The 230,686-nt window shown below is 44.2% G+C and carries 183 protein-coding genes, 1 tRNA gene, 3 rRNA genes, 1 pseudogene, 2 riboswitches and 1 other annotated feature (2 of these 191 only partly in view); of the genes and pseudogenes, 162 read left to right on the top strand and 26 right to left on the bottom strand.

Annotated elements, in window-relative coordinates; genetic code table 11:
• Together MHB64_RS28820 and MHB64_RS28815 are read right to left on the bottom strand one after the other, a co-directional pair.
• Window positions 1–464, bottom strand: the 5' end (the start) of a protein-coding gene (locus MHB64_RS28820; RefSeq protein ID WP_094871101.1) for an efflux RND transporter permease subunit. The gene continues 2,674 nt to the left of window position 1, outside the view; only the first 464 of its 3,138 coding nucleotides appear in the window; the start codon lies at window positions 462–464; its stop codon lies beyond the left edge, outside the window.
• A gap of 114 nt (window positions 465–578) precedes the next feature.
• Window positions 579–1,496 (bottom strand): TetR/AcrR family transcriptional regulator, encoded by a 918-nt coding sequence (locus tag MHB64_RS28815; protein ID WP_341135900.1) that lies wholly within the window; start codon window positions 1,494–1,496, stop codon window positions 579–581.
• Window positions 1,497–1,721: 225 nt separating this feature from the next.
• Between MHB64_RS28815 and cls the strand changes: the two genes are divergently transcribed.
• Window positions 1,722–3,230: a cardiolipin synthase gene (gene cls, locus MHB64_RS28810; protein WP_094871105.1), complete on the top strand. Its 1,509-nt coding sequence runs from the start codon at window positions 1,722–1,724 to the stop codon at window positions 3,228–3,230.
• 110 nt (window positions 3,231–3,340) lie between these two features.
• Here cls and MHB64_RS28805 read toward each other — a convergent pair whose 3' ends face one another.
• Entirely contained in the window at window positions 3,341–4,870 is a 1,530-nt protein-coding gene (locus MHB64_RS28805; RefSeq protein ID WP_341135899.1) for a phospholipase D family protein, read from the bottom strand.
• A gap of 189 nt (window positions 4,871–5,059) precedes the next feature.
• Between MHB64_RS28805 and fni the strand changes: the two genes are divergently transcribed.
• From fni to MHB64_RS28385, 83 genes are all read left to right on the top strand, one after another.
• Window positions 5,060–6,199 (top strand): type 2 isopentenyl-diphosphate Delta-isomerase, encoded by a 1,140-nt coding sequence (fni, locus tag MHB64_RS28800; RefSeq protein ID WP_094871109.1) that lies wholly within the window; start codon window positions 5,060–5,062, stop codon window positions 6,197–6,199.
• Window positions 6,200–6,241: 42 nt separating this feature from the next.
• Window positions 6,242–6,712 (top strand): GNAT family N-acetyltransferase, encoded by a 471-nt coding sequence (locus MHB64_RS28795; RefSeq protein WP_256989866.1) that lies wholly within the window; start codon window positions 6,242–6,244, stop codon window positions 6,710–6,712.
• Between the two features lie 167 nt (window positions 6,713–6,879).
• On the top strand, window positions 6,880–8,232 hold the full coding sequence (locus MHB64_RS28790; protein ID WP_341135898.1) for a S41 family peptidase: 1,353 nt from the start codon (window positions 6,880–6,882) through the stop codon (window positions 8,230–8,232).
• A 143-nt stretch (window positions 8,233–8,375) separates the two neighbouring features.
• Window positions 8,376–9,476: a redox-regulated ATPase YchF gene (ychF, locus tag MHB64_RS28785; RefSeq protein WP_042131387.1), complete on the top strand. Its 1,101-nt coding sequence runs from the start codon at window positions 8,376–8,378 to the stop codon at window positions 9,474–9,476.
• Between the two features lie 233 nt (window positions 9,477–9,709).
• A complete protein-coding gene (gene prfA / locus MHB64_RS28780; RefSeq protein WP_094871115.1) occupies window positions 9,710–10,783 on the top strand; it encodes a peptide chain release factor 1 in 1,074 nt (357 codons plus the stop codon).
• Window positions 10,776–11,774, top strand: coding sequence for a peptide chain release factor N(5)-glutamine methyltransferase (gene prmC, locus MHB64_RS28775; protein ID WP_341135897.1), 999 nt, complete (start codon window positions 10,776–10,778; stop codon window positions 11,772–11,774). The genes prfA and prmC overlap by 8 nt, the downstream gene beginning before the upstream one ends.
• Before the next feature lie 140 nt (window positions 11,775–11,914).
• The gene (locus tag MHB64_RS28770; RefSeq protein ID WP_042192492.1) at window positions 11,915–13,099 is read left to right on the top strand and encodes an FtsW/RodA/SpoVE family cell cycle protein; all 1,185 of its coding nucleotides are present in this window, start codon (window positions 11,915–11,917) and stop codon (window positions 13,097–13,099) included.
• A gap of 199 nt (window positions 13,100–13,298) precedes the next feature.
• The gene (locus MHB64_RS28765) at window positions 13,299–14,483 is read left to right on the top strand and encodes an FtsW/RodA/SpoVE family cell cycle protein (RefSeq protein WP_341135896.1); all 1,185 of its coding nucleotides are present in this window, start codon (window positions 13,299–13,301) and stop codon (window positions 14,481–14,483) included.
• A gap of 83 nt (window positions 14,484–14,566) precedes the next feature.
• Window positions 14,567–15,322 carry a stage II sporulation protein R gene (spoIIR, locus tag MHB64_RS28760; RefSeq protein ID WP_341135895.1) on the top strand — a complete coding sequence of 252 codons (756 nt, stop codon included), beginning with the start codon at window positions 14,567–14,569 and terminating at the stop codon, window positions 15,320–15,322.
• 207 nt (window positions 15,323–15,529) lie between these two features.
• Window positions 15,530–16,771 (top strand): L-threonylcarbamoyladenylate synthase, encoded by a 1,242-nt coding sequence (locus MHB64_RS28755; protein ID WP_341135894.1) that lies wholly within the window; start codon window positions 15,530–15,532, stop codon window positions 16,769–16,771.
• Between the two features lie 127 nt (window positions 16,772–16,898).
• Window positions 16,899–17,471 carry a manganese efflux pump MntP gene (locus tag MHB64_RS28750; RefSeq protein ID WP_094871122.1) on the top strand — a complete coding sequence of 191 codons (573 nt, stop codon included), beginning with the start codon at window positions 16,899–16,901 and terminating at the stop codon, window positions 17,469–17,471.
• Window positions 17,472–17,518: 47 nt separating this feature from the next.
• The gene (locus tag MHB64_RS28745) at window positions 17,519–18,106 is read left to right on the top strand and encodes a low molecular weight protein arginine phosphatase (RefSeq protein WP_094871124.1); all 588 of its coding nucleotides are present in this window, start codon (window positions 17,519–17,521) and stop codon (window positions 18,104–18,106) included.
• 48 nt (window positions 18,107–18,154) lie between these two features.
• Window positions 18,155–18,237: riboswitch (ZMP/ZTP riboswitch) on the top strand.
• A gap of 74 nt (window positions 18,238–18,311) precedes the next feature.
• Window positions 18,312–18,896 (top strand): TIGR01440 family protein, encoded by a 585-nt coding sequence (locus MHB64_RS28740; RefSeq protein ID WP_094871126.1) that lies wholly within the window; start codon window positions 18,312–18,314, stop codon window positions 18,894–18,896.
• A gap of 114 nt (window positions 18,897–19,010) precedes the next feature.
• Window positions 19,011–20,258 (top strand): serine hydroxymethyltransferase, encoded by a 1,248-nt coding sequence (glyA, locus tag MHB64_RS28735; protein WP_094877959.1) that lies wholly within the window; start codon window positions 19,011–19,013, stop codon window positions 20,256–20,258.
• A gap of 423 nt (window positions 20,259–20,681) precedes the next feature.
• Window positions 20,682–21,311, top strand: coding sequence for a uracil phosphoribosyltransferase (gene upp / locus MHB64_RS28730; RefSeq protein ID WP_094871130.1), 630 nt, complete (start codon window positions 20,682–20,684; stop codon window positions 21,309–21,311).
• Between the two features lie 59 nt (window positions 21,312–21,370).
• Window positions 21,371–22,531: a non-hydrolyzing UDP-N-acetylglucosamine 2-epimerase gene (gene wecB, locus MHB64_RS28725; RefSeq protein ID WP_094871132.1), complete on the top strand. Its 1,161-nt coding sequence runs from the start codon at window positions 21,371–21,373 to the stop codon at window positions 22,529–22,531.
• 178 nt (window positions 22,532–22,709) lie between these two features.
• Window positions 22,710–22,943 carry an AtpZ/AtpI family protein gene (locus tag MHB64_RS28720; RefSeq protein WP_042192476.1) on the top strand — a complete coding sequence of 78 codons (234 nt, stop codon included), beginning with the start codon at window positions 22,710–22,712 and terminating at the stop codon, window positions 22,941–22,943.
• On the top strand, window positions 22,936–23,313 hold the full coding sequence (locus MHB64_RS28715) for an ATP synthase subunit I (protein WP_094871134.1): 378 nt from the start codon (window positions 22,936–22,938) through the stop codon (window positions 23,311–23,313). The genes MHB64_RS28720 and MHB64_RS28715 overlap by 8 nt, the downstream gene beginning before the upstream one ends.
• Before the next feature lie 29 nt (window positions 23,314–23,342).
• Window positions 23,343–24,110 (top strand): F0F1 ATP synthase subunit A, encoded by a 768-nt coding sequence (atpB, locus tag MHB64_RS28710; RefSeq protein WP_042131372.1) that lies wholly within the window; start codon window positions 23,343–23,345, stop codon window positions 24,108–24,110.
• Window positions 24,111–24,214: 104 nt separating this feature from the next.
• The gene (atpE, locus tag MHB64_RS28705; RefSeq protein ID WP_039877624.1) at window positions 24,215–24,427 is read left to right on the top strand and encodes a F0F1 ATP synthase subunit C; all 213 of its coding nucleotides are present in this window, start codon (window positions 24,215–24,217) and stop codon (window positions 24,425–24,427) included.
• Between the two features lie 97 nt (window positions 24,428–24,524).
• Window positions 24,525–25,013, top strand: a complete 489-nt coding sequence (gene atpF, locus MHB64_RS28700; protein WP_094871136.1) for a F0F1 ATP synthase subunit B — start codon at window positions 24,525–24,527, stop codon at window positions 25,011–25,013.
• Entirely contained in the window at window positions 25,010–25,561 is a 552-nt protein-coding gene (locus MHB64_RS28695; RefSeq protein ID WP_094871138.1) for a F0F1 ATP synthase subunit delta, read from the top strand. Before atpF ends, MHB64_RS28695 begins: the two co-directional genes overlap by 4 nt.
• Window positions 25,562–25,572: 11 nt before the next feature.
• Window positions 25,573–27,084 (top strand): F0F1 ATP synthase subunit alpha, encoded by a 1,512-nt coding sequence (atpA, locus tag MHB64_RS28690; protein WP_042131369.1) that lies wholly within the window; start codon window positions 25,573–25,575, stop codon window positions 27,082–27,084.
• Between the two features lie 153 nt (window positions 27,085–27,237).
• Complete coding sequence (atpG, locus tag MHB64_RS28685; RefSeq protein WP_094871140.1) at window positions 27,238–28,107, top strand: ATP synthase F1 subunit gamma; 870 nt, start codon at window positions 27,238–27,240, stop codon at window positions 28,105–28,107.
• A 135-nt stretch (window positions 28,108–28,242) separates the two neighbouring features.
• Window positions 28,243–29,643, top strand: a complete 1,401-nt coding sequence (gene atpD, locus MHB64_RS28680) for a F0F1 ATP synthase subunit beta (RefSeq protein WP_341135893.1) — start codon at window positions 28,243–28,245, stop codon at window positions 29,641–29,643.
• A 103-nt stretch (window positions 29,644–29,746) separates the two neighbouring features.
• Window positions 29,747–30,163, top strand: coding sequence for a F0F1 ATP synthase subunit epsilon (locus MHB64_RS28675; protein WP_042131365.1), 417 nt, complete (start codon window positions 29,747–29,749; stop codon window positions 30,161–30,163).
• A gap of 196 nt (window positions 30,164–30,359) precedes the next feature.
• Window positions 30,360–30,617 carry a DUF1146 family protein gene (locus tag MHB64_RS28670; protein WP_076285651.1) on the top strand — a complete coding sequence of 86 codons (258 nt, stop codon included), beginning with the start codon at window positions 30,360–30,362 and terminating at the stop codon, window positions 30,615–30,617.
• Window positions 30,618–30,817: 200 nt separating this feature from the next.
• Window positions 30,818–32,194: a UDP-N-acetylglucosamine 1-carboxyvinyltransferase gene (murA, locus tag MHB64_RS28665; RefSeq protein ID WP_094871177.1), complete on the top strand. Its 1,377-nt coding sequence runs from the start codon at window positions 30,818–30,820 to the stop codon at window positions 32,192–32,194.
• A gap of 235 nt (window positions 32,195–32,429) precedes the next feature.
• A complete protein-coding gene (spoIID, locus tag MHB64_RS28660; protein WP_341135892.1) occupies window positions 32,430–33,581 on the top strand; it encodes a stage II sporulation protein D in 1,152 nt (383 codons plus the stop codon).
• 61 nt (window positions 33,582–33,642) lie between these two features.
• Window positions 33,643–34,383 (top strand): M23 family metallopeptidase, encoded by a 741-nt coding sequence (locus tag MHB64_RS28655; RefSeq protein WP_094871146.1) that lies wholly within the window; start codon window positions 33,643–33,645, stop codon window positions 34,381–34,383.
• A 273-nt stretch (window positions 34,384–34,656) separates the two neighbouring features.
• Window positions 34,657–34,944, top strand: a complete 288-nt coding sequence (gene spoIIID / locus MHB64_RS28650; RefSeq protein ID WP_019915029.1) for a sporulation transcriptional regulator SpoIIID — start codon at window positions 34,657–34,659, stop codon at window positions 34,942–34,944.
• Between the two features lie 128 nt (window positions 34,945–35,072).
• On the top strand, window positions 35,073–36,071 hold the full coding sequence (locus MHB64_RS28645) for a rod shape-determining protein (RefSeq protein WP_094871147.1): 999 nt from the start codon (window positions 35,073–35,075) through the stop codon (window positions 36,069–36,071).
• A 47-nt stretch (window positions 36,072–36,118) separates the two neighbouring features.
• Window positions 36,119–36,997, top strand: a complete 879-nt coding sequence (locus MHB64_RS28640; RefSeq protein WP_280787292.1) for a flagellar hook-basal body protein — start codon at window positions 36,119–36,121, stop codon at window positions 36,995–36,997.
• 52 nt (window positions 36,998–37,049) lie between these two features.
• The gene (locus tag MHB64_RS28635; protein ID WP_094871151.1) at window positions 37,050–37,871 is read left to right on the top strand and encodes a flagellar hook-basal body protein; all 822 of its coding nucleotides are present in this window, start codon (window positions 37,050–37,052) and stop codon (window positions 37,869–37,871) included.
• A gap of 10 nt (window positions 37,872–37,881) precedes the next feature.
• A complete protein-coding gene (locus MHB64_RS28630; RefSeq protein WP_094871153.1) occupies window positions 37,882–38,118 on the top strand; it encodes a DNA-directed RNA polymerase subunit beta in 237 nt (78 codons plus the stop codon).
• A 257-nt stretch (window positions 38,119–38,375) separates the two neighbouring features.
• Window positions 38,376–38,798 carry a 3-hydroxyacyl-ACP dehydratase FabZ gene (gene fabZ, locus MHB64_RS28625; protein WP_042192447.1) on the top strand — a complete coding sequence of 141 codons (423 nt, stop codon included), beginning with the start codon at window positions 38,376–38,378 and terminating at the stop codon, window positions 38,796–38,798.
• Window positions 38,799–38,844: 46 nt separating this feature from the next.
• A complete protein-coding gene (locus MHB64_RS28620) occupies window positions 38,845–40,566 on the top strand; it encodes a phospho-sugar mutase (RefSeq protein WP_341135891.1) in 1,722 nt (573 codons plus the stop codon).
• A gap of 133 nt (window positions 40,567–40,699) precedes the next feature.
• Entirely contained in the window at window positions 40,700–42,736 is a 2,037-nt protein-coding gene (locus MHB64_RS28615; protein ID WP_341135890.1) for a DUF5693 family protein, read from the top strand.
• On the top strand, window positions 42,712–43,851 hold the full coding sequence (csaB, locus tag MHB64_RS28610; protein ID WP_341136133.1) for a polysaccharide pyruvyl transferase CsaB: 1,140 nt from the start codon (window positions 42,712–42,714) through the stop codon (window positions 43,849–43,851). The genes MHB64_RS28615 and csaB overlap by 25 nt, the downstream gene beginning before the upstream one ends.
• A gap of 6 nt (window positions 43,852–43,857) precedes the next feature.
• On the top strand, window positions 43,858–44,613 hold the full coding sequence (locus tag MHB64_RS28605; protein ID WP_256990645.1) for a WecB/TagA/CpsF family glycosyltransferase: 756 nt from the start codon (window positions 43,858–43,860) through the stop codon (window positions 44,611–44,613).
• Window positions 44,614–44,729: 116 nt separating this feature from the next.
• Window positions 44,730–45,857, top strand: coding sequence for a glycosyltransferase family 4 protein (locus tag MHB64_RS28600; protein ID WP_042131352.1), 1,128 nt, complete (start codon window positions 44,730–44,732; stop codon window positions 45,855–45,857).
• A 159-nt stretch (window positions 45,858–46,016) separates the two neighbouring features.
• The gene (locus MHB64_RS28595; protein WP_341135889.1) at window positions 46,017–49,925 is read left to right on the top strand and encodes an S-layer homology domain-containing protein; all 3,909 of its coding nucleotides are present in this window, start codon (window positions 46,017–46,019) and stop codon (window positions 49,923–49,925) included.
• 156 nt (window positions 49,926–50,081) lie between these two features.
• Window positions 50,082–50,423, top strand: coding sequence for a hypothetical protein (locus tag MHB64_RS28590; protein WP_042131350.1), 342 nt, complete (start codon window positions 50,082–50,084; stop codon window positions 50,421–50,423).
• Between the two features lie 821 nt (window positions 50,424–51,244).
• The gene (locus MHB64_RS28585) at window positions 51,245–53,917 is read left to right on the top strand and encodes an Ig-like domain-containing protein (RefSeq protein ID WP_341135888.1); all 2,673 of its coding nucleotides are present in this window, start codon (window positions 51,245–51,247) and stop codon (window positions 53,915–53,917) included.
• An 87-nt stretch (window positions 53,918–54,004) separates the two neighbouring features.
• Window positions 54,005–54,541, top strand: a complete 537-nt coding sequence (locus tag MHB64_RS28580) for a hypothetical protein (protein WP_341135887.1) — start codon at window positions 54,005–54,007, stop codon at window positions 54,539–54,541.
• A 151-nt stretch (window positions 54,542–54,692) separates the two neighbouring features.
• Window positions 54,693–54,959, top strand: a complete 267-nt coding sequence (locus tag MHB64_RS28575) for an alpha/beta-type small acid-soluble spore protein (protein ID WP_341135886.1) — start codon at window positions 54,693–54,695, stop codon at window positions 54,957–54,959.
• Window positions 54,960–55,300: 341 nt separating this feature from the next.
• Window positions 55,301–56,503: a methionine adenosyltransferase gene (gene metK / locus MHB64_RS28570; RefSeq protein WP_042192431.1), complete on the top strand. Its 1,203-nt coding sequence runs from the start codon at window positions 55,301–55,303 to the stop codon at window positions 56,501–56,503.
• Between the two features lie 204 nt (window positions 56,504–56,707).
• A complete protein-coding gene (locus MHB64_RS28565; RefSeq protein WP_341135885.1) occupies window positions 56,708–60,748 on the top strand; it encodes an Ig-like domain-containing protein in 4,041 nt (1,346 codons plus the stop codon).
• Between the two features lie 228 nt (window positions 60,749–60,976).
• The gene (locus MHB64_RS28560; RefSeq protein ID WP_094878371.1) at window positions 60,977–63,706 is read left to right on the top strand and encodes a stalk domain-containing protein; all 2,730 of its coding nucleotides are present in this window, start codon (window positions 60,977–60,979) and stop codon (window positions 63,704–63,706) included.
• A gap of 57 nt (window positions 63,707–63,763) precedes the next feature.
• The gene (locus MHB64_RS28555) at window positions 63,764–64,924 is read left to right on the top strand and encodes a sensor histidine kinase (RefSeq protein WP_042192427.1); all 1,161 of its coding nucleotides are present in this window, start codon (window positions 63,764–63,766) and stop codon (window positions 64,922–64,924) included.
• Window positions 64,925–64,928: 4 nt separating this feature from the next.
• The gene (locus MHB64_RS28550) at window positions 64,929–65,651 is read left to right on the top strand and encodes a response regulator (RefSeq protein ID WP_042131342.1); all 723 of its coding nucleotides are present in this window, start codon (window positions 64,929–64,931) and stop codon (window positions 65,649–65,651) included.
• Window positions 65,652–65,888: 237 nt separating this feature from the next.
• Window positions 65,889–66,335 (top strand): glycosyltransferase family A protein, encoded by a 447-nt coding sequence (locus MHB64_RS28545; protein WP_094877530.1) that lies wholly within the window; start codon window positions 65,889–65,891, stop codon window positions 66,333–66,335.
• Between the two features lie 133 nt (window positions 66,336–66,468).
• Window positions 66,469–68,484 (top strand): DEAD/DEAH box helicase, encoded by a 2,016-nt coding sequence (locus tag MHB64_RS33960; RefSeq protein WP_445671624.1) that lies wholly within the window; start codon window positions 66,469–66,471, stop codon window positions 68,482–68,484.
• A 257-nt stretch (window positions 68,485–68,741) separates the two neighbouring features.
• Window positions 68,742–69,299, top strand: coding sequence for a ComF family protein (locus MHB64_RS28530; RefSeq protein ID WP_341135882.1), 558 nt, complete (start codon window positions 68,742–68,744; stop codon window positions 69,297–69,299).
• A 168-nt stretch (window positions 69,300–69,467) separates the two neighbouring features.
• Window positions 69,468–69,878 (top strand): TIGR03826 family flagellar region protein, encoded by a 411-nt coding sequence (locus MHB64_RS28525; RefSeq protein ID WP_094871892.1) that lies wholly within the window; start codon window positions 69,468–69,470, stop codon window positions 69,876–69,878.
• Between the two features lie 102 nt (window positions 69,879–69,980).
• A complete protein-coding gene (gene flgM, locus MHB64_RS28520; protein WP_042192418.1) occupies window positions 69,981–70,265 on the top strand; it encodes a flagellar biosynthesis anti-sigma factor FlgM in 285 nt (94 codons plus the stop codon).
• Window positions 70,266–70,277: 12 nt separating this feature from the next.
• Complete coding sequence (locus tag MHB64_RS28515; protein WP_042192416.1) at window positions 70,278–70,778, top strand: flagellar protein FlgN; 501 nt, start codon at window positions 70,278–70,280, stop codon at window positions 70,776–70,778.
• Between the two features lie 54 nt (window positions 70,779–70,832).
• Window positions 70,833–72,416, top strand: a complete 1,584-nt coding sequence (gene flgK, locus MHB64_RS28510; protein ID WP_341135881.1) for a flagellar hook-associated protein FlgK — start codon at window positions 70,833–70,835, stop codon at window positions 72,414–72,416.
• A 15-nt stretch (window positions 72,417–72,431) separates the two neighbouring features.
• A complete protein-coding gene (gene flgL / locus MHB64_RS28505; protein ID WP_341135880.1) occupies window positions 72,432–73,349 on the top strand; it encodes a flagellar hook-associated protein FlgL in 918 nt (305 codons plus the stop codon).
• A gap of 15 nt (window positions 73,350–73,364) precedes the next feature.
• The gene (locus MHB64_RS28500; RefSeq protein ID WP_341135879.1) at window positions 73,365–73,931 is read left to right on the top strand and encodes a DUF6470 family protein; all 567 of its coding nucleotides are present in this window, start codon (window positions 73,365–73,367) and stop codon (window positions 73,929–73,931) included.
• Window positions 73,932–74,046: 115 nt separating this feature from the next.
• Window positions 74,047–74,493: a flagellar assembly protein FliW gene (fliW, locus tag MHB64_RS28495; protein WP_341135878.1), complete on the top strand. Its 447-nt coding sequence runs from the start codon at window positions 74,047–74,049 to the stop codon at window positions 74,491–74,493.
• A gap of 1 nt (window position 74,494) precedes the next feature.
• Window positions 74,495–74,737: a carbon storage regulator CsrA gene (csrA, locus tag MHB64_RS28490; RefSeq protein WP_341136132.1), complete on the top strand. Its 243-nt coding sequence runs from the start codon at window positions 74,495–74,497 to the stop codon at window positions 74,735–74,737.
• Between the two features lie 242 nt (window positions 74,738–74,979).
• Window positions 74,980–76,113, top strand: a complete 1,134-nt coding sequence (locus tag MHB64_RS28485) for a flagellin N-terminal helical domain-containing protein (RefSeq protein ID WP_341135877.1) — start codon at window positions 74,980–74,982, stop codon at window positions 76,111–76,113.
• A 197-nt stretch (window positions 76,114–76,310) separates the two neighbouring features.
• Entirely contained in the window at window positions 76,311–76,700 is a 390-nt protein-coding gene (locus MHB64_RS28480) for a flagellar protein FlaG (RefSeq protein WP_341135876.1), read from the top strand.
• 17 nt (window positions 76,701–76,717) lie between these two features.
• On the top strand, window positions 76,718–78,226 hold the full coding sequence (fliD, locus tag MHB64_RS28475) for a flagellar filament capping protein FliD (RefSeq protein WP_341135875.1): 1,509 nt from the start codon (window positions 76,718–76,720) through the stop codon (window positions 78,224–78,226).
• Between the two features lie 28 nt (window positions 78,227–78,254).
• Window positions 78,255–78,653 carry a flagellar export chaperone FliS gene (gene fliS / locus MHB64_RS28470; RefSeq protein ID WP_341135874.1) on the top strand — a complete coding sequence of 133 codons (399 nt, stop codon included), beginning with the start codon at window positions 78,255–78,257 and terminating at the stop codon, window positions 78,651–78,653.
• Window positions 78,646–78,981, top strand: coding sequence for a hypothetical protein (locus MHB64_RS28465; RefSeq protein ID WP_341136131.1), 336 nt, complete (start codon window positions 78,646–78,648; stop codon window positions 78,979–78,981). The genes fliS and MHB64_RS28465 overlap by 8 nt, the downstream gene beginning before the upstream one ends.
• Window positions 78,982–79,216: 235 nt before the next feature.
• The gene (locus MHB64_RS28460) at window positions 79,217–79,414 is read left to right on the top strand and encodes a cold shock domain-containing protein (RefSeq protein ID WP_019915069.1); all 198 of its coding nucleotides are present in this window, start codon (window positions 79,217–79,219) and stop codon (window positions 79,412–79,414) included.
• A 314-nt stretch (window positions 79,415–79,728) separates the two neighbouring features.
• Window positions 79,729–81,171 carry an S-layer homology domain-containing protein gene (locus MHB64_RS28455; protein WP_341135873.1) on the top strand — a complete coding sequence of 481 codons (1,443 nt, stop codon included), beginning with the start codon at window positions 79,729–79,731 and terminating at the stop codon, window positions 81,169–81,171.
• A gap of 229 nt (window positions 81,172–81,400) precedes the next feature.
• Window positions 81,401–81,949, top strand: a complete 549-nt coding sequence (gene hpf, locus MHB64_RS28450) for a ribosome hibernation-promoting factor, HPF/YfiA family (RefSeq protein ID WP_094871923.1) — start codon at window positions 81,401–81,403, stop codon at window positions 81,947–81,949.
• Window positions 81,950–82,228: 279 nt separating this feature from the next.
• Window positions 82,229–84,736: a preprotein translocase subunit SecA gene (gene secA / locus MHB64_RS28445; protein WP_076285677.1), complete on the top strand. Its 2,508-nt coding sequence runs from the start codon at window positions 82,229–82,231 to the stop codon at window positions 84,734–84,736.
• Between the two features lie 421 nt (window positions 84,737–85,157).
• Window positions 85,158–86,271, top strand: a protein-coding gene (gene prfB, locus MHB64_RS28440; protein ID WP_341135872.1) for a peptide chain release factor 2 whose coding sequence is annotated in 2 segments (ribosomal slippage) — window positions 85,158–85,229 and window positions 85,231–86,271 — 1,113 coding nt in all. Because the reading frame shifts where the segments join, the coding sequence is not laid out codon by codon here.
• A 151-nt stretch (window positions 86,272–86,422) separates the two neighbouring features.
• Complete coding sequence (locus MHB64_RS28435; RefSeq protein WP_094871927.1) at window positions 86,423–87,307, top strand: YitT family protein; 885 nt, start codon at window positions 86,423–86,425, stop codon at window positions 87,305–87,307.
• 176 nt (window positions 87,308–87,483) lie between these two features.
• On the top strand, window positions 87,484–88,539 hold the full coding sequence (argC, locus tag MHB64_RS28430) for an N-acetyl-gamma-glutamyl-phosphate reductase (RefSeq protein WP_445671649.1): 1,056 nt from the start codon (window positions 87,484–87,486) through the stop codon (window positions 88,537–88,539).
• Window positions 88,540–88,559: 20 nt separating this feature from the next.
• Window positions 88,560–89,792 (top strand): bifunctional ornithine acetyltransferase/N-acetylglutamate synthase, encoded by a 1,233-nt coding sequence (argJ, locus tag MHB64_RS28425; RefSeq protein ID WP_341135871.1) that lies wholly within the window; start codon window positions 88,560–88,562, stop codon window positions 89,790–89,792.
• Window positions 89,793–89,834: 42 nt separating this feature from the next.
• Window positions 89,835–90,665, top strand: a complete 831-nt coding sequence (gene argB, locus MHB64_RS28420) for an acetylglutamate kinase (RefSeq protein ID WP_094871935.1) — start codon at window positions 89,835–89,837, stop codon at window positions 90,663–90,665.
• A 70-nt stretch (window positions 90,666–90,735) separates the two neighbouring features.
• Window positions 90,736–92,022, top strand: a complete 1,287-nt coding sequence (locus MHB64_RS28415) for an aspartate aminotransferase family protein (protein ID WP_094871936.1) — start codon at window positions 90,736–90,738, stop codon at window positions 92,020–92,022.
• Complete coding sequence (argF, locus tag MHB64_RS28410; RefSeq protein ID WP_341135870.1) at window positions 92,019–92,987, top strand: ornithine carbamoyltransferase; 969 nt, start codon at window positions 92,019–92,021, stop codon at window positions 92,985–92,987. Before MHB64_RS28415 ends, argF begins: the two co-directional genes overlap by 4 nt.
• Before the next feature lie 315 nt (window positions 92,988–93,302).
• The gene (locus MHB64_RS28405; RefSeq protein ID WP_341135869.1) at window positions 93,303–94,538 is read left to right on the top strand and encodes an argininosuccinate synthase; all 1,236 of its coding nucleotides are present in this window, start codon (window positions 93,303–93,305) and stop codon (window positions 94,536–94,538) included.
• A 93-nt stretch (window positions 94,539–94,631) separates the two neighbouring features.
• Window positions 94,632–96,047, top strand: coding sequence for an argininosuccinate lyase (argH, locus tag MHB64_RS28400; RefSeq protein WP_341135868.1), 1,416 nt, complete (start codon window positions 94,632–94,634; stop codon window positions 96,045–96,047).
• 145 nt (window positions 96,048–96,192) lie between these two features.
• The gene (locus MHB64_RS28395) at window positions 96,193–97,392 is read left to right on the top strand and encodes a phosphoenolpyruvate hydrolase family protein (RefSeq protein WP_341135867.1); all 1,200 of its coding nucleotides are present in this window, start codon (window positions 96,193–96,195) and stop codon (window positions 97,390–97,392) included.
• A gap of 198 nt (window positions 97,393–97,590) precedes the next feature.
• The gene (locus tag MHB64_RS28390; RefSeq protein WP_042131317.1) at window positions 97,591–98,799 is read left to right on the top strand and encodes a Tm-1-like ATP-binding domain-containing protein; all 1,209 of its coding nucleotides are present in this window, start codon (window positions 97,591–97,593) and stop codon (window positions 98,797–98,799) included.
• A gap of 41 nt (window positions 98,800–98,840) precedes the next feature.
• Complete coding sequence (locus tag MHB64_RS28385; RefSeq protein WP_094877548.1) at window positions 98,841–99,671, top strand: phosphoenolpyruvate hydrolase family protein; 831 nt, start codon at window positions 98,841–98,843, stop codon at window positions 99,669–99,671.
• Between the two features lie 104 nt (window positions 99,672–99,775).
• On the opposite strand, the gene MHB64_RS28380 is transcribed toward MHB64_RS28385, so the two are convergent.
• The gene (locus MHB64_RS28380; RefSeq protein WP_341135866.1) at window positions 99,776–100,564 is read right to left on the bottom strand and encodes an alpha/beta hydrolase; all 789 of its coding nucleotides are present in this window, start codon (window positions 100,562–100,564) and stop codon (window positions 99,776–99,778) included.
• 188 nt (window positions 100,565–100,752) lie between these two features.
• On the opposite strand from MHB64_RS28380, the gene MHB64_RS28375 reads away from it, so the two are divergent.
• Genes MHB64_RS28375 through MHB64_RS28365 form a run of 3 tightly spaced genes read left to right on the top strand, consistent with a single transcriptional unit; the run spans window position 100,753 to window position 103,670 of the window.
• Complete coding sequence (locus MHB64_RS28375; RefSeq protein ID WP_341135865.1) at window positions 100,753–101,343, top strand: type IV pilus modification PilV family protein; 591 nt, start codon at window positions 100,753–100,755, stop codon at window positions 101,341–101,343.
• The gene (locus MHB64_RS28370; protein ID WP_341135864.1) at window positions 101,327–101,872 is read left to right on the top strand and encodes a prepilin-type N-terminal cleavage/methylation domain-containing protein; all 546 of its coding nucleotides are present in this window, start codon (window positions 101,327–101,329) and stop codon (window positions 101,870–101,872) included. Before MHB64_RS28375 ends, MHB64_RS28370 begins: the two co-directional genes overlap by 17 nt.
• 13 nt (window positions 101,873–101,885) lie before the next feature.
• Window positions 101,886–103,670, top strand: coding sequence for a hypothetical protein (locus MHB64_RS28365; protein ID WP_341135863.1), 1,785 nt, complete (start codon window positions 101,886–101,888; stop codon window positions 103,668–103,670).
• A 70-nt stretch (window positions 103,671–103,740) separates the two neighbouring features.
• Here MHB64_RS28365 and MHB64_RS28360 read toward each other — a convergent pair whose 3' ends face one another.
• Window positions 103,741–108,186 carry a DUF5057 domain-containing protein gene (locus MHB64_RS28360; protein ID WP_341135862.1) on the bottom strand — a complete coding sequence of 1,482 codons (4,446 nt, stop codon included), beginning with the start codon at window positions 108,184–108,186 and terminating at the stop codon, window positions 103,741–103,743.
• A gap of 374 nt (window positions 108,187–108,560) precedes the next feature.
• Here MHB64_RS28360 and MHB64_RS28355 point away from each other — a divergent pair, with 374 nt between their 5' ends.
• From MHB64_RS28355 to MHB64_RS28320, 8 genes are all read left to right on the top strand, one after another.
• The gene (locus MHB64_RS28355; RefSeq protein ID WP_341135861.1) at window positions 108,561–110,225 is read left to right on the top strand and encodes a GspE/PulE family protein; all 1,665 of its coding nucleotides are present in this window, start codon (window positions 108,561–108,563) and stop codon (window positions 110,223–110,225) included.
• A gap of 43 nt (window positions 110,226–110,268) precedes the next feature.
• Window positions 110,269–111,318 carry a type IV pilus twitching motility protein PilT gene (locus MHB64_RS28350; protein WP_341135860.1) on the top strand — a complete coding sequence of 350 codons (1,050 nt, stop codon included), beginning with the start codon at window positions 110,269–110,271 and terminating at the stop codon, window positions 111,316–111,318.
• A complete protein-coding gene (locus tag MHB64_RS28345) occupies window positions 111,318–112,523 on the top strand; it encodes a type II secretion system F family protein (RefSeq protein ID WP_341135859.1) in 1,206 nt (401 codons plus the stop codon). The genes MHB64_RS28350 and MHB64_RS28345 overlap by 1 nt, the downstream gene beginning before the upstream one ends.
• A 167-nt stretch (window positions 112,524–112,690) precedes the next feature.
• Complete coding sequence (locus tag MHB64_RS28340) at window positions 112,691–113,149, top strand: type II secretion system protein (protein WP_341135858.1); 459 nt, start codon at window positions 112,691–112,693, stop codon at window positions 113,147–113,149.
• A gap of 87 nt (window positions 113,150–113,236) precedes the next feature.
• Complete coding sequence (locus MHB64_RS28335; protein ID WP_341135857.1) at window positions 113,237–113,986, top strand: prepilin peptidase; 750 nt, start codon at window positions 113,237–113,239, stop codon at window positions 113,984–113,986.
• A gap of 15 nt (window positions 113,987–114,001) precedes the next feature.
• The gene (gene pilM / locus MHB64_RS28330; protein ID WP_341135856.1) at window positions 114,002–115,603 is read left to right on the top strand and encodes a pilus assembly protein PilM; all 1,602 of its coding nucleotides are present in this window, start codon (window positions 114,002–114,004) and stop codon (window positions 115,601–115,603) included.
• Window positions 115,590–116,195 carry a type 4a pilus biogenesis protein PilO gene (gene pilO, locus MHB64_RS28325; protein ID WP_341135855.1) on the top strand — a complete coding sequence of 202 codons (606 nt, stop codon included), beginning with the start codon at window positions 115,590–115,592 and terminating at the stop codon, window positions 116,193–116,195. Before pilM ends, pilO begins: the two co-directional genes overlap by 14 nt.
• A 293-nt stretch (window positions 116,196–116,488) precedes the next feature.
• Window positions 116,489–117,091 (top strand): DL-endopeptidase inhibitor IseA family protein, encoded by a 603-nt coding sequence (locus MHB64_RS28320; RefSeq protein ID WP_341135854.1) that lies wholly within the window; start codon window positions 116,489–116,491, stop codon window positions 117,089–117,091.
• 46 nt (window positions 117,092–117,137) lie between these two features.
• On the opposite strand, the gene MHB64_RS28315 is transcribed toward MHB64_RS28320, so the two are convergent.
• Both MHB64_RS28315 and MHB64_RS28310 read right to left on the bottom strand, forming a co-directional pair.
• Window positions 117,138–117,539, bottom strand: a complete 402-nt coding sequence (locus MHB64_RS28315; RefSeq protein ID WP_341135853.1) for a CBS domain-containing protein — start codon at window positions 117,537–117,539, stop codon at window positions 117,138–117,140.
• 150 nt (window positions 117,540–117,689) lie between these two features.
• The gene (locus tag MHB64_RS28310) at window positions 117,690–119,117 is read right to left on the bottom strand and encodes a VanW family protein (RefSeq protein ID WP_280787242.1); all 1,428 of its coding nucleotides are present in this window, start codon (window positions 119,115–119,117) and stop codon (window positions 117,690–117,692) included.
• Between the two features lie 229 nt (window positions 119,118–119,346).
• On the opposite strand from MHB64_RS28310, the gene ftsE reads away from it, so the two are divergent.
• The 5 genes from ftsE to MHB64_RS28285 all read left to right on the top strand — a co-directional run bounded on the left by ftsE (window position 119,347) and on the right by MHB64_RS28285 (window position 125,276).
• Entirely contained in the window at window positions 119,347–120,033 is a 687-nt protein-coding gene (ftsE, locus tag MHB64_RS28305) for a cell division ATP-binding protein FtsE (protein WP_094870886.1), read from the top strand.
• On the top strand, window positions 120,023–120,937 hold the full coding sequence (ftsX, locus tag MHB64_RS28300; protein ID WP_094870884.1) for a permease-like cell division protein FtsX: 915 nt from the start codon (window positions 120,023–120,025) through the stop codon (window positions 120,935–120,937). Before ftsE ends, ftsX begins: the two co-directional genes overlap by 11 nt.
• A 30-nt stretch (window positions 120,938–120,967) precedes the next feature.
• Entirely contained in the window at window positions 120,968–122,281 is a 1,314-nt protein-coding gene (locus MHB64_RS28295; protein WP_341135852.1) for a murein hydrolase activator EnvC family protein, read from the top strand.
• 125 nt (window positions 122,282–122,406) lie between these two features.
• Entirely contained in the window at window positions 122,407–123,873 is a 1,467-nt protein-coding gene (locus MHB64_RS28290; protein ID WP_341135851.1) for a S41 family peptidase, read from the top strand.
• A 551-nt stretch (window positions 123,874–124,424) separates the two neighbouring features.
• On the top strand, window positions 124,425–125,276 hold the full coding sequence (locus MHB64_RS28285) for a PDZ domain-containing protein (RefSeq protein WP_341135850.1): 852 nt from the start codon (window positions 124,425–124,427) through the stop codon (window positions 125,274–125,276).
• 55 nt (window positions 125,277–125,331) lie between these two features.
• Here MHB64_RS28285 and MHB64_RS28280 read toward each other — a convergent pair whose 3' ends face one another.
• Together MHB64_RS28280 and MHB64_RS28275 are read right to left on the bottom strand one after the other, a co-directional pair.
• The gene (locus tag MHB64_RS28280; protein ID WP_094870877.1) at window positions 125,332–125,985 is read right to left on the bottom strand and encodes a response regulator; all 654 of its coding nucleotides are present in this window, start codon (window positions 125,983–125,985) and stop codon (window positions 125,332–125,334) included.
• Window positions 125,986–126,042: 57 nt separating this feature from the next.
• Window positions 126,043–127,200, bottom strand: coding sequence for a sensor histidine kinase (locus MHB64_RS28275; protein ID WP_341135849.1), 1,158 nt, complete (start codon window positions 127,198–127,200; stop codon window positions 126,043–126,045).
• A 241-nt stretch (window positions 127,201–127,441) separates the two neighbouring features.
• On the opposite strand from MHB64_RS28275, the gene MHB64_RS28270 reads away from it, so the two are divergent.
• The 6 genes from MHB64_RS28270 to MHB64_RS28245 all read left to right on the top strand — a co-directional run bounded on the left by MHB64_RS28270 (window position 127,442) and on the right by MHB64_RS28245 (window position 135,798).
• Window positions 127,442–128,377: an ABC transporter ATP-binding protein gene (locus MHB64_RS28270; RefSeq protein ID WP_094876531.1), complete on the top strand. Its 936-nt coding sequence runs from the start codon at window positions 127,442–127,444 to the stop codon at window positions 128,375–128,377.
• Window positions 128,378–128,394: 17 nt separating this feature from the next.
• The gene (locus MHB64_RS28265) at window positions 128,395–129,567 is read left to right on the top strand and encodes an ABC transporter permease (protein ID WP_094876530.1); all 1,173 of its coding nucleotides are present in this window, start codon (window positions 128,395–128,397) and stop codon (window positions 129,565–129,567) included.
• Window positions 129,560–130,720, top strand: a complete 1,161-nt coding sequence (locus tag MHB64_RS28260; protein ID WP_094870870.1) for an ABC transporter permease — start codon at window positions 129,560–129,562, stop codon at window positions 130,718–130,720. Before MHB64_RS28265 ends, MHB64_RS28260 begins: the two co-directional genes overlap by 8 nt.
• A 117-nt stretch (window positions 130,721–130,837) precedes the next feature.
• The gene (locus MHB64_RS28255; RefSeq protein ID WP_094870868.1) at window positions 130,838–131,161 is read left to right on the top strand and encodes an L-rhamnose mutarotase; all 324 of its coding nucleotides are present in this window, start codon (window positions 130,838–130,840) and stop codon (window positions 131,159–131,161) included.
• A gap of 222 nt (window positions 131,162–131,383) precedes the next feature.
• The gene (locus tag MHB64_RS28250) at window positions 131,384–132,538 is read left to right on the top strand and encodes a cation:proton antiporter (protein WP_094870866.1); all 1,155 of its coding nucleotides are present in this window, start codon (window positions 131,384–131,386) and stop codon (window positions 132,536–132,538) included.
• A gap of 245 nt (window positions 132,539–132,783) precedes the next feature.
• On the top strand, window positions 132,784–135,798 hold the full coding sequence (locus tag MHB64_RS28245; RefSeq protein ID WP_341135848.1) for an efflux RND transporter permease subunit: 3,015 nt from the start codon (window positions 132,784–132,786) through the stop codon (window positions 135,796–135,798).
• Window positions 135,799–136,300: 502 nt separating this feature from the next.
• Here the strand turns inward: MHB64_RS28245 and gcvPB are convergent.
• From gcvPB to gcvT, 3 genes are all read right to left on the bottom strand, one after another.
• Window positions 136,301–137,761 carry an aminomethyl-transferring glycine dehydrogenase subunit GcvPB gene (gene gcvPB, locus MHB64_RS28240; protein ID WP_094870863.1) on the bottom strand — a complete coding sequence of 487 codons (1,461 nt, stop codon included), beginning with the start codon at window positions 137,759–137,761 and terminating at the stop codon, window positions 136,301–136,303.
• Window positions 137,758–139,110 carry an aminomethyl-transferring glycine dehydrogenase subunit GcvPA gene (gene gcvPA, locus MHB64_RS28235; RefSeq protein WP_341135847.1) on the bottom strand — a complete coding sequence of 451 codons (1,353 nt, stop codon included), beginning with the start codon at window positions 139,108–139,110 and terminating at the stop codon, window positions 137,758–137,760. The genes gcvPB and gcvPA overlap by 4 nt, the downstream gene beginning before the upstream one ends.
• 106 nt (window positions 139,111–139,216) lie before the next feature.
• Window positions 139,217–140,329, bottom strand: a complete 1,113-nt coding sequence (gene gcvT, locus MHB64_RS28230) for a glycine cleavage system aminomethyltransferase GcvT (RefSeq protein WP_341135846.1) — start codon at window positions 140,327–140,329, stop codon at window positions 139,217–139,219.
• A gap of 186 nt (window positions 140,330–140,515) precedes the next feature.
• Window positions 140,516–140,614, bottom strand: a riboswitch (glycine riboswitch).
• A 237-nt stretch (window positions 140,615–140,851) separates the two neighbouring features.
• Between gcvT and gcvH the strand changes: the two genes are divergently transcribed.
• A complete protein-coding gene (gcvH, locus tag MHB64_RS28225) occupies window positions 140,852–141,244 on the top strand; it encodes a glycine cleavage system protein GcvH (protein WP_094870857.1) in 393 nt (130 codons plus the stop codon).
• Between the two features lie 451 nt (window positions 141,245–141,695).
• Here the strand turns inward: gcvH and MHB64_RS28220 are convergent, their stop codons facing one another.
• Together MHB64_RS28220 and MHB64_RS28215 are read right to left on the bottom strand one after the other, a co-directional pair.
• Window positions 141,696–142,532, bottom strand: coding sequence for a flagellar motor protein MotB (locus tag MHB64_RS28220; protein WP_341135845.1), 837 nt, complete (start codon window positions 142,530–142,532; stop codon window positions 141,696–141,698).
• Window positions 142,529–143,311 (bottom strand): flagellar motor protein, encoded by a 783-nt coding sequence (locus tag MHB64_RS28215; RefSeq protein WP_341135844.1) that lies wholly within the window; start codon window positions 143,309–143,311, stop codon window positions 142,529–142,531. The genes MHB64_RS28220 and MHB64_RS28215 overlap by 4 nt, the downstream gene beginning before the upstream one ends.
• 274 nt (window positions 143,312–143,585) lie before the next feature.
• Here MHB64_RS28215 and uvrB point away from each other — a divergent pair, with 274 nt between their 5' ends.
• From uvrB to galU, 7 genes are all read left to right on the top strand, one after another.
• Window positions 143,586–145,577 carry an excinuclease ABC subunit UvrB gene (gene uvrB / locus MHB64_RS28210; RefSeq protein ID WP_341135843.1) on the top strand — a complete coding sequence of 664 codons (1,992 nt, stop codon included), beginning with the start codon at window positions 143,586–143,588 and terminating at the stop codon, window positions 145,575–145,577.
• 494 nt (window positions 145,578–146,071) lie between these two features.
• Window positions 146,072–148,945: an excinuclease ABC subunit UvrA gene (gene uvrA, locus MHB64_RS28205; RefSeq protein ID WP_094876522.1), complete on the top strand. Its 2,874-nt coding sequence runs from the start codon at window positions 146,072–146,074 to the stop codon at window positions 148,943–148,945.
• Window positions 148,946–149,898: 953 nt separating this feature from the next.
• Window positions 149,899–150,108, top strand: coding sequence for a hypothetical protein (locus MHB64_RS28200; RefSeq protein WP_042192275.1), 210 nt, complete (start codon window positions 149,899–149,901; stop codon window positions 150,106–150,108).
• Between the two features lie 152 nt (window positions 150,109–150,260).
• Window positions 150,261–151,370 carry a S1C family serine protease gene (locus MHB64_RS28195; RefSeq protein WP_341135842.1) on the top strand — a complete coding sequence of 370 codons (1,110 nt, stop codon included), beginning with the start codon at window positions 150,261–150,263 and terminating at the stop codon, window positions 151,368–151,370.
• A gap of 27 nt (window positions 151,371–151,397) precedes the next feature.
• Window positions 151,398–153,311 (top strand): stalk domain-containing protein, encoded by a 1,914-nt coding sequence (locus tag MHB64_RS28190; protein WP_341135841.1) that lies wholly within the window; start codon window positions 151,398–151,400, stop codon window positions 153,309–153,311.
• 206 nt (window positions 153,312–153,517) lie between these two features.
• Entirely contained in the window at window positions 153,518–156,040 is a 2,523-nt protein-coding gene (locus MHB64_RS28185) for a U32 family peptidase (protein ID WP_341135840.1), read from the top strand.
• Between the two features lie 315 nt (window positions 156,041–156,355).
• Window positions 156,356–157,243, top strand: coding sequence for a UTP--glucose-1-phosphate uridylyltransferase GalU (galU, locus tag MHB64_RS28180; protein WP_341135839.1), 888 nt, complete (start codon window positions 156,356–156,358; stop codon window positions 157,241–157,243).
• Window positions 157,244–157,315: 72 nt separating this feature from the next.
• Here galU and MHB64_RS28175 read toward each other — a convergent pair whose 3' ends face one another.
• From MHB64_RS28175 to MHB64_RS28140, 8 genes are all read right to left on the bottom strand, one after another.
• On the bottom strand, window positions 157,316–160,048 hold the full coding sequence (locus MHB64_RS28175) for an O-antigen ligase family protein (protein WP_341135838.1): 2,733 nt from the start codon (window positions 160,046–160,048) through the stop codon (window positions 157,316–157,318).
• Between the two features lie 228 nt (window positions 160,049–160,276).
• Window positions 160,277–160,831, bottom strand: a complete 555-nt coding sequence (gene rfbC, locus MHB64_RS28170; RefSeq protein ID WP_341135837.1) for a dTDP-4-dehydrorhamnose 3,5-epimerase — start codon at window positions 160,829–160,831, stop codon at window positions 160,277–160,279.
• A 23-nt stretch (window positions 160,832–160,854) separates the two neighbouring features.
• Window positions 160,855–161,733 (bottom strand): glucose-1-phosphate thymidylyltransferase RfbA, encoded by an 879-nt coding sequence (gene rfbA, locus MHB64_RS28165; RefSeq protein ID WP_341135836.1) that lies wholly within the window; start codon window positions 161,731–161,733, stop codon window positions 160,855–160,857.
• 339 nt (window positions 161,734–162,072) lie between these two features.
• Window positions 162,073–163,044 (bottom strand): glycosyltransferase, encoded by a 972-nt coding sequence (locus MHB64_RS28160; protein ID WP_341135835.1) that lies wholly within the window; start codon window positions 163,042–163,044, stop codon window positions 162,073–162,075.
• Between the two features lie 12 nt (window positions 163,045–163,056).
• Window positions 163,057–164,328 carry an ABC transporter ATP-binding protein gene (locus MHB64_RS28155; RefSeq protein ID WP_341135834.1) on the bottom strand — a complete coding sequence of 424 codons (1,272 nt, stop codon included), beginning with the start codon at window positions 164,326–164,328 and terminating at the stop codon, window positions 163,057–163,059.
• A gap of 43 nt (window positions 164,329–164,371) precedes the next feature.
• Window positions 164,372–165,112, bottom strand: coding sequence for an ABC transporter permease (locus MHB64_RS28150; RefSeq protein ID WP_341135833.1), 741 nt, complete (start codon window positions 165,110–165,112; stop codon window positions 164,372–164,374).
• 79 nt (window positions 165,113–165,191) lie between these two features.
• Window positions 165,192–168,395: a glycosyltransferase gene (locus tag MHB64_RS28145; RefSeq protein WP_341135832.1), complete on the bottom strand. Its 3,204-nt coding sequence runs from the start codon at window positions 168,393–168,395 to the stop codon at window positions 165,192–165,194.
• A gap of 41 nt (window positions 168,396–168,436) precedes the next feature.
• Entirely contained in the window at window positions 168,437–169,570 is a 1,134-nt protein-coding gene (locus MHB64_RS28140) for a class I SAM-dependent methyltransferase (RefSeq protein WP_341135831.1), read from the bottom strand.
• A 277-nt stretch (window positions 169,571–169,847) separates the two neighbouring features.
• On the opposite strand from MHB64_RS28140, the gene MHB64_RS28135 reads away from it, so the two are divergent.
• The 3 genes from MHB64_RS28135 to MHB64_RS28125 all read left to right on the top strand — a co-directional run bounded on the left by MHB64_RS28135 (window position 169,848) and on the right by MHB64_RS28125 (window position 172,562).
• Window positions 169,848–170,762: an NAD-dependent epimerase/dehydratase family protein gene (locus MHB64_RS28135; protein WP_341135830.1), complete on the top strand. Its 915-nt coding sequence runs from the start codon at window positions 169,848–169,850 to the stop codon at window positions 170,760–170,762.
• Window positions 170,763–170,803: 41 nt separating this feature from the next.
• Complete coding sequence (locus MHB64_RS28130; RefSeq protein WP_341135829.1) at window positions 170,804–171,724, top strand: glycosyltransferase family 2 protein; 921 nt, start codon at window positions 170,804–170,806, stop codon at window positions 171,722–171,724.
• A 664-nt stretch (window positions 171,725–172,388) separates the two neighbouring features.
• A complete protein-coding gene (locus tag MHB64_RS28125) occupies window positions 172,389–172,562 on the top strand; it encodes a hypothetical protein (protein WP_341135828.1) in 174 nt (57 codons plus the stop codon).
• Between the two features lie 935 nt (window positions 172,563–173,497).
• Here the strand turns inward: MHB64_RS28125 and MHB64_RS28120 are convergent.
• The 3 genes and pseudogenes from MHB64_RS28120 to MHB64_RS28110 all read right to left on the bottom strand — a co-directional run.
• Window positions 173,498–174,547, bottom strand: a complete 1,050-nt coding sequence (locus tag MHB64_RS28120; RefSeq protein ID WP_341135827.1) for an acyltransferase family protein — start codon at window positions 174,545–174,547, stop codon at window positions 173,498–173,500.
• A 482-nt stretch (window positions 174,548–175,029) separates the two neighbouring features.
• The gene (locus MHB64_RS28115) at window positions 175,030–175,851 is read right to left on the bottom strand and encodes a hypothetical protein (protein WP_341135826.1); all 822 of its coding nucleotides are present in this window, start codon (window positions 175,849–175,851) and stop codon (window positions 175,030–175,032) included.
• Window positions 175,852–175,948: 97 nt separating this feature from the next.
• A pseudogene (locus MHB64_RS28110) lies at window positions 175,949–176,474 on the bottom strand (glycosyltransferase family 2 protein); the annotation flags it as partial.
• A 384-nt stretch (window positions 176,475–176,858) separates the two neighbouring features.
• Here MHB64_RS28110 and rfbB point away from each other — a divergent pair.
• The 13 genes from rfbB (at window position 176,859) to MHB64_RS28045 (ending at window position 193,449) form a co-directional block, all read left to right on the top strand.
• Window positions 176,859–177,881 carry a dTDP-glucose 4,6-dehydratase gene (rfbB, locus tag MHB64_RS28105; RefSeq protein WP_341135825.1) on the top strand — a complete coding sequence of 341 codons (1,023 nt, stop codon included), beginning with the start codon at window positions 176,859–176,861 and terminating at the stop codon, window positions 177,879–177,881.
• 8 nt (window positions 177,882–177,889) lie between these two features.
• Window positions 177,890–178,753, top strand: coding sequence for a dTDP-4-dehydrorhamnose reductase (gene rfbD / locus MHB64_RS28100; protein ID WP_341136129.1), 864 nt, complete (start codon window positions 177,890–177,892; stop codon window positions 178,751–178,753).
• 118 nt (window positions 178,754–178,871) lie between these two features.
• A complete protein-coding gene (locus MHB64_RS28095) occupies window positions 178,872–179,894 on the top strand; it encodes a glycosyltransferase family 2 protein (RefSeq protein WP_341135824.1) in 1,023 nt (340 codons plus the stop codon).
• Window positions 179,895–180,051: 157 nt separating this feature from the next.
• On the top strand, window positions 180,052–180,951 hold the full coding sequence (locus MHB64_RS28090) for a glycosyltransferase family 2 protein (RefSeq protein ID WP_445671648.1): 900 nt from the start codon (window positions 180,052–180,054) through the stop codon (window positions 180,949–180,951).
• On the top strand, window positions 180,948–182,354 hold the full coding sequence (locus MHB64_RS28085) for an undecaprenyl-phosphate glucose phosphotransferase (RefSeq protein WP_042192233.1): 1,407 nt from the start codon (window positions 180,948–180,950) through the stop codon (window positions 182,352–182,354). The genes MHB64_RS28090 and MHB64_RS28085 overlap by 4 nt, the downstream gene beginning before the upstream one ends.
• Before the next feature lie 122 nt (window positions 182,355–182,476).
• Window positions 182,477–183,343, top strand: a complete 867-nt coding sequence (locus MHB64_RS28080) for a phosphatidylinositol-specific phospholipase C/glycerophosphodiester phosphodiesterase family protein (RefSeq protein WP_094870814.1) — start codon at window positions 182,477–182,479, stop codon at window positions 183,341–183,343.
• Window positions 183,344–183,571: 228 nt separating this feature from the next.
• A complete protein-coding gene (locus tag MHB64_RS28075; protein ID WP_179283642.1) occupies window positions 183,572–184,291 on the top strand; it encodes a heptaprenylglyceryl phosphate synthase in 720 nt (239 codons plus the stop codon).
• A 61-nt stretch (window positions 184,292–184,352) separates the two neighbouring features.
• Window positions 184,353–186,689: a DNA helicase PcrA gene (gene pcrA, locus MHB64_RS28070; protein WP_094876502.1), complete on the top strand. Its 2,337-nt coding sequence runs from the start codon at window positions 184,353–184,355 to the stop codon at window positions 186,687–186,689.
• Window positions 186,690–186,767: 78 nt separating this feature from the next.
• Window positions 186,768–188,780, top strand: coding sequence for an NAD-dependent DNA ligase LigA (gene ligA / locus MHB64_RS28065; RefSeq protein WP_341135822.1), 2,013 nt, complete (start codon window positions 186,768–186,770; stop codon window positions 188,778–188,780).
• A 162-nt stretch (window positions 188,781–188,942) separates the two neighbouring features.
• Window positions 188,943–189,650 carry a response regulator transcription factor gene (locus MHB64_RS28060; protein WP_341135821.1) on the top strand — a complete coding sequence of 236 codons (708 nt, stop codon included), beginning with the start codon at window positions 188,943–188,945 and terminating at the stop codon, window positions 189,648–189,650.
• Between the two features lie 19 nt (window positions 189,651–189,669).
• Window positions 189,670–190,782, top strand: coding sequence for a sensor histidine kinase (locus tag MHB64_RS28055; protein ID WP_341135820.1), 1,113 nt, complete (start codon window positions 189,670–189,672; stop codon window positions 190,780–190,782).
• A gap of 163 nt (window positions 190,783–190,945) precedes the next feature.
• Window positions 190,946–191,545, top strand: a complete 600-nt coding sequence (locus MHB64_RS28050; RefSeq protein WP_341135819.1) for a hypothetical protein — start codon at window positions 190,946–190,948, stop codon at window positions 191,543–191,545.
• Complete coding sequence (locus MHB64_RS28045; RefSeq protein WP_341135818.1) at window positions 191,542–193,449, top strand: transglycosylase domain-containing protein; 1,908 nt, start codon at window positions 191,542–191,544, stop codon at window positions 193,447–193,449. The genes MHB64_RS28050 and MHB64_RS28045 overlap by 4 nt, the downstream gene beginning before the upstream one ends.
• Before the next feature lie 12 nt (window positions 193,450–193,461).
• On the opposite strand, the gene MHB64_RS28040 is transcribed toward MHB64_RS28045, so the two are convergent.
• On the bottom strand, window positions 193,462–194,718 hold the full coding sequence (locus MHB64_RS28040; RefSeq protein WP_094870805.1) for an MFS transporter: 1,257 nt from the start codon (window positions 194,716–194,718) through the stop codon (window positions 193,462–193,464).
• A 413-nt stretch (window positions 194,719–195,131) separates the two neighbouring features.
• Between MHB64_RS28040 and MHB64_RS28035 the strand changes: the two genes are divergently transcribed.
• From MHB64_RS28035 to rpoC, 32 genes are all read left to right on the top strand, one after another.
• Window positions 195,132–196,689 (top strand): 16S ribosomal RNA (locus MHB64_RS28035).
• A gap of 101 nt (window positions 196,690–196,790) precedes the next feature.
• A tRNA-Ala gene (locus MHB64_RS28030) sits at window positions 196,791–196,866 on the top strand.
• A 150-nt stretch (window positions 196,867–197,016) separates the two neighbouring features.
• Window positions 197,017–199,945, top strand: a 23S ribosomal RNA gene (locus MHB64_RS28025).
• A 127-nt stretch (window positions 199,946–200,072) separates the two neighbouring features.
• A 5S ribosomal RNA gene (rrf, locus tag MHB64_RS28020) occupies window positions 200,073–200,189 on the top strand.
• The 16S, 23S and 5S rRNA genes sit together here with 1 tRNA gene alongside, the layout of an rRNA operon.
• A 421-nt stretch (window positions 200,190–200,610) precedes the next feature.
• Window positions 200,611–201,783: a GNAT family N-acetyltransferase gene (locus MHB64_RS28015; RefSeq protein WP_341135817.1), complete on the top strand. Its 1,173-nt coding sequence runs from the start codon at window positions 200,611–200,613 to the stop codon at window positions 201,781–201,783.
• A gap of 386 nt (window positions 201,784–202,169) precedes the next feature.
• Window positions 202,170–202,631, top strand: a complete 462-nt coding sequence (locus MHB64_RS28010; RefSeq protein ID WP_042131251.1) for a CtsR family transcriptional regulator — start codon at window positions 202,170–202,172, stop codon at window positions 202,629–202,631.
• A 30-nt stretch (window positions 202,632–202,661) separates the two neighbouring features.
• Window positions 202,662–203,186: a UvrB/UvrC motif-containing protein gene (locus tag MHB64_RS28005; RefSeq protein WP_042192214.1), complete on the top strand. Its 525-nt coding sequence runs from the start codon at window positions 202,662–202,664 to the stop codon at window positions 203,184–203,186.
• Between the two features lie 28 nt (window positions 203,187–203,214).
• The gene (locus MHB64_RS28000) at window positions 203,215–204,279 is read left to right on the top strand and encodes a protein arginine kinase (RefSeq protein ID WP_042131249.1); all 1,065 of its coding nucleotides are present in this window, start codon (window positions 203,215–203,217) and stop codon (window positions 204,277–204,279) included.
• Window positions 204,280–204,314: 35 nt separating this feature from the next.
• Window positions 204,315–206,783, top strand: a complete 2,469-nt coding sequence (clpC, locus tag MHB64_RS27995; protein ID WP_042131248.1) for an ATP-dependent protease ATP-binding subunit ClpC — start codon at window positions 204,315–204,317, stop codon at window positions 206,781–206,783.
• A 193-nt stretch (window positions 206,784–206,976) separates the two neighbouring features.
• Complete coding sequence (gene radA, locus MHB64_RS27990) at window positions 206,977–208,344, top strand: DNA repair protein RadA (protein WP_060625849.1); 1,368 nt, start codon at window positions 206,977–206,979, stop codon at window positions 208,342–208,344.
• A 14-nt stretch (window positions 208,345–208,358) separates the two neighbouring features.
• The gene (gene disA / locus MHB64_RS27985; protein ID WP_042131246.1) at window positions 208,359–209,435 is read left to right on the top strand and encodes a DNA integrity scanning diadenylate cyclase DisA; all 1,077 of its coding nucleotides are present in this window, start codon (window positions 208,359–208,361) and stop codon (window positions 209,433–209,435) included.
• A 64-nt stretch (window positions 209,436–209,499) separates the two neighbouring features.
• Window positions 209,500–210,237, top strand: a complete 738-nt coding sequence (gene pssA / locus MHB64_RS27980; RefSeq protein WP_042192208.1) for a CDP-diacylglycerol--serine O-phosphatidyltransferase — start codon at window positions 209,500–209,502, stop codon at window positions 210,235–210,237.
• 179 nt (window positions 210,238–210,416) lie between these two features.
• On the top strand, window positions 210,417–211,505 hold the full coding sequence (locus MHB64_RS27975) for a PIN/TRAM domain-containing protein (protein ID WP_042131244.1): 1,089 nt from the start codon (window positions 210,417–210,419) through the stop codon (window positions 211,503–211,505).
• Between the two features lie 95 nt (window positions 211,506–211,600).
• Window positions 211,601–212,299, top strand: a complete 699-nt coding sequence (gene ispD / locus MHB64_RS27970) for a 2-C-methyl-D-erythritol 4-phosphate cytidylyltransferase (RefSeq protein ID WP_341135816.1) — start codon at window positions 211,601–211,603, stop codon at window positions 212,297–212,299.
• Window positions 212,296–212,784 (top strand): 2-C-methyl-D-erythritol 2,4-cyclodiphosphate synthase, encoded by a 489-nt coding sequence (ispF, locus tag MHB64_RS27965; RefSeq protein ID WP_094877209.1) that lies wholly within the window; start codon window positions 212,296–212,298, stop codon window positions 212,782–212,784. Before ispD ends, ispF begins: the two co-directional genes overlap by 4 nt.
• Before the next feature lie 53 nt (window positions 212,785–212,837).
• Window positions 212,838–214,301, top strand: coding sequence for a glutamate--tRNA ligase (gene gltX, locus MHB64_RS27960; RefSeq protein WP_094877208.1), 1,464 nt, complete (start codon window positions 212,838–212,840; stop codon window positions 214,299–214,301).
• Between the two features lie 511 nt (window positions 214,302–214,812).
• On the top strand, window positions 214,813–215,505 hold the full coding sequence (gene cysE, locus MHB64_RS27955) for a serine O-acetyltransferase (RefSeq protein WP_094871863.1): 693 nt from the start codon (window positions 214,813–214,815) through the stop codon (window positions 215,503–215,505).
• A gap of 49 nt (window positions 215,506–215,554) precedes the next feature.
• Complete coding sequence (gene cysS / locus MHB64_RS27950; RefSeq protein ID WP_341135815.1) at window positions 215,555–216,964, top strand: cysteine--tRNA ligase; 1,410 nt, start codon at window positions 215,555–215,557, stop codon at window positions 216,962–216,964.
• Complete coding sequence (locus MHB64_RS27945) at window positions 216,961–217,395, top strand: Mini-ribonuclease 3 (RefSeq protein WP_094871864.1); 435 nt, start codon at window positions 216,961–216,963, stop codon at window positions 217,393–217,395. Before cysS ends, MHB64_RS27945 begins: the two co-directional genes overlap by 4 nt.
• A 37-nt stretch (window positions 217,396–217,432) precedes the next feature.
• On the top strand, window positions 217,433–218,197 hold the full coding sequence (gene rlmB / locus MHB64_RS27940; RefSeq protein WP_042131237.1) for a 23S rRNA (guanosine(2251)-2'-O)-methyltransferase RlmB: 765 nt from the start codon (window positions 217,433–217,435) through the stop codon (window positions 218,195–218,197).
• Between the two features lie 2 nt (window positions 218,198–218,199).
• Window positions 218,200–218,721 carry an NYN domain-containing protein gene (locus MHB64_RS27935; RefSeq protein WP_094871865.1) on the top strand — a complete coding sequence of 174 codons (522 nt, stop codon included), beginning with the start codon at window positions 218,200–218,202 and terminating at the stop codon, window positions 218,719–218,721.
• 158 nt (window positions 218,722–218,879) lie between these two features.
• Complete coding sequence (gene sigH / locus MHB64_RS27930; RefSeq protein ID WP_036680496.1) at window positions 218,880–219,524, top strand: RNA polymerase sporulation sigma factor SigH; 645 nt, start codon at window positions 218,880–218,882, stop codon at window positions 219,522–219,524.
• Window positions 219,525–219,915: 391 nt separating this feature from the next.
• Window positions 219,916–220,065 carry a 50S ribosomal protein L33 gene (gene rpmG / locus MHB64_RS27925; RefSeq protein WP_076099620.1) on the top strand — a complete coding sequence of 50 codons (150 nt, stop codon included), beginning with the start codon at window positions 219,916–219,918 and terminating at the stop codon, window positions 220,063–220,065.
• 20 nt (window positions 220,066–220,085) lie between these two features.
• The gene (gene secE, locus MHB64_RS27920; RefSeq protein WP_036680497.1) at window positions 220,086–220,277 is read left to right on the top strand and encodes a preprotein translocase subunit SecE; all 192 of its coding nucleotides are present in this window, start codon (window positions 220,086–220,088) and stop codon (window positions 220,275–220,277) included.
• Between the two features lie 21 nt (window positions 220,278–220,298).
• Window positions 220,299–220,832: a transcription termination/antitermination protein NusG gene (gene nusG / locus MHB64_RS27915; protein WP_036680499.1), complete on the top strand. Its 534-nt coding sequence runs from the start codon at window positions 220,299–220,301 to the stop codon at window positions 220,830–220,832.
• Window positions 220,833–220,907: 75 nt separating this feature from the next.
• A complete protein-coding gene (gene rplK / locus MHB64_RS27910; protein WP_042131235.1) occupies window positions 220,908–221,333 on the top strand; it encodes a 50S ribosomal protein L11 in 426 nt (141 codons plus the stop codon).
• An 82-nt stretch (window positions 221,334–221,415) separates the two neighbouring features.
• A complete protein-coding gene (gene rplA / locus MHB64_RS27905) occupies window positions 221,416–222,108 on the top strand; it encodes a 50S ribosomal protein L1 (protein ID WP_036680504.1) in 693 nt (230 codons plus the stop codon).
• A gap of 67 nt (window positions 222,109–222,175) precedes the next feature.
• Window positions 222,176–222,328, top strand: a sequence feature (ribosomal protein L10 leader region).
• Window positions 222,329–222,392: 64 nt separating this feature from the next.
• On the top strand, window positions 222,393–222,896 hold the full coding sequence (rplJ, locus tag MHB64_RS27900; RefSeq protein ID WP_042192187.1) for a 50S ribosomal protein L10: 504 nt from the start codon (window positions 222,393–222,395) through the stop codon (window positions 222,894–222,896).
• A 66-nt stretch (window positions 222,897–222,962) separates the two neighbouring features.
• A complete protein-coding gene (gene rplL, locus MHB64_RS27895) occupies window positions 222,963–223,322 on the top strand; it encodes a 50S ribosomal protein L7/L12 (protein ID WP_036680508.1) in 360 nt (119 codons plus the stop codon).
• A 210-nt stretch (window positions 223,323–223,532) separates the two neighbouring features.
• Complete coding sequence (locus MHB64_RS27890) at window positions 223,533–224,132, top strand: class I SAM-dependent methyltransferase (RefSeq protein ID WP_094871866.1); 600 nt, start codon at window positions 223,533–223,535, stop codon at window positions 224,130–224,132.
• Window positions 224,133–224,555: 423 nt separating this feature from the next.
• Entirely contained in the window at window positions 224,556–228,101 is a 3,546-nt protein-coding gene (gene rpoB / locus MHB64_RS27885) for a DNA-directed RNA polymerase subunit beta (RefSeq protein ID WP_094871867.1), read from the top strand.
• A gap of 115 nt (window positions 228,102–228,216) precedes the next feature.
• A protein-coding gene (gene rpoC / locus MHB64_RS27880; protein ID WP_094877202.1) for a DNA-directed RNA polymerase subunit beta' crosses the window boundary here: on the top strand, window positions 228,217–230,686 show its 5' portion. The gene runs 1,142 nt beyond the window's last position; the window shows 2,470 of its 3,612 coding nt (coding positions 1–2,470); its start codon is at window positions 228,217–228,219; the stop codon falls past the right edge of the window.

Below are 230,686 nucleotides of genomic sequence, written 5' to 3'. Positions count from 1 at the left end.
CGGGTTAGTTCTTCGAGATCTTCTGAATCCCCATTCGATAAACTAAGGGAGACTACAGGCATTGAGCTAAGGCTAAACCGGGAAATGGAAGGCTTTTGCACATTGTCCGGCAATGAGACCTCATTTAGCGCTTCGCGAACTGCTGCTGTAGCATTATCCAGATTCGTTCCATAATCAAACTCAATTTGAATACTGGAGGCATTCTCCAGAGAAGTGGAGGTGATTGTCTTTACGCCATCCACATTGCGCAGTTTTTGCTCTAATGGTTTGCTGACATCATTAACAACGCCTTCTGGTGCAGCCCCCGGATAGATGGTTGTTACGCTAAGATAGGGTATACTAATATTAGGTAGGGTTTCTTGCTTCATTGTCAGTCCGCTGTACAAACCGGCAAATACAATAATTATCGTCAGAAGCCAAATGGCAAATTTATTTCTGAGCGAGAAATTAATTAAGCTTTTCATAAGTTTTGTTTCTGCTCCTCTCGGGCCTTATCTTTACGAAATAGGGCGCCATTTTGAAAATTTATAATACTCACTATCCATTTTCTTCTCTCTCACGAACTCTTTATAGAGCAATTAACGAAATACGCATGAATGATTTGAAAAAGAGGTAACCAGCTTCCTCAATTCTTCCAATGGTGTAGTGAGCTCTGAGCAGGATTGGAGGTTGGACAACATCCCCTGTATGATTGCTTTGCGTGGGTGTGGTAAGAGAACCTCGCCTTCTAGAATGTTGAGTGATTCCAGTAAATCGGCTGACTCTTCGGGAACAATACTATCTAATTTACTGACCAGAGTCTTCATGTCCTTAATGATCTGTAGTGGGTTTTTTCGCTTACTCTCCTCATTCTCTTCCATCCAGCTTGCTAAAATAGTCGAGTTGATGAGTGGAGCCTGCTTACTTGTAAGAAGACCAGCTACAATAATATCCAATAGATTCATTAGATGATCAGCCATAACAGCAAGGGACAAATGGGTGTCCTGACGAAAAATAACCGCAATATACGATTTGATTAGTCCATGACCTACAATACATAAATCTCCGGTATAGGGAACGATCTCTTTTCCATAAAGGGTCTCCATCTTCACCTGAAACCAGCGCAAGAAGGAAGCATTGTTTCTGCGCAGCCATTCCGGTACTTCAGTATCAAACCCTTTTCCGGCAACCTCCTGGATCTGACGCTGCAAGAACTCACGTAATTCGTACACATGACTCAGTAGAATTTCTATTTGATTCCTAAGCTTCTCACGCGGTGTTCTTTGGGTTTCTTGTTCTTCACGTAATAAGGGATCACGAATCATTCGGTAACAATAGAGAAAAATGCTGCGTTCCAGCTCCTCTTTTGATTTGAATACTAGATACAAGCTTCCCTTCGAAATTCCGCATAATTCGGCGATCTCTTGCATAGACGTGGAGGACGAGCCTTTCACAGCGAATAATTGCATGGCGATCTTAATAATCTGTTCCTGCTTGTCCATCGTTTTATCACTCATTGGGGAATAACCTCCTTTCTGACTACTCAGTTCTATAATTGACTAATCGGTCAAAATAATTATATTCGATCCATCCTGTCATTACAAATTTCACCACAGAAGGGTTACAGTTTTGTTGTAAATAGATTTTTACATAGTAATTAGCTAGGAAGAAATAGGTTCTTCATGTAATATATAAATGTGTCATTTCAGTGTTGTTTGTATGAATAAGAAGGTAGGTACAATATGAGAAGAGGACTTCAATCTATAATTATCATTGGGGCATTTATAGCATTTTATTATTTTGGTTTTGGTATTTTTGGGAGTACTGCAGGAACGATTATTAGTATTTTCTCCACACTGACCGTCATTTCGATTAGCTTGGCTATTTTTATGGAGAACCGTAATCCTTCCACTACGATGTCTTGGATTCTTTTGCTTGCGTTGATCCCGGTGCTCGGACTGGTCTTCTATTTTCTATTTGGTCAGAATGTGTTTAAACGTCGTAAATATGATAAAAAAGCACAAAGAGATCTTATGGCTTATGAGCGAATTGAGAATGACGCTTTGCGTACGCATCAAGATTGGTCGGTCTTTGACCCCTCGCGTCAAAAACTACTATTATTATCCAAGACTCTAGCACGTACTCCTATTTCCTTTGCTTCAGAGACGCGTATCCTAACCAATGGTGAGGAGACGTTTGGGACATTACTGCTAGAGCTGAGACAAGCGAAGCACCATATACATATGGAGTATTACATCTTCCGTGCAGATCATATTGGAACGCGTATTCAACAGATTCTGATCGCGAAGGCGCGTGCGGGAGTGTCTGTCCGATTTATGTATGATGCTGTAGGTAGCTTTCAACTCTCCAGAGCCTTTTTGAAGGAGTTAGTTGACGCTGGAGTACAGGTGGCTTCGTACGGTAATTCCACCTCCTTTTTCTCTAGCCGGGTCAATTACCGGAATCACCGAAAAATCGTCGTCATCGACGGTGATGTCGGGTTCATGGGTGGACTCAATGTGGGGGATGAATATCTAAGCCGTAGTAAAACTTATGGATTCTGGCGTGACACCCATATGTTAGTTAGAGGTGAAGCGGTACGGACGATGCAAATCATCTTCTTGCAAGATTGGATGCATACTACAGGTGAAAAAATATTGGAGCAGGATTATCTCACACCACAGCTACACTTTATGACAGGGGACGGAGCTGTACAGATCATTGCGAGTGGGCCGGACAATGAACGCCGTGCACTCAAAAATATATTTTTCTCCATGATCACCTCAGCTGAGAAATCAGTTTGGATTGCCAGCCCTTATTTCATTCCGGACGAGGATATCCTGACTGCGATACGTGTAGCGGCTATATCTGGTCTAGATGTTCGATTATTATTCCCTGCTAAGCCGGATAAATGGATTCCGTTTCTGGCTTCGCATTCTTATTTCCCGGCATTGCTGGAGGCTGGGGTGAAGATTTATGAATACGAGAAGGGCTTTATACACTCTAAGCTGTTAATCGTGGATGGTGAAATAGCTACTATTGGTACAGCAAACATGGACATGCGGAGCTTCCATCTTAACTTTGAAGTTAACGCACTATTGCTTCAAACAGAGAGTGTTACCCGAATCGTTGCTGATTTTGAACGGGATTTATTATCTACCACTCAGATTGTGCAGGAGACCTTTATGAATAAACGCATGGTGGTACGTATGCTGGAATCTGCGGCCAGACTAATGTCTCCGCTGCTATAGCCTTATAACAGAAAAACCACCGTAGAGGGTGTAGCCTTCTCTACGGTGGTTTTTTGAAATATAAGAAAGTATAAGATTAGTACCTATACTTTATGTTTTATATTTCTCACTTAAAAAGTAGTAAAGCCCAGGTTGGTCTGCAATCGGAACAGGATGTACTTAAACCAGGTCACATCGCTCTGATAGGCCTCAAAGGGTAAAGTGAACACATGCCCCTCGTTATTCCATAGCCGATTGAAATAGGCTTCCATTTCTGTGAACAGCGGCTGATCACGCTTCATAGAAATCCACAGATCATTCTCCAGATTGTAGTCATCCAGATTACGTTTGGTAAAGTTAGTAGAGCCGCCAAGAAGGATGGAACTGCCGGTTTGTTTTGCGATAAAGAGCAACTTCGGATGATATTGCTCCTTGGTTGTATTGTACCAGCGAATAGAGATTTCGCCATTCGTGCGCTTGTTCAGATCCATGGCAACTGGACGGTTAGGGATCCCGATTTTATCACGCCCGAAGGCGTTCTGATTGGGATCCAGAATTAGGTTTACCTTAGCCCCGCGTGAAGTCGCCTCCACCAACGCATCCAGAATGGCATCATCAGCAAGATAGAACATACCCATCCATACGGTATCCCCCTTCTGGGCGGATCTGATGCCTTGCAGCGCATACTTGTACACCTTTCCTTCTGTTAAATAGCGAACCTCCAGGGGTTCAGCTGACGGTACGCTCTTTTCTTGGGTGAATTTGGGCTTATGAACCAGCAGAGGTCCTGCGTCGGAAAGATTGGCTGCTGCTTGCTCGGTCTGGAGAATATCAGCAATAATTGGACCTTGTACCTCTAAAGCAATATTGGAGTGGTAGGCGCTGGCATCGTGAACATTTCCAGAGGAAATTAGTGCAGTGTTCTCACTGACAATTACTTTACGATGGTTCGCCTTCACATTCAGCAGCTTCAGATAAGATCGAGCGGTAATATCCGGTCCGCCACTGGCCATAAGATTGGGAATAAAGCCCTTACCGGATTGTCCGAACCATTGAATGAAGGTGCGCCAGACGGCTGAATAGGCAGGTGTAGAATCTCGCAGCGCATTAACATCGGTCATGATGACTCGGATCCCTACGGCCTTCATTTCTTCCAGAAGATGGTTGGACGCTGAGTTGTAATTGGTATTGACCTCATCGGTGATAAAGACAATCTCCATTTCAGGATAGGTTTGCTTTTGTGAGATTAATCTATCTGTCAGCATTCGACTGACTGGAGGGAATGACTGATCTTTATGGGTATAATCATTAAACAGGAACAGGTCGATGACTAAGAACTCCCTTGACTCCTCGATGATATGCAGCATTCTCGGGAGGATTTCACTCTCCTGCTTACCTGTGTCCGTACCGTCTGGATAGGTTAGGTCATGCCAGAAGGATACATTATTCACTTTGTATATAGGACTTTCATAGGAAATCCCTGCGGGAAGAGGTTTATGTGTCTGGTATATCATGACGCCGATTAACCAGAGAATTAGAATGATGCAAGCCCATATCACTCGTTTGCGGCGTCGTGAAGAGGTGCATTTCTTTGGATCAGGAGAATGGGTTTGATCTTGAATGATTTGAGGCTGAACGGATTGTTCGTGATCTGATTTCATTAGTAAATCCTCCTGAAAGTATTACAGTGCGCATTTCTTTAAGTTAATATGCGCCGGCATGTTACCAACCTATTAACACTTAGTGAGGAGAAATGAAGCAGTCTCTGTATTTTCATTGACCTCATATTGTAAATTCAACTGTAGGGATATGTTATAATAAGTACAGTTTAGGAATAGGAGGAACGGAGCATGAATCATACGCCAGAAGAGGCCGTGCCATATGATGCGAATAGGCAGTCTGGCGCGGATCATGACAATGGCCTACCAATTGTAGAGGTTTCGGACAAGAAGTCTTTATTGCCTGCATCAAGGACAGGTGAACGCAAAATAGAACATGTACGCCTTTGTCTAAATGAAGAAGTCGGTGGCGTCGGTGTGACTACGGGGTTTGAACAATACCGATTTCGGCATAATGCTCTTCCAGAGCTGAATTTTGATGATATATCCTTGCAGACTACCTTTCTGGAACGTGAGCTGCGTACACCGCTGCTGATCAGCTCGATGACAGGTGGAAGTGCCGCTACCGGAGCCATCAATGCCCGATTAGCAGAGGCAGCACAGCGTCGTGGATGGGCGCTAGGTGTTGGTTCTGTGCGGGCGGCGGTGGAGCGCTCTGAGCTAACCGAAACCTTTTATGTACGGGACAAAGCACCTGATATACCGGTTATCGCTAATATCGGCGCCGTACAGCTGTCCTATGGTTTCGGGATTGAGGAATGCCGCCGGGCTGTGGATATTGCTGGTGCAGATTTTCTTGTCCTGCATCTCAATGGTCTGCAAGAGGTCTTTCAACCGGAAGGGAATACTGGCTTTGCCTCCTTACTATCGCAGATAGCAAACGTATGCCGTGCACTTGAGGTTCCTGTAGGTGTAAAAGAAGTCGGCTGGGGCATTGACGGTGATACAGCAGCGCATCTTTATAATGCAGGGGTAGCTTTTGTTGATGTAGCGGGTGCGGGTGGAACATCATGGAGTCAGGTCGAGAAGTTTCGGAGTAGAGACCCTATACGGCGCGCAGCGGCTGAAGCTTTCGCGGACTGGGGTACTCCAACCGCAGAATGCATTGCAGAAGTGCGTGCTGTCTCCCCGAAAGGGGCTTTAATTGGCAGCGGCGGCTTGAAGCATGGCGTGGATGCGGCGAAGGCATTAGCTCTCGGTGCTAATTTAGCAGGTTTTGGACGCAATCTGTTAGGGCCAGCAGTAGATTCCGAAGAGGCGCTAGAAGCTGCACTGGCTCAGGTAGAGCTGGAGCTTAAGATAGCAATGTTCGGTATCGGAGCTCCCGATTTAGCAACTTTACGTGGGACTCCCCGTTTAATACGTAAATAAAAGAATGTGGTAAATATAGAAGCGAGGAAGTGAAAAAAGAAGATGATTAAATTGGTTCATATGGATGAGTCCGCCTTTCAATTTTTCTTGGGTCAAGCTACTCGTGACTACGCTGAAGACAAGATTAAAGCCGGCGCTTGGGATCCTGAAATCGCGATGAAGCTATCGGAAGAAGCAATAACACAATCTCTGCCCAAAGGGTTAAATACAGATGGCGCTTATCTATACTCCATAGTAGAAATAAGTAGTGATATCCAAGTGGGATATATCTGGTTTAATGTAAGTGAAGGCCGTGGTGGGCGAGAGGCGTTTATATATGATTTCTACATTTTCGAACCGTATCAGAGTAAAGGTTATGGCAAGCAGGCTATGATCGCACTTGATGAAGAAGCTCGTGAAATGAACGTCACAAGAATCGGGTTACATGTCTTCGGTCAGAACAATCGTGCATTTGAACTGTACAAAAAAATGGGATATACCGTAACCGACATTACGATGTCTAAAGATTTATAATACTATCCGTGGAGACCTCGAAAGAGGTCTTTTTTTGTTGTTCTAAGAAATACAATGTAAATAATTGTGATAAATATATTTGAATTGGGAGGAGTAGAAAAATATGATTATTAAATAAATTCCTGAAAATGGATTCGGTGATATGGAATATTAGAAGGGGGATTAAGGTGAGACCAAGGTTTGTATTGTCGGTGGTTATATCTGCGACTGCAATACTGTTAATGGTTAGTTGTAACAGTGGAGATTTGCCAGGGAGAAAGCAATTGGAGTCTGAGCAAGTTCAGGCAAGTCCGAATGCGCCGGTAGTCTCTTCAAAGGTAGCGGAAAAACTGCCTGAAGCAGCGGTGTCTCCATTGACAGTGAAGCAGAGACTAGAAGACTTTGATTACATGTGGAAGATTATTGAGGAGAATTATCCTTTCCTAGAGGTGAATAAGCGTCTGAACGGAGAGGATTGGCTTGCAAATAAAGAAGAGTACCGTAATAAAATTGCAGCCACAAAGACGGATGATGAATTTTTGAGACGAATGAGATTCGTCCTTAGCAGGTTAAATAATGGGCATACGAATTTTATTTCTAAGGAAGAATACCCTTGGTATCTAAATATCTATGTTCAGTTAGGTTTTGGTTATGAGCCTTGGATCAACGTGTTTCAGCAGCCTAATGTATTGGCTCGTTATAACCAGAAACCTTTAGCGGAGCAGCAAAACTCTAATGACATCGTTAACGATATGAATAGTGGTGCGGCAGGGAGTCAAGCAGGAGAGACTTCCGGAAATATAAAAAAGGTCATTTTAGAGCCTGATCAAATAGCGTATCTAGGCCTGCGAAGCTTTGACGGCAGATTTATGGAGATGGACAGTTCAGAAATTCATGATTTTCTGGTAGAAGTAAAAGATTATAAAACATTAATTCTAGATATCCGTGGAAATGGCGGAGGAAACAGTAATTACTGGAGAGTTCATATTGCTCCTCTGCTGATTAATAAACCTATCGAATACAATACATACTTACTTTATACAAGAGGCAGATATGCTGAGACCTTTATGCAGGCACGTCAGATCACAAAGGGGCAACAACCTATTTCCGGCATCAAAGACGAGCAGCTGCCCAATCTGCCAGCTGAAGCTTTAAAGATGTTTAAAACTTATAGAAAAATAGCTGATGCAGTAACTCCTAATCATTACGTTGGATTTAAAGGGAAAATCTATTTGCTGGTAGACAGCTCTGTGTATTCAGCATCGGAAGGTTTTGCAGCATTTGCAAAAGGCACCGGGTTTGCAACGGTTGTAGGTGGCAGAACAGGTGGGGATGGACTAGGGATAGATCCACTTGTCGTTGCATTGCCTAATAGCGGTTTTGTGTTCAGGTTTTCCTTTGAGATGGGTCTGAACTCTGATGGAAGCTGTAACGAGGAAGTGAAGACGGTCCCTGATGTGGAAGTTGATCCAGATACTTCTAAGCCCCTATTGGATCAGCCGGCGGTGCAAAAGGTATTGCAACTTGCCAAATCCCATTGAAATGGACGCGCTTGGATAAGGCTGGATTGACACATCTGTAAGACATCCGGTGTTGCTGGAGAATATGTTCTAATATATAATGGTTTAGATCGTATTACTTATTCGGATGATCAATTTAGCTGAAAATAGGAGTTGTCATATAAATGGCTTTGAAAGCTGGAATCGTCGGTCTTCCTAACGTAGGAAAATCCACATTGTTTAATGCAATAACGCAAGCGGGAGCAGAATCCGCAAACTACCCTTTTTGCACGATTGATCCTAACGTTGGTGTCGTTGAAGTTCCGGACGAACGTCTTGATAAACTGACTGAGCTGGTACAACCTAACAAGACTGTACCTACTGCTTTTGAATTCGTTGATATCGCTGGCCTTGTGCGCGGTGCAAGTAAAGGTGAGGGATTAGGCAACAAGTTCCTAGCTCATATTCGTGAAGTGGATGCTATCGTTCATGTCGTTCGCTGCTTTGAAGATGAGAACGTTACCCACGTGGATGGAAAAGTAAATCCGATCAGCGACATTCAGACCATTAATTTGGAACTGATTCTTGCTGACATTGAGAGCATTGAGAAGCGGATTGAGCGCTCCCGTAAGAACATCAAAGGTGGCGACAAGAAATACGCTCAAGAAGTTGAACTGCTTGAACGTGTCAAAGAAGTTCTCTACGAAGACAAACCTGCACGTAGTATTGAATTGTCCGATGACGAGAAGCTTATTATCCGTGATCTTCATTTGTTAACATTAAAGCCAGTGCTGTATGCGGCGAATGTAAGCGAAGAAGAAGTTGCAAGTGCAGAGGACAATCCTTATGTGCAGCAAGTGCGTGAATTTGCAGCAACTGAAGGTGCTGAAGTTGTTCCGATCAGCGCAAAGGTAGAAGCTGAAATTGCCGAGCTTGAGGGCGAAGATAAAGCGATGTTCCTAGAAGAACTTGGGCTAGAAGAATCTGGTTTGAACCGTTTGATCAAAGCAGCTTACAAGCTGCTAGGCTTGTATACGTATTTCACGGCAGGCGTTCAAGAAGTTCGTGCGTGGACCATTCGTAAGGGAACTAAAGCACCCGGCGCTGCTGGTGTAATTCACACAGATTTTGAACGTGGATTTATCCGTGCTGAGGTAGTGGCTTACGCAGATCTTGTGGCAGCGGGTTCGATGAATGGTGCGAAAGAACGTGGTCAATTGCGCCTTGAAGGTAAGGAATATTTGGTGCAAGACGGCGACGTTATGCATTTCCGTTTCAACGTTTAAGAGGACTAAAGTGTACTAAGAATAAGAGGGTCATCTCAGTCGGTAGAGGGTATCTACTGCTGGGGTGGTCTTTTTTAAAATATAAGTCATTTATTAAGGTGTTTTCGCGTACCGAACTGTAGCCATTTCACAATATCTTTGGTATAATATAAAGTCGTATATCTAATTTTATGACATGTGTTTTAATGTCTTTATTTGCGAATTTGAAATTGAACTAGGAGAGGTGAATTCCCTTGTTGGACCGATTGCAATCCCTGGCGGACCGCTATGAGAAGCTCAGTGAACTGCTTTGTGATCCGGATGTTGCAAACGACAGTAAGAAACTGAGGGATTATTCCAAAGAACAATCAGACCTACAGCCTGCATTTGAGGCGTATACTGAATATAAGAATGTAATGGAAGAGCTTGAAGCTGCTAAGCAAATGCAAGGCGAAAAGCTTGATGATGAGATGAAGGAAATGGTCAAGACGGAAATTGACGACCTTTCCAAACGTCAGGTAGAGCTGGAAGAGCAAATCCGAGTATTACTGCTGCCTAAAGACCCAAATGATGATAAGAACGTAATCGTCGAAATTCGTGGTGCAGCGGGCGGAGATGAAGCAGCATTGTTTGCTTCCGATCTTTACCGGATGTACACCCGGTTTGCAGATTCACAAGGCTGGCGCGTGGAGTTAATGGATGTCAACGCGAGTGACCTTGGTGGATTTAAAGAGGTAATCTTCCTTATTAACGGCCGCGGTGCATACAGTAAGCTGAAATATGAAAGTGGTGCGCATCGCGTACAACGTATCCCAGCGACTGAATCCGGTGGACGTATTCATACCTCTACTTCTACCGTATCGGTGATGCCGGAAGCTGAGGCATTTGAGATTGAAATCCATGATAAAGATATTCGTGTGGATACCTTCTGTTCAAGTGGTGCAGGCGGACAGTCTGTAAATACAACCAAATCTGCAGTACGTGTAACCCATGTACCTACAGGCATCGTTGCTACCTGTCAGGATGGTAAGTCACAGAACTCCAATAAGGATAAAGCGTTACAAGTTCTTCGTGCCCGTATTTCTGATATGAAACGGCAGGAAGAAGAAGCGAAGTATGCTGGTGAACGGAAGAGCAAAGTAGGTACGGGTGATCGTAGTGAGCGTATTCGGACGTATAACTTCCCGCAGAGCCGGGTTACAGATCATCGTATTGGCTTGACACTGCATCGTTTGGAGCAGGTTATGAACGGAGAAATCACTGAAATTATTTCGGCTCTTTCAATTGCTGAACAAGCTGATTTGATGGATAGTATGGACAATGGATAATAATGCTTTGAACGATGGCGTATTTGTCATGTCGGAAGTGAAAAGCATCCGGGAAGCCTTTGCGGAGGCTTCTTCTTTTTTGAGCCAGAGCGGTTGTAATGAACCGCAGCGTAGTGCGCAATTACTGCTTGAGCATGTGCTTGGCTTGTCCGGGGCAGCGTATTATATGGCGCTGGCGGATTCTTTTCCGGCTGCGGTCAAGGGAAAATGGGAGGCGGGAGTTACCCGCCGGAGTAAGGGTGAGCCGGTGCAATATATCATCGGCGAGCAAGAGTTCTACGGGCGTCCCTTTGAAGTGACGCCGGATGTGCTTATTCCACGGCCGGAGACGGAGCTGCTCGTCGAGGCGATTTTGCGGTACGGCGCGGAGCTCTGGCCGGACGGTACGGTTGCGCCGAGTGAACTGGCGCAGGAAGAAGGCGCTGCTTCGTTAGCAGCAGCGCAAGATCGTGCGGGCGGCGCGGAAAGTGGACGCGCCATACGGCCGCTGACCGCCGTCGATATCGGCGCCGGCAGCGGAGCGATCTCCGTCACGCTGGCGGCGGAAGCGCCGGCGTGGCGGGTCTGCGCCGGCGACATTTCGCCGGAGGCCCTAGCTGTGGCGAAGCGCAATGCGATGCGCTCCGGCACAGCTGTGGACTTTCGGCTCGGCGATCTGCTCGAGCCGTTCGCGGGGATGGAGACGGAAATTCTCGTCTCCAACCCGCCGTACATTCCCGGCGAGGATATCGCCGGGCTGCAGCGTGAGGTGCGCGACCATGAGCCGCGCACTGCGCTGGATGGCGGAGCGGACGGGCTGGACCCGTACCGCCGCATGATGGAGCAACTGGCGCTGCTCCCGGCACCGCCGCGCCTGATTGGCTTTGAACTCGGCTTCGGGCAAGCCGAGCAAGTGGCCGCGCTACTTGAAGCGGCGGGCCATTGGAAAGAGATCATCACCATTAATGATCTGGCTGGAATTCCACGTCATGTGCTAGGTATAGCACGATAATACTGCCTGCTGTGCAAGGGACTCCTGTTGATCGGGGAGTAAAATTGTATTTTCAACCCGACTTCCTTTACAATAGAATTTAACCGGACTTCTTGGTGAACCATAAAAGAAAGCCCAGATTTAGAGTAGGGAGGCAGAACGTGCTTCAGAAGATTAAAAAAATTGATGGTGCTATCGTAGTCGTTCTGTTATTACTCATGACTGTCAGCATCTTCGCCATATATAGTGTGACTCATGGAAGAGAAAAGCTGGACGGACATCATATCCGTATGATGATGTATTATGCAATTGGCTTTATTGCTTTTATTGGAATGACCTTTTTAGATTACAGAATTTTAGTGAAATACGCGCTATATATTTATTTGTTTGGGATAGGTATCCTGGTCCTCGTTAGCTTTTTGGGCGAGACCAAGAATAATGCCCAAGGCTGGTTGTCCCTCCCTGGAGGACTGAGCCTTCAGCCTGCCGAGCTATTCAAACTAATATTGATTTTATTTCTGGCAGCAATGCTTGTGCGTAAGAATAAAAGTAAACTCTTGTTTTGGCGGGATGTTGTGCCGCTCGGCCTCTTAACCTTATTTCCGTTTCTTATTGTGCTTACACAGAATGACCTTGGGAATGCCTTGTCTTACATTGTGATTCTTGCAGGTCTGTTGTGGATTGGAAATATTAAGTACACTCACGCATTAATCGCGCTGGTGATTGTAGCAAGCTCTGCGATTGCGGGAATTATGAGTTATATTCATTATCATGACGAAATTAAAACGTTCCTTAATGATATTGGCCGGTCGCACTGGATTGAACGTTTCGACCCATGGCTTGTTCCGGATAAAGCGACAGCGAAAGCTCTTTATCATACCAAGAACGCGAAGCTTGCGATTGCCTCAGGTGGGATGAGTGGCGAGGGCTACATGAATGGTAGCTCTGTACAGACGGATCGCGTGCCTTATACGTATTCAGACTCCATCTTTGTACAGATTGCCGAGGAATTTGGATTCGTAGGATCTGCCTTTGTGCTGCTACTATATTTTATCCTGATTCATCGAATGATCCTGATTGCGCTGGAAGCCAGAGATCGAGCAGGTCCATTTCTGATCGTCGGCATTGTCGCGATGATGCTGTATCAGATTTTTGAGAATATTGGCGCGTTTATTGGTCTGATGCCTTTGACAGGTATCACGTTGCCTTTCATCAGCTTCGGAGGTACCTCTCTGCTTATCAACATGGCCAGTATTGGACTGGTAATGAGTGTGCGTCTGCATGGGCAAGATGTAGAGGAAGATTTACCTAAGCCTACTCCTTATGCAGCCGCCAAACAGGTTTAATCACTAAATCACAATATAACCGTCAGAAACTCATCTTTTAAGGATGGGAACTGGCGGTTTTTTATTTTGGGAAGTGAATCTCTGATATCGGATGTATTACATAAATTTGGAATTGCGGCCTTGAATGCTCTACAATAGAAAGGAGAGACTTTCCTCAGGTGAGGATGGTTGGAACCTTAATAGAGTAAGGAGTTTGCGTATGCTTGAAAAGCTCAAGAAGATCGATAGCGTGATTCTTATTGTTCTAGTTATGCTCATGGTCATTAGTATTCTTTCGATATACAGCGTGACTAATGGTAGATTAGTTCAGAAGCTAGATGGGTTCCATCTACAAATGCTTAAATACTACATTGTAGGGTTTGTAGCGTTTTTTGTGCTTACCTTCGTGGACTATAGGATATTTGTTAAATATGCTCTTTATATTTATATCTTCGGTGTTGGTCTGCTAGTGTCGGTTAGTTTTTTTGGAAAGGTAAAGAACGGTGCGCAATTAGGGCTAGAGATAGGTGGACTTAGCTTTCAACCTGCGGAGCTTTTTAAGTTGATATTGATTCTTTTACTCGCGTCCATACTGGTCCGTAAACAAGGAGCCACGCTAACCTTCTGGAAGGGAGTCGTCCCACTGGCGCTTCTTACATTGCTCCCCTTTACGATAGTTATTGTACAGAATGATCTGGGAAATGCGCTAAGCTACATCGTAATATTAATCGGTCTTCTATGGATCGGGAATATCAAAATTTCACATGCACTCATCGGATTACTAATCGTTGGCGGATTGGGTCTTGCAGGAATTCTGAGCTATATTCACTATCATGATGAAGCGGTATATTTCTTTGAGGAGACCCTTAGCAGGAAGCATTTAGTGGATCGTTTTGATCCTTGGCTCGTACCTGATTTGGCGTCAGATGATGCAAGCTATCACACGAAAAATGCTAAAGTGGCTATTGCCTCCGGAGGGATGAACGGCGAGGGGTACATGCAAGGAAGCTCTGTGCAGAGTAACCGTGTTCCATATACGTATTCGGATGCCATATTCGTACAGGTTGCGGAGGAGTTTGGATTCGTAGGTTCAGCGCTGCTGCTTCTGCTCTTCTTTATTTTGCTCCATCGGATGATACTGATTGCTCTAGAGAGTAGGGAGCGCAGCGGTCCGTTTTTAATTATTGGAATTACAGCTATGCTGCTATATCAAATCTTAGAGAATATTGGAGCTTTTATCGGCCTAATGCCGCTTACTGGAATTACACTTCCGTTCATCAGTTATGGAGGCACATCACTTTTAATCAATATGGCCTGCATGGGGATTGTGATGAGTGTGCATCTATATGGACGGGATGTTGAGGATGATTTGCAATTGCCTAACGCGATTCCCATGAAGTTATAGATTTAATAGATTCATAGGTTTGTAGTCTCTCTTCTCTGGACATACTACTAGCATGAGTGTTAAGAGGAGAGGGGCTGCTACAAATGAACGATAATCATATGGATAAAAGAGATTCCTTACGTGTAACTTTTAAGTATACTGCCATTTTAATTTGTTTTTTCATGATCGTTATCATGGCCTGGGAAGGTCAAAAAACCGATGCAGCAGTAGCCGAAGTAACGATTCCACAGGATTCTATCCGGCTGCGTATTTTGGCGAATTCGGATGGAACGCAGGATCAGTTAGTGAAGCGGCAGATCCGCGATACAATCGTGGAGCAAATGAACCAGTGGGTAACTGCACTTGAGGACCCGCAGAGCTTAGAGCAGGCACGCGCTTTAATTAGAACTCATCTACCAGAGCTAAATGCATTGGTTGGATCGGAGCTGGAGAAAAGAGGCATTCAGTATTCCTATAACGTGGAGCTCGGTGTAGTTCCTTTTCCGACTAAATTATACGGTGGTACGGTCTATCCAGCCGGAGAGTACGAGGCTGTGCGGGTTACACTGGGTGAAGGCAAGGGACAAAATTGGTGGTGTGTACTGTTTCCGCCACTATGCTTTATCGATGCGGGTTCCGGAGATGCGGCAGCACCTGCTGCTAACAAAGGGGTGAAGACGGTTTCGGCTGCCGGGGCAGAGAGTGGAGCTAAGGCACAACCAGCAGTAGGGACAGCTGTACAAGAAGATTCTTCGGCAAAGGATGCTGCGGCAGCAGATTCCGCAGAGCCAGAGGTACGGTTCTTCGTTTGGGAACTGCTGCAAAACCTTTGGAACTGGATTAGCGGATTATGGTCGTAATGCTGATGCTAGCCCTTTGGTTTTGTGGAAATGGTCTATAGTTTTGAACCTAGATATGTTACTATTTCATAAGCAGATCGACTGCGGCGCCTTCATTGGGGCCGCTTTTTGGTAAGATCAGAGTTAATGAATATCCAGAGTATTTATCCTAAGATTGCAAGAAAAGCTATTGTTCAATATATATCCTGTAGAAAGCCTGTGATGAGAATGAATGAACCACATGACCCTTTATTCGCCGTTCAACGGCGGAGTGGGAATAGGAATAAGACTGTATATTGGGAACTGGATTTGTTGGAAGATGCAGCTTCGGATTCCGTTGTACTTCAGCCTAATGAGGAGAATAAGTTAGCCATCGTGGAGGCGGCAACCATGCTTCGTGAAGGTGGAACGGTCGCTTTTCCGACCGAAACGGTCTATGGACTTGGTGCGGATGCACGGAATACTGCGGCAGTTGAGGCTGTTTTTGCGGCAAAAGGGCGACCGTCTGATAATCCTCTAATCGTTCATATTGCCGATTCAGGAGCCTTGGACGAGCTGGTTACAGAAGTGCATCCTACGGCTGCGGTATTGATGGATGCTTATTGGCCTGGACCACTGACAGTCGTGCTTCCTGTTCGTGAGGGTGTTTTGTCACCCTGTGTGACGGCAGGGCTGGACACGGTAGGTGTGCGTATGCCTGACCATCCGGTAGCTTTGGCGCTGATCAGTGCAGCGGGCTGTCCCGTTGCGGCACCTAGTGCTAACCGTTCAGGTCGTCCGAGTCCGACTTTAGCTTCACATGTGATGGAAGACTTGGCCGGATACATTGACGGTGTACTTGATGGCGGCGCCGCTGGAGTCGGACTGGAGTCAACTGTGGTTCAGGTGCAACCTGATGGAAAGGTTGCCGTGCTGCGCCCTGGTGGGATTACTACGGAGCAGTTAGCTGCTGTAGTGGGGGCAGAAGCCGTTGCTGCTGAGCCAGCTGTGGTTAAAGAATTCGGAACTTCCGCAGCAGCGGAAGCTCCAGTGGCCAATGAACCGGGGGTGTACCACGGTGCAGAAGCTGTTTCCGACAGCTCGGCGCCACGCGCGCCGGGCATGAAGTACACGCACTACGCGCCGCGCGGCTGGCTCGGTGTGGTGAGCGGATCTTCTCCCCAACGTGTTGCGGATGAAGCCGCGAGTCTACTTCAGGCGGCGCAGCTGAGCGGCGAGGTAACGGGCTTGCTCCTCTTCGAGGAGCATAAGTCCCTTTATCCCGCCGCCCCTGCCGCCTGTGTCCTTTCCCTCGGCTCGTTATCCTCGCCGGAGGAAGGGGCACGCTCCCTATATGCCGCGCTGAGGCGCTTCGATGAAGCGGGAGCGACATACATCTTGGCCGAGGCTTGTCCGTATACAGGCCTCGGCGCTGCCATTATGAACCGGCTTATGAAGGCAGCCGGTGGTTCTGTCATTGACGCCGGATAGCCACGGTGCCCCTTCTTTACAGCTTTAACACCGGTTCTTCAAATTTGAAATCTCCTATGAAGTCATGATTACCCCCTTGTCCGCATATCGTTGTTGTACAAGATATTTCGGACTTGGGGGGTTAAGCATGGGCATAGGAGATGTATATGCCGGTTGGGGGCAGACGGTTACGATTGCTATAATGGCGATTGCATTAGGGATGGATGCATTTTCCCTCGGTGTAGGCATTGGGATGAAAGGGATTCGTCTGTTACACATTCTACAAATGAGTGTGCTCATTGCTTTTTTTCATATGCTGATGCCTCTTCTGGGTTTATTAACGGGAAGTTATGTCGGACATTTGCTAGGTCAAGTAACGACTTATGCCGCCGGAGGGCTGCTTGTGCTGTTAGGCGGACATATGGTGTATAACTCCTTTCGTCCGGAAGTGGTAGGTACGCGAGCTATGAATCACCGAACCTTATGGGGAATGCTGCTTCTTTCACTCAGTGTTAGTGTAGACTCATTTTCTGTTGGGGTATCCTTAGGGATGTTTGTGAATGGTGTGCTTCTGACCATACTGGCTTTTGGTGTCTGTGGAGGTCTAATGTCCATTGTCGGCTTACTTCTTGGGCGGCATGTCAGTCGTGGACTCGGGGAATATGGAGAAGCGCTGGGCGGGGCTATTTTATTAGGGTTTGGCTTGTTATTCATCTTTTGATACAATAACGGCATTACCATATTTTAATTTCATGGGGGTGCAAAAGCATGCTGCATATTTTATTCGTCTGCACCGGTAATACATGCCGTAGTCCTATGGCTGAGGGGCTTTTACGAAAGCTCGCGAAGGAACGTGGAATCGACCTGGAAGTGCGGTCTGCAGGTGTATCTGCCATTTCTGGTACTTCTATATCGAGACATGCTGCAGCTATTTTGCAGGAAGAAGGCATTCATGATCATTTAGAGTCGTCGCAATTAACGGGGCAATCCGTTGCTTGGGCCGATCTTGTGCTTACCTTGACCAGTGGACATAAGCAGCATTTGCTGCAGTATTTTCCGGATGCCGTATCGAAAACATATACATTGAAGGAATATGTGCATAATGAAGAAGCTGTGACTGAGGATATTAAAGAATTGGACAGCCTATACGCGGATGCTGAGTTAAGCATAGCTCTAGGTGGTGAACCGAGCGCAACAGATCTACAACGAATGATTGAAATCCGCCAGCGTATCCCAAGCTTTGATATTTCTGATCCATTCGGGGGTACGCGTGAAGATTATGAGCTTACTGCTGCAGAGATTCGCACTTCGTTGTTTAGTTTATTAGATAAACTGGAATCCTTACGCCATTTGTAAATGGTTGATTTTCAGTCCGCTTTGCTTTAAGATGAAGTTACAACTAATCGGTTCCGATGTAACTGGCGACAAATGTGGATCAAACCACGATGGAGCATCGGAATAAACGGCCGGTCGCCTGGGCAAAAGAGCAAATCCGCAGCTACCTGCGGACTGCTCTTTTTTGTTTAAATGAAGCTTGTTTGAAGCTTGAGGAGGTAGGGTGATGGACAAAGTTGTGGAGTTATCTTTAACTGAAGCTACTGTCACTGTGTTAAGGGAGCTGGCGGAAGCTGGTAACCTCGGATCTGGTAAAATTGTTGTCCTTGGAGTTAGTACAAGTGAGGTTGCTGGTGTCCGGATTGGAACCGGTGGTGCGCTTGAAGTGGCACAGCAGCTGCTTGAAGGGGCTCGTTTGGTCGCAGCGGAAAAAGGATTTCATCTCGTTTATCAGTGCTGCGAGCATCTGAATCGTGCGCTTGTAATGGAACGCTCTTTGCTAGAGTCACTTGGGTTAAATGAAGTTTCAGCTGTACCTATACCAGGTGCAGGCGGTTCGATGGCTGCGGCTGCCTATCACGCTATGAAAGATCCTGTTTTGGCGGAAACGATTGATGCTCATGCTGGTCTAGACATTGGTGAGACGCTGATAGGAATGCATTTAAGACGGGTAGCTGTTCCTTTTCGTCCGTCTCTAAGATACATTGGAGCAGCCAGAGTGAATGCGGCATGGACCAGACCTCCACTTATTGGCGGTGAACGTGCGGTATATCGCGCCCCAGAACAAAGCGGCTCACAGGTTTGCGATTAATGAACTTTATTTTTATATTTTTTGCAGAAACATTGACCTTAGCTTCTGTCTAGCAGGTAAATCGTTTCTACTTAAATACAACATATCTACACACACTAGGGAGGAAATAAGAACATGGAACAATTACGTAAGAGTGACCCGGCAGTACTGGAAGCGATGGAATTGGAACTGAAACGTCAGCGTGCCAACATTGAGCTTATTGCCTCAGAGAATATCGTTAGCGAAGCCGTAATGGAAGCTATGGGCTCGGTGCTTACGAACAAATATGCTGAAGGCTATCCAGGCAAACGTTATTATGGTGGTTGTGAAGATGTTGATATCGTTGAGAATCTGGCACGCGATCGTGCAAAAGAATTGTTCGGTGCGGAGCATGTTAACGTACAACCGCATTCCGGAGCACAAGCGAATATGGCTGTTTATTTGGCGGCGCTCAAGCCGGGTGACACGGTTCTTGGTATGAACTTGGCACATGGCGGACATTTAACACATGGTAGTCCAGTCAATGCTTCCGGTTTGCTATATAACTTTGTTGCTTATGGTGTGCAAGAAGATACTTTCCTTATTGATTACGACGAAGTGCGCAAAGCAGCGTTCAAACATCGTCCTAAAATGATTGTTGCTGGTGCGAGTGCGTACCCGCGTATTATTGATTTCGAAAAACTTGGTGCTATCGCCAATGATGTCGGTGCTTTGTTTATGGTAGATATGGCCCATATCGCAGGTCTTGTTGCTGCTGGCCTTCACCCAAGCCCGGTTCCTCATGCTCATTTCGTTACAACTACTACACATAAGACTTTACGCGGCCCTCGCGGCGGTATGATTATGTGCAGACAGCCATGGGCCGCTGCTATCGATAAAGCCGTATTCCCTGGTTCCCAAGGCGGACCATTGATGCATGTGATTGCGTCAAAAGCAGTGGCGCTCGGCGAAGCTTTGCTTCCATCCTTTAAGACTTATGCTGAGGATGTAGTGAAAAATGCCAATGTTCTCGCGGAAACGCTAATCAGCGAAGGGATTAACATTGTATCCGGAGGCACAGATAACCACCTGATGTTGCTGGATACGCGTAACCTGAACATTACCGGAAAAGATGCGGAAAAAGTACTAGATTCCATTGGAATCACTGTGAATAAAAACGCAATTCCATTTGATCCTACAAGTCCTTTCGTAACAAGTGGTATTCGTATTGGTACACCTGCAGTTACTTCCCGTGGTATGGACGAGCAAGCAATGGTGGTTATTGGCCGTATTATTGCTAATGTTCTGAAGAATCCGAAGGATGAAGCGAAATTGGCTGAGGCAGCTCGTCAAGTTGCTGATTTGACGGACCAGTACCCGCTTTATCCAGAACTGAAATACTAGTTCTTATTTGTATTAATGAATGAGTTCACCTCCATCGAGTCCTGATTTTAGGGTTTGATGGAGGTTTTTTGTTGTTTATTGTTCACATAATTATATAGGGGAATGGATGGAAAACTGATGAAATTGTTTATGAAAGTTCATGGAATTTTCATAAACAATAGTGAAAAGAGTGTGAATAGTATGAAAAACCAAAACTTGCACAACATAATCTAAGTTTTATAAGTGGAAGGTTGCGTATTTCAGCCAATCATTACCTTTCAGGTCAAGGATATACAATAGGAAAGTATTCAATGTAAGTACAAGTGCCTTTCTAGGTGAAATGAAGCGAAGGGAATGCTATAATAGACAGGATTTAGCCACTGAGAAGCAAAAGCGCTTTCTGAGGTTATAGACAAGACTTACAATTACCGGAGGGACATTAAAATGGGAAAATTGGTGATTTGCGATCATCCTTTAATTCAACACAAATTAACATTTATTCGCGATGTAAGAACAAACACAAAGGATTTTAGAGAGCATGTTGACGAAGTAGCCACATTGATGGCTTATGAGATTACACGTGATATTCCTCTAGAGACCATTACGGTACAAACGCCGGTCACTGAAACGGAAAGTAAAGTGATTTCGGGAAGAATGCTTGGGCTTATTCCTATTCTTCGTGCGGGTCTAGGGATGCTTGAAGGCGTTCTAAAGCTTCTCCCTGCTGCTAAAGTAGGACATGTTGGCTTGTTCCGTGATCCGGAAACACTTCAACCGGTCGAGTATTACATCAAGCTTCCTACAGATGTACAGGAACGTGAGCTAATCGTAATTGATCCAATGCTAGCTACAGGGGGATCTGCGATTGCTGCGATTACCTCGTTGAAGAAGCGTGGTTGTACACAAATTAAAATGATGAACCTGATTGCAGCTCCAGAGGGTGTCGCTGCAGTTCAAGAAGCTCATCCAGATGTAGATATTTACGTAGCTGCGCTTGATGATCATTTAAATGAGCATGGATATATCGTTCCGGGACTTGGCGACGCTGGGGACCGTTTGTACGGAACTAAGTAAATAGTAATTCGTGATTAGGATACGAAATTTTTGAATTTTTTGATGAGAGGGTAGGGGTTATGTCCAAAATTAAAGTGATGACTATTTTCGGAGTGCGCCCCGAGGCGATCAAGATGGCTCCTCTAGTTCTTGAACTAGAGAAGCATCCTGAGCACATCGAATCCATTGTTTGTGTCACAGCACAGCATAGAGAACTGCTTGATCAAGTGTTAGAAGTGTTTAAAATCACTCCTGATTATGATTTGGATGTGATGAAGGACCGTCAGACACTGAACGAGATTACTATTCGTGTGCTTGAAGGTTTGGAGCCTGTGCTGAGAGAGGTTAAGCCTGATATCGTGCTGGTGCATGGGGATACATTAACGACGTTTCTAGCTAGTTATGCCTCTTTCCTGCAGCAAATTCAGGTTGGGCACGTAGAAGCAGGTCTTCGGACATGGAACAAACTGTCTCCTTATCCTGAGGAAATGAACCGCCAACTAACAGGTGTTTTGGCCGATCTGCATTTCGCTCCAACCGATTGGTCAGCTAGCAATTTGAAACACGAGAACAAAAAAGAATCAAGTATTTATATCACAGGCAACACCGTAACTGATGTGTTTCAATATACCGTACAGCCGGATTACCGGCATCCTGTTTTGGATTTTGCTTCAGGAAAAAGACTTATTTTGATGACTGCTCACCGCAGAGAATCGCAAGGTGAACCGCATCGTAATATCTTCCGAGCTGTCAAAAGAATCGCTGATGAATTCGAAGATGTAGCCATTGTTTATCCTGTGCATCCGAGTCCGGCAGTTAAGGAACCTGCACATGAAATTCTGGGTGGACATCCAAGAATTAAGCTGATTGATCCGCTGGATGTCGTGGATTTGCATAATTTTTATCCGCATACCCACTTGATATTGACCGATTCCGGCGGTTTACAAGAGGAAGCTCCTTCATACGGAGTTCCTGTACTTGTGCTTCGTGATACGACGGAGCGTCCTGAAGGGATAGACGCTGGAACGTTAGAGCTTGTGGGCACGGACGAGGAGAAGGTGTATGAACGGACACATGCTCTTTTGACTGATAATGAGCTCTATCAGTCGATGAGTCGGGCCGCCAACCCGTACGGAGATGGCAAAGCCTCCCAACGAATTGTCAATGCGATTTTGCACCATTTCGGTGTAAATAAGGAACGTCCTGAAGAGTTTCACAGAATGTTCACAAAAAATAAATAATTTCATTTAAAGTAATATCTGATCTGATTAAAATCAACATACAGTCAAACTGTACGGTTTATATGGTTTTGGAACATTTTGCTGTGATTATTTTCATGTTTTCAAGGGTTTTTGGGCAATGTTCAATGAATTGACAAAGACTCCAGAAATTCAGTAAAATTAGTTGGGATTGTAGCCCATGAAAGAACAAAATAGCAGGGACAGCTTGTTACAGACCGCGCTTATCATTGGAAGTGCAGGCACTATACTCGCCGCTTACATTGTTATTGGTTTTTTTGCGGCAAGGTGGCTGAAAGACTTAATGGAGGGTCCAAAATATTGGCTCGCTATTGGCACTATAACCGGAATGATTCTGGGAATTGTGAACGTCGTCCTGTTAATTAAAAAATTTTTGGGGGAGCAGAATGGATAATATGACTCCCATGATCAATACCGTCACTAGAGTTACGCTCGTCCTTATGGCAGGACTCTTAATGGGCTGGGCGCTTCATCATGAGACCAGGGATATTACACTGGGCATGACTCTGGGTCTGGTGGCGGGATTGGTAAACTTTCGTTATCTGGCCGTCAAGGTTCGACGGGTAACGCAGTCGATTGCGAGCAACGAAGGGAATGCCTTCAGCCTCGGTTTTGTTACACGGATTAGCTTCGCAATTTTGGTCACCATGTTCGCGGTCAAGATTGAGCATTTCTCCCTGGTAGCAACTGTTTCGGGCGTGTTCATTCCTCAGCTTCTCGCCATTCCTGCGGGGATATATCTGAGTGTGAAGAACAAACTTTAACCAGATTAAAGAGAAAGGGGGATGATACTATGCATGAGATGCCGAAAATCTTTGTCGGGGGAATACCGATAGATATATCAGCCGTATTGATGCTTCTGATCAGTTGTACAGTAGTATTTGTACTGGTGATGCTTTCGGTTCGTAAGCTTTCGGTTGAGAATCCATCTAAGCTTCAGAATTTTATGGAATGGGTTGTAGAATTTGTTGAAGGTGTCATAAGCAGTGCCATGGACCTGAAGAAAGGAAAACCTTACATATCTTTGGGGCTAACATTGATTCTGTTTATCTTTGTTTCCAACCTTCTTGGATTGCCTTTCTCAGTTGTAACTGAAGCACATGGACCTGTAACCGTGTTTGGCCATGTGATTGAAGCAACCAAGAACTTGGCGCATGGTGATCATGTTGAGATCTTATGGTACAAGTCGCCGACTGCTGACATTAATATCACTGCAGGATTGGCAATTATTGTGTTTATACTGATGAACTTCCTGGGCATCAAGCTCAACGGCAAGCATTATTTCAAACACTATATTGAGCCGTTTCCAATCTTTTTGCCACTGAACATTATCGAGAACTTGGCAAAACCAGTAGCGCTGGCTATTCGTCTATTTGCTAACATTTTTGCCGGAGAAGTACTGATTACAGTCATTTTGAAACTGGGCATTCTCAGTATTCCGTTCCTGGCTGTATGGCAAGGCTTCAGTATTTTCGTCGGGGCACTACAGGCGTTTATCTTTACCATTCTGACGATGGTTTATATCGCACAGATGACGATTCACGAAGAAGAAGCACATTAATGAACTGCTGCGAAGAGAACGGCTATCGTCTGATTTTCTTTCGCGGGAGATATCTTATATCATTAAACACATTATGAACCGAAATTAAAGGAGGATATTTACAAATGGAATTTTTAGCAGCAGCAATAGCGGTTGGATTGGGTGCACTTGGCGCAGGTCTTGGTAACGGTATGATCGTTAGTAGAACAGTTGAGTCTATCGCTCGTCAACCAGAAGCTCGTAACGCGCTTCAAACAACAATGTTTATCGGTGTAGGTATCGTCGAAGTTATTCCGCTCGCAGCAACAGTTATCGCATTCCTGATCATGTTTTCTTAATAAACCGTATTTACGGTTTGGCGGGGACGGCCGATGCCATCCGCGCCTTACTTTTGTATACGTCCGCATGACGCGGTAACGGAAGGGAGTGACCTCAGTGGATATTGTTTGGACAAACATCGTATTTTCAATTGTAGCCTTTGGGATTCTATATTTCTTGCTCAGTAAGTATGCGTTCAGCAAACTGTTCGCAGTTATGGAGAAGCGCCGTGAGCTGGTAATGCAGCAAATGGATGAAGCTGCGAAGACTAGAGAGCAAGCGGTCGCGTATGTGGAAGAGCAGAAGCAAGCGCTGAACAGTGCACGCCAGGAAGCTCAACAGATTATTCAACAATCGCAAATTACTAGCAATCAACAGGTAGAACAAGCTTTGGCTCAAGCCAAAGTTGAAGCTGCACGTGTCAAAGAAGAGGCCGTGCGCGATATCGAGAACGAGAAGAATAAAGCAGTGGAAGAGTTGCGCAGCGAAATTGGAACGGCATCTGTTCGTATTGCTTCTAAACTTCTTAAAAAAGAAGTTAGTGCTAGCAGTGAGCAGGAGCAGCTTGTGAACCAATACCTCAATGAGGTAGGAGGCCGATCATGAGCCGCGATACGGTAGTTGCCAAGCGCTACGCTAAAGCATTGTACAGTGCAGCGGTAGAGAAGGGGATTACCCTTGAAGTAGAAGAAGAGCTCAAGGCAGTGGTCGAAGTATTACATTCTGACCAAGAGGTTAAGCGGTTTATTCTTGCACCGCGCATCTCGGAGTCCGACAAGTTGAAAGTGCTGCGCACAGCACTTCAAGATAAGATCTCTCCTATCGTGATGAACATTGTAGAACTGTTAGTAGAGCGAGGCAGAACCGATATTTTTGCCGAACTGCTGGATACGTATATCAAGATTGAAGGAGACGCTCTTGGCATTGGTGATGCTAAGGTATACTCCGTTTATTCTTTAAGTGAAGAAGAACAAGCGGCTGTAGCTGCAGAATTCGGCCAGCTCGTAAACCGTAAAATCCGGGTTACGAATGTGGTGGATCCAAGCCTGCTGGGAGGACTGAAAGTTTATATCGGCGATACGCTGTATGACGGCAGTCTGTCTAGTAAATTGGAACGTCTCGAGAAATCCTTTAATGATAAGCATAGAAGATAGGGGTGAGGATATTGGGCATCAGACCTGAAGAGATCAGCACTTTGATCAAAAGTCAAATTGAGCAATATAAAGCCGATATCGAAGTTGCCGAAGTGGGCACCGTCATTCAAGTCGGAGACGGGATCGCTCGTGTCTACGGTCTGGAAAACGCAATGGCAGGCGAGTTGCTAGAGTTCTCCAACGGTGTAGTGGGCATGGCGCTCAATCTGGAAGAAAGCAACGTCGGTGTTGTTATTCTAGGTGAGTACAAGGAAATTCGTGAAGGCGATCAAGTAAAACGTACCGGACAAATCATGCAAGTCCCAGTGGGAGAGGCCCTTCTGGGTCGTGTTGTTAACGCACTCGGTATGCCGCTTGACGGTAAAGGCCCAATCCAAACGACGGAATTCCGTCCGGTTGAGAATAACGCTCCTGGTGTTATCGACCGTAAATCGGTTCATGAGCCAATGCAAACTGGCCTTAAAGCGATTGATGCGATGGTACCAATTGGTCGTGGACAACGCGAACTTATCATTGGTGACCGTCAAACAGGTAAGACTGCAATCGCAATCGATGCGATTATCAACCAAAAAGGCAACGGAATGAAATGTATTTATGTTGCCATTGGACAAAAACAATCAACAGTAGCACAGGTTGTAGAAACTCTCCGCCGTCATGGCGCGTTGGAATATACAATCGTTGTAACTGCTTCGGCTTCCGAGCCATCCCCACTGTTGTACATTGCTCCATACGCAGGTTGCGCAATGGGCGAGTACTTTATGTACAAGGGCGAACACGTACTGATCATTTATGATGACCTTTCAAAACAAGCTTCGGCTTATCGCGAATTGTCCTTGCTGCTTCGTCGTCCACCGGGTCGTGAAGCGTTCCCTGGTGACGTGTTCTACTTGCACTCCCGTCTTTTGGAACGTGCGGCTAAGCTTAGTGATGAGCTTGGTGGTGGTTCATTAACCGCACTTCCGTTCATCGAAACACAAGCATCTGACGTATCGGCTTACATTCCTACGAACGTAATCTCGATTACAGATGGTCAAATCTTCCTTGAATCCGATCTGTTCTACTCTGGTCAGCGTCCGGCGATCAACGTCGGTATCTCCGTTTCCCGTGTAGGGGGCTCCGCTCAGATTAAAGCGATGAAGAAGGTAGCTGGCTCGCTCCGTTTGGATCTTGCCCAATATCGTGAACTTCAAGCTTTCTCACAGTTCGGCTCAGATCTTGATAAATCTACGCTTGCTCGTCTGAATCGCGGAGCACGTATGATGGAAGTTCTGAAACAAGGTGTAAATCAGCCGCTATCTGTTGAGCATCAAGTGCTTAGCTTGTACACAGCTGTAAAAGGATACTTGGATGATATCCCTGTTAAAGACGTAAAACGTTTTGAAAAGGAATTCCTTGCATACATGGATAGCAGTGCTGCTGAAGTTGCTCAATCCATCAGAGATACCAAGGATTTGACAGCAGATAACGAAGCCGCTCTTAAAGCAGCAATTGATAAATTTAAAAGAGGCTTTGCTACTAGCTAATATAGATCGTACCTAAACGAATCTTACGAAGTGAGCTTTGGCTCTGCCGAAGCTCAGGCTATTACTTATAAAGTTGGCTTTGAATTCGTCAAAGCCAAGAAGATGCTTACGAAGTTAGCTTTGACTTCGTCAAAGCTTTAAGGTGGTGAAATCATGGCAAGAAGCATGCGTGATATTAAACGTCAAATTAAGAGTGTTCAAAACACAAGACAGATCACAAAAGCGATGGAAATGGTAGCCGCCTCCAAGCTGAGAAAAGCTCAGGAGAAGGCTATTGCCGCCCGTCCTTATGCTGAGAAGCTGAAAGAGGTTGTATCGAGCATTGCTGCTGGTACAGAAGGCGTCCAGCATCCCATGCTGGTCAGTCGCCCTGTGAAAAAAACTGGTTATCTTATCGTGACCTCTGATAGAGGGCTTGCGGGAGGGTACAATGCTAATATTTTACGTAAGGTGACGATGCTCATCGCGGAGCGACATAAATCCAAAGATGAATACGCCTTGTTCGTTATCGGTCGTAAAGGCCGTGACTTCTTACGCCGCCGTGAATATCCGATTGTACAGGAAGTTACTGAGCTATCGGATGCGCCGAAGTTTGCTGATATTAAGTCTATCGCTAATTCGGCAGTACAACAGTTTGTAGATGGTACGTATGACGAGTTGTACGTTTGTTACAACCAATTCGTCAATGCGATTACCCAGATCCCAACCGTTGATCGACTGTTGCCTATGGAAGGCGTAGGAAATCATGAGCATCATGAAGCGTCTGCAAATTACGAATATGAACCTTCACCAGAAGGCGTGCTCGAAGTGCTACTTCCGAAATACGCCGAAACTTTGATTTATAGCGCAATTCTGGATGGCAAGGCCAGTGAGCTGGGTGCGAAAATGACAGCGATGGGCAGTGCAACAAAGAACGCGTCGAAAATGATCGGAGAACTTACCCTTACGTACAACCGTGCCCGTCAGGCGGCAATTACGCAGGAAATTACCGAGATCGTGGCCGGAGCGAATGCTCAGTCTTAAAAATCTTAAAATATAAGAAAGTATAGGTTCTACACTATACAAAACACTTATATTTCTACGAGAAACGGTTGTCATCATTTAAGGTGACAACGTTGTTTCTTCTTGATGTAATAGCTTTCGAGGAGGGAAATGAAGATGAACAAAGGACGCGTTGTAAGCATTATGGGTCCGGTTGTCGATATTGAATTTGAACGCGGCCAGTTGCCCGAGATTTTCAACGCTATCAAAATTGAAACCGTCTTGGACAATGGTCGCCAGATTAACCTAACGCTTGAGGTTTCCAACCACTTGGGAGACAATTTGGTACGTTGTATCGCGATGTCTTCTACAGATGGTCTGGTTCGTGGACTGGATGCGATTGACCAAGGTGGACCTATTTCGGTACCTGTAGGGGAAGCGACATTAGGCCGGGTATTTAACGTACTTGGAAATCCAATTGATAAAGCTGGTGAAGTTGTTGCTGAAATTAAGAACCCGATTCACCGTTTGGCTCCGACATTTGATGAATTGTCAACACAAGCCGAAATTCTGGAAACGGGTATTAAAGTTATCGACTTACTTGCACCTTATGCTAAGGGCGGTAAAGTTGGTCTGTTCGGCGGTGCCGGTGTAGGTAAAACCGTAACAATTCAAGAATTGATTAATAACATTGCCCAAGAACACGGTGGTATTTCCGTATTCGCAGGTGTGGGTGAACGTACTCGTGAAGGTAATGACCTTTATCACGAAATGACGGACTCCGGCGTTATTAAGAAAACAGCAATGGTGTTCGGACAAATGAATGAGCCCCCAGGCGCGCGTCTGCGCGTAGCTTTGACTGGTCTTACTATGGCGGAATATTTCCGTGATGTAGAAGGCCGCGATACGCTGCTCTTTATCGATAATATATTCCGCTTTACCCAAGCGGGTTCCGAAGTATCCGCTCTTCTCGGACGTATGCCGTCCGCAGTAGGTTATCAACCAACCCTGGCTACTGAAATGGGTCAGTTGCAAGAGCGTATCACTTCTACCAAAAAAGGCTCCGTTACTTCCATTCAAGCAATTTACGTACCAGCGGATGACTACACTGACCCTGCTCCGGCAACGGCGTTTGCTCACTTGGATGCAACAACTAACCTTGAGCGTAAGATTTCCGAGAAGGGGATTTTCCCAGCGGTTGATCCACTGGCTTCCAGCTCGCGTCTGCTAGCTCCGGAAATTGTTGGTGAAGAGCATTACAATGTAGCACAAGGTGTTAAACAATTGCTGCAACGTTATACCGAACTTCAAGACATCATCGCCATCTTGGGTATGGATGAATTGAGTGAGGATGATAAGGTTATCGTAGCCCGTGCCCGTAAAGTTGAACGGTTCCTGTCACAGCCTTTCCACGTAGCTGAACAGTTTACCGGCTTCAAGGGTAAATACGTGCCAATCAAAGAAACTGTACGTAGCTTTAAGGAAATCCTGGACGGTAAGCATGATGATCTTCCAGAAGCAGCGTTCCTTTTTGTGGGTACAATCGAAGAAGCGGTTGAAAAAGCGAAATCGATGTAACACTGAGCTTAGTGAATGCTTTCGAAGCGAGCTTTACTTCGTAAAGCTAAGTGTATGCTTTCGATGAGAGCTTTACTTCGTAAAGCTTTAAGGAGGAATGGAAGTGAACACCTTTTTGTTGGAAATTGTCACGCCGGAGCATCTCGTCTATTCGAAACAAGTGAATAGCTTGACAGTACGGGGAGTCGAAGGCGAGTTGGGTATTTTGCCGGGACACATTCCGCTTGTGACTCCACTTCAGGTTGCTCCGTTATCCGTCAAATCGGACGGTGTTACGATCTCCATCGCCGTTCATGGCGGTTTCGTTGAAGTGCATAAGGATAAAGTAACAGTGCTGGCCGAAAGTGCCGAGCTGCCAACGGATATTGATGTTGAACGTGCCGAAGCTGCTAGAGAACGCGCTCAGCGCCGTCTCCAGACTCGTAGCAAACAAGATGATATCGATCACCGCCGTGCGGAGTTGGCGCTGCAACGCGCTGTTACACGGATTAAAGTGTCCACTGGTAAAGGACAACAGTAGGATATAAGCGGTCAAGCTCTAAGCTTGACTGCTTTTTTTGTTATAGTAATCTATGTAGTAAAGGTTAAGATTTCTTCATTTTTTTGGATAATGGCATTGAATTGTTTAAAAATTTGTAAAAGTACTGGATTCTTTTGCCCTACGCAAGTATGATATAAGAGTCGATTTCCGAGTAATACGAACACGGAGGGTTAACATGGGGGATATATTGTCCAATGGATGGTCTAGTGCCGCTGGGACCAGCAGCATGATCTCAATGATTGTTTCTTTGCTCAGTGTTGTATTATCTTGGTGGGCATTGCAGAACCTTAAGCTGGATTTGGTCATAAGATATCCCAAGAGTCCTCAAGGAAGGCTGCTGCACTTGCTTCTGGCTATTGTACTTGGTCGTTTTGTTGCAGGATTCTTTCTGGATTACCTTAGCTGGAGTGGGATGATCCGCTATATGTTTTAGGAATATGTAGTTTGGTTATAAGTGTCATAGGTCGCAATGGTCAAAAAGTGTCGAATAATAAGGTTTTATTATGTCAACACTGAACTTTAAGGAACATGCCCGGCTGAATGGGCATATCGATGGAGTATGCGAATTTTTTTGCAATTACTTTTAATCTAAAAAATAATTTAAGAAATAATGGACGCGGAGGGAAACCGAAAATGAGCAAATTTATCGTCCGCGGTGGCAACAGATTGACCGGGAGCGTGAAAGTTAGCGGCGCAAAAAATTCCGTATTACCGATCATAGCCGCCTCTCTATTGGCAGAAGAAGGAGTAAGCGTCATTGTGGACGCACCTCCGCTTGATGATGTAATGACGATATCAAAAATGTTGGAATCTCTGGGTGCAGGGGTTACATATCAAAACGATATTATCCAGGTGGATGCTACAAACATCACTTCCTGTGAAGCACCTTATGAATGGGTACGGAAAATGCGGGCATCTTTTCTAGTCATGGGCCCTCTGTTATCACGGCTTGGTCATACAAGAATTTCTTTGCCTGGCGGCTGCGCCATTGGCACACGACCGATTGATCAGCATTTGAAAGGATTTGAAGCGCTTGGTGCGGAGATTAGTCTCGGCCAGGGCTACATTGAAGCGAAAAGTAACGGTCGCCTGCGCGGAGCCAAAGTGTATTTGGATGTAGCTAGCGTGGGTGCGACCGAAAATATAATGATGGCAGCGGCACTCGCCGAAGGCGTGACCGTGATTGAGAATGCGGCTAAGGAGCCTGAAATTGTCGACCTGGCCAATTATTTGAATGGTATGGGCGGAATCGTTCGCGGTGCGGGTACAGGTGTTATCCGTATTGAAGGCGTAGAACGTCTGCATGGTGTTAAACATCATGTGATTCCTGACCGTATTGAAGCTGGTACCTATATGGCTGCCGCAGCAATTACAGGTGGGGACGTATATGTGGAAGGCGCAATCGCGGATCACTTGGGACCTGTTATTGCTAAGATGGAAGAGATGGGTGTGACCATTATTCCTGATGAAAATGGAGTTCGTGTCATTAGTGACAAGCCACTTAAAGCTGTTGATTTGAAGACTTTGCCGTATCCAGGCTTTCCAACGGATATGCAGTCACAAATGATGGCATTATTGCTGCGCTCTGAAGGCACTAGTGTCGTTACAGAGACTGTATTCGAGAACCGGTTCATGCATGTGGATGAATTCCACAACATGAATGCTGAGATTAAGATTGAAGGTCGCTCAGCAATCGTTACAGGTAATGCGCAATTGGTCGGAGCTAAAGTTTGTGCTACGGATTTACGTGCGGGAGCTGCGCTTATTTTGGCAGGTCTTGTTGCTGAAGGCACTACTGAGGTAAGCGGAACTCATCATATTGACCGCGGATACGTACATTTGGCTGAGAAGCTGTCCGGACTAGGTGCGGAAATTTGGCGCATCTCCATGGAAGACACAGCCGTGCAAACAGTGAAAGATGAAACTCTTAAACCAGAAGTAGCCAAGAGCGAATCAAGCAAAAGCGAAGAGGTTAAACCTCGCTTTCAGGTTCAAGCAACTTGGGTATAATATCAGTCATTAGATGAGAACAGGCTGCAGTGATGCGGCCTGTTCTTTTTTATATTATTAGAAAGTATATTTGAATCCTCATCTAATGGGGATTTTTTTTGTTTGTAATTTTTTAACGCGGGGCATAGTGATAGATACGAGAAGGGGACTCTCTTTCTCTCAAATATTGTTCTAGTAGTTGCTGTAAATTCATATCTATAAGAATCAACAGTGACTCACGGAAGGAGCCATAGAGATGAAAGATTTCCGCTACTTGCGACGTAACAAGTCAACGCGCTGGCACTCGCGTCCCCTTGCTTCCCGGCTCAGGCGCCTCGGTCCCGTCGCCTGGCTCGCAGCGCCTATTCTGGCGGCGCTGCTGATTCCACTGGTGGTTGTCCCGCTGCACCGGGGACAACCGGCGCCTCCGGCCTTGCCGGTGATAACGGCCTCGCCAGCCGCACCAGCGGGGCCGGAGGCAGCTGCGCAGGAAGCGCCGCAGCCGAAGGTCTCTGTCTATTTGTCGCGTAGCGGACAAATAGAGACGTTGCCGCTGGAGGAATACGTCAGCGGCGTGCTTGCGGCCGAGATGCCGGCCAGCTTTGAGCTTGAAGCGCTCAAAGCGCAGGCCGTAGCGGCCCGCACCTTTATCCTTCGCCGCCTGCTGGCTGGCGACAGAAGCGGCGTCCCCGTTCCGGGGGCGGATGTAACAGATACGGTAAGCCATCAGGCTTACGTGTCTAAGGATACGCTGGAACGGAAGTGGAAGCTCGGCGGAAGAAGCGCCGACCTCGCAAAGCTTCAGCGCGCGGTTCTTGAGACGCGCGGTGTCATTATGACCTATAAAGGGCAGCCGATTACGGCCTCCTTTTTCGCCTCCAGTGGAGGATATACCGAGAACTCGGAAGAATACTGGAATGCAGCGATCCCCTATCTGCGCAGTGTAACTAGTCCTTGGGAGAAAGAGATTACCCCGAACTATGCGGTGACATCTACATTCACCATCTCGGAAATACTTACTAGACTTGGATTAAACGACAGAGTAATCCCTGCATCAAAAGGTACTACTCAATCAGGCATGACAAAGAATATCTCTACTTCCTCTGAATTGCCGGTAGAAGTCTTGTCTCTCACCACTGGACATAGGGTTAAGCAAATCTCTATTGGAGGTACTGTTTTTACTGGAAGAGAAGTGCGAGAGAAGCTAGGGTTACGTTCCAGCCAATTTAGTTGGGGGCGAAAAGGGAACAAAATCTATATAACTACTTTCGGAAATGGGCATGGTGTGGGAATGAGCCAGTGGGGAGCAAATGGGATGGCGAAGGAAGGCGGAACGGCTACTCAAATTCTCAAACACTATTACAGTGGCATCTCTTTTACGCAAATCTCAACTCTTCTGAAAAAATAACTTGAAAGATACGTATAAAAGATAGAAGCCCGGTAACACTGGTTACTGAGGTGATAACCATATGAATGAACAAGACAAAAACAAAACAAACCATGATGAATCTCTCAAAAAATCGCAGGGAGATTTAGGTGCTAAACCTTCTTCATGGAGCAAGATGTTATCTAAACGTTGGGTGTTCCCAGCAGTCTACACGGCGGCAGCGGCAATTATACTAACTTTGGTGTGGGTCTATCAGGATGCCGGCCAAAAACCGCTTAAACAGGACACCGCCGCCACATCACAGCAAGTAGGAGCTTCGACCAATGAAGCTGGTACTGCAAACAGTAATCCAGATGCCCTTGAAGTTCTTGCTTCAGCGGAAAGCCTGGTTTGGCCAGTAGCCAATCCAGGTGAAGTAGAAGTAGTCAAACCGTATTATGATGAAAATGGTACAGAGGACAATCACGTTGCCGCAATGGTGCAGTATAACGACAAATTTATTCCTAATGTCGGTATCGATCTTGCCCGTGAAGACAACAATACGTTCGACGTTAAAGCAGCGCTTAGCGGTGAAGTTACTAGAGTGGAAGATGTTGCAGTGTTAGGTAAGGTCATTGAGATTACCCATCAAGGTAACATGAAGACCGTGTACCAAAGTCTTGGTGACACAAAAGTGAAACAAGGCGATGTTGTGAAGCAAGGAGATACGCTTGCAACCGCAGGTCGTAGTGAAATCGAGAAGGATCTTGGCAATCATGTACACTTTGAAGTGTACAAGGATGGCAAAGTAGTTAATCCATCAGAGTTACTGCCAGGACGATAAGAAAATTTATAACAGGGGGCCTTCGCCCCCTGTTTTTGTGTGTAAATAAGGCTCTTCGTAAGCAGTATGCTTATAAAGAGCCTTATTTTTCTATGAGAAACGGTTTATGTCTTTAAAGGACTAACGACGTTCCGTCATGCGAATAACAAGGCTTCTTGGGTTGTCCATTAAATAAAATGAGCCCTCGGAGGCTTGTCATGTCTTGAAAGCGCGAATATATAAGCCCGCCCCTCATATAATGTACCAAACTATCCACAGTTGGGAGGCGGGAGCGTGCACGATTACATCAAGGAACGTACGATCAAAATCGGACGCTGCATCGTGGAAACCAGGCATACGGTCCGGACCATAGCCAAGGAATTTGGCGTTTCAAAGAGCACGGTGCACAAAGACTTGACGGAGCGTCTGCCAGAGATCAACCCTGATCTGGCCGATCAGGTGAAGCACATTCTTGAATATCACAAATCCATCCGACATCTTCGGGGGGGAGAAGCCACAAAAATTAAATATAAAAAAACGACGGGGAAAAAACGTGAGGTTGCTGTAGCATCAAAGCCATGAGATTTTCGGAAATTTAAGGAAATATTAAGCTTTAAAACATTGTGTAGTTCCCCTAAAGTATGTTATTTTTAAATTTAGTACTAACTGCTGTTTTTCAATTAAAATAACACTTTGGGGGCTCTTTCATTATGTTTAGCAAGGATATCGGAATCGACCTCGGCACGGCCAATGTGCTCATACATGTTAAGGGAAGGGGAGTCGTTCTGGATGAACCTTCCGTGGTCACACTTGAAAGTGATACGAAGAGAGTCCTTGCGGTGGGAGAACAGGCACGTCGCATGGTTGGACGTACACCCGGAAATATAACAACGATCCGTCCTTTACGGGATGGTGTCATTGCAGATTTTGAAGTCACGGAAATGATGCTGAAGTATTTTATTGACCGTGTTGGCGGTCGTACCTGGTATTCACGGCCTCGCATTCTGATATGCGCCCCTACAAATATTACATCTGTGGAACAAAAGTCCATTCGGGAAGCGGCAGAACGTAGCGGGGCTAAGGAAGTATTTATGGAAGAAGAGCCAAAGGCCGCTGCGATTGGAGCGGGAATGGACATTTATCAGCCAAGTGGAAACATGGTCGTCGATATCGGTGGCGGAACGACGGATGTAGCCGTACTTTCAATGGGCGACGTCGTTACCGCTTCTTCGATTAAAGTCGCTGGAGACAAGTTCGATGATGCCATTTTAAGATATATTAAACAAAAGTATAAATTGTTGATCGGTGAACGGACAGCAGAGGATATTAAGGTTACTATTGGTACGGTTCGACCTGGTTTGATGAAATCCGAAATGGACATTCGTGGCCGGGACATGGTAAGCGGACTTCCCCAGACGCTCACTATTACGGCGGGAGAGGTAAAGGAAGCATTATGGGATCCGGTTTCATCCATTGTGGCTGCAGCTAAATCGGTACTGGAGCGTACACCACCAGAATTGTCTGCGGACATTATTGACCGGGGTGTGGTTCTTACTGGTGGAGGTGCTTTGCTTAACGGATTGGACGAGCTGCTCTCAGAAGAATTACATGTACCTGTCTGGGTAGCAGAAGACCCTATGCACTGTGTGGTAAAAGGAACAGGAATTATGCTGGACAATTTGGACAAGGTCGTAAAGAAAAAGTTCTAAGCAGCCGATATAAATGGTAGCATTAGATTCGGAAGGAGACTACCTTCATGATAAGAGGATTATATACGGCCGCCGCAGGTATGGTTGCGCAGCAACGTAGACACGATACGGCAACACAGAATATCGCTAACTTAAATACAACGGGATATAAGCAGGTTGATAGTGTTAATCATGCTTTTCCGGATGTCTTGATCTCAGCTATGAGTAATGGCAGCACTACACCGGTTGGGCGCCTTAATACAGGGGTTTTTGCAGAACAGTCGATTTCCCAATATTTACAGGGTGATTTAAGGGAGAGCGGCAAATCTATGGATTTTGCTTTATCTACGGATTTACAAGTCGCCGACCCTGTGACGGGTCAGAATATAGCTTTTGATGGTTCAGGGAAATATGTAAGTCCTGAGGGTGAGGTTATTTACCGTCCGCAGGCTTTCTTTACTGTGCAGGATACTGATGGCAATAACCTATTTACCCGAAATGGAAGCTTCTCAGTAAATGCAGCTACGGGAGAAGTATTGAGCAGTGGAGGCTTCAAGGTTCTTGATTCCACTGGCAAACCTCTCGTCTTGACAGGAAATCAGGACACCCTTAAAGTGGACGGGCAGGGCAATGTATTAAATCCAGAAACAGGACTTCCGACAGGGACCAAAATTGGTGTGAGTGTAGTTACAAAGCCGCAGGAGCTTGTGCGTGATGGTAAGGGTGTGTTTCATGCTGATGATATAGCGGCAGCGGACATTCGTTACTCCAATGCAACTGATAACTTACAGGTGCGTCAAGGATATTTAGAGGGCTCCAATGTTGACCCTACTCAGGTAACTGTAGATTTGAATGCCGCATATAGGGCTTATGAAGCGAACCAAAAGATCGTTCAATACTATGATAGCAGCTTGCAGAAGGCTGTAACTGAAATTGGCAGGGTATAGGCACTGCTTATGAAATGAGCTTTACAGGTAAAGCTTATAGGAGGTTTGATCTATGAATAACTCAACTATTAGTGCAGCAGTCTCCATGTCCAGCCTTCAGCAGCGGCTTGATATTATAGCGGATAACCTAGCCAATATGGATACAAATGGTTATAAGAGCAAGAAGGGCTCCTTTGAGGATGTGCTTACTCGTGTGCAGCAGCAATCGGATGACTATGATCAGCCGGGTCGCGCTACACCCTTAGGCTTTAATATTGGATTTGGGACATATGTGCCTTCGATTACGACTAATTGGGAAGAAGGCCCCCTTAAAGAAACGGGTAATCCAACCGATTTGGCACTTCAGGGTAATGGGCTGTTTGGCGTTCAGGTCAATGGAACTACAGCTTATACAAGACAAGGCGACTTTCACTTTACGCCTGACACTACCGATGCAACGAAGATGGTTCTTGTAGATAATACGGGGAATCCGGTACTGAATACAACAGGTAATCCTTTAACGGTCCCTGTGGGCGTGAATGCAGCTATTGATGAATCCGGTCGTGTATTAACGAAACAGTCAGAGAATGGACCTGTTCGGGTAGCAGGTACTATAATGATTGTAGAACCTAAGACACAGAATGCTTTAAAGGCAGTGGACGGGAATTTCTATATGCTTGCCGATGGAGTTACAGCACAGCAGGCTTTTGTACAAAGAGCGGCAGGTGAGGCGTCTGGAATTGGAGTACGCTCAGGGTGGCTGGAGCAGTCAAATGTCGATATGACCACAGAAATGACAGAAATGATGCAGATTCAACGTACGTATCAACTCGCAGCTCGGGCGCTTTCTTCCAGTGATCAGATGCTAGGTCTGGCCAATAACATGCGCGGGTAGAGGTGAAGGAATGGAACGTCAGAAAAAGGTGAAGTCGGAAGACAAACCAGAAGACAAGAAAGAGCCGAAGCGGCGAGGATTATCAAAATGGACACTTATCCAGTGGATTCTTATTCCTTTGCTTCTCGTAGTTGCACTTGGAGGCGGGCTGGTCGTCGGTTACGTTGTCCTTGGCAAAAAAGAGTTTAGCGATGTTCTACAATGGAGCACATGGAGACATGTCTATGATTTGGTTTTTGCTCCATAATTTAAAAGGATAACGACTCCCTTCTTGCTTAAGGGAGTTTTCTTTTTTATACGGATAAATGTATAATGGTGGGGGGCTGCGGGCAGCAAAAAGGGCCCTCTCCGCCATGCTATCGCATCTGGTGGAGAAAGCCCCTTATCTCAACCTCCACTTCTGCAGGTGGTGAAGGATAATATAGTTTTTACCGAAGCTGCCTAAATTTATGCATTTCGGCGAAGAATAATATGAAGTAACATCCGAAAGGAGTTTTATTTATAATGCTGGATATCAATCAAATTCAAGAAATCATCCCCCATCGGCCTCCATTTCTGCTGGTGGACAAAATCACTGAGATCGAAATGGGTAAACGAGCAGTCGGCATTAAAAATGTAACGATCAACGAGCCTTTCTTCGCAGGTCATTTTCCGGGTTATCCGGTAATGCCGGGCGTACTGATTACAGAAGCTCTTGCACAAGTGGGTGCAGTTGCTATTCTGGGGGTGGAAGCGAATCGCGGTCGGATTGGCTTTTTAGCCGGGCTTGATGGATTCCGTTTCCGTGGTCAAGTCGTACCGGGAGACACCCTCACTCTTGAAGTAGAGATTACTCGCCTTAAGGGCAGTATTGGAAAAGGACAGGCTACTGCGTCGGTTGAGGGGAAAGTTGTTGCCTCTGGGGAAATTATGTTTGCTCTGAGCTAATATTACTTTGAATTATTTATTATACATGGAGAAGGAGAGATTCTAAATGACTCAATTAAGCCCGAAAGCGGCAGAAACCTTATCACGCTGGCTGGAGAACGCCTCCGTTGATGAATCTACGAAGGCGGAGCTGCGCGCGCTGGAGAACGAGCCACAGGAGCTAGAGGAACGATTTTATAGAGATCTAGAATTCGGTACAGGTGGTCTACGTGGTGTAATTGGTGCGGGTAGTAATCGTATCAACCGTTATACGGTAGGTAGAGCTACGCAAGGTTTCGCTAAATATATTCTGGAGACGCATACTGGAGAGGGAAGACCTTCTGTTGTTATCGCTCATGACTCTCGTCGTTTCTCGCCTGAATTCACACTTGAGGCTGCTCTTGTACTGGCTGCTAATGGCATTGAGGCTCATTTATTCACTTCTCTGCGCTCAACACCACAATTATCGTTCAGCGTGCGGCATTTGAAGGCAACGGGCGGTATTGTCATTACTGCAAGTCATAATCCGCCTGAATATAACGGGTATAAGGTTTATAATTCTGAAGGTGGACAGCTTGTCCCTGACGAAGCCGAAAAGGTCATTTCTTACATATTAGGGGTTGACACTTTTGATGGTGTGAAACGGATTTCCCAAGAAGAAGCAGAGCGTCAAGGCCTGCTGCACTGGCTGGGTGAGAAGGATGACGAAGCGTTTACCGATACGGTCGCTGCGGTTAGTCTTGCAAGTGAAGAGATCGCCTCTACGCTTGGAAAAGACTTCAAAATCGTATACACCCCGCTACATGGTACTGGTAACCTGCCAGTCCGCCAAGTGCTTGAGAAAATTGGTTTCACACAGGTGCATGTTGTGCCTGAGCAAGAACAACCAGATTCCGAATTTTCCACTGTAAAATCACCGAACCCGGAAGAACGCGAAGCCTTTACACTGGCTATGAGGCTGGGCGAGGAGTTGAATGCAGACCTCTTAATTGGCACAGATCCCGATGCAGACCGTATGGGGGCAGTGGTTCGTGACAATGAAGGTAAATTTGTTGTTTTGTCGGGCAACCAATCTGGAGCTTTGATGATTCATTATTATTTGAGCCGTTTACAGGAACAAGGTAAGTTGCCTAGCAATGGTGCAGTTGTGAAGACTATCGTGACGAGCGAGATGGGGGCTGCTGTAGCCTCTCATTATGGTGCAACTGTATTTAATACGCTAACAGGCTTCAAATATATTGGTGAAAAAATGACTCAATTCGAACAATCCGGAGATTACACATATCTTTTCGGTTATGAAGAAAGCTATGGTTATCTTGCAGGTAACTATGCCCGTGATAAGGACGCCGTTCTTGCGGCTATGTTGGTCGCTGAAGCAGGTGCTTATTACAAAGCTCAAGGCAAAACATTATATGATGTCCTTCAGGAATTGTATGAGCAGTTCGGGTACTTCTTGGAAAGCCTGGAGTCTCGTACATTGAAAGGTAAGGATGGCGTTGCGCAAATTCAAGGCATCATGAATGATTGGCGTACAAATGCACCACAAGAAATTGCGGGATCTGCCGTTACAGAGGTGCTGGATTATTCGCTAGGCTTGAATGGTCTGCCGAAGGAAAATGTACTAAAGTATTTGCTGGCTGACGGTTCGTGGTTCTGCCTGCGTCCTTCAGGTACCGAGCCAAAGATTAAAGTTTATTTTGCGGTTGTGGGTGAATCCTTGCAGAATGCTAAAGACAAGGTAGCTACACTATCCAAGCTGGTTATGGCCCGCGTTGACGGGGAACAATAAAATAAGAATATAGATCGCATTCTATATTTTGAAATTATATTTTTAACGTAGAAACGGGTACCGTCTCTAAAGGATGACGATCCGTTTCTACTTTTGTAAAAAGAGTTTTGAAGTGAAAGAGGAGGTACTTTTGGTGCAGCAAAAATGGCAACGTTGGAATATTTCTTCCCGGAAGTGGCTGTGGATCATAGTTGTGGTTGGCGTTTTAGCTGCCTTGCCAGTTGTCTATGACCGTCTGCAGACGGAGAAGTCTTCCAAGACAGTGGAATTTGTATTTGATTACCGGGATTTAGTTGAAGTAGCAAGCTATCGTGCAAATCCGCAGGATTATATTTCCGAACAGTTAGATCGTCTAAAAGATGCTGGTGTTCAGAGTATGGCGATTTACGAAAGCACGCTGGAAGATTATCGTAAGGCACGTCGTCTCATGATGTGGGGAGCGGCTGATATCGCTAATCTTACGGATACAATTATTCCGGTGAATGAGAACTATACTTATGTTCTTTTTACTAATCCTGATTACTACCAGGCCCTGGCGCCTGTCATTAAAGAGGCATTCGGTAATCTTGGGATTACTTCGAAGGAATGGAGTTTCCGCGGACAACAAGGTCTTATTATTGAGACTCCAATAGAAGATGCTACACTGAAGCCACTTCAGCCAGATCCATTTACACTGGAGATGTTGCATGACAAAGGATTTACCATTGTGCCGCGTCTGGTGGATTCTCTGACTTATAATAAAGCGACCGTTAAGAAGCTGTTAGATCGTTATGAAGAATTGGGTGTGAAACGAATCCTATTCGAGGGAGAGTCCGTTAAAGGGTTTAATGATGATGCCGATACGGCTAGTATCACTGACTTTGCAAATCTCCTTAAAGAACGTGGAATCGGGATTGCAGCGATTGAGAATATTAAGAAGCAGCAGAAGGGCTTTAACAAACTTGCTTATTTGCTGGACTATAACGTAACACGGTTGTATTCCCTTAGCGAAGGGGACTCTGCCTTAGATCCAAAAGTGATCTCAGATCGTTTCGCTTTGGCAACAAAAGATCGCAATATTCGCATGATTTATTTAAATACAATTCCTTCACGGAATACAGCAAAGGCACAGATTACAGATACGCTAGACAACCTTGTCACCAGTCTGAGTGAACCTGGAGGCGCCGTTGAACAGATCAAAGATAATGGCTTTAAACTAGGACAAGCTACGGCATTTGAGGTTGTAGATTCGTCTTATCAACGTTACTTCAAGCTAGTTGCGGTAGTTGGTGCAGTCTCTTTAGTAGCGCTGCTGATTTCTTACTTTATTCCATGGCTTACGATTCCTGCATGGGTACTTGGATTACTGGGAAGTGCAGGACTGCTGGTCTTGAAACCAGAAATGTTTGAGCAGGGGCTGGCACTAGCAGCAGCGATAAGTGCGCCGACTCTTGCTGTTGTACTGGCCATTCGTAAGGTCAATGAAATGGGGCCTCCTCTACGGAGCAATAACCTTACCTATAAGGCTATGAGCCCGCAACGTCGGTTCACACATAGTCTGGTGCTTTATCTGAAGACTTCATTAATTTCTTTGAGCGCCGTGCCATTTGTGATCGCACTGCTCAACAACATAACTTATAGTCTAGTGCTGGACCAGTTCCGTGGTGTTAGTCTGCTTCATATGGCACCTATCGGCCTTGTGGCACTATATGTACTTTTGTATCGTGGGGAATTTGTGTTCAACAAGACGGGCAAGCTGCTGCGGACACCTATTACACTAGCTTGGGTTATTGCCGCTGCAGTTCTTGGAGTAGTGGGTATGTATTATTTGAGCCGAACCGGAAATGGGGGCAACGTAACACCTTTAGAGATGGCCTTCCGTACATTCCTTGAGAATACAGTCGGCGTCCGGCCACGTAATAAAGAATTTTTACTAGCTCATCCACTCTTAATTCTGGGTGCATTCTTAGCCTTTAGATACCGGAGTGCAGCGTTTATCATGATTATTGCCGTAATTGGTCAGCTCTCCATGGTGGATACCTTTGCACATATTCATTCACCAGTTCTGATCTCGCTAGTTCGTGGACTGTTAGGTCTTGGACTCGGACTGATCATTGGTGTAATTGCCGTAATCGTATGGCAGATTGCAGAAGGGTGTTGGAAACGATGGTCGCCACTCCTAAAAAGATAGTTATCTCTGGTTTCTATGGTTTTCGTAACAGTGGAGATGAGGCGGTATTGCAGTCTATTCTAATTGCACTGCAGAAACAGTCTCAAGCTTTGGGTATATCCATTGAGCCTATAGTACTATCCATTGATCCTGAGTGGACAACTGCGACCTATGGAGTCAAATCCGTGCACCGGATGAAGCTTGTTGAAGTCCGTCAAGCGATTTATGAGAGCGCGGGTCTGATTAGTGGCGGGGGTAGCTTGTTGCAGGATGTAACAGGTAGCAAGAGTATTCCGTACTATTTAGGGATTATCAAGCTTGCTCAATGGATGGGGAGACCCACCTTTATCTATGCTCAAGGCATTGGGCCAGTGAATCGCAAACTTTTTTACCCTTTTATCAAATCAGTGTTTCGTAAATGTACCTATATATCTGTGCGGGATGAACAATCCCGCGAGCTTCTTCTATCTATGGGACTAGAACAGAAGAACGTAGAAGTTGTTCCCGATCCGGTTATGGGCTTGTCTCTACCGGAGGAAGACCCTGCTGCTGCTGTACAATCTTCGGCATCAGCAGACTCGCTTCCGGTGATCGGGATATCAGTACGTTTTTGGGAGCAAGATCGCAGAGAACTGGATACTCTTGCGCAAGGCCTGATTAAGGCCAACCGTGAGATTCCATTGCATTTGCGATTCCTCCCTTTTCACACTCCTTCGGATAATGAGGCTTCACGTTATGTGATGGAGAAGCTGAAAGGAAGTATAACCGAGCAGGGTGGGCAGGTTAGTATTTGTGAGGATGCTATTCACCCGCAGCAAATGTTACGGGAAGTGGGACAATGTGATGTTTTAATCGGAATGCGACTTCATAGCTTGATTTATGCGGCTGGAAGACGTGTTCCGCTGATAGGTATTTCTTATGATCCGAAGATCGATCATTTTCTGAAGAGAATCCAGTGCCATCCTGTTGGAGCGACAAACACACTAGATGCTGAACATGTTGCTAACGAGATTGTCCATCTTTTGAACACCGCAAAGGAATGGAGAACCGAACGGGATGAGGTCATCACCAAGTTGATTCAAGCAGCAGAGGCACCAGCTCGGCAAATTGTAGAATATTTTCACCATAAAGGATGATCTAAAGTGAAAGCAGACAGCGCGGTACCTACAGTTCCTATTTTTGGGATTAGAGTCTCGAAAGTGGATATGGCAGCTACAGTTGCTTATTTGACGGAGGCTGTTCAGACCCGTATCCCGCATCAAGTGATTACAGCCAATCCAATTATGGTTATGGCTGCACTGGAAGATCCAGCTTATATGGATATTATGAAATCGGCTGAATTGGTTGTCCCCGATGGGACAGGAGTTGTCTGGGCTTCTAATTATTGTAATGAACCGGTAACCGAACGGGTAGCAGGTTATGATCTGTTACATGAATTGATGCGACAGGGTGAAAGATATAGCTGGAAGGTATATCTTCTAGGTTCTACGCCTGAGGTGATTCGGGAAACCGCTGAAAGGTTACAATTGCAATATCCGGGTGTTATCATTGCAGGATATCATGACGGTTATTTTGGTTCGGATGCGGACGAAGAGGTTATCGCTGAAATTGTTAATACTAACCCTGACTTATTATTTGTGGCCAGAGGTGCAGATAGTCAGGAACCTTGGATTGCTAAATATAAGTCCAAACTTGGCGTTCCGATCATGATGGGGGTCGGCGGCAGCTTTGACGTGATCTCTGGGAAGAGCAAAAGAGCGCCAATAGCGTTCCAAAAAATGAGAATTGAATGGTTGTACCGTCTCCTAAAAGAACCTACACGGTACAAACGAATGCTTGCACTGCCGAAATTCGCATTAAAAGTGGTGCGTGAGAAAGATAAAGTAACAAAAGTCTAGCAAAATGCCGATATTCACCTAGAAAATGAGATAAATAGCCTAAATAAAGGATTGGAATTTGTTTTTGTAACAGCGTATAATTCAATGCGGTAGAGAAATGGGGGTCGACTGATCAAATGTTAATCATATACATCGCTGGATTTATCGTATGCATGGGACTCGCACTTGGCCTCACACCTTTGGTGAAGAAATTCGCCATCAAGATTGGTGCAACAGATGTGCCGAATGCTCGTAAAGTGCACACGAAAATTATGCCCCGCCTTGGCGGATTAGCTATTTTTCTAGCGTTTGTGTTAGGCCTGCTTGCCGTATTGCCGATTATTCCATACGAGTTCACTCCGCGGGAGGTCAACTTCATCAAAGCGCTGCTATGTGGTGGCGGACTGATTGTACTTATCGGGGCACTTGATGACCGGTTCGAATTATCAGCAAAAGTGAAGCTACTGGGCCAAATTATCGCAGCCTGTATCGTTGTTTTCGGCTTTGGTATTACTGTAGATTTTGTGAATATTCCATTTAACAATACGTATTCCTCACTGGAGAGTTGGATTGCTATCCCGCTTACGATTTTCTGGATTGTCGGTGTTACCAATGCCGTTAATCTGATCGACGGGCTGGACGGGCTTGCGGCTGGTGTATCAGGAATTGCAATTGCTACGATTGCGGCAATGGCTTTTGTGATGGGAAACACCATGGTGGCAATGCTGTGTCTGTTGCTTCTGGGTAGCATCATCGGGTTCCTGTTCTTTAACTTCCATCCTGCTAAGATTTTCATGGGAGATACGGGTTCGCTGTTCTTAGGCTTTTGCTTGGCATTACTTGCTTTGTTAGGATTTAAACAGATCGCTGTAGTTTCGTTTATTACACCTTTGCTTATTATCGGTGTACCTTTGTCGGACACGTTCTTTGCGATCGTGCGCCGTAAGCTGCAGAAGAAACCAATCTTTGCACCAGATAAAGGTCACTTGCATCACTGTCTACGCGAGCTTGGCTTTAGCCACCGCCAGACTGTACTCATTATTTATGGTATTGCTGCATTTTTCGGTATTTTAGCTGTTATTCAATCATCCGCAGCTCTTTATGAAGCAAACTGGGTTACATTCGTGGTTATCTGCATCATGCTCTTCTTCTTGCAGATCGGTGCTGAAATCACAGGTTTGATTGGTAAGACTAAACGTCCACTGATTGATTTCTTTTTAAGAATGCGCATGAAGGCTGATCCGGAAAGAGGCTCTAAGTCTTAAACGACTAAGCAATTATTCTAAAATTTTCTAAACTTAACAAAACTCATCCGATTTCGGATGAGTTTTTTGTTATTTTCCCTAAAAATATCGCTACTTATGACCGATAAAGAACAAAGTGAAGGTTTACGAGAACTTATACTCAAAGGAGAGATATAACACATGCAACGCTTTAAGAGACCGTTCGTTTGGCTGATGCTGGCGGCTTTGATCGTTTCTATGTTCCCAGGTAAATACACGCCGATAGCGGCAGCGGCTACCACGAGCTCTACGACTTTCTTCAGTCCGGATGATCTCACATTACGTAATACTGTTTTGTTGAAGCAGGACGTTGTGCCAACAACAGATAATCAAAACCCAGAGGGGTTAATTAGTCGTTCTAGTGTCTACAAAATAAGTAATCCTACCTTTTCGATTACAGGGACTTACTCACAGGTAACTTCATCTACAATGAAGGTTACTGTTGAGCAGTTGACTCAGGATAGCTCATCTAAAAAATGGGTAACGGATTCGACTCGATTGACTACGGGAACAGTTACAACAGATAACAATAGTCCGGACAATCGCTTCGTAGCGTCTGGTCTTGTTTTGTATACAGGCTTTAATAAGATTACTTTCTCTGGTATGCAAGGTAATCTCCAACGCTCAGAATCTTTCTATGTGCTTTATGATCAAGTTCCTTACGTAACCGAATTAAAAGTATTGGGTGGACCTTCTGCACTTAATTTAAATGAAGGAACGCAAGTAGTTGTGCCGGTATCTACAGTTACTCTCCAAGGTAAAGTAGCGAATGCAACGAAAGTTAGTGTCTCCGTGAATGGCGGAACAGCTCTGCAAACCTCCTTATTGGAAGACGGAACATTTTTTACACCTGCTTTGAATTTGAATCCGGGATTAAGTACTCTTAAAATCGTAATTCAAAATGCTTCGGATTCAATAACCATTGACAGATCGGTTTATTTCTTTGATAAGGATCAACCGTTTGCTTCTTTGAACATCAATCATAATTCAGTCGACTATAATATTCTAAATGACAAAGTACCGACATTAACTGCTGACCTGACACCTAGTGTTGCAGGTTTTACAGGACAAATATTGGTGCCTTACAATGTAGCTCCATTCAAAACAAGTGCTGTACTAACTCTTAACAAAGGTACTACCAGTACTGAAAAAGTTGTTACGATAAAAAGCGTGGATGAGGAATTAACTATTCCTGGTCCTGATGGCGTTACTCCAACGTACAAATTGGTTAAATTTACGACTAACACAAATCTAGATATTCTCCCAGGTGTAAATGACTTTAAGCTATCCGTTGATTATGGCACCCACAGTAGTTCTCATATCTATTCTTATAAATTTTTAAAAGATGAGACTGTCATAACGGAAATGTATTATCTTCCTGGATATACAGGCTCAGGTGCTCTTACAAATATTTCGAAACTACCTCTAAATGGTCAACAGTTGGAAAGTGATACCTTTTATATTTTGGCTAAAACAAATAAATCAACTTCAGCTGTTTTAACTGCTAACTATTTACCTTTGAGTAATAAACCGTTAAGTATAACTCCTGTTCCTGAGGCGGTTACTGGTACAAACGAATACGTTTATAAAATTAAAGGTTTTTCTAACGGTCAGCAGAAAGTACAGTTCAGATATACAGGATCGGAGTCTTATTATAATGCTGATATTTCATATGTATCTAAAAACTATATTTATGTAAGTAATCTGCAGGACGGACAAACCTACGAATTCGATTCAAGTGCCAATAATAGACTAACTGTAGCCGGCGAATATATTGGATTTGAGAATATCACAAACGCACAAGTGCAGATTAATGGTATTGATAGTCAATCATTACCTGAAAAACCTAAGTTTGAAGTATCAATGACAAAACCAGATTTCAATTTCGACTTAAAAATCAGTCAGACAGGGCCTCTTGTGTATGGTGAGAATAAAATCGTATTCACAGGAGTCTCACTAGATAATGCTGGGAATCAGCGGATTATTAAAAAAGAATTGAAGATTTATATTATTGATACCAATACTTCTGGTATAAAACAATTCCACCCTACTTTGGGAGATAATCGTCTACCTTTTACAAGAACAACGCTTTCTAATGAAGTTGAGCGTAATGCCATTCTGGCATTGCCAGCAGAAATTGTATATAAGGATGAAAAATATACAACGAGCAAAGATAAATTCGACTTGGTGCTACAAGGTAGCGGTGCTACGACGCTGAATCTGTATCAAGGTTCTACGTTGGTCTTTTCTTCGACGGGTCAAGATAAGCTGCTTACAGACATTGAACAGGAACCTATTGGGCCAAAACGTTACCCTGATGAGTTGGCTGCAAATGGCCTGTACTATGAGTACATCGGAAGCGCTAAGAACTTTATCTTACGATTACGTGACATTAAATTTGATGCTCCAGGAAGTCAAGTTTATACCCTTGAGCTTATTAATAAGACTGGGGCAAGAACTACACAGCGTCTTGAGGTAGTACGTGAAGTAGCTCCATATCGTCTTCTCTCACCTGTACCAACGGTAGGTAAACAAATTGTTGTTAACAAGAACTTTGTTCGTTTTGATATTGAGGCAGAAGGCGCTACCAAAGTAATAATTGGTAAGGATGAAGCCAAAAAACGTACGGATTTTCCGAATTCAGATCGTTTTACCTATGATTATGTAGGTTTGAAGGCAGACAAATCCACGCCAATTAAGATACAAATCGTACGTGCTAACTCTACAATTAGCGATACTATAGATGTCTATTATGCCAGTGCGGTACAGATCGATACACAGTATATGGCAGAGAAGGTAGCTACGAAGTATAGTGTTTTCAATAAAGCTCTGGAATTGAATTTCCCTAAAGGGACTATTATGAAGGGATTTACGAGCTCTGGTGCTGCGAAATATTATCCTAATACAAAATTATTGTTTGGTATTGCTGACCCCGCTGACGGTGTCGTTGAACGAAAGAATGATTACGGGAATATAATTAACGTCACTGGTAGCGATGAAAGAACAGAAGGTGGGGGAGGCCAACTTGTGATCCCGCAGGATCTCGCTTTGCGCTTTACATCAACCGTCTCTACAAATAATTTTTCAAGAGTATCTGATATCTACTGGCTCAGTGGTGGTCTAGGAGAAGATGGTGTTAATATTGAAACCAATGGCGTTACTCCGCATTTTGTGGACGCTAGCGGGAAGACGGGGTATTTTACGCAGTACAGTCAAACTCGTAAAATTGTACCTTCTCAACGCGGTGAATTGACGCTTACTTTTAACTCCAGTATTGTGGATGAAGTGGGGTCGACAATAACAGTATTCCGCTATACCGATGCTGGGAAATGGGAAAACATAGGTGGAGAAGTTGATACGAAGAAGCACACCATCACAGTTCCATTTGATGAGTTTGGTTATTACACTGTTATGAAGCTACGTCGTGGTTTTGTTGATATTACAAATCACCCATGGGGTAGAAATATTATGAATGGATTGTATTCGAAAGGGTTCATGACTAATCTTCGTGCAGATGCATTTGGCGCAGATGATTTAACAACACGTGGCGAATTCGCTACATTACTGGTGAAATCTCTGAGTATTCCTTTAAACTATGATGCCAATAAGCAAACATTCTTCGATATTGTCCCACAAGCGGTTTCGGCTACCTGGGATTTCAAACATATTGAGACTGCTGCTAGGGCGGGTATTGTTACAGGACTAAGTGATGGCTTCTTTGGACCTGACCAAGCTTTAACACGTGAACAAGCGGCAGTAATGATCGCTAGGGCGCTGAAGTTGAAGATGTCTTTGAATGACAATAAACTCTTGGCAACCTTAAGTAAATCGTTTGTTGATACAAGTAATATGGATTTCTATTCACGCCCTGCCATTGAGGCTGTGTCTAAAGCTAAGATTATGGAAGGAAGCGCCGTGACGGTTACAGGACAGAAGAAACCTGTATATAACTTTAATCCAAAGGGTAAATTGACTAGAGCGGAGGCTGGAAAGATTACAGTTGCACTTTTGCAAAAGAGTACAAGCATCTTCCCGAAGAACTTTAACTAAAGCAAATAAAATGTTCACCGGCCTGCGAAAAAATATTCGCAGACCGGTGTTTTAATGTAATGAGAGCAATTACCAAAGACATATATTTTGTATTCTTCTTAGATTTACGTTACAATAACGTAGAAAATATTATTTTCTGAAAGGTGAAAGCCAACCATGAAACCGATTTTAGCAAAAGCACAGTTGGATTACATGAAAGCCAAGAATATGTTTGAGAATAGAGCAAAAGTGTTGGAGAAGGAAATCGCGGCTAAACGGGCACTACAGGAAATTACACAAGAGGTCATGGAGGAGCTTGTGCAGGCTACAGGATTCCATGATTCATACAACGAGCTTGTTGTGGCTGAGAATGCCCTTATCGAATGGTCTCATACTACGATTAAGCATGAAAAGAGCTACCGCGAGAATCGCGCAGCTATTGATGCAATGTACGACAATGTAAACTCAAGTCCTGAAAAGCGTCAGGAATTGATCCAGTTATCTATGAAGATTCGTTAGACCCTACTGTAATAGAAGCAAGCGCCGACAACGGCGCTTTTTTGTTGCGTTCAGCATGATACTATCTATAAAGCGGATCTCCGGATGGTGACGGTAAGTAGTAGCTATCAGCTTACGAATCATCAAAGCATTGAACCAGGAGGCGAACCGAAAAAAGAACATGTTTAATCGAACCTATAAGCGAAGGTTTTTAGGTTATAGCTTTATGAGCTGTAGGTCAGAAGGGGAGCTGCCATATAAACAACCTATGGTGAATGTGAGAAATCAGATCTTTATGACCCTTTATACTCAAATTTTGTAGGAATGTTTAAATAAATGGCACTAGTGTTAATGATACTTAGTAAATATTGCATAATGACGTTTTGAAAACGACTATGGTATACTAATTTCCGTGGCAACCCAAGATTAACAATAGTTAGTAGAACATACATATGTATCTTCTATTGGGATTGTACCGGGAAACAAAAAAAGAAAAGTTTTTTTTGAGAAACCGCAACTTTTCCAAATCTTCTGCGTTTAAGGTGTAGAGTCATTTACACAGGCAGTTGAAATTAACCGGTGGTAAAGCGAATTTAACAAAATGGAAAAATTAGCTTTACGTGACTTGAGGCACATTGTATAATACTTAGGTATAATTAGGAATCTAGTATTGTCATGTCCTGATCATTGTTTACCAGTTTCTGTGATACCCGTCACAGACATTATTTATACTTAATTTGCTCAACTCTGGAAAGGGGGTGCATCGGCTAATGAGTGACACGAGCTACTCAACTAAAGAAAAATCTCAGTTTATGAACGTCCAAGGAGGAGAAAAAAAGGTTATGAAGAAAATTTTATCCGTAGCATTATCTACAGCAATGGCATTCTCGATGTTTGCCTCTGTAGCGTTTGGTGACGCAGCAGCAACTCCGCAACAAAAATTTGACGCTTTGGCAGCAAAAGGTATTCTCAATGGGTACCCAGATGGTCAAGCTCACCTTGAAAAAGATCTTACTCGCGCTGAATTCGCGAAGATCGTTACTAAATTGTTCGATCTTACTGAAGTAACTAACAAATTGTCTTACAAAGACAAAGGTTACAACGCTAAGAACTGGGCAGTTCCTTACATCGAAGCTGTTACTGCAGCTAACTTGATGCAAGGTAAAGATACTGTTAAAGGTATCTTCGACTACAATGGTAAAGTAACAGTTGAAGAAGTAGCGGCTGTATTGTTCCGCGCTTTGAAACTTGAAACTCCAGCAACATCTGACAACAGTGCATCTGCATGGGCTAAAGGTTATGCTCAAGCGGTAATCGATGCTGGTCTGATTGCTAAAGACACTAACTTCAAAGCTAACGCTAGCCGTTCTTTGGTAGTTGAAACAGCTTATGCAGTTGATCAATTGAAAGCAGCTCCTACTGTAGCTTCTGCTGAAGCAGTAAGCCCAACTAGCGTAGTTGTAACTTTCTCTGACAAAACTACTACTACTGTAACTTTGACTACTGCACTTGTAGAAGGCGTTGAAACTTCAATTTCCTTCAAACACAACAATCATGACTACACTACTAAAGTAACTTTGGCAGCTCCTAAGGTTCTGTCCGTAGAAGCTCCAAACGCTAAACAAGTGGTTGTTAAATTCAACCGTGTAATTAGTGCTGATTCTGTGATTGAAGATGGCAAATTGCTTGCTGACACTGTTAAGGTAGTGCCTGTTAGCGGAACTACAGTAACTGTTGTTGGTTCAGCTGCAAGCTTGAATGAAGCTGGCACCGAGTTGACAATCACTCTTGACAAAGTTGATACTGACTACTTGAAGGGTCAATACACAGTAGTAGTAAGTGACAGCGTTCTGACATCAGCTGGAACTAAAGTTGCTACTTACACTACATTGTTGACAGTTGCTGATACAGTAGCTCCTACAGTTAAGGCTATTAATGCCGTAGCTAAAGAATCTACTAAAGAAGTATTCGTACAATTCAGTGAGCCTGTAAAACAATATAGCTTTACTGCTACTATTAACGGTGTTTCTGTAGCTGTATCGAAGGAATCCGCTGATACATTTAAATTGACTACAAATACTGCACTGAAAACTGGTACAGCTAATGATGTAGTACTTAACAAAGTTACTGACTTTGCTGGCAACGTTGCAAGCACACTTAAAACAAGTGTAACTGTAGTTGCTGATACAGCTGCTCCAACGATCGTTAGTGTTACTCCTGAGAGTGACAACTATGTAAAAGTTAAATTCAACAAAAAAGTTAACGCTGCATCCTTCAAGGGTAATGTTTCCTTGTTGAAAGCTGACGGCGATAAAGTTGGTAACATGAATGTTGTTACAACTGATGATGGCGACACAATTAAATTGCAAGTGCCTAGTAGCTTCGCGTTCCCAGCATCCGGAACTTTCACTGGTACACTGTCATTCGCAGCATCTGTTCGTGATACACTGGGTAACACACTTGGAGCCACTGTGACTCAAGCAGTTACTTTTGTTAAAGACACTACTGCTCCAACTGTAGTATCTGCTACTTACGGTTCTAGTGGTCTTGTACTGACTTTCAGTGAAGATGTTGTACTTGCAACTGGTTCCGTTAGCATCATTGATGAATCCACAGGTACTGTTGTTGGTTCGCCAATTACTCAAGCTGACATGACTGTAAAAGGTGCGAAAGTAACTGTTAAGACTAGCACTACTTTGAGTGGAGACTACACTGTTCGCCTAACTGCTGGATTGGTGAAGGATAAAGCAAGAACAGCTAATGCTTCCGACGCAGCAACAGTTGCTCTTACAGCTGAAAAAATCAATACCAACGATGACAAGAGACCTACTGTTACTTCTGTAGTTTATACAGCTGCTTCTTCAGAAGCTGGTTACCACCAATTTACAGTAACAGCTACTGATAACATTGGTTTGAATGTAGCTTCGCTTCGTGATTCTAGCAGCTATGTCCTGAACGGTGCTGCGCTACCTTCTGGTTCTTACGCAGTTATTGATCCAACTAAGGTTGTAGGTACTACTACTAAACCAACTTCTGCTGAAGTGAAAGTATTCATTCCAGTAGGCGGAATTACAGAAACTAAAGATTACACATTCAAAGTTGTTGGTATCTCTGATGCAGCTGGTAACGGAATGGAAAACACTTCTTCGGCTTCGGTAGTTCATGAGCTTAAGAACACAACTGCTCCTAAGTTGACTGAAGCAGCTATTAACAGTAATGCTGCATACCTGACATTGACATTCTCAAATAAAATTACAAGTGTTGATCCTTCAGACTTTGAAGTCGTTGCAGGATTGAATGGATCTGATCCAAATAAAACACCTGTAGTAGTAAAAGCGACTGTTGGTTCTGGTAGCGAAGAAGGTAAAGTATTGTTGCAACTCAACGTTGACGGTAAAGACATCACTGATTTGAACACTCTTGATTCCCTTACTGTTGAAGTTAAGGCAAATGCTAAATCTGCCGACAAAGATAAACTTACAATTGTTAAAGGTAACAAACAAACTGTAAGATAATAAGCTTCCTTTCGAAGCAAGAATAGCCTCTTCGGAGGCTATTCTTTTTTTATAGGCATTTATCCCCACTCATGAGGAGGAACTTCATTGAAATCGGTATGGAAAATAACAACAGCTGCTGTATTGCTGGCTGGTGGTCTATGGGCAGGATCACTGTTGAATGTTACTGCTGAAGGTGCAGGTGTTGGTTCACAGCCTGGCACAGCAGATGATCCAGTGGTTACCAAAAGCTATGTAGATCAGCAAATTCAGAAAGCACTTACAGGTGGTACAGGTACAGCTCCAGTAGCTACAGCTACTCCGAGTCCTAGCTCAGCTCCAACAGCTACAACAAACCCGACTACTAGCAGTAATGAATCCGTAATTGTCGATGTAAAACCAGGACAAACCTTAATTGCTTCCGCAGGCGCTGAATTTATCGTTCGTGCGGGTAAAGCGGTTATCTACTCTCAGGATGCAAATGGTGTTGCTGATTTAACAGATGGTAAAGATCTTGCCAATGGAGTAGCTGCGCCATCTAACCATTTATTATCCTTCCCTCGCGATGGTCGTGGTATTACTGTCCAAGCAGGACAAACCCTTGGCCTTGTTGTCATGGTTCGCGGTGGTTATACACTGAAATAATTTGTAATCATATATTCATAATGCCCTTAAAAGTACTTGATCATACCTTCAAACTGATTTCCAAAGTTACAAATCATTGGCGCGATTGAAGAGTAGATGTTGGACGCACAATATTCCTGTAATCTTACAAATTCACAGGAGGTGCTGTAACATGGCACGTAACAATCGTACAGTGGTACCGGAAAGTCGGGCAATGCTAAAGCAAATGCAATATGAAATTGCAGCTGAATTTGGTTTATATGGAGCGCATTATGGAGGCGGAGCAGACACAGAGTTTGCATCTGAATTAGGAGCAATCGGAGGTAATGGTTCTGGCCGTAGCCAGTATCTTGGACATCTTAGCTCAAGAGATAATGGCTCTGTTGGCGGAGAAATCACGAAGAGACTCATTAAGCAAGCTGAACAGTCTCTTCTTTAAAAATATCAGGGTGAAATAATTCTTATTATTCCTATCTGATATTTCTATTTAATACCGTGGAATCAATATTTATACTGTGATGGAGGGGCTTCGGAGTAATTGACACCACCTCCCAAATAAGATAATATGACTTTTGAGGAAAGCCTTAGACCTTTTCCATATGGGAAAGGTTCATTTTTTTGAAGAGTTTAGTGAATATAAACATGAAATACTGCAATCATCCTTCATAAAAAGAACAGGCTCCTGAGTTTCTTAGTTTTATAGTTTTTTATAATTTGGCCTGTGATTATTAAGGAACTCCTTATACAGTGTCAGACTAACCATAAGGGAGGTTGTTATACTTGTCTATTAAAGGGCGTCATTTGTTTACTTCCGAGTCCGTGACGGAAGGGCATCCGGATAAAATCTGTGACCAGATTTCCGATGCGGTACTCGATGCATTTTTAGCTAATGATCCAAATGCACGTGTAGCCTGCGAAGTAGCAGTAGCAACTGGTCTTGTTTTGGTGATCGGGGAAATCAGTACCAAATCTGAGTATGTAGATATTCCTGCCATCGTACGCAATACCATTAAAGAAATTGGATATACACGTGCAAAATATGGTTTTGATTATAATACCTGTGCAGTTTTGAGCTCGCTGAATGAACAGTCGGCTGATATTGCTCAAGGTGTAAACTCTGCTCTCGAGCACCGTGATCCAGCACAATTGGCTGAAGAAACAGCAAATATTGGTGCGGGTGATCAAGGCTTAATGTTCGGTTTTGCTACGAATGAAACACCAGAACTGATGCCGCTACCGATCGCTTTATCTCACCGTATTGCTCGTCGCTTGTCTGAGGTTCGTAAGAACGGAACTTTGGAATATCTGCGTCCTGACGGAAAGACACAAGTTACGATTGAATATCAAGATGAGAAGCCTGTACGCGTGGATGCTATCGTAGTATCTACACAGCATGCGGAAGAAATTTCTCTTGAACAAATTCAGGCAGATATTAAAGAGCATGTAATTATGCCGGTTGTTCCTGCGGAACTACTCGATGCTGAAACTAAGTATTTTATTAACCCAACTGGACGTTTTGTTATTGGTGGTCCTCAAGGGGATGCCGGTCTGACTGGACGGAAGATTATCGTTGATACGTATGGCGGATATGCCCGTCATGGCGGTGGCGCATTCTCTGGTAAGGATCCAACTAAAGTGGACCGCTCTGCGGCTTATGCAGCTCGTTATGTGGCGAAGAATCTTGTAGCTGCAGGTCTAGCTGATAAATGTGAGATCCAGCTTGCTTATGCCATTGGTGTGGCTACTCCTGTCTCGATTAATGTGGATACATACGGAACAGGTAAAATCAGTGAGGAAAAGATGGTTCAACTGATCAGCAACAACTTTGATCTTCGCCCTGCAGGCATTATTTCCATGCTTGATTTGCGTAAACCGATTTATAGACAGACAGCAGCATACGGCCATTTTGGACGTACAGATGTAGATCTTCCATGGGAACGCGTAGATAAAGCAGAATTACTAAGAGGTCAGGCTGGACTGTAGAAGTTAATCATACGTTCTTATAATCATTTAAGCCCGTAAGCTGGCACTTAGTGTCGGCTTACGGGCTATTTTTATGGAATGGATAGTAATCGCTATTGATTCTATTCATAGAGAAGTAGACTACTAAACTTTGTAAGCCCTTTAACCGAAATATAAGAGTATACATAAAGACGTTAGTATGGTTTGAGAGGAGTCTATCACAGCATGAAAAGAAAAATTTCAATATGGACGGCACTTTTCCTAGCGGGAGAACTGGTACTTGGAGCAGGGTATCCTTCTATCGGAATTGGAATATCGGCAGTACATGCTGCAGCGGAATTTGGCATTAGTGTGTCGCCAGCACCTGGAGCAACCTTTGTAAATATTGGGTCATCTCTTAAATTAAGCTTTGATCGTCAAGTGAATCCCCAGGCTGGAGAAATTACGATTACAGGTCAGGGTGATAGTACACCTTTTGTGACGATTCCTATTGGTAGCTATGGCTTAATTGGTAGTTCAAAAGAATATGAGCTTAAGTTAGGGCCAAATCAACGATTTATTCCGAATAAGGCATACACGGTCACAATTCCCAAAGGATTATTCAAAGATAATGAGGGGAACGAATCAGGACTTACTTCATGGGCATTTACCACCGCTCCTGAGAGTAATACAGCGATCACGGCAGGCAACTTTTCACCGGCTAGTAATGCAAGAGTAGATGCCGGGAGTTTAAAGGAACTTAGTCTGACACTAAATAAGCAGCTGTTAAAGGGTGGGGGCTCTATCCGAATCCTGTCCTCAGCAGATAATACAACCGTGCAAGAGTTCAGAATAAAGGATGATAACACTAGAGTTAACGTTCTGACTGATGCTAACTCTACTACAGTTAAATTAACGTTGGAGAAAGCATTGGCAGCCGGAGGAAATTACTATGTTCTTATTGATGCCTATGCTTTTAAGGATGTTGATAATCGAACGTTTGCTGGGATTTCTAGCGGAAATGTATGGAGTTTCTCTACGAAAGGTGTAGCTGAAATTCCAATGACTCCATCACCAGCTAACGGTGCAGGCGGTATATCTACCACAGGAGCGCTACAGCTCACTTTTGACCGTCCTATGATGCCTGCATCGGGTGTAATTACGGTGTCCCCAGGGGCAGCTAACGATGCTAGAACAAGATGGCTCGATGTGAACTCCCCAGCCGTTACAGGAGGAAGCAGCAGAACCATAACATTGAATCCAGCGTCATCAGCCTCACCTCTGCTAAACGGCACGCAATATACAGTTACCATCCCCCAAGGTGCTTTTTATGATCAAGATGGAAATGTATTTCCTGCCTCGGGCCCGTACACTTGGACCTTCACAACGGTATCTTTGACTGGACTTGGTCTAAGTGCTTTGAATCCATCTGATCGAAGTGAATCTATTGCTAACAACAGATCCTTTTCGATTGCGTTTAATCGGGATGTGAATTACAACAGTGCAGTGGCCAATGGTGTGGCTCTATATAAAAGCGGAGGATCTCAGGTGCAGGTTAACGTTACTCGGAGTACCACTACAGCTAAAGAATTTATAATCACACCTTCTGTAGCGTTAGATAGTGATTCAACTTATTACATTGATATCGCTAAAGGGGCTTTTGTAGACGCAAGTGATGCTAACGTTCTATATGACGGATTAAGCGGTAAAAATTCATGGAGCTTCAAGACCTTGTCTCTGGACAAAACTGCTCCACAGCTCACATCTGCACAGCTTGAGAACAACCGAACCATTCGTCTGAAATATAATGAGTCTCTCAATTCATCCATAGCGCTGTTAACCTCAAGCTTTGGAGTTACGGTGAACGACGAGAATCGAGCGATTGAAAGTGTTTATATTCAGGGAGACAGCGCTTATCTGGTGCTGAGTACAGGAGTAGCTGTTGGGCAGATTGTAAAGGTCAGCTATACTGGCGGACTGCGGACGATTCAGGATCCAAGCGGAAATGCAGCGAGCACTTTTAGCTCTAAACAGATCACGAACTCCATTGAGTCCTCCATGCCGACACCTAAAGACGGGCGAATCACAGGGAGATCTGTAGTATTAAATTTTAACGACACACTAAAATCGGTTTCCTATTACGCTCATAACCAGTTCCTAGTGACAGCAGATGGAAGCTCACTTGGGGTCAACTCGATCAGTTCCAGTGGCAATACAGTATATTTAACATTGGGCAGTGAAGCATCGAATGGACAGAACGTTCGGGTGTCCTACTATGCAGGTTCGTATCCTTTGCTAAATTCTTATGGACAAAATATTGCGGACTTTACTGATTTCAATATCCGTAACAGTAATGATACGATTGCGCCAGTGTTTCAAAGTGCTACCGGAGGCGGGACTAAAATCATTTTGAATTATAATGAAGGCTTGTCTACAACCAATCTCCCACTGAATAGCCAATTCTCTGTTTTAGTGGGCAGCACGCCTAATTATGTAACTAATGTATCGGTCAGCGGCACTCAGGTTACTTTGACACTTCAGACAGCGCTGACGGTGAATCAGAATGTGACTGTATCTTATGTGCCGGGCTCTGCAGGGGTGAGCGATTTGAATGGAAACCGAGCGGCGTATATTAACCTGCAGCCTGTATCCATCTCAGAAAACAGCGGCACTACTATACCGGAGATTAATTCAGCGACCGTTTCAGGTGACGAGTTAACCGTTACTTTTGCAAAGAATATGCAGGCATCCGGTTCCCTTTACGCGAATCAGTTTGGAGTTAGAGCAGATGGCAGCAGCTTGGGAGTGCAATCCTACTATATCTCAGGCAATATTCTAAAAATAACGTTATCCTCGGTTGTAAAGACCGGTCAAACAGTGGACCTGTCCTATATGTCTGGTACCGGTACGATTAAGGATTTGAGTGGGAATACACTATCCTCATTCTCAGCATTATCTGTTCAGAATCTAACCGGAGTGACCACTGGATCTGGAAATCGTCCATCCTATCTAGGAACACTTGTAACGAGTGAATTTGGAAAAGAGTATGCACTATTAAAGAGCGATTCCTCGCAAATTGTGGATGATCGTTCTGTATATAATCAATCGGTAAAAAGATATACTTTAAACGCAGAGCGAATAGCTGCCAGTTATGAATATCTGTATAAGATGAATAATGATGTATTAGCTTTTGAGGTTCCTTCCACGGAACAAGCAGCTTTTGTGACGGTTCCGCTAAAACCATTGCTCGACGCGGTGAACCGTAATAAAAATACAAAGTTTATGATTCGACATGGAGATAACCTATTTAGTGTGGGACTCAATGATATTGATATGAACGGACTTGCGAGTAGCTTGATCTCGGACAGTAAAAATATTTCGCTCGTGTTCCGCTTGGATAAAGTTCCAGCAGGCACATTTACACCTTTTGAGCAAAAGCTACAAACGATGGGGATGCGAACCATTACTAGTCTTATGGATGTCCGGGTGACTGCGATAATTAGTGATAATTATGCGAATGCCAAGGCACTGACAGTACCAGGAGAATATACCGTACGTACTACTTCTTCATTAAATAGTGCGCAGACATCTGCGGCCAGGTTAGACCTTTCCTATTACGATGCGGCTTATCTGCCTACAAAAGTCAGTACGGTTGGTAACTATACGGTTATTCGTGCTCGTACCGCTGGTAATCAGATATTAGGGACTTTCTTATCCACCAGAGCCTTCACGGATATGGGTAAGCATTGGAGTAATGCAGTTGTTGCTGAACTTAGCGCTAAGAATATTATTGATAGCAGCTACGGTAGTACGTTTAATCCGGAGAAAAAAATCACCCGAGCTGAGTTTGCTATTATGCTTAGTCGTGGTCTTGGTCTGCTAGGAGATCGTGAGACCGCGCAACGCTTCCGGGATGTGCAGCCTTCCACACAAACTGGAGACTATATTGGCGCAGCGGCTAAAGCCGGTATTATTACAGGGAATACGGATGGGACCTTCCGTCCGAATGATAATATAACACGTGAACAGATGGCGATTATGATGATTCGTGCGATGGAATATACCAATCATCCGATTACGCTAAGCGGCACTTCTGCCTCAACACTTGCAAAATTCAAGGATAAGTCGAAGATTCAGAATCAAAGCGCTGAGTTCGTCGCAAAGGCAGTGCAATCTGGCATTATTCTGGGCATGACAACAAGTGAATTCCAGCCCCAAGGAAATGCCACACGTGCTCAAGCTGCCGTGATGCTGCAGCGGATGTTGAAACAGGCAGATTACTTGTAAGCAACTCTCATAAACAACGAAACAATTGGTAAAGTCCGGTAAATATACCGGGCTTTTTTTGTCGTTTAATAATGACATTTTTGACTCTATAAAGCTTGAAATCTCTCAACTTCGCAACTTTTTGGCTTATTTTCAGTCTATTAAAAGAGTACTAGAAAAATAGGAACCAGTTTCCAGACACTGATACGGACTGATAGAGTACAAAAGAGATGGGAGAGTTACGTTGAAATGAATGAAGTTTTGGAGAAGAAGAGTAGCGAGGTTGCACGGGGAATAAGATTATCTTCCACTAAAAAGTGGATTGCTGCTTCATTGGCTGGTGTGTTATGGATTATGCCGGTAATCGGCAGTGAAGGTATGATGCTGTTTGGTCAGGGGTCTGCACCAATTGCAGCTGCAGCCACAGCTCCTTTTAAAGTAAGTAAGCTGGGAGAAGAAGTGATTACTTCGGGCGCCATTATGATGAAATATAAATATACTACTACACGTTCTGGGGCGAGTGCTTCTGGGCTTGCGGATGTCATTCGTATAGATCTTAACAATCCATACGTTTCTTTAGATGTGATGACTGGAAAAGGTGGAAACCTGACTACTCGGCAAAGTACAGGCGGAATGGCCAAGGAAACTGGAGCCGTGGCGGCAGTAAATGGCGATTATTTTAATACCGGTGGAGAGGGTGCTCCTATTGGTGGACAAGTATCAGGTGGAGTACTGGTGTCTACCCCTTCACAATTGGATGGAATGTATGCCTTTGCAGTGACAAAAGACCGCAAACCTATTATTGACGAGTACAGTTTTGAGGGGATGGTAACCGCGCCAGATGGCGCACAGTTTGAGATCTCCGGTATCAATAAAGGTGCTTATAGCCCTGAAGGCGGAAGCTCGACTTATAGTCATGCTAATGCTATGTATATCTACACAGATGTATGGACTGCACTCGACCGCCCTAAAAATAGCTCTACCACTCCAACAGAGGTACTTGTTGAGAATGGTGTAGTTACTCAAATTTCAGAAAATGCTGCACTCCCTACGGCGGTTCCAAAGGGAGCTTATATTTTGCGGGCACATGGCTTAGCCGCACGATATGTTACTGCCCATTTGACGGTAGGACAACCTGTAACAAGTGTGTATTCCCTGAAATCTAAGACTACACAGCAATCGCTAGACCCTGCGAATCTGCAAACCATGATCGGCGGACATACGATTCTAGTAAATAACGGAAAAGCAGCAACGTTCTCTCGTTCTACTAGCAGCATTGGAGGCTATCGTGCACGCACAGCTTTAGGATATTCTCAAGACGGACGTTATGTATATATCATAGCTGCTGAGAAAAATGGTAATAGTTCAGGGATGTCTTTAACCGAATTGCAATCATTTATGACCAATATCGGAGTCTGGAAAGGTCTTAATCTCGATGGAGGCGGCTCTACAACGATGGTAGACCGGCCCCTCGGTGAAACCTCTACTACACTCACTTTTAATACAGAGTATGGCACAGAGCAGCGTAGCATCGTTAACGGGCTTGGTGTCTACACTAACGCACCGCAAGGTGAAGTGAAAGGAATCAAAATTAGCGGAAGTTCCGCACTGCTGGTTGGACAAAAGGCAACGTATTCTTTAAAAGGTTATGACACTTACTACAACCCTATTGATGTAGCAGCAGGTAATCCTACTTGGGTATCAAGCGGCGGAAGCGCGACTGTAAGTGCAGGTGAAGTAACGGCAGTGAAGCCAGGTACCGTTACCTTAACGGCTAAAAGCGGTGCCGCAAGCGCCTCTACAACTGTTACAGTTCTAGGTGGTAATGATCTATCCAGTATGAGTGTAGGAACAGCTACAGCGCCACTGACAGCCGGTAATACTGTGTCTGTCCCTGTTACAGCGGCAACGAAGAGTGGAACAACTATCAATGTTCCGGATTCAGCACTGAAGTGGGAGTTTGTAGGCTTTAAGGGAGCCGTGAAAGATGGCAAGCTTACTGTAAACGCTGTGGATGCAGGGGTTACTACAGGTTATGCTATTGCCCGTTATGATGGATTTAGTGCAGTGGTTGTATTATCAACAGCAGCAGCTACAACATGGGAAGATTTCGAGAAGGTAAGCTATCCAATCGACTTTACTACCAATGTTCCAGCGGTACAGGGTACTGCAACAATAGTGGATGGAACGGCTGAAAGAGTAGGGTCCAAGGTGCTGTCACTCAGTTATGATATGACGGCTGGCAGCGGCAAAATGTACGCTTATGCTCAGCTTAATGGTACAAGCGGAAAAACAGTTCCAGCGCTTGCAACTTCGATGTCGGTTGATGTGATGGGCGATATGAGCTTGAATTGGCTGCGTGCTGAATTTGTAGACAACAGTGGAGCTACAGCTTATGTGGATCTTGCGAAGATCATCGATTGGAATGGTTGGAAGAACATTAACATTGACTTGTCAGGCTCAGGCATTAAATTCCCAGCAACGCTGAAGAGACTCTATGTAGTCAACGTAGAGGAAGGCCAAGATGAACGGGCGAAGACGGGTACAGTTGCCGTTGATAATATTAAGTTTACAATGCCATCGCTTTCTAGTGATGCAGGCTTACCGAAAGGTACGGCTTCCATGAGCATTGGCTCGAAAGCAATGACCGTAAACGGAACAAAGAAAGCTATTGATGTAGCCCCAATTGTTAAAGACGGCAGTACTTATGTGCCAATTCGGTATGTCCTTGATGCTTTCGGAGGCAGCGCTACTTGGGATCAGGTGAATAAGAAGATCATGGTATTACGCGGAGCCAAGGCACTGGATCTTACCGTAAATAAAAAGGAATATCTGCTGAACGGTAAACGTCAGAGTGCTGAAGTAGCACCAATCATTTTACAAGGTAGGACTTTAGTACCGTTAAGACTAGTTTCTGAACAGCTAGGATTAACTGTAAAATGGGAACAGAAAACGAAGACCGTAACTATCGAATCGTGATATGTTAATATAAAGGAAAACCTTTAAAACGATTCGATAGAAAAGGGGCAAGCATCCGTGGAATTTCAAACCGATGCGATTGATCGCGTCATTAAAAATACCATCGACGTGATGGAGAGCAGCAAGTATCAGATTTTTGAAATATTGCAGGTTGCGCGTGATGAACTTGCTGCACTCAACAAAGAACTGCAGCGGGTCATGGACGAAACGGATGAGACATTGAAAAAAGTAGACAAGCTGGAGCTGCAGTATCATCGCTCCAGAATCCGGCTGACAGAGGTCAGCCGGGACTTTGTCCGCTACTCCGAGAAGGATATCCGTATTGCCTATGAGAAGGCTACGGAGCTACAGCTCGAACTCATGATGACGCGTGAGCGAGAGGTTTATCTTCGATCAAGACGTGATGAATTACAAATGCGAGTGCGCAGTGTCGAAAATTCTGTAGAACGTGCAGAGTCAATTGGTTCGCAAATGAGCGTAGTGCTCGAATATTTGTCGGGAGAACTAGGTCAGGTGACGAGAATTGTCGAATCTGCCAAGAACAGACAGATGATAGGACTCAAGATAATCCTGGCTCAAGAGGAAGAACGGAAGAGAATTGCCCGGGAAATTCATGATGGTCCTGCTCAAATGCTGGCGAATCTAGTCCTTAGGACGGAAATTGTAGAAAGAATGCTGGTAAAGCAGGAATTTGGGTTAGTGCAGGACGAAGTAATAGATTTGAAAGGACAGGTTCGATACAGCCTGGAAGAAATGCGTAAGGTCATCTTTAATTTACGACCGATGGCTCTCGATGATTTGGGATTGATTCCGACTTTGCGGAAATATGTGCATGATTTTGAGGAGAAGACGAAGCTGAGGACGACCTTGGAAACCAGAGGTCAGGAACATCGACTATCTTCAGCCATGGAGGCAGCGGTATACCGATTGGTCCAGGAAGCTTTGTCTAATGCTGCTAAACATGCCTACCCGAGTTTCGTATTGGTAGAGATTACTTACCAAGCGCAGTTAATTAAGATTGTGATTAAGGATAATGGATTAGGTTTTAATGTGCAGAAATTAAAAAATCCGCAGGGCAATCGTGAAAGCTTCGGGCTAGTAGGTATGCGGGAACGTGTAGAGCTGCTTGAAGGCAGAATGGAAATCATATCAGCCGAGAATCAGGGGACAACAATCGTGATCCACATTCCGACGAACGTGGAGAAAGGGAAGGAGTAATGTGATGGAGAACTTAAACTCTACTAAAACGCCCATTAAAGTTCTTTTGGCGGATGATCATCAGCTTTTTCGTGAAGGGCTGAAACGTATTTTGAACATGGAGGAGGATATCGAAGTCATCGGTGAATGTGGTGACGGTATCCAGGTATTAGAGTTCTGTAACGGAACTAAACCAGACATCGTACTAATGGATATTAATATGCCTATTGAGAATGGCGTGGAGGCCACTCAAAAACTGCGGGAAATGTTCCCGGAGGTTAAGGTAATTATTTTATCGATTCATGATGATGAGAGTTATGTGTTTGAAACCCTTCGTAAGGGCGCTAATGGTTACTTATTGAAGGATATGGAGGCCGAGTCCCTTATTAATGCGATCCGTTCGGTCTGTGAGGGTCACGCTTTTATTCATCCAAAGGTTACCGGAAAGCTAATCAATCAATTGCGGCGCATGACTTACCTTAATGAGACTGGCGTAGCTGCAGATACGGTAGTGAAGGAAGCCGGTGTTAAGTTTGTGGCCGGTGACAACAATCCTCTAACACGTCGTGAAGCAGAAGTACTGCGGTTGATGGCGGAAGGTAAGAGTAACAAAATGATCGGTGAGTATTTGTTTATTAGTGAAAAAACGGTCAAAAACCATGTTAGCAGTATTTTGCAAAAAATGGAAGTGGATGATCGTACCCAAGCAGTAATCAACTCGATCAAGTATGGTTGGGTAACTTTATAAAAAAATTTACAGATTTACGGTACATATAGGAATGAAATCAAGGAGAGCACAGCTTGTTCCTCTGAAATATAAGAAAGTATAAGTTTCACACCATACTTTATGTCTTATATTTCTCGCTTAAACGCTTACCGTCCTTCCAAGGACGCCGAAGGCGTATATGCTTGATAGGAACGCTGGGCAGTCACCGACCTTTTAAAGCCGGCATATAGTGTTGGTATACAGAGGAGGTGCATCTCCATGGTAGCCCAGTTGATATGGATTGCGGCTGTTTATGTATCCGCTGCAGTGATTATTCATATGCTGCATAATCGGCAGAAGGTGCGGCAGACACCGCAGTCCGTGAAATGGATTCATTATATTTTGATTACTCGCAATCATGCATCTGTTGTGGAATGGTACATTCGGGCGCTGACATTTCAAGCATTTTTAACCGGAAAACGATTTCGAGTAACGTTCATGGATGATGGCTCGAGCGATGGAACCCTTGGAATTGTTTCCAGGCTGGCTGATAGTGGCTGCTCTATCGATCTTGCAACATCTACGTACACTTTTCAGATGAGTGAAGAAGAGCTTCAGCAACAAGGGATTGTGGTAGACTTGCGGTTGTCAGGGCAATCTGTTTCGTTGCCCTTTATGGGGATGGCAGGAAGTAGGGGATGCGAATCAAAGCGCGACAGATTTTAAGTGAATATGTGAGTAACGGGTGAAGCACACTCTCCAAGAAATGGAGGAGTGTGCTTTTTGCGTTTGAGGCAGGGAAAGTGGAGTGGGCAAAAGCGACTAATGGTGAGAGTTAAGAGTTAAGGAGGCGGTTTTTATGCGAGTGGGTGTGTATGCCTTGGAATGTAGAGGGATCTGGAGTGTTTGGATTTCTATAGATCTTACAGTAGATGTATGGTGGTGGTCTGGGGCTGGATCAGAGAGTCAAGGTAGGGGCTTAATAACGGAGGACAAGCTGGTTTTATTATCTCCTGCGCTGCCACTGGGATGGGCGGTGAAGCTGCGCGATTATTTTAAACCAAGAGATGGAATGAGGAACTGGGGGGCTAAGGAATGGGGTCAATACGTAAGCACTGTTCTTGAGCCTGAGTTGAGGGAGGAAAGGGAAGCGGGAGGAATGGGAAAGGAAGCGTGGCCTAATGATGGGGTATCGCTATGGCGGGTTTCTGAACTAAGAAAGATTTTTATTGAAGAGGATAAGAAGAACAATGAAGGAGGAAATTATTGCGGAGGAAATGATCTCGATTATGCTTTACTTGAATCGGAAGCAGAACAACTATCGTGGGCGGTGGCCGGCCGCTCTTTACTGCAGCCGGAAATAGAAGCGCTGCTGGCAGAAGGATTGCCGAAGCTGATGGGTCGTTGGCGCCAGGCGGCACAACTGGCGCATTTGCAGGGGCGGCTTACGTTTGCCGCCGCCGTTGGTAGTCACGCCCCGGCTACGCTTGGGGCGTGGGCCCGCCAGCTCCCTGCGGGTGCTGGCGCTCTGGCGCGTGCGGCGGCTAGCCTGCCGCACGTGTGGTGGCGCGGCGCTGTCGCCCGCCGCGCCGTTTCGCGCTGCCTGCGCTGCGGCAGCGCCCCCACCGGCCGCACGGCATGCGCCGCGTGCGGCCTTATGGGCTGCGCCTATTGCGAGGCCTGCCTCGCACTTGGGCGCAGCCGGGCTTGTGCGCTGCTGCTGCGCAGTGCAGCGCTTTCGGCCGTGCGGTGCACGGCCGCCCTTGACCCCACCGCGGCCGCAGGCCGGTGGGGGCTTAGCCCAGCGCAGGCGGGAGCCGCTGGCGCTGCGCTGGGTTTTCTGGCGGAGCGGCGTGAGCGCTCCGCCAATTCGTGCCCAGAGCGGTTCCTGCTCTGGGCGGTGACGGGAGCCGGGAAGACGGAGATGATCTTCCCGCTCCTAGAGGCCGTGCTCGCCGCCGGTGGGCGGGCGCTCGTAGCGACGCCGCGACGCGACGTCGTACTTGAGCTCGCTCCGCGGCTCGCCAAAGCTTTCCCGGCGGAGACTATCGCCGTGCTTTACGGCGGCAGCACAGAACGCTGGGTGAGTGGTCGCTTGACGCTCGCGACCACCCATCAGCTGCTGCGCTTCCATCGAGGCTTTGATCTCGTAATCATTGATGAGCTGGATGCGTACCCCTATCACAATGATCCTATGTTGGCTTATGCTGCCGAACAAGCCTGTAAGGTAGATGGCTCTTTTATCTACTTATCAGCCACACCACCACAAGAAATGCAGCGGTTGGTACGCTCAGGTAGACTTCCACATGCCAGAGTACCTGTTCGCTTCCATGGTCATCCCTTGCCTGTACCGCAGCATTTGACTATGACATCCGTTCAAACATGCCTAAAGCGTGGAAATTTACCTAGATCTCTCGTACATACGCTTCGTAAGTCACTCGAGCGCAAGGCGCAAATCTTTTGTTTTGTTTCTCGTATCGCTCATATTGACGGGTTGCTGGCTCTGCTTCGCCGGAGCTTTCCCGGCGTAGTTATCGAGGGGACTTCCTCCAAAGATTCATCCCGGGCAGAAAAAGTAATTGCTTTTCGTAACCGCGCTGTTTCCTTGTTAGTAACGACTACTATCCTGGAACGTGGAGTTACAGTACCACGCAGCGATGTATTTATTTTAGATGCAGACAGTGATCTTTTTGACGAAGCCTCATTGGTTCAGATGGCGGGACGTGCCGGGCGATCTAAAGATGATCCTGCTGGGCGTGTTGTATTCGCCTCTCCACAGTGGACCCGATCTCAGCGCGGAGCGATCTCTCAGATCCGTACTATGAACAAAATCGCTCGTAGCAAAGGATTTATTAGTAAGGAGACGTCGACATGAGTGCTATGTTCTCATGGTTAACCAAAGCTCAGTCACTCTTCTCCCCCTCGGCATCTCCATGTTTAACCTGCGGCAAGCGCATCTCTGGATCCTCACCATTTCCTGGAGTTTGCAGGATTTGCGCAGAATCTATTCCATGGATACGTTCCCCCCGTTGCTTGAAATGTGGTCGGCATGTGGGCTGTCCTGACTGTACCCGCAGCACCGAACCATCACCGATTATTTGTAACAGGAGTGCAGTTGCTTACAATAGTGATATGCGAGAATGGCTAGGTCAGTATAAATATCGCGGAAATGAACGATATGCCCTTTTACTTGGCCTTATGCTGGATAGAGCCTATCTAACCCTAAAAAAAGAGAAGCAGAGCACTCTTTTATCCCGAGAACCATCCATCATCCATCGCTCTTGGTCTGCTGATTTGTTAGTGCCAGTGCCTGTCAGTGATTCCCGGCTTATGGAGCGGGGGTTTAATCAAGCAGAAAGATTGGCGGATGTGCTGTCTAGACGTAGAAAGGTTCAACAGCTTCCACTGCTAATCCGTACACATCATATGGGAAAGCAAAGCTTTAAGAGCCGGGCGGAACGACTAGCGGATATGAAGCACGCTTTTGCGGAGAATCCGGCAGTAACAACACAGTTTGCGGATTTGATGAAACGGGAGGTACCTCTAAATCGTCCTGTTCGGATTATTATTGTTGATGATATTTATACAACGGGCAGTACCATTCGTGCATGCGCTGAGATCATTCAACAAATAGGTTCAGATTATGGTTATACGATAGAGGTATATAGCCTAACTTGGGCACGTTCCTGAGGAGAGCGAAATGCATGATTGTGAACAGCCCATTCACTTTTTGAAGAGATCCATGCCCGTAATAGCGTTTCTTCCGTCCCATAGACGAATTCTTTGCAATCATGTAATCTAGGAGCATAAGGATATTATGCATTGTACAGAATGTACGGAGAGGAGCGGCTGCTTGTTATGAATCTAGACAATTGTCCAAGGTGCGGCCGGTTGTTTGTTAAGAATCTTATGGGGTTGTGCCAGCCCTGCATCAAAGAGCTGGAGCATGAATATGAGATCTGCGTCGATTATTTGCGGGAGAACAAAGGAACCAACATTCAAGAGCTGTCCGATGCTACGGGGATTTCGATTAAGGAGATCACTCGCTTTATTCGAGAGGGCCGGATATCTATAGCAAATGCTCCTAATATGATGTATCCCTGCGAGGTGTGTGGAACACTGATTCGCGATGGGCATATGTGTGATAGCTGCCGTACTCGGCTTAGAAAGGATCTCACCAATGCCGCCAAGGAAAATGCTGCTGAGGATACTACCAAAAAGACAACAGACGGCGCATATCGTGCCATAGACAAGTTGCGTGACCTATAAAATCTGCAAAAAAACGTTTGCAGCTATAAAGTATGTTTCAGTCTACGCCGATAAACTTAGTAAAGATTATCGGCTTTTTTATATTAGGAGGAAGGTGAAGTTATGAAAATTAACGAGACCGGACGAATTAACGCGATGAATCCGTATCAACGCAGCGCGGATGCGCAAAGGCAGGAACAAATGAAGAAAAGTTCACGCAAGGATGAGGTTTCGATTTCTGATGAAGCAATTCAGCTCTTGCAAGCACAGAATTCTGGTAATGATGCTGAACGTGCACTTAAGATCGACAGCTTGAAGCAACAGGTCTCCGCAGGTACCTATCAAGTAGATGCAGCTAAGCTAGCAGAGAAACTCGCCCCTTACTTTAAGCAATCCTCCGAGAATTAGGTGAAACCATCCATGGCATTGACGACATTAATAGAACTATTGGAGCGGCTGGACGAAGTACATAACCAAATGCTGGAGCTGGCCGCTGAGAAAAAACAGACGATTATGGACAACAAGGTGGATGCCTTAATCGACATCCTGAACCGTGAGTCCAAGCTAATGAAGCTGATTGGACAGCTCGAGGAACAGCGAATCGCGGCAGCATATACCGTTCTGCAAGGCGTAGGTATTCGTTCCAACCTGAACCTGAACCTAACTGAGCTGTCCAGACTTATATTTGACCCTGAAGATAAGGCACGACTGCTGCATATTCAGCAGAAGCTTTCTGGCACTTTGCACCGCTTGAAAGAAGCAAATGAGCTTAATCAGAAGCTGATAGAGCAGTCGCTTACTTTTATAGATTATTCTTTGGATCTGCTGGTCGGAAGACCGAATCAGGATATCACTTATCATCGTCCGTCTGACAAAGGCAATGGCGTAAATCGGTCGGGGATATTTGATGCACGAGGCTAGAATTGTACTGATGAAGTGTTCTGTCAGAGCAGAACATAAGGAGGAGTAAGCAGCATGACATCCACATTTCATTCAATAGAGACGGCGAGACGCAGCCTTTTTACTCAGACCGCAGCTCTTAATACGACTGGACACAACATCGCAAATGCGAATACCGAGGGTTATACTCGTCAACGTGTAAATATGAAGGCTGCTTTGCCTATTGAAGCGTACGGATTTAATAAATCTACCGTTCCTGGTCAAATGGGTACAGGGGTGGAATTCTCATCTATCGATCGGATTCGGGAAATGTTTCTGGATGATCAGTACCGTGGTGAGAATTCTGCATTTGGAAACTGGAAACTTCAAGCAGATACCCTCTCTAAACTAGAAGCGATTGTTAACGAACCATCGGATACAGGTATTCGTACAGTTCTAGATAACTTCTGGAAATCATGGTCCGACCTTAGTAAGAACCCTGAGGACCCTACTGCTCGTAAGATTGTAGTGCAAACTGCACAATCTTTGACCGATGCCATGAACTATATGAGCACGCAATTAGATAATCTTGATCGGGATCTAACTACTAATATTGACGTTAAAGCCAAAGAAGCTCAGGGTTACCTGACCGCTATCGCAGACTTGAATAAATCGATCTATAAGATCGAAGGTATGGGCGATCAAGCGAATGATTTACGCGATCAACGCGATCTGATGGCGGACAAGCTATCTAAGATTGCTAATATTACCGTTGTAGAGACGGAAGCTGGTTATAACGTTTCACTAGGTGGACAGCCACTGGTAGAGGGTGGAGAAGTTACTGCAACCGTAGATAGTGCATTTCTTAATAATGCTTATGCCGCTGGAACGTTGAAGGGCGGCGAGGCTTACGGAATGATTTTCTCCAAAAATACTTATGTTACTGACTACAAGAAACAACTCAACGATATGGCAAGTACGATTGCTACTGGTGATGTTGAAATTACAATACCGGCAGGTTCAAATCTTCCTGAAGGTACGGTGTTGACAAATGATGCCAAGATTAAGCAAGCAGATGGCACTGTAGTTACTCTGGCCGCTGGTCAAGCAATGCCTAAGGGAGCAACGATGTATGAGGACGCTAAAACCATTGTCAAAGGCTTGAACGGGCTTCACAAGTTAGGTTATGCGATGGATGGTAGCTCTGGTCGTGACTTCTTTGTAACCTCTGGTGACGCTGGAACAATCAAGCTGAATCCGGAAATTGCTGCGGATGTTAGTTTATTCGCAACCTCACTGCGTACAACTGTTGATGCAGCTGGCAACACACAGGTGGTTAAAGGAAATAACACCTTGGCGCTCTTGCTGACAAACCTGAAGGATAGTAAATTCACTACGCCGGACGGTAAAGTTAGCAATACTGTGGGTGGGCTTCTAGGCTCTATGGTTGGCCAATTGGGTATTCAATCGCAGGAGGCAGCGCGTCAAACTGATAACTCAGATTATCTGGTAGAACAGGTTAACTCCCGTCGTCAATCTGTCAGCGGGGTATCGCTAGATGAAGAAATGTCGAATATGCTCGTGTTCCAGCATGCTTATAGTGCCGCTGCGCGTTTTATGACTACTTTTGATGAACTGCTCGACAAATTGATTAATTCCACCGGCACAGTCGGCAGATAAAAGGAGATATAGCGTATGTTGAGAGTAACCTCTAACATGATGAATTCACAGCTTCTGCTTAACCTAAACCGTAATGCACGTACGATGAATGACACACAGTTACAGCTATCAAGCGGACGCAAAATCAATAAGCCTTCTGATGATCCGGTAGGAATTACGTATTCCCTGCGATATCGTGCGGAGCTTTCATCTAATGAACAATATACTAAGAATGTAGATAGCGCACTTTCATGGCTGGATTATAATGATACTGTTCTAGGACAAGCTGGGGATGTTGTTCAGAAAATTCGTGAATTGACTGTACAGGCTGCGACAGGTAGTAATCCACAGTCCGCTCTCGACAGTATTAATGAAGAAATGATGCAGCTAAAAGAGCAGCTTGTCGATATTGCTAATAGTAAGCTGAACGGTAAATATATATTTAATGGAGAACAATACAATACCCAGCCTTATGATTTTGCTAAAGGTGCAGATGGTACTTATGATGTCTCCAAAGCGATTACTACAGATATCGGGCAGATTCAGTTTATTGTTGGCGAAGAGGTGCGTATGCCGATAAGTATAACGGGTAATGAAATATTTGGTAACAATGGGGACTCTGACAATCTATTTGCAATCATTAACAATATTTCTGCTAGCTTAAAAGCTGGTGATTTTAATGCTATATCTGGTCAACTTGATGCAATTGACACACGTGTTGAAACTATTTTGTCGGCACGTTCTGAGATAGGTGCTAAGACTAACCGTATTGAATTGATGCAAGAACGGCTCAGTGATTTGAATATTAACTTAACGGATCTTCAAGCAAAGACGGAAGATGCTGATTACGAAGGTTTAATTATGCAGTCGAAGATACAAGAGAATATCTATAATGCCTCTTTATCTGTAGGTGCAAAGATTATTTCCACAACTCTCGTAGATTTTATCAGATAACGGAGGTGGTTTTCGTTGCTTCAGCCAATATTGCAAATCCGTCAGACGCCTGCTGCTATTGGAATTGATGCTGACCTGGGTACATATTCAATTACTCAGCCTAAGGCTGAGGTTAATGTGACAACCACTCCTGGGAAACTAACAGTTCAATCGACTCGACCCGAGCTTACCATAGATCAGTCTCGAGCATGGGCAGCCTATAATGGTGGAAATATGTTTGATATGACCAAACGAATCTATTCCGGCATCCAGCAGCTATATCTTCAGGGAATTGCTAGAAAGGTTGAACAGGGGAACCGGATGGCGGAGTTTTTTAAACCAGGTAATACAATTGCAGAAGTGTATGGCACAGATACCGAACCAAATTCGTTTCCAGAAATACGTGGACCAGCTTCCTACGATAATGTGGATATTCACATCGAAACGAGAGCCCCGCAAATCGATTTTCGTGCTGCTAAAGTGGATATTCAGGTGGAAAGGCATAATCCGGAAATTGAATATACTCGTGGTAAATTAAATATATATATGCAGCAATACGCCTCAATTCAGTTTATCCCACCAGAATTGAATGTTCAAATGTAGCTTATTAAGCTATAGATGTGCCAGAAAGCGCCTCTATAGCTTTTGTGCTATATAATGTAATAGAATTTCGTGAGAAGCTAGTTTTGCATAGCAGAACTTTTGAGGAGTGAACAACTTGATTATAGAAACACTATCTTGGGGCAAGTTGGAAGTGGATAAGGAACAACTATATCATTTTCCTAAAGGGCTGCCTGGGTTCGATGAAGAAACAAACTTTGTTCTAATCGCAATGGCGGATACGCCTTTTTGTTATCTACAGTCTGTAAAAAGCAAGGGACTTTCCTTTCTGTTGGGCGATCCGTTTGCATTTTATCCAGCTTATGAATTTGAACTTCCAGATGCTGAGGCCGAAGAGCTAGAGATTAGATCGGATGTAGTCGTTCGCTGTATTATAACTTTGAAAGAAAATGTTGAGCAGTCTACGATTAATCTCCTAGCCCCTATTGTTTTGAACCCAGTTGGAAACCTTGGGAAACAAATCGTGCTACATAAAGCACCCTATCATACGAAACATAGCCTATTGCAGGAGCAGCTAGTTATCGATGGAAAGGATGGTGGATGATATGCTCGTACTTTCCCGCAAAAAAGGAGAGTCCATCGTCATCCAAGATCAGATAGAACTGACGATCTTAAGCGTGGATGGCGACACGGTAAAGGTTGGTATCACTGCACCTAAGCATGTTGATATTTTTCGTAAAGAGGTTTACCTTTCAATTCAGGAGGCCAATCGTGAGTCTGTTGCTCCACAGCAGACTAATCTGAATGCATTGATCTATCGGCTTCGTGATGTAAATAAGAATGAATGATTGACATATGGCACGCATCAAATCCAGAACCTGGGACTATTTGAACGTAGACTCGGGTTTTTTATCTCATTTTGGAGAATTTACCCAAGAAATTTTAAAAAAACTTCGAATTACTCTAAACAGTTGGGTGCGTGCCGTCGATATATGTAGTAGACGCTGATCCGGCAGGGCGGCCGACCTTAATGGATCAGCGTTTACCACATGGATGTGGAACTAACTTAATTTCAGGGAGGAAATATCAAATGATTATTAACCACAATATCGCAGCTTTGAATACTCACCGTCAATTGTCTAGCAACAATGCAGCTACTGGGAAATCCATCGAGAAATTGTCTTCAGGTCTTCGCATCAACCGTGCAGGTGACGATGCAGCTGGTCTAGCAATTTCCGAAAAAATGCGCGGTCAAATCCGTGGCTTGGATCAAGCTTCCCGTAATGCTCAAGATGGCATTTCTTTAATTCAAACTGCTGAGGGCGCTTTGAGCGAAACGCACTCTATTTTACAACGTATGAACGAGCTAGCGACACAAGCGGCTAATGGCAATCTTCAATCTGAAGATCGTACAGCTATCGGTGATGAGCTTACTCAATTAAACAGTGAAATAAATCGTATTTCCAGTTCAACGACTTTTAACGGTAAGAGTTTGCTTGATGGCTCTTTTGGTGTCCAGTTAACAAATGGAGCTGGTGGTACTGGTATTAAAGTTGGTAGCGATGGAGTTACTGCTATTGATATAAGTGGAGCCAAAGCAAGTACAAATTTTGCAATTACTTTTAATGCAGGAGTTTACACTCTTGATGACGGAGCTGGAAACACTCAAGCAGTTACTCTAGCAGATGGAACTGCTGGTACATTAAACTTTGATAAACTTGGGGTTAAAATCTCGGTTAACGGTAGTCAAGCAGGAGCGACACTTGTAGGTGCTACAAATGGTGGTGGTACTGCTGGTCGAATTGCTACTGGTGCACAAGCCGCGGTTAATATTCAAATTGGCTCTGGAACTTCAGGTGCCGAGCGTCTAGGTCTTACAATTGGTAAAATTGACACTTCTGCTGGCTCTTTAAATACAGGTGCTATCAGTGTTGCTGACGACGCTACTGCTAGAACTGCAATGGATATTACAAAAGCAGCTATTAACACGGTGTCTTCTGAGCGTTCTAAACTTGGTGCTTACCAAAACCGTTTGGAGCACACAATCAATAACTTGAATACTTCTTCTGAGAACTTGACTGCTGCTGAATCTCGTGTACGTGACGTAGACATGGCTAAAGAAATGATGAACCAAACGAAGAACTCTATCCTTGCTCAAGCTGCTCAAGCTATGTTGGCTCAAGCGAACCAACAACCACAAGGCGTACTTCAATTGCTTCGTTAATTTCGAGCCAAATTTAAAGTTGTCTCAAAAGAGCCTTGGAATACTCCAGGGCTCTTTTGTAATTAATTACATATCATATTTACAGGGGCTCCGGAGATTCCGGAGTTCTTTCTATTTATCTTACTTAAGTCCTAAATTATCTCTGAATATAACCGATATATATATTATAAAATGAGCGTTGGTGGGGGTCGGGTTCTATGAATGTACAGTTTTCTCTTTCCGCTAATTCTACAACAACTGGAATGGGCGTTCCAGAGGTTATGTCTAGTACTGTTCCGGAATTACCCGTTATTCAAGAAAACTCTATCCGTAATGTTAAGGATATGAATTTGAAAGAAAAGCAAGGGGTCAATGTGTCTGTTGCCGAAGAACAGCTTATTCGTACCATTGAAAGGGCAGTGAAATCATTACAAGGACCTCAGACCACACTTGAAATCAGCATCCACGAGAAAACTCATGATATTATGGTCAAGGTACTCAATAAGGATACTGGTGAATTAATCCGTGAAGTTCCTCCGGAGAAAACTTTAGATTTAGTAAGTAAAATGATGGAAATTGCAGGCATTCTTGTAGACGAGAAAATTTAATATAGGGAGGTGCTGTTTTGGTTACTAGAGTAAATGGTTTCTCAGGAATGGATATCGATAGCATGGTTAAGAATATGATGGCTGCTAAACGTGTACCACTCGATAAGCTTAACCAACAAAAGCAGATTCTGAATTGGACAAGGGAGAGCTATCGTGAAGTTAACAGTAAGCTGGTCGATTTTAAAATCAATAAGCTTACAGATAAGTATGGTGTAAATGCAGCTTTGAATTCACAGAAGGCAACTGTTACTGGGAATTCGAGTGCAATAAAAGCAGATGCTTCCGCTGGGGCTAATGGAGTGCCTATGACGGTTGAAGTTAAGGAGCTTGCAGCAAAATCAACCATTACTACTAAAGCACTTACACCCTCAAGTTCAACCGATATTGCACGTTTGACTACTACTTTAGGAGATCTGAAAGGGAGTAGTACTCCGGATACCTTTGATCTTTACATTAACAAGAGTACAATTACATTTAAGTCTACTGATACGATCTCTTCTGTTATCAGTAAGATAAATGGAGATAAGACAGCGAATGTAAAAGCTGCTTTCGACGAGCTTAGCGGTAAGCTAACAATCACTGCTAAAGAATATGGGACAAGTAATAATATAGTTCAGACTGACAAAGATGGGAATAGTCATGGTACTGGTGATAATCCCCTTCTTGATCTGCTAGGAGTTACTAGTATCAAGGTTGCTACAAAAGCTGAAATAGTAGTTACTGGCTCCGACGGTATCAGTAATCCACAAACATATAACCCTGAGGATAACAAAGTAACAGTTAATGGTGTGCTTATAACGGCACAATCACTTTCTGATGGCGTAACTTCGAAGATTGCTATAGAGACTGATACACAAAACACAGTAGATAACATTAAAGCTTTTGTAGCAGATTACAATGCTTTAATAAGCGCTTTGAATAGTAAAATTACAGAAGAGAAATATAGAGACTTCGCACCTCTCACGGATGAGCAAAAGAAAGAGATGAAAGAAGCGGATATTAATAGTTGGACGGAAAAAGCGAAAAGTGGACTTTTGAAAAATGACGATATTTTAAAGGGTGTATTATCATCCATGCGTTCTGCAATTACAGATCAATTGGGAGCATTGAGTAGTTACGGTATTACAACGGGTTCTTACTTTGAAAATGGTAAGCTTGTTATTGATGAAGACAAGTTAAAAAAGGCTATCAATAATAATCCTCAAGGTTTTAGAGATTTATTTCAAGGTCCTACCAGTGCTCCTGATACCGGAGTGTTTGACATTTTGTCTAAGAAAGTTGATAGCACACTTGATCTTTTAAATAAAAAAGTCGGGACGAACAGATATTCAGCAGATCTAACCAGTACCTTTAAGGAAGAAAGCATTATGGGTAGGAAACTTAAAGAATACAATACTCGTATAAGCTCAATGCTAACAATGTTAAACAATGCCGAAACACGTTACTACAAGCAGTTCTCAGCCATGGAAACGGCAATGAACAAGTTGCAGTCACAGTCTAACAGTCTTTTCTCCACATCCAGCTAAGATAATTATAAAATAGAGGGTGACATTATTGATAACATCTCCTTATGACAAGTATCGCCAGTCTTCTGTTCAAACTTCAACGCCTGCACAGTTGGTGATTATGCTTTATGATGGAGCCATTCGTTTTGTAAGAGCAGCAATAGATGGTCTTAGTAAGCAAGACTATGAGAAGACAAGTCTAAACTTTGGTAAAGCACAAACTGTAGTAAGTGAATTGATGTCTACATTAGATCATTCATATGAAGTCTCAAAGAACTTGTTCTCATTATATGAATATACAAACTTCTTATTAGTAGAAGCCAACATACGCAAGAGCCCAGACAAAGCGGAAGAGGCAATCGGCTACCTGACAGAACTTCGGGAAACTTGGCTACAGGCATCCAAAATCGCTGCAGGCCAGGGACAGGCTGAAAGTGCTCATGGATGAGTTAATTCAGAGCCTGAAGGAACTAACCTTAGGTATCACGGACAGAATCGATGAGACCACCTATGAGGAGTTAGAGCTTTTTGTCGAGGATCGTCAGGAGCTTGTCGACTCTATTGCAGAACAAGCCGAAATTTGTAAGTCGACGCCTGCACAAAAACAAGAAATTAATCGAATTTTGGAGTATGACAATGTGATCTTAGACAGAATGAACGCACTTCGTTTGGAAGCGCAAGACTGGTTGCAGAAGCGTAATCAGGCCAAGGTACAGCGCAGCGCCTACGAGGCCGCTTATACCCCAGATAGTTTTCTAATGGATCGTAGAAAATAATTTATTTCGGTGTTTCACTATAGGAGTAGACGGGTATTAATTTCCGTCTGCTCTTTTTTTGATCCTTACGCCGTAGCTATTTCTTGATTATGGTAAATTAAACGTCCTATTTTACGTGGTAAATTATTGCATGTAAACATTTACTTTTCCAATTGACAATGAAGAAGTTACGGTGGTATAGTCGATTTGTGAGCAAGACTCACGTTCATCTGATGACGAAGGGAATGTTTAATCAATGGAAGGTAAAGTAAAATGGTTTAACGCAGAAAAAGGTTATGGTTTTATCGAGACTGCAGACGGTGGCGACGTATTCGTACACTTTTCCGCGATTCAAACTGATGGTTTCAAGACTTTGGATGAAGGCCAATCCGTAGAGTTCGATATCGTTGAAGGCGCACGTGGACCACAAGCAGCTAACGTAATCAAATTATAATCATACGGCTCAGCCGACCTACATATAAGTAGATGGTTAGCAATTTAGACAGCGCTAGCAAGGATCTTGGGAATTCTCCCGAGATCCTTTTTTTGTGCTCATAAGCCTCTATCAAGGCAGTTAATAGAAAGAAAATAGCGTACTTTGTAAATTTATAATATGGAAAATGTTAGAACTCTCCGAAATGTGGGTAATAGTTGTACGTTGAGCTGTTTATCTTACCTCGACGCACACTATGTTAGCCTAGGCCAACACTTCCATGAGAGATTCAAATAGCCTAAGCTATCAAAACTTTTAGGAGGATGATTAGCAGGATGAAAAAGAAGTTGCGCGGTCTTATGACCGGAGTTTTAGGAGTTAGTATGTTATTAGGATCTCTTGGCAGTGTATCTGCCGCCTCCGTACCTAAGGATATTCAAGGTCACTGGGCTCAAGCTCAACTACAGGAATGGCTAGATAGAGGATACCTTGGAGGATACCCAGACGGTACAGTTAAACCAAACAAGGCCATTACGCGCGGTGAGTATGTGACTATGGTAAATCGCCTGTTTGGTTTTACAGCAAAAGCAACTGTAAGCTTTAAAGATATGAAAAGCACAAACTGGAACTACAGTGAAGTGGCTAAAGCCGTGGAAGCTGGTTATATCGGGGGATACGAGGACAATACGTTCCGTCCCAATACTCCGCTCACAAGACAAGAGGCAGCTGTAATGGCTGCGAAATTACTTAAATTGAGCACTAATACCACTACTAGCAAATTTAAAGACAATGCACAAATCGCAACATGGGCAAAAGGTGCAGTAGCCGCTGCAGCAGATAAGAAGATTATTAACGGTTATCCGGACGGAACCTTCGGTCCTAAGAGATCGTTAACACGTGCAGAGGCTGTAGGTATCATCAATACCTCGGTCATCTATTACCCAGGTAGCGGCACAGGCGGTGGAGTAATTCCTACCCCAACGCCAACTCCGACACCAACAGCTACCCCAACGCCAACAGCTACTCCAGGTGGTAGTACTGGTGGAGGAAGTGGTGGTGGATCTGGTGGAGGTAACGGTGATGGCGGAACTGTCACTACACCAACCGTAAGTGGGGCAACCTATGGTAACGTTGGTTCGGTAACAGCCGATGTATACCTGACATCTTCCGTAACAGGCTCAGTGTACTATGTTGTAGCCCCTTATACTGCTAACATAAGTGCACCGAGTGCATTGCAGGTGGAAAAAGGACAGATCAGCAATGGAACTGCAAGCGAAATTCATGGTAGTGTTGCAACTGTACCGAACACAACGGTTACATTCTCGGTTTACGGATTGAATCCTGGGACAGAATACGCAACATATATCGTAGCAGCGGATGCATCTGGTAATCTGTCTACTGTGACAACAGTTCGATTAACTACTGCTCAGGCAACTGAAAAGTCGATTACACTTTTTGAACCAGGACAAGCAGGTACTGTTACAGCCGATGTATATGTTAAATATGGTGTGACAGGTTACGCTCCAACCCCAGTAAGATATGTAGTATTACCAGCTAATGAAAAAGCACCTAGCGCAGCACAAATTTCTTTAGGACAGAATAGTACTGGTACAGCGTTGACTGCTCCATGGACGGACACGCTTACGTTCGCTCCTGGTGTAAAACATACGCATACTTTGACTGGATTGACAGCCAATACTGCCTATAAGGTATACGTTATTACAGGATCGGGTACAGAATTGTCACCTGTCGAAATCATTCAAATTCATACCAAGTAACTTAATCTTATACTGTCTCAGTTTGGGAATATAAGATTGGAATTCGTACTATAATAACGACAGGTTTACAATTGGTCCGGTGAGGCGAATAGTTGCTCTTACCGGACTTGTTTTATTTGTGAACACTACGACAATATTTGTTATCTAATTGTAAGGGCTGTAAGGAATTACTTTTTACTTAGCCTTAACAATTTGGTATAATGAAGGTGTAACTAAAGGAGGAGTGGCCATGCAATTCACCATTCGAGGTCAACAAATTGACGTGACCGACGCTTTGAGAGAGTATGTTGATAAGAAGCTCAGCAAACTTGAGAAGTATTTCGAAGCACCCCCTACCTCTGAAGGGTCTGTGACGCTTGGCGTAGTTCGCGGCCTTCATACGGTGGAAGTAACCATTCCGCTTGCTGGTGTGACGCTTCGTGCGGAAGACCGCAGCGATGACATGTACGCTTCCATAGATGCCGTTGTGGACAAGCTGGAACGTCAAATTCGCAAACACAAAACGAAGATCAATCGTAAGTTCCGTCAAGAGGGACTGAAGACGCTGTTTGTGGATGGAGCTAGTACCGCTGTTGCTGTAGAAGAACAAGATTATGATGATTTAGAAGTTGTGCGGAACAAACGCTTTACGATGAAGCCGATGGATGTAGAAGAAGCTATTCTTCAAATGAACATGGTAGGACATACTTTCTTTGTTTTTTCCAATATCGATACCTCGGAAGTAAGCGTAGTTTACAAACGTGATGATGGTAAATATGGATTGATTGAACAGGGCTAAGATACAATGATGCCAGTTATGCTCTAAGTATAAAGGGCCTCGAGAGTTAGTCAGAACCTAAGAAATTTAAACCGAGCCCCTATTCGCTTGCAGCGAATAGGGCTCTTGTGCGTATAAGCGACTATATTTGAAAAATGTGGCTGATACACCTTGTATTGCGGCATCTCTTACAAACTGTTACAATTTATGAAGCAGCGGAATCGAATTTATAAATGGCCCTTTCAATTTTGTGAGGATGGGCTCGGTTCCACCATCTGTGTTGCATGAAAGGGGTTAACCATGCTAGGACTTGTAAAGAAAATATTCGGAGACACCAACGATCGTGACGTTAAACGTCTCATGAAGACAGTCGATGTAATTAATGGATTGGAACCGGAATTTGTAAAGCTATCTGATGAACAGTTACAAGCGAAGACAGCAGAATTCCGTGCCCGTATTGAAAAAGGCGAAACTCTGGAAGAAATTCTTCCTGAGGCATTTGCAACCGTACGTGAAGCTTCCAAGCGGACACTTGGTATGCGGCATTTTGATGTGCAGTTAATTGGTGGTATGGCTCTGCATGAAGGCCGAATCTCCGAGATGAAGACTGGTGAAGGTAAGACACTAGTAGGTACATTGCCAGTGTATTTGAATGCTTTGCTAGGTAAAGGCGTACACGTTGTAACGGTCAATGACTATTTGGCTCAGCGCGACAGCGCACAAATGGCACAAATCTATAACTTCCTGGGCATGACGGTTGGGGTTAACCTAAGCGGTATGGACCATGCTGATAAACAAGCTGCTTATGCCTGCGATATTACGTATGGCACGAACAACGAATTTGGTTTCGATTATTTGCGTGACAACATGGTGCTTTATAAAGAGCAAATGGTTCAGCGCCCTCTGTATTTCTGTATTATTGATGAAGTGGACTCTATTCTTATTGATGAAGCACGTACACCTCTTATTATTTCCGGACAAGCTGAGAAGTCTACAGAATTGTATTTTTCAGCAGACCGTTTCGTGAAAAAGCTTAAGGCTGAAGAAGACTACACAGTTGATATTAAGGTGAAGTCTGTAGCCTTGACTGAAAAAGGTGTGGCTACTGCTGAGCGCGCTTTTGGTATTGAGAACTTGTATGATCACAGTCATGTAACCTTGAATCACCATATCGTCCAAGCCCTAAAAGCAAATGTAATTATGCGTCGTGACGTAGACTACGTTGTAAACGAGGGTGAGGTCGTTATTGTCGATGAATTTACAGGACGTCTAATGTCAGGTCGTCGTTATAGCGATGGGTTGCACCAAGCGATTGAAGCGAAGGAAGAAATCGAAGTACAGAATGAGAGTATGACTCTTGCTACGATCACTTTCCAGAACTACTTCCGTATGTATCGCAAACTGGGCGGTATGACAGGTACTGCGAAGACTGAGGAAGAGGAATTCAAGAAGATTTATGGTCTTGAAGTTCTTCAGGTTCCTACGAATAAGCCGAACAAGCGCGATGATATGCCGGATGTCGTCTACAAGAGTGAGAACGGTAAGTTCAAGGCTGTTGTGGAAGAAATCGTAGAACGTCACAAAAAGAACCAGCCAGTCCTGGTTGGTACAGTGTCGATCGAGAATTCAGAGCTCGTTTCTGAAATGCTGAAGCGCAAAGGCGTTAGACACCAAGTGCTTAACGCGAAGCATCACGCTGCGGAAGCAGAAATCATTACCCATGCAGGTCAGCCAGGTACAGTTACGATTGCTACCAACATGGCTGGACGTGGTACGGACATCGTTCTGGGTGAAGGTGTGACAGATCTTGGAGGTCTGCATATCATTGGTACAGAGCGTCATGAATCGCGCCGGATTGATAACCAGCTGCGCGGTCGTGCGGGTCGTCAAGGTGACCCTGGTTCTACACAATTCTACTTGTCGCTTGGCGATGAGCTGATGAAGCGTTTTGGCGCTGACAACGTTCTGACTATGATGGATCGTCTCGGATTCGAGGAAGATCAGCCGATTGAGAGCCGCATGATCACGCGTGCTGTAGAATCTGCTCAGAAACGTGTTGAAGGCAATAACTTTGATATCCGTAAAGTCGTATTGCAATATGATGACGTGATGAATCAACAGCGTGAAATTATTTATAAACAACGCCGTGAGATTCTGGAGTCCGATAATATTAAAGATATCGTGCTTGAAATGATCAAGCCTGTAATTGAGCGTATCGTTCTCGCACACTGTAGCGATGATATTCCTGAGAACTGGGAACTGCAAGAAGTTGCTGATTACGTAAACAGCAAGCTGCTTGAAGAAGGTGCTTTGACCCGTGATATTCTATGGGGTAAGGAAGCTGAGGAGATTATCGAGTTTATTTTCGAACGTGTGCTTGAGAAATATGCAGCACGTGAAGAACGTCTGGGTTCAGAGCTCGTACGTGAATTCGAGAAGGTAATCGTGCTTCGTTCCGTAGATAGCAAATGGATGGATCATATTGATGCAATGGATCAATTGCGTCAAGGGATTCACTTGCGTGCCTACGGTGGTACGGATCCACTTCGTGAATATCAATTCGAAGGCTTTGAGATGTTTAATACTATGACTGCTACGATTCAAGAAGAAGTAGCTACTTATATTATGAAGGCTCACATCGAAGCGAATCAGGAACGTCAATCCGTTATTGATGAAGACAAGATCTCTACAAACAGCGAACCTGTTGAGAAACGTCCGGTTCACGTTGAAGCTGTAACTGGCCGTAATGATCTTTGCCCTTGCGGAAGCGGCAAGAAGTACAAGAATTGTCACGGTCAAAACGCATAAGACAAACATTTAGAAATACACCATATTTTGCGAACTAAGGTATAGATAAAGTTGGTGTTTGATTGAGGTTTTCTCTGCTCTTGCCATTTATCTAGTCCTTATTATCGCTTCCATGGGTATACTAACCATAAAGAGCGGCTGGGCCCGGGGGTATCCCCCGTTTACGGCCCAGTCGCTTTTTTGGATCTTTAGTAGTTTGGTGATCATGGAGCGGAGCAGGCGGAATTGTTCTGTAGAAGCGTAGCGTTCGCCTTTGTTTCCGGATTCCAACCGCGATGCGGTTATCCATTCAAGGAATCTGGAAACAACAGCGATCGGAAGAATAATCCGCAAGGCGTAAGCGAACTTTGATCACTATATCCCACTAACTATCCATTAGTGCGATGACCTTAACAACCAATTTTGAAAGGTGAAGTGACCTATGATAGAACCAAATGTAAAGCAGGATTTGCGTGAAATAGGCAAGAAACTAACTGACCTTAGGGGGTCTCTTTGACTTAGATCTTAAGCAAGAGATGATTTCTAACTTTGAAGAGAAAATGGCGGCTCCAGGATTTTGGGATAATAGTGAGCAAGCGCAAAGCGTAATCGCCGAGATGAATGCTGTGAAATCTTCCGTAGATCAATACGAGAAGCTTCAACAGGAATACGATGATGCTGCGATGATGGCAGAGCTTGCGGATGAAGAGGGCGATGCAGATCTGGCGGCAGAAATTGGGGAGACAATTAGCAGCCTAGGCAGAAAATTGGATGAATTTGAGCTGCAATTGCTGCTTAATCAGCCGTATGACAAGCTGAATGCTATTCTAGAGCTTCATCCGGGTGCAGGCGGAACGGAATCCCAAGACTGGGGACAAATGCTACTGCGTATGTACACGCGCTGGGCTGAAAAACGTGGATTCAAGGTTGAGGTGTTGGACTATTTACCGGGTGATGAAGCAGGAATTAAGAGTGTCACGCTACTTATTAAAGGCTTCAACGCCTACGGATACCTAAAAGCTGAGAAGGGTGTCCATCGGCTTGTACGGATTTCTCCTTTTGACTCTTCGGGCAGAAGGCATACTTCTTTTGTATCCTGTGATGTCGTTCCGGAAATTGCCGATGATGTAGACGTTGAGATTCGTACTGAGGATCTGAAAATCGATACGTATCGGGCGAGCGGCGCCGGTGGACAGCATATTAATACCACGGACTCTGCGGTACGGATTACTCACTTGCCGTCGGGTGTGGTGGTAACCTGTCAGAACGAACGTTCACAGATCAAAAACCGTGAGCAAGCGATGAAAATGCTGCGTTCCAAGCTGTATGAGCGCAAGCTGCAAGAACAGCAGCAGCACTTGGATGAGATTCGCGGCGAGCAATCCGATATTGCCTGGGGCAGTCAGATTCGCTCCTATGTATTTCATCCGTATAACATGGTCAAGGATCACCGCACTTCCGTAGAAACAGGGAATGTGGGTGCAGTCATGGACGGAGACCTGGATGCATTCATTGATGGTTACTTACGTAGCCAGATCAAGATTGAGGCGGACTAAGGGATTTTTTCGGGAATATAGGAAAGTATAAGGTTACTCCATACTATCTTTATATTGATTTTTTGAGGAAACGGATCCCATTCTTTGATATGGATGGTGTACCCGTTTCTTCTTACGTAAAGCAAGATGACACTTTAAGGAGCGCCTTGAAATGCAAAAAATCAATTCACGTAATAAACCCCCACTAATTCCTCTAAATGGACCACTCCGACATGTAGTGGATACAACGCTAATTCTGCTCGGTTCGTTAGTGACAGCGCTGGGGTTTAATCTCTTTTTTCTGCCGAATCATATTGCTTCTGGTGGTGTATCCGGTCTGTCTGTATTGGCTGAAGCCTGGTTTGGAGCTGAACCGGCTTACACGCAATGGGCACTTAATATTCCACTGTTTGTGCTCGGGGTAATTTTCCTAGGTAAGCAATATGGAGTACGCTCACTGCTTGGGAGTTTTGTACTGCCGTTGTTCATCCTTGTGACGAAAGATTTACCTGCACCTACAACCAATCCACTCTTAGCCTCCATTTATGGCGGTATCTGTGTCGGAGTGGGACTAGGTCTTGTGTTCCGTGGACGTGGATCGACAGGTGGACTCACGATTTTGGCGCAGATTATTCAAAAGATATCCGGTCTCAGCTTCTCGATTTCTGTAGTGCTGCTAGACGGGACAGTCATTGTGTTAGCTGCATTTATACTCGGTATGGAGCAAGCACTGTATGCGCTGATCGGATTATTTGTGACAGGTAAGGCCATTAACGCGATAGAGGTAGGCTTTCGTTATACGAAGGTTGCGTACATAATCTCTGACAAGACGGAAGAAATATCTGAAGCGATATTAAATGATTTAGATCGTGGTCTGACGAAGCTGGACGCACATGGCGGGTATACTGGTGATGCACGTACCGTTCTGATGGTAGTGGTAGGCCAGAATGAAGTGTCGAGACTGAAAGCGATTGTCCAATCTGTAGATACAAGTGCATTTGTGATTATTACCGAAGCTCATGAAGTGCTGGGCGAAGGGTTTAAAAGGGAAGCGTAATCTCACCTACGGGGGAGGCGGCGCTTCTCTTTTTTTGTAAATGAGGTTATATTTAGGAGGAAATAAAGTTCACATATTGTGTTGTATTTATATTAATTGGGATGTATAATAATACATATTTCTAAGACGGTATGCATTATATTAAATAATATATTCATGATAAGCAGGAAGTGGGGATGACAGTGGAAGGCAAGCTGAGGGCGGCGATTGTTGGATCAACGGGTTATGGAGGCGTAGAGCTGATTCGGCTACTACAAAGTCATCCTAAGGTAGAGATTACTTCGGTGATTTCCTCATCAAGTGCAGGGGATGCAATAGAGGAAGGGTTTCCTCATTTGACGGGCATTATTGACCGAAGGCTGGATGGCGTTGATCCGGCTCAGATGGCTGAGCGGGCGGATGTGGTTTTTACGGCTACACCGTCTGGTGTAAGTGCAAAGCTGGTGCCGCAGCTGCTGGAAGCTGGACTAAAGGTCGTAGATCTATCCGGTGATTTCAGATTGAAGAATGGCGCAGAGTATGAACACTGGTATAAACATCCGGCTCCGGCTGATGAATACCTAGAGCAGGCTGTATACGGACTTTGTGAGGTGTTCGGAGAGCGCGCGGCTGGGGTTGATTTTATATCTAATCCAGGCTGTTATCCTACAGCTACACTTCTTGGACTAATTCCTGCCATTCAGGCAGGCTGGGTTAAACATGACAGTATTATTATTGATGCCAAATCAGGGGTTACCGGAGCAGGACGCGGAACGAGTCTGATGGTGCATTATGCAGAGATAAACGAGAACTTAAAAACTTATAAAATAAATAAACATCAACATATACCAGAAATTGAGCAGACACTCACGGAGATTGCTGGAGAAAAGGTAACCGTAACGTTCACCACACATCTCGTGCCGATGAGCCGAGGTATTATGAGTACGATGTATGCAGGAATGACGGGCAATTATACGGAGCAGGATTTTGTGAATTTATATCGTGAATATTATGCGGGCAGACCTTATGTGCGGGTGCGCGATGCAGGTGTGATTCCAGCGACAAAAGAAGTTAGCGGCTCTAATTATTGTGATATCGGATTTGCAACAGATGCTCGTACAGGGCGGGTAACGATCGTCTCCGTCATTGATAACGTTGTAAAAGGTGCGGCAGGGCAGGCAATACAGAACCTTAATTTGATGATGGGATGGGAGGAAACCCTTGGCCTCGGCTACACACCTGTGTATCCATAAGGTTCAGCGGTACAAATAACATGAACGAGATTGAATTATTTACTACCATGGATGGTGGCAGCATTACTTCACCTAAAGGCTTTAAGTCCGGAGGACTGCACTGTGGTCTGAAAAAAACAGATCGCAACGATCTCGGAGTGATTGTCTGCGAGGTTCCGGCAACGGCGGCGGCTGTGTATACGACGAATGTTTTTCAGGCGGCTCCTCTGAAGGTGACACGGGAAAGTCTTGTGAACGGAACGTTGCAGGCGGTAATCGTGAACAGCGGGAATGCTAATGCCTGCACAGGTGAACAAGGTGAGGCCGATGCTTATGAGATGCGCGCTGCTGCGGCTCAACATTTGGGCATAGAGGTTAATGATGTTGCTGTCGCTTCGACTGGTGTGATCGGTGAGCTGCTGAAGATGGATTGCGTACGTAGTGGTATTACTGCACTGCCAGAGAAGCTGGACGGTGGGGCTGCTGGAGCGGAAGAATTCTGTCAGGCCATCCTTACAACTGATTTAGTTAAAAAAGAGGTTGCCGTAAAGGTGCTTGTTGGTGGTGTAGAAGTTATTATTGCTGGAGCCGCGAAGGGCTCCGGGATGATTCATCCTAACATGGCTACCATGCTCGGTTTTATGACTACAGATGCTGATATTTCAGCGGAGGATTTACACAGTCTACTTCGTTCTGCTACGAACGTTACTTTTAATATGATTACAGTGGATGGAGATACAAGCACGAATGATATGCTAGTTTCGATGGCTAGTGGGCTTGCAGGTAATGAGAAGCTGACTCGGCTTCATCCGGATTGGGACGCTTTTGCTGCTGGCTTCACGTATGTCTGCCAGACGCTTGCCAAAGCGATTGCGCGGGATGGCGAAGGTGCGACTCACCTGATCGAGGTGCAAGTGAATGGGGCTGTTCATGATGAGGCGGCAGCAGCGATTGCCAAGACGGTGGTGGGTTCTAGTCTAGTGAAATCTGCTATTTTTGGAGCAGATGCGAACTGGGGACGAATTATTGCAGCGGTTGGACGCGCGGGTGTGCCAGTATCGCCAGAACGTGTAAATATTTCGTTAGGTGAGATTGAGGTGCTCTTGCACTCGAAGCCAGTTGCATTTGACGAGGAAAAAGCTTTGGCCTATTTGCAAAAAAGTGAAACTGTGCTGATCACTGTAGATTTGCATGATGGAACCGGAAAGGCTACAGCTTGGGGCTGTGACCTAACTTACGATTATGTGCGGATTAACGCTGCATATCGTACCTAATTTGTGACGGCTTTAAGCCCACAAGGGAAGGATACCGATCAAATGACGCTAAACAGCGAGCTTGAACTTATAGATGCATTAGATGGCAGTGGATTGTTTGTGATGAAATGCGGCGGCAGTACGCTGGCGGCGCTTCCTGACTCTTTTTTCGAGGATTTGCGAGATTTGCAGCAGGATGGCATTCAGCCTGTAATTGTTCATGGCGGAGGGCCAGCTATTTCAGAGAATCTAGCAAAATTGGGCATTGAAAGCAGCTTCGTGAACGGTCTGCGAGTAACTACTGAAGCCGTGCTAGATGTCGTTGAGATGACGTTGGCAGGGAGCATTAACAAGGCGATTGTAAGACGAATTCAAGAAAGTGGCGGTCTAGCTCTAGGGCTATCCGGCATTGATGGAAATATGATTACTGCTAGACCTGTAGCTAATAGCGCTGAAGTAGGTTTGGTAGGAGAAGTAACGGAAGTAAAGGCTGAGATTGTAACAGGAATTATTGGCATGGGTTATATCCCAGTCATTGCGCCTATCGGAGTTGATGCTGCAGGTCAGCGCTACAATATTAACGCAGATACAGCAGCAGGGGCAGTCGCTTCTTATGTAGAGTCTCCCCAAATGATCGTAGTCACAGATGTCCCTGGCATTATGAGTACGGTGGAAGGCCAAAAGGTTGTACTTCCATCCGTTACCGTACAGGAAATTGAAGCCTTAATCGAAAGTGGAGAAATCTACGGCGGCATGATCCCAAAAGTGCGGGCAGCTATCGACTGCATTCAAGGCAGCGTTTCAGAGGTTATTATTGTGGATGGAAAAGAACCGCGGGTGCTTAGCCGAGTACTGCAAGGTGAAGCGATAGGCACACGTATTATTCGTTCGTAGAATCATAGATGAATATCATTTAGAGGTGCAGCCTGGTACACAGGAGCACAAGATGGGAGAGTGACTTAGAATGAGCAAGCTTACACAAACGGAATTGGATTCGCAAGCAGGGGCACAGCAGACCGATACCGTAGGATCAGGTACACCGGATGTTGCAGCAGGCAAGCTTAGCGCGGTATTCCCTTCTTACGCCAGATATGATCTTAGCTTAGTTAAAGGCAAGGGCACCTGGGTATGGGATGATAAGGGCAATAAGTATCTTGATTTTACAAGTGGATTAGCTGTGACCAGTCTAGGTCATGCTCCTGAAAAAGTCGGTGCGAAGCTGAAGGATCAGATTGACACGCTCTGGCATGTCTCGAACCTGTTCCATATTCCGGGACAGGACAAAGTTGCAAATCTTTTGACAGAGAATAGCTGCGCTGATCAAGTATTTTTCTGCAATAGTGGGGCAGAAGCGAATGAGGCTGCTATTAAGCTGGCTCGCCGTTACCACCAGAAGGTAAAGGGTGCTGATCGTTATGAAATCATTACGTTTGAACAATCTTTCCATGGTCGTACGCTAGCTACACTGACTGCTACAGGTCAGCAAAAGGTAAAAGAAGGCTTCCTGCCGCTTCCAGCAGGCTTTAAGACTGTACCTTTGCATGATCTCCCAGCGTTAGAGGCTGCTATTGGCGATCACACAGCTGCTATTATGCTGGAGATGGTACTTGCAGAGGGTGGCGTGCTTGAGGTAGAACCTGAGTTCTTGAACGCTGTTGTGGCGCTATGTGAGAAACACGGACTGCTTCTAATTGTAGACGAAGTACAGACCGGTATGGGACGTACAGGCAAGTTGTTCGCTCATCAGCATTATGGAATTGAACCGGATATTTTCACCTTGGCTAAGGGGATTGCTAGTGGGTTTCCAGCAGGCTTAATGCTTGGCAAAGGCTATTTGCGTGAAGCTTTCTCACCGGGCAGCCATGCGTCCACCTTCGGGGGAACACCGCTCGCAACAGCGGTTATGGCAGCGACGATTGAAACGATGCTGGAGGATGAGCTTCCACAACGTGCCGAAGAAATGGGTAAGTACCTGACAGGTCTTTTGAAAGAGAAGCTGGCGGACTGTTCTTTTGTGAAGGATATCCGTGGTAAAGGACTGTTGATCGGGATTGAATGTCAATCACCAGCGGGCGATATTGTATTGGCTGGACAAAAGAAAGGCCTGTTGTTCGTGACAGCGGGTCCTAATGTCCTTCGCCTGCTGCCTAATCTATATGTAAGCAAAGAGGAGATCGACCAGGCGGTGGACATCCTATCCGAACTCATTCATACTTATGCTAAACAAGCAAACGGGGAGGTAAGCTCATGAGTCAGGGCGTACAGAGTAATAAGATCACCATTGCACAGCAACTGAAAGGCCGTGATTTACTGGAGCTGAACGATTACAGCCCGGAAGAAATTACGTACTTAATAGATTCTGCGATTGAGCTGAAGAAGAAGCAGAAAAATGGCGAAGAATTCCAGCCGCTGAAAGGGAAGACAATCGGTCTTATTTTTGAGAAATCTTCAACTCGTACTCGCGTATCATTTGAGGTTGGTATGTATCAGCTTGGAGGGCATGCCCTTTTCTTGAGCAAAAATGACATTCAGCTTGGACGCGGTGAAACCGTTGGAGATACAGCACAAGTAATGTCACGTTACCTCGACGGCATTATGATCCGTACCTTCGGCCATGACAAAGTAGAGGACCTAGCACGTTACGCCTCTATTCCAGTAATCAACGGCCTAAGCGACCTGGCACATCCTTGCCAAGTGCTGGCGGATTACCAAACGATTTACGAGCACAAAGGGAAGCTTAAAGGTCTAAAGCTGGCTTATATCGGCGACGGTAACAATATGGCGCATTCCCTGATGATTGGCGGAGCTAAGCTGGGTGTGGACGTATCTATTGCTGGACCGGAAGGTTATGAGCCGGATGCAGCGGTTGTAGCAGAAGCCCGTGAGATCGCTAAGGAAACCGGAGCGAAGATTGTGGTCACTCACAGCCCGCAAGAAGCTGTGCAAGACGCTGACGTCATCTATACGGATGTGTGGGCGAGCATGGGCTTCGAAGAGGAGCAAAAGGCGCGTGAAGCGGCATTCAAAGACTATCAGGTCAATGAGGAGCTTGTAAAAGGCGCGAAGAGCGATTATCTTTTCCTGCACTGCCTGCCAGCCCACCGTGAGGAAGAGGTCAGCACAGGTGTGATTGACGGCTCTAACTCGGTCATCTTTGATCAGGCTGAGAACCGCCTGCATGCGCAGAAGGCTTTAATGGCTGCGCTGATGGGATAAAAAATTCATAAAGAAAATTAGGATTGAACTTATATTGGTCTAAGATTATATAAAATACTATATAAGATGAACTTATTAAGTAGCGTTGGAATTTCGGTGCGGAGCAACGGAGTGAAAGTTTGGAACTGCAGGAGCGTTAGCGTTCGCCTTTATAATCAGATTTCATCTGCGAAACGCAGACTTAAATCATAGAAATCTGATTATAACAGCGACCGGAAGTCCAACCATTTCACGCAGTTGCGCTTTATCACCGGAGTTCTATAAGCGCATTTAAGCGAATCTTATACCCCCCACACGAAAGGAAGTTGCCACACCATGGCTAAAGAAAAAATTGTACTCGCCTATTCCGGCGGACTAGATACATCCGTTATTTTGAAATGGCTTAAAGAAACTTATGATGCTGAGATCATCGCCTTCACAGCCGATATCGGCCAGAAGGAAGAGCTCGACGGTCTGGAAGAAAAAGCACTAGCAACCGGCGCATCGAAAGTATATATCGATGACCTGCGCGATGAGTTCGCTAGCGATTTCATCTACCCAATGTTCCAATCCGGCGCACTCTATGAGGGTCAATACTTGCTCGGAACTAGTATTGCTCGTCCGCTGATTGCTAAACGCATGGTGGATATCGCCATCGCTGAAGGGGCAACAGCTATCGCACACGGCGCGACAGGCAAAGGGAATGACCAAGTCCGTTTTGAGCTTGGTGTAGCTGCTTTGGCACCAGACATCAAGGTGATTGCACCTTGGCGTCTGGAAGAATTCCGCAATCAATTCCCGGGCCGTGCGGAAATGATCGCTTATGCGGAAGCTAATGATATTCCTGTACAAGCATCTGCGGCTAAGCCGTATTCGATGGACCGTAACCTGCTGCATATCAGCTATGAGAGCGGCGTATTGGAAGATCCTTGGTTTGATCCAAGTGCACCGGAGAACAAAGGAATGTTCCTGCTGAGCAACGCTCCTGAAGATGCTCCGGATGAAGCGGAATATTTGGAACTCGATTTCGTTAAGGGAGACTGCGTAGCCCTGAATGGTGAGTCCTTATCCCCACTGCAAGTGATGGATAAACTGAATGAGCTAGGCGGTAAACACGGTATTGGACGTGTGGATATGGTTGAGAACCGTTTTGTCGGCATGAAGAGCCGCGGTGTGTATGAGACTCCGGGTGGAACCATCCTGTTCGTCGCTCATCGCAAAATGGAATCCATCACGATGGACCGTGAAGTGATGAACCTGCGTGACAGCCTGATCACTCGTTACAGCACTTTGGTGTATAACGGTTTCTGGTTCGCACCAGAGCGTATTGCACTGCAAGCTCTTGTAACACAGAGCCAACAAAATGTAACGGGTACTGTTCGTCTTAAACTGTACAAAGGCAACATCATTGGCGCTGGAGTGAAGAGCTCGGTCAGCCTGTACAATCCTGAGATTGCAACGATGGAAGCTGATCCTACACAAGCTTATGATCAAGGGGATGCAACTGGTTTTATCCACTTGAACGCATTGCGCCTTAAAGTTTCTACAGGTGTAAATGGAGCTTCGAAATAGAACGGTAACATAAACTTAAACGGGCATTCCGAAGGCCGTTCCTCCCGTCAGGATAGGAGCGGCCCTCTGGCGTCCAAGAGGAGGAAACTACAGGTGAGCAAGCTTTGGGGCGGACGGTTTACTAAAGGAACGAACAAACTGGTGGAGGAATATACGGCTTCCATTGGATTTGATAAGGCTTTGGCTAAAGAAGATGTACAAGGCAGTCTGGCGCATGTCACAATGCTGGGTAAGTGCGGAATCCTTCCACAAGAAGATGTGGAGACGATTAAGCAAGGTCTGAACAAAATATTGGACAAGGTTAACGCTGGTGAGGTTGTTTTCTCCGTAGCGGATGAAGACATCCATATGAATATTGAAAAACATCTGATCGAGGAAATCGGTCCGGTCGGTGGTAAACTGCACACAGGACGCAGCCGTAACGATCAGGTGGCAACGGACATGCATCTATATTTACGTGGCCGTGTAGTTGAGCTAGTTAGCTTGCTGCATGAATTGCAGGAAGCTTTGATCGAGCAAGCTAAAGACAATGTAGAGACGATCATCCCTGGTTACACGCATTTGCAGCGGGCACAACCGATCCTCTTTGCTCACCACTTGCTTGCTTACGTCTCCATGTTCCGCCGCGATGCGGAGCGTTTGACGGACAGCTATAAACGGATCAACGTTCTGCCGCTCGGAGCAGGAGCGCTTGCGGGAACGACCTTCCCGATTGACCGCCATTTTGTAGCGGAACAACTGGGCTTTGACAGTGTATATGAGAACAGTCTGGATGCTGTCAGCGACCGCGATTTCATCGTTGAGTTCTTGGCGAATGCAGCCCTTGTAATGACCCACCTTTCCAGACTTAGTGAGGAATTGGTACTGTGGAGCAGTACAGAGTTCAGCTTTGTAGAACTGGATGATGCTTTCTGTACAGGCAGCAGCATTATGCCGCAGAAGAAGAACCCGGATGTACCAGAATTGGTACGGGGCAAAACAGGTCGTGTATACGGCAACCTGATTGGCTTGCTGACTGTTCTGAAATCTTTGCCACTAGCGTACAACAAGGATATGCAGGAAGATAAAGAGGGCATGTTCGATACTGTTACTACGCTGACTGGTGCGCTGCAATTGTTCGCGCCGATGATTTCCACCATGAAGGTGAATAAGGGGCGTATGCGTGAAGCTGTGAACACGGACTTCTCGAATGCAACGGATATCGCCGACTTCTTGGTAGGCAAAGGTCTTCCTTTCCGCCAAGCACATGAAGTCATCGGAAAAACAGTGCTCTACTGCATTAACGAAGGCAAGTTCCTGCTGGATCTGACGTTGGAAGAGTTCATGCAATTCTCACCGCTGTTTGACGAGAATATCTATGCTGTTCTTCAACCGGAAGCGGTAGTCAACGCCCGTAACGTTTATGGCGGCACAGCTACTGTTCAGGTGAAAGCTGCAATCGAACGCGCGGAGCAGGCACTGCACGAAGCTAATGAATGGGTAGTAAAACACGGTGACGCTATATTGTAAACCGTATCAATACCGAATCTCGCCTCAGACTGTTATAGGTCGCAGGCGGGATTTTTTTATCTAAAAGGGCTCTAAGTACAACATAACTGGATTCGCAGTGTTCTTTACGGTTATCCTTAGAGTAGGGATAGGAGGGGGCGTAAGTATGAGTAGAGAGCAAATCCTAGACGAGCTTAGATCCCAATTAGAGCTGGGCAATCATATTATTGGAGTAGCCACAGGTGCTGGAATAACCGCAAAGTATGCGAAGCAGGGTGGCGCTGATTTTCTACTGATGTTAAATTCGGGTAAATTCCGCCAGATGGGGAGGAGCTCTCTTGCTGGGATTTTGCCTTTTTGTAATAGCAATGATATGGTGATGGACTTTGCATCTAGGGAGATCATCCCTTTGGTAAGAGATATTCCTATTATTTTTGGACTCAATGCAACCGATCCGACAAAAGACATGGAGACCTATATCAGTGAAATAAAGAATAAGGGATTTTCCGGGATTAATAACTACCCCACGGTTGGCTTAATAGATGGTCAATTTGGAGAAGCGCTGGAAGAAGAGGGAAATGGTTATCTACTCGAAGTAGAAGCTATAAGAATAGCCCATGAAAAAGATTTGTTTACCATAGCCTTTGTATTTGACGAAATTCAAGCTGCTCAGATGATAGAAGCTGGAGCGGATGTGATTTGTGCACATTTAGGCTTAACCGAAGGGGGATTATTAGGAGCCAAAAAAGTATTCTCTCTGGAAGTAGCCAAGGTTAAGGCGGACAAGATTTTTAATACATGTAATGAGCTAAAGCCCGATTTAATTAAATTGGTGTATGGTGGTCCTGTGAAAACGCCAATTGATGTGCAGTATATGTACAGTAATAATCAAAACTTGATGGGGTATATCGGGGGCTCTGCTTTTGAAAGAATTCCCTCGGAGAAGTCCATTACGAATATAACCAAAGCTTTTAAAGTGTCGGGGACGCTGGATGAAGATGATTTTATGGTCAAAATGTTAGACGGCATCACCAAGCACTATGATTATGTTGAATTTGTAAAAGAATACATAGCTCAAAATTATAGGAATGAGATTTTGTTTGCAGATTTAGCTAAGGTGGCCCATGTATCCCGAAGTTACTTAAGTAGCTTGTTTACCAAAAAAGTAGGCTGCAGCTTCCAAACGTATCTCGTGCAATTTCGGATGGATAAGGCAGCGGAAATATTACATAGAGACCCTATCCAGTTATCTGAGCTGGCGCCATTAGTTGGCTACCAAGACTATGCGCAGTTTAGCAAAATGTTTAAGAAGTATAAAGGTTATTCTCCCAAACAATATAAATCTAACATAAACACAAAAACATAAGACATAAAAGCGTTTTCATTCATAATTCAAAGAAGTATGATTAACTCATAAGTTGATCATGCTTTTTTGAAATATAAGAAAGTATAAGTTTCACATTATACATTATCCTTATATTTCTCCTTTAAACGCTTACCGTCCTCAAAAGGACGCCGAAGGCATTTATACTTGTTGCAGATATCTGAAGAGGAGGTTGAAGAAATGAAGACGATTGCCATTGCCGGAACTTTTGACACCAAGGGTGAAGAATATCTCTACATTAAAAATTTGCTTGAAAGCTTGGAGTTAGGTACGTTTACGATTCATACGGGTGTGTTTGAGCCCACTTTTACACCGGATATCTCTAACCGAGAAGTAGCAGCAGCCGCGGGTGTAAGTATAGACGAGCTCGTTGCCAAGAAAGATAGAGCGTTAGCGACAGAATTATTAGCTAAAGGTATGGAAAAATTAGTACCTGAATTATATAAGCAAGGCAAGTTTGATGGCATTATCTCCTTTGGGGGTACTGGAGGTACCTCGCTTGTCACTCCTGGTATGCGGGCACTGCCTATTGGTGTACCAAAAGTGATGGTTTCGACCGTAGCTTCAGGGAATACTGCTCCATATGTAGGCACTAGTGATATTGTCATGATGCCATCTGTAGTAGACGTTGCAGGACTGAACTCCATTTCGACGAAGATTTTTACGAATGCAGCCTTTGCCATCGCCGGTATGCTTAAATTTGAGAATAAACAAGTGATAGAGAAAAAACCATTAGTAGCTACAACAATGTTTGGGGTAACAACCCCCTGTGTGACGGCAGCCCGTAACTATCTTGAAGCTAGAGGATATGAAGTGCTTGTATTCCATGCAACAGGTGTAGGCGGCCAGTCCATGGAAGCACTAATCGAGGCTGGTTTTATTGAAGGTGTATTGGATCTGACCACAACAGAATGGGCGGACGAAATTATTGGTGGTGTGCTAAATGCTGGACCTCATCGGTTAGAAGCTGCTGGAAAACATCATATTCCACAGGTTGTGTCGGTAGGTGCGCTTGATATGTGTAACTTTGGTCCTTATGATACGGTACCCGAGAAATTTGCTGGACATAAATTCTATAAGCATAACCCTACAGTTACTTTGATGAGAACAACAGTAGAAGAAAATGAAGCCATCGGCAAAAAGCTTGTCGAGAAATTAAATATGGCCAAAGAGAAAACGGTGTTAATGCTGCCGCTTAAAGGGATATCTGGCATTGATGTCGCAGGGGAAGCTTTTTATGGGGTAGAGGAAGATCAAATGTTATTTGATACCTTAAGAAATGGTGTAAACAGAAATGTTGTAGAGGTTATCGAAATGGATTGTGCCATTAATGATGTGGAGTTTGCAGAAGCTGCCGCACAGAAGCTAATAGATCTCATGAGCAAATAACACTAACACAGAACATTTAATTAATGATGGAGGCGTTTCACATGAACAAAAATACAAGAACTGAAATCATGGAGAAGTTTAGAGAAGAAGTAGCAAATGGAAAAATTCTTTTAGGCGTGGGAGCCGGTACAGGGATTACTGCAAAGAGCAGTGAAGCTGGCGGAGCGGATATGCTAATTGTTTATAATTCAGGAAGATACAGAATGGCAGGTCGTGGATCATTGGCAGGGCTACTATCTTATGGAGACGCCAACCAAATCGTAGTCGAAATGGGCTCTGAAGTATTACCTGTTGTGAAAAATACTCCTGTTCTAGCAGGCGTGTGTGGAACGGACCCTTTTAGAGTGATGGAGGTGTATTTGAAACAGCTTAAGGATCAAGGTTTTAGCGGCGTGCAAAACTTCCCAACCGTTGGTTTGATCGATGGCGTATTCAGACAGAACCTGGAAGAGACCGGGATGGGATATGGTTTAGAAGTAGATATGATTAGAACAGCGCATGAATTGGATATGCTCACAACTCCTTATGTATTTGATCCTGAGCAAGCTAAAGCCATGGCGGAAGCAGGTGCAGATATTTTGGTGGCACATATGGGGTTAACTACTAAAGGAACAATTGGAGCGAAAACCGCTCTTACTTTGGACGATTGTGTTGAAAGAATTGAAGCGATTATTAAAGCAGGGAAAGCAGTAAATCCAGATATTATGGTTATTTGTCACGGTGGACCGATTGCAGAGCCGGAAGATGCGGCGTACGTAATTGAACGGACAGAAGGCATAGACGGATTCTTTGGGGCATCCAGTATCGAAAGATTTGCTGCTGAAAAAGGGATTACGGAACAGACAGGATTATTTAAAAAGATCACTAAATAAAAGGCATAAGGCAACAAAAGAACCCTCCGAAGAGGGCAATCTGCATAGCACAGATATTAAGGTGTAGCTTATGGCTGCACCTTTTTGTTGTCTATTAGAAAAAGCTAATTATTACTTAACGGCAGCCATGCCAGTACATCGCGGATCTTGGTATCCCAATAGCCCCATTCATGAGTCCCTGGACCTTCCTCATAGGTTAAAGAAAGTGAGGTTGCTTGGCAGGCATCGCGGAATGTCAAGTTATCGGTATATAGGAAATCTTCTGTGCCACAGCATTGATACAACGCTGGCTTTGGTCCCGTGGAGCGGTTTACTTCCTCTAGCAACCATAAAAGGTCTTCGGGCGTTCCGACGATATCTTCTTTTCCGAAAATCATTTCGTATTCTTTGCTTCTGACGTTTGGATTTTCCCCGTTCATAAAATTATGCGCCATATCCAGTGCTCCCGACAAACTAGCTGCCGCTGCAAAAGACTCCGGTTTACGCAGTCCCAGCTTGATCGCTCCATAACCACCCATGGATAACCCGGCTACAAAGTTTTCCTCGCGTTTATCCGATAACGGGAAGAATGAACGTGCCAGCATCGGAAGCTCCTCACTAATAAAGGTCCAATAACGACCGCCAACCGCCATATCTGTATAGAAACTGCGGTGTACATTCGGCATTACTACAGCTATCCCCATCTCTGCTACATATCGTTCTATAGAAGTCCGGCGCAGCCAGATCGAGTCATCGTCTGACAAACCGTGCAGCAAATAAAGCGTAGGGTGAAGTTCGCCTCTAGTCACGTTGCTCATCCCGATTTGTGTGGTTGTTTTTTGCGGCAAAATTACAGTCATTGAGGTATTCAATTCTAGCGCTTCGGAATAAAATTTGCATTCTATTAAAGCCATTTGACACATCCCCTCTCTTTCCAAATCATAGCATAGACCAAAAGTGAGAGATATTGTAGAAATATCTGAATTATAAGGGTTTTGAGGATTGCTGTAGCTCGATATGAGAGAATATAATGGAAGTAGAAAAATAAGGAAGAAACGTGCAAATATGAAAGCATTCTCGTAGGCAGGAGGAAAAAAGTAGGATGAAATCAGGCCTAAAGCAGGAAAAAGGATTTACATTGATCGAAGTGCTGGCCGCTATTGTGATCTTATCGATAGTTTCACTGGTACTTACGTCTTACTTTACAAACGCCATGAGTTACTCTAAATCGAATCAAAATAAGACGATTATGGTCAATCTGGCGCGGAACGCGCTGTTTTATGTGGAGAAGCAGGATTTTGAGGAAATGAGTAATTTTTTTGTAACAGATTCATTAGAGCATAAGAAGATTGTAGATGCAGGTGGGGAACTGCCCATGATTAAGGCTTCTGAGTGCACGACGAATATAACATGTGTTTATAGCAATAATTTTGTAAATGGTGGAGCTTTACCAGATGTATTAAATCCAGTCGTTAACAACATCAAATATGAGATTAATATTCGATACCAGTTTCAATTACATCAGGAGATGCAGGGTGGAAAGAACAGTGGTGGAGGGGTAGATACCCGTAAGAGCGAGATGGCACCTTATCTTATCCCTGTGGAGGTAGAAGTTAGTGGTAATGGTGGGCCTGGTGGAACAGCTTATACTACGGTGGTGGAGGGATATATTACGGATGAGAAGATTCGCTGACCGCCTAAAATACCAGCAGGGCTTCACACTGATTGAGATGATCGCCGCAATTACCCTCTTCGCTATGGTTGCAGGAATGATTTCTATGGTGATGATGTTCGGTTTTCGCAGCTATCATAAAATAACGATTGAGAACTCACTTCGTGAGGAAGCAGATTTGATTATGTCATCTATCATTAATGAATTATATGTATTTGGGCCTACTAGAGTGGAGAATACGACAGGTGGATTGAATTTGATAAAGGATTTAGATGGTGTGATATCTACGCGAACTATTCAATTTGTTACTTCTCAGGGCGGGAAAGGTGGCATTACTACACTTACCATTAATAGTGTCATAAACGATCCTCGTACCTCAATTCATTCCGATCTTTCTGGTTCTACGATTGTTTCTACCAGTTCTAATGGTACGGGTTGCAAGGTTAACGCACCTTGTAGAAGCGGACTAGTCGATATAAAACTACTTCTAACTCAGCATTACGATGGAAGGACATATGATATGGAGATGGTGAGCAAATTTGGTTTTTAGGAGGAATCACTTAATGACGGGACAACCTACCAGGTCTGCCTATGTCAAGAAAGCATATATCAAGTTAAACCGTTTAAAGGAAGAGAGAGGCTCGGCACTTGTATTGGTAATGTTCATTCTACTACTTCTTACTATTCTTGGATTGAGTGTACTTAGTACTACAGTGGGCGGTGCACAACGGACGGAGACGCGTAAAAATGATGTGCAAAGTCTACACTTAGCTGAAAAAACGCTTGATGAGGTTGTGGCGTATATTACATCGAGCTTAAATAAAAAAATAGAGAGTAATATAGATATTAGCCAAGCAGAACTGGATCAGTCCATAAAGAATTTTTTGACTGCACTTCCAACCACACTTCCAGCAGGTCTTAAGACAAGTACTGATTTGGCAAACGCAACTGGAAAAATAAGTGGAATTACATATGCGGTAGAGGGGACGATTGGAACAGGAACGTTGGTCAAATACATAGTGACTATCAACTCGGAGGCTGAAGTTAACGGGGTCAAGCGTAATCTTAAGCAAAGGGTGTTTATAGACACTTTTCCAGATTTTCTTAAATACACTATTGGGTCAGAGAAGAATCTTACGATTAATGGAGCACCCTTAATTATTGGGAACATTTACGCAGGAGACATACTAATTATCAGCGACAAGGCTGAGTACACGTATAAGAAAAAATTCCATACACTTGTATCAAGTCCCTTTGAAATAGATGGTGAGGCGCATGTTCAATCTCTTGATAAGCTGATATATCGAGAGGAAGGCAAAAGTGAGTTGAAGGCTTCTGAAATTACTAAAGAAACCTCCATGACTGGGAAAATCCCTCATGATAAGGTGGAAATTAGAAATCGTCGTACATTCGTAGAAGTTAATGTTGAGGGTTCATTTGTGGATAAAGTGGCGGAAGCAATAGGGGCAGGGGCCGACAGAACTACGATTCGAAATAAGCTTGCTGAAGGCAAACTAGCATCCTATTTAGCGGGTATGAATCTATATAATTTTGATGCTATTGATCAGGTTGGCTTGATCAAGCCAATTCTCAGGGATGACTCGCCTGAGGCTCAGAAGGATTATAAGGAGGAAATGAGGGAATATACTAAAAAATTAAACACTATAAAGCATCCAACCAAATCTGTTATTTATAATGGAAATCTGGATCTGGACGGCAGTGATGATTTTCCGGGTGTCTTATACTCAGAAGATGACAAAAACTCAACGTCATCCCGTAAGTGGCTCATTGTAGACGGAAATCTAATCGTTGATAACTATGGTAATGAAAAACCAGTACAGATACGAGCGAATATTTTAGTGACTGGAAAGGTAGAAATTCGGGGGAATGTTCAAATTGATTCCACTATGTTTGTATTTAAAGAACCCTCGACTATTAATGGAATTCCCGAACATACTACATTGGTAGAAGATGCAACACTTCAAGGATTGGATGGTAAGGAACTAGTATTGATCTCCCGTGGTCCAATACTTATTAATCGTTTGGCTGCCTTCAGTAACACTCCTACTCAGTTAGATGCTTTTTTCTATACTGATTCGGATGCGGATTTATATGGTGTAGGATCTATATTCTCGCTTAGCGGAGGATTCTTTGCAAAGGGGAATCTTACTATAAATGCTGTGCGGGGAACAGCTATAGGCAAAGATAATAATATTGTAATAGACAGCAACAGCAATTTGATCCGGTTCAAGGCAGCTTATAACGATCAGATCTTTGAAGATCAGAAGGCCGGACTTCCTCGTGTGAAGACAGTGAATATTAGCGTAGAAGACATGCAGTTGGAGTAGCGTTTGATATAAATGTGGAATATAAAACCCCCGAGTCGCAGTATCTTTGCGAATCGGGGGTTTTGCCTTTTTAGTAACGATCTTCGTTCTCTACAATTACCTCTACAGAATCTTGGATTTTAGGGTCTTCAATATACGAAACAGTAATAGTGGCTTTCCCCTTCTTTAGACCGGTTATTTTACCATCACCTGAAACCGTCAGGATGGCTGTGTTGCTGCTTGTCCAGAGGAGTTTATCTTTAAAGTCATTTTTGATTAAGCTTTCTGGCCAAAGTACAAGACCGTTATTAAATAAATCTCTGGAATTATCCTGTCCAACTCCTATTTTGAATGGCGCGGGTAAGGATAGGTTAGTTAATTTAACGCCAATTGCTATTTCTTTAAAGGCTTCAATAATAGGGGAGGATCCTTTTACAATCACTTTGACCTTGACTGATTTGGTAAACACGTTGCCCTTTAACTTTATAGTTTTGTTATCAGGGGTAGGGACATATGTTGCATAATTACTTCCATTCCCTTCCAGGCTCCACACGTATTCAACCGGATCGGAATTCTCTACAGGTTGAACGACAGACACATTTAACGGTATTTCATTTCCGATGTTCACAAAAGAATCCCCATTAATTTGTATCTCACGAACAGGATTTGTAATTGTAACGGTATGTTCTTTTGAATAGATAGCACCGTTAGGCTTCCGATCAGTTTTGACTGTGGCCACAATTGTCACTGATCCAGATCGATTAGCCAGCAAGGTTGCTTTACTTCCAATAGATGGATCGGTATTTTTAGTTATTGTAGCATTGGCTGAATTCGCCCCTGGTTTGATGGACCATTCGTAGCCAATTATGGTTTCATCAAAGGGCTCATAACTAGCTTCGAAGGGTACTTTCTCACCGACTATAGCGTCCTTAGCTCCTGTAATCGTTAAATCAGCTGAAACGACTTTTACTTTTGCAGTAGTAAAGACGTGGCTACCATCGCTTCTTACATCTCTAGCTGTAACCACTAATGTTGCTTCTCCGGCTTTTAGACCTCTTATTACTCCGGTGTCACTAATAGAGACTATATCCGGCTGTTTAGACAACCAACTGACTTCTTTATTGTTGGCATCTTCAGGTGTTATGACCGGTAGCAGTTTCAGTTCACTATCTACCCGAATCACTGTATCTTGAAGTTGAATGTTCGCTACTTTAACGATAGCTTCAAAGGAAATCGGAGAGAAACTTATTGTTACCCGTTCTCGGGTGACTGGTGTAGGGTTCGGTAAATCTCCGGTGAATGGAGACAGATCGATACTGTGCCCACCATTATAACCTGAGATTGATTTTCCGATAAATGAGCCAACAATATCACCAGTGAAAGATATATTTGCTAATGGAGCCAGAACAGTACCATATAATTTGTATCCGCGTAGGCTAAATGATGTTGCTTCATAAAAATTGTATAACACGTTTTTACTGCTTACACCTGTAAGGGTGTTGGTGCCATTGCTGATGGTTACATTTTCCCCGGAAATATTGACAACAGTAGTGGAAGTGCTTGGAGTATCAATGCTCAGGCTATTAATACTTCCATTGGTTGGATTTAAATGAAATACGTTAAGTTTAGGATCGGTTCCCTTTAGAGTAATGGTCTGATATAGATCGGTTGATTTGGACGTCTCCGGTATTGCTGCATAATACAATGAACGATTTTTAAGTTTTTTCCCAACCTCAGTAAAATCAATATAGTTGTCTTTATGCTGAGTTTGATTAATAAGGTAGGCTGGAGCCGTTATATTGCCACCGTAATAGGCCATCCCTTTCATTGAACCACCATTTAAGGTCAAGTTTCTACCTGCCACAACAGTTGCAGTAGTATCGGCATTTGTTAATGAACCTCCTAAACTAAATGATGCAATATTTATATTCCCACCTGCTGCTATACGCCAATTATTTGTGAATCCATTGTTTGGGAAATCAATGTTCTCTAGCATAAAGATTGAATAATCATTAGCTATACCCAGTGATGAGACTGGAGCATTGGAGCCAGGGAATGAAGATGTCGCTGCATGGATTTCATCATAATAAATCTTAGAATTATCCAATAGGTATGTCTTCTTTTCTTGTGGAATTGCAGTAAGACTAAAAGTGTTAGCAGAATTGTTTATCGGTGTATAAGATTTGACGTTGTTACTTTCTGTTAACTTATAGTTAATGTTCCCTAAATTTTCAGATAAAGTATATCCCTCGATTAAAGTACCGCTTTTACTCATGCCTTCTGGAAGAGGATCACTAAATTCCAGATTAGGCGGAAATTTCTCTTCAAATTGAACGTTTGAGATCACTAGATCTTCAATCCCTTGCTCACCTGGATCAACAGCAAGATAAGGAACAGCGTTTGGCGTTACTGTGTACGTAAAAGTGATCGGATTCCCTTTTTCAACAGTAGAGTTAGACTGTGTACGTTGAATCGTAAGGTTTGATTCGATTTTTTGAACGGTTACATTTATAGTTTTAGTAGAGATTGCACCTTGTCTGTCCCTGGCAGTAATCTCAATTTGAAGATTTCCCCCTGCAGGAAGAGGATTGTTAAAAGTTTGCGTAACGGTCTCTCCAGATAAAATTGCTTTCTCGTTCATTGTATAGCCGGTAATTACATTATCGTTTTGTTTAAATTTAATACTGGTAAATAGGTTCTTGTCTTTCAAATCCCAGTCATCGACTGTATAGCTGACGACCAGTTGGTTCTGGTAAGAAGGTTTAATGCTTTTGTCCATAGGTGTATGCACAGTAATTTCTGGAGCATGATTGGCACCTGTAAATGCACGGTACATCGTGTTTACGAACAACTTTTGTTCCCATTTTGGGAAAGAGGTTGCTTGAGTTCTATTATAAGATGTTCCGATGATGTGTCCGGTTCCTGAGTAAGTTACACTCCCTTTAGAGTACGTATAGTAGTGGTTCCAGCTGTCGTTAATATCCCGATTACTTCCAGTAATGTTGTACCAAGGAATGACAGTGGAATCTTCTAAGTCAAGGGTAAAGTATTGATTATGTGTGTTGGCTACCTTATTCTTATCATCTTGCTCGCTTAAATTAAAAGGATATTGAGTTAGCAATCCATCGTTCACAGGAGTAACAGAGGTTGATATACTCGGAGCATTTAAGCCCAAATTGGTTTGAGGGCTGGTTTGACCTGTGATTCCTTGGAACTTATTAATCCATTGGCTACTCTTGTTGTTGCTGGCAATATAAATAGTATCGTGCGTGAACATAACACTTTGCTTGGTATCATTGATGAAATTTAATACAGCATTCGAGGAGAGCTCATCAATTAGAGCTTTTTCATTGTATACATCCCGGAATCCAAACAGGAGCATATCATATGTGCCATTCAAGCCGTATTTTGGAGTAGAGTTTTCCTTACTTTTAATGTATTCATTGAACTGAGTCATTGATTTTGTTTCGATAACTAGTTCGTAGTCCTTAGATACGTTTTGTAGATAGCTAGGATCCATAACTAATTCATTATTAATAAGTTTGCTGTCATTATTTCCATCTGGTAAGATCTGCAATACATTGACCACTGTCTTCTTGCCCTTAAATTGAATAGTACCGGTAGTGAAATCGCTTAGAGATTTTTGATTCAGAGAATCTACTGCTTCTAGCTTCCAATAAAGTAGGCCTGAATAAGTCTTGGGAAGTTTGTATTTTATTTCTCCGGTTGTCGAAGTACTTAAGGAGGTGGTTGCAACGACTTGATCTTCAGTCATTTTTATGGACTTATCTAAGCCCAGATAGAGCTTAACAAGTATAGGATTCGTTCCTAAATTAACATTTGAAACATTGAACTTGAATGTGAGCTCGTCGCCGGGCGTATAGATCTTGGGCACAGTCGCACCGTATTCGATAATTTGACTCTTGTTAGTAATCTCTAGTTGAGGTCTTTGCTTCATTTTGAATAAATAAGTGGAATTACTTTTTTTCAATTCGGAGATAAAGGCATTTAACTCAGAGTCATTACAGAATAGAACATTGGATTTTGGGGTTAATGTCTGGTAGGTATTAAAGGTGTTGTACAATATTCCGCGCTGGTTAGTTGTTTGGTTATCAAATGGCTCTTTGTTGATTAATACGTAAAGTCCTTTATTAATAAAATAATCGGTAATTTCTTTGGCTTTAAGGGCAGTTATGTCATTCATAACTGCTTTGGTATTATGATCTTTTCCGGAAACTCCACTTTTATTGTAAGTCCCCTTTCCGATATAAATCGCATCGTATTTTCCATCCAGATCATCCCGCAGCGCCACAAAGCGCTTCATACTCATCGTATCAATGGTAAGGCCAGATATTCCCGTTTTTAGAGACGCAAGCTCACTAACCCCACTCTCAGTAACCTCAAGCATACGAATCTGATAATCATTTGAACTGGCTTCGACATTCGTGAAGTGATTTTTGAGTGGCAGAACAAGCAGAAGGAGAAGCAAGATCGTTACTGTAAAAAGATAGATCCTTTTGTTACTGGCAAATTTCATGTTCATCTCTCCCTGATTGTTAACTATTGGTAGATATGGTCGAATTGTATGTTGTGTATGCTGGTTTCCGACAGCTTTTTCAGCTGAATTCGTTGTAAAATTATCCAATCTATGTTATATACATTCTAGGACATTCAGCATTGATAGACAACATAAATCTATTGAAATATACCTATAAATTCATTACTAAAGTCCCAAGCATATTGAAAAATACGCTAGTTTGACAAAAATGATGAATTCGTATTATGGAAAAAATAATTTTCGTATTTTGCAGAAATAGAACTGGTAATTTATCTTTGGTTATTCCTATTATTATCCATTATTGAGGTCAGTGTAAAAGTATAACCAATAACGGCATATGGAGCTGAACGGACATGGCCATTGCGAAAAAGAGACTTGGAGATTTGCTGGTAGAAAATAATATTATTTCGCAGGAACAGCTGCTTGAAGCACTTGCGGAACAGCGTAAAAGCAAGCGTAAGCTTGGTGATCTGCTAATTTCTCAAGGCTATATCACGGAGCAACAGCTGATTGAAGTGCTTGAATTCCAGCTCGGTATTCCGCATGTCAGTTTATTCAAATACCAGATTGATCCTGCGATCACGCAGATTATTCCTGAAAGTATGGCAAAGCGATACCAAGTTCTTCCCTTCTTAAAAGAAGGCGGTAAGCTGATGGTTGCGATGGCCGATCCGCTGGATTATTTTGCGATAGAAGATTTGCGAATGAGTACAGGGTTCCGGATCGAACCTGCTATTTCTACGAGGGATGAGCTGCAGCGGGCGATTGCGCGTCATTATGGGATGCGTGATTCTATGAATCAGATGCTAGTAGAACTCCCGACACAGGAAGAAATAGAAGAAACAGAGATTACAGACGAGGACTCTCCGATTGTTCGTTTGGTCAATCAAATGATTCAGCAGGCAGTTGCCCTGCGGGCGTCTGATATACATATGGATCCAGGTGAAAATAATCTAACCATCCGCTACCGCATTGATGGAACTTTACGGACAGAGCGGATTATTCCTAAGCAAATGCAGGGCTTTATAACCGCTCGTCTGAAAATAATGGCCCGACTGAATATCGCAGAACGGCGTTTGCCACAAGACGGCCGAATCAAAATGCAGTTTGATTTCAAAATGGTAGATATTCGCGTGTCCTCATTACCTACGATGCACGGAGAGAAGATTGTGCTGCGGTTGCTAGATTTAAGCACTGGGGTTAAATCTGTAGATGCTTTGGGATTCAGTGAGGGGAATGCGGAAGCTTTTAAGGAAATGATTGCTCGTCCTTATGGAATTCTGCTAATCACTGGACCTACAGGTAGTGGGAAGACAACGACTTTATATTCAGCGCTGAATCAACTCAATGTAGAAAGTGCAAATATTATCACGGTTGAAGATCCAGTGGAATACCAGCTTGAGGGTGTAAACCAGGTGCACGTAAACTCGGCTATCGGGTTAACCTTTGCGGCGGGATTACGTTCGATTCTCCGACAAGATCCGAATATTGTAATGGTCGGTGAGATACGGGATGCGGAAACTGCTGAAATTGCGGTTCGTGCCTCATTAACGGGTCATCTAGTGTTGTCTACTTTACATACAAACGATGCGATTAGCTCCGTCTCTCGCTTGCGAGATATGGGGGTAGAGCCTTATTTAATTGCCTCCTCACTAATTGGTGTGGTAGCGCAGCGGCTCGTTCGCAAAATCTGCACCGACTGCAAAGAAACCTACAAACCGTCTGAGCAGGAAGCGATTATGCTACGTAGCTTGGGGTTGCCAGCGGATGAACTACATCGTGGTCGAGGTTGCGGTAGTTGTAGCAGTTCTGGCTATCGTGGCCGAATAGCGATTCATGAGGTACTCAGTATTGACGATCATTTGCGCCAGCTTATTACGAACACTGCTTCAGTAGAAGAACTCCGTGCCGCAGGTAAAGCGCGTGGACTTGTTCAACTGATGGATGATGGCTTACTCAAAGTTAGTCAAGGGATTACAACGCTTCAAGAAGTAATGCGCGAAACGGTCTCACATTAGGGTCTTTTAGGTGTTTTTCATTTTAAAATAGGGGGAGCAGCGGATGCCAACGTATACGCGGGATATTAGACAGCTTTTGCAGACGGCTTACTCCTCCAAAGCTTCCGACTTACATATCTCTGTAGGCTCGTCTCCGGTGATACGTATGGATGGAACACTTCACCCACTTGAGGGTGCACCAGTAACAGCTGATGAAGCTGCAGAAATGGCAGAAGCGCTGCTTGGCAGTGAACGAAACGTAGTGTTTCGGAATGCAGGCGAGCTGGATTTCTCTTATCCGCTGGATTGCTGCGTAAGATTTCGGGTGAATGTCTATCGTCAGCGGGGTGAGATTAGTATCGCTGCCCGGGCCATTCCTGCAGAGATTCCGAGTCTGGAACAGCTGTCGATGCCTCCGATTTTGTCCACTTTGTCACTCAAACCACAAGGTTTGATTCTAGTTACAGGCCCTACGGGCAGCGGTAAATCCTCTACGTTAGCAGCTATGCTGAATTACATTAACAAGACCGAAAGCAAACATATTGTGACACTTGAAGATCCTATAGAATTTCTGCATAGTCACGGAACCTGTCTAGTGGATCAACGTGAAGTGGGTAGCGACACAGCTAGCTTTGCGAGCGGACTACGTGCTGCGTTACGTCAGGATCCGGACGTTATTCTCGTTGGAGAGATGCGGGATCTGGAGACCATTACAGCAGCAGTTACTGCCGCAGAGACAGGTCATCTTGTGATGGCAACCTTACATACAACAGACGCACCACAGACGATTGATCGAATTATTGACGCCTTTCCGGGTCATCAGCAGGGGCAGATCCGTTCACAGCTGGCCTCAGTATTACTGGCAGTTGTTAGTCAGCGGTTGTTTCCAAGAGCAGGGGGACGGGGGCGGATATGTGCAACAGAGATCTTAGTGAATACACCTGCAGTAGCCAATCTCATTCGTACCGAAAAGACACATCAGATTAAAAATGTAATGCAAACCGGACGCGCGCAAGGCATGCATACGCTGGACATGAGTATCCGCGACTATTTATCGCAGGGGTTCATTGAACCAGCAGCAGCTAAGGCGTTTATGGCGGAGGTGAGTAGCTGATGCCACTTTTTGAATATCAAGTAAAGACAATCGCAGGCAAATCCATTAAAGGAAAGCTTACCGCAACTGATAAGCCTACGGCGATGGAAGAGCTGCGTAAGCGGGGGCTTACAGTGTTCTCGCTGATCGAACGAAAAACAACGATTCTATCGATGGACATTTATATCGGTAATCCGGTTAAGCCGCTTCATTTCATTATTTATTGTAGGCAGTTCGCCACGCTAATGCGTGCTGGGGTGTCGATTGTGGATGCAACGCGTATTTTGGCAGAGCAAACTGAGAGTAAGCCGCTGCGCAAAGCGTTAGTAGATGTGAATTCTAGCCTCATGCGCGGGATCTCGTTCTCACAAGCCGTTCAGGATCATAAAAAAATCTTCCCGCAGCTATTTGTCAGCATGATCCGAGCAGGTGAAGAATCCGGTGATATTGAGGGAACTTTGGACAGGCTGGCGATGTTTTTTGAGAAACAGCACACCACGACAGAGAAGATCAAGTCTGCGCTCACTTACCCGATTACGGTCGGGGTTATGGCGATTGGAGCGGTTATATACCTACTCTGGGCGATTGTTCCACAGTTTGTAACGATGTTCGAATCGATGAATGCAGAGCTTCCGGCGATTACAAAGATGGTATTGGCACTGAGTAAAAGCATTCAAGGGCAATGGTATTTCTGGATACTCGGAGTTCTTCTCCTAGTGATAGCTTTTCAGATTACAAAACATACAGAAAAGGGTGCCTACGCACTCGATTATGCCAAGCTTAAGATTCCGGTGTTCGGCAAGCTGAATCAAAAAGGCTCGATTGCTCAGTTTACGCGTACTTTTTCTTCTCTTTATGCCAGCTCAGTCCCGATTCTGCAATCCTTGGTGATTGTAGAGGAAGTAGCCGGAAATAAGGTTATTGGGAAATTCATCCGAAGTGCGGGCGATTCGTTGCGACAAGGAAATCCACTATCTGAGCCGCTAAAAAAAGCTTGGGTCTTCCCGCCGCTAGTTACACAGATGATTGCGATTGGTGAAGAGACGGGGGCACTCGACACGATGTTGTCTAAGGTAGCTGATTTCTATGAGATGGACGTGGAGAATACCGTTGATCGTCTGAAGTCGCTGCTTGAACCGTTGTTGATTGCTTTTCTAGCAGGTGTTGTAGGTGTGATTGTGGCCGCTATTATGCTGCCGATGTTCAGTCTGTACGGCAATATGTGAACCTTACGGTTCCTTGAAGATATTGAGAGGGGTGACGCCGGGGAGGCGGGGCAGGATTGCAGAGCTTTTGTTGGCGCTAGACAAGGAATAACGAGCATTGTAGCGGGATTCAAGGAAAAAAAAGATATAAACTGTATTACCACACACCACTTAGAGGGGGAAATAAAATGTTAGCACAAGCCATTAAAAGAAGATTGAGTAAAGAGGAAAATCAAAAGGGGTTTACGCTGATTGAGTTATTGGCGGTTATCGTTATTTTGGGGATTATTGCGGTTATTGCGATACCGATGATTGGTAATATAATTAGTAAGTCTAAGGATGATTCTAGTTTAGCGACCGCCCGTCAAATTTATGATGCAGCAAGATTGTATGTAACTGCTGAAGAGAATGGGGCTTTTAAAGATAAGACTGTAATTATAAAGGATGCTGATACTAAGACACCAGATCTGACTCAAAATGGCTACCTAGAAGGAACTATATATTATCCTAAAAATAAAGAAGAAATAACTGGAGGAACTGTTGTTTTTGATGCAAATGGAACTCTGAAAAGTGTGAATATTAATACCACAAAAGAGTATCTTACTGCAGCAAAAACTTTTGAGGGTCCAGATGTATTAAAACAATAATATCCATGTAATTGTTGATTAGCCGCCCCAAAGGAATCGGACTTCCCGATTCCTTTTTTAAAATCCAAAAGCCAATAGAGGACATCCATGACGATATTCATCGCAAGTTACATCACCTTACTGGGCCTGATTCTAGGCTCCTTCTATAACGTAGTGGCACTGCGGGTGCCAGCTAAGGAATCCTTGCTCAATCCACCGTCACATTGCCCGAACTGCAATACGCGGCTGAAGGCGCGGGACTTGTTTCCGGTGATAAGCTACCTGCTGTCAGGAGGCAAGTGTCGTTACTGCGGCACAAAGGTGTCGCCTTTATATCCATTAGGAGAAGCGGCGACGGGTTTGCTTTTTCTATGGGTATATTTGCAATTTGGTTTGACGGGGAAGGGAATCCTCGGGTTCGTGTTTGTGAGTTTAGCGGTTACAGTGACGGTTGCGGATTTGAAGTACATGCTGATTCCGAACAAGGTATTGCTATTCTTTTTGCCGATCCTACTCATTCTTGTAATGCTATTTCCTGAAGGACCGCTATGGCATCAATTATTGGGCGCTGTACTTGGGGGAGGGGCCCTTATTCCTTTTGTTCTGTTAGGAGGGATGGGTGCCGGGGATATGAAGTTATTTGCGCTGCTGGGCTTGGTGATTGGATTTCCTAATGTTATTTTGGCTTTTCTGATGGCTTGTCTGCTTGGAAGTGTGGTCGGAGGACTGCTGCTGCTGCTCGGAATCATCAAACGAAAACAACCGATTCCTTTTGGACCATGGTTAGCAATAGGGGCATTAATTAGTTACGGATATGGTTCACACATCATTGGCGCGTATCTCTCGCTCATCGGATAGGAGGACATCGATTATATGCTTGGATTAGGCCCTAAAGTGGCCGGGCTTTCTATTGAAGCTACCGGAATCCGTTATATTAGTTTTAAGAATAAACAGTCATGGGAAGTCCGCAAAAAACGGTATCTTCCGCTCCTTCCAGGCATGATCATTGAGAATCAGGTGGCGGATAGCGAGGCACTTTATGATCGGGTAAGACAGTGGGTGAAGAAGGAAGGGTTAAGGGGCAGTAAGGTTTCCTTGTCTATTCCACCTTCGCAGATCATCATCCGCAAAATGAGCATCCCAAGTACCAACGATAAGCAGGTAGAGCAGCTCGTGAAGCTGGAAGTGGAGACGGGGCTGCATTTACCATTTGAAAATCCTGTTTATGACTATGTGACGCTCGAAGTGGATGAGGAGCATAGTCATTTACTCGTATTTGCCGCTCCACGGAAATCGATACAGGATTATGTGGAAATTTTGGAGCGTGCGGGCCTCCGTATAAGCAGTGTTGAAATTTCGGCAACCGCCTTGGCGCGCAGTATAACGACTGGACATGGGGAAAGCTTTGCAGAAACGATGCTAATTAATTTAGAGCCATCCGTCATGGACGTTTACATGTTCAGAAACGGAAATCCGGTGTTCATTCGTACGATTAACTTGCTTGATCTTCATATGGGTAGAAATGTGGCGGCAATGGATTTCGTGGCCGACAGTGAGGTTTTGGCAGAAACAGCCGTTGCGGTGGAAGAGCAATTATCACCGGAGCAAATGGTGGAAATCACTGCGGAAATCTCACGGATGCTTAGCTTCTACCAATACAGCTTGCACGATGGCTCGACACGTATCAATAACTTAGTCATCACAGGAGCCCCATCCATTCGTAAACAGCTAGACATAGAGCTGCAGCAGTCGTTGGCAGAACTAGACATTACACCGATAAGTCTAGACCAGATAGGGAAAGATGCTGTATCTGATCCTGAGTTAAATGATTACCGAGTAGCAGCAGGGACAGCCCTGAAAAGCATCATCAACGTGGACACGATTGACCTACTGCCAAGAGAGGATCGGGAGACGTTATTATTCCCCTATGTGACCATGGGTCTTGTGGCGATCTGGCTGGTGGGAACGATTGGGACGGGGATTTATTTTTCGGCTAATAAGGGTCAAATTTCTAATGGTAAAGAGGAGCTGCAAGGTTTACAGGATCGCAGTTTAATGCTACAGGTAGAGCTTGGGAAACTTAAGAACAGCGGACCTGGACAGTTAGATCGGAAGACGGCAATCGCAGAGATTCAGAACAATAAGGTAATTGCTGTTCCGATTCTGGATGAATTAGTCGAAGGGTTACCACCGGGTGCTTTTATCCGTGACATTAACTACACCTACCGAACAGCTATTGATCTGACTGTAAATGTACCTACTATGGTAGATGCCTCCAGTTATTTGAGACAACTACGCCAAATGTCTTTTACGGTGGACGCACCGATTCTGAAGCTGACCGAAGGAACAACGGATGCAAACACTTCTTTTACTATGTATACAGCCATTTATAAAGTAAACTTAGTAGAAAATAAGCAGCAGGAAATTGGAACAGATGCAAGCCAAGAGGAGGTGAACAGCGATGGAACAGATTAATAAGTATCGTTCTCCAATCGTATTAGGTGTATTGATTCTGTTCTTGATGCTGTTTGCCTTTTATATGTTAGGTGTTCAGCCGACCAATAAGGAAATATCCGCACAGAACGCCGAGGTTAGCCAGCTGGAAGAAGAAGCAGAGATTCTCCAAACTAAAATTAATGAACTAAAAAGCAGTGCTACTTCTGTGGATTCGGAACAACAGGAGCTCCTAGCAGCACTCCCGAAAGGCGATGACAGCGAAGGCTTGATTGTTGATTTATGGGGCGTTAGCACTTCCTCAGAAGCACGCTTAAAGGACGTCAGCTTTATTTTGGATGAGGCTAATCCGATTCAGCAAATGACGGGCTCGGCTGAAGTGCTGTTCCCGACGGTTAAACAGATTAAAATGAATGCAGTAATAGAAGGTACGTATACGGGTATACGACAATGGATGGACGAGTTGCAGAAGCTGTCCCGTATAGTGAATGTAGACTCATTTAATTTCCAGCAATCCTATGAAGAGCGTTCTGCGAACAGCCCTGAAAGTATTTTGACTGCTAACGTAGCTTTCACAGCTTATTATGAGGCTGTCACTCCATCATCGAATTAGAACTCTAACCATTGCAATAACACCATTATGCGACTCCATTTTTCCTGTAAATCAGGAGGGTGGAGTTTATTCGTTACTAAAAATATATAAATGCGTTTTCATCCTACTGTTTATTGGGTATTTTAGCTTGCGGGGTGCATAAGCTGGAACAGTGGCTATCGCCTGTATTTTTCAGAATATAAAAAGTATACGTTTCACGCTTTACATTATTTTTATATTTCTCGCATAAACGCTTACCGTCCTTTAGGGACGCCGAAGGCGTTTTAGCTTGGATGACAAAGGAGGAATTCCGAATGAACAAAAAGTGGATGATTGGTTCGTTGGCCCTTTCCATAGGCCTTATCTCAGCAGGTGGGGGAGTTATGGCGGCTTCGCCGTCAGCAGGGAGTGCCGAAATCAAGAAGGTGGCTGTATCTGCCCCTGGGAAAGAGGGCCCTGCTACCATTAATAATTTGACGGTGAAAAGCATCATTCCGCTGGTAGTCCATGCAAGAGCTCTTTATTTCTATAGTAATCAAGGCGGAAACATCTTCCCGATAGAAACCTTCACGTATAAAGCGCAGGAGTACCGTTATCTGTCCAGTGACATTGGCACAAAGACGAAGCTGATGAATTACATAAAAAAAGCCTACACTCATAATGCAGCGGCATATTATGTGCAGACTCAATTTTTGGAGTATAACGGAAGAATGTCGCAGGTTAATGCAGATGTGGGCAATCTATTGATGTATGAAAAAGCCACCGCCCGCATGCTCTCCAAAACTGCAACAACCGCTGAATTTGAACTGACCGTTCCTTATCCAGATGCGCAGGAAAGCAGTGAGTCGGTGTATGTGAAGCTGAAGAAAGTGGAGGGATACTGGAGAATCGACACGTCACCGGATATTCTTTTCTGAGGAAAGGGGAAGGTATTAGAGGAAAGAGGATGGCAGGGGCTATGAACTAACTGCGCTTCAGGTCAGAGATATATACAACACCTGCGAATTTACCTTTGCGGGTAATAATGACACAATCATTCTTCATAGGATCTGGGCGGCTCATAGCAGTATCTAATACGGATTCAAGTGGAGTAGAAATATCAAATATGAGTGGAGTTTTGTTCATAAGCTTCATGGCAGGCTCTTTGTAGAACAGATCTACTCCTGATCTTCCTGTGGCTTTTAAAAAGAAACGTTCGCTCATTAACAATCCAAGCGGTTCATTCGTGGCGTTACAGACGACGATGCATTTGGATTCTGGGTGCTGGAACATGACGCGAAGGGCTTCTCTGCAAGTACGTGAGGCAAAAATAGCAGGGGCACTGCGGACAATATTAGAAAGATCATTTACAAGAGCTGTTGACATGATGTTCATCCTTTCTGATTATAGGTCTATTTCTAATGTACCCCCGAATCGTAAATTTTAAAGGCGACAAAGATCATCTACAGGTAAAATAGATGCACAGGCAAAAACGGTCAGAACCTCACGAGGTCTGACCGTTTTTTTGTAGGTAATTTATTCACTTCGAACGCCATCCTCTACTAACTGCTTTCTAGGTGTTTCTGGAATAACAGATTTGCTTACGCCTCCACGATTGATAGCGATTAATCGTTTTTGAGCGTAATACACGTCACGCGATAATTTCTTTACCTCAGTGGATTTACCGTCAACAAACCGGGTGCTGTAAGTCTCAACAACATATCCGGTTTTTCCATTTTGTATAACGCGTGAGCCGCCACGAGGGAGGGAAGGGTCGTTTACATACTTGTCTACTGGAGGCAGCACCTCTACGATTTGTGAATGGACCTTATATGTAACATTTTTCGGAAAAGTACCGAAGAGCTTAATCGTTAGTGATCGGCCTTGCACAGCCGCTTTAATGACTAGATATTTGCCAGTCGTATTGCGAAAACGGAAGTTGATATAGCCTTCAGCGAAGGTGGCATCTTGGCCTTTGGGTAGATAGTTGACCGGCAAGGAGTGATTGCGGCGCTCCACAATCTCCAGTCCGGTGCGCAGAGCGGCATTGTACAGCGTACTGGAAACTTGGCAGATTCCGCCGCCGATGCCGGCTTGAAGCTTACCGTTCACAATGACTGGCGCTTCTCGGAAGCCATATTCAATTTTTGCTTTTTCAATAGCCTTGCCATAGTCAAAAACGGCTCCAGGTGGGAGCACGGTTCCGTTCACTGCTTTGGCCGCTGATTCAACGTTGTAGATTCGCCCAGGGCCACTTGCACCGAGAGAAGTACTGAATTGCATGATTTTTCGCTCAATGCCTTGCTCCTTTAAAGCGTTTAAAGTGATGTCTGGCTGTAATATGGTTAAAGGAACTTCCAGTGTAATCCCCTTTTCTTGCAGCGTGATCAGACGATTAAACCGTGTGGGGGCAGCAGCCCATAGTGAGGTCACCATTCCTGTCCAGTCCACTTCAAGGGAAGTCTTTTCAGACGTATATATTACACGATCATCTCCGGTAATTCGCCGCGTAGCATCCACAGGATCTCCGAAGGATTCTCTCTCCCAAGCGGGACTCAGAATGGACTGTAATTGAGCAATATCCAGATGGGCTTCAAGACTCCAATTTTGGGGGAAGTTGTACCGGGTTTTTACCCGATCCCATAGCCGCCCTTCTGTAAGATCTTGTAGACCTTGCTCAAAAGCAGCGGCTTCATAGGTCATTCCAGCTTGTTTAAGTTTGAGGGTAAGCTCAGAATTCCCTTCGACCTGTAACACAAGGGGGATAGATTCAAGGGCCTGTAGCTTGTTCTCCAGTTCGGAACGTACCTCTGAGATATTCAGCCCGCCCACTTCCCATCCGGCAAGGGTTGTACCTTTTGGAAGCGTGTTTTTATGGCCATATAGTTGAAATCCCCCATAGATTAATGAGCCGATAAGAATGAGTGCAATGACTATTATGAGGGTAAGATGGATTTTTTTCATGAATAATCTCCTTCCTGGATGGCTTCTGCGAGCAGTACAGTAGGTGCTTTTTATATGTATATGTACAGACATTACAAAACTTTCGAATAGTGGGGCAGTTACGGGGTACTCAATCGGTTACAGATTTGTTACAATAGATACATTGCGGAAATATTGAAGTTTATGGAAACTTAAGCTGGACTCTGTCGATTCACACAAGTGGAAAATGTCATAATTGGGAAGTGAGAAAATGATTGAAATGCAAGATGTATGGAAGACGTACCCTAACGGAACTCACGCACTGCAAGGAGTTTCAGTAAAAATTGACCGCAATGAATTCGTGTATGTTGTCGGTCCATCCGGCGCGGGTAAATCTACTTTTATGAAATTGATTTATAGAGAAGAAGTGCCAACTAAAGGTCAAATTTCTGTGGGAGGCTTTAACATAGGGAAGCTTAAACAACGTAAAATCCCATATGTGCGCCGTAATATCGGCGTTGTGTTTCAAGATTTCCGGTTATTGCCAAGGATGACAGCGTATGAGAATGTTGCTTTTGCCATGGAAGTTATTGAAGCACCGAAGAAGGTCATCAAGAAACGTGTGAATGAAGTCCTCGATCTGGTTGGACTCAAAAATAAAGCAAATCGTGAGCCCTCACAGCTCTCAGGTGGAGAGCAGCAGCGGATTGCAATTGCCCGGGCTATCGTTAACAACCCATCTGTTATTATTGCGGACGAGCCTACAGGAAACTTAGACCCTGAGACTTCATGGGGCATTATGCAGCTGCTGGACGAAATTAATTTTCGTGGAACAACCATTGTAATGGCTACCCATAATAGAGATATCGTGAATAAAATGCGCAAGCGGGTGCTTGCGATTGAGAACGGAAACATTGTGAGAGACCAGGCGAGAGGGGAATATGGCTATGAGTTTTAAGACCTTCTTGCGACACATGCGGGAAGGCTTCAAAAGCGTATTCCGTAATGGCTGGATGTCGATTGCTTCGATCACTTCCATAGTTGTCTCTCTTTTTGTCCTAGGTGTATTTATTCTTCTTGTTCTTAATGTGAATGCCGTAGCGGATGGGGCAGACAGTCAGGTACAGATTAATGTGCATTTGGCACTAAATGTAGATCAGAAGCTGCGTGAGACTTTGCAGACTGAAATTGGTAATATGCCGGAGGTCAGCAAGATTACGTTCATCTCCAAGGACCAAGGGCTTAAAGATCTCCGTGCAGACATGGGTGAGGACGCGGCTGAGCTTCTGGAAGGGTTCGATGAAGACAATAACCCTCTCCCAGATACGCTTAAGGTAGAAGTTGTTGAACCTACTACGGTAGCCTTTGTGGCTGAGAAGATCGAAGCACTCAACAAGACACATACCGAGCAGCCTATTTATAAAGTGAAATATGGCAAGGGCTCGATCGAAACCTTGTTCAAAATAACCCGCGCTGTACGGAACATTGGTTTTATTTTTGTAGCAGGTCTGGGGCTCATGTCTATGTTCCTCATCTCTAATACGATTCGGGTTACGATACTTGCCCGTCGTAAGGAGATTGGCATTATGAAGCTCGTAGGTGCGACAAATTATTTTATTCGCTGGCCTTTCTTTATAGAAGGAGCACTGATCGGTCTGATCGGATCGCTCATTACCTCCGTTGTCTTGTATTTGGGTTACAGCACTTTGGAATCGACTGTACAGGGAGATCCTATGCTCCAATTGCAGCTAATTCCGTTCGATAGTATTTGGATGCTGGTCGTTGGTGTACTAGTTGGACTAGGCGTGCTGATCGGCGTCTGGGGAAGCACGGTTTCTATTCGTAGGTTCTTGAAAGTTTAATACTAAAAAGTGAAGGATGGGGAGTGCAAGTTGAAGAAGATTGCTGCCGGACTAGCCGTAATGTTACTAGCTGTCACTATATTCCAGCCCTCTGATGGATATGCCAAAAAAACAAGTGTTGCCGAAATCGACAAGCAGCTAAAGCAGCTGCAAAAAGAGGTGCAGGAAGCTAAGGCGCAGCAGGAGAAAGCGGCGTCCCAAACGCAGGAAGCACAGCATTATAAGAATAAGACGAATCTCAATCTGCAGTATGTCTTACAGCAAGTGGATCAAGTTAAGGGCAAAATGACCGAAATCTCTACCCAAATTTCCGATACAGAACAATCTTTGAATGTTACTGCAACGGAATTGGATAAAGCAGAGGCGCGAGTCGCCTCCAGAGAGGAAGTCTTGGGGTCCCGTGTTCGCTTGATGTATACCGATGGAGCGGTTTCTTACTTGGATGTTTTGCTCTCATCGACAAGCTTCGCTGATTTTCTGGATCGCGCGGATTCACTTAAGATGATTGTGGATCAGGATCAGGAGCTGTTAGTTCAACATAAGCTGGACAAGCAGACGGTGATAGAGAAGAAACAAGAGCTTGAAGGGCAATATGCCCAAGCCAAGCAGCTGTATACTTCTTTGGAACAACAGAGAAGTCTGCTGAAGGATAAAGAAGCTGAGAAACAGGAGCTTATCGCATTCTATGATAAGCAAATTCAAGAAAGTGATGATTTAAGTGAAGAGCAGAATGAAAAGCTAGTCAAACTGGCAAGCGAACGCTCTGCGCTGGAAACGCAAAAGGATAAGATTAAGGCAGAGGAAGCCGCTCGCAGAGCAGCAGCGGCTAAGGCGGAAGCGGCTCGTAGAGCTGCGGCGGCTGCCAAGAAGGCTGCAGCTGCAGCTGCAGCTAGTAAGGGAAACAGTAGTTCTAGCTCCAGCTCTAGTGATACGGGATATTCAGGTGGAGATGGGCCGTTTCTACTTCCTGTAGGATCCGCAAGAATCTCATCCCCATATGGACCACGGACACATCCAATCACGGGTGAGAAGGGGAAAGTACACACCGGCGTCGATTTTGCGGTTCCACAAGGAACCAATATTCATGCGGCGGATTCCGGAACGGTTATCTTGGCTGAATGGTGGAGCGGTTACGGATATTGTGTAATTATTGATCATGGAGGCGGAGTTTGGACGCTCTACGGACATATACGTAAAGGCGGTCTTAGAGTTAGTGCCGGGGATAAAGTCAATCGCGGTGATGTGGTTGCTGAATCTGGTTCCACAGGTAATTCAACGGGTCCCCACCTTCACTTCGAAGTACGGATTGACGGTAAGATTGTAAATCCTATGCCTTATCTCTAATTTTTAACGAACTTATCACTCATATTATTTGATTGTACGGCATATACTGGAAGAGATACCGTACCTTTCAGGACGGACTTAGGATGTTGTTTACAAGATGGACAAGAAGGGACGGTGGGAACATCATGTTAAAAAAAAGCACCGCGGCGTTTATGATTATCGCCGCCCTGCTATGCGGTAGCTTAGTAACCTTGGGCGTGACGGGTTATACTCATGTCTTTGGACAAGCTGCAGGACAAGGATTAGCCTCTGCGTTGCAGGTTGCAGGTCTACAGCAGAAGGAATCCCAGAAGCTTGGGACTGCGCTCAGTTTGATTGAGAGCAATTACTACGAGACGGTAGATCGGGAGAAGCTGATAGATGGTGCTGTCAACGGTATGATGGAAGCGCTAGGCGATCCCTATTCCAACTATATGGGAAAAGAAACTGCTGAGAAATTTGAAGAGAGCATTGAGGGTTCCTTTTCAGGTATCGGTGCAGAAGTCTCTTCGGATAACGGTAAGGTAGTCGTGGTCTCCCCAATCAAGGGTTCACCTGCTGAAAAAGCAGGAATTCAGGCCAAAGATATCATTCTTTCCGTTAACGGAGAATCGTTAGAAGGCATGGATCTGAATGCTGCTGTTGCGAAGATACGCGGACCTAAAGGCAGTAAAGCCACTTTGAAAATACAACGTTCTGGCTCTGTAGAGCCTCTGGAGTTCGCTCTTACTCGGGATGATGTGAAGCTTGAGACGGTATATTCAACTATGGAAAAAGACGGAGTAGGGGTAATCGAGGTCACTCAGTTCTCCCTAAATACCGCAGAACGATTCAAGGAAGAGCTTGAGAAGCTGGAGAAGCAAGGCATGAAGGGGTTGGTCATTGATGTCCGTAATGATCCAGGCGGTGTCCTCCCGATTGTTATTGAGATGGCTGAAGAGTTCGTTCCAGCTGGTAAAAATATAGTTCAAATAGAATACAAAGATAAAAAACGCGAAGTTAGCACCTCCAAGGGGTCGAGCAAGGCTTATCCAGTGGTAGTGCTAATGAATAAAGGTAGCGCGAGCGCCTCGGAAATATTGGCGGGTGCCTTGCAGCAGTCAGCGGGAGCCAAGCTGATTGGTGATAATTCATTTGGTAAAGGCACGGTGCAGACAAGTTTTGACAAACAGCTTGGAGATGGCAGCTTGCTGAAGGTTACCATTGCTAAATGGCTTACACCGGACGGCACATGGATCCACGGAAAGGGAATTAAACCGGATATCGCGGTAGCGCAGCCGGATTACTTCTCAGTGGCTCCGATTAACAAGAGCGTGACGCTTCAATATAACATGAACAACGGTGATGTAAAGAGTGCACAGACGATGCTGGATGGCTTAGGCTACAAGCCTGGTCGCAAAGATGGCTATTTCGATACTGGCACTAAGAATGCAGTGAAGAAATTCCAGAGTGAAGCGAAACTTCAAGTCACAGGCATGATTGATGCCAAGACCGCGGAGGCGCTGGAGGTGGCACTGATCAAAGTGATTCAGGACCCTGCCAAGGACAACCAACGGAATAGAGGGATTGCTGAGATTCAGAAGGAAATTAAGGCGGCAGCGTCGAAAAAGTAAGAAGGCTGAATTCAGCCTTCTTTTTTTCTGTTAAAAAGAGCAAGGGCTAATATTCAGGGAAGAAAAGGAGTGTGACGAACAGTTTGAATGTGATTCAGGAATTATTAGGAAGCTTGGGCACTGCGTTCTTACACTTATTGATCCAGCCATATTACTATATTGCTATTATATTTATTGCGTTGTATTACCGTCGGCAGGTGGCATTAGAACGTAAGCTAATTCATGTGAAGCTGCATAGCTGGGGTCAAGAAACGTGGCGAACGGTGTGGAGTGGGCTGGTGATGGGACTAGTGGTTTCTATTGCAGCCACATTGTTAGGAGTATCCTTATCAGGTACAGCTGTGGCCTGCATTTGGGTAGTTAGTATCCTGTTATCGCTATTGCGTGTACGGTATTTGTGCTTCGCTTATTCTATAGGTTTGCTAGGTGTGATTCAATTTGTACTGTCTTTCTTTCCGGATGCCTTACATAGCGGAACGGTCGGGAATATTACAACAGCCATACGGGAGATGGATATTCCCGCATTGCTAGTGCTAGCTGCGCTACTGCACATGGCGGAGGCGCTGCTGGCCCGCTGGCAAGGAGCGAAGCTTGCGACGCCCCTCTTTTTGAAGGGCAAGCGCGGCATGGTTGTCGGCGGCTATCAGCTGCAGGCTTTCTGGCCGCTGCCGCTGTTCCTGCTGATCCCTTCGGGGGCAGGAACGGATCTGCCATGGCAGCCGCTGCTGGGCGGCGGGCTTGGCATGGTCTCTTTGCCCGTCATCATCGGCTTCAGCGAGATGACGCAGGGCATGCTGCCCGGGCACAAGGCGGCCCGCACTTCAGGACGGCTGCTGATGTACAGCATCGTCCTGCTCGGCTTAAGCCTGCTTGCCGCTTGGTGGAGCCCGCTGACCCTGCTCGCGGCGCTCGCAGCGATGGTGCTGCACGAAGGGTTAAGCTGGTACAGCGCTCTGGAAGAGCGCAGCATCAGCCCCATCTTCGTGCATCCACCGCGCGGCCGCAAGGTGCTGGCCGTGCTGCCGGGCAGTCCCGGGCAGGAGCTGGGCATCCTGCCCGGCGAGATTTTACTGAAGGTCAACGGGGTTCTGTTGACCGATGCCGCGCAGCTACATGAGGCGCTGCGCATGAATCCAGCGTTCTGCAAGCTGGAGGTGCAGAACCGTGAAGGGGAGAGCAAATACCTTCAGAGCCCGATCTACGACGGGGACCATCATCAGCTCGGCATCATTCTGGTACCGGAGACAGATGGAGCGGTTACTGCGGAGGCGAAGCCTTCTAGCATCTTCAGCATCATCGCAATGAAGACAGGTACTCGCAGCCGGAATCTGCCGATTGGGCGAATCAAACAGAACAAAGCCGATAAAGTCGATAAAGCCAAGAAGGAATCGGCAGAAGGATAGATAAAGTTAAGCCCGGACTCTGGAAATATGGAGTCCGGGCTTTTTTGTAGAACTCCTATCCCCGCCCACCCTTCAAATAAAAAATAGCAATCTGCGTCCGATCCCGCAGCTCTAATTTACTCAGAATATCTGTTATGTAATTTTTGACCGTACCCTCGCTAAGAAACAGCTGTCCGGCGATTTCTTTGTTGCTATGCCCCTCAGCGATAGAGGCGACAACGGCCAGTTCCATTTTGGTTAGTCCAAAAGATTCCAATGGCTGTACCTGTGGAGATTCAGGGCGAGCAGCGGGCTGTAGAAAGGTGGCAAGCTTGCGCGCAATATCAGGGTGAATCAGCATATTACCTTCATGGACTGTTTTGACGCCTTGTATGATACGGTCTGGCGGTATGTTTTTGAGCAAATATCCACTGGCTCCGTTGCGAAGCGCTTCAATGATATACTCATCGTCATCGAAGGTGGTTAGCATCAGTATCGAAACTTGTGGGAAAGCCTGCTTAATCTTCTCTGTCCCTTCAACCCCACCACAGCCGGGCATCCGAATATCCATTAGAATCACATCGGCTATGTCCCCCGCTTGAAGCAAACGCAAGGCTTCATTCCCCTCACTTGCCGCTCCGATCACTTCAATATCGGGGTCCATCCCTAGCAGCACTTGCAGACTTTGACGAATAAAAGGATCGTCATCTACAATCATCACCTTAATCATTAGCGTGGCTCCTTTTTCATAATTTAGATTTCATCTTTGCCTCGAGTCCTACGTTCCCTATACAATCTCTCCCTGCTTATAAATGGGCAACCGCGTAACAATGGTGAAATGTGGCTCCTGCAGTAGTTCCAAGGTTCCGCCAATCAGCTGCGTTCGTTCTAACATTCCTTTCATTCCCACCCCTCCACTTTCCGGTAGTTTGCTTAGCTTACTGCCTTCGGGAACTGTCCCGTTGTTGCTGACCTCCATAGTAACTCCAGTATCGCTGAAGTAGATTTCAATCCAAATGGCTGTTGCTTTTCCATGACGTAGGGCATTGGTTATGGCTTCCCGGGCGTTCTTATACAAGATCACCTGAATACTAGGATATAGCGGATAAGGTATCCCAAGCACTTGGTATGAGGTCTCAATTCCTGTATCGCGCCCTGTCTCTTCGAGCAGTCGGTCTAACGCGTAAGCGCCCTCTAATTGTGGCGTATAGTTGATACGCTTCACTGCGGAGCGCATATCGTCCATGCTGGCTGACAACTGATCTCGAATGAGCTCCATCATTTTCATCCCGCTCTCTGGGGAGGTGGGTAAGGTAAGTAACGCAGCTTCCATCATCATTTTAATACGAATGAGACGGTGGCCGATATCGTCATGGAGTTGGCGGGAGATACGAACCCGTTCTTTGGACTCGGCTGCATCTTCTACTTGGGCGTTAAACTCCAGCAGTCGGTTGCGGGCTTCATCCAGCTCGAAATGCTTTTTTCGCAGCTCGTCGTATAGATGGAGGGTGTTCTCACGGCCCCGCCCCGCCCTCTGTAGCAATTCGTTGAGATAAGCAATGAGCAGAAACATAATGTTGATGATAGTGATTATAAGCTGTGGGGAATCCCGGAGCGCGATGTTTAAGGTAATCAGATGCACAACCGTAAACACGAGAGGCACTGCTTGAGGCTGAAGTCTAGAATAATAAAGCAATGCTGAAATCGCGGGGAAAATCATTATGCTGCCGTACTGGTAACATAACCAGGCGGTGAACAGTATTTCCACAATGCTTATCAAGGCATGAAAGGACAGGGGCAGCTTTGGCACCATGACTACAAGGAATAGAAGCATCAGAATATGTAACGTGAAAATCCCATAGTCGGCATATGGGTAGATGTAAATGCTAATACATGAAGGAACTATGATGAGTAAGTAACGCAATAGGGCTAGCTCTCTAGTCACGCCTGTGTCATCCTTTATGTTTTTTTCTAATCTTAGCATATTTTCTCACTATATAAGTTGAACTAAAAAACATTCACCGCAGTCACGGACTTACCTTAATAGAAAAATCTTAAGTTCAACTAATATAGTTCAGGAGATGACTTAAGTCACCTTCAAAAGATGACCTTTCGTACCTCCTTGAACATTCGCTTTAAGCTAGAATTGGAACTATAAAAGCGTAAATGACAGGAGAGATGAACGGATGGCAATCGCCGTATTAACCGATGTGGTGAAACGATATGAAGGTAAGCTAACAGTAGATCATGTAAATATGACGATAGAAGAAGGAGAAATTTTTGGCTTGCTGGGCCCGAACGGAGCGGGTAAAAGTACAACGATCAGTATGATCTGTGGTCTACTTAAGATTGACGGAGGAGACATTGTGATCGACGGTCTGCCTGTGTCCTCGAAATCGCTTGAGGTGAAGAAAAGAATTGGTTTGGTTCCACAGGAGTTAGCCTTATACGACACGATGTCAGCGGCGGATAACGTTACCTTTTTCGGAAGATTGTATGGTTTGCGTGGCAAGCTCTTGAAGGAACGGGTAGAAGAAGCTCTTGTGTTCACAGGGCTTAGCGACCGAGCCAAAGAGAAACCCTCAACCTTCTCCGGAGGGATGAAGAGACGTCTGAACATTGCCTGCGCGATTATGCATCGTCCTAAGCTGATTATTATGGATGAACCTACCGTGGGGATTGATCCGCAATCTCGTAATCATATCCTTGAATCAGTTAAAGAGCTCAATCGACTCGGCTCAACAGTTATTTATACCAGTCACTATATGGAGGAGGTTGCGGCCATTTGTGATCGGGTAGCCATTATGGATAAAGGGCATATCATTGCTTGCGGCACGGAAAAAGAACTGCGGGAACGCGTTGCCAAGGAAGAAAAAATCGTCATTAAAGCCACCAATGTCACACCAGAGCTTGTCCAAGAGTTGACGCTTCACCCTAGAATTAGACGCGTAGAAGCAAAGGAAGAAGTAGTCGAGCTGTATCTTCCTTCTTCACAAGGGGAGCTACAGGACATCCTTTTTATTTTTGCTAAGCATAAAGGGATTATCGGCTCGCTAAATATTGAAGAACCTGATCTGGAGACGTTGTTTCTAAACTTGACCGGAAGGACCTTAAGAGATTAAAGGGGGGGATTATTCTGATGAATACTTGGACGATTATGATCTATGAGCTGCGAAGACTATTTAGCTCACGTTCTATGATATTAAATATGTTTTTACTGCCCCTGTTATTGATCTTTCTCTTAGGTGCTTCCCTCTCCGGTGTCGTTGGTGACAAAGGTCCCTCTACGATTGATGTTGTTCGAGTGGCTGTTGTTAATCCTTCTGGGGAGGGTTACGAGAGCTCGTCGATGATGGACAGTTTGTTAAAATCATCTGAGCTTAAGGATATCATTACTCCGATTACCGTAAATAGTCGGGATGCAGCAGAAAGCGGTCTGCGAACAGGAAAATATGGTTATGCGGTGATTGTCCCGCCAGGCTTTGATAGTAAGGTACAGAGCGGTGGAGAAGCACAGCTGGAATTTATACTGGGCAAAAAAAGTACAGATAACCTGGTGGCTGGGACGGTATTCGATAATTTTCTGAGGAGTCTTAATTATAAGCAGTCTGTGGCGATGACACTGGGTCCGGCAGCTATGAACGTTATGGCATCTAGTTCTACCAGTAATCTGCCTTCTGTAAAGCTTGGAGAACTGAGTGAGGGAGGGGTTTCGTATACTTCTTCACAGTTCTATGCGGTGTCCATGATGCTGATGTTTCTGCTATATAGCGGCTTGACGGTTTGTACTTCTCTTTTTAATGAAAAAGAGAATCATACCCTCTTCCGGATAAACGCAATGCCCGTTAAAGGATCTGAATTATTCATAGGTAAAATGCTTGGCGTAGGTGTTGTAAGTATAGTGCAGTGCGCAGCCATTATTATTCTAACGAATGTGCTTTTCGGGGTGAATTGGGGGAATCAGCCGGGCTTATTGTTCCTATTTTGCCTGCTGATGATCGTGGCCTCCATGACATTATCTATCGTTATTTCTATGTTCAGCAAGACTGGAGCAAGCGCAAGGAGTATCGTAACTCTGCTCACAGTAAGTATGACCTTTATTAGTGGAGGCATGGCACCTCTTCCAGAATCATGGGTGAATTCTATAGGGGCTTTCACGATTAATCATTGGGCCATGCAAGCAATCTTGAAAATGATGCTGCATGCCGATGTATCGCAAATCATGCCGAATTTGGGAGTGTTATCGCTGATCTGTCTTGTGTTGTTCAGTGCAGCGGCCATTTCGTACCGGAAGGTGGGTTATCATGGATAAAATCTTAACAATTGGCTGGAACATGGTGAAACGAACCATTGGTACTAGGAAGGGTGTGCTCATATATATTTTGCTTCCTTGTATTGTGCTCGCCGGTATTGTTTCCGTTACTGGAACGATAGGGGAGAACCCAGCTGTTGTGCTGTATTCCAATATGGATAACGGGACTGCAGGTAAGCACTTGCTCACTGAATTAAACAATTCCGGAGAATATAAATTTGTAGAAAAAGCTGACGAGAATGCTTTAAGGGAAGGCGTAGTTGCTCAGAATGGAGAAGCGGGGATTCTAATCCCAGCAGGCTTCACCTCGGCACTCCTTGCCGGAGAAGAGCCACAAATTAGTGTGTATGAGCTGAAGACGAATGAAACTTCCGTTATGATTAAATTAAAAGCGAGCGCAATTGCGGATGAAATGCGGAGTACCGCCACAATCATTGGAGCAGCTAATGAAGGATCTAGCGACGATGACGCACAGTTTACTACTGTTATGCAAAGAGCGGAACAGCACAGTATTGGCAGCATCCGAACCGATTATAATTTATATCCTCGGGAGGGACTGGGAGTCGTAACAGGCTTAACGTTAATGTTCCTCATGAGCCTCGTCACGAGTTCTGTATCTCTAATTATGGATGATCGAAAAGGCCGGACCATGATGCGGATGTTCAGTGCTCCGGTTCGTTCTTATGAAATTGCGATTGGTAATTTTCTGGGCAGCTTCATGGTCGGATTGATTCAGATCCTCGTAGTGCTGGCTTTAGGTCGCTGGGTGCTGCATTATGATTATGAAGTTCCAATCTATCTATATTTCCTCGTTCTTGCGGCATTTATGCTGGTGTCCATGGGGATCGCGAGTACGGTGGCAGGATTAATTCGAAATCCTAATAATGCGGGTATGCTGAATTCCCTAATTATCACACCGACTTGTATGCTTGGCGGCTGCTTTTGGCCCTTATCCATTATGCCGGACTATATGCAGAAGGCAGCTAACTTTGTTCCGCAAAAATGGGCCATTCAAGCGATCGACATCGCTGCAACCGGCGGGGGCTGGAATGAGTTATGGTTACCTTTTGCGATCTTAGGCCTTATGGCGGCAGTGTTGCTGGCGATAGGTTCTGCCATTCTCCGCCCAAGTGAAGCGGGAATTAATGCTTAGAAAGCATAAGGCTAGATATTCATAGCTTGGACTGTTACCTTCAGGTACAATAATAGGTATCCAATGTATTTGATTCTTATAATGTACAGTAGAGGACATTTCTAGGAGGATGAACAGATGAGCAGCAATAAAATGGCTTGGACATGGCGGGTGAGGGAAGAATGTCTGGAAGCGTATGTAGCGATGCATTTAAATCCATGGCCAGAAGTTCTGGAGGAGCACAGTAAGGCTGGTATTTCTAACTATTCTATCTTTCAGAATGGGAATCAGTTTTTTTATTGCTTTGAATGTGAGGATACCGAAGCAGCTTTCAATTATATTGCCAAAAGCGACGCCTGCAACCGATGGAATGCCATTACCTCAAAGATGGTTGAAGGATCATTTGATTTCAATGACGAGGTGCCAATGTTGCCTTTACGCGAAGTGTTCTACCTAAAATAGCGAAGACGATTCTGCAATTTCTAAAATTTGCATATTGTATATTATCGGCGTATCATGTTTACAGTCTTTTATATTACGGTTATAATATATTTAATAATGTTAAATTGAATAATTTTTTGTTTTTTGGAGGAGCCTGTCAACAAGGGCTCCTCTTTGTCTTTTTTTGGCTTGGAGAAGTCCCTGGTTGGCAGTTCTTATATACAACAAGGGAGTGGATGAAACATGGAGTTTGTTCTATATCTTATGCTGATTATACTATTCACCAAGCTAGCTGGTGATTTATCTGTACGACTGGGACAACCGTCGGTACTGGGTAAGCTAATTGTCGGTATTATACTGGGTCCTGCGGTACTAGGTTGGATTCAAAATGGAGAGTTTATTCATTATTTTTCGGAGATCGGTGTTCTATTGTTAATGTTTATAGCAGGGCTTGAGACGGATTTGGAGCAACTGCGCAAGAACTGGAAGTCAGCTTTCGCAGTAGCCGTCGGAGGTATTATTTTACCTTTTCTAGGTGGATTCGCCATCGGAGAAATGTTTGGATTTGCTTATCATAATGCTATGTTTATGGGCGTCATTCTTAGTGCAACATCGGTCAGCATTTCAGTACAGGTGCTGAAGGATATGAATAAGCTAAATACACGGGAAGGTTCTACCATTCTGGGAGCCGCTGTAGTGGATGATATTCTGGTTGTTATTTTGCTCGCTGTATTAATGAGCTTTTTTGGCACAGGAGAATCAGTATCCATTGGTCTTTTAATTACGAAAAAAGTGCTGTTCTTCGCTGTAGCGCTTGTTGTGGGTTGGTTTGTTGTGCCGCGGGTGATGAAATGGATGGCTCCGCTAAAGGTGACAGAGGCTGTTATCGCAGCTGCGCTAATGATTTGCTTTGCGTTCGCGTATTTTGCTGAAATTATGGGGATGGCAGGCATCATCGGTGCTTTTGCAGCTGGGATTGCTATTTCTCAAACCTCTTTTAAGCACACTGTGGAATCTAAGCTGGAGCCTATTGCCTATTCGATTTTTGTTCCGGTCTTCTTTGTCAGTATCGGACTTAATGTTTCCTTTGAAGGAGTTGGCAGTCAACTGGGATTTGTCCTCTTGTTGACGGTGATTGCCATTCTGACCAAATTGTTTGGTGGCGGTCTGGGTGCGCGTCTTACAGGTTTTAATAACCATTCCTCGCTTATTATTGGTTCAGGGATGATTTCTAGGGGTGAGGTTGCATTGATTATCGCGGCAACAGGTCTGAGTAGCGGATTGTTGCAGCAGCAGTATTTTACTTCGGTAATTATTGTTGTCATTGTAACTACACTTGTAACACCACCACTCTTAAAATATATGTTCCGCGATCCAGTGCGCGCTGGAGAGAAATAAAGCAAAAGAAAAGGCGCCTTATAAGTCATTTACATGGCTTATGGGGCGCTTTTTTTTGTGCTCTAGTTTCCTGTACTTCAGAAGGAGAAAGTTCCCCGCCTCAAGACGGAGTATAAAACCAGCCGTAGGGCTGTTTTGACTTCGGCTAAAAATGTCTAAACTAAATCTCGGGATGGAAAATAATACATAATGGGGCAGTCATAAAAGGAGTACCAGAAATATACGGGGTGGAAGGGGAAACGAGTATGAAATGGTTAACCAAATGGTCGTTCGGTAACAAGGCGGCGGTAGGGCTTTTAGTGGTAATGGCGCTAGTAGTGGGAGGGCTGAGCTACACTTCGCTGCCGATGGAATTTATGCCAGAGGCGGATAATCCGCAAGTGACTGTAACGGTGCTCGGTCCGGGTCAGGATGCCCATGCGATGGAAACAAAGGTTACGAAGCCGATTGAGGCTGGGGCTGCTTTTGTAAAGGGAAAGAAAGAAATATTGTCTACTTCCGGAGACGGATACGCACAGGTGAATATTTTTTATGATTCGAAAACGAATATGAAGGATGCTGCTGGGGAGGTGCAAAAGGTTGTAGATTCGTTGCAATTCCCTGAAGGGGTGATGGCTCCTTTTGTACTTCAATTGAATACTTCCATGATTCCCGTGTCGCAGGTTACGCTTTCGTTTGATGAAGGGCTAACTAAAGAAAACCTTAAGCTTGCGGAAGAAACGATCATTCCAGAGATGCAACAAGCTGAAGGTGTAGCCAACGTCGCCTTATATGGCAAAGTAACTCCGCAAGTGCGAGTGAAGCTAGATCCGAAATTAATGGCTGAAAAAGGTATTACGACGCCTCAAGTGTTAGGGTTACTTCAAGGACGTAATGTATCAGCATCCCTTGGCGAGCAGACGATTGGGGGTCAGACAGGGAATGTTAACGTGGTTTCTGCGATAGATAGTATCGATACGTTAAAAAAACTTCCTGTTTCCGCGGGCGTTAAGCTACAGGATATTGCTGCTGTCGAGTTGAAGCAGGATCAAGAAAGCGTTAGCCGCTCGAATGGGAAAGATGTTCTTTTCGCCATAGTAACCAAAGAAGCTAACGCAAATGCAGTGAGTGTCGGAGATCATATCCAAGATACCGTAGCACATATTAACAAAACCATTCCAAATGCAGAAGCAGCGGTGGTATTCAGCACATCAGATATGGTGGTTACCTCGGTGAACAGTATGATGCGTGAAGTATTGCTTGGCGCGTTGTTCGCTACGATCGTGATTCTGTTGTTCCTGCGCAACCTGCGGGCAACTCTGATTACGGCGGTTTCTATCCCGCTTTCCTTAGCAGTTACTTTATATCTATTGGATATATCCGGTATAAGTCTGAATATTATTACGCTCGGTGGTGTGGCTGTTGCGGTCGGTCGCTTGGTGGATGATAGTATCGTAGTCATTGAGAACATTTACCGTAGGCTGCAAAAAGAACCCTTCTCTCGTGAAATGATCATAAGCGCAACTGGGGAAGTGGCTAGAGCAATTACTTCATCTACGATTGCAACGGTAGCGGTATTTCTGCCGATGGGTCTTCTGCGTGGTAGTTTGCAGGCTTTCCTGCTTCCGTTTGCCTTAACTGTAACGTATTCATTGCTTACTTCACTCGTTGTAGCCTTGACGGTGGTTCCATTGTTAAGCTCATGGCTGCTCAGAAGAACTTCTATGAAAGAACATGAGCCATCTAAATGGTTTACCCGATTCCTTGATTGGAATCTTCGCCGAAAATGGATCACTTTATCCCTAGGTCTTCTGCTTCTGATTGGCTCCATCGCAGCCTATGTGACGATGCCAAAAGGTGCGCTTGATGCTTCAGATGCCAGCTATGTCTCTGTTCAGTTGAACTATCCGAAGGATGTTCCTGTTAAAGAGATTTTGGAAAAAGGAAAGCAGCTAGAGCAAGATCTGATGAAACGTCCAGAAGCAGAAACAGTGATCATGCAGTCTGGGAATAGTGCGGACGCAGCACAATGGGGGAGTGTCAGCTCAGAGACCTTAGTGGACTATACCGTTGTTATGAAAAAAGGTGCAGATGCGCAAGGCTTCATCGATTATGTCCGTGATGTAAAGGATTCCTATGCAGGAGCAACCCTGGTGGCCAATCAAATGAGTATGATGGGTTCAAGCTCCACTAGCGAGTATATTGATATCGTGGGTGATAATCTTACTGATATTACTGCTGTTGCAGCAGAGGTTACGGATAAGCTGAAGACTGTGGAGGGTATTCAGAAGGTCAGTAGCAATATGGAGGATACCAAACCTGTCTTTACATTTAAGGTAGATCCAGTACAGACGAATGCACAAGAAATTACCATGCAATTGTCGGCTATGCTGAATCCGATCCCTATAGGGCAAATCGAACTGGACGGTACGCCTGCTGGAGTAGTGTTAGATCCTATAGCTGAGCCAAAGACAGAGCAAGATTTAAAGGCAATGACGCTCATGACTGCTGAAGGTCCAAAGCCATTGTCACAACTAGCAACCTATGAGGTTCGGAATGAACCAGCACTGTTGTTCCATAAAGATGGGAAGCCATATGCGAGAATCACAGCGGAAGTGGATCCGAAGAAGGTGTCTGAAATCGGAGCGGATATAAAAAAACAAACCGATAGTCTTACCCTTCCAAAGGGTGTGACTCTATTTGCAGGCGGAGCCTCGGTGGATCAGTCAGAGGATTTCGCTGACCTTGGTATGACAGCGCTGATCTCCATCGGGTTGGTGTATCTGATCATGGTCCTCACCTTCAAAACCCTTCGTGCTCCGCTGGCAATTATGTTCTCCTTGCCGCTAGCAGCGATTGGTGCGATTGTTGGACTGATCGTATCCGGCGTAACGCCTGACTTCACCGCTTTATTCGGGGCGTTGATGTTAATCGGTATCGTCGTGACCAATGCCATTGTGCTCATTGACCGCATTAAGCAGAATGAAGTGCATATGAATATCCGCGAAGCGATTCTGGAAGCGGCCGGAACACGGATGCGTCCGATTCTGATGACGGCAATTGCTACCATTTGCGCCATGACTCCACTGCTGTTCGGCCATGCCGAGATGGGCAGCATTGTCTCGCAAAGCTTGGCGATTGTGGTCATCGGTGGCTTGACCGCGGCAACGCTGCTTACGCTGGTTGTGGTTCCAGCGATTTACGAGCTGTTCTACTTCCGTAAATCGGCTAAGGAGCGCAAGGGCGCGGTGAAAGTAGAAATTCCGACGCATGGTGCTTAATTTCAAAAAGTTATAGTGATAAACAACTGAAATAGGCCCTTCTCAGTCATTTTAAATGATGCTGGGAAGGGTCTTATTATTTAGAAAATGAGAATTTACTTGCGCATTTGGACAGTGCGAGAGATCTAAGTTTTGATTTTATAAATAATGATTTTTACAACGATATACAACGCATTTAGCATAATTAATATGAAAGTGATGATAGAGAATATTCTATGGGACGAAGACAAGGCGGATAACATAAATAATGCGAGGAGCAAATAGGGAAGGGACAATAAATATTTTCTGTGGAATACATTATGGACAAATTCAAATTTCACAAGGAATACATTCCTTTCTAAGGGGAAAACGCTACCATCCAAATTAGAATATCATAACTCCAGATTTTTGCGAAGGTGCAGGCCGAGTAGATCATAGTGTTGATTTTTATTCGCATACTAAAAAGCAGGCCGACGATAAACCGATTATCGTGGCCTGCTTTTTTAATATTGCTCACTATCTATTAACCGCAAGAACAATTCAATACCGGCTTACGCGCGGCTTGTGTCTCATCCAAACGGCTAATCTCTGTGGTATGCGGTGCGTTGATTACGATCTCCGGTGTCTCCTGCGCTTCTTTCACGATCTGGATCATTGTATCGATGAAGCCGTCGAGCGTTTCTTTACTTTCGGTTTCCGTAGGCTCGATCATCATACATTCCTCAACAGTCAGAGGGAAGTACACGGTTGGCGGATGGTAGCCGAAGTCGAGTAATCGTTTAGCAACGTCTAAGGTGCGCACACCATACTGCTTGAGGTTTTTGCCGGACATTACGAATTCATGCTTACATACGCCCGGATACGGAATTTCAAAATACGGCGCCAGACGGTGCATCATATAGTTGGCATTCAGCACGGCATTTTCGGATACCTCACGCAGTCCATCTGGGCCATAGGTACGGATATAGGCGTAGGCACGAACCAGAATACCAAAGTTGCCGTAAAAAGCTTTCACGCGTCCAATGGATTCAGGTCCGCCGAAGTCGAGTGAGAAGCTGTTATCTTCGTTTTTCACCACAGTTGGTTGTGGTAGGAACGGAATCAGGATGGATTTTACGCCAACAGGTCCGGCTCCAGGGCCACCGCCGCCGTGCGGGGTACTCATTGTCTTATGCAAGTTCAAATGCACAACGTCAAAGCCCATATCACCGGGGCGGGTAATGCCCATAATAGCATTGGAGTTCGCTCCATCGTAATAGAGCAAGCCGCCTGCTTCATGCACGATCTCAGCAATCTCGACGATTTGGGTCTCGAACAAGCCGAGTGTGCTTGGGTTAGTCAGCATCAGCGCGGCAGTATCGCTGCCGACTGCTGTCCGCAGCGCTTCAAGATCAACCATCCCTTTATCTGTGGATGGGATCGTGATCGTTTCAAGTCCTGCGGCTGAAGCACTAGCAGGATTGGTGCCGTGTGAGGAATCCGGCACGATAACCTTCGTGCGGGTCTCGCCGCGGCTTTCATGGTAGGCGCGGATCATCATGAGACCGGTCCATTCCCCATGAGCACCTGCGGCAGGTTGTAAAGATACAGCATCCATGCCGGTTAGTGCAGACAAGTCATTTTGCAGGGTATACATTAATTCCAGTGCGCCTTGAATGCTTTCTTCTGGCTGGTAAGGGTGGATCTTAGCTAGGCCTACGATGCGGGCAACATCTTCGTTAATCTTCGGATTGTATTTCATCGTACATGAACCGAGTGGATAGAAGCCGTTATCTACCCCAAAGTTGCGGCGTGACAAGGAAGTGTAGTGGCGAATGACATCCACTTCCGATACTTCTGGAAGCACGACGGGTTCGCTACGGAGTAAACCTGATGGAATCAGAGATTCTAAGCTTTCTTCCTGCGGCACATCGCACAGTGGCAAAGAATAGGCCGAACGGCCGGGACGGCTTAATTCAAAAATTAGACTTTGCTCCGGTTTCATAAACAGCCCTCCAGTGCGCTAGCGAATTGGTCGATTTCGTTTTTGCTTCTTTTTTCCGTAACGGCTACCAGCATATGTCCAGCAAGTTCAGGATAATCACGGCCCAGATCATAACCGCCTAAATAACCTTCCTTCAGCAGCTTCGAATTAATTGCGCTAACGCTGCATCCCTCAGGAAGCTTCAAGACAAACTCGTTAAAGAAGGGGGAGGAGAAGGCATATTCAGCACCTGTTAGTTGGCTAAGTTTATCAGCGGCATAATGGCTTTTACGAATGTTTAGCTCGCCTACTTCACGCATACCTTCTTTGCCCATAACGGACAAGTAAACCGATGCGCAGAGAGCAAGCAGCGCCTGATTGGAGCAGATGTTCGAGGTAGCTTTTTCTCGGCGGATATGCTGCTCCCGTGCTTGCAGCGTCAGAACGAAGCCGCGTTTCCCGTTACGGTCAACCGTTTGGCCTACGATACGGCCCGGCATCTTACGCATCAAGTGCTCAGCTACCGCGAAGAATCCACAGGTTGGACCGCCGAGGGAAGCTGGAATACCAAGTGGCTGAGCGTCACCGACTACGATGTCGGCTCCGAGCTTGCCTGGTGTTTCTAGTACGCCAAGAGCGATCGGATTTGCACTGACGACGAACAACCCTTTAACAGCATGGATCAGCGGCTCAACAGAGCTAAGATCTTCGATGCTGCCAAAAAAGTTAGGCGATTGCATCAGTACTGCGGCTGTATCACCATCAATGGCTTCAGCAAGCTTCACCTGATCGGTAACGCCGTTTTTATAGTCAATCTCCACGACCTCAAGCCCCCAAGCATTAGCCGATGTGCGTAACACTTGGCGCGCTTCAGGATGAACGGTGCGGGAAACAATTAATTTTTTGCGTTTGGTAGCACCAGCTGCGAGGACTGCTGCTTCGGATAATGCGGTTGCGCCATCATACATGCTGGCATTGGCTACTTTCATACCGGTTAGTTCGCAAATGTAGGATTGGAATTCGAAGATCGCCTGCAGTTCGCCTTGGCTGATCTCCGGTTGATAAGGGGTGTAAGCAGTGTAGAATTCAGAACGGGAAATGACATGGTTGATCACCACAGGGATGTGATGGTCATATAATCCGGCGCCGAGGAAGCTGGCGTGCGAATCGAAATCAGCATTTCGTTCAGCGAGACCTTTCATGTGACGTAGCAGGGCGTACTCATCGAGTGGTTCAGACATCGGCATAGTGCCTTGATAACGGACGGCTTCAGGAATATCGGAGAACAGCTCATCTATGGACTGAATCCCGACGGTTTCCATCATCTCTACGCGGTCCTGTGCTGTCATGGGCAGATAACGGTGCTTCATTAAGGTTTCACTCCTTGGCTTTTTTAAAATATAAGAAAGTACAATTTTCACGCTATACTTTATCCTTCTATTTCTCGCTTAAAAGCTAACCGTCCCAATATGGACGCTAAAGGCGTTTATACTTGTAAAAAGGGGCTTTAATCACGACAGCCTTAAGCTGCTTGCCGCGTATCTCTACGAATACCTCTGTGCCTATTTCACTGTAAGCTGTATCAAGCAAAGCTAATCCCAGATTGCGTTTCAGCGTTGGTGATTGGGTTCCGGTTGTGACCTCTCCGATTTTAACGCCGTTCGCATAGACTGGGTAATGGGAGCGCGGAATGCCCCGGTCAATCATTTCTAAGCCGACCAGACGTCGGGGTAGACCGGCTTCTTTTTGCTGCACTAGCGCATCGCGACCGATAAAGTCCGCTTTGTCCAGCTTCACAAAGAACTGTACTCCAGCTTCAAGAGGGGTGATGTCAGCTGACAGCTCCTGACCGTACAGCGGCAATTTTGCTTCAAAACGCAGCGTATCACGGGCGCCCAGTCCAGCAGGTGTTAATCCGTGAGGAGTGCCAGCTGCGAGTAGGCCGTTCCATAACGTTGCTGCCCCATCCAGCGGAGCGTAGATCTCGAAGCCATCTTCGCCGGTGTAACCCGTACGGGAGATCAGTACTTCTACACCGCAGACGGTTGCGCGTTCGATGAAGTGGAAAGGCTTGAGTTCTGAGATCGGAGCATCAGTAACTTTCGCGAGTATGGTCTCTGCCAACGGGCCTTGCAAGGCAAGCAAAAGCGTCTCGTCAGAGACATTAGTGAGTGTGACTTCACCGAATTCAGAGGTCAGATGCTCTTGCAGCCACTGGAAGTCCTTATCGATGTTGGAGGCATTTACGACAAGCATATAACGGTCTTCACTTATTCGGTACACGAGCAAATCGTCGACCACACCGCCGTTTGGATAACAGAGCAGCGTATATTGTGCCGCACCATCGGTCAGGCGGCTGACATCGTTGGTCGTCATTTTTTGTAAAAAGGCTTCAGCACCGCTCCCGATCACCATGAATTCACCCATATGCGATACATCGAACAGTCCAGCCTGCTGGCGAACAGCTTCATGCTCCTTCACGATACCTGTAAACTGTACTGGCAGCTCCCAGCCGCCAAAATCAATGCACCTGGACTCCGTGTAAGCGGAATAGAGATCGTAAAAAGGTGTTCTTTTCAAAGCATCCATATTGTCACTCCCCTAGTCTGATTACATACGAAAAAAAGGACAGGCAGAAGCAATCATGCATAAATGCACTAATCGCTTTCTGCTCTGTCCTTTGTACCTGAGAGTTACCCTGCCGTAACGAACCTGCAAGTTTCCCCGTTGGTGACCTGACGCACTCAGCCCCGCGTCTGATGCTCTCCAGAGGTACGTCCGACAAAGGTCCTTTTGCCTGAGAGATTCACCCCTGTTAGGGCTTACTCCTTCGGCGCCGTCTTCAAGTGAGACAGTCTCTCCCTATGCCATCATCCGCAACTGTATTTGTTTTATATTTCTCCGAGAAACGGTTATCGTCTATAAAAAAGACGACAACGTCGTTTCTTCTTGTATGTCTCCATTAAACGGGTATAGGAGGGCGCTGTCAACAAGAAAAAGTCAAAAAAACGACAAATTTATTTTACTGTTAGTAATATTGACATTCTGCTCTGGGATCACTTAGGCTATAACTAAATTTAGAATTCCAATTTGGAAATGAGGCGGCTTGAAATGAGTGAAGTTTTAGATCACCTTCTTTACAGCGAAGAGCATGAGTGGGCACAGCAAGTGGAAGGACGCGTAGTACGTATTGGGATTACGGATCATGCTCAGCATTTGTTAGGCGATATCGTATTTGTGGAATTTCCAGAAGTGGGCTCGGCCATTTCAGCCGGTGACAGCGTAGGCAGTATCGAATCCGTTAAGACTGTATCGGAATTATATTCACCCGTCTCGGGGACGGTTACCAAGATTAATGACGGTTTAGAGGCTAGTCCGGAGCTGATCAACGATAAGCCGTATGGCGAGGGTTGGATTTTTGAAATTGAAGTGGACGGAGAGTATGCTGATGCTGTAAAAGGTCTGCTGGATGCAGCCGGATATCGTGCATTGGTAGGAGAGTAATTGGGATTTTTCACAGTATATTAATTTTATCGCGAGTGATATTTGTAGCAGCAAGTTTCTGTTTTTGGGGACTTGCTGTTTGGTATTTTTATTTAGAGGTGGGTGGGGATTTTTGCGTCATACCCTGGGACGGCTCGGAATTATTTGATTTTATTTAAAAGCGAATCTGCTGTTGTGGAATTAGGGAAAACCTCCCTTAATTTAGACGAATATAGCGTGACACAAAGATTTTTAGGGGATTTCTCCCTGAAAATTCCGGTGAAACCGCTATTTTTGACTAAATAGGGGATTAATCAGGGAGGAATTCTCTAATCTTGCGCCTGAACAAGAGATCACGCGGATAATCAGGGAGTATTTCCGTAATTAATAGTGGCAAGTCCATTTTAGTATGTTGATAGCAGATTCGCACCCGCACTAACTACTATATCTAGCTCTGAGTACAATCAATATTTTATTCACCCTCTTGAAGCTGCCGCAGCACAATGATCTCTACACGGCGGTTCTTCTGCTTACCTGCTATCGTGGTATTATCTGCGGTGGGCTGGGTGTCAGCATAACCTGCGTATTGAAAAGTATCCGGCTTCAGTCCTTCATGGTCTAGAAAAAAGCGAAGTACAGATAGCGCACGAGCACCAGACAGCTCCCAGTTGTCGTTAAATTGAGAAGCCGAGGATACGGGCGTATTATCGGTATGTCCTTCAATGCTAATCTTTGCGCCGATGTCTTTGAATAAACCAGATAACTGCTGAAGAGCAGGGAAGGCTGGTGATTTCAGGTCTGCCTTACCTATATCGAATAGAAAACGATCACTGAGTGTGATTTCTATCCCCTGAGGTTTGTCAGCAACAAAAATTTGTTCTCCGAGATTATTTTCCTCCACATAGTGGGTGATCACACCCATTAATTCAGCAAGTTTAGTCTCTTGTTCTCGAAAAGCGAGCTCACGTGCCGAAGGTGTTTCATTCTCCGCTTGTTCACCAGATCCGTCATTCGGTCTTGCAGTTGCAGCTGCATTCTCATTTCCGTCTGTACTTTCCGTTTTGTTCTCAGTTGATTTCCCAGCATCTAAAATACCGTTCCCACCCTCAAGGACAGTGGTTCCAGACTTGAAGGTCTCGGATAACGAGCCTGTCACGATGTTATATTTGTCAGTATCCAGGCTGCTCATCGCATACAATATAACGAAAAAAATAAGTAAAAGTGTAATTAGATCAGCATAAGTAATCATCCAACGGTCGCGGCTTTCCCGAGTCTCTACACGCCGCTTGCGCCGGTCTCTTTGTCTCATAAAAGGCCTCTAGTTTCCGCACGGTCATTCGTGTCCGAGTCTGAGATGAATGAGTTCAGTTTTTTACGTACCAGCAGTGGATGATCCCCATTCTGTAGAGAAAGAATACCTACTAGCAGCATTTCCATGCTATGTAGCTCACTTTGACTGCGGGATTTGATTTTGGAGGCAATGGGTAAAAATATTAGATTAGCGATGGCTACACCGTACAACGTTGCAGTGAACGCTACTGCGATAGATGTGCCCAGATTTGTCGGATCTGTAAGGTTGCCAAGTACACGGATGAGACCCATCACCGTCCCGATAATTCCCATCGTTGGTGCATATCCACCAGCAGCTTCAAAAATCTTAGCATAGTTCTCATGCTTCAATTCTTTAGCGTCCATTTCCAGTTCCAAAATCTGTCTTACCTGCTCAGGATCAGTGCCGTCGACAATAAGAAGCAGACCTTCACGTGTAAAAGAATCCGGATGTTCTTCAGCTTGTTTTTCTAACATTAAAACGCCGCCGCGACGGGCCACGGTTGCCATTGCAATGAGTTCTTCAGCTTTTTCCATATCACGATCAGGGTTGCTGCCGAAAGCCATGCGTAGTGCTGTTGGAATGGAGCGCAGCTTAGATGCCGGGAAGCTGATCATAACGGCGGCAAATGTACCCCCGAAAACAATCAAAGCCGCATTAAGCTGCAGCAGTCCTGAGAGGCTTCCGCCTTCCCAGAGATAGCCGCCGATTAACGCAGCCAGTCCAGCCAATAGGCCAATTATTGAGGTAATATCCATGCTTCAAGCTCCTAACATTTCTATGTATTATGGTTTGCATCGATCTAGTCAACACTGTATAATGAACGGGAACACATATTCTTATCTTCCATATTTTTAATTATAAGAAAGTATAAGTTTCACGTTATACTTAAACCTTATAATTCTCGCACAAACGCTTAACGTCTTTTAGAGACGCCAAAGGCGTTTAGCTTGCTATCGTATGGAGAGAGAACATTCAGACAACAATTATAATATATTAATCTAGTTTAGACGATAGAGGGGAGACGGGCAAATGAGTGATATTGTCGTCAGTACGAAGACTTTTGAATTGGAGTCCGAGTATACACCCCAGGGCGATCAGCCTCATGCCATAGAGGAATTACTACAAGGCATCCGGCAGGGCAAGAAGCACCAGACGCTGCTGGGCGCGACGGGTACGGGGAAGACGTTTACCGTTGCACAAGTTATTTCCAAATTAAACCGCCCGACATTAGTTATTGCGCACAACAAGACTTTGGCTGCCCAACTGGCGAGTGAGTTTAAGGAGTTTTTTCCGCATAATTCGGTAGACTATTTCGTCAGCTACTACGACTATTACCAACCAGAGGCGTATATTCCCTCCTCCGATACTTATATCGAGAAAGACTCCAGTATTAATGAAGAGATTGATAAATTGCGCCACTCCGCAACGAGCTCCTTGTTCGAACGGCGTGACGTTATTATTGTGGCGAGTGTGTCTTGTATTTACGGCCTCGGTTCGCCGATGGAATATGGAAGCTTGCTTTTGTCATTGCGGGTTGGGATGGAGAAGCCTCGAAATGAGATTTTGAGCAGGCTAGTGGATATCCAGTACCAGCGTAATGATATCAATTTTGTACGCGGAACCTTCCGTGTACGTGGTGATGTGGTTGAGATTTTCCCGGCATCTCAGGGTGAGCATGCCATTCGGGTCGAATTGTTCGGTGATGAAATTGAGCGAATCACTGAGATTGATGTGCTGACGGGTGAACTGATCGGGGAACGCGATCATGTCGCTATTTTTCCGGCGTCTCACTTTGTTACCAAAGAAGAAACAATGCGTGTAGCACTGGTCAACATTGAAAAAGAGCTGGAAGACCGCTTAACGGTTCTTCGTGACGCAGGAAAGCTTCTTGAAGCTCAACGTCTGGAACAGCGGACACGTTATGATATTGAAATGATGAAGGAAGTGGGCTTCTGCTCAGGGATTGAGAACTATTCCGGACCACTCACCTTCCGTGAACCAGGGGCAACCCCATATACATTAATGGATTATTTTCCGGATGATATGCTGATCATTATTGATGAGTCCCATGTTACACTTCCGCAGATTCGGGCGATGTATAACGGTGACCGGGCGCGTAAGACAGTACTGGTAGAGCATGGTTTCCGTTTGCCGTCTGCGCTCGATAACCGTCCACTTCAGTTTGAGGAATTCGAAGAAAAGGTGAAGCAGATCGTATATGTTTCTGCGACACCGGGACCTTATGAAATGGAGCACTGTGACACCATGGTGCAGCAGATTATTCGGCCTACAGGTCTTTTAGATCCGATCATTGAGGTTCGTCCTACAGAGGGACAAATCGATGACTTGATTAGTGAGATTCGTGATCGGGTAGAACGAGACGAACGCGTCCTCGTCACAACGTTGACGAAGAAGATGTCGGAGGATCTGACAGATTACTTTAAGGAAATTGGGATTAAGGTTCGGTATATGCACTCTGATATCAAAACACTGGAACGGATGGCGATCTTGCGGGATCTTCGTCTGGGTACATTCCATGTTTTAGTAGGGATTAACCTTCTAAGAGAAGGTCTCGATCTACCGGAAGTATCGCTGGTCGTTATACTCGATGCCGATAAAGAGGGCTTCCTTCGTTCCGAGCGTTCGCTAATTCAGACGATTGGTCGTGCGGCCCGTAACTCCGAGGGCCGAGTCATTATGTACGGTGATCGGATCACGGATTCGATGGAGAAAGCAATGAGCGAAACATCGCGTCGCCGCGCCATCCAGATCGCCCATAATGAGAAACACGGCATTACCCCAACCACCATTAATAAAAAGGTGCGTGACATCATCGAGGCAACGAAGGTTGCTGAGACTAAAGCGGATTACCTCACGGGTGTTGGTGGCAAGATGAATAAGAAAGAGAAACAAAGCCTGATCCAGCGTCTGGAAGCCGAGATGAAGGACGCTGCGAAGAACTTGCAATTTGAGCGCGCGGCAGAGCTGCGTGATGCTTTGCTGGAGCTTAGGGCCGAGTAATAAACCTTAAATGCATCACCGATATTTAAAATATGTAAATGAACGGTGCTGTCCAGGCCGTTCTTTTTGAATAAATAGATGGACACGCATCACGTAGGGACAGTGCCCGATGTAGTTAGCGCATCCAGCAGGGACAGCTTAGCACTTACGTGTATTACGTAGGGAGAGTGCTCCGCAATGCTCTTAGCACTTACGCGTATCCCGCAGGGACAGCGCCCTGCAACGTTATAGCAGTTGCGGTAATCTTGCACTTCCCGCACTTAGCTAGTGTGCGCCTAACTTCCAAGCGGTCCCGTAGGGATAAGCGCTCCAAGCAGCACTGTCACTAAGTCCCGTCCTACCAACCTCCTTCGCCAATAAATGCGGGTGTCCAGAGGGTGCAACCCTTGGGGCCCTCCCTTGGAAGGGAGGGTTTGGGAGGGATCGAAAACGCTTTTGATAAAGCTTTGATATTTGATATTTGTTGATATTTGATTCATTAAGGAGAGGTTCCGTTGGCGAACGAAAATATTGTAATTAAAGGCGCGAGGGCGCACAATCTCAAAAACATCGATGTGACGATTCCACGTGACCGTTTCGTCGTGCTGACGGGACTGAGCGGCTCAGGTAAATCGTCGCTTGCATTTGATACGATTTATGCTGAAGGACAGCGGCGTTATGTTGAATCTTTGTCCGCTTATGCTCGTCAGTTCTTGGGGCAAATGGAGAAGCCGGATGTAGATTCGATAGACGGATTATCCCCGGCAATCTCTATTGATCAGAAGACAACAAGTCGCAACCCTCGTTCCACAGTAGGTACGGTAACTGAGATCTATGACTATTTACGGCTGCTTTTCGCACGGATCGGTCATCCTCATTGTCCAGAGCATGGAATTGAGATTACTTCCCAGACCGTTGAACAAATGGTAGACCGGATTATGCAGTATCCAGAGAAGACTCGTTTGCAAATCCTAGCGCCTATTATTTCAGGACGTAAAGGGGAACACAAAGGACTCTTCACAGACATTTCTAAGCAAGGGTTCGTACGTGTGCGTGTGGACGGTGAGCTAAGAGATCTGTCTGAGGATATTGAACTTGAGAAGAATAAAAAACACACTATAGAAGTTGTTGTAGACCGGATCGTCGTTAAAGACGATGTGGAGACCCGGCTGACGGATTCACTGGAGACGGCACTTAAACTTTCGGGCGGTAAAATCCTTGTGGATATCATCGGTCAGGAAGAGCTGCTGTTCAGCTCTAACTTCGCTTGTCCGATTTGTGGTTTTAGTATTGAAGAGTTGGCACCACGGATGTTCTCTTTCAACAGTCCATTCGGAGCCTGCACAGAGTGCGACGGACTTGGCATGAAGATGGTGGTCGATCCAGACCTGCTTATTCCTGATGCTGAGAAATCCATTGAAGAGGGCGCTTTTTTAGCTTGGACTGGAAGTACCTCCAATTACTATCCGCAATTTTTGAAATCCGTGTGTGAACACTTTAATATTCCACAGAACGTTCCAGTGAGCAGTTTAACACCTGATCATATGAACAAACTACTAAATGGTACAGGCAGTGAGAAGGTTCGCTTCAAATATGAGAATGATTTTGGACAAAAGAAAGATGCAATGGTTGCTTTTGAAGGGATTATTCCTAACCTTGAGCGGCGTTATCGTGAAACTGCTTCGGATGGTATTCGTGAATTTATCGAAGGATTCATGAGTGCAAAGCCTTGTCATGTATGTAAAGGCAAACGTCTGAAGAAAGAAATTTTGGCGGTGACGATCAACGAACAAAATATTTCGGACATTACCGATCTCTCGATTGGTGACTGTCAGCATTGGTTTGAAGAGATAAAATTGAGCGAAAAAGAAACAGCCATCGCCAATCTCATTTTAAAAGAGATTTGTAATCGGCTTGGATTCCTTGTAAATGTAGGCTTGGACTATTTGACGCTTAGCCGTGCAGCAGGCTCACTGTCTGGTGGGGAAGCACAGCGTATCCGGTTGGCCACTCAGATTGGTTCGAGCTTGATGGGTGTGTTGTACATTCTGGATGAGCCAAGTATTGGCCTGCATCAGCGGGATAATGATCGCCTCATCTCGACCCTTGCGCATATGCGTGACTTAGGGAATACGCTGATTGTTGTTGAGCATGATGAAGACACGATGATGGCAGCGGATTATATTATTGATATCGGACCGGGTGCGGGTATCCACGGTGGACAAGTTATGGCGCAAGGAACACCGGAAGAAATTATGAAGGATCCGAATTCCTTAACGGGTGATTATTTAAGTGGTCGTAAATTTATTCCGGTAACCGCTAAGCGTCGTGCTACTGATGATCGATGGATAGAAATCCGTGGGGCTAAGGAGAATAACCTGAAAAATGTGAATGTGAAGATTCCATTAGGTGTGTTTACAGCGGTGACAGGTGTTTCTGGTTCCGGTAAATCGTCGCTTATTAACGAGATTCTTTATAAGAGCTTGGCACGGCAACTGAATAAGGCTGTGAAGGTACGTCCGGGTCAGCACAAAGAAATTCGCGGCTTGGAAAATCTCGATAAAGTAATTGAAATCGACCAATCACCAATCGGGCGTACACCACGTTCTAACCCAGCAACCTATACGGGTGTATTTGATGACATTCGTGATCTGTTCTCGAAGACGAATGAGGCAAAGGTACGCGGGTTCCAAAAGGGACGCTTTAGCTTTAACGTAAAAGGCGGACGCTGTGAAGCTTGCCGCGGGGACGGAATTATCAAGATTGAGATGCACTTCTTGCCGGATGTCTATGTTCCTTGCGAAGTATGTAAGGGCAAGCGTTATAACCGGGAAACTCTGGAAGTGAAGTATAAAGGGAAAAACATCTCTGATGTACTGGAGATGACGGTAGAGGATGCTACAGAATTCTTTGTGAATATCCCTCGTATCCATCGTAAAATGCAAACACTGATGGACGTTGGTCTTGGTTACATCAAGATTGGTCAGCCAGGTACCACATTATCCGGTGGTGAAGCGCAGCGCGTGAAATTGGCTTCCGAGCTATACCGCCGTAGCACCGGAAAGACCCTTTATATTTTGGATGAGCCGACAACAGGTCTGCATGTGGATGACATTGGTCGTTTACTAGAAGTGTTGCATCGCTTGGTGGATTCCGGAGAATCAGTTCTCGTCATTGAGCATAATTTGGACGTTATTAAAACCGCGGACTATCTCATCGATATGGGACCAGAGGGCGGCAGTGGCGGCGGAACTGTGCTGGCAACAGGAACACCAGAGAAGCTCATTACCGTTACGGAGTCTTACACAGGTAAGTATCTGAAGCCGGTTCTGATTCGTGATACAGAGCGTACCAAAGCCCTTATGCTTGAGACGGCAGAAACCATCTAAGCTATAAATAGCTGGATAGTATAACTACTAAATGAAAAAGGTCACGGCAATTTGCCATGACCTTTTTGTTTGTTGTCCGTCCGAAATCATTATTTTGTGAAAACAATTGATAGGTAAAATGCTAGTAGTCACCTGTAAATTAGAGCCATTATCCGTTCTGATGTGAGTTTTCTAGTAAACGTTATATGACTCCTATAAAAAGAAAACAAAATCATAGATGAGATAGGCATAAGTAGGGCATGTCCGTCGTAAGATTTAATGAGTAGTATGCTGTTGCTATTGGTATGCTTAATGGGTAATAGGATGCAATAGGCGAGTAATAGGAGAGCAATAGGCGCAATGGTTCCTTGAAAAATTAATAACTAATTGTTATAGACTTAACTCTATCAAACGAATGTTTTATTAGATTAGGGAAAACCTCCCTAAAAATCTGAGTTTCTAGATAATAAAAGATGAAACCCGGTAAAAACTCCCTAATTATCAGGAAGTTTAAATCATTTAGCAGGATTTCTAATGATTTTTAAGGAGAAATTCCCTAAAAACCTCAAATTTATCTGATAATCGTACGATTTTAGGGAGGGTTTCCCTAATTCTTGAAAACGTAAGATTTGAACGCAAGTGTGAAGTTCTATCTCTGAATTTTAAACTGAACTCCAAATTGATTCCTCAGTACTTTAAAAAGTACCTTCAAAGCACTAACTGGTTTCCTCTTTGAACCTTCACGACGCATACTATCTCTGGTTAGATTCACCTACTTTTTTTGATCGAAAGCTAAACGTCAGTGACCAATATCATCATTTTTGCGGATTTTGCAGGGATAAAATATATTTTTTGCGACAAATACATAATTTTTCTACAAAACCTATTGCATCGCCCAAATGGTAGCGATAACATAGAAGAGGATATGGGGAATACTGGATCTTGCTTGACAACATTTTTGAGGAGGTAAGGTAATGCTACTTGCAGAAGTTGCCGCGCAAGGACCGTCTAAATTTCATACCTTTGATGTTTTTATGATTTTATTCACGATCCTAATTTTGGTTGGAGTCGTTCGGTTACTGAGAGCTCCCCAGAAGAACAAGTTCGCCATTGCTTTCGGAGCGGTTAGTTTGTTGGTTTTTATAATCTCTGACTATGCCATGGTGATGCATTGGTTAAGTTAACGAAAGAATTAAATTGAACAGCTTTGCACCAAAAGACTCCTTTAACGCCGTGGGCGCATTGAAGGTGTCTTTTTTCAAATTATATAATGTAAAATTTATCCATGTGCAGAGAGAGGGTCTGGTGAAGGTTGATGAGGATTGGGGAGAAGCTGGTGAAGAAAGGATTGGGCCTGCTGTTATGTGGTGTGTTGCTGTCAGGAGTATGGAGTGAGTCGGTTTATGCGTTTGGTAGTACGACTAAGAAGGTTAGCACGGCGACGACAACCCAGAAAAACAAAATCAAAAATTCTACAGCAGCTGAAGACCCTGTCCCAGGGATTATTAGAAGTATCACCCCCTCCGTAGTGGGCATTATCGGCAAAGACGATAGTGGCGGGAATAGCGGACCGGATGATCGGTACAATCTGACGCATGGCTCTGGCATTATTGTGAAGTCGAACGGATGGATCGTAACCAATGCACATGTCATCAAGGATCTGCAGAATGCCTTGGTAGTGACGTCAGACTCCAAAACCTACAGCATTAAAGAAACATATCTCGATGAAGTTAGTGATCTGGCCCTGATTAAAATCAATGCAACCTCCCTTAAACCTGCAAAGTTTATTCCATCGACCGGTAAAACCGTTGTTGGTGAGAAGGTAGTGGCCATCGGAACACCGATTAGCTTTTCTCTAAGGAATTCAGCGACGGTAGGGGTTATAAGTGGCCTTAACCGTGAAGTAGCTGCGGCTTATCGCCTGATCCAAAGTGATACAGCGATTAATCCCGGAAATAGCGGAGGCCCGCTAGTGAATATGAAGGGCGAAGTGCTGGGAATAAACAGCCTGAAATACTCAGCGGTGGGTGTGGAGAATATGGGCTTCTCTATACCGGCGGATACCGTGCAGTATATTATGAACCAGCTTTTTAAGTACGGTGAAGTAAAACACCCGAGTCTTGGACTGGAGTTAGAGCCGAGTTGGTCCTCGATTGTGGGCTTGCCAACGCTTGATCCACTTACCGTAACAAAAGTGATATCTGCTGAAGCACGCAAGGCGGGTGTTGCCGAAGACGATGTCTTGTACAGCATTGACGGCCACCGTGTGGTCTCACTAGTTGATATTAATGAATTGTTCAAAAGCTATTCTCCGGGTAAGACGGTACGATTGGTTATGCAAAGTGATGGGGATATTGTCGTCCGAAAGGTCGTGCTCACTCAGGGTGATCCCCTGTTAAGTGAAGACAGTTCTGGAACAGATGGGGACGAGCATACGGAAGAGTGATCAGGAAACTTGTGAGGGGGACGGTAAATGGGCTTTAAAGTTTTAACACAAGGATTGTGTGCGATGCTGGCTTTATTATTGCTATTTTTTATATTACCGATACAAACCGCACGGGCAGCAGAAACAGAGAAGCTACAGCTGAGTCTTAAAGTTGGCAGTACTTCAGCTACGGTTAATGGCAAGAAGGTGACTATCGAGCGGCCTTATATGGAGAACGGAACGGTTATGGTACCGCTCGGGGTTTTTAAAAAGACATTTGGCAGCAAGGTTTCCTTAGAAGGAAATGATATAGTGAAAGTAACGTACGGCTCTCATACAGGGTTAATGATGATTGGTAGTATTAATGCCTGGAAGGATGCGACTAAAGTTAAACTCACCTCCGCTCCTCGGATGGTTTCAGGTGTGTTGATGGTGCCGCTGCGTTTTGTGGCCAGCATCCTGGGTGCAACTCTTTCCCAAGGTAACGGTGGAGAACTCGTCATTACCTTAGTTCCTGCAGATAATGAAGGCGATGTGCCAGTGGATACTGGTATTGATAGCGATGTGGGGAAGACGCAAATTGGGAACAGCTATTTTCGATGGACACTAAATTATCCGTCTGGATTGATTGCTGGAAATAGCGGTGGTGATGAGAGTGTGGCTACTTTCTCCAGTACGGACAATCTTTATTATTTGGAGATTCATGCAAGTGATCAGGCAGTTGCTGTTGATGCAGACGGGTTATTAGAACAACTAGTCCGGGAAGTCGAGTTAGGCGGTGAGCTGATATTAGATCAGGAGTCGTTTCCGAAAGCCTCTGTACCCTATGCACGATTGGTCAGTAAAGATTCCAGCGGAGCGCTCTGGGAAAGCAGGCTGATCTATGCTGAAGGTAGACTTTACGAGATGTATTTGACCGATGAAAAAGCCACTCATTATAAAGACTTAGCCAAATATGCAGGATTGCTGGGCTCTTTTCGACCCTCTTTTGACACTAAGGATAACAAAATCCGTGATCTCTCTACCGTAAAGAATGGCTTAAGTGAAGCCTATAATGAGGACTATGGCATCTCACTACGGGTTCCTGCTGCTTGGACTAAGGATGACCAGCATTTCTATTATGAAAGCAAACAAGGAAGTCATTTGAGTGTGGCGATTACATCGGCGCCTGCTGGTTCTACACTAGAGAGCTGGGCTGAAGAGTTGAAGACAAAAACGCAAGAGAACTTTGTATCGGACGCTTATGTTTTTAAGGATAGCATGAAGTCTGAAATCTCCGGCGTACCTGCGCAAATAATTGAGACACAGCTGAATTTTGGCAACGGTTGGATGACAGAATATCAGGCACTCGTACTCAAGGATGGGTACCGTTACTATTTTGAATATGTGACACCTGCTGGACAAGAAGAAGATAAGGCCAAGTTTAAAGCCATTATATCCTCGATTGATATTGATTTTGATCACATGAAGGAGAACTTCGGCCGAATCGCTAGTGATGATTATAAGACAATCAAGAATAAAACGATAACCAAAGTATCCAAAAGATACGGCTATGCCATCGACATTCCACGTTTATGGACACCCAATCAAGATGTATTCGAGACACAACTGGTAGAGTATCGGTTCATCGGAGGACGTTTCCAGATCAACTCGAAACCTGAGAGCTCAGTCGATTATGCTGTAAATATGCTCAAAGATTCTTATCAGAATAAAAATAATGATCCTAAAGGTCCTCACATTGAAAGTATAGTGGAGTCTACCTTTGCTGGTGTTCCTGCTACGACCCTTACTGTGCATCAAATCAAAAATGGTGTTCCTCTCCGCAGTAAGCAAGTTGTTTTTGGCAAAAATGAGGTGGTCTACACGATTACTGTTACGCTAAATGATGCCAATGCTACTGCAGAACAGCAAGCTTTGTTGGATAAAACGCTCCAGTCGTTTCGGTTTACGGGGAATGAGTAGTTTAGGGATGTTTGGAGTTCTTTACTAACTAATAGTAGAGTGTAATTCAATTAGACGAGAACGTCCCTGTAGCCAAAATGGCGTGGGGCGTTCTTTTCTTTATATAAATGTTGGTAAACACATGGCGCTGAGATGTGATATTTGATACAATTATCAAGTTAATCAACTAGAAATGACCCGCCACATGGCGGTTTGGGAGGATATAAATGAAAGAGCAACAAATACGCAGAGAAGACGTGGAGCTATTGGCACCTGCAGGTGACTGGGACTGCATGCGTGCGGCGGTAGCGAACGGAGCGGATGCTATCTTTTTTGGCGTAGAGAAGTTTAATGCACGGGCGAGAGCGAACAACTTTCGCATGGACGAGCTGACGGAAATTATGGCGTTTTTGCATAGTTATGGTGTGAAGGGTTTCCTGACCTTTAATATACTGGTTTTTGAAAATGAATTGACGGATGCTAAAGAACTGATTGACGCTTGTGTAGATGCTGGTGTGGACGCAGTGATTGTCCAGGATTTAGGTTTGGTCAAAATGATTCGTGAAATCTCACCAGACTTCCCGATTCATGGATCGACACAGATGACGATTACTTCCCCGGAGGCGGTCGAGTTCACTAAGCCTTTCAGCTTGGAACGTGTGGTACTCGGTCGTGAGAACAATCTGAAACAAATTAAGACGATTGGGGAGCAAGCCCGTCTGCCGATGGAAGTATTCGTGCATGGAGCTCTTTGTGTCTCTTATTCGGGTCAATGCCTGACTTCGGAAATGTGGGGCGGACGTTCCGCGAACCGGGGAGAATGTGCGCAAGCTTGTCGTCTGCCTTATGATCTAATGGTGGATGGTGAAGTTAAACCTATGGGTGATGTGACTTATTTGCTCTCCCCTAAGGATTTGGCAGCTATTGATCTTATGCCTGAGCTGATCGAGGCGGGCGTAACTTCTTTTAAAATCGAAGGGCGTCTCAAGACCCCAGAATATGTTGCGAATGTAGTTAGTAAGTACCGTAAGGCAATTGATCGGTATTTTGATGGCGATATGTCCAAACCATCGAAGGAAGAAGTTCGTGAACTGCAACAAAGCTTCTCCCGCGGTTTCACGCATGGTTTCCTAGATGGAACGAACAATAAAAAGCTCGTAGACGGCACTTTCCCGAAAAGCCGGGGTGTATATCTCGGAATAGTTGAACAAATTCTTCGTGACGGCGTAGTATGCCGTATTCACGCACCGCTTAAGCGGGGAGACGGAATCGTGTTTGATGCAGGGGATCCGACGAAAAAAGAAGAAGGTGGACGTGTTTACGATCTTCGTCGTAAAGGTGTGAAGCTCGAAGGTGAAGCAGGAGAAGGCTGGATCATCGACATCGTAGCGGGTCGTAATGATGTAGACCTGCGCCGTCTAAATGTTGGTGACCGCATTTGGAAGACGAATGACCCTGCGCTAGACAAGGCGCTACGTCAGACGTATGAGACTGAGAAGCCGTACCGGGTATTCCCGGTACATGTGCGAGTGCAAGGCTGCGTCGGCGAGAAGCTGACCACCTGGTGGACGGACGTTCAGAAGAACGTTACCGTCCGTGTGGACTCGGAGCTCGCGCTGGAAACCGCGCAAAAGCGTCCGATGGATACCGCGCTGCTGGAAGAACAATTCGGCCGCCTGGGCGGGACCGTGTTCCAGCTTGATGCGCTAGAGTCGCATCTGCAAGGCGACGTGATCGTCCCTATGCGCGAGCTGAACAGCATCCGCCGCCAAGCGGTGGAGCTGCTTGCGGGCGAGCGCCCGAAACCGCCCGTGTACGTGAAACGGGCGATCGAGGTCTACGGCGACGCTACCCGCAGGGGCGTCGCTCCGCAGCGCGCTGGTGAAGCGGAGCTCACCGCGCTGTGCCGCAGCCTGCCGCAGGTGCAGGCTGCGCTCGAGGCCGGCGTGAGAAATATCTACGCCGACTTCGAGTTTATCAAGCAGTTCCCGGCAGCGGTAGATGCGGTACGGGCTGCAGGGGCCAGCATCGCGCTGGCCACACCGCGCATTCATATGCCGGGCGAGAACGGCTACCACGCCAATATCCTGCGCTTGCAGCCTGATGCCGTGTTAGTACGCAACACAGGCGCGCTGTATTATTACCTGCGCCGCCGCCAGGAACAACCGGATGCTGTGCATCCTCGCTTGATTGGCGATTTCTCACTGAATATCGCCAATCATAAGGCAGTGGACCTGTTCCTTGAGGCAGGCTGTGACATGGTAACACCGTCCTATGATTTGAACATTCAACAGATGGTCGATCTGCTTGAGCATAGCGATACTTCTCGTATGGAGATCGTAATCCATCAGCATTTGCCGATGTTCCACACAGAGCACTGTGTATACTGTACCTTCATGAGTGAAGGCACAGACTTTACGAACTGTGGCCGTCCATGTGAAGAACATCGCGCTTCCCTGCAAGACCGTATTGGAATGTCTCACCCAGTTCGTGTGGATGAAGGCTGCCGCAATACCGTCTATAATGCAGTTGAGCAGTCCGGTGCGGAGTATTTGAACAATTTCCGTGATCTAGGTGTATCCTCGTACCGTGTGGAGTTCCTGGAAGAGACACCAGAGCAAGTGGCTGAGGTAATTAGCCTCTATAGTCGCGCACTGCGTGGTGAGATCTCTGGTACGCAGGTATGGAAGAGCTTGAAGGCTACCAACCAGCTGGGGGTTACACGTGGACAATTGGTTAACGCGAAGTAATAAAGGTTAAAGGAATAGGGCTAGGTGACTACCAGAGGGTCTCTGGAGTTGCTTGGCCCTTTTTTATAGATATGATCTCGTCCTTATCATGATTTGCATATACTAGATAATATATAGGTGAGAGTTAGCAAAGGGGGGGGATCTTGTAAAAGACTTATATAATTCCTCCCTCTCCGATTTGATTGGAATAGATATACAAATATAACAAACACTCTGACATTAATCTGTTATAACTGCTATAATTAAAGGAAATATGCCATTTTACTATACAGAGTATTTAAGATGGAAGAGTAACCGACAGAAGGAGTTAATGTGATGAAGATCCGTAAAGCCATTATCCCCGCTGCAGGTCTTGGTACCCGTTTTTTGCCTGCAACTAAAGCAATGCCTAAAGAAATGCTACCGATAGTAGATAAACCGACGATCCAATATATTGTCGAAGAAGCAGTTGCTTCGGGAATCGAGGATATTATTATCGTGACGGGGAAAGGGAAACGTGCGATTGAAGACCATTTCGACAACTCTTTTGAACTAGAGTTTAACTTAGCTGAGAAGCAGAAGTGGGAACTTCTTGAATCCGTTCGTAAATCCTCCGAAATGGCTGATATCCATTACATCCGTCAAAAAGAACCAAGAGGTCTTGGACATGCGATTTGGTGTGCCCGTAAATTCATTGGAAATGAGCCGTTTGCTGTTCTGCTAGGTGATGATATTGTTGAAGCGGACAAACCGTGCCTCAAACAGATGATAGATGTTTATGATGAATATAAATCTTCAATTGTAGGCGTTCAACCCGTTCCATGGGAAGAAGTATCGCGTTATGGTGTTGTAGACGCTTCGCCTTTGGCTGAGCGTATTTATAAGGCCAATCGCCTTGTAGAGAAGCCAAAGAGAGAAGATGCTCCTTCTAATCTAGCAATTCTAGGACGGTACATCTTAACTCCACGTATTTTTGATATGCTTGGAGAGCAGCAGGTGGGTGTAGGTGGAGAAATTCAGCTAACGGATGCCATCTCCCGCTTAAGTGAAGTGGAGCGAATTATTGCTTATGACTTTGAAGGCAAACGCCATGATGTTGGTGAGAAGATGGGCTTCATTCAGACCACTATTCATTATGCACTTCAGCATGAAGAGCTTAAAGATGACTTACTTCGCTATATGAAAGAGCTTGTAGATAGCGAAGTTGCTAAGGCTGGATTATAGGTAGGACTTATATTATCGAAAAAAGTGCGCCACTGTTGTTACAGTGGCGCACTTTTATGATTTCTTTCTTTTTTAAAATTGTGAATTTGCGATGGCTTCGATCTGTGCTGCTTCCGCAGGATCAGCTGCGATCAGCTTATCATAAATTGTTTGATCTTCATTATTTGACTTCTTCAATGTAGCAAGATACCAGCGAGCAATTTCACGATTCGTCGTATTCGTATAATCATCGCTCAGACCAAGCTTCAAGGTCTCGATAGCATTTTGTAACTGCCCAGACATTAACTGAATTCTACCCGCATTCAGAGCAATACTTGGTGTAAGGGTTTCATGGTCACCGACCACTTGGTTATATGCCTGTAGCCCAATCTTAAGATTAAGAAGTTTACCAGCATCGTCTTGTCCGGCACGAGCTTGTTCAGTCAGCTCGTAAGAGCGGCTGATGAGCGTATCATACCAGTTCATATCCCAGAGCGTTCCAGTGTTAATTATATCAGCGTAATTCTCATTAAAACCAAGCTTCAAGGTTGCAGTGGCAGCTTCTGCTTGTCCAGAAATCTGCTGAATTTTGGCGATGTTTAATGCAATCGTTGGAGTTACCGAGAACGGACGTCCTTGCAATTGCTCTGGTGGAAGAGTCTTTAGGTGCTCTACACCAGCAAGAACGTGCTCATAGGCTTCAAGTGCTGCATCGAAATATTCCTGTTTCTTAGCTTCATTCTTTTGATTAAGTGCTTGCTGACCTAATGCAAAGGAACGACTGATGAGAGTTTCGTACCAATCAATATCCCAGTTGAACTTATTAGCATTGTCACGGTAAACACCGTATGCAAGGTCACTTTGGCCTTTTAAGTCATAATAGCTTACTAACTGAGCTAAAATATTTTTATTGTATGGCTCATCTTCTAGTGCTCGAGTCAGTACACTATAAGCCTCATTTAGAAATTGTTCATCCTGATTCTGCTTAAAAACCTGTAGATCTAACGAGGATAGGTACAAGACGGATTCTGGATGACCGGGACGTGTTTTTAAAGCCTCAGTTAATGGCTTCTTAATTTCTTCGTAAGAGGTACTAACCCCGATTAGATTTTTACCCTTTAGGGCTGCATTACTGGAACTGATATAGCTAATCGAGAGGAATAATAAGAATACAGTACCTATTGTGAGAACAGCGGAATATCCAATCCGCAAACCAGTTTTATTCCAACTTTTACGTAGCTGTTTGCTATCCATGACAACTGCCATGCCTGCCAGTCCAAGGAAGACGAGTATTCCCATAAAGGCATAACTCATATTGAAATCTAGTAGACTATGCACAAGAATAGATAGCGCAATAATTAGATAAAAGAAGCCATTCTCAAAATCATTTTTATCCCGTTTCACATACCCACGGATATATTTATAGAAAATATACAAAATGAATCCCATAAATACGATGAAACCAAGGATCCCAACTTCTATTAAATATTGTAAAAAGAAGTTATGCACCTGTCGGCTAGTGTAAGGGTTGTTTTGATAGTGCTCATATAATGAAGACCATCCACCACCACCAGCACCAAGAATCGGATAATCCTTAACTACCTTTATTGCATCTTTATAAAAAGTAATCCGCTCAAGAACACTATGTTGCTGGAAATTGATGTTCTCAAGACGATTTGCCATATTGCTAGGTAAGATATTTTTTGCGCTTGTACCTATTAGTAGGAAAGCTACAATTCCAACGAGTGCAACAGAACCAAGTGGGATCCATAGACCTGTTAGTTTACGTGACGACCAATTACTGAGTTTTTTCTCCAGCCAAGGGGCGACAAACCTCTGAATGACCCAAGATACTATAGCTACAGCGATTGAAGCTCCAAGCAGATATCCCCAGCCTTTCAAGGCGCCGGAAGAAGTGAAATTCGTATTTAATTCTAATCCTAGGTTAGTCACTGGAGTCGTAATGAGTAACGAAGCAATACCAGCAACACCAAGATGTAGAATCCAAAGGATTTGCTGTGCAGGTTTCAAGAACATCAGCAGCAATATAAATACTACAGGTAGCAATACTAGGCCACCACGAGATAATGTTAATAAGATTGATACAATGATGGGAACTAACATAAAGCTGTGTGTTAACGTTCCATACCATTTTTTAGAGCGAATAAGAGCGAATATAGCTACAAACAAAAAGGCCATCAAGAATGCCGCATAGGTATTTGCATATTGAAAGATCGAAGTCAGACGAAGTCCGTTAGAGTCTGTCATAACTGCATCTAAATAGATGCCGTTACGAACAGTGTTCGAAAACCAACCTACTAGAACTCCTGCTAATTTATTGCTTCCAAGCCAATTTAGGAGTCCAAAACCTACTATAAAATAAGCAATGGCTAAAATAGCATTTTGAATGACAACATTTACTTGCTTTTGCTTCAAGAGATAAAAGGCTATGATGAATACTGCAACATACATGCTCTGAATAAACAACATATTCATTGCCATATAATGCGAAACTGCGACAAACAATGATAGAGCATAAGTCAGAGGCAGTAATATTGAAGCTGAAGCTACTAAGTCTCTCTGTTCATCTAGTTTGATTTTTTTGTAATATAAGCCAAGGCAGACTAGCAGCAAAAGTCCACTTACCAGTGCTGATACATATATAGGCTTCTCGAAGTCTAACTGCTGCCCGTTAAATAATCCCACTTGAAATGGGGCCCAACATAAAAATAAAATGAAAGCAATAAGCAATGCCCATATCGGACTTGCTATCTTTTCAACATTTCTCGACTGAGCAGCGTTTTTACCATATACTGGTTTCGACACGTTATAATCTCCTTTTCCTGTAGGTACGACAATATTTTAGCATAAGTTTATTAACATAGTCTTGTACTAATTCATAAGTCGTGTGACGAGGTTAGTTTTATATATATAAATATTGGCCTGACATCTTAAGATCCAAATGGAATTTAAGGTTTCAGGCCAATGGTGTTTAATGATATATTCCAAATTTTCAACTTAGAGTCAGTTCTACACTTTAGAAGAAAAACTAGACTAATAATTGAAATTAAGATCGGTATCCTTTAAAAGAGGGGCCTTTTCGTCTTTAGCTGATAACACTGGTACTACATCTATAGGCCACTCAATCCCTATTGAAGGGTCATTCCATAGAATTCCCCCGTCACACTCTGGTGAATAAAACTCATCTACTCTATACTGGACTTCAGCATCCTCAACTAAAGTCATAAAACCATGAGCAAAACCTTGGGGGATAAGCAATTGTTTTTTATTTTCGGCAGAAAGTTCGATTCCGAACCACTGGCCGAAAGAAGGACTTCCCTTGCGAATATCGACAGCGACATCATATATTGATCCACGTGTACAACGAACAAGTTTTGTTTGCGCTTTAGGATTTAACTGATAATGGAGTCCGCGAAGTGTTCCTTTATTAGCTGAGTAAGAATGGTTATCCTGCACAAAATTTAACGAAACTCCATGTTTTCTAAATATCTCCTCACTGTAAGTTTCCATGAACCAACCCCGATGATCGCTGAATACAGATGGCTCAATAATCCGTATACCTTGCAATTCCGTTTCTGTTATTTTCATACTGCCCACACTTTCTAGAATCTTTAGTATTTAATCTTTCCGGTGGCTACCTTCATCAAGTATTGACCATATCCAGTTTTACTTAGTTTCTGTCCGCAATCCCAGAGGTGTTCTTTCGTAATCCATCCGTTAATATATGCAATTTCCTCAGGAGCGGCTATTTTAATACCCTGATGTTCTTCAATCGTTCTAACAAAATTAGTGGCGTCTACCAAGCTTTGGTGAGTACCTGTGTCCAACCATGTAAAACCTCGTCCTAGAAGTTCGACATCTAATTCACCTAGATTTAAATATTCTTCATTAATTGAAGTTATTTCAAGCTCTCCTCTTTGGGAGGGTTTTATATTTTTAGCGATTCCTACCACTCGATTATCATAAAAATAGAGACCTGTTATCGCATAATTTGATTTAGGTTTCTTTGGTTTCTCCTCAACACTAAGCACTTTACCATCAGCATTAAACTCTACAACTCCAAAACGTTCTGGGTCTTGTACATGATAACCAAAAACCGTAGCTCCTTTATCTTTATCCGAAGCGCGTTTGAGAATTTTACGTATACCATTTCCATAATAAATATTATCTCCAAGTATCATGGCAACCGAGTCATCGCCAATGAATGCTTCTCCCAAAATAAAGGCTTGAGCTAATCCATCGGGACTTGGTTGCACGATATATTCAAGTGAGATTCCAAATTGTGAACCATCCCCTAATAGATTATAGAACCTTGGCGTATCTTCAGGAGTAGAAATAATTAAGATATCTTTTATACCGGCTAACATTAAAGTAGATAAGGGATAATATATCATTGGCTTATCATAAATTGGAAGTAATTGTTTGCTAGTCACCATAGTCAAGGGATATAAACGTGTTCCACTACCACCAGCTAGAATTATGCCTTTCATTAGAATAAACACTCCTTTTTATTGAATTTAGATACAACAATCTATATTGAGATACCACTCTTTACATAGAAATGTTTGTGAACTAATGTTTAATTAAGTAATTATCGTTATCAGCAAATCAATCAATAGCACATTTTTGCGATCCTCACTAATTAAGGGATGATATTTGTATGCGGAGGAGTTAGATATTTTATCTTTTTGCTCGGTTAGATTAAGGGGGAACAACCGAAAAATGAAAGGAGAGCCGTTAATCTGAAATATATAAATATAATATGAGCAGAGAAACGTATTTTTTACTTTCAATGCTCATATTATATTTCTCATGCAGCATATTTAGTGCTATTCAACAATATATTTAAACAATGACTCCCGAAGTGCCGTATTATCTAAAATTTCTAATTCGGGATTTTCCTCTCCTCGTTTGAGAGCTGCTACGAAATATGAGCGGAGAATCCAAAGCAATTTGTCATTTCCTTGTAGGTTAATTGATTCAGCTAGCTCTTCTAATTCTAATGAGGAGTTTCCTTTGAAAATATGAGTAGATTCAAAACGGTGAAGATTGGCTGCATAAATCCAGCATATTTCAAAAAGCATATGTTTTCTATTAGTGCTGATTGTATTGTTCCCATGAATACGATAACCCATTAAAGCTTCTTCGATAAGGGCGCATTTCCCATATTCGGCAGCTCTGAGTGCGAAATCCCAGTCATGGGCGAAACGTAGATTTCTCATTCCGCCAATCTTGTTGTAAAGCTCCCTGGTAAACAACATATTACTTGTTGTAGAGATGAAATTAGACATAAGCAAATTTTTCACAAAATCATCATCTTTAGCAAAGGATTGTGCTTTATTAGGAACTGCCCATGGCTCCATGTTTTTCCAACCCTTTTTTACGCCTTGAGTTTTCCCAGCTTCATTTATGACATTAATATAAGTGCTTACTAAATGTGTTTCTGGATTCTGAAGCAGGTAAGCAACACATTGTTTCAGTCGATCTTTCTCATATACGTCGTCTGAATTTAGAATCGTCAGAAAGTCTCCTGTGGCGAGATCGAGACCACGATTAATAGTATTATGTGCTCCGCTATTCTCTTGTGAAATCACCTTCAAACGTTCATCGTCAAAGCTTTGAGCTATTTTTAGGGAATTGTCGCGTGATCCATCATCAATAATGATTAGTTCGAAATTTTTATAAGTCTGATTCAGGACGCTTTGTATAGCTTCTTTTATAAATTTCTCATGATTATAGAGCGGAATGACTACTGAAATTTTAAATTCCTCACTAATACTTGGTTTTCTTCTGAAAAACATTTGAATTCTCCCCTATTCAATTTTCTTAAGTTCTATTCCGGTTGGGACCAAATATCCGCGTCCTTCTTGATAAGGGCGTTCATCTCTCACCACGATAATTAAGGCATCATTAATCCATTGAATCTGTTCATGAGCTTGATAGGTCCCGTTTGCTAACGCAATATCTAGAGAATATTTACCGTTACGTAAGTGAGGGAATTTCATTGTAAATTGATAATGATAGGTCTGTCCCTTTTTCAAGGGTTCAAGTACTACTTTTTCAAAATGAGTGTTGGTTACAATCACTGAATTCCCAAGGGCGTCCTTAAGAGTGAAACCCAATATCGGCATATCAACCTCATTATTAATTTTTATAGTGAAATCAATGCCTATCGCATCTCCGCCACTAACAGTGACAGACTCTTTACCGGTTTCAAGATTAACAAGACGAAGAGTTTCAAAGTAACCGTCGCCATTGCCGAAAGCTTGAGCATTTGTTTGATTTGGTGATTGATTAACTTCCATAGTTTCTTCGTTATTTACATTATATGAGGTTACTGACTGCATTTCCTTAATGTCGTAACTCATGAAAGCTTGATATTCATCTAGTATTTTATCGGGTCTTCCCTCTTTAAAGATGCGTCCACCGTCCATCCAAATGATACGATCACAGAAACTGGCTAAAGCCCCTGTATCATGGCTGACCATCAAAACCGTTCCTGTCTTCTTAATTTCTCTAATTTTACGATAACATTTTTGTTGGAATCTCATATCTCCGACACTCAAAGCTTCATCTACAATTAATATTTCCGGATTAATGTTTATAGCCACTGCGAAAGCGAGGCGAACAAACATCCCGCTTGAGTAGGTTTTAACAGGCTGATGAATAAACTCACCAATATCTGCAAAATCCAGTATATCCGACAGACTTTTATCTACATATTCCTTGCTATATCCCAGTAGTGTGCCATTTAAATAGATGTTCTCAAAACCAGACAAATCGCCATTGAAGCCTGCCCCTAGTTCAAGTAGTGCGGATATATTCCCATTTACTTCAATGCGTCCAGAAGAAGGTGTTAGTACTCCAGTAATCATTTTTAAGAGAGTAGACTTTCCAGACCCATTTTTTCCGATAATCCCCACAGTTTCTCCGCGGTTCACACTAAATGATACTTGATTTACCGCATGGAAGTTCTGATGATATTTTTTATTCGTTGGATTTAAAACTTCCTTTATTCTATCCATAGGTTGGTTGTAGAGTTTATATACTTTTGATATATTCTCCACGTTAATTAGACGATCCAAGAATTTCAACTCCTTGCATTAGCCGGAATAATATTTGCATTAATCAAAGCACATCTGCAAAATGTGATTTCATTCGTTTATAAAAGCTGATTCCAATTAACCCAATTACAATAATTATTGCCCAGAAATAAATTGTCAGCCTCGGATGAGCAAAAAACCAAGTATGATTAATTAAAGCTTCACGGTATCCATTGATAATGTAATAAATAGGATTGAGTTTTATGAGCCATCTAAACTTTTCTGGTATAACACTTTCCTCCCACATAATTGGTGTTAGCCATATACCAAATTGAAGTAATATCCCTACTATTTGCGTAGTGTCCCTAAAGAAGACATTTAATGTTGAAATCAAGTATGCTAATACTGTCACAAACGCAAAAAGGCAAACATTAAAGTACAAAATGCTAATTAGGTGTACTCCTGGAAAATGACCATAAGCGGTATATATTATTATCAACAAAATATTGAAGGCAATATTTAAAAAGAAGGAGGCAGTTACCTTCACTAGAGGTAGCAAACCTATTTTAAAAACCATTTTTTTTACCACAAAAGAGTAACTGGTAAAGGCACCAGTAGAATTAATAATAGCATCAGCAAAGAAATTCCAAGGAATCATTGCTGCAACGAGCCATAAAATGAAGGGCACATTAGAAATAGGTTGAGCTCTGAAGCCAACTTGGAAAACAAACCAAAAAATCAAAATCGTCATCAATGGTTGAATAACGGCCCATACAACACCAAAATAAGAGCCTGAAAATCTACTCTTAAAGTCACTTTTTGACATGTTTAAGAGTAGATGCCTAGAACTCCACAAATTACGAACTGAGTCTAAAATGTGAATCTCTCCTTTGTATATCTATTGCTCAATGATTATATTTTTCTATAGCCTTTTGAAAAGATGATTTCATTAATTTTGCTGCTCTTTGTGAAGAAAAGAATTCGATGTGCTCACTAGAATGCTTATTCGCATTCTGTTTATAAATGTTCAGATTGGAATAAAACTTATCAAATGCACTCTTTAATGATTCTAATTCATGAGTTTCAGAGATAACACCGATGTTGTTATCTTTCACAAATAATGCTATGTCGCCGACATCGGTTGATAATATAGGGGTCCCAACGCACATTGCTTCAATGGTTACAATAGGTAAACCCTCATAGATAGAGGCAATTAGAAGTCCATCAATAGCTTTAATGAATTTTGATACTTCTGAAATGTACTTAATGCGATGGATCCGGCTTTTCATATTTGGATCGTTTTGAATAATTCGTTCAACTTCTGGAGACAATTCACCGTCACCAACCATTACAAATTCCACATCATTATAAGACTCAATAATATACTTAGCTAATTGTAATAATTTTAACGGTTGTTTTTGCTCGGTAAAGCGTCCTATAAAGGAAAAATACTTTTTATGTGGATTTAAGTTCAGAAGAAGTAGTTCTTCTTCTCTAGAGTAATTGTTTGACGAAGACTTAAGAATTTTTTGGGTATCAACGGCAGAATATATAAGATCTATATCAGCAGAGTTAATTCCATAAGTAGTAGTGAATTTATCTTGGATTTTTTGGTTAATCGCAATAAACCGATCATAAGAATGTATGGCAGGCTTATCATAGTACTCAATCCAACCATATTTATAGTCATATACGTCTTGTACTACAATGGCAGAATCATGAAATACTCTCCGTAATTTAGCGTTATTTTCCATAACCCAAGGAGAACTATTGCAAATCCACAAAAGATCCGGCGAATAAACATGTTTTAGTTTTTCTAATAACTCAAAATAGTGATTAAATGAAGAGATCTCTGCAAAGTCATAATAATCAATTCCTAACTCGGCAATCTGATAAAATAAGCTGCCTTGTTCAGTCCGATGATATTCAAAGCTAATAACCACAAAGTCATAATCGTTTTTCAGGCGTTCCATAATTTCGATAGTATTGCGCTCTACCCCACCAACTGCCATAAATACAGGTAATACAAATACAACAGGACGGTCCTTCTTAAGCGGAGACATATCCAGATTATTGACCCTTAGTATCTCCCTAGGTTGATGCGTGTATAAAGTTTTTTCATCCAGTGAATTCATATTCAAAAGTTCTGAATTTGCATCCAGCTCATTTGCAATCCGTTGACTGCCGGGAATTCTTATAAATCTTCCTGTACTGGTTTGAATACTTTTAGTAAATTCACTGAATGGAGCCAGATGTCGGGCAAGTATTGTAGAGTCCTTCAGAGAATAAGCTGAGATAATAGGAAATGGCTTTAAGTAATCAGATATTATAATGAAATCGTAGTGATATTCTAATAAACACAGAGCAGCATTTATTAATTGGCTTGTTTCCAAAGCGTGATGAATATGTGTAATTTCATATACATATTCTCTGTAATCAAGCGATGGACAAGATGTAGTATCAATGTGTAAATCTTTTAAAAAGTGGCATTCCTTTTTATAATTCTCAACCAAAACCACAAGTTCTTCATTAGAGATTCCACTAATAGTTATCCATACTTTTTTTTTAGTCTCTTCAGGATTAACAACCGGTATTGGAGTGGTATGGGGGGCAGAGACTCTGTGATCCTTTTTGATTAGAGATTTGCACAGTTTCTTTACAGCTTTTTTTAATAAACGGACAGCTCTATAAGATACGCGATATATCCTTTTTTTGAGTAAATAGTTAATATCATAACTAATTTCTACAGAATGTGTATCTGAAGGTAGATAATCAGTTATCATAACAGGATCCATTTGATTTGAAAAATCATAAGAATTTCTATGAACCTGCTTTGCGTTAGTGAATTCAAATTCCAAATCTTTACGTACTCCGTTAGTTAAATGAGCATAAGCATAGTTGAGCTTGATTTTACAGTATTGATCTAAAGGATCAACGCGTATTCGTCCTAAAGCTTCATAAGGTATACTGGTTTTAATTGTTAATGTCTTTTGGCCAGCAGTTCTAAAGAATATAGAGTTTTTTTCTGAAAAATTATTGTTTAGATCATAAAATAATTGAGATCTGCCAAAAAACAAATACCTGAAAGTAAACCTTTGTGCAGTATTTCTATTTGCGGGCTGACATTCAGCATATCCTTCGGCCAATCCTAAAAACATATAGTAACTAAATATCGCGGAATAAAACTTTGAACATATTTTTTTGATTTTATATGAATTCTTTTTCTTTAAGATTTTTTCAAGGATTTTTGTGCATTGCATCATCAAAGAAATAGATATTCTCCCTGCATCTCCAATGATATCAATATAATTATTTTTGGATGCATATTCAGTATATCTATCATAAAACTCATCAATATCGAACTTTATTTCATTAAGACTAAGTTCTGGATGCAAACGTTTAAAGGTATTTAACTCCTCGCCTGCAGATCTTTGCCTTTTGCAAAATTTAACCACGCTATCGTAAATGTGATCATGATATCCGAGTGCGGACGGATTATAAATGATTTGGACTCCGAGTTTGTAAAGGCGGTAGCCTAACTCCACATCCTCAAAACCGTATTTTTTAAAAGTAGTATCAAACAATTGATCTAATTGTTGAAGTTTTTTATGAGAGACGCTTATATTTGAAGTATAAAAATGTCGAAAATCAATTATTTCGTATGGGCGCATTCCCACAAATCCAAACTGCTCACATCCAATATCAGTAATGTGCTTCATGAGGTGATTCATTTGTATGCCATCACGCCAATCAATGCATCCCAGAGTAGCGTAATCATCTCCATTTTTTAGATACGATTCATAATGCTCGTTTACAAAGTTTGTTGATGGAAAAATATCATCGCCTGTAAAGATAATGATCTCACCAGTGGCATATTGATAAGCATGGTTTCGGGCCTTAGCAGCCCCACCATGTGAATTAGTCAATACTCTTATTGGTAAGTCAGTACATTGCCTCAAAAGTGATACGGAATTATCTGAGGATTCATCATCGGAAAATATAAGTTCATATTCATACTTAGTCACTTCGTCTACTTTCCGCCAGTGATCTAATAAGTCTGAAAGTAGAGCAGCTCTGTTATATACAGCAATAATTACACTTACTTGCATTTAAACACCACCATTAAGAAATGAAATACATTGACTATAATTTAACTATTTGTTGCATCTATCATTTGTTTATACATGTCGTTAACAAAATCACTTAATTCTACTGGAGTCATAATTTTAAAGTATCCCTTTATTGTAAGATAGGTGGCATTATTGAAGCTACCTTTTATTTCAAATTGGGGATCGATATTCATGAAAAGAAACCCTTTTTTATAATATTTTAAAGCATTCATGGGCAAAATGGATTCGACTTCTCCGTCCGTTTGAATTTCATCGATGTTGCATATACAAAAACAATTTTCCACAGGGTCAAATCTAAATTTATTACAATCAATGTTTCCTGATAATTTGAAATTCACAGAAAAAGTATTGTCTTTCTCTGAACTCAGGGCAATATTTTGTTTCGAATCTTCTGAGTAAGCATTATTATCATTTCCTGAATATAAGGAAGCTATATTAGTACTCAACGTGGAGTCATATTTATAGATTGAACTCAAATCGAATGGTGTGAGAGCGCTGATCTCATTTGAGCAAATTGCAATCATATATTTTCCTTCAACTTCGATACCTGGATTTTGAATAAGTCTTACTCTCCGCTCGTTCATTTCTTCATCTCTAATACTAGAAACGAGATATAAAGATTGATTGAATAATTTCACAATATCAAACTCTCGCTTTAAATAGCTTTTGAAATCATCCAAATAAAACTCGGAAATATGATATGGATTATGATATCCACTCTTGTCGGTATATATTGATTTGTTTGGAGTTGACATAATTAGAACTCCACTGGGTTTCAGCACTCTTTTTGCTTCCTTTAAGAATAGAGTCTGAATATCTGTATCAACATGCTCAATAACTTCAAAAATAATTATACAGTCAAACTCCGAATCATCAAAGGGAAGAGCATCTAAAGACCCCTGAATAAACTTTAAGTTATTCTGAGCTGTGTAATGATTGTTGCACCACTCAACAGATTCAGAGGATATATCAATACCAATAACATTTTGGGCAAATTGCGACATGAGAAAGGAGCCGTAACCTGTTCCACAACCAGCATCAAGGACATTCATATTTTTAATGCAGCTTGAGATAGCTTTATATCGATGAATATGTTCTGCCTCTATTTCCAAACCATCGCTGTCGGGAATGAATCTTTCACCAGTATATTCCATTTTATTTCCGGAATCCCCCTAAAATAGTGATTTATTAATTGTTAATGCATTTATCGTACCAGTACCAATAAGAATGGTATCACTAAGATATTATTACCGCAAGGATACTGATAAATGAAGTGGTTATTATTTGGAATTTCGGGTAATGCGACTCGGTTTACAAATAAAGGGCTTTTTTTGAAGCGGTTAGCAATTGCTTGCTATGGCATGCCCTGTTATGATTATAATAAGCAAATATGCGCTAGTAGATAGCGTACTCTAACCACTGGGGGACGAAATGAGAAAAGTTTTAATTATAGGATGTGGTTATTTAGGTTCCCATCTTGCCAATTATTATTGTCAACATGGATGGCATGTTAAAATTGCTGGAAAAAAGTCGCTGCATAAAGAGTTTTTATATCCTCAGATAGAGTTTTATGAAATTGATATAAGAGACACTTATCATTTACAAAGCGTTATTGAAAAAGAAGATGTTGTAATTAATGCGGCAGGTTCAATTAATGCAACGAATAGTTTTTTGGATGTTACAAGAGATATCAATGAATACTATCTATCCTTTGTTAATCTACTTAATGTATGTGCAGAAAAAAAAATAAATAAATTTGTCTTTCTTTCATCAGCTGGTACAGTTTACGGGGAGATGAATTCTCCAGCTCGTGAGGAAGATAGTTTAAACCCTATGAACATCTATGGATTGCAAAAAATGTACTTTGAGAATTTGATCAAAATCAAACAAAATGAGACTAATCAATTGCCTTATCTAATTCTAAGAGTTTCAAATCCCTACGGCGGTATTCAGAATCCACAAAAGAATCAGGGGATAATTCCAGTACTTATCAATCGAGCGTTGACAAAAGAGGAGTTCATTTTTTGGGGAGATGTGAACTCAACTCGAGATTTTATTTTTATTGAGGATTTTCTAAAGGCAGCCTATTTATCTGTAGACACACTCACGAATGAAATTATTAATGTCGCTAGCGGTTCTAGTACTTCTATTAAAAAAGTTATTGAAATAGTTCAAAATGAAGTTGGAGTTGATATTCAAATGATCTATAAATCTTCTGAAAATAAAGTCTTGGTAAATAATCATTTGGACAATAGTAAGCTGATTCGTTTAACCGGCTACGCACCTACAACGACACTTAAAGAAGGTGTATCATTAATGGTTAAGAATATACTATCTTCTACTTAGTTGAAACAGCGGAAAATTCATTTTTGAAAGGTGTCTTTTTAGTGGGAGTACAAGTTTTGTTGTCTTCATATAACGGAGAAAAGTATATCTCGGCTCAAATCGAGAGTATTCTGGCTCAATCCTATCAAGATGTAAGTTTGTTAATTCGTGACGATGGATCTGAAGATGCGACACTAATGTACATTGAAAAATTTGCTGAAAAGTATAAAGGGAAAATCCGTTATTTTGCGGGTTCAAATATTGGGGCGAAACAAAGTTTCTTTGAATTGATGAGGTTGGCAGATCCTAATTGTTTATATTATGCCTTTTGTGATCAAGATGATATTTGGTTGAAGGATAAATTATTGAATGCAGTAACGGCACTTAATAATGAGGAGCATAACCAGCCATTGTTGTACTTCACTCCTACTTTATTAACTGATGAGAATTTAACTCAGACGAAGGTTTGGCCGCTTCTATTAGATGTACGCCCCACTTTCTTTAATGCGCTCGCTGAAAATATCGTAGTAGGAACCACTGCTGTGTTTAATAATAATGCAAGAAAATTAATGATACTTGGAAATGTGGATTTTAAAAATGTGATTATGCACGATTGGTGGTCATACTTGTGTATTTCTGCATTTGGACAAGTACTCTATGATAAAGAACCTTCAGTATTGTATCGTCAACATCAAGAGAATTTAATTGGAGGTAACAGAAATTCATTAGAACTACTAAAAAGGAAATTGAAGAGTTTTTCAGAGAATAAAGGGAAGAGGGCTTTATATAAGCAAGCTTTAGAATTTAAGAATTGTTATGGAGATAGAATGAGCGGTGAGATGAAAAAACAGTTGGAGATGTTTGTCGCACCGAGAGAAAATATAACAACAAAGCTTCAATATTTAAAAAAAAGTAAACTATATCGCCATTCACTGTCGGAAAACACGTTATTGAAGCTTTTAATACTTAGTGGCTATATATGAATTTCAGAGTTTAAATATGATGAGTAAGTATAACTCTACATCTCTGTTGGGTTTTAAATGTAGACGTTAATCTTCTTCACGATAAAAAGTGCAAATTATTACAATAAAACTGCCCTTCAGAATTCCAAAGAATTAGAGATTCTGAAGGGCAGTTTTATTGAGGAAATATACATATATCTACAAATGAAATACACTTCCTTTAAATTATATAAAACAAAATAAGTGATTTGCTTGTGTTAAAGAAAGATTAGTCACCACAACACATTTTTTATGAGGGAGAAACTACTATGTCCCACACCGCCATAGTATCTGAACATACTACTATTCGCAACTATTTGTTGCAGTAACGTCTACCATAGTATTTTTCTAACCCTGTCTTAGCACATATCGAGACGTATATGACGTCGGCAACCGCCAAAGGATACCAATCTGGGTATTATGGAATGAACGGTGCTGCGAAGTAAGGGCAAACCCGAATATCTTCGCTAGATTATGGAAATCTCTCTGCGTATAACAGAAACGCTCTCGTCATTCACGATGATACCATTGCTCAAAAAGATGAAGCCTTTGTCACAGGCCCATTCCCGATTGAGTAAACTGATTTTCATCACTCCCTTCAGTTGTGAAAGATGATTTGAAGGCATCAGATGCAAACCGCTGCTCTATGAAGTTCAGACCAGTCCTACATGTGTACACGGAAATCGATCGGGTTTATGGCATGTCACAGACTTTTCCGCTCCCGTCTCATTATCGCGAACCATACTTCGTACTGAATGTATCGCATCACCATGAAGGCGAAATGAATGAGATTGGTAATGCCGTGGTCCTGTTTTGTTAAACGAAGCAAGCTTTTAGGTGACGAAGGCTTTGTGCACTTTTTGTTTACGGATGTTTCACTAGAGAGTGAAACATTTGCTATGTATTACGACAAAAATTGGACATCAGCTTGCATCAGATGGCAGTTATATTCTTTAAAGTGGCTTCGATTTCGCTTAAAGCATCGGCGACGCTGAAAGGCTTAGCTTTAGGGCGACTATATCGATTTTCTACCGTTGCGTTAATCTACCGCTTTTGATGGTATTTGCGATTTTTATGTCCAATTGCGCATCGTTTTTAAGGTACTACGAACAGTATGATGGTACATCCTCTCGCCTTGCTCACAAAAATACTCAAATCCCAGTTTAGTAGCACCAAAGCTCGGCTAATAGACATACCAGGTTATAAATGATTGCTTATATTCCCAAACGATATGAAGCAATGGGGCGAAGTTTAGCAGCATATGATGCGTTTGTGCTAAATCCATAATGACTGCTTGTAGTTCAAGTGAAGAAACGGATCACGTTTTGATCGGAATTGTGCAGGGAACAGTAATGTGTATAGCTGTGGGGAATGACTCCGATGTGATGTGAAGTTCGTCGGTAAGTCTGGACCGAATTTATCAATTTTTATAACTCTGATATGTCGAGTATCTTATTGATATACTGGTCTACATCTTTTTTTCTTTTGTGGTTGTTCGGAGAAACTTACAAAAATACAGGAGTAGTAGATGTTTGTCCATTTCGTCCTTCGGTCCCTTCGTCAAACACTGATTACGGATTCGAGCCGTTATTAAGATGGGAATTATTTTTCCGTGTATTTATCCTCTTAATTATTATTGTAAGGTCCCAAATTTTAAATGTGGACGTCGTTAATGCCCCTATAAAAGGGCCCCTCTGAATCTAAAAAGTCTTTTAGAAATTCTGAGAGGCGAAATTTTATGCGCGAGCTTAGTATTTATTTAGTGGGACTGTGGGCAATCGAGAAATAGCGCTTTAAAAAGGTGCTTAAATGGTTGGAAAATTTATATAAATAAAATGAAATTATCGCCAGTATGATGCAGTTGATCAAAAAAAGAGAGTAAGTTTCTATAGGAGTTATAATCCGTCCTGTAAAACGCTCAAGTACTTGTTCAATAATAACATGATGAACTAAGAAAATAGCGAATGAATACTTGCTAATGATAATAAAAGGCTTTTTGATCTTTTCCATACTTATAAACTGTCCAATATAAGCCAATACAAAGAAGGAAGAAATTCCTGTAATAGTAATTATATACATGTATGGAATATCAATTTTGATGATAAACAAAAATATAAGAATCAATGAACTTATTATAAAATGATAAATATTAACTTTCCTCACAAACAGCACAAAACACATTCCAAATATGAATTCCGGCAATCTAGTTAAAATATTATAGTCAATTTGTATTTTGAAAACGTAATTTTGGACAACTGTGAAATAAACAATAAGAGTGCAGAGTATTAAGGTTTTGGGATATTTCACTAAAAATATCCTTAGAAAGGGGAAACAAATATACAATAGAATGATACAACCCAAGAACCATTCACCAATCATATAATAGTTTGGTATTAAAGCAACTAGATATCCATCCATTCCAATGATGCTTAATGCAAAGGTCCATTTAGGAACTTGGGGGCTGAATGGATTAAGAGCATAGTACTTATAAAAGTAATAAAGTAATACGATCGCATAGGCAGTCCAAAAAATTGGATAGATGGAAGAAAACCTCTTTTTAAAATACCTTTTTATTATAAAATCATTTTTATAAGTATACATTAATGCTGCACCCGATATTATGAAAAATAGAGATACTCCAATTCTTCCTAAGTTACCGTTAGCATAAGTGTCGAAAAAAATTCTGATAACACCAATAGAACGTGATCCTAAAGAAGCATTAAAATGAAAAATAACTATTGATAATACGGAAAGTGCTCTAATAAAATCCAAATAAAATAATCTTTCTTTTTTTTCATTTAACAATGATTTCTCCGCTCCTTGTTTAATTAATCTTAACTGTATCATTTAATAAATCATGAAGTTGGTGAAGATTCAATTCTATTTCTAAATAGATCTGGGAATTCTGAATAATACCTATCAAATCTGTCGCTCAAATATTTTAATTCCTCTTCTGTGAACGGAGTCGTTTTCTGATAGACCTTAACCCTAGTGTTTTGTTCAATTGAGTATTCTTAGAGTATCTGGAAGATACAATTTTCTAAGGATGTCATCATTGAGAATAGTGGAACTGGCCACGACATAAATATGTGAACCACTCGAATCTGACATGGATTTTAGATCATTATCTAATAATTGGAGTTGAGCAATATCAGTTCTGATTTTTGGCTGGTAAAATTCATTGGAATATAGAATATTACCTAATTTAGACATGGGAATTAGCCTAAAAGAATAAAGGAAGTTTATAAGAAATAATAAGATAATGAAGATCATAAATATTTTTTTCTTTATGAAAGGAATAAGTTATAAAACCATCCGGTACAAATCAAAATTAATAAAACTGTTTGAGAGAATAATAAGTACCTGTGGTGAATACCCATATTTTGAATTCTAAAAAATAAAATTTGTGTTATTCCAAATGAGGAAAAGAACAACGTTGTAAAAGGACGAAGGTCTTTTTTTGTTATACCGATGATAAATCCGAGCGTTAAAAGTAAACAAATAAATAATCCAATGGATTTTCCGGTAATCAGAAAATTGTCGGTATAGGTACCGATATTATAGGCTGAGTAAGCAACAGAAAAATTATTGAAGAAGCTTTGTTTTAAGAATTCTTTAAAAAATAATAATAGAAATCCAAGGGATATTATCCCTGAAAAAGAGAGGTTGATAATAAAATATTTTAATATCTGGAACTTGTTATCCTTTTCTTGAATCATCTTGATCAGAATAAAAATAAATAATGATACTACAAAACCAACTGCAAAGAATGAGAAATATCTTCTTTGTAAAATTAATAATATTAACATTATAGCTATTACGGAATATTTCTTTAAATCATATTTATACCAATCCATTCCAATTATTGTTAACCAAAGGATTGCAACTGCTAATAAACATACACCATCTAAGTATCCAAAAAATAATGGTAGATAGAGCATAGGAAGACTAAGGGTAATAAAAAGGACAACAGAAAAAGGTAGTTTAAGAGTTTCTTCGATTTTTGCAAGTTTGCAGAAGCAATAAGAAAGAACAAGAGCCATTGGGAAAATAAAAATTATTAAAATCAATAACACATAACTAACGAAACTTTCCCCCATAACTTTCATTGGGAGTGCTAGCAAGGTAGGTATTATATTGTTATATTCAGATGCATTTATGCTTGTATACAAGCTCTGGAGCATATGATTTGGAATTATAAAAAAGTTTCGACTGTGTTCGATCGTTACTATGGTTATACACAAGATCCACACCCATTGTTCTCATAAGCTTATAGAAATCTTGAGCTGTTGACCGTTTGAAGAAAGTATCCGTAGATCTATCTTTTCTAACCCCATAGAACTATATCGTAACCATTTTTAAAATTCTCTATAAACTCCTCAATGACATTTAAATCATCTTGAAGGTCAGCATCAATTGATATGACACAATCTGAAAAATCTTTTGAAAAAGTTAATCCAGCCAAGAGAGCATTTTGATGTCCAACATTTCTAGATAATTTTAAACCATGAACAAAACTATTCACTTTACCATTTTCTTCGATTATATTCCAAGTTCCATCCCGGCTTCCATCATCAACAAACAAAATTTTACTTGTAACGAAAATTTTATTTGCCTCTATAAGATTATCCAATATAATAGTAAGGCGCTTAATAGTTTCAGGTAATACCATTTCTTCATTGTAACAAGGTATAACCAGCATCACATTAGGTGGATTTGTTAAATTATTCAAACTACAATCTCTCCTTATAAATTAATCCAGCTAATTTTAACACTATCTTGAATGGAATTGAAAATGTTTTTTATGGCGGCATTAAATGAGTTTAGTTATAATTCTGTTATGAACATCTAATAAATATTTTTTAACAAACAAAAGATAAACTTGTTCTATGGATTGTCTCTTGCTAAATAATCATTGGTTCCCATGTATTATATAAAGTGATGAATACTATTCCCCTAAGTATGATTTTGGCATATTATGGAATGGATCATCAGATAATATTTTTGCAATATCGAATCAGGTATTGTTAGACAAGGACGAATATAATCTGCTGTTTAAAGAATGTAAGCCTAAAATTGATTGAATACACTTATTATTTAAAAAGGTGGTCTACACATGAAACTGCTAGTTACCGGCGGAGCCGGCTTTATCGGCAGCAACTTTGTATTATACATGCTGCAACAACATCCTGATTATCAAATCGTTAACGTAGATGCGTTGACGTATGCAGGCAACCTGGAAAATTTGAAGTCAATTGAAAATCATCCGAACCACAAGTTCGTAAAGGCAGACATTACCGATGTAGCGGCGATGGACGCGCTGATAAGCCAAGGTGTTGATGTAGTGGTGAATTTTGCTGCTGAATCGCATGTGGATCGGAGTATTTTGGAGCCGGAAGTGTTTGTGAAGACGAATGTGCTTGGAACACAAGTGCTTTTGGATGCGGCGAAAAAATACAGTGTTACTAAGTTCGTTCAAGTTTCTACGGATGAGGTGTACGGATCACTTGGAGCAACTGGGTTGTTTACTGAAGAAACTCCTTTGACTCCGAACAGTCCTTATTCTGCAAGTAAAGCAGGTGGGGACTTGCTTGTACGGGCATATCACGAGACGTTTGGACTGCCCGTGAACATTACCCGCTGTTCAAACAACTATGGCCCATACCAATTCCCTGAGAAGCTTATCCCACTAATGATCTCCCGCGCACTAGCTGATCAAGCGTTGCCTGTTTATGGCGATGGGATGAATATCCGCGACTGGTTGTATGTTGAGGATCATTGCAGCGCGATTGATTTAGTCATTCATGACGGTGTGAATGGCGAAGTTTACAACATTGGTGGTAATAACGAGCGTACGAATGTGCATATTGTAAACACGGTATTGCAGGAACTAGGCAAACCTGATTCATTGATTACTTATGTTCAAGACCGTCCGGGTCATGATCGCCGCTACGGTATAGATCCAACTAAGATTATGAACGAACTGGGATGGAAGCCGAAACATACGTTTGAAACAGGTATTAAAGAAACCATCCAATGGTATCTCAATAACCCCAAGTGGTGGACTCGTATTCAATCAGGGGAATATCAAAAGTACGCTGAATTACAGTATGGCGATCGTTTGGGAGAATCTCTATAATGGCTCAACTGAAGGTACTTGTTACAGGTGCGGCCGGACAATTGGGTCAGGATGTTGTTTTACTACTCCAGCATCAAGGTCACCATGTAATGGGCTGCGACCGTCAGGAGATGGATATCACCGATCTGGATCAGTGTATCCAGGTTATTGGTGAGTTTGGACCGGATGCTGTCATTCACTGTGCTGCGCATACGGCAGTAGATGCGGCAGAAAGTGACATCGATGCAGCTTATTTAATCAATGCAACGGGCAGTCGAAACGTAGCGCTAGCTTCTGAAAAAGCTGGAGCTAAGCTGGTGTACATTAGTACGGATTATGTATTTGATGGTTTGGGAGTACAACCTTACCATGAGTATGATAATACAAACCCTAAGAGTATATATGGTAAATCGAAACGTGCGGGTGAAGTGTTAGTTCAATCCCTTTCCTCTAAGTATTTTATCGTACGCACATCATGGGTGTACGGTAAATATGGTAATAACTTTGTCAAAACAATGCTAAAGCTTGGTCAAGAAAAGCCAATGCTTCAAGTCGTAGATGACCAAAAAGGTTCGCCTACCTATACAGTCGATTTAGCTCGTTTCTTGCTTGAGCTTGTCCAAACTGAGAAGTATGGTGTATACCATGCGTCAAATAGTGACTCATGTACTTGGTTTGAATTTACACAGGCGATCTTTGCAGAGGCTGAGGATATATTGGGTTTGAAATTCACCGCTAAGCTTGAACCATGCGCTACGGAACAGTTCCCGAGACCTGCACCACGTCCTCGGAATTCGGTGATGGAGCATCTATCGATACGTACGAACGGTTTTCAGGATATTCGACCTTGGCGTGAGGGCCTGAGAGATTTCCTCTTAGAGCTAAAAGAATAAGATAGTAGCAATTGAAACTCCCAAATCGTTCATAACGATGCGGGAGTTTTTTGTATTCTTTCGCTATAATAGGAAGGGAGTAGATAGTTAACAAGAAATCACAAAGTCGAGGATACCCATGAACAACAAATCAGTTAGTGTACATATCGTCACCTATAATAGTGCTGACGACATCATAGATTGTATAGAGGCAGTAATGGCACAGGATTATTTGGTCAAAAAAATTGTCGTAGTGGACAACGCTTCAACTGATGGTTCGGCGGATAAGGTCAGAACGTTCTATCACCAGTTTAAATCGGACTCACCCGCTGCATTCTTGGTGGGGCATGAAGCTATGAACTCCGCAAGGGAGATAAAGCAATATCCAACAATTGACCTTCTGGAGAATGAGCTTAACACAGGCTTCGCCCCAGCCCACAACCAGGCGATAGCAGCAACGGAGACAGATTACGTGCTCGTCCTTAACCCTGACCTAACGCTGGCTCCAGACTATATCTCCAGACTTATCACACAGATGGAGAATAATCCACAGATCGGCAGCGCCACAGGAAAGCTTCTTCTAAAGGGCGATCATGGACTGGTAGACAGCACGGGTCTCCGTATGAACAGAGCACGGCGTGCGTTTGATCGCGGTGCGGGTGAGCCAGCAGCCCAATGGACACAGTCTGGATCTGTAATTGGTGTATCTGGAGCGGCTGCGGTGTATTCTCGTCGGATGATCAACGACATTAGTGTCGATGGTGAATTTTTTGATGCGGACTTCTTTGCATATAAGGAGGACGTGGACGTCGCCTGGCGCGCTCAGCTCTTTGGCTGGCAAGCTTGCTATGATGCTGAGGCGATCGGGTATCATGAACGTGGCTGGAAAACGTCTGGCCGCAGCACCAAAGCGATGTTCATCCGACGAATATCTTACATTAACCGCTACAAAATGATCTATAAGAATGAACCTGCTCGAACGATGCTGAAGACAATCTTCATTTCTCTTCCCTATGAGCTTGCCGCGCACGGCTATATGCTTCTTAGAGAGCCGCAGTTAATCACAGCATGGAAATCCTTTTTCACTCAGCTCCCTGCATTAAAAAAGAAGCGGAAGTATATACAAACCACCATAAAAGAGAGAAAGAAACACAAAATCTAAATCGAATCTGGAAAAACCTCCCTGAAACGTCACCTCCTCTCAGGGAGGTTTTATGTTATAATTATTGTCGGTAGATTACTATATTTGTCAGGAGCGTTACGCAGTGAATGTAGATGTAAGTATACTTATTGTTAATTACAACACATGTCGCCTGACGATGGATTGTCTCAGGTCGGTATATGACTCAGAAACGAACTATTTCTATGAAATTATTTTGATAGACAATAATTCCCATGATGATTCGGTAGAGAAGATTAGTAGAGAGTTTCCAGGTGTAATGTTGATTGCAAATAAGGACAACGTCGGCTTTGCCCGTGCAAATAATCAAGGTATGGAGGCTTCATCCGGAAGGTATGTGCTTCTGCTCAACTCAGATACAGTAGTGCGTAAGGATACGCTGGAGACAATGATCTCCTTTATGGACAGTCGGCCCGATGTTGGGGCGTCAGGATGTAAGATTATTTTACCGGATGGTTCGCTAGATAAAGCCTGTAAGCGGGGATTTCCGACACCGTCAGCTTCCTTCTATTATGCTTTTGGATTTAGTAAGCTATTTCCGGATCGTCCGAGGTTTAATGGTTACCAGTTAGGATATTTGGACCCTGATCTTGATTACCCGATAGATTGTCTGGTTGGTGCGTTTATGCTGCTGCGGCGGGAGACGATTAACCAGGTGGGTGGATTGGATGAAGAGTTCTTTATGTACGGTGAGGATTTAGATTGGTGTTATCGTATTAAAGAGGCTGGTTGGGAGATTTATTATTATCCGAAGACTGCTATCGTGCATCTTAAAGGTGGCAGTGCCAGACGCAGACCGTTTAAGATCGTCTATGAATTCCACCGGGCAATGATTTTATTTCATCGTAAGCATTATAGTAAGAAGTACAACAGTATGATAAATGGAACAGTATATGCTGGAGTTGGCGTGAAGTTCGCACTTTCTCTTTTGCGGAATGCCTTAATCTCTCCTAAAAGAGTTCCATCACCTGCACAGAGTCTTAACTCCGCTAATGAAACAGGTGCACGTAACGAAAAGAATACTGAGGTGAATTTATGATTCGGCGTAATCAGAAATTTTTGACACAGCTCTATATGGTGGCTGACTTTCTTGTTATCCAGCTGTCCTTCCTTATAGCCTGGTGGCTAAAGTTTAGAAGTGGTTGGATGGAGTATGAAAACCCGTTGCCTGTAGAGTCGTACGCTTACTGGAGTATGATTTATGGCGGAATTGCAGTGTTAATCGGTATACTGCTGTCGCTGTATTTGCCGAAGCGTAAGAAACGGTTTGTCGATGAATTCATTAAGATTTTCCAAGTGCATATTATGGGCATTTTCATTCTGCTTGGTCTGATGTTTTTCGTGAAAGAAATAAATATCTCCCGAACATATCTAGCTCTTTACATGGGATTGAACATTCTTTCTATTATGCTATACCGTTATGTACTGAAGAAAATGCTTAAATCTTTTCGCGAAAAGGGCTTCAACCGACAGTTTGTACTCATTATAGGCGCAGGAACGCTAGGCAAAAGATTCTACAATAATCTAGAACAGTACCCTGAGCTTGGGTACGAAGCGATTGGTTTCCTGGATGACTATCATACTTGGGATGGAATTGAAGAACAACGATATAAACCAATTCTTGGAACAGTTGACCAGTTGTCTGGAATGCTAGAGATGCTGCCTGTGGATGAGGTTATCCTTGCGCTGCCACTTGATGCGCATTCGAAGTACCCTTCAATTATTGCGGCCTGTGAAAAAGCAGGTGTACGCACACTGATTATCCCTGATTTTTTCGACTACTTACCAGCCCGCCCTTACTTTGATAACTTTGCAGGCATGCCAATGATTAATGTTCGTGATATTCCACTAGATATGACGGGGAATAAGATGGCAAAACGATTGTTTGATATTGTGTTCTCTTTGTTCGCAATTATTATGATCTCTCCAGTGATGCTTATCGTGGCTCTTGGTGTCCGGCTGACCTCTCCGGGACCGATTATATTCCGGCAGGAACGTGTAGGTCTGAACCGTCGTAATTTTATGATGTATAAGTTCCGCTCCATGAAGATGCAGCAGGATGGTGAAGAGGATACAGGCTGGAGTACGCGTGAAGATCCTCGCAGAACTCGGTTTGGTACTTTTATCCGTAAGACAAGTCTAGATGAGCTTCCGCAATTTTTTAATGTGTTGCTGGGACATATGAGTGTGGTGGGACCTCGACCAGAACGCCCATATTATGTGGAACAGTTCCGTGATGAAATTCCGAAGTATATGGTTAAGCACCATGTACGCCCTGGAATTACAGGTTGGGCACAGAGTAATGGACTCCGCGGTGACACTTCCATCGAGGAGCGGATCAAGCACGATATTTTCTACATTGAGAACTGGTCTTTACTGTTTGACATTCGAATTATTTTCAAAACGATTCGCAACGGCTTTGTCAACAAAAATGCTTATTGATTCCTGCACTTATTCAGATTTTCTAAAACTTTAATTGGATCCCCGTTTCTACCTATGGTAGAGCGGGGTATTGTTTTTCTATTGGTTTTATAATCTAAACTTCGCAAAGGAAACTCTCAACTATGGATAAGAAAAAGATTGTTGCTACCGTAATTGTAATTGGAGCTCTTATCATGTTACTTGTAATCGCTTTTAGTAATGAAGACGAACAGCCTGCAAGTGGTTTTGAGGCTCACAAGGTCGTAGCACATGCCATGGGTGGCATTAACGGTCATACATACACCAATGCCTTTGAAGCATTTGTTGCTAATTATGCACAGGGAACTCGTGTATTTGAAGTAGACTTGTTATTATCGGCTGATGATCAGCTAGTAGGCAGGCATGAGTGGTCAGGCAACATGAGTAAGCTTTTAGGTCAGTTGGATGTACTTCCTGCTAATAAACAAGGGGTAGTGCTAGATTATAAGGAATTCATGGACAGTCCAATCTTAAATATATACTCCCCGATCGATGTTGAGAAGTTGCTTGATCTGATGCAGCATTATCCAGATGCTTATATCGTGACCGATACGAAAGAAATCAAACCTGAACTTATAAATAAACAATTTACATTGTTGGTAGAAGCGGCACAGCGCCGGGATCCAGCCATATTAGATCGAATCATTCCACAAATATACAATCAGACGATGCTGGATGAGATCAATAAGGTATATTCTTTTCCGGAAGTGCTCTACACCCTGTACCAATCCAAGGATACGGATGAACAGGTTATTGAGTTTGTAAATAAAACAGGTGTGGATATTACCATGCCAGTTAGCCGAGCCACCAAGAGCTTTGTTAAAAAGCTGAAGAAGGCTGGTGCTCGAGTATATGTTCATACAGTAAATGAAGAAAATGAAATTAGGGAGCTGGCCCGTATGGGCGTGGATGGTTTTTACACTGATTTTGTACCCGAAAAGGATTTGATTAACATCTCAGGTGTACGTTGAAATCGTAGACTACTTATTGCCATTAATATATCCCCACAAATTGCTGCTTTCCTTAGCGTGTATTCAGGTACTTTGCGGGGTTTCCCAAAATTTATATGCGAAAAAATGTTCGCATTTTTGTTCGCTTTAAATTGACACACCTGCTGTGCTGGCATAGACTAGATTTATATCTTTTGCGGCGGCAGGAGTGTCTTTGTCTTGCCCAAATGACTATTAAGGATGATTCTCATGAAATCAGTGCAGCAAATGATCAAACCTTGGCGGCATGTGTTTAAGCTTGACCCTGACCGGATGATTTTGGATGAGGATTTGGAGGCCGTTTGCTTATCTGGCACGGATGCCATACTGATAGGGGGCTCTACAGGAGTAACCTATGAGAACACAGTGGATCTCTTATCCAGAGTAAGACGGTTTGAGTTGCCCTGTGCACTCGAGGTGTCCGAACTTGAAGCTGCCGTGCCCGGATTTGATCTTTATATGATTCCAATGGTGCTTAATACGCCTGATCCAGCTTGGATTGTAGGCCATCATCGCCGAGCGATTGAACGCTATGGATTTATGATTCCATGGGATTCGTTACTAACGGAAGGCTATATTGTGCTGAATAGCGAATCTTCAGTTGCGCGGATTACAGGGGCTGAGACGGCGATTGATGCTGAAGAAGCGGCTGCTTATGCTCAGGTTGCGGACAGGCTGATGTCACTGCCGATTGTTTATCTTGAATACAGCGGTAGATTTGGGGATATGGAGACCGTGCGTACAGTGCGCGAAATGGTGGAGCAAGCCCAGCTTTTTTATGGTGGGGGCATTACTTGTGAGGCGGAAGCCGAGCAGGCAGCAGCTCTATGTGATACAGTAGTGGTCGGCAATATTATTTATAGTGATGTACAGAAGGCACTGCTAACAGTTGCGGCTGTGAAGAAGACAGTACAAGAGCAATTTGAGTAGTGGTTAGTCCAAGGACTACTTATGATTTGTGATTTTATATTTAGAAAGGAGCATGTTACACATGCAACTTATTAGCATACAAGATGCAGTGAGTCGACTGAATCCTCCACAAAGACAGGCTGTCGAGACTACTGAAGGACCCCTTTTGATTATGGCTGGTGCGGGCAGTGGGAAGACGAGAGTGTTGACTCACAGAATCGCCTGGCTGATTGCCAATCGAAAGGCGCCGCCTTGGGCGATTTTGGCGATTACGTTTACGAATAAAGCCGCGCGGGAAATGCAGGAACGGGTATCTAAGCTCGTTGGACCTGAGGGAAGAGATATCTGGGTATCCACCTTTCACTCTATGTGTGTGCGGATTTTGCGGAAGGATATCGAGCGGATTGGCTTTACCTCCAACTTCTCCATCTTGGACTCTACAGATCAGCTATCGGTAATCCGTAACTGTATGAAGGAACTGAACATTGATACGAAAAAATTCGAGCCAAAAGCTGTACAAGCTGTAATCAGCGCATCCAAAAATGAACTGATCACTCCAGCGCAGTATGAGCAGAAGGTTGGCGATTATTTTGAAGGCCTTATTGCTAAGGTTTATAAGATGTACCAAAGACGTTTGAGAAGCAATAACTCGCTGGACTTTGATGATTTGATTATGAAGACTATCGAATTATTTAAAGAAGTTCCCGAGGTTCTTGATTTCTACCAAAAGAAATTCAAATACATCCATGTAGATGAGTATCAGGATACGAATAGAGCGCAGTACATGTTATGCCGCATGCTAGCTGATAGCCACCACCGGATTTGTGTAGTAGGGGATAGTGATCAGTCGATTTATCGCTGGCGCGGAGCGGATATTACGAACATTCTTAATTTTGAAGAGGATTATCCAGAAGCGAAGACCATTCTTTTAGAACAAAACTATCGTTCGACCGCTAATATCCTGAATGCAGCGAATGGTGTGATCGCGCTCAATAGTGGACGGAAGCCGAAGAAGCTGTGGACCGACTCTGAAGAAGGCGCCAAGATTAAAGTGTACAGAGCAGATTCTGAGCATGACGAAGGGTACTTTGTAACCGGAGAAATTAGTAAGAATGTAAAACAAGGCCAAGCTTATCAGAATCACGCGATATTGTATCGTACGAATGCCCAGTCACGGGTAATCGAGGAAATTCTGATTAAATCAGATATTCCGTATCAAATTGTTGGCGGGATTAAGTTCTATGATCGTAAAGAAATCAAGGATCTACTGGCGTATCTACGCCTGTTGTCTAACCCTGATGATGATATCAGCCTGACGCGTATTATTAATGTACCTAAGCGGGGATTAGGGGATACAACGGTTGGCAAGCTGGCAGCTGCAGCTGGTGAACGTGGTGTTTCTATCTTCCGCGTACTGCAAACTGTTGATGATTTGGGCTTTGCCGGACGGACGCGGAATATGCTAGTAGAGTTCTACGATATGATTGAAGCTCTGCACCGTATGGTGGAGTTCTTGTCTGTAACTGAACTGACGGAAAAAATCTTGGAGATGTCGCAGTACCGTTTGGAGCTGCAAAATGAAAACACACTCGAATCTCGCTCCCGGCTAGAGAATATCGATGAGTTCTTGTCCGTGACGATGGAGTTTGAAAAGAATAACGAGGACAAGTCACTGGTCTCCTTCCTCACGGATCTGGCCCTTATCGCAGATATTGATAGTGTCAACGATGATGAAGAGGATCGTAGTGATGCTGTTGTGCTAATGACAATGCACAGTGCCAAAGGTCTGGAATTCCCGACCGTTTTTATCGTCGGTATGGAAGAAGGCGTATTCCCGCATAGCCGTGCTTTCCAGGACAATGATGAGCTCGAAGAGGAACGTCGGCTTGCTTATGTAGGGATCACACGCGCCGAGAAACAACTGTTTCTCTCCTGTGCACGGATGCGTACACTCTTTGGGCGGACGACGGCGAACCAGCCGTCCCGCTTCCTGGAGGAGATTCCAGAAGAGCTGAAGGAAGATACCGTTAAGACGAAGGACCGCTTCCAGCGCGGAGGCGCGGACGTAGGCGGTGCTTACGGCGGACGCGGCTTTAGCGGCGGTAGCCGTGGGAACTTTGGCGGCCGGGGCGGAGCGGCCGAAGCTACGTCGGCAGGCGGAAGCACGGCGTCAGCAGCGACAAGCAAGAGCAGCGTGACCGTAACCTCCGGAGGCGCTCAGCGCGCTACTGGAGCAGGGGCTGCAGCAGCTGGCGAATACAAAGCGGGTGATAAGGTTTCGCATGGCAAATGGGGCACTGGCACCGTTGTAGCTGTGAAGGGCACCGGGAATGATACGGAGCTACAAATTGCTTTTCCGGCACCAGTGGGTGTAAAACGACTGCTTGCAGGGTTTGCACCGATTACCAGGGTGGAATAATAGTAACAAACGATTAACGAACGGATATTTAGACCACGCTAACCATTAGGAAACTTATTGACGGAGGGATGTACCTGCATGGATGCTATGCATGTGATGGAAGAGCTTGTTGCAGAATTGAATCACTATAATTACCACTACTATACGCTGGATACACCGCTAGTCAGCGATAAGGAATACGATGTTTTATACGACAAGCTTGTAGCACTGGAGGCTGAGAGTGGCTTCGTGTTACCGGATTCTCCTACACAACGTGTAGGAGGAGATCTTCTTAAGGGCTTCACGCCGCATCGGCATCTGGCTCCGCTTTGGAGTCTGGATAAAGCACAGAATATCGAACAGCTGCGGAGCTGGAATACGCGGGTACTTCGCTTAGTGAATGAGTACAATCTTAAGAACCCAGGCAACCCTCTGCCTGATCCTTGTTATGCAGTAGAACTGAAGTTCGATGGCTTGACGCTAAATCTAACCTATCGGAATGGTGTTCTCGAACAGGCATCAACCCGTGGGAATGGTGTAGTGGGTGAAGGAATCCTTGCACAGGTGAAGACCATTAAGTCTGTTCCATTAACGATTCCTTTTAAAGAAGGGGTCATTGAGGTTCAGGGTGAAGGAATTATGAATCTGTCTGTGCTGGCTGATTATAATACACGGGCTGCAGAGCCGCTGAAGAATGCACGTAATGCAGCAGCGGGTGCACTGCGTAATCTTAATCCAAAGACGACTGCAGAGCGTCGGTTGAATGCTTATTTCTATAATGTAGGTTTTGCAGAGGGTGTAGATTTCGCAGATCATCAGGAGATGATGGATTTTCTGCGGAATAACAAATTCAAAGTAAATCCTTATCTGACTTACTGCAATGATTTCGATGATGTGACCGAACAGCTTGCTGGAATCGAGGAGAGTCGTTCAAGTCTTGATTACCTGATCGATGGAGCCGTAATTAAGGTGACGGATTTCCGTATCCGTGAGGTTCTTGGTTATACGGATAAGTTTCCACGCTGGGCGGTGGCTTATAAATTTGAAGCGGAAGAAACAACGACCGTGCTAGAGTCTGTTAGCTGGAATGTTGGACGTACAGGTAAAGTGACTCCGCTGGCTCGTGTTGAGGCTGTAGAGCTTGCTGGAGTTACCGTACAGAATTGCACATTAAATAATGTGGGCGATATTGAGCGCAAAAACTTGAAATTCGCCTTAGGCTCACGAGTGTTTATTCGGCGCTCTAATGATGTTATCCCAGAAATCCTCGGCAAAGTAACAGAAGAGAATGACGGTGAAGAGATCATTTTTCCTGAAAATTGTCCGGCTTGTGGATATCCGCTGGAAATGCGCGGCGCGCATCTTTTCTGTAACAATAAGCTGAATTGTAGGCCGCAAATAGTTAGCCGGATTACTCATTTCGCTTCGCGTGATGCTATGGATATTGAGACGTTCAGTGAGAAGACGGCAGGCCAGCTCTACGACGAGCTTAATGTACATGACTCTGCCGATCTGTATGAATTGTCCTTTGAGCAGCTTGTACAGCTAAATCGTTTTGGAGAGAAAAAAGCACAGAATTTGCTGCAAGCGTTAGAAGATAGCAAGGGGCGTGATCTCGCTTCGTTCCTCTTTGCGTTAGGTATTCCTAACACAGGAAAAGCAACAACCAGGATGCTGGCTGATCATTTCCGCGATTTGGATGCTGTGATGCAGGCTAAAGCAGAGGAACTCGCTGAGTTACCGGACATTGGCGGGATTGTCGCCGAGAGCATTGTTAACTTCTTCGCAGATCCTATCGTTGTGGCGAACGTTTCGCGTTTACGCGCGCTTGGCGTTGAAGCAAAGGCTCCTGAAGCACTACGTCCTGTTAATACCGATTCCTTCTTTAGTGGAAAAACGGTAGTGTTGACCGGTTCATTACAAAAGCTTACACGTGACGAAGCAGCCGAACGTCTGGAAGCACTCGGAGCGAAGGTGTCTGGAAGTGTATCTAAGAAGACGGATTTGGTTATTGCCGGCGAGAAGGCAGGTAGTAAACTGGCCAAGGCACAGCAACTGGGCATTCAAGTCATCGAGGATGAGGATGAGCTGATTCGACTGCTGGAGATGTAAGCATATTTTTACTAAATCCTAAAAGGGTGCCAGTTCCATTTCGTTTAAGTACGAGAGGAACGGGTACCCTTTTTTTGCGTATCCTTCTTATTGTCGATCGATTGATCTGCTAATATATAAGCTATAGATACTTATTACTCTATTTGAAAGGATACCCCTTCCGTGAAGAGAGAGACGATATTGTTAGTAGATGATGAGAGGGAAATTGTAGAGCTGTTATCGATTTATCTCAGCAATGAGGGCTACCGGCTGCTTAAAGCCTATGATGGGTTGGAAGCGCTGGCGTGTCTGCAGAAGGAAGAAGTGGATTTAATTATTCTTGATGTCATGATGCCTAAGATGGATGGACTAGCGGCATGTATGAAGATCCGTGAAGCGCGGAAGATGCCGATTATCATCCTTTCAGCCAAAAATACCGATATGGACAAAATCTCAGGACTGAGCATAGGAGCGGACGACTACGTGGGCAAGCCGTTTAACCCTTTAGAGATTGTGGCCCGCGTCAAGTCACAGCTGCGTCGTTACCACGCATTTAATAAGGATAATAGTAGCTTGGGGAGTGAAAGTAAACTGAGCTTTGAAGATTTAACTATAAATACGTCTAAGCATGAGGTACATGTAGATCTACAGAAGATTAAGCTGACTCCGCGGGAATTTTCTATTCTAGAGCTTTTGGCAAGGCACCAAGGTCAAGTGCTCAGCTTAGAGCAGATTTACGATAAAGTGTGGAATGAACCATTTTTAGATGGAGGCAATACAGTTATGGTACATATTCGTAATCTCCGCGACAAAATTGAAATCGATTCAAAGCGCCCGCGTTACATACAAACCGTCTGGGGAGTTGGCTATAAATTAGATGGACCTTCCTGAAAGGATTAGGTGAGGCTTCTTGAATTCCAAATATATAACAACGATCCGGTGGAAGTTTATATTTGCATTTTTACTTAGTGTACTTTCCGGTGGTTTGTTACTTATGGCTGGCTACCAGCTCGTAAATTTTATGATCTATCTGAATCCAGCTCCAGAGTCGGCTCCCTATTCACGTATCTTACGCTGGATCATTAATCATATTGGCTCTATGCCTCTGCTAACCGCAGCCGGGATTATCAGCTTTTTGCTGTTCTTTTTTATCTATACTCGTAAAGTTGTGCTGTATCTGGAGGAGATCACCAAAGGGATTCAGGAAATCACGAGCTCAGGGATGACTCACCGCATTGAGGTCAGAACATCGGACGAGTTGGGTGTGCTGGCTGAGAATATTAATGAAATGGCTGAGCGTTTGCAGCACTCCGTGGAAGAGGAACGTAAAGCTGTGAATGCGAAAAATGACTTGATTACTGGCGTTTCACACGACTTACGAACCCCACTCACCTCGGTCCTCGGCTTTCTGGAATATATCGAGCAAGATCGATGCCAGGAAGAAGTAGAAATACGATATTACGTGAGCATAGCCTACAACAAATCCCTTGTGCTGCGTAAACTGATCGACGATCTTTTTGAATATACACGCGTAAATAGTGGGGAATACCCTCTGGCTATGGAGCGATTAGATTTAAAAGCATTTATACGGCAGTTAGCGGAGGAGTCGGTTCCTGAACTAACAAAGGCTGAAATGACCTACGAGATCGATGACCAAGCTGATGAGCTGTGGATAGAGGCTTCCCCTAAAGAATTAGTTCGTGCTTATGAGAATTTGATTACGAATGCAATCCGTTACGGGAGAAGCGGCAAGAAACTGGAGATTGGTTTCAGTAAAAAGGGAAATGAAGCGATTGTCCGCATTAGCAACTTTGGAGAGAGGATTGCAGAGAGCGATATTCCGTTTATTTTTGAACGATTTTATCGGGCAGAGAAGTCCCGTTCACAGCATACAGGCGGTTCAGGCTTAGGCCTTGCCATTTCAAAAAGTATCATCGAACGCCACAATGGCGTTATTTATGTAGAAAGCTCCCCACTTCGCACGGATTTCATCACCTGTTTCCCCTTCTTCATAGAATCTTAAGAAAACTCTAGGCAGGTTCTTAAGATTTGGAAGCTATCCTTGAAATATAAGAAAGTATAAGCTTCAAGCTATACTTTATCCTTATATTTTTCGAAGAAATGCTTATCGTCCTTAAAAAGGACGCCGAAGGCGTTTCTTCTTATGAGCACAAGGAGGGATTACTATGCACAAACTTCGGACGGTTCGCATCCATTATCTTTATGTTTTTATAGGGAGTGCTCTTTTGAGTGCTGCCTTTCTTTTTGCTGTCCAGCGGGTTGTTGCTTTGCTGTATGCACATTATTCGGGGCAATCAGGCGTCTTTTTTGTTCGTCTTATCCATTGGAATATTAATCATATTGGAACAATCCCCAGCGCCATAATTCTATTTGTTCTATTCTTCAGCGGGTTGTTTATTCTCCGTTCACAGAAAATTGCCGATGATTTGCACACGGTATTGCTTGGAACCTCAGAGTTAGCAGATAAGGGAGTAACAAAAGAAATCAAGGTCCTCTCCGGAGGAGAATTAGGCCAAATCGCCGCTAACCTGAATCGCATGCAAAGAATTGAAGTTCCAAATAGAGGCGTAGCACCAGAAACGATGCAGGACACACCAGCAGTAGCTTTATTGATAAGAACTCGGGCAATTCTCCGTGCTCTCCGTGAGGTAGAGGAGGCTGACAATTCGGATGATGGGATGGAAGCCCAAGCACTTCTTGAAGCAGCGAATGTTGAAGCCCGTAGTATGGAGCGGTTCTTAGAGAACCTGATTATAGAGTCATGAATGCCGTTACCGAAAAAAAACAAAGTGTAGCCCGTTCAGGCAAGGATGGCAGATGGATCATGCGTACCCGGATACTCCGTCTGGGGTATTTATTATTTGATGGGAGTATCATTGGAGTAATAATAGCGCTCGTGGGTTTGCTTTACGTATTTCAATACGGCGGGCAAGTGGTTAAGCAGCAAGAGGATAAACTTCAGCTGCCGGAATCGAGCATCATTAAGGCCTCGGATGGGACGACATTACGAAGGATCCCTTTACCGGGCTCGGGGTATAGATATTCAGCGGAGCTGGAGGAGATGCCTGCATTATTGATCAATACGTTTTTAGCGGTGGAGGACCGGCGCTTTTATAGCCACCAGGGATTAGATTATAAAGGGATTTCTCGCGCTTTTCTAAATAATATTGTGGATATGGATCTCTCCGAGGGCGGTAGTAGTATTACTCAGCAGCTAGCTCGCAATCTTTATTTGAACAGGAACAAGAATGTCATACGTAAGCTAAATGAAGCATCCATTGCTCTTGCATTAGAGAGACAGTTAACAAAACGAGAGATCCTAGGGCTTTACCTCAATCAGATTTATATGGGGCGTGGGCAATATGGAGTAAAGGCAGCTGCGGAGCGTTACTTCGGCGTATCCGATTTAAAAAAACTAGAAATATGGCAAATCGCCACCCTGGCGGGAATTCCTAAAGGACCGTCTATTTATAATCCGGTAGATAATTGGACATTATCCAAAACAAGAAGGGATCTCGTTCTACAGATTATGTTAGATCAAGGACTGATCACTAATGAACAAATGATTAAGGCTAGAGATATACAGTATCATCCTCCCGCTGCAAACAAAGAAGAAATCATTGGCGTACATTATGTGGATGCTACGCTTAAGGAAGCGGCTCAGATCACTGGGAAGTCTGTGGAGGAGCTTCGGACGGGTGGCTACATTATTGTTACAGGATTGAACATTAAAGCACAGCAGGCGCTTGAACAGGCCTTTCTTAAGCACTCATCTTTCCCGCCCGACGGAAAAGATCAGCAGGTAGAAGCTGCTATGACGATCATGGATCATCGTACAGGTGAAGTGGTAGCATTGATTGGTGGACGTGAACATAACGAGGGGAGCTTGAATAGAGCTACAATTGATGCGCGGCAACCTGGGTCCAGCTTCAAGCCGATCATTGACTATGGACCCGCACTAGAGAGCGGGAAGTATAGCCCGGATAGCATACTGTCTGATCGCAAATACGCTTATGGAAGCTATGTACCTGAGAATTTGAATGGAGTGTACCAAGGTAAGATTACCATGATCACAGCGCTACAAAAATCCATAAATGCGCCAGCCGTCTGGCTTTTGAAGCAGGTTGGAATCTCATCTGCGCGGCAATTCGCAGCCAAATTAGGAATTGTACTTACGGAGGAGGATAACCATTTATCAATAGCTTTGGGAGGGCTTCATAACGGAGTATCTCCACTTAAAATGACACAAGCCTACGGTGTCTTTGCTAATGGAGGTAAACTGAATGAGGCTCATATGGTACGCACGATAATGGATTCAAAAGGGAAGGTCGTGTATTCACATCTCTCCGAATCACGGCAGGTAATCTCGCAGCGAACCGCAGAGGCAATGACGATGATGCTCCGTAATGTTGTCAATGAAGGAACAGGCAAAAAAGCGCAAATGAACAGACCTGTAGCAGGGAAAACCGGAACAACCCAATTGGATTTGCCTGGCGTAAGCAAGAAAGCTAATCGGGATTTGTGGTTTGTTGGTTATACTTCGGAATGGACAGCTGCAGTGTGGATGGGGTTTGATCGTACAAATAGGGATAATTATATGACAGAGGGCAGCGGGAAGGCTGCCGCTCTATTTTCTGCAGTCATGAGTAAGGCGTTAAGTGGTTACTGATTTTACTGATGTTTATTGAGCGGCCCATTCTTCTAATTTCTCGTCTCTAGGAAGCAGGAGAGCAAGGAAACCAAGAAGAGGGAGGAATCCACAAGCAATAAACACTTTTGAAATTCCAATGGTGTCAATCAGATTGCCGAGTACCAAAGAGCCAATTCCTCCGAGCCCAAAAGCAAGACCAGTGATTAACCCTGAAACTGTTCCGATATTGCCTGGATAAAGCATCTGAGCGTAGATTACAGTAACGGAGAAGCTGGACAAAAGGATGAAACCACCAATCAGCAGGAGAATAGCTGCCCACATTTGGTTCACAAAGGGTAGAGCCAGCGCAAAGGGCACTGTTCCGACCATAGAAAGAAGGATGAGATTACGCCGTCCGAAGCGGTCAGCCAGTGGGCCTCCAAAGAATGTACCGACAGCTCCAGCTGCCAGATACATAAAAATATAGATTTGGGCCTTATCAAGCGTCATTTGATATTTGTCCATTAAATAGAAAGCGTAGTAACTGCCGATAGAAGCGCCGTACCAAGATCTTACAAAGACTAGGAACACAAGGATGATAGTTGCCGTGCGAATACTTTTGCGGCGGGCAGGATCGATTGCGCGTGCGGTTGATTTCTTATGAAACGTATATCCCGCATCCAGCATCTCCCGATACCATCGAGCGACATAGGTCTGGACGGCAATTCCGGCAGCCGCAACGATAGTGAAGCCAAGAGCCCCGATCTGCCCAAAGGGAATGAAAATCCATTTTGTAAGCATTGGACCTAGAGATTGCCCGGCATTGCCGCCGACTTGAAAAATAGATTGCGAAAGACCTTTCCGCTGACCGGCAGCCATATGAGCCACACGCATGCCTTCCGGATGAAAGGTAGCAGATCCGAAGCCGATTAACATGACGGAAAACAATACAAGGATATAGTTGTTGGCATAAGCCAATAAAAGTACGCCTAAAAATGTGCTGCACATGCCCAGTGGTAACAAAATAGGACGAGGTTTGCGATCAGCGGCATATCCGATGACTGGCTGGATCACTGAGGACGTCATGTTTAAGGCGAAGGAGATCCACCCAATTTGAGCAAAGGAGAGCATCAGGTTATCTTTAAGAATAGGGAAGATTGCAGGGATAACTGCCTGAATAGAATCGTTAAATAAATGAACAAAGCTGACAGCCAGCAAAATCTTATAAATTGTTGCTTGCTGCAGATTACGCTGCTCCTTGTCCTTAGTGTTTGTTTGGCTCGTAGCAGTAGATGGATTGTTTTTCATTTAGACTCCTCTCGTACGTATCATTAGAAGTTAATATATGGGATTGCGATAGATTCTATTTAGCCACAGATTATGAATTATTGGAATCAATTTGTGTTGGTTTGTGTTAGTTTGAAAGTATTTATTCGTAGATTATTTTTATTTCAAAAAAAGCTTGCAAACATAAGAACGGCATGGTATATTATCTCTTGTGCTTATGACGCATCGAACAAATGAAACACAAACGATGAAAAAATAAGTTGACAAGAAATACGACAACATGATATACTAAAATTCCTGTGCAAGAGACATTGAATGTCGAAATGCTAGGAGCAAGTTCTTTGAAAACTGAACAAATGGAACGCGTTAATTTTAAAAAAGATTCATTTAATGAATCGTCAGTTTCAAAATGAGCATATCGCTCTTTTCAATACTAATTGGAGAGTTTGATCCTGGCTCAGGACGAACGCTGGCGGCGTGCCTAATACATGCAAGTCGAGCGGAGTTACTTTGGAAGCTTGCTTTCAAAGTAACTTAGCGGCGGACGGGTGAGTAACACGTAGGCAACCTGCCCCTTAGACTGGGATAACTACCGGAAACGGTAGCTAATACCGGATAATTTCTTTCTTCTCCTGAAGAAAGAATGAAAGACGGAGCAATCTGTCACTGAGGGATGGGCCTGCGGCGCATTAGCTAGTTGGTGGGGTAACGGCCCACCAAGGCGACGATGCGTAGCCGACCTGAGAGGGTGAACGGCCACACTGGGACTGAGACACGGCCCAGACTCCTACGGGAGGCAGCAGTAGGGAATCTTCCGCAATGGACGAAAGTCTGACGGAGCAACGCCGCGTGAGTGATGAAGGTTTTCGGATCGTAAAGCTCTGTTGCCAGGGAAGAACGTCCGGTAGAGTAACTGCTACCGGAGTGACGGTACCTGAGAAGAAAGCCCCGGCTAACTACGTGCCAGCAGCCGCGGTAATACGTAGGGGGCAAGCGTTGTCCGGAATTATTGGGCGTAAAGCGCGCGCAGGCGGTCATTTAAGTCTGGTGTTTAAACCTTGGGCTCAACCTGAGGTCGCACTGGAAACTGGGTGACTTGAGTACAGAAGAGGAAAGTGGAATTCCACGTGTAGCGGTGAAATGCGTAGATATGTGGAGGAACACCAGTGGCGAAGGCGACTTTCTGGGCTGTAACTGACGCTGAGGCGCGAAAGCGTGGGGAGCAAACAGGATTAGATACCCTGGTAGTCCACGCCGTAAACGATGAGTGCTAGGTGTTAGGGGTTTCGATACCCTTGGTGCCGAAGTTAACACAGTAAGCACTCCGCCTGGGGAGTACGGTCGCAAGACTGAAACTCAAAGGAATTGACGGGGACCCGCACAAGCAGTGGAGTATGTGGTTTAATTCGAAGCAACGCGAAGAACCTTACCAGGTCTTGACATCCCTCTGAATCCACTAGAGATAGTGGCGGCCTTCGGGACAGAGGAGACAGGTGGTGCATGGTTGTCGTCAGCTCGTGTCGTGAGATGTTGGGTTAAGTCCCGCAACGAGCGCAACCCTTAACTTTAGTTGCCAGCAAGTAAAGTTGGGCACTCTAGAGTGACTGCCGGTGACAAACCGGAGGAAGGTGGGGATGACGTCAAATCATCATGCCCCTTATGACCTGGGCTACACACGTACTACAATGGCCGGTACAACGGGAAGCGAAGCCGCGAGGTGAAGCCAATCCCATCAAAGCCGGTCTCAGTTCGGATTGCAGGCTGCAACTCGCCTGCATGAAGTCGGAATTGCTAGTAATCGCGGATCAGCATGCCGCGGTGAATACGTTCCCGGGTCTTGTACACACCGCCCGTCACACCACGAGAGTTTACAACACCCGAAGTCGGTGGGGTAACCCGCAAGGGAGCCAGCCGCCGAAGGTGGGGTAGATGATTGGGGTGAAGTCGTAACAAGGTAGCCGTATCGGAAGGTGCGGCTGGATCACCTCCTTTCTATGGAGAATCGTCTTCTGCAATGAAGACATTCAAATCGGAAGTTAAACTTCCACAATCATTTAACGCGTATCCATTTGTTCGGTTTTGATGGAATTTGCGGGGCCATAGCTCAGCTGGGAGAGCGCCTGCCTTGCAAGCAGGAGGTCAGCGGTTCGATCCCGCTTGGCTCCACCAACAAACTTCATCTATTTGTTATGTCTAGAATATTTTTATCTTGATCCTTGAAAACTGGATACCGAAACGAATTTGCGTTTTAGAACATCTTTTAGCAACTTGTGTAAACGAGTAAATGTTATTAGTGAGATTTTTCTTAGGGAAAATCGAGGTTAAGCTAATAAGAGCACACGGAGGATGCCTAGGCGCCAGGAGCCGACGAAGGACGTGGCGAACAACGAAACTGCCTCGGGGAGCTGTAAGCAAGCCTTGATCCGGGGGTGTCCGAATGGGGAAACCCAGCTGTGGTAATTCGCAGTTACTCATCTCTGAACACATAGGAGATGTAGAGGCAGACCAGGGGAACTGAAACATCTAAGTACCCTGAGGAAGAGAAAACAATAGTGATTCCGTCAGTAGCGGCGAGCGAACGCGGAACAGCCTAAACCTAAGAGCTTGCTCTTAGGGGTTGTGGGACGTCTCACATGGAGTTACAAAGGAATATGGTAGGCGAAGAGGTCTGGAAAGGCCCGCGATAGAGGTAAAAGCCCTGTAGCCTAAACTGTGTTCTCTCCGAGACGGATCCCGAGTAGTGCGGGGCACGTGAAACCCCGTATGAATCCAGCAGGACCATCTGCTAAGGCTAAATACTACCTGGCGACCGATAGTGAAACAGTACCGTGAGGGAAAGGTGAAAAGCACCCCGGAAGGGGAGTGAAATAGAACCTGAAACCGTGTGCTTACAAAAAGTCAGAGCCCTATTAATGGGTGATGGCGTGCCTTTTGTAGAATGAACCGGCGAGTTACGTTTAACATGCAAGGTTAAGTCGAGAAGACGGAGCCGCAGCGAAAGCGAGTCTGAATAGGGCGATTTAGTATGTGGACGTAGACCCGAAACCGTGTGATCTACCCCTGTCCAGGGTGAAGGTGCGGTAACACGCACTGGAGGCCCGAACCCACGCATGTTGAAAAATGCGGGGATGAGGTGGGGGTAGCGGAGAAATTCCAATCGAACTCGGAGATAGCTGGTTCTCCCCGAAATAGCTTTAGGGCTAGCCTCGGTATAAGAGTAGTGGAGGTAGAGCACTGATTGGGTGCGGGGTCCGCAAGGATTACCAAGCTCAGTCAAACTCCGAATGCCATATACTTATTGCCGGGAGTCAGACAGTGAGTGCTAAGATCCATTGTCAAAAGGGAAACAGCCCAGACCATCAGCTAAGGTCCCCAAGTGTGTGTTAAGTGGGAAAGGATGTGGAGTTGCACAGACAACCAGGATGTTGGCTTAGAAGCAGCCACCATTGAAAGAGTGCGTAATAGCTCACTGGTCGAGTGACTCTGCGCCGAAAATGTAACGGGGCTAAACACACCACCGAAGCTATGGCTAGATACGTATGTATCTGGGGTAGGGGAGCGTTGTATGTGGGTTGAAGGTGTACCGTAAGGAGCGCTGGACAGCATACAAGTGAGAATGCCGGTATGAGTAACGAAAAGATCAGTGAGAATCTGATCCGCCGAAAGCCCAAGGTTTCCTGAGGAAGGCTCGTCCGCTCAGGGTAAGTCGGGACCTAAGGCGAGGCCGAAAGGCGTAGTCGAAGGACAACAGTTTGAAATTACTGTACCACCGTAATCCGCTATGAGCGATGGGGTGACGCAGGAGGGTAGTGACGCGGACTGATGGATATGTCCGTCTAAGCAGTGAGGCTGATGTGTAGGCAAATCCGCACATCGTTAAGGCTGGGCTGTGATGGGGAGCGAAAATTACAGTAGCGAAGGTCATGATCTCACACTGCCAAGAAAAGCCTCTAGCCAGGAGAAGGTGCCCGTACCGCAAACCGACACAGGTAGGCGAGAAGAGAATTCTAAGGCGCGCGGAAGAACTCTCGTTAAGGAACTCGGCAAAATGACCCCGTAACTTCGGGAGAAGGGGTGCCCCGGTAGTGTGAATAGCACGAGGGGGCCGCAGTGAAAAGGCCCAAGCGACTGTTTAGCAAAAACACAGGTCTGTGCGAAGCCGCAAGGCGAAGTATACGGGCTGACGCCTGCCCGGTGCTGGAAGGTTAAGGGGAGTGGTTAGGAGCAATCCGAAGCTATGAACCGAAGCCCCAGTAAACGGCGGCCGTAACTATAACGGTCCTAAGGTAGCGAAATTCCTTGTCAGGTAAATTCTGACCCGCACGAATGGCGTAACGACTTGGGCGCTGTCTCAACGAGAGATCCGGTGAAATTTTAATACCTGTGAAGATGCAGGTTACCCGCGACAAGACGGAAAGACCCCATGGAGCTTTACTGCAGCTTGATATTGAATTTGGGTACGATCTGTACAGGATAGGTGGGAGCCGTAGAAATCGGAGCGCAAGCTTCGGTGGAGGCGCCGTTGGGATACCACCCTGATCGTATCTAGGTTCTAACCTAGTACCGTAATCCGGTACGGGGACCGTGTCAGGCGGGCAGTTTGACTGGGGCGGTCGCCTCCTAAAGAGTAACGGAGGCGTTCCAAGGTTCCCTCAGAATGGTTGGAAATCATTCGAAGAGTGCAAAGGCATAAGGGAGCTTGACTGCGAGACCTACAAGTCGAGCAGGGACGAAAGTCGGACTTAGTGATCCGGTGGTACCGCATGGAAGGGCCATCGCTCAACGGATAAAAGCTACCCTGGGGATAACAGGCTTATCTCCCCCAAGAGTCCACATCGACGGGGAGGTTTGGCACCTCGATGTCGGCTCATCGCATCCTGGGGCTGAAGTAGGTCCCAAGGGTTGGGCTGTTCGCCCATTAAAGCGGTACGCGAGCTGGGTTCAGAACGTCGTGAGACAGTTCGGTCCCTATCTGTCGTGGGCGCAGGAAATTTGAGAGGAGCTGTCCTTAGTACGAGAGGACCGGGATGGACGTACCGCTGGTGCACCAGTTGTTTCGCCAGAAGCATGGCTGGGTAGCTACGTACGGACGGGATAAGCGCTGAAAGCATCTAAGCGTGAAGCCCCCCTCAAGATGAGATTTCCCAATTAGTAAGACCCCTTGAAGACGACGAGGTAGATAGGTTGGAGGTGGAAGTGCAGTAATGCATGGAGCTGACCAATACTAATCGGTCGAGGGCTTATCCTATACTTAAGACGCAAATTCAATTCGGATTCAGTTTTCAGGCATCAAGCCTGGATTACGCTATGGAATTTATTCACACTTCTGTGATGAAGCAAATTTCACGCGACAGCGTCTGTTTCACAGACGCATGTTTGGTGGCGATAGCGGAGGGGTTCCACGCGTACCCATCCCGAACACGACCGTTAAGCCCTCCAGCGCCGATGGTACTTGGACCGAAGGGTCCTGGGAGAGTAGGACGTTGCCAAGCACAATTAGACCACTGTTGAGTAATCGACAGTGGCTTTTTTGCGTTTATTGTAGACTGTGGAAAACTTGTGGATAAACTTTTGAATTTGCAGAAAAGTTACGCACATGTGGATAGATGATTGAGAGAAAAATAATCCCTAAATAGTGTGGATTAAATACATATTTATATGGATCTGTCAACAAAAAACCTAAGTAATACACGGGTTGCTGTGGATAGAGCGAGAATTATGTGGATAGAGCTATTGATAAGTGGATAACTATTTTAACTTGGATAGGACAAGATTTCAAGACTATTTTTAAACCTGCATAGAGCTGTGGATAACTGAAAATAAAGTTATAAAATATTGCAATAGATTAGCGCACAATTGACGCTCTTGTTATACTTATCCTAAAAGTAATTTTATAAAGGATGAGGTGAGTTTGTGGTAATAAGACAGTTACGTTCAGAAGAATTTGTTGCGAGCATGAACTTGTCAGAATATTCTTTTCAGTACAAGCTTCCTATTGAAAAAAGGGCAAGTGCAAAGGAAAGATTCAAGGCTGAACAGGTATGGGGTGCTTTTGAGGACGGAACATTGGAAGCTAAATTGACGATTATTCCTTTCCAAGTCTACATACAGGGCAGAGTGGTACCTATGGGTGGTATAGCAGGAGTAGCTACATGGCCAGAGAACCGCAGACAAGGGCATGTGGCAAATCTTTTGTCTCATGCGCTGCATACGATGAATGAGGCAGGTCAAACGCTCTCTTTTCTACACCCGTTCCTGATTCCGTTTTATCGTAAATTTGGCTGGGAGGTTTATTGTGAATATAAGAAATACTCTATTCCAGTAGCGAAGTTTCCCAAAAAGGTTGAAGTTGAGGGCAAGGTTAAACGGGACATCAAAGATATCGAAGTATTGGATAGCCTATACAATCGATTCGCTGTTAGTTATAACGGGACACTTAAGCGCGATTTGGACTGGTGGGAGAACTCTGTTCTAGAAGATGAAGGAAAGAGTGCAGTATTTTACTCCAAGAGTGGTGAACCAGAGGGATATGTGCTGTATAAGATAGAGAACAGAGAACTGGTCATTGATGAATTTGTTTTTTTGAATGAACAAGCTCGGCAGGGGCTGTGGACATTTCTTGCGAACCATGATTCGATGGTGACCGGTGCATCCTTAAAGCTGGTGCCTTCGGATGACATGTTACCCTTCTTGCTGCCAGATCCACGTATAGAACAAGAGAATTATCCTTATTTTATGGGGCGGATTGTTAATGTCAAGTCATTCATTGAAACATACGCCTTCAGAGGAAACAGTAGTCAAAAGAAGCAGCTTATATATATCGAAGATAAGTATGCACCTTGGAATGATGGATTGTGGGCATGGAACATCTCTAATGAGGGATCGGCTACTTTGACACGAGTGGAAGGGGAACGGGCGGAAGCAGACTTAAACTGTGATATAGGCACATTGACGGCCTTGATGCTTGGATACAAACGACCAACAGAGATGGCTCGTTATGGAAGTGTCTCTGGCTACGCAGCAGCAGTGGAATGGTTTGAAGAAATTATTCCACAAGCACAGACAGCTTTATTTGATCATTTTTAAAATATAAGAAAGCATAAGTTCAACGCTATACATTATCGTTATATTTCTCGCATAAACGCTTATCGTCCTAATAAGGACAACGAAGACGTTTATTCTTGACAAAAATTAGGCTCTCCCCTTCGAAAGAAGTTGGGAGAGTTCTTTATTTCCGAATACATTCGCTGAAAAAAGTGAAAAATAAGAGAATCCACTTGGAATTAGCACAGAATATGTTATAATATTAAAAAGTCAAAGAAAGTCAAAGTCAACGAAGCTTAATGACAGCGATCCGATCCTTTGAACGCGTGGGATTATCCACAAATGTTTAAGTTCAATTAAAGACCATTGTCATTATGAATGCAAGTTGCAATTGGTATTATAAAGATTCAAGCACTGGAGGATGAGTGATGCGCAATATCTCTGATATTATCGAACAATATCTGAAGAATATTTTGCATGAAAGTCCCGAAGGTACGGTGGAAATCCAGCGAAATGACCTGGCGGACCAGTTCTCATGCGTACCGTCACAGATCAATTATGTCATCAGTACACGCTTTACTCTGGAAAAAGGTTATGTGGTGGAAAGTAAGCGGGGTGGCGGGGGATATATTCGTATTCAACGTTTTGAATTACCACCAAACGTGGCACTGCATGCCCATTTAAACCATACTATAGGTGGCGGGATTGATCAGAACGCTGCTGAAGGGCTGATTTATCAGCTGGAGGAAGCTGGTTTTCTAAGTAAGCGTGAAGCGTGCCTTATGCGCGCTGCTGTTTCTCGGGAATGCCTAACGGTTAAGATTCCATACCGGGATGAGATTCGTGCCAAGATTATGAAGGCGATGTTAATCTCTTTGTTAGGCAAATAATTGTCAACCATAAGGGAGGGGCTTTCGCTTATGCAATGCCAGGAATGTGGCGTCAAGCCGGCAACACTCCACTTCACTAAGATCGTGAATGGAGAGAAGACAGAGTTTCATATCTGCGAGAGCTGTGCACGGGAGAAGGGTGAACTCATTCCCGGAACGGCTGGAGGATTCTCTATCCACAGTCTGCTCTCAGGTCTGCTTGATCTTGAAGGTGCCGGCAAGGAGAAGTCGGCTGCAACGAAGACTACGCAGAGTCTGCAGTGTGAGAATTGTGGGATGACTTACTCCCAGTTTAGCAAATTAGGCCGTTTTGGCTGTAGCTCCTGTTATGAGTATTTTAACAGTGCACTGGACCCGCTTTTTAAGCGAGTGCATGGCAGTACTTCACATGTAGGTAAGATTCCGAAACGTGCAGGAGCTCAGATTGTATTTAGACGCCAAATAGATGAACTCAAGCAGGAATTACAGCAAAGTATTACACAAGAGGAATTCGAGAAAGCAGCGGAGCTGCGAGATCAGATTCGTAAACTTGAAAAAGAAATAGCACAAGAGTAAAGTCTTTGATATATAGGGGGGATATGACATGTCAAGTCTCCGATTTACTGAACAAGCGCTTAGTGATTGGATGCGTTCTGGAGGTAGTCACTCCGAGATTGTAATTAGCAGTCGTATGCGTATTGCCCGTAATCTAGAGCATCTTCCGTTCCCAATGCTGGCTTCCTTAGAGCAATCGGAAGAAGTATTAGAGCTACTGGCTCCTGTGTTTCATGAGGAAGCAGCTGCAGATTTCGGATCTTTTCAACTCCTAAAGCTTGATGAAGTGAATGAACTGGACAAAAAGGTACTGGTTGAGAAGCATCTAATCAGTCCTAACTTGGCTAATGATTCGCGCAGTGCGGCTGTCTTATTAAATGAAGATGAGTCGGTCAGCATCATGATTAACGAAGAGGACCATCTGCGAATCCAATGTCTGTTTCCTGGTCTTCAGGTCAGAGAAGCATGGGAACGTGCGACGGCGATTGATGATATATTCGAGGCAGCTGTCAATTACGCTTTTGATGATAAAAGAGGATATTTGACTAGTTGCCCCACCAATGTGGGTACTGGGCTTCGTGCCTCGGTAATGCTGCATCTGCCAGCGCTTGTAATGACTCATCAGATCAACCGCATATTGTCTGCAGTGAACCAAGTGGGATTGACTGTAAGAGGAATTTACGGTGAGGGTAGCGAAGCAGTAGGGAACATCTTTCAAATTTCTAATCAGATCACTCTCGGTCAAACGGAAAGTGAAATTATAGAGAACCTTCATAGTGTAGTTACCCAGATTATAGAGCATGAGCGAAATGCACGTGAACGGTTGCTTGTTGATTCCGCCTTGAGAATAACTGACCGAGTGAAGCGTTCTTACGGAATTTTATGTTATGCAGCTCTTATGGAGCTTAAAGAATCTGCTCAACGCCTGTCTGATGTGAGACTTGGAGTTGACCTTGGCATTCTGGAAGGCCTTTCGATTTCAGTGCTTAATGAACTTAACGTTAAGACACAGCCAGGATTTCTGCAGAAGATGTTCGGCGATGAGCTGAACGCCACTGAACGAGATATGTATCGGGCAAAACTGCTCCGAGAGACATTGGGAACACAACATTAATATAGATATTTACTATTCATGGAGGTGCAGGAGATATGATGTTTGGAAGATTTACGGAACGCGCACAAAAAGTGCTAGCGCTGGCGCAGGAAGAAGCTGTTCGTTTAGGACACAACAATATTGGTACAGAACATATTTTGCTCGGACTTATTCGTGAAGGAGACGGCATTGCTGCTAAGGCATTAATAGCTTTAGGGCTAGGTCTTGAAAAAATCCAGGACGAAGTGGAGACATTGATTGGCAGAGGTCAAGAACAGCCTACGAACATTGCTTATACTCCTCGCGCTAAAAAAGTGATTGAGCTGTCGATGGACGAAGCCCGCAAATTGGGTCATACGTATGTTGGCACTGAGCATATTTTGCTTGGACTTATCCGTGAAGGGGAAGGTGTCGCGGCTCGTGTGCTTAATAACCTCGGCATCAGCTTGAACAAAGCTCGTCAACAAGTGCTTCAGCTCCTGGGAAGCAGCGAGGCTGCCTCTAGTCATAGCGGGACTCCGGCTAACGTCAGCACACCGACCCTAGATGGTCTTGCGCGCGATTTGACCGCTTATGCTAAGGAAGGCAATCTAGACCCAGTTATCGGTCGTAGTAAGGAAATTGAACGTGTTATTCAGGTACTGAGTCGCCGGACTAAGAATAACCCGGTACTGATCGGTGAACCTGGTGTTGGTAAAACAGCTATCGCTGAAGGACTTGCACAAAAGATTATCAATAATGAAATCCCAGAAACACTTCGCGACAAACGCGTCATGACGCTCGACATGGGCTCAGTAGTGGCTGGAACAAAATATCGCGGTGAGTTTGAAGACCGCCTCAAGAAAATTATGGATGAGATTCGCCAAGCAGGTAATATCGTGCTCTTTATCGATGAGCTTCATACGCTAATCGGTGCTGGTGGCGCGGAAGGAGCCATTGACGCATCTAACATTCTGAAACCGGCGTTAGCCCGTGGAGAACTTCAGTGCATTGGTGCGACTACGCTTGACGAATATCGTAAATATATTGAAAAAGATGCAGCACTCGAGCGACGATTCCAACCGATCACGGTGGATCAGCCTTCTCCTGAGGAAGCGGTCCAAATTCTTTTCGGACTTCGCGATCGTTATGAAGCGCATCACCGTGTGAAGATTACGGATGAAGCTATTGTGGAAGCAGTGAAGTTGTCCGACCGTTACATCCCGGACCGTTTCTTGCCAGATAAAGCGATTGACCTTATCGATGAAGCAGGATCTAAAGTAAGGCTTCATTCTTACACCATCCCGCCAAATCTGAAGGAGCTTGAAATGCGCTTGGATGATATCCGCAAGGAGAAGGATTCCGCAGTGCAGAGTCAAGAGTTTGAAAAAGCGGCGGCCTTGCGTGATACAGAGCAAAAAATCCGTGAAGAACTCGATACGACAAAGAATCAATGGAAAGAAAAACAGGGTCGCACGGATTCAGAGGTTACACCTGAAGACATTGCACAGGTTGTAGCTAGCTGGACGGGTATACCTGTAAGCAAGCTGAAGGAAGAGGAGACCGACCGTCTACTTAACATGGAGGCTTTACTGCATGAACGAGTGATCGGTCAGGACGAAGCTGTTAAGGCAGTTAGCCGGGCACTGCGCCGTGCGCGTGCGGGTCTTAAAGATCCGAAACGCCCAATGGGTTCTTTTATCTTCCTCGGTCCTACAGGTGTAGGTAAAACTGAGTTGGCTCGTGCATTGGCTGAAGCCATGTTCGGCGATGAGAATGCGGTCATCCGTATTGATATGTCGGAATACATGGAGAAGCACTCCACGTCCCGCTTAGTCGGAGCTCCTCCTGGATATGTTGGCTATGAAGAAGGCGGCCAATTAACCGAGAAGGTACGCCGTAAACCTTATTCTGTAGTGCTGCTTGATGAAATTGAAAAAGCGCACCCAGAAGTATTCAACATTTTGCTGCAAGTACTTGAAGATGGTCGATTAACTGACTCTAAAGGACGGGTAGTCGATTTCCGTAATACATTAATTATTCTGACTTCTAACGTAGGCGCACAAGCGATCAAGAAGAATTCGACACTTGGATTCACAGCTGTGCAAGATGCTGGAGCAGAATACGGTAATATGAAGGGCAAGGTTATGGAAGAGCTGAAGAAGAGCTTCCGTCCAGAGTTCTTGAACCGGATTGACGAAATCATCGTCTTCCACTCCCTTGATGAGAAGCATATTGCTGAAATCGTTACGTTGATGTCTGATGAACTGCGCAAGCGACTGCGTGAATATGATGTTGATTTCGTACTCACGGATGCGGCGAAGGCTTTCCTGGCTAAGGAAGGCTACGACCCAGCCTTTGGTGCACGTCCATTGCGTCGTGCGATTCAGAAGCATATTGAAGACCGTCTTTCCGAGGAATTGCTCCGAGGAAATATCCAAAAGGGTGATTCGCTCAACATTGATGAAGTTGGCGGAGAACTTGTAGTGAATAAAGTGGATGCTCCTGTAGCGCCATTGCTTGAAAAAGAAGTAGAATCCGAATAAAAAAATGGAATAAAAAAAGCTTCCGCTCCTCAGTTTATAGAGGGGCGGAAGCTTTTTTAATATAAATTTATCACTAAAAAATATACATTTAGTACAAATTCCGAATGACCTTTCGTTAAAGGGGCAGAAATGGTAAACTTTCATTAGAAGAAAATATCCGCAATTTAAAAGTTCGGAACCGTAAGGAGAACAAATGGCTAAACCAAAAACTAAATTTTTCTGCACCGACTGTGGATACGAATCACCAAAATGGTTCGGAAAATGTCCCGGGTGCCAAGCTTGGAACTCCATGGTGGAGGAAACAGAAAGCGTAGTCAAAACACAGGGAATGAATGCCCCTATTTTTCATAGTAAAGAAAAGGCACAATCGATCATAAGTATAGAAAGTGACAAGGAACCGCGCATACTGACAGGTATAGGTGAGCTTAACCGTGTTCTCGGTGGGGGGATCGTGCCAGGATCGCTGGTACTAGTAGGGGGAGACCCAGGAATCGGTAAATCTACGCTCTTATTACAGACGTCGCATGCTCTGACAACTCAGGGATTGCGAGTACTGTACATTTCGGGCGAAGAATCGGTAAGGCAAACTAAGCTGCGTGCGGATCGCCTCGGGGCGTTGTCAGCTGAGCTATATGTACTATGTGAGACGAATATGGAAAGCATAGAAGAAGCGATTGAACAAATTCAGCCGCAATTTCTTGTTATCGATTCGATTCAGACTGTATTTATGCCAGAAGTAACTAGTGCGCCAGGCAGTGTGACCCAGGTTCGGGAATGTACGACAAGATTTATGCGTATCGCTAAGATTCGGGGAATTGCTACAGTTCTCGTTGGGCATGTCACTAAGGAAGGCGCTATTGCAGGCCCACGGATGCTTGAACATATGGTGGATTGTGTGCTGTATTTTGAGGGAGAGCGGCATCATACGTATAGACTCCTGCGGGCTGTAAAGAACCGCTTCGGTTCAACGAATGAAATCGGCATTTTCGAAATGGGTGAAGTGGGTCTAACCGAAGTAGAAAATCCATCAGAGCTCTTTTTGTCGGAGCGTCCACTCGGCGTAGCCGGATCTACAGTTGTGGCCAGTATGGAAGGGACTAGACCGGTGCTTGTTGAGCTTCAGGCTCTTGTCGCTGCCACTCATTTCCCCTCCCCTCGCCGGATGTGCACAGGTATGGATCACCAGCGGATGGCACTCATTATCGCTGTACTGGAGAAGCGGATGGGTATGTTCCTGCAAAATCAGGATGCTTACCTTAATGTAGCTGGAGGAGTAAAGCTGGATGAACCGGCGATTGATTTAGCAGTAGCTATTAGTATCGCTTCCAGCTTTCGTGATATTTCAACAAAACCTTACGATGTTTTCTTCGGTGAAGTAGGACTTACAGGTGAAGTAAGAGGTGTTTCGCGCGCGGAAATGCGTGTGAAGGAGGCCGCGAAGCTAGGCTTCCGGCGGGTGATCATGCCAGAGAAAAGTTTGAAAGGCTGGAAGCACCCGCAAGATATCCAGATTATTGGCGTCAGTACCGTAGCAGATGCACTATCGGTCGCGTTAGATTAGGGGGCACAGGGATTATGAAAGAATATAACCAATTAGAGAATATGAATGATCTGCTCAGACTGGCGGCACCGGGGACACCCTTTCGGGAGGGTCTTGAGAATGTGCTGCGCGCTAAGACGGGGGCACTAATCGTCGTTGGATATAGTCCTGAGGTGATGGAGGTAGTGGATGGAGGATTCTCCATTAACTGCGATTTTTCGCCCAATTATTTATATGAGCTTGCCAAAATGGACGGTGCCATTATTCTTAGTGAGGATTTGAAACGCATTTTGTATGCAAATACACAGCTAATTCCGGATTCGTCCATCTCTTCCATCGAGACAGGCATTCGTCACCGGACCGCCGAGCGCGTAGCGAAGCAAACAGGTAAACTGGTGGTTTCTATTTCACAGCGCCGCAATATCATTACCCTGTATCAAGGTTCCATTCGGTATGCGTTAAAAGAAATCGGAGCTATCTTGGCTAAAGCTAATCAAGCGATTCAGACCCTCGAAAAGTACAAAGCGGTTCTTACACAAGGACTGACGAATTTGTCTGCTTCGGAGTATGAGGGAATCGTAACCGTGGCCGAAGTGGTCGGAGTGATTCAGCGGGTAGAGATGGTTTTGCGCATAAAAATGGAGATTAAACGATATATAAATGAACTAGGCAACGAAGGGCGCTTAATCAGCATGCAGATGGAAGAACTGGTTGGAAATACAGAGGAAGAAGCATGGCTCCTATACAGAGACTATGCTAAGGAAGAGCAAGAAGATAAAATTCGTGAAATTATTGCCGGTCTCAAACGTATTAGTGATGATGACCTAATGGATGACAACCATATTGCTCGATTGTTGGGCTACTCTTCTACGGCAATTTCTTCTGAAGAGGTGGTTACTCCGCGTGGATATCGCCTGCTTAATAAGATTCCGCGGCTTCCAAATGTGATCATTCATAATCTGGTGGAGCGGTTTGAAATGCTGCCTAATTTGATGTCTGCAAGCATAGCTGAACTGGATGAAGTGGACGGAATTGGGGAGGTGCGGGCTCGTAATATTCAGGATGGGCTCAAACGTTTACAGAAGCAAGTTCTTATTGACAGGCAAATGTAAATAACATACAATCACGTAATATTGGAGCTGTTTAAGGCCAATGTGAGAAAATTGAGGTGAAGAAATGATACAAAAATCAATTCCGAGTCTTTTTACCATAGGTAACTTGATGCTCGGAATGTTTGGTATCATGATGGCTTTTGACGGTAAAGTTAGCATGGCCGCTATCATGGTTATTATTGCTATGCTGTTAGACGGATTAGATGGCCGAGTTGCTCGTGCACTTAAATGTGAGAGTGAATTTGGTAAGGAACTGGACTCTTTGTCTGATGTCGTTTCTTTTGGAGTAGCACCTGCTGTTATTATGTATGTTTCAAGCCTGCATGATTTAAATTCTGCATTAGCCTGGACAGTAACTGCAATTTTCCCGGTGTTTGGTGCATTGCGCCTAGCTCGCTTTAATGTTCATCCAGGAGTTCCTGGTTATTTCATCGGATTGCCAATTCCTGCTGCTGGTGGTGTACTTGCCACATTAGCTCTTTTTAATAAAGATGTTTCCGCTCCATTTATGATCGTGGCTACATTGCTTTTATCATATTTGATGGTCAGCACTGTTAAATATCCTAATTTTAAGAAGGTTGGATTACCTAAAAAAGTGGTTGTCGGAGCGCCAGTAGTCATTGTTGTTGCGGTGGCTGTTGCTGTTGTGTTCCCTGAACAAATTGCTAAGCTAATCTTCGTCTTACTTGGGATTTACGCATTATATGGTTTTAAACAAAACATTGATCGATTGACAGCCAGACGCCGTCACCGTCGTAGAAGACGTTCTGAAGATAAAGTGTATCACTCGAAGAACGGTTAAAGCAGTCTTGTAGTAAGGTTGAACTAATATAATTATAGCTAGAGGCTTTGTCGTCCTTAGGGGATGGCAAAGCCTTTTTGCAATTCCAGCGCTATTCCAAGTTTATCGTCTTGAAAATTGGAACATACTGGTGAGGTATTGATCATTCAAGGATGAATAAAAAGGAGGTGCGTTAGGTTATGTGGAAAAAAGTGATATTGTCTTTTGCTTTAATATGTGGTGCTTGGTCTGGTTTTTCGCTATACCATGCGCTTGAAAGAGGATTCCCTAAGGGGATGGAAAAGCTGAGTGAAAGTTTACCTGTAGAGGGAAGCATTTTGTTTACGGTGCTGGGTGCCATTATTTTTTTGTTTGCGGGGTCTTTATGCGCGGAATGGGGAGGTTCAAAACTGCGGGAGGCGGTTCTGTACTGTTCGCGTATACCAATGAATGAATTAGCTGCAGGTGCAGCTGGGCTTACAGGGGGGCTTTTGCTATCTCTTCTGTTATATCCTGCAATGATTTGGCTTGGAAAAGCTGGGCAGTTGCTGCAGGTACCCGTTACGTTAGCTTTTGGATATATGGGGCTGCGGATCGGTCTGGAGAAAAAAGAGGAACTAGCTGCACTTTGGACAACTGGACGCTGGGGGCAAGCGGCTGAGCCGGAAGGTCGTGGGCTGGAGGAACATAAAATCCTCGATACAAGCGTTATTATTGATGGTCGGATCGCTGATATTTGCAAAACCGGATTTATTGAAGGAACGATTGTCATACCGGAATTCGTACTTGAGGAGCTCCAGCACATCGCAGATTCTTCGGATCTTTTGAAACGGAATCGTGGACGGCGGGGACTTGATATACTCAATAAAATCCAAAAAGAGCTCGATGTGAAGGTGTTAATCTATGAGGGAGATTTTGAAGAAATCTCTGAGGTGGATAGTAAGCTGGTGAAGTTAGCGAAGGTGCTGCGAGGTAAAGTAGTTACTAATGACTTCAACTTGAATAAGGTTTGCGAATTACAGGGAGTCTCAGTCCTGAATATTAATGATCTTGCGAATGCCGTGAAGCCCGTAGTGTTACCTGGTGAGGAAATCGTAGTTCAGGTCATTAAGGATGGCAAAGAGCATGGACAAGGGGTAGCCTATTTAGACGATGGAACAATGATCGTTGTGGAAGGCGGACGGGAATACATCGGAACCACGATGGAGGTTCTCGTCACGAGTGTGCTTCAAACTTCAGCTGGACGGATGATATTTGCGAAGCCAAAGCTGCTGGAAAAAGCACAATAAGCGTAGATAAAGTGCACGGCAAATGTCCTATGGGTTGGAAATGCCCGCCAAACACGTTATGATGGGAATATACGTGAAAGACAGGAGCCTGAGTAATGTCAAACAGTGTGGGCGTCGTCATTGTGGCGGCAGGCAGAGGAACGCGAATGGGGACTGTAGAGAGCAAGCAATATCTGTTACTACAGGGTAAACCAGTAATCGTTCATACGCTGGAAGTATTTCAGCAGCATGACTTGATTTCCGAAATCGTGCTCGTAACCGGTAAGGAAGATATTGATCGTTGCCGGGAATGGATACAGCTCTATAAGCTGGACAAGGTTAAGGCTATAGTGGCTGGTGGATCTGAGCGTCAGCATTCCGTACATAAAGGATTGTTGAAACTTACGACACAGTGGGTAATGGTACATGATGGTGTTCGTCCGTTTGTGCAGCCGAATGAAATTGAGGCATGTTACGAGCGAGCGAAGCAGATCGGCGCTTCAGTTCTTGCTGTACCCGTCAAAGATACGATCAAACAGGTAGATAACGAAGGTAGAGTACTGTCTACGCCGGATCGGCGAAGTCTGTGGGCGATTCAAACCCCGCAGACTTTTCGTCTTTCTGAATTGCTGGATGCCTATGCGGCCGCGGAGCGGGATGGATTTCTAGGTACTGATGATTCCAGCTTGGCAGAGCGTGCTGGTATTCCGGTTTCTGTGGTAGAGGGAAGCTACAGAAATATTAAGATTACGACGCCAGATGATTTGGATTTTGCAGAATTCACAGAAAGAAACAGGGGAGAGGGACAATCATGATCGCTGTAGGACAAGGATTTGATGTACATCAACTGGTTGAGGGAAGGCCTTGTATTATTGGAGGCGTTACGATTCCTTATGAAAAAGGATTAGTAGGACATTCCGATGCTGATGTTTTGCTGCACGCAGTAAGTGACGCGATTCTAGGCGCACTAGGACTTGGTGATATTGGCAGACATTTTCCGGACACAGATCCAGCGTTTAAGGACGCGGATAGCTTGAAATTATTAGAACAAGTGTGGGCACTTGCTAGAGAGCGAGGGTACAAGCTTGGGAATATCGATTCAACGATTATTGCCCAAAAACCAAAGATGGCGCCGTACATTCCACAAATGACGGAGATTATCGCTCGTGCGCTTCACGCGGACCCGTCCAAGGTGAACGTTAAAGCTACGACTACTGAACAGCTTGGTTTTGCCGGTCGTGGCGAAGGAATTGCCGCACAATCTATTGTCTGTCTACTCCAAGATGTGATATCATCTTGAGATGGTCTAAGTAGCAAATCTAAGTTTTAACCATATGAAGCGGAGGGAATATAATGACGGATCAAGTCCGGGTGCGTTATGCACCGAGCCCTACGGGACATTTACATATAGGTAACGCCAGAACGGCGCTGTTTAACTATCTGTTCGCCCGTAATCAAGGCGGTAAGTTCATCATCAGAATTGAAGATACAGACGTGAAGCGCAATGTCGCAGGCGGCGAAGAGAGCCAGCTTAAGTATTTGAAATGGCTAGGCATGGATTGGGATGAGAGTGTTGATGTTGGCGGAGAGTACGGACCTTACCGCCAGACTGAACGTCTTGACCTATATCGTGTATATTGGCAGGATTTGCTGGATAAAGGTTTGGCTTACCGCTGCTACTGCACAGAGGAAGAACTGGAAGCAGAACGTGAAGAACAGACTGCACGTGGAGAAACCCCTCGATATTCCGGCAAACACCGTGATTTGACGGAAGAACAACGCCTTGCCTTTGAAGCTGAGGGACGAGTAGCTAGCATTCGCTTCCGTGTACCAGAAGATCGTACGTACACGTTCGATGATATCGTAAAAGGTACTATTTCTTTTGATACGAAAGAAATGGGTGATTTTGTTATCGTGAAGAAGGACGGAATTCCGACCTATAACTTTGCGGTAGCTGTTGATGATTATTTGATGGCTATCACCCATGTACTACGTGGGGAAGATCATATTTCCAACACACCACGTCAGCTTATGATCTATGAGGCTCTTGGTTGGAAACCCCCAATATTTGGTCATATGACACTGATTGTCGGTGACAACCATAAGAAACTTAGCAAGCGGGATCAATCTGTAATTACATTTATTGAGCAATATGATGAATTGGGTTACTTGCCTGAGGCTTTGGTTAACTTCATTTCTCTACTGGGCTGGTCGCCAGAGGGAGAAGAGGAGATCTTCAGTAAAGAAGAACTTATTTCTATTTTTGATGCGGACCGTTTGTCCAAAAGTCCGGCTGTATTCGATAAGCACAAGCTGGCGCATCTAAATAATCACTATATTAAGCATGCTGATCCTAAACGGATCTCGGCATTAGCGATTCCACATCTGCAAAAAGCGGGAAAAATACCGGCTGAGCTGAATGATGAGCAGCAGGCATGGGCAGAAAGCCTTGTAGCACTGTATCAAGAGCAGATGACCTCTGCCTCCGATATCGTAGAGCTATCTGAACTATTCTTCCGCAGCCATCTGGAGTTAGAAACAGAAGCGGCGCAGGTTCTGGCGGAAAGCCAAGTGCCTGAAGTTTTGTCTGCTTTTCTGGCTAAGGTTGAAGCTTGTCAGGATTTCAGCGCTAGTAATATGGCTGTACTGATCAAGGAAGTGCAGAAAGAAACAGGGCACAAAGGCAAAGCGCTCTTTATGCCGATACGTGTGGCTTTAACCGGACAAACGCACGGACGTGATCTTAATATAACGATTGCTTTGCTCGGCCAAAACCGTGTCATCGAACGTTTGAAATCACAAATTAAAGGAGCTTAAGGTAGTATTACTTATCATTAAGCCTCTTGTCAGTCCCTTAGCTTTTACGCTAAGATAGAACCATATGATAATAGCTGTGATCAGGAGAAGTACGTCCATAAAGGCAATTGCCAGAGAGAATAACCGAGAAAGGGATACCCTTTCGGGCTGGGAGTTATTCATTTGTCCGGGGCAGAACATGCGCCTGTGAGCTGCACGGTTGAACGATCCTAAAGGCTCGTTAGATCGCGCCGGGTACATCGCCGTTAATGATGCCAAGTGGAACGAAGGAACTCTGCCGATGGTAACAACAGCAGTCTGTTTGATTCGTTCAAGCAGAGTGGAACCGCGGTTAAACGTCTCTGCAGCTTTATGCTGCAGGGGCTTTTTTTGTTTCGGGGTATCTTTTCTAATATAACAAACCAAGCAAACACCCACAGCATATGTATGATAAGAATGATGGATTGGAGACAATACCTTCCTTGTGTACCTGTAAACAGGAGATGGGGGAGTCAAGAAGAGAGGAACCGTGATGTTTAAGCATATTAAGTCGGACATTCGGGCGGTATTTGATAACGATCCCGCAGCCCGCAGCTGGTTCGAGGTTGTCTTCACATATGCAGGGTTGCACGCCATTTGGGGTCACCGGATTGCCCATTCTTTTTTCAAACGCCGCTGGTATACAATGGCCCGTATGGTCTCACAGTTTAGTAGATTTATGACCGGTGTTGAAATCCATCCCGGAGCTGTCATCGGAAATAGGCTGTTTATCGACCATGGTATGGGGATTGTTATTGGAGAAACCTGTGAAATCGGTGATGATGTTATTATCTATCAAGGGGTTACACTCGGGGGGACAGGGAAAGAAAAAGGTAAGCGCCATCCCACAGTTGGCAACAATGTAGTTATTGGTTCTGGTGCGAAGGTATTAGGATCGTTTCGTATCGGTGACAATTCAAATATAGGTTCGAATGCGGTTGTACTGCGTGAAGTCCCAAATAATAGTACGGTAGTAGGAAATCCGGGCCGTGTAGTAAAACGTAACGGTGAACGTGTATCCGATCGCTTGGATCATACCAAGATGCCAGACCCGCTTGTAGATTCACTTCGATTTCTGCAAAAAGAGATCGAAGAGATCAGAGAGAAGCTTGGCGGAGAAGATAAGCAAAAGACCGCGCAGCGGCTAGTCGAAACTCAGCAGTACATTGGTGATTACGAAATTTAAGCATATCCGGTACTTAAGGAATCGGGACAAAAGAAAGGGTTGGAATAGGATGGCTTTACAAATTTACAACACAATGACACGCAGTAAGGAGCAGTTTGTGCCTCAAGAGTCGGGCAAGGTGAAAATGTATGTATGTGGTCCAACCGTTTACGGATATATGCATATCGGAAATGCTAGGCCTATTATTGTCTTTGATATGGTCCGGAATTATTTGGAGCAACTCGGCAATGAGGTACGGTATGTTACGAACTTCACAGATGTAGATGATAAACTGATACGCAAAGCAGAAGAAATGAACACTTCCGTAGCAGAGGTTGCTGAGATTTTCATTAATGCTTATCGTGAGGATCTTGAAGGGCTTGGAGTAAAGCCGGCAACATTGAATCCGCGGGTAACAGAAAGCATGGAGCTGATCATTGAATTCATTAAAGAGCTTGAGGAAAAAGGGTATGCCTACGAGAGTGGTGGCGATGTATACTACCGCACTTCCAAATTTGAAGACTACGGTAAACTGTCCCGTCAGAATCTGGATGAATTGCAGTTTGGTATTCGCGTGGAGGTAGACTCACGGAAAGAGAAACCTGAGGACTTTGTGCTGTGGAAAGCAGCAAAACCAGGTGAAGTGTACTGGCAGAGCCCATGGGGAAATGGACGCCCTGGCTGGCATATTGAATGCTCGGCCATGGCAAGAGAGTTCTTGGGGGATACGATGGACATCCACGGGGGTGGACAAGATTTGCAGTTCCCGCATCATGAATGCGAATGCGCTCAGACAGAAGCTCTGACGGGTAAGCCACTCTCTAATTACTGGATGCACAATGGATTTATCAACATCGGTGATGAAAAAATGTCGAAATCATTGGGTAACGGTTGGCTTGTGAAAGATATCCGTGGGCAATTTAAAGCTGGGACTATTCGTTATTTCATGCTGTCGACCCATTATCGTAATCCGTTGAACTTCTCGGTGGATTCAATGACTTCAGCTGAAAAGAGCGTAGAACGTATCTCACTTGCAGAAAGTAACGTTAAGCATCGTTTTGAACTTGCTGCTGAAGGTGCTCAGGGTGAGGTCAGCTTAGAGATTAATGATAAGTTATCTGCTATTGTGGCCAATTTTCATGCTAGAATGCAGGATGACTTTAATACCCCTGATGCGATTACCGCTATGTTTGATTGGGTGAGTCTTGCAAACCATACCCTTGCGAATAGTGAAGCAGCCCCTGCTGATTTTGCTGCGCTGCTGCAAGCTTTTGGGGAAATGAATGCTGTGCTGCGTTTGACACCTGAGCATGAAGAAGAAGAGATCGCGAGTGAAGAAGTTGAAAGATTGATCGCGGAGCGGGTTGAAGCGCGTAAGAATAAGAATTGGAGCCGGTCCGATGAGATTCGTGATGAATTAGGGCGCTTGGGCATATTGCTTGAGGATACTCCGCAAGGAATGCGGTGGCGGCGTAAATGAGTGAGGAACGCAAGTTTCAGAACGGGTGGTTTCCTTACGAGCCTTCCAAACCTGCGCGACTCCTCTCGCCAATTGTGCTTGCCTATGTAGGAGATGCCATTTACGAAGTGTCAGTTCGCCAGTATTTAGTATCTCTTCCGAATTTGCGCCCAAACCATTTGCATCGCTCTGCTACAGGACTTGTATCCGCTAAGGCGCAGAGTGCAATACTTGGATTTTTGGAGTCAAGTCTCACAGAAGAGGAAAAAGATGTCGCCCGTCAGGGGAGAAATGCTAAATCGGGAAGTATTCCTAAGAATGCAGATGTGCTTGAATACCGTCATGCTACTGCTTTTGAGTGTCTGATAGGTTACTTATACTACACAGGTCAACAGGAGAGAATACAAGAAATTGTGAACAGTGGCATACAGTTTATGTTGAAACAGCCTTGATAAGGCTTTTGCGAAATAGAGAATAGGAGAAGTGAACATGGAAGAAGATTTGAAGACAGAAGAGGAAATATTGGCTGGGAAGCATTCAGTGCTTGAGGCGCTTCGTGCGGGTCGTACCTTAAATAAAATATGGATTGCAGAAACGGCCCAGAAGCATCTGACCGCACCAATCGTCGCTGAAGCACGTAAAGCGGGGATTGTTATTCAGCATGTGGACAAGCGTAAGCTGGATCAACTTGCGCCTGGAGTTCAACATCAGGGGGTAGTTGCTCAAGCGGCACCTTTTGCCTATGTCGAGGTAGATGATCTGCTGGCTGCAGCTGAAGCCAAAGGAGAGCCTGCATTCTTGATTTTACTGGATGAGATTGAAGATCCGCATAACCTGGGATCCATTCTGCGGACAGCAGATTGTACTGGAGTGCATGGAGTAATCGTACCTAAACGCCGTTCGGCTCAGATTACTGCTACCGTCTCCAAAACATCAGCAGGTGCCGTGGAATATGTTCCGGTTGCGCGGGTCACTAACCTAGGTCAGACCATTGATCGTCTGAAAGAGCAGGGAGTCTGGGTAGTAGGTACGGATGTGGATACAGATCAGAATCTGTTTGGATCCAATATTTTCACAGGACCGGTAGCTGTTGTAATCGGTAATGAGAATAAAGGAATGGGACGCTTGATTCGTGAAAAATGTGATGTATTACTTAAGCTGCCGATGGCCGGAAAAATCAATTCATTAAATGCCTCTGTCGCCGCAGGAGTCATTATGTATGAAGTGGTACGCCTTCGGCAACAGCAGGGATAACTATGGCCGACTGGCGCGATGTGCTGCTTGTGGACGGGTACAATATGATCGGTGGCTGGCCGGAACTTGCGGCACTGTCCCAGATTGGTATGCAGGAAGCACGCGACCGCTTAATGGATTTGCTGGCGGATTACCAAGCTTACTCAGGACGAAGAGTGATTGCAGTTTTTGATGCATACCGTGTTCCAGGGTTAGGAAGGTCATTTGTCCAGGGTAAGGTTCAGGTGTATTTCACCAAGGAAAAAGAAACCGCAGATGAATGCATTGAGCGACTGGTTGGGGAATTTAGCAATCGGCGCCGGCAGATCTATGTAGCTACTAGTGATCTTATAGAGCAGCATATTATTTTTGCTCAAGGTGCATTGCGAATCTCTGCAAGGGAGCTACACCTGGAAATTGAGGAGAACCAGAAGCAAGTTAAAAAAGCTATTGAACCTGGTAGCATCAGTTCTACACGTCATTCCTTAGAAGATAAGCTGCCTCCTGATGTGCGTAGTAAATTGGAAAAATGGCGTAGGCAGTGACAAGTGGGAAGATTTAGGTGATATTTTTATTCCATTTTATGCTATTGCAGATTGATTTTGGACAAATCCGGTTGACGGTGTAAGGTAACATAATATATACTGATCCTATATTTCGCGAAGTAACGATGTGTCTTGCGTTGCAGCCGGGGGGATTCTTGGTGAGTGTCGACCTCAAGGAAATAATGCTGTCCGAGTATGATTTCATAAGTGATGAAGATATTGTCGAGGCTTTCCGTGGTGGCGACAGTGGCGCATTGGAACACTTAATTAATAAATACCGTAATTTTGTACGTGCTAAAGCCCGCTCTTATTTCTTGATCGGGGCAGATCGTGAAGATATTGTTCAAGAAGGAATGATTGGTCTCTATAAGGCTATTCGTGACTTTAAAGGTGACAAGCTCTCTTCATTCAAGGCTTTTGCTGAGCTCTGCATAACACGTCAGATTATAACCGCTATTAAGACGGCCACTCGTCAGAAGCATATTCCGCTTAATTCTTATGTTTCTCTGGACAAGCCCATTTATGATGAAGATTCCGACCGGACGCTTATGGATGTCATTTGTGGAACTCAGGTACTAGATCCAGAAGAGCTAATTATCAATCAAGAAGAATTCATTGGACTTGAAGATAAGATGGCAGAGATTTTAAGTGACCTAGAGCGTAAGGTTCTGATGTTGTATTTAGACGGACGATCTTATCAGGAAATTGCTGAAGATCTTAAGCGACATGTGAAATCTATTGACAACGCTTTACAACGAGTAAAGCGGAAATTAGAAAGATATCTAGAAGTGCGTGACAATTAATGATATAATGAACACAAGAGGGCTCGTACATCGAGTTCTTTTTTTTAGTCTCATGAAATTGCTTAGATAGAATTAGGAGCTAACACCATAAAATTCTATTTGAGTCGATTTTAGTTGTTGCCGTTGAGGGTAGGTTTATACACAGTCGGAATGCCCCATAATGATAAGGAAGACAGCGAAGTGTGAGGAAGAGATAGACCCAAGGACAGGGTACGGCCATATGACTATAACACCCGAAATTACCCAGTGCAGAACGGAATTCTTTCGTTGACACAGACCTTGACATTATGCTAAAGTGTTTTAGGTAGGCCTAAATTCGCGGCTTTTTTTAGGATCAATATTTACGTCTTCTAATTGTATTGTTAGAAGGACGTCTCGGGAGGTGCACATCATGCGGGTAATTATCACTTTGGCTTGTACAAGTTGCAAACAAAGAAACTATGCGACTACCAAAAACAAGCGAAATCACCCCGACCGCATGGAGATGAAGAAATTTTGCAAGTATTGTAACTCGCAAACTCCTCATCGCGAAACCAGATAGTCTGTGGAGGTGTAGTCGGCATGAAACGTAGTTTCAAGTCTATGTTTTCCTTTTTCACTGAGAGCTGGAGTGAACTCAAAAAAGTTCGCTGGCCAAGTCGTAAAGAATTGACCAACTATACATTGATCGTTCTCGGTACAATTGTAGTTGTCGCTATTTACTTCTGGGTTCTGGACATCGGTATTTCCGCTGTGATTGAAGCGATTATTTAGAGAGGTCCCAGGTGGCTTGATATGGAAAAAAGATGGTATGTCGTTCATACCTATTCTGGGTATGAGAATAAGGTCAAAGCCAATTTGGAAAAGCGCGTTGAGTCCATGGGCATGGAAGACAAAATATTCCGCGTTCTTGTTCCTATGGAAGAAGAAATTGTAAACAAAGACGGTAAGAAAAAAACCGTTATGCGTAAAGTTTACCCGGGTTATGTTTTGGTGGAAATGGTTCAGACTGATGATTCCTGGTATGTTGTCCGCAATACTCCGGGCGTTACTGGATTTGTTGGTTCGACAGGCTCAGGGTCTAAACCAACAGCTTTGCTTCCGGAAGAGGTAGAACAAATTCTGAAGCATATGGGCATGGTTGAACCTAAAGCGAAGATTGATTTCGAAATCAAGGAATCCGTACGTATTATGGTTGGTCCGTTTGCGAATTTTGTGGGATCCGTGGAAGAAATTTTGGCTGACAAGAGCAAGATCAAAGTGCATGTGAACATGTTTGGACGGGAAACCCCGCTAGAGTTGGATTTCACTCAAGTGGAGAAAATATAACATAAGCTAAGGGTTTCTTGTGGGAGAGCGCCAATGGCGTTCTAAGACCACTATTTTTGCAAGGAGGTGTCACTCATGGCTAAAAAAGTTATTAAAATGGTGAAACTGCAGATTCCTGCAGGGAAAGCGAATCCAGCGCCTCCAGTAGGTCCGGCGTTAGGTCAAGCAGGTGTCAACATCATGGCATTCTGTAAGGAATTTAATGCTCGTACTGCCGACCAGGCTGGCTTGATCATTCCGGTTGAAATTACAGTATTTGAAGACCGTTCCTTTACGTTCATCACTAAAACTCCTCCGGCTGCTGTTCTGCTTCGCATCGCTGCTAAAGTAGAAAAAGGATCCGGCGAACCAAACAAGAAAAAAGTAGCAAAAATCGGCCGCGCTGCGGTTCGTGAAATTGCTGAAACAAAAATGCCTGACCTTAACGCTGCATCTGTAGAAGCTGCAATGCGTATGGTTGAAGGTACTGCTCGCAGTATGGGCATCACAATCGAAGACTAGTAGTTTTCGAAGGATCGGTCATTCGTGACCCGCAAGTATGTGGGAGGAATTTCCGCTAACACCACAAAGGAGGAACATTTTCATGGCTAAACATGGTAAGAAATACCAAGAAGCTGCTAAGCTGATCAACAGCGAAGCAACTTACGAGCCTTCAGAAGCTGTAGAGCTTGTGAAAAAGGCAGCGACTGCAAAATTCGACGAAACCGTTGAAGCAGCAGTTCGTCTGGGTGTAGACCCGCGTAAACAAGACCAAGCAGTTCGTGGTGTTGTTGTCCTGCCTCACGGCACTGGTAAAACACAACGCGTGCTTGTATTTGCAAAAGGTGAAAAAGCGAAAGAGGCAGAAGCTGCTGGCGCGGATTTTGTTGGTGATCAAGACATGATCAACAAAATTCAACAAGGCTGGTTTGAATTTGATGTCTGCGTAGCTACACCTGATATGATGAGTGAAGTCGGTAAACTGGGTCGTCTGCTTGGTGGTAAAGGTCTTATGCCTAACCCTAAAGCTGGCACAGTTACATTCGATGTTTCCAAGGCTGTGCAAGAAATCAAAGCCGGTAAAATCGAATATCGTCTTGACAAAGCAGGTCAAATTCACGCGCCAATCGGCAAAGTGTCCTTTGATGCTGCACAATTGAACGATAACCTTAAAGCTCTTATCGACGCTTTGAACCGTGCGAAACCAGCTGCTGCTAAAGGTGTATACCTTAAAGGCATCTCGATTTCTTCCACAATGGGTCCTAGCGCTCGTGTGAACACAACCGTCTTCAGATAAATAAGGGTTGACTCTTTGAGTCGATTTTGATAATCTATAACAGTTGTGAAACTTAAGGTATCAATCTTAACCTTGAATATGCTTACCGTAGACAGTAGGTGCCTTAGTGCTTAATTTCCTACCGAGGTGTTGTGATAGAAACAAGAAGTAACGAGCTTGCTCGTATAACTTTCGTTTTATCAAGCCTTCGTGATTCTGCGGAGGCTTTTCTAATGCCTGCGTAGGAGCGGTGATGCTTTCCTTGGAAAGGACGCCGACACATAAATTTTCAGGAGGTGTATACATTGGCAAATGCAAAAGTAATTCAAGCAAAACAGGATGCGGTTGACGTTGTTACTGCGAAACTGCAAAACAGTCTTTCGACTGTTGTAGCGGACTATCGTGGATTGAACGTTTCCCAAGTGACTGAACTGCGTAAGCAACTTCGTGAAGCTGGCGTTGAGTTTCAAGTCCTGAAGAACACATTGCTACGTCGCGCAACTGCTGCGGCTGAGTTGACTGAGTTGGATGAAGTTTTGACTGGTCCAACAGCTATCGCATTCAGCACAACTGATGCAGTAGCTCCAGCTAAAATTTTGAACGATTTCGCCAAGAAAAACGACGCTTTGAAATTGAAAGGCGGCGTAGTAGAAGGACGTGTCATCGACGCGGACCAATTGAAAGCACTGGCTGAGCTTCCATCCCGCGATGGTTTGCTGTCCATGCTGCTTAGCGTACTTCAAGCTCCAATGCGCAACTTCGCGCTTGCAGTTAAAGCTGTTGCTGAAAAAGAAGAACAAAGCGCGTAAGCCTTTGACTCTTGCAGCATAAATCAATACCACAAACAAATTTAAATTATAAATGGAGGTTCAATCATGAGTAAAGAAGCAATCTTGGAAGCAATTAAAGGCATGAGCGTATTGGAACTGAACGACCTGGTTAAAGCAATTGAAGAAGAATTTGGCGTAACAGCAGCAGCTCCAGTAGCAGCTGGCGGTGCGGTAGCAGCAGTAGCTGAAGAGCAATCCGAATTTGACGTAATTTTGACAGGCGCTGGCGCTTCCAAAATCAACGTTATCAAAATCGTTCGCGAAATCACAGGCCTTGGCTTGAAAGAAGCTAAAGACCTTGTAGACAACGCACCAAAAGCAATCAAAGAAAAAGTAAGCAAAGACGAAGCCGAAGCTACTAAAGCAAAATTGGAAGAAGCAGGCGCAGCTGTAGAAGTGAAGTAATTCCTTCTATACTGAAAACCCCTTGAACTTGTTCAAGGGGTTTATTTTATAAAAATATAAGAAAGTATAAGTTTTATACTATACTTTATCTTTATATTTCTCGCTGAAAGCTTACCGTCCTTATAAGGACATCAGAGGCGTTTATGCTTGATAGAGTTAGTAGGGTTGTGTGAATACAAACTATTAACATAAAGGAAAGGGAGGATAGAGATGTCGCAACATTATTATTCGCAGCAACCGGAAGTGCGTCATGACAGACGTACCATCGACACCGTTCTAAGAGGCAAAAGCTTTCGTTTTACAAGTGATGCGGGTGTGTTCTCTAAAGGAGACATCGATTACGGTAGTCGAGTTCTCATTGAAGCTATGGATATTCCGGACGGTTCAGCAGTGCTTGATGTGGGTTGCGGATATGGACCGATAGGCATAAGTGCAGCATACCTAGCCCCCAAAGGGCAAGTTACGATGATTGATATTAATAGTCGTGCGGTAGAACTTGCGCGTGAAAATGCCCAGCACAATGGAATCCGGAATGTTACGGTAATGGAAAGCGATGTGCTCGGCGCATTGAATGAACAACAAAAGTTCGATGTGATTCTTACCAATCCTCCGATACGTGCAGGAAAAGCTGTAGTGCATCAGATTTTTGAAGAAGCTTATGAGCATTTAAATGAGAGTGGATTTCTGTGGATTGTTATTCAGAAGAAGCAGGGCGCTCCATCAGCGGTAGCTAAACTTGAAAGCTTGTTCTCAAATGTAGAAGAAGTGGGCAAAGATAAAGGTTATCGTATTATTAAAGCTCAAAAATAAAAATCAATAGGTTATTGACATGTGATAGTGATAATGGTATTATTATAAAATGTCAGTATTAAGATAGGCTCCATGTCTTTAGTTTGCTGAAAATGTCAAGCGATATATTGTCGCCGGCTAGCGCAAGCCGTACGGCAAGTTTTTTGCGAATTGGTTCTCTATGCTCTGGCGTAGCGAGTGTTACGCGGTAATAGATAATAGCGCATAAACTGTTGCTTGGTGACGTATAATATGTACGTTTTGGGCAAATCTACTGGATAAGGAGTATTTTGGTCATGGATAAGTGCGCTCTTTTTTCGAAGATTTCGATAAGGGCTTTTCTTTTATTTATGACTGAATCCTTGTAGTATGGTTCCATTATACGGTTCCAAACAAGGGTTCGCAATCAATTTTTAAGTGAGTAGACATGAGGGGTGAGTAAAGTTGGCAGGACATCTTGTTCAGTATGGTCGACGCACTCGGCGGAGCTATGCGAGAATTAACGAGGTACTCGAGGTCCCGAACCTGATCGAGATCCAACAAAAATCTTATGATTGGTTTTTGGAGGAAGGATTGCGGGAAATGTTTCAGGACATCTCGCCGATCCAGGATTTCACAGGTAATTTGGTACTAGAGTTCATTGATTACAGCCTGGGTGAACCGAAATATACGGTTGACGACGCTAAAGAGCGGGACGTGACGTATGCGGCTCCTCTGCGTGTAAAGGTGCGGCTCATTAATAAGGAGACCGGTGAGGTCAAAGAGCAGGAAGTGTTCATGGGAGATTTCCCGCTGATGACGGAGACCGGCACTTTTATTATTAACGGTGCAGAACGGGTTATTGTCAGCCAGTTGGTTCGCTCTCCAAGCGTCTATTTCAGCACAAAAGTGGATAAGAACGGCAAAAAAACCTACACCGCCACAGTAATCCCGAACCGCGGAGCCTGGTTGGAACTTGAGACCGACGCTAAGGATATTATGTATGTTCGTATCGATCGGACTCGTAAAATTCCTGTTACCGTACTTTTGCGTGCTCTCGGTTTCGGTAGTGATGCCGAAATTCTGGAATTGCTTGGCAATGATGAATATATTCGCAATACGCTGGATAAAGACAACACGGACTCCACGGAGAAGGCGCTTATTGAGATTTATGAGCGACTCCGTCCGGGCGAACCGCCGACACTAGACAATGCCAGAAGTTTGCTGGTTGCGCGTTTCTTTGATCCAAAACGCTACGACCTAGCTAATGTAGGCCGTTACAAAATCAATAAAAAGCTGCACATTAAGAACCGTCTTTTCAATCAACGTCTTGCTCAACCTTTGGTTGATGACTCTACCGGAGAAATTCTGGCAGAATCCGGCCAAATGGTCGATCGTAGACTGCTTGATGAATTGATTCCGTATTTCGAAAAGAATGTTGCCTTTAAAAACTACCGTGTTACTGGCGGAGTTACGGACAGTGAAGATATTCCTCTTCAAACAATTGACGTATTCTCGCCAATTGAAGAAGGTCGGGTTATTAAGCTGATCGCTAACGGCAACATCGACAAGTCTGTTAAGCACATTACTCAAGCTGATATTATATCCTCGATCAGCTACTTTATTAATTTGCTTCACGGAATTGGTAATACCGATGATATTGACCATCTGGGTAACCGTCGTCTACGTTCTGTAGGTGAACTTCTGCAGAATCAGTTCCGTATCGGTTTGTCCCGTATGGAGCGCGTTGTGCGTGAAAGAATGTCGATTCAGGATGCTAATGCTATTACGCCTCAAGCTCTGATCAATATTCGTCCGGTTATCGCGTCCATTAAAGAGTTTTTCGGTAGCTCCCAGTTGTCTCAGTTTATGGACCAGACGAACCCACTTGCGGAACTTACGCATAAACGTCGTCTGTCTGCACTCGGACCTGGTGGTTTGACACGTGAACGCGCGGGCTTTGAAGTTCGTGACGTCCATCACAGTCACTACGGCCGGATGTGTCCAATTGAAACACCGGAAGGTCCGAACATTGGATTGATCAACTCCTTGTCCACCTTTGCTCGTATCAACGAATATGGCTTTATTGAAGCTCCATATCGTTGGGTAGATCCAAAGACGGGTAAGGTAACTGAACAAATCGATTATCTGACTGCGGATGAGGAAGATAATTATGTAGTTGCTCAGGCTAACGTATTGATCGATGAAGATGGCTCCTTTAAGGAAGACATGGTAATCGTTCGTTACAATAAAGACTCTGACAACATTACAACAATGCCAAGTAATCGTGTAGATTACATGGATGTTTCGCCTAAACAGGTCGTATCCGTCGCTACGGCGCTCATTCCGTTCCTTGAGAACGATGACTCCAACCGCGCTCTGATGGGATCTAACATGCAGCGTCAAGCTGTTCCGCTTCTAATTCCTAAAGCTCCGTTGGTCGGAACAGGGATGGAACATAAATCCGCTAAGGATTCTGGCGTATGTGTTGTTTCTAAGTATGACGGTATTATCGAACGTTCTTCAGCTAATGAAATTTGGCTGCGCCGGGTTGAGACTGTCGAAGGCAAAGAAGTTAAAGGCGATATCGTTAAATATAAATTACACAAATTTATGCGTTCTAACCAAGGTACCTGTATTAACCAGCGTCCTCTAGCTAAAAGAGGGGATATTGTTAAGAAGGGTGACATCCTGGCGGACGGTCCTTCTACAGAAATGGGCGAACTTGCTCTTGGTCGTAACGTAGTCGTTGCGTTCATGACTTGGGAAGGTTACAACTACGAGGATGCGATCCTGTTAAGTGAAAAACTAGTTAAGGAAGATGTATACACTTCGATTCATATCGAGGAATACGAATCCGAAGCTCGTGACACTAAACTGGGACCTGAAGAAATCACACGTGATATTCCAAACGTGGGCGAAGAAGCTCTGCGCAATCTTGATGAGCGTGGAATTATCCGCATCGGTGCGGAAATCAGTGCTGGTGACATTCTAGTTGGTAAGGTTACTCCAAAGGGTGTAACTGAATTGACTGCAGAAGAGCGTCTCCTACACGCTATCTTTGGTGAGAAGGCTCGTGAAGTGCGGGATACCTCTTTACGCGTTCCTCACGGTAGTGATGGTATTATCGTTGACGTTAAAGTGTTTACACGTGAGAACGGCGATGAGCTGCCTCCTGGCGTAAATCAATTGGTTCGTGTGTACATCGCTCAGAAACGTAAGATTTCTGAAGGTGACAAAATGGCCGGACGTCACGGTAACAAGGGTGTCGTTGCTCGTATCCTGCCAGAAGAAGATATGCCGTTCCTTCCGGACGGTACGCCAGTACAGGTTGTTCTTAACCCTCTAGGCGTTCCTTCTCGTATGAATATCGGACAGGTGCTTGAGGTCCATATTGGGATGGCCGCATTGCGTCTGGGAATTCACATTGCAACGCCGGTATTCGACGGAGCGCGTGAGTATGACGTATTTGATACGATGGAAGAAGCTGGCATGCAGCGTAATGGTAAGACTATATTGTACGATGGTCGGACAGGTGAACGCTTCGAACGTGAAGTTACTGTCGGCGTCATGCATATGATCAAACTGGCGCACATGGTTGATGATAAGATTCACGCCCGTTCAACAGGACCTTACTCACTAGTTACGCAGCAGCCACTGGGTGGTAAAGCTCAGTTTGGTGGACAGCGTTTCGGGGAGATGGAAGTGTGGGCGCTTGAAGCTTACGGTGCTGCATATACATTGCAAGAAATTTTGACCGTAAAATCCGATGACGTGGTTGGTCGCGTGAAGACGTACGAATCCATTGTCAAAGGTGAAAATGTACCGGAACCAGGTGTTCCTGAATCGTTCAAGGTATTGATCAAAGAACTGCAGTCCCTGGGTATGGATGTTAAGATTCTTAGCGGTGACGAGCAGGAAATTGAAATGAGAGAATTGGACGATGAGGACGAGACGTCAGGCGACAAGCTGAGCCTCAATTTAGAAGGCGCAGAAGTCGGAGCAGAATAATCACGCTTGGAGCTTTAAAGTTCCATTTTATAAAGGACCGCGCCCTCTTTTGATGTAACAGTCAGAGGAGGGCAAAGCGGTACTAAATCAGGATTAGGTTAAGGAGGGTTGCTCCTTGTTGGACGTTAACAATTTTGAATTTATGAAAATCGGACTCGCTTCTCCGGAGAAGATTCGTTCATGGTCCCGCGGAGAAGTTAAGAAACCGGAAACCATTAACTATCGTACATTGAAACCGGAAAAAGAGGGTCTTTTCTGCGAGCGTATCTTTGGACCGCAAAAAGACTGGGAATGTCATTGCGGTAAATACAAACGTGTCCGTTATAAGGGCGTAGTCTGCGACCGTTGTGGCGTTGAAGTTACCCGTGCTAAAGTTCGTCGTGAACGTATGGGTCACATTGAATTGGCTGCTCCGGTATCTCATATCTGGTACTTCAAAGGTATCCCAAGCCGCATGGGTTTGGCACTAGATATGTCTCCAAGATCACTTGAAGAGATTATCTACTTCGCTTCGTATGTTGTAACTGACCCAGGTGAAACACCACTGGAAAAGAAACAACTTCTGTCCGAGAAAGAATATCGTAGCTACCGTGAAAAATACGGTTACGGTTTCCAAGCCGGCATGGGTGCTGAAGCTGTTAAAAAGCTTCTTCAAGATATCGACATCGATAAAGAGCTGGAATTCCTCAAAGAAGAACTGCGTACGGCCCAAGGCCAACGCCGTAACCGGGCGATCAAACGTCTGGAAGTCATTGAAGCATTCCGTAACTCCGGCAACAAGCCTGATTGGATGATCATGGATGTTCTTCCGGTTATTCCTCCGGAGCTTCGTCCGATGGTTCAATTGGATGGTGGCCGTTTTGCTACGTCCGACTTGAATGATCTCTATCGTCGTGTTATTAACCGGAACAACCGTCTGAAGAGACTGCTGGATCTTGGTGCACCTGACATTATCGTGCAGAACGAGAAACGGATGCTACAGGAAGCTGTCGATGCTCTCATCGATAACGGCCGTAGAGGACGTCCGGTAACGGGTCCTGGTAACCGTCCATTAAAATCTCTCAGCCACATGCTGAAAGGTAAACAAGGACGTTTCCGTCAGAACTTGCTCGGTAAACGGGTTGACTACTCTGGTCGTTCCGTTATCGTTGTAGGACCGTACCTCAAGATGTACCAGTGCGGACTTCCTAAGAAAATGGCGCTAGAATTGTTCAAACCTTTTGTCATGAAGGAATTGGTTAATAAGGGCCTAGCCCACAACATAAAGAGCGCAAAACGTAAAGTTGAGCGTGTAAGTCCTGAAGTATGGGATGTACTTGAAGAAGTAATCAGAGAGCACCCAGTACTTCTAAACCGCGCACCAACACTTCACCGTCTCGGTATCCAAGCTTTTGAACCGATTTTGGTGGAAGGTCATGCTATTCGTCTTCACCCACTCGTATGTACGGCTTATAACGCCGACTTTGACGGTGACCAAATGGCGGTGCACGTTCCTCTGTCAGCAGAAGCTCAAGCGGAAGCACGTATTCTCATGCTTGCATCCGGTAATATCTTGAACCCTAAAGACGGAAAACCGGTTGTAACACCTTCCCAGGATATGGTCCTTGGTACTTTCTACCTGACCATGGACAACAAGGAAGAAAAAGGATCAGGTATGATTCTGCGTACCGTAAATGAAGCTGTATCAGCTTACCAACGCGGAACTGCAGGACTTCATGCTCGTGTAGCTATTCCAGTTAAAGCACTGGGTAAGACTTGCTTTACGGAAAAACAACAAGGCGCAATGTTGATTACTACGATCGGTAAGATTATCTTTAATGAAATTTACCCAAGTAGTTTCCCTTATATCAATGAAGCGACTAAGACTAACTTGCTGCACGGCACGCCAGAGAAATACTTTATCTATGAAAAAGGTGCAGATATTCGCGAGCTGATTGAATCCGCTCCTGAAGCCAGCGCTGTAGGTAAAGAATATCTGGGTCTGATTATCGCACGTTGTTTTGAAACTTATCATACAACCAAAACCTCTATGATTTTGGATAAAATTAAACAACTCGGCTTCACTTATTCCACACGTTCCGGTGTTACCGTTGCCGTGTCGGATGTTATCGTGCCTGAGGAGAAAGTTACGATCTTGAAAGAGTCCGAAGCTAAGGTAGATGTGGTTGCTAACCAATATCGTCGTGGTCTGATCACTAATGACGAACGGTACGACCGTGTTATTGAGATCTGGTCGAAAACGAAGGATGATCTTACGAACATCCTGCTGAAATCGATGGACCGTTTCAACTCTATCATGCTCATGGTTGACTCCAAAGCGCGGGGTAACAAATCGCAGATCACTCAGCTGGGTGGTATGCGTGGTCTGATGGCAACACCTTCGGGTCGGATTTTCGAATTGCCAATTAAAGCGAATTTCCGTGAAGGTCTTACGGTCTTGGAGTACTTTATTTCCACTCACGGAGCGCGTAAAGGTCTTGCCGATACCGCACTTCGTACTGCTGACTCCGGTTACTTGACTCGTCGTCTCGTTGACGTAGCTCAGGACGTTATCGTCCGTGAGGAAGATTGTGGAACGGATAAAG

Origin of the sequence: Paenibacillus sp. FSL K6-2859, assembly GCF_038008265.1 — a bacterium.
GTDB classification, from domain to species: domain Bacteria; phylum Bacillota; class Bacilli; order Paenibacillales; family Paenibacillaceae; genus Paenibacillus_AQ; species Paenibacillus_AQ nitricinens.
This window is presented reverse-complemented; position numbering and strand designations above follow the sequence as displayed.

Coding starts and splice junctions, on each gene's coding strand:
- MHB64_RS28815 (WP_341135900.1), bottom strand. CDS start 1,496: ATGAGTGATAAAACGATGGACAAGCAGGAACAGATTATTAAGATCGCC.
- cls (WP_094871105.1), top strand. CDS start 1,722: ATGAGAAGAGGACTTCAATCTATAATTATCATTGGGGCATTTATAGCA.
- MHB64_RS28805 (WP_341135899.1), bottom strand. CDS start 4,870: ATGAAATCAGATCACGAACAATCCGTTCAGCCTCAAATCATTCAAGAT.
- fni (WP_094871109.1), top strand. CDS start 5,060: ATGAATCATACGCCAGAAGAGGCCGTGCCATATGATGCGAATAGGCAG.
- MHB64_RS28795 (WP_256989866.1), top strand. CDS start 6,242: ATGATTAAATTGGTTCATATGGATGAGTCCGCCTTTCAATTTTTCTTG.
- ychF (WP_042131387.1), top strand. CDS start 8,376: ATGGCTTTGAAAGCTGGAATCGTCGGTCTTCCTAACGTAGGAAAATCC.
- prmC (WP_341135897.1), top strand. CDS start 10,776: ATGGATAATAATGCTTTGAACGATGGCGTATTTGTCATGTCGGAAGTG.
- MHB64_RS28765 (WP_341135896.1), top strand. CDS start 13,299: ATGCTTGAAAAGCTCAAGAAGATCGATAGCGTGATTCTTATTGTTCTA.
- spoIIR (WP_341135895.1), top strand. CDS start 14,567: ATGAACGATAATCATATGGATAAAAGAGATTCCTTACGTGTAACTTTT.
- MHB64_RS28755 (WP_341135894.1), top strand. CDS start 15,530: ATGAATGAACCACATGACCCTTTATTCGCCGTTCAACGGCGGAGTGGG.
- MHB64_RS28750 (WP_094871122.1), top strand. CDS start 16,899: ATGGGCATAGGAGATGTATATGCCGGTTGGGGGCAGACGGTTACGATT.
- MHB64_RS28745 (WP_094871124.1), top strand. CDS start 17,519: ATGCTGCATATTTTATTCGTCTGCACCGGTAATACATGCCGTAGTCCT.
- MHB64_RS28740 (WP_094871126.1), top strand. CDS start 18,312: ATGGACAAAGTTGTGGAGTTATCTTTAACTGAAGCTACTGTCACTGTG.
- glyA (WP_094877959.1), top strand. CDS start 19,011: ATGGAACAATTACGTAAGAGTGACCCGGCAGTACTGGAAGCGATGGAA.
- upp (WP_094871130.1), top strand. CDS start 20,682: ATGGGAAAATTGGTGATTTGCGATCATCCTTTAATTCAACACAAATTA.
- wecB (WP_094871132.1), top strand. CDS start 21,371: ATGTCCAAAATTAAAGTGATGACTATTTTCGGAGTGCGCCCCGAGGCG.
- MHB64_RS28720 (WP_042192476.1), top strand. CDS start 22,710: ATGAAAGAACAAAATAGCAGGGACAGCTTGTTACAGACCGCGCTTATC.
- MHB64_RS28715 (WP_094871134.1), top strand. CDS start 22,936: ATGGATAATATGACTCCCATGATCAATACCGTCACTAGAGTTACGCTC.
- atpB (WP_042131372.1), top strand. CDS start 23,343: ATGCATGAGATGCCGAAAATCTTTGTCGGGGGAATACCGATAGATATA.
- atpE (WP_039877624.1), top strand. CDS start 24,215: ATGGAATTTTTAGCAGCAGCAATAGCGGTTGGATTGGGTGCACTTGGC.
- MHB64_RS28695 (WP_094871138.1), top strand. CDS start 25,010: ATGAGCCGCGATACGGTAGTTGCCAAGCGCTACGCTAAAGCATTGTAC.
- atpG (WP_094871140.1), top strand. CDS start 27,238: ATGGCAAGAAGCATGCGTGATATTAAACGTCAAATTAAGAGTGTTCAA.
- atpD (WP_341135893.1), top strand. CDS start 28,243: ATGAACAAAGGACGCGTTGTAAGCATTATGGGTCCGGTTGTCGATATT.
- MHB64_RS28670 (WP_076285651.1), top strand. CDS start 30,360: ATGGGGGATATATTGTCCAATGGATGGTCTAGTGCCGCTGGGACCAGC.
- murA (WP_094871177.1), top strand. CDS start 30,818: ATGAGCAAATTTATCGTCCGCGGTGGCAACAGATTGACCGGGAGCGTG.
- spoIID (WP_341135892.1), top strand. CDS start 32,430: ATGAAAGATTTCCGCTACTTGCGACGTAACAAGTCAACGCGCTGGCAC.
- MHB64_RS28655 (WP_094871146.1), top strand. CDS start 33,643: ATGAATGAACAAGACAAAAACAAAACAAACCATGATGAATCTCTCAAA.
- MHB64_RS28645 (WP_094871147.1), top strand. CDS start 35,073: ATGTTTAGCAAGGATATCGGAATCGACCTCGGCACGGCCAATGTGCTC.
- MHB64_RS28640 (WP_280787292.1), top strand. CDS start 36,119: ATGATAAGAGGATTATATACGGCCGCCGCAGGTATGGTTGCGCAGCAA.
- MHB64_RS28635 (WP_094871151.1), top strand. CDS start 37,050: ATGAATAACTCAACTATTAGTGCAGCAGTCTCCATGTCCAGCCTTCAG.
- MHB64_RS28630 (WP_094871153.1), top strand. CDS start 37,882: ATGGAACGTCAGAAAAAGGTGAAGTCGGAAGACAAACCAGAAGACAAG.
- fabZ (WP_042192447.1), top strand. CDS start 38,376: ATGCTGGATATCAATCAAATTCAAGAAATCATCCCCCATCGGCCTCCA.
- MHB64_RS28620 (WP_341135891.1), top strand. CDS start 38,845: ATGACTCAATTAAGCCCGAAAGCGGCAGAAACCTTATCACGCTGGCTG.
- csaB (WP_341136133.1), top strand. CDS start 42,712: ATGGTCGCCACTCCTAAAAAGATAGTTATCTCTGGTTTCTATGGTTTT.
- MHB64_RS28600 (WP_042131352.1), top strand. CDS start 44,730: ATGTTAATCATATACATCGCTGGATTTATCGTATGCATGGGACTCGCA.
- MHB64_RS28595 (WP_341135889.1), top strand. CDS start 46,017: ATGCAACGCTTTAAGAGACCGTTCGTTTGGCTGATGCTGGCGGCTTTG.
- MHB64_RS28590 (WP_042131350.1), top strand. CDS start 50,082: ATGAAACCGATTTTAGCAAAAGCACAGTTGGATTACATGAAAGCCAAG.
- MHB64_RS28585 (WP_341135888.1), top strand. CDS start 51,245: ATGAAGAAAATTTTATCCGTAGCATTATCTACAGCAATGGCATTCTCG.
- MHB64_RS28575 (WP_341135886.1), top strand. CDS start 54,693: ATGGCACGTAACAATCGTACAGTGGTACCGGAAAGTCGGGCAATGCTA.
- MHB64_RS28565 (WP_341135885.1), top strand. CDS start 56,708: ATGAAAAGAAAAATTTCAATATGGACGGCACTTTTCCTAGCGGGAGAA.
- MHB64_RS28560 (WP_094878371.1), top strand. CDS start 60,977: ATGAATGAAGTTTTGGAGAAGAAGAGTAGCGAGGTTGCACGGGGAATA.
- MHB64_RS28550 (WP_042131342.1), top strand. CDS start 64,929: ATGGAGAACTTAAACTCTACTAAAACGCCCATTAAAGTTCTTTTGGCG.
- MHB64_RS28545 (WP_094877530.1), top strand. CDS start 65,889: ATGGTAGCCCAGTTGATATGGATTGCGGCTGTTTATGTATCCGCTGCA.
- MHB64_RS33960 (WP_445671624.1), top strand. CDS start 66,469: ATGCGAGTGGGTGTGTATGCCTTGGAATGTAGAGGGATCTGGAGTGTT.
- MHB64_RS28530 (WP_341135882.1), top strand. CDS start 68,742: ATGCGAGAATGGCTAGGTCAGTATAAATATCGCGGAAATGAACGATAT.
- MHB64_RS28525 (WP_094871892.1), top strand. CDS start 69,468: ATGAATCTAGACAATTGTCCAAGGTGCGGCCGGTTGTTTGTTAAGAAT.
- flgM (WP_042192418.1), top strand. CDS start 69,981: ATGAAAATTAACGAGACCGGACGAATTAACGCGATGAATCCGTATCAA.
- MHB64_RS28515 (WP_042192416.1), top strand. CDS start 70,278: ATGGCATTGACGACATTAATAGAACTATTGGAGCGGCTGGACGAAGTA.
- flgK (WP_341135881.1), top strand. CDS start 70,833: ATGACATCCACATTTCATTCAATAGAGACGGCGAGACGCAGCCTTTTT.
- flgL (WP_341135880.1), top strand. CDS start 72,432: ATGTTGAGAGTAACCTCTAACATGATGAATTCACAGCTTCTGCTTAAC.
- csrA (WP_341136132.1), top strand. CDS start 74,495: ATGCTCGTACTTTCCCGCAAAAAAGGAGAGTCCATCGTCATCCAAGAT.
- MHB64_RS28485 (WP_341135877.1), top strand. CDS start 74,980: ATGATTATTAACCACAATATCGCAGCTTTGAATACTCACCGTCAATTG.
- MHB64_RS28480 (WP_341135876.1), top strand. CDS start 76,311: ATGAATGTACAGTTTTCTCTTTCCGCTAATTCTACAACAACTGGAATG.
- MHB64_RS28465 (WP_341136131.1), top strand. CDS start 78,646: ATGGATGAGTTAATTCAGAGCCTGAAGGAACTAACCTTAGGTATCACG.
- MHB64_RS28460 (WP_019915069.1), top strand. CDS start 79,217: ATGGAAGGTAAAGTAAAATGGTTTAACGCAGAAAAAGGTTATGGTTTT.
- MHB64_RS28455 (WP_341135873.1), top strand. CDS start 79,729: ATGAAAAAGAAGTTGCGCGGTCTTATGACCGGAGTTTTAGGAGTTAGT.
- hpf (WP_094871923.1), top strand. CDS start 81,401: ATGCAATTCACCATTCGAGGTCAACAAATTGACGTGACCGACGCTTTG.
- secA (WP_076285677.1), top strand. CDS start 82,229: ATGCTAGGACTTGTAAAGAAAATATTCGGAGACACCAACGATCGTGAC.
- MHB64_RS28435 (WP_094871927.1), top strand. CDS start 86,423: ATGCAAAAAATCAATTCACGTAATAAACCCCCACTAATTCCTCTAAAT.
- argC (WP_445671649.1), top strand. CDS start 87,484: ATGACAGTGGAAGGCAAGCTGAGGGCGGCGATTGTTGGATCAACGGGT.
- argJ (WP_341135871.1), top strand. CDS start 88,560: ATGAACGAGATTGAATTATTTACTACCATGGATGGTGGCAGCATTACT.
- argB (WP_094871935.1), top strand. CDS start 89,835: ATGACGCTAAACAGCGAGCTTGAACTTATAGATGCATTAGATGGCAGT.
- MHB64_RS28415 (WP_094871936.1), top strand. CDS start 90,736: ATGAGCAAGCTTACACAAACGGAATTGGATTCGCAAGCAGGGGCACAG.
- argF (WP_341135870.1), top strand. CDS start 92,019: ATGAGTCAGGGCGTACAGAGTAATAAGATCACCATTGCACAGCAACTG.
- MHB64_RS28405 (WP_341135869.1), top strand. CDS start 93,303: ATGGCTAAAGAAAAAATTGTACTCGCCTATTCCGGCGGACTAGATACA.
- MHB64_RS28395 (WP_341135867.1), top strand. CDS start 96,193: ATGAGTAGAGAGCAAATCCTAGACGAGCTTAGATCCCAATTAGAGCTG.
- MHB64_RS28390 (WP_042131317.1), top strand. CDS start 97,591: ATGAAGACGATTGCCATTGCCGGAACTTTTGACACCAAGGGTGAAGAA.
- MHB64_RS28385 (WP_094877548.1), top strand. CDS start 98,841: ATGAACAAAAATACAAGAACTGAAATCATGGAGAAGTTTAGAGAAGAA.
- MHB64_RS28380 (WP_341135866.1), bottom strand. CDS start 100,564: ATGGCTTTAATAGAATGCAAATTTTATTCCGAAGCGCTAGAATTGAAT.
- MHB64_RS28375 (WP_341135865.1), top strand. CDS start 100,753: ATGAAATCAGGCCTAAAGCAGGAAAAAGGATTTACATTGATCGAAGTG.
- MHB64_RS28370 (WP_341135864.1), top strand. CDS start 101,327: ATGAGAAGATTCGCTGACCGCCTAAAATACCAGCAGGGCTTCACACTG.
- MHB64_RS28365 (WP_341135863.1), top strand. CDS start 101,886: ATGACGGGACAACCTACCAGGTCTGCCTATGTCAAGAAAGCATATATC.
- MHB64_RS28360 (WP_341135862.1), bottom strand. CDS start 108,186: ATGAAATTTGCCAGTAACAAAAGGATCTATCTTTTTACAGTAACGATC.
- MHB64_RS28355 (WP_341135861.1), top strand. CDS start 108,561: ATGGCCATTGCGAAAAAGAGACTTGGAGATTTGCTGGTAGAAAATAAT.
- MHB64_RS28350 (WP_341135860.1), top strand. CDS start 110,269: ATGCCAACGTATACGCGGGATATTAGACAGCTTTTGCAGACGGCTTAC.
- MHB64_RS28345 (WP_341135859.1), top strand. CDS start 111,318: ATGCCACTTTTTGAATATCAAGTAAAGACAATCGCAGGCAAATCCATT.
- MHB64_RS28340 (WP_341135858.1), top strand. CDS start 112,691: ATGTTAGCACAAGCCATTAAAAGAAGATTGAGTAAAGAGGAAAATCAA.
- MHB64_RS28335 (WP_341135857.1), top strand. CDS start 113,237: ATGACGATATTCATCGCAAGTTACATCACCTTACTGGGCCTGATTCTA.
- pilM (WP_341135856.1), top strand. CDS start 114,002: ATGCTTGGATTAGGCCCTAAAGTGGCCGGGCTTTCTATTGAAGCTACC.
- pilO (WP_341135855.1), top strand. CDS start 115,590: ATGGAACAGATTAATAAGTATCGTTCTCCAATCGTATTAGGTGTATTG.
- MHB64_RS28320 (WP_341135854.1), top strand. CDS start 116,489: ATGAACAAAAAGTGGATGATTGGTTCGTTGGCCCTTTCCATAGGCCTT.
- MHB64_RS28315 (WP_341135853.1), bottom strand. CDS start 117,539: ATGTCAACAGCTCTTGTAAATGATCTTTCTAATATTGTCCGCAGTGCC.
- MHB64_RS28310 (WP_280787242.1), bottom strand. CDS start 119,117: ATGAAAAAAATCCATCTTACCCTCATAATAGTCATTGCACTCATTCTT.
- ftsE (WP_094870886.1), top strand. CDS start 119,347: ATGATTGAAATGCAAGATGTATGGAAGACGTACCCTAACGGAACTCAC.
- ftsX (WP_094870884.1), top strand. CDS start 120,023: ATGAGTTTTAAGACCTTCTTGCGACACATGCGGGAAGGCTTCAAAAGC.
- MHB64_RS28290 (WP_341135851.1), top strand. CDS start 122,407: ATGTTAAAAAAAAGCACCGCGGCGTTTATGATTATCGCCGCCCTGCTA.
- MHB64_RS28285 (WP_341135850.1), top strand. CDS start 124,425: ATGGCGGAGGCGCTGCTGGCCCGCTGGCAAGGAGCGAAGCTTGCGACG.
- MHB64_RS28280 (WP_094870877.1), bottom strand. CDS start 125,985: ATGATTAAGGTGATGATTGTAGATGACGATCCTTTTATTCGTCAAAGT.
- MHB64_RS28270 (WP_094876531.1), top strand. CDS start 127,442: ATGGCAATCGCCGTATTAACCGATGTGGTGAAACGATATGAAGGTAAG.
- MHB64_RS28265 (WP_094876530.1), top strand. CDS start 128,395: ATGAATACTTGGACGATTATGATCTATGAGCTGCGAAGACTATTTAGC.
- MHB64_RS28260 (WP_094870870.1), top strand. CDS start 129,560: ATGGATAAAATCTTAACAATTGGCTGGAACATGGTGAAACGAACCATT.
- MHB64_RS28255 (WP_094870868.1), top strand. CDS start 130,838: ATGAGCAGCAATAAAATGGCTTGGACATGGCGGGTGAGGGAAGAATGT.
- MHB64_RS28250 (WP_094870866.1), top strand. CDS start 131,384: ATGGAGTTTGTTCTATATCTTATGCTGATTATACTATTCACCAAGCTA.
- MHB64_RS28245 (WP_341135848.1), top strand. CDS start 132,784: ATGAAATGGTTAACCAAATGGTCGTTCGGTAACAAGGCGGCGGTAGGG.
- gcvPB (WP_094870863.1), bottom strand. CDS start 137,761: ATGAAACCGGAGCAAAGTCTAATTTTTGAATTAAGCCGTCCCGGCCGT.
- gcvPA (WP_341135847.1), bottom strand. CDS start 139,110: ATGAAGCACCGTTATCTGCCCATGACAGCACAGGACCGCGTAGAGATG.
- gcvT (WP_341135846.1), bottom strand. CDS start 140,329: ATGGATGCTTTGAAAAGAACACCTTTTTACGATCTCTATTCCGCTTAC.
- gcvH (WP_094870857.1), top strand. CDS start 140,852: ATGAGTGAAGTTTTAGATCACCTTCTTTACAGCGAAGAGCATGAGTGG.
- MHB64_RS28220 (WP_341135845.1), bottom strand. CDS start 142,532: ATGAGACAAAGAGACCGGCGCAAGCGGCGTGTAGAGACTCGGGAAAGC.
- MHB64_RS28215 (WP_341135844.1), bottom strand. CDS start 143,311: ATGGATATTACCTCAATAATTGGCCTATTGGCTGGACTGGCTGCGTTA.
- uvrB (WP_341135843.1), top strand. CDS start 143,586: ATGAGTGATATTGTCGTCAGTACGAAGACTTTTGAATTGGAGTCCGAG.
- MHB64_RS28200 (WP_042192275.1), top strand. CDS start 149,899: ATGCTACTTGCAGAAGTTGCCGCGCAAGGACCGTCTAAATTTCATACC.
- MHB64_RS28190 (WP_341135841.1), top strand. CDS start 151,398: ATGGGCTTTAAAGTTTTAACACAAGGATTGTGTGCGATGCTGGCTTTA.
- MHB64_RS28185 (WP_341135840.1), top strand. CDS start 153,518: ATGAAAGAGCAACAAATACGCAGAGAAGACGTGGAGCTATTGGCACCT.
- galU (WP_341135839.1), top strand. CDS start 156,356: ATGAAGATCCGTAAAGCCATTATCCCCGCTGCAGGTCTTGGTACCCGT.
- rfbC (WP_341135837.1), bottom strand. CDS start 160,831: ATGAAAATAACAGAAACGGAATTGCAAGGTATACGGATTATTGAGCCA.
- rfbA (WP_341135836.1), bottom strand. CDS start 161,733: ATGAAAGGCATAATTCTAGCTGGTGGTAGTGGAACACGTTTATATCCC.
- MHB64_RS28160 (WP_341135835.1), bottom strand. CDS start 163,044: ATGTTTTTCAGAAGAAAACCAAGTATTAGTGAGGAATTTAAAATTTCA.
- MHB64_RS28150 (WP_341135833.1), bottom strand. CDS start 165,112: ATGTCAAAAAGTGACTTTAAGAGTAGATTTTCAGGCTCTTATTTTGGT.
- MHB64_RS28145 (WP_341135832.1), bottom strand. CDS start 168,395: ATGCAAGTAAGTGTAATTATTGCTGTATATAACAGAGCTGCTCTACTT.
- MHB64_RS28140 (WP_341135831.1), bottom strand. CDS start 169,570: ATGGAATATACTGGTGAAAGATTCATTCCCGACAGCGATGGTTTGGAA.
- MHB64_RS28135 (WP_341135830.1), top strand. CDS start 169,848: ATGAGAAAAGTTTTAATTATAGGATGTGGTTATTTAGGTTCCCATCTT.
- MHB64_RS28125 (WP_341135828.1), top strand. CDS start 172,389: ATGAAGTTCAGACCAGTCCTACATGTGTACACGGAAATCGATCGGGTT.
- MHB64_RS28115 (WP_341135826.1), bottom strand. CDS start 175,851: ATGAAAGTTATGGGGGAAAGTTTCGTTAGTTATGTGTTATTGATTTTA.
- rfbB (WP_341135825.1), top strand. CDS start 176,859: ATGAAACTGCTAGTTACCGGCGGAGCCGGCTTTATCGGCAGCAACTTT.
- MHB64_RS28095 (WP_341135824.1), top strand. CDS start 178,872: ATGAACAACAAATCAGTTAGTGTACATATCGTCACCTATAATAGTGCT.
- MHB64_RS28090 (WP_445671648.1), top strand. CDS start 180,052: ATGGATTGTCTCAGGTCGGTATATGACTCAGAAACGAACTATTTCTAT.
- MHB64_RS28085 (WP_042192233.1), top strand. CDS start 180,948: ATGATTCGGCGTAATCAGAAATTTTTGACACAGCTCTATATGGTGGCT.
- MHB64_RS28080 (WP_094870814.1), top strand. CDS start 182,477: ATGGATAAGAAAAAGATTGTTGCTACCGTAATTGTAATTGGAGCTCTT.
- MHB64_RS28075 (WP_179283642.1), top strand. CDS start 183,572: ATGAAATCAGTGCAGCAAATGATCAAACCTTGGCGGCATGTGTTTAAG.
- pcrA (WP_094876502.1), top strand. CDS start 184,353: ATGCAACTTATTAGCATACAAGATGCAGTGAGTCGACTGAATCCTCCA.
- ligA (WP_341135822.1), top strand. CDS start 186,768: ATGGATGCTATGCATGTGATGGAAGAGCTTGTTGCAGAATTGAATCAC.
- MHB64_RS28050 (WP_341135819.1), top strand. CDS start 190,946: ATGCACAAACTTCGGACGGTTCGCATCCATTATCTTTATGTTTTTATA.
- MHB64_RS28045 (WP_341135818.1), top strand. CDS start 191,542: ATGAATGCCGTTACCGAAAAAAAACAAAGTGTAGCCCGTTCAGGCAAG.
- MHB64_RS28040 (WP_094870805.1), bottom strand. CDS start 194,718: ATGAAAAACAATCCATCTACTGCTACGAGCCAAACAAACACTAAGGAC.
- MHB64_RS28010 (WP_042131251.1), top strand. CDS start 202,170: ATGCGCAATATCTCTGATATTATCGAACAATATCTGAAGAATATTTTG.
- MHB64_RS28005 (WP_042192214.1), top strand. CDS start 202,662: ATGCAATGCCAGGAATGTGGCGTCAAGCCGGCAACACTCCACTTCACT.
- MHB64_RS28000 (WP_042131249.1), top strand. CDS start 203,215: ATGTCAAGTCTCCGATTTACTGAACAAGCGCTTAGTGATTGGATGCGT.
- clpC (WP_042131248.1), top strand. CDS start 204,315: ATGATGTTTGGAAGATTTACGGAACGCGCACAAAAAGTGCTAGCGCTG.
- radA (WP_060625849.1), top strand. CDS start 206,977: ATGGCTAAACCAAAAACTAAATTTTTCTGCACCGACTGTGGATACGAA.
- disA (WP_042131246.1), top strand. CDS start 208,359: ATGAAAGAATATAACCAATTAGAGAATATGAATGATCTGCTCAGACTG.
- pssA (WP_042192208.1), top strand. CDS start 209,500: ATGATACAAAAATCAATTCCGAGTCTTTTTACCATAGGTAACTTGATG.
- MHB64_RS27975 (WP_042131244.1), top strand. CDS start 210,417: ATGTGGAAAAAAGTGATATTGTCTTTTGCTTTAATATGTGGTGCTTGG.
- ispD (WP_341135816.1), top strand. CDS start 211,601: ATGTCAAACAGTGTGGGCGTCGTCATTGTGGCGGCAGGCAGAGGAACG.
- ispF (WP_094877209.1), top strand. CDS start 212,296: ATGATCGCTGTAGGACAAGGATTTGATGTACATCAACTGGTTGAGGGA.
- gltX (WP_094877208.1), top strand. CDS start 212,838: ATGACGGATCAAGTCCGGGTGCGTTATGCACCGAGCCCTACGGGACAT.
- cysE (WP_094871863.1), top strand. CDS start 214,813: ATGTTTAAGCATATTAAGTCGGACATTCGGGCGGTATTTGATAACGAT.
- cysS (WP_341135815.1), top strand. CDS start 215,555: ATGGCTTTACAAATTTACAACACAATGACACGCAGTAAGGAGCAGTTT.
- MHB64_RS27945 (WP_094871864.1), top strand. CDS start 216,961: ATGAGTGAGGAACGCAAGTTTCAGAACGGGTGGTTTCCTTACGAGCCT.
- rlmB (WP_042131237.1), top strand. CDS start 217,433: ATGGAAGAAGATTTGAAGACAGAAGAGGAAATATTGGCTGGGAAGCAT.
- MHB64_RS27935 (WP_094871865.1), top strand. CDS start 218,200: ATGGCCGACTGGCGCGATGTGCTGCTTGTGGACGGGTACAATATGATC.
- rpmG (WP_076099620.1), top strand. CDS start 219,916: ATGCGGGTAATTATCACTTTGGCTTGTACAAGTTGCAAACAAAGAAAC.
- secE (WP_036680497.1), top strand. CDS start 220,086: ATGAAACGTAGTTTCAAGTCTATGTTTTCCTTTTTCACTGAGAGCTGG.
- nusG (WP_036680499.1), top strand. CDS start 220,299: ATGGAAAAAAGATGGTATGTCGTTCATACCTATTCTGGGTATGAGAAT.
- rplK (WP_042131235.1), top strand. CDS start 220,908: ATGGCTAAAAAAGTTATTAAAATGGTGAAACTGCAGATTCCTGCAGGG.
- rplA (WP_036680504.1), top strand. CDS start 221,416: ATGGCTAAACATGGTAAGAAATACCAAGAAGCTGCTAAGCTGATCAAC.
- rplL (WP_036680508.1), top strand. CDS start 222,963: ATGAGTAAAGAAGCAATCTTGGAAGCAATTAAAGGCATGAGCGTATTG.
- MHB64_RS27890 (WP_094871866.1), top strand. CDS start 223,533: ATGTCGCAACATTATTATTCGCAGCAACCGGAAGTGCGTCATGACAGA.